The organism is Ensifer sp. 38_S197 (assembly GCF_056924495.1).
This window is the reverse complement of record NZ_JBXOVZ010000002.1, coordinates 1289979-1516577: the sequence shown is the minus strand read 5'-3', so window position 1 is coordinate 1516577 and position 226599 is coordinate 1289979. Positions and strand designations below refer to the sequence as shown.

Annotated in this window: 207 protein-coding genes, 5 tRNA genes, 4 pseudogenes and 1 riboswitch (2 of these 217 running past the window's edge); of the genes and pseudogenes, 80 read left to right on the top strand and 136 right to left on the bottom strand. The window is 62.9% G+C overall.

Annotated features, from left to right (window positions below):
- The 21 genes from AC1Z3V_RS20450 to AC1Z3V_RS20350 all read right to left on the bottom strand — a co-directional run.
- Nucleotides 1–86 carry the start of a rod-binding protein gene (locus AC1Z3V_RS20450; RefSeq protein ID WP_483501367.1) on the bottom strand. The gene continues 463 nt to the left of window position 1, outside the view, so 86 of the gene's 549 nt are visible here — the first part of the coding sequence; it begins with the start codon at nt 84–86; its stop codon lies off the left edge, out of view.
- Nucleotides 87–189: 103 nt separating this feature from the next.
- On the bottom strand, nt 190–603 hold the full coding sequence (locus AC1Z3V_RS20445; protein ID WP_429812493.1) for a hypothetical protein: 414 nt from the start codon (nt 601–603) through the stop codon (nt 190–192).
- A 3-nt stretch (nt 604–606) separates the two neighbouring features.
- On the bottom strand, nt 607–1359 hold the full coding sequence (fliR, locus tag AC1Z3V_RS20440; RefSeq protein ID WP_483501366.1) for a flagellar biosynthetic protein FliR: 753 nt from the start codon (nt 1357–1359) through the stop codon (nt 607–609).
- Nucleotides 1356–3443, bottom strand: coding sequence for a flagellar biosynthesis protein FlhA (gene flhA / locus AC1Z3V_RS20435; protein WP_483501365.1), 2088 nt, complete (start codon nt 3441–3443; stop codon nt 1356–1358). The genes fliR and flhA overlap by 4 nt, the downstream gene beginning before the upstream one ends.
- 133 nt (nt 3444–3576) lie before the next feature.
- The gene (gene fliQ / locus AC1Z3V_RS20430; protein ID WP_043624946.1) at nt 3577–3843 is read right to left on the bottom strand and encodes a flagellar biosynthesis protein FliQ; all 267 of its coding nucleotides are present in this window, start codon (nt 3841–3843) and stop codon (nt 3577–3579) included.
- Nucleotides 3844–3850: 7 nt separating this feature from the next.
- The gene (gene flgD, locus AC1Z3V_RS20425; RefSeq protein ID WP_173515619.1) at nt 3851–4261 is read right to left on the bottom strand and encodes a flagellar hook assembly protein FlgD; all 411 of its coding nucleotides are present in this window, start codon (nt 4259–4261) and stop codon (nt 3851–3853) included.
- Nucleotides 4252–4701 (bottom strand): flagellar biosynthesis repressor FlbT, encoded by a 450-nt coding sequence (gene flbT / locus AC1Z3V_RS20420; RefSeq protein WP_173515618.1) that lies wholly within the window; start codon nt 4699–4701, stop codon nt 4252–4254. Before flbT ends, flgD begins: the two co-directional genes overlap by 10 nt.
- Nucleotides 4698–5045, bottom strand: coding sequence for a flagellar biosynthesis regulator FlaF (gene flaF / locus AC1Z3V_RS20415; RefSeq protein WP_034800744.1), 348 nt, complete (start codon nt 5043–5045; stop codon nt 4698–4700). Before flaF ends, flbT begins: the two co-directional genes overlap by 4 nt.
- A 34-nt stretch (nt 5046–5079) precedes the next feature.
- A complete protein-coding gene (locus AC1Z3V_RS20410) occupies nt 5080–6138 on the bottom strand; it encodes a flagellar hook-associated family protein (protein ID WP_483501362.1) in 1059 nt (352 codons plus the stop codon).
- A 2-nt stretch (nt 6139–6140) separates the two neighbouring features.
- Nucleotides 6141–7589, bottom strand: coding sequence for a flagellar hook-associated protein FlgK (flgK, locus tag AC1Z3V_RS20405; RefSeq protein WP_483501360.1), 1449 nt, complete (start codon nt 7587–7589; stop codon nt 6141–6143).
- A 23-nt stretch (nt 7590–7612) separates the two neighbouring features.
- Nucleotides 7613–8845, bottom strand: a complete 1233-nt coding sequence (locus tag AC1Z3V_RS20400; protein WP_483501358.1) for a flagellar hook protein FlgE — start codon at nt 8843–8845, stop codon at nt 7613–7615.
- Between the two features lie 91 nt (nt 8846–8936).
- A complete protein-coding gene (gene rem, locus AC1Z3V_RS20395) occupies nt 8937–9608 on the bottom strand; it encodes a transcriptional activator Rem (RefSeq protein ID WP_173515614.1) in 672 nt (223 codons plus the stop codon).
- 270 nt (nt 9609–9878) lie between these two features.
- Nucleotides 9879–10430: a transglycosylase SLT domain-containing protein gene (locus AC1Z3V_RS20390; protein WP_429812891.1), complete on the bottom strand. Its 552-nt coding sequence runs from the start codon at nt 10428–10430 to the stop codon at nt 9879–9881.
- Nucleotides 10381–11817, bottom strand: a complete 1437-nt coding sequence (fliK, locus tag AC1Z3V_RS20385; RefSeq protein ID WP_483501356.1) for a flagellar hook-length control protein FliK — start codon at nt 11815–11817, stop codon at nt 10381–10383. The genes AC1Z3V_RS20390 and fliK overlap by 50 nt, the downstream gene beginning before the upstream one ends.
- Entirely contained in the window at nt 11814–13115 is a 1302-nt protein-coding gene (gene motC, locus AC1Z3V_RS20380) for a chemotaxis protein MotC (RefSeq protein WP_483501354.1), read from the bottom strand. Before motC ends, fliK begins: the two co-directional genes overlap by 4 nt.
- 5 nt (nt 13116–13120) lie before the next feature.
- Entirely contained in the window at nt 13121–14353 is a 1233-nt protein-coding gene (locus tag AC1Z3V_RS20375; RefSeq protein WP_483501353.1) for a MotB family protein, read from the bottom strand.
- Nucleotides 14350–15003, bottom strand: a complete 654-nt coding sequence (locus AC1Z3V_RS20370; RefSeq protein WP_483501352.1) for a hypothetical protein — start codon at nt 15001–15003, stop codon at nt 14350–14352. The genes AC1Z3V_RS20375 and AC1Z3V_RS20370 overlap by 4 nt, the downstream gene beginning before the upstream one ends.
- A 447-nt stretch (nt 15004–15450) precedes the next feature.
- Nucleotides 15451–16413, bottom strand: coding sequence for a flagellin N-terminal helical domain-containing protein (locus AC1Z3V_RS20365; protein WP_429812519.1), 963 nt, complete (start codon nt 16411–16413; stop codon nt 15451–15453).
- Between the two features lie 357 nt (nt 16414–16770).
- Nucleotides 16771–17715 carry a flagellin N-terminal helical domain-containing protein gene (locus AC1Z3V_RS20360; RefSeq protein ID WP_483501351.1) on the bottom strand — a complete coding sequence of 315 codons (945 nt, stop codon included), beginning with the start codon at nt 17713–17715 and terminating at the stop codon, nt 16771–16773.
- A 273-nt stretch (nt 17716–17988) separates the two neighbouring features.
- Nucleotides 17989–18933 carry a flagellin N-terminal helical domain-containing protein gene (locus AC1Z3V_RS20355; protein WP_429812525.1) on the bottom strand — a complete coding sequence of 315 codons (945 nt, stop codon included), beginning with the start codon at nt 18931–18933 and terminating at the stop codon, nt 17989–17991.
- Between the two features lie 291 nt (nt 18934–19224).
- A complete protein-coding gene (locus AC1Z3V_RS20350; RefSeq protein WP_483501350.1) occupies nt 19225–20169 on the bottom strand; it encodes a flagellin N-terminal helical domain-containing protein in 945 nt (314 codons plus the stop codon).
- Nucleotides 20170–20574: 405 nt separating this feature from the next.
- Here AC1Z3V_RS20350 and AC1Z3V_RS20345 point away from each other — a divergent pair, with 405 nt between their 5' ends.
- A complete protein-coding gene (locus tag AC1Z3V_RS20345) occupies nt 20575–22488 on the top strand; it encodes an O-linked N-acetylglucosamine transferase, SPINDLY family protein (RefSeq protein WP_483501349.1) in 1914 nt (637 codons plus the stop codon).
- 104 nt (nt 22489–22592) lie between these two features.
- On the opposite strand, the gene fliP is transcribed toward AC1Z3V_RS20345, so the two are convergent.
- The 14 genes from fliP to AC1Z3V_RS20275 all read right to left on the bottom strand — a co-directional run bounded on the left by fliP (nt 22593) and on the right by AC1Z3V_RS20275 (nt 32319).
- Nucleotides 22593–23330, bottom strand: a complete 738-nt coding sequence (gene fliP, locus AC1Z3V_RS20340; protein WP_429812534.1) for a flagellar type III secretion system pore protein FliP — start codon at nt 23328–23330, stop codon at nt 22593–22595.
- A gap of 8 nt (nt 23331–23338) precedes the next feature.
- Nucleotides 23339–23836 (bottom strand): flagellar basal body-associated FliL family protein, encoded by a 498-nt coding sequence (locus AC1Z3V_RS20335; RefSeq protein ID WP_483501347.1) that lies wholly within the window; start codon nt 23834–23836, stop codon nt 23339–23341.
- 18 nt (nt 23837–23854) lie between these two features.
- Nucleotides 23855–24565 (bottom strand): flagellar basal body L-ring protein FlgH, encoded by a 711-nt coding sequence (gene flgH / locus AC1Z3V_RS20330; protein ID WP_483501346.1) that lies wholly within the window; start codon nt 24563–24565, stop codon nt 23855–23857.
- Nucleotides 24562–25089 (bottom strand): MotE family protein, encoded by a 528-nt coding sequence (locus tag AC1Z3V_RS20325; protein WP_483501345.1) that lies wholly within the window; start codon nt 25087–25089, stop codon nt 24562–24564. Before AC1Z3V_RS20325 ends, flgH begins: the two co-directional genes overlap by 4 nt.
- 8 nt (nt 25090–25097) lie before the next feature.
- The gene (locus tag AC1Z3V_RS20320) at nt 25098–26213 is read right to left on the bottom strand and encodes a flagellar basal body P-ring protein FlgI (RefSeq protein ID WP_483501344.1); all 1116 of its coding nucleotides are present in this window, start codon (nt 26211–26213) and stop codon (nt 25098–25100) included.
- Nucleotides 26210–26722 carry a flagellar basal body P-ring formation chaperone FlgA gene (gene flgA, locus AC1Z3V_RS20315; protein ID WP_483501342.1) on the bottom strand — a complete coding sequence of 171 codons (513 nt, stop codon included), beginning with the start codon at nt 26720–26722 and terminating at the stop codon, nt 26210–26212. The genes AC1Z3V_RS20320 and flgA overlap by 4 nt, the downstream gene beginning before the upstream one ends.
- 17 nt (nt 26723–26739) lie before the next feature.
- Nucleotides 26740–27528 carry a flagellar basal-body rod protein FlgG gene (gene flgG / locus AC1Z3V_RS20310; RefSeq protein ID WP_429812546.1) on the bottom strand — a complete coding sequence of 263 codons (789 nt, stop codon included), beginning with the start codon at nt 27526–27528 and terminating at the stop codon, nt 26740–26742.
- A gap of 11 nt (nt 27529–27539) precedes the next feature.
- Nucleotides 27540–27881: a flagellar hook-basal body complex protein FliE gene (gene fliE, locus AC1Z3V_RS20305; RefSeq protein ID WP_483501341.1), complete on the bottom strand. Its 342-nt coding sequence runs from the start codon at nt 27879–27881 to the stop codon at nt 27540–27542.
- Nucleotides 27881–28300 carry a flagellar basal body rod protein FlgC gene (gene flgC, locus AC1Z3V_RS20300; protein WP_483501339.1) on the bottom strand — a complete coding sequence of 140 codons (420 nt, stop codon included), beginning with the start codon at nt 28298–28300 and terminating at the stop codon, nt 27881–27883. The genes fliE and flgC overlap by 1 nt, the downstream gene beginning before the upstream one ends.
- Nucleotides 28301–28305: 5 nt before the next feature.
- Complete coding sequence (gene flgB / locus AC1Z3V_RS20295; RefSeq protein ID WP_429812898.1) at nt 28306–28686, bottom strand: flagellar basal body rod protein FlgB; 381 nt, start codon at nt 28684–28686, stop codon at nt 28306–28308.
- Between the two features lie 159 nt (nt 28687–28845).
- Nucleotides 28846–29403, bottom strand: a complete 558-nt coding sequence (locus tag AC1Z3V_RS20290; RefSeq protein ID WP_483501338.1) for a flagellar protein — start codon at nt 29401–29403, stop codon at nt 28846–28848.
- Nucleotides 29403–30794 (bottom strand): flagellar protein export ATPase FliI, encoded by a 1392-nt coding sequence (gene fliI / locus AC1Z3V_RS20285; protein ID WP_483501337.1) that lies wholly within the window; start codon nt 30792–30794, stop codon nt 29403–29405. The genes AC1Z3V_RS20290 and fliI overlap by 1 nt, the downstream gene beginning before the upstream one ends.
- Before the next feature lie 17 nt (nt 30795–30811).
- The gene (gene flgF / locus AC1Z3V_RS20280) at nt 30812–31537 is read right to left on the bottom strand and encodes a flagellar basal-body rod protein FlgF (protein ID WP_483501336.1); all 726 of its coding nucleotides are present in this window, start codon (nt 31535–31537) and stop codon (nt 30812–30814) included.
- Nucleotides 31538–31539: 2 nt separating this feature from the next.
- Nucleotides 31540–32319 (bottom strand): DUF1217 domain-containing protein, encoded by a 780-nt coding sequence (locus AC1Z3V_RS20275; RefSeq protein WP_472951859.1) that lies wholly within the window; start codon nt 32317–32319, stop codon nt 31540–31542.
- Between the two features lie 183 nt (nt 32320–32502).
- On the opposite strand from AC1Z3V_RS20275, the gene motA reads away from it, so the two are divergent.
- From motA to AC1Z3V_RS20245, 6 genes are all read left to right on the top strand, one after another.
- Complete coding sequence (gene motA, locus AC1Z3V_RS20270) at nt 32503–33381, top strand: flagellar motor stator protein MotA (RefSeq protein ID WP_429812562.1); 879 nt, start codon at nt 32503–32505, stop codon at nt 33379–33381.
- A 4-nt stretch (nt 33382–33385) separates the two neighbouring features.
- Nucleotides 33386–34321 carry a FliM/FliN family flagellar motor switch protein gene (locus tag AC1Z3V_RS20265; RefSeq protein WP_429812565.1) on the top strand — a complete coding sequence of 312 codons (936 nt, stop codon included), beginning with the start codon at nt 33386–33388 and terminating at the stop codon, nt 34319–34321.
- Between the two features lie 60 nt (nt 34322–34381).
- Nucleotides 34382–34987 (top strand): flagellar motor switch protein FliN, encoded by a 606-nt coding sequence (gene fliN / locus AC1Z3V_RS20260; RefSeq protein ID WP_483501334.1) that lies wholly within the window; start codon nt 34382–34384, stop codon nt 34985–34987.
- A 29-nt stretch (nt 34988–35016) separates the two neighbouring features.
- Nucleotides 35017–36048, top strand: a complete 1032-nt coding sequence (gene fliG / locus AC1Z3V_RS20255; protein ID WP_429812571.1) for a flagellar motor switch protein FliG — start codon at nt 35017–35019, stop codon at nt 36046–36048.
- Between the two features lie 259 nt (nt 36049–36307).
- Nucleotides 36308–37384, top strand: coding sequence for a flagellar biosynthesis protein FlhB (gene flhB, locus AC1Z3V_RS20250; RefSeq protein WP_483501333.1), 1077 nt, complete (start codon nt 36308–36310; stop codon nt 37382–37384).
- 5 nt (nt 37385–37389) lie between these two features.
- Nucleotides 37390–37830, top strand: coding sequence for a hypothetical protein (locus AC1Z3V_RS20245; RefSeq protein WP_173515587.1), 441 nt, complete (start codon nt 37390–37392; stop codon nt 37828–37830).
- Between the two features lie 90 nt (nt 37831–37920).
- Here AC1Z3V_RS20245 and visR read toward each other — a convergent pair whose 3' ends face one another.
- The 20 genes from visR to AC1Z3V_RS20145 form a co-directional block, all read right to left on the bottom strand.
- On the bottom strand, nt 37921–38661 hold the full coding sequence (visR, locus tag AC1Z3V_RS20240; protein ID WP_247958116.1) for a transcriptional regulator VisR: 741 nt from the start codon (nt 38659–38661) through the stop codon (nt 37921–37923).
- Between the two features lie 13 nt (nt 38662–38674).
- Nucleotides 38675–39415 carry a transcriptional regulator VisN gene (visN, locus tag AC1Z3V_RS20235; RefSeq protein WP_483501331.1) on the bottom strand — a complete coding sequence of 247 codons (741 nt, stop codon included), beginning with the start codon at nt 39413–39415 and terminating at the stop codon, nt 38675–38677.
- 823 nt (nt 39416–40238) lie between these two features.
- The gene (fliF, locus tag AC1Z3V_RS20230; RefSeq protein ID WP_429812580.1) at nt 40239–41909 is read right to left on the bottom strand and encodes a flagellar basal-body MS-ring/collar protein FliF; all 1671 of its coding nucleotides are present in this window, start codon (nt 41907–41909) and stop codon (nt 40239–40241) included.
- Between the two features lie 361 nt (nt 41910–42270).
- The gene (cheT, locus tag AC1Z3V_RS20225; RefSeq protein ID WP_483501329.1) at nt 42271–42663 is read right to left on the bottom strand and encodes a chemotaxis protein CheT; all 393 of its coding nucleotides are present in this window, start codon (nt 42661–42663) and stop codon (nt 42271–42273) included.
- Between the two features lie 74 nt (nt 42664–42737).
- On the bottom strand, nt 42738–43292 hold the full coding sequence (gene cheD / locus AC1Z3V_RS20220; RefSeq protein ID WP_483501328.1) for a chemoreceptor glutamine deamidase CheD: 555 nt from the start codon (nt 43290–43292) through the stop codon (nt 42738–42740).
- Nucleotides 43289–43678, bottom strand: coding sequence for a response regulator (locus AC1Z3V_RS20215; RefSeq protein ID WP_034851752.1), 390 nt, complete (start codon nt 43676–43678; stop codon nt 43289–43291). The genes cheD and AC1Z3V_RS20215 overlap by 4 nt, the downstream gene beginning before the upstream one ends.
- Nucleotides 43678–44739 carry a protein-glutamate methylesterase/protein-glutamine glutaminase gene (locus AC1Z3V_RS20210; RefSeq protein ID WP_429812588.1) on the bottom strand — a complete coding sequence of 354 codons (1062 nt, stop codon included), beginning with the start codon at nt 44737–44739 and terminating at the stop codon, nt 43678–43680. The genes AC1Z3V_RS20215 and AC1Z3V_RS20210 overlap by 1 nt, the downstream gene beginning before the upstream one ends.
- The gene (gene cheR / locus AC1Z3V_RS20205) at nt 44736–45644 is read right to left on the bottom strand and encodes a protein-glutamate O-methyltransferase CheR (RefSeq protein WP_429812591.1); all 909 of its coding nucleotides are present in this window, start codon (nt 45642–45644) and stop codon (nt 44736–44738) included. The genes AC1Z3V_RS20210 and cheR overlap by 4 nt, the downstream gene beginning before the upstream one ends.
- Nucleotides 45641–46111, bottom strand: a complete 471-nt coding sequence (locus AC1Z3V_RS20200) for a chemotaxis protein CheW (protein WP_429812593.1) — start codon at nt 46109–46111, stop codon at nt 45641–45643. Before AC1Z3V_RS20200 ends, cheR begins: the two co-directional genes overlap by 4 nt.
- A 5-nt stretch (nt 46112–46116) precedes the next feature.
- On the bottom strand, nt 46117–48405 hold the full coding sequence (locus AC1Z3V_RS20195; RefSeq protein WP_483501326.1) for a chemotaxis protein CheA: 2289 nt from the start codon (nt 48403–48405) through the stop codon (nt 46117–46119).
- Between the two features lie 19 nt (nt 48406–48424).
- A complete protein-coding gene (locus tag AC1Z3V_RS20190; protein ID WP_025425897.1) occupies nt 48425–48790 on the bottom strand; it encodes a response regulator in 366 nt (121 codons plus the stop codon).
- A 3-nt stretch (nt 48791–48793) separates the two neighbouring features.
- Nucleotides 48794–49087 carry an STAS domain-containing protein gene (locus AC1Z3V_RS20185; protein WP_483501324.1) on the bottom strand — a complete coding sequence of 98 codons (294 nt, stop codon included), beginning with the start codon at nt 49085–49087 and terminating at the stop codon, nt 48794–48796.
- Between the two features lie 41 nt (nt 49088–49128).
- Entirely contained in the window at nt 49129–50742 is a 1614-nt protein-coding gene (locus AC1Z3V_RS20180) for a globin-coupled sensor protein (protein WP_483501322.1), read from the bottom strand.
- A gap of 795 nt (nt 50743–51537) precedes the next feature.
- The gene (locus tag AC1Z3V_RS20175) at nt 51538–52926 is read right to left on the bottom strand and encodes an FGGY-family carbohydrate kinase (RefSeq protein ID WP_483501321.1); all 1389 of its coding nucleotides are present in this window, start codon (nt 52924–52926) and stop codon (nt 51538–51540) included.
- A 4-nt stretch (nt 52927–52930) separates the two neighbouring features.
- Nucleotides 52931–53245, bottom strand: a complete 315-nt coding sequence (gene rhaM / locus AC1Z3V_RS20170; RefSeq protein ID WP_429812605.1) for an L-rhamnose mutarotase — start codon at nt 53243–53245, stop codon at nt 52931–52933.
- Nucleotides 53246–53252: 7 nt separating this feature from the next.
- The gene (locus AC1Z3V_RS20165; RefSeq protein WP_483501319.1) at nt 53253–54257 is read right to left on the bottom strand and encodes an ABC transporter permease; all 1005 of its coding nucleotides are present in this window, start codon (nt 54255–54257) and stop codon (nt 53253–53255) included.
- Nucleotides 54257–55237, bottom strand: coding sequence for an ABC transporter permease (locus tag AC1Z3V_RS20160; protein ID WP_429812610.1), 981 nt, complete (start codon nt 55235–55237; stop codon nt 54257–54259). Before AC1Z3V_RS20160 ends, AC1Z3V_RS20165 begins: the two co-directional genes overlap by 1 nt.
- Nucleotides 55234–56730 (bottom strand): sugar ABC transporter ATP-binding protein, encoded by a 1497-nt coding sequence (locus tag AC1Z3V_RS20155; RefSeq protein WP_483504121.1) that lies wholly within the window; start codon nt 56728–56730, stop codon nt 55234–55236. Before AC1Z3V_RS20155 ends, AC1Z3V_RS20160 begins: the two co-directional genes overlap by 4 nt.
- 269 nt (nt 56731–56999) lie before the next feature.
- Nucleotides 57000–57989 (bottom strand): rhamnose ABC transporter substrate-binding protein, encoded by a 990-nt coding sequence (gene rhaS / locus AC1Z3V_RS20150; RefSeq protein ID WP_173515571.1) that lies wholly within the window; start codon nt 57987–57989, stop codon nt 57000–57002.
- A gap of 117 nt (nt 57990–58106) precedes the next feature.
- Complete coding sequence (locus AC1Z3V_RS20145; protein ID WP_483501317.1) at nt 58107–58919, bottom strand: DeoR/GlpR family DNA-binding transcription regulator; 813 nt, start codon at nt 58917–58919, stop codon at nt 58107–58109.
- Nucleotides 58920–59121: 202 nt separating this feature from the next.
- Between AC1Z3V_RS20145 and AC1Z3V_RS20140 the strand changes: the two genes are divergently transcribed.
- From AC1Z3V_RS20140 to AC1Z3V_RS20105, 8 genes and pseudogenes are all read left to right on the top strand, one after another.
- A complete protein-coding gene (locus tag AC1Z3V_RS20140; RefSeq protein ID WP_483501315.1) occupies nt 59122–61221 on the top strand; it encodes a bifunctional rhamnulose-1-phosphate aldolase/short-chain dehydrogenase in 2100 nt (699 codons plus the stop codon).
- Between the two features lie 14 nt (nt 61222–61235).
- Entirely contained in the window at nt 61236–62531 is a 1296-nt protein-coding gene (gene rhaI, locus AC1Z3V_RS20135; protein ID WP_483501313.1) for an L-rhamnose catabolism isomerase, read from the top strand.
- A gap of 150 nt (nt 62532–62681) precedes the next feature.
- Nucleotides 62682–62936 carry a GlsB/YeaQ/YmgE family stress response membrane protein gene (locus AC1Z3V_RS20130; protein WP_483501311.1) on the top strand — a complete coding sequence of 85 codons (255 nt, stop codon included), beginning with the start codon at nt 62682–62684 and terminating at the stop codon, nt 62934–62936.
- 124 nt (nt 62937–63060) lie between these two features.
- Complete coding sequence (locus AC1Z3V_RS20125; protein ID WP_429812622.1) at nt 63061–63249, top strand: hypothetical protein; 189 nt, start codon at nt 63061–63063, stop codon at nt 63247–63249.
- A gap of 83 nt (nt 63250–63332) precedes the next feature.
- The gene (locus tag AC1Z3V_RS20120) at nt 63333–63794 is read left to right on the top strand and encodes a YbaK/EbsC family protein (RefSeq protein ID WP_247958125.1); all 462 of its coding nucleotides are present in this window, start codon (nt 63333–63335) and stop codon (nt 63792–63794) included.
- Nucleotides 63795–63897: 103 nt separating this feature from the next.
- Nucleotides 63898–64224 carry a DUF930 domain-containing protein gene (locus AC1Z3V_RS20115; protein WP_429812624.1) on the top strand — a complete coding sequence of 109 codons (327 nt, stop codon included), beginning with the start codon at nt 63898–63900 and terminating at the stop codon, nt 64222–64224.
- Nucleotides 64225–64308: 84 nt separating this feature from the next.
- Nucleotides 64309–64386: pseudogene (locus AC1Z3V_RS20110) on the top strand (DUF930 domain-containing protein); the annotation flags it as partial.
- 503 nt (nt 64387–64889) lie between these two features.
- Nucleotides 64890–66137, top strand: a complete 1248-nt coding sequence (locus AC1Z3V_RS20105; RefSeq protein WP_483501309.1) for a glycosyltransferase family 2 protein — start codon at nt 64890–64892, stop codon at nt 66135–66137.
- 119 nt (nt 66138–66256) lie between these two features.
- On the opposite strand, the gene AC1Z3V_RS20100 is transcribed toward AC1Z3V_RS20105, so the two are convergent.
- The 11 genes from AC1Z3V_RS20100 to AC1Z3V_RS20050 all read right to left on the bottom strand — a co-directional run bounded on the left by AC1Z3V_RS20100 (nt 66257) and on the right by AC1Z3V_RS20050 (nt 73585).
- On the bottom strand, nt 66257–66478 hold the full coding sequence (locus tag AC1Z3V_RS20100) for a hypothetical protein (RefSeq protein ID WP_483501308.1): 222 nt from the start codon (nt 66476–66478) through the stop codon (nt 66257–66259).
- A 522-nt stretch (nt 66479–67000) separates the two neighbouring features.
- Nucleotides 67001–67076, bottom strand: a tRNA-Phe gene (locus AC1Z3V_RS20095).
- 338 nt (nt 67077–67414) lie between these two features.
- The gene (yacG, locus tag AC1Z3V_RS20090) at nt 67415–67627 is read right to left on the bottom strand and encodes a DNA gyrase inhibitor YacG (RefSeq protein WP_429812633.1); all 213 of its coding nucleotides are present in this window, start codon (nt 67625–67627) and stop codon (nt 67415–67417) included.
- A gap of 5 nt (nt 67628–67632) precedes the next feature.
- Nucleotides 67633–68253 carry a Maf-like protein gene (locus AC1Z3V_RS20085; protein ID WP_429812636.1) on the bottom strand — a complete coding sequence of 207 codons (621 nt, stop codon included), beginning with the start codon at nt 68251–68253 and terminating at the stop codon, nt 67633–67635.
- A 150-nt stretch (nt 68254–68403) separates the two neighbouring features.
- Nucleotides 68404–68622, bottom strand: coding sequence for a translation initiation factor IF-1 (gene infA, locus AC1Z3V_RS20080; RefSeq protein WP_004435948.1), 219 nt, complete (start codon nt 68620–68622; stop codon nt 68404–68406).
- A 271-nt stretch (nt 68623–68893) separates the two neighbouring features.
- Nucleotides 68894–69361, bottom strand: a complete 468-nt coding sequence (locus AC1Z3V_RS20075) for an arsenate-mycothiol transferase ArsC (protein WP_483501306.1) — start codon at nt 69359–69361, stop codon at nt 68894–68896.
- A gap of 13 nt (nt 69362–69374) precedes the next feature.
- Nucleotides 69375–69851, bottom strand: coding sequence for a UPF0262 family protein (locus AC1Z3V_RS20070; RefSeq protein WP_173515559.1), 477 nt, complete (start codon nt 69849–69851; stop codon nt 69375–69377).
- Nucleotides 69848–71152 (bottom strand): histidinol dehydrogenase, encoded by a 1305-nt coding sequence (gene hisD / locus AC1Z3V_RS20065; protein ID WP_483501304.1) that lies wholly within the window; start codon nt 71150–71152, stop codon nt 69848–69850. Before hisD ends, AC1Z3V_RS20070 begins: the two co-directional genes overlap by 4 nt.
- 147 nt (nt 71153–71299) lie before the next feature.
- The gene (locus AC1Z3V_RS20060) at nt 71300–71740 is read right to left on the bottom strand and encodes a DUF2948 family protein (protein WP_483501303.1); all 441 of its coding nucleotides are present in this window, start codon (nt 71738–71740) and stop codon (nt 71300–71302) included.
- Nucleotides 71741–71845: 105 nt separating this feature from the next.
- Entirely contained in the window at nt 71846–73138 is a 1293-nt protein-coding gene (gene murA, locus AC1Z3V_RS20055) for a UDP-N-acetylglucosamine 1-carboxyvinyltransferase (protein ID WP_483501301.1), read from the bottom strand.
- Between the two features lie 252 nt (nt 73139–73390).
- Nucleotides 73391–73585, bottom strand: a complete 195-nt coding sequence (locus AC1Z3V_RS20050; RefSeq protein WP_483504120.1) for a hypothetical protein — start codon at nt 73583–73585, stop codon at nt 73391–73393.
- 208 nt (nt 73586–73793) lie between these two features.
- Here AC1Z3V_RS20050 and AC1Z3V_RS20045 point away from each other — a divergent pair.
- A tRNA-Thr gene (locus AC1Z3V_RS20045) sits at nt 73794–73868 on the top strand.
- A gap of 529 nt (nt 73869–74397) precedes the next feature.
- Here AC1Z3V_RS20045 and pncB read toward each other — a convergent pair.
- The 3 genes from pncB to AC1Z3V_RS20030 form a co-directional block, all read right to left on the bottom strand.
- Nucleotides 74398–75702, bottom strand: a complete 1305-nt coding sequence (gene pncB, locus AC1Z3V_RS20040; protein ID WP_483501299.1) for a nicotinate phosphoribosyltransferase — start codon at nt 75700–75702, stop codon at nt 74398–74400.
- 37 nt (nt 75703–75739) lie between these two features.
- Nucleotides 75740–76339, bottom strand: coding sequence for a bifunctional nicotinamidase/pyrazinamidase (pncA, locus tag AC1Z3V_RS20035; RefSeq protein ID WP_429812655.1), 600 nt, complete (start codon nt 76337–76339; stop codon nt 75740–75742).
- Nucleotides 76340–76513: 174 nt separating this feature from the next.
- Nucleotides 76514–77695: a polysaccharide biosynthesis/export family protein gene (locus tag AC1Z3V_RS20030; protein ID WP_429812658.1), complete on the bottom strand. Its 1182-nt coding sequence runs from the start codon at nt 77693–77695 to the stop codon at nt 76514–76516.
- A gap of 407 nt (nt 77696–78102) precedes the next feature.
- On the opposite strand from AC1Z3V_RS20030, the gene AC1Z3V_RS20025 reads away from it, so the two are divergent.
- From AC1Z3V_RS20025 to AC1Z3V_RS20005, 5 genes are all read left to right on the top strand, one after another.
- Entirely contained in the window at nt 78103–85611 is a 7509-nt protein-coding gene (locus tag AC1Z3V_RS20025) for a type I polyketide synthase (RefSeq protein ID WP_483501298.1), read from the top strand.
- Complete coding sequence (locus tag AC1Z3V_RS20020) at nt 85608–87023, top strand: aminotransferase class I/II-fold pyridoxal phosphate-dependent enzyme (RefSeq protein WP_247958130.1); 1416 nt, start codon at nt 85608–85610, stop codon at nt 87021–87023. Before AC1Z3V_RS20025 ends, AC1Z3V_RS20020 begins: the two co-directional genes overlap by 4 nt.
- A gap of 96 nt (nt 87024–87119) precedes the next feature.
- The gene (locus AC1Z3V_RS20015) at nt 87120–87959 is read left to right on the top strand and encodes an SDR family oxidoreductase (protein WP_483501296.1); all 840 of its coding nucleotides are present in this window, start codon (nt 87120–87122) and stop codon (nt 87957–87959) included.
- A 97-nt stretch (nt 87960–88056) separates the two neighbouring features.
- Nucleotides 88057–89649 (top strand): LTA synthase family protein, encoded by a 1593-nt coding sequence (locus AC1Z3V_RS20010; protein ID WP_429812666.1) that lies wholly within the window; start codon nt 88057–88059, stop codon nt 89647–89649.
- A 31-nt stretch (nt 89650–89680) separates the two neighbouring features.
- A complete protein-coding gene (locus AC1Z3V_RS20005; RefSeq protein ID WP_483501294.1) occupies nt 89681–90991 on the top strand; it encodes a capsule biosynthesis protein in 1311 nt (436 codons plus the stop codon).
- A 113-nt stretch (nt 90992–91104) separates the two neighbouring features.
- Here the strand turns inward: AC1Z3V_RS20005 and AC1Z3V_RS20000 are convergent, their stop codons facing one another.
- Nucleotides 91105–92277, bottom strand: coding sequence for an MFS transporter (locus AC1Z3V_RS20000; RefSeq protein WP_483501292.1), 1173 nt, complete (start codon nt 92275–92277; stop codon nt 91105–91107).
- Between the two features lie 48 nt (nt 92278–92325).
- Here AC1Z3V_RS20000 and AC1Z3V_RS19995 point away from each other — a divergent pair, with 48 nt between their 5' ends.
- Nucleotides 92326–92850 carry an Lrp/AsnC family transcriptional regulator gene (locus AC1Z3V_RS19995; RefSeq protein WP_483501291.1) on the top strand — a complete coding sequence of 175 codons (525 nt, stop codon included), beginning with the start codon at nt 92326–92328 and terminating at the stop codon, nt 92848–92850.
- Between the two features lie 58 nt (nt 92851–92908).
- On the opposite strand, the gene AC1Z3V_RS19990 is transcribed toward AC1Z3V_RS19995, so the two are convergent.
- From AC1Z3V_RS19990 to AC1Z3V_RS19955, 8 genes are all read right to left on the bottom strand, one after another.
- Nucleotides 92909–93919, bottom strand: a complete 1011-nt coding sequence (locus AC1Z3V_RS19990; protein ID WP_483501290.1) for a KpsF/GutQ family sugar-phosphate isomerase — start codon at nt 93917–93919, stop codon at nt 92909–92911.
- Nucleotides 93920–94064: 145 nt separating this feature from the next.
- Nucleotides 94065–94520, bottom strand: coding sequence for an RrF2 family transcriptional regulator (locus AC1Z3V_RS19985; protein WP_113536486.1), 456 nt, complete (start codon nt 94518–94520; stop codon nt 94065–94067).
- Between the two features lie 236 nt (nt 94521–94756).
- Nucleotides 94757–94969, bottom strand: coding sequence for a hypothetical protein (locus AC1Z3V_RS19980; protein WP_173515543.1), 213 nt, complete (start codon nt 94967–94969; stop codon nt 94757–94759).
- A 549-nt stretch (nt 94970–95518) separates the two neighbouring features.
- Nucleotides 95519–98059, bottom strand: coding sequence for a protein translocase subunit SecD (gene secD / locus AC1Z3V_RS19975; protein WP_483501289.1), 2541 nt, complete (start codon nt 98057–98059; stop codon nt 95519–95521).
- A 110-nt stretch (nt 98060–98169) separates the two neighbouring features.
- Nucleotides 98170–98577, bottom strand: a complete 408-nt coding sequence (locus AC1Z3V_RS19970; RefSeq protein ID WP_483501287.1) for a hypothetical protein — start codon at nt 98575–98577, stop codon at nt 98170–98172.
- 164 nt (nt 98578–98741) lie between these two features.
- Nucleotides 98742–100349 (bottom strand): 5-guanidino-2-oxopentanoate decarboxylase, encoded by a 1608-nt coding sequence (locus AC1Z3V_RS19965; protein ID WP_483501286.1) that lies wholly within the window; start codon nt 100347–100349, stop codon nt 98742–98744.
- Complete coding sequence (locus AC1Z3V_RS19960) at nt 100346–101536, bottom strand: pyridoxal phosphate-dependent aminotransferase (RefSeq protein ID WP_483501284.1); 1191 nt, start codon at nt 101534–101536, stop codon at nt 100346–100348. Before AC1Z3V_RS19960 ends, AC1Z3V_RS19965 begins: the two co-directional genes overlap by 4 nt.
- 17 nt (nt 101537–101553) lie before the next feature.
- Nucleotides 101554–102177 carry a TetR/AcrR family transcriptional regulator gene (locus tag AC1Z3V_RS19955; protein ID WP_429812691.1) on the bottom strand — a complete coding sequence of 208 codons (624 nt, stop codon included), beginning with the start codon at nt 102175–102177 and terminating at the stop codon, nt 101554–101556.
- Nucleotides 102178–102451: 274 nt separating this feature from the next.
- Here AC1Z3V_RS19955 and AC1Z3V_RS19950 point away from each other — a divergent pair, with 274 nt between their 5' ends.
- The 8 genes from AC1Z3V_RS19950 (at nt 102452) to AC1Z3V_RS19915 (ending at nt 110316) form a co-directional block, all read left to right on the top strand.
- Nucleotides 102452–103225, top strand: coding sequence for an ABC transporter ATP-binding protein (locus tag AC1Z3V_RS19950; RefSeq protein WP_483501283.1), 774 nt, complete (start codon nt 102452–102454; stop codon nt 103223–103225).
- Nucleotides 103226–103261: 36 nt separating this feature from the next.
- Entirely contained in the window at nt 103262–104044 is a 783-nt protein-coding gene (locus AC1Z3V_RS19945; protein WP_429812696.1) for a transporter substrate-binding domain-containing protein, read from the top strand.
- Nucleotides 104045–104142: 98 nt separating this feature from the next.
- The gene (locus AC1Z3V_RS19940; RefSeq protein WP_483501281.1) at nt 104143–104868 is read left to right on the top strand and encodes an ABC transporter permease; all 726 of its coding nucleotides are present in this window, start codon (nt 104143–104145) and stop codon (nt 104866–104868) included.
- Nucleotides 104865–105689 carry an ABC transporter permease gene (locus AC1Z3V_RS19935; RefSeq protein ID WP_429812702.1) on the top strand — a complete coding sequence of 275 codons (825 nt, stop codon included), beginning with the start codon at nt 104865–104867 and terminating at the stop codon, nt 105687–105689. Before AC1Z3V_RS19940 ends, AC1Z3V_RS19935 begins: the two co-directional genes overlap by 4 nt.
- A gap of 1 nt (nt 105690) precedes the next feature.
- On the top strand, nt 105691–106860 hold the full coding sequence (locus AC1Z3V_RS19930; RefSeq protein ID WP_483501279.1) for a M20 aminoacylase family protein: 1170 nt from the start codon (nt 105691–105693) through the stop codon (nt 106858–106860).
- Nucleotides 106861–107129: 269 nt separating this feature from the next.
- On the top strand, nt 107130–108560 hold the full coding sequence (locus AC1Z3V_RS19925) for a cytochrome ubiquinol oxidase subunit I (protein ID WP_483501278.1): 1431 nt from the start codon (nt 107130–107132) through the stop codon (nt 108558–108560).
- The gene (gene cydB / locus AC1Z3V_RS19920) at nt 108550–109554 is read left to right on the top strand and encodes a cytochrome d ubiquinol oxidase subunit II (protein ID WP_483501276.1); all 1005 of its coding nucleotides are present in this window, start codon (nt 108550–108552) and stop codon (nt 109552–109554) included. Before AC1Z3V_RS19925 ends, cydB begins: the two co-directional genes overlap by 11 nt.
- A 453-nt stretch (nt 109555–110007) precedes the next feature.
- Nucleotides 110008–110316, top strand: coding sequence for a chorismate mutase family protein (locus tag AC1Z3V_RS19915; RefSeq protein ID WP_483501275.1), 309 nt, complete (start codon nt 110008–110010; stop codon nt 110314–110316).
- Between the two features lie 32 nt (nt 110317–110348).
- Here AC1Z3V_RS19915 and AC1Z3V_RS19910 read toward each other — a convergent pair whose 3' ends face one another.
- On the bottom strand, nt 110349–111515 hold the full coding sequence (locus AC1Z3V_RS19910; protein ID WP_429812715.1) for a pyridoxal phosphate-dependent aminotransferase: 1167 nt from the start codon (nt 111513–111515) through the stop codon (nt 110349–110351).
- Nucleotides 111516–111724: 209 nt separating this feature from the next.
- A complete protein-coding gene (gene mscL, locus AC1Z3V_RS19905) occupies nt 111725–112153 on the bottom strand; it encodes a large conductance mechanosensitive channel protein MscL (RefSeq protein WP_429812717.1) in 429 nt (142 codons plus the stop codon).
- 261 nt (nt 112154–112414) lie between these two features.
- Between mscL and AC1Z3V_RS19900 the strand changes: the two genes are divergently transcribed.
- Entirely contained in the window at nt 112415–115918 is a 3504-nt protein-coding gene (locus tag AC1Z3V_RS19900) for a PAS domain-containing hybrid sensor histidine kinase/response regulator (protein WP_483501273.1), read from the top strand.
- A gap of 210 nt (nt 115919–116128) precedes the next feature.
- On the opposite strand, the gene AC1Z3V_RS19895 is transcribed toward AC1Z3V_RS19900, so the two are convergent.
- On the bottom strand, nt 116129–116779 hold the full coding sequence (locus tag AC1Z3V_RS19895; protein ID WP_483501271.1) for a response regulator: 651 nt from the start codon (nt 116777–116779) through the stop codon (nt 116129–116131).
- An 81-nt stretch (nt 116780–116860) separates the two neighbouring features.
- Nucleotides 116861–117280, bottom strand: coding sequence for a hypothetical protein (locus tag AC1Z3V_RS19890; protein ID WP_483501270.1), 420 nt, complete (start codon nt 117278–117280; stop codon nt 116861–116863).
- A 169-nt stretch (nt 117281–117449) separates the two neighbouring features.
- Here AC1Z3V_RS19890 and AC1Z3V_RS19885 point away from each other — a divergent pair, with 169 nt between their 5' ends.
- Both AC1Z3V_RS19885 and AC1Z3V_RS19880 read left to right on the top strand, forming a co-directional pair.
- Nucleotides 117450–117797 carry a DUF952 domain-containing protein gene (locus AC1Z3V_RS19885; RefSeq protein WP_173515525.1) on the top strand — a complete coding sequence of 116 codons (348 nt, stop codon included), beginning with the start codon at nt 117450–117452 and terminating at the stop codon, nt 117795–117797.
- The gene (locus AC1Z3V_RS19880) at nt 117794–118879 is read left to right on the top strand and encodes a quinone-dependent dihydroorotate dehydrogenase (protein ID WP_483501268.1); all 1086 of its coding nucleotides are present in this window, start codon (nt 117794–117796) and stop codon (nt 118877–118879) included. Before AC1Z3V_RS19885 ends, AC1Z3V_RS19880 begins: the two co-directional genes overlap by 4 nt.
- Here the strand turns inward: AC1Z3V_RS19880 and AC1Z3V_RS19875 are convergent.
- The 3 genes from AC1Z3V_RS19875 to AC1Z3V_RS19865 form a co-directional block, all read right to left on the bottom strand.
- Complete coding sequence (locus AC1Z3V_RS19875; protein WP_483501267.1) at nt 118855–120210, bottom strand: MATE family efflux transporter; 1356 nt, start codon at nt 120208–120210, stop codon at nt 118855–118857. The genes AC1Z3V_RS19880 and AC1Z3V_RS19875 overlap by 25 nt on opposite strands.
- A gap of 316 nt (nt 120211–120526) precedes the next feature.
- Nucleotides 120527–121030, bottom strand: coding sequence for a CAP domain-containing protein (locus AC1Z3V_RS19870; protein ID WP_483501265.1), 504 nt, complete (start codon nt 121028–121030; stop codon nt 120527–120529).
- Nucleotides 121031–121032: 2 nt separating this feature from the next.
- Complete coding sequence (locus AC1Z3V_RS19865) at nt 121033–121299, bottom strand: DUF6460 domain-containing protein (RefSeq protein WP_113132103.1); 267 nt, start codon at nt 121297–121299, stop codon at nt 121033–121035.
- 162 nt (nt 121300–121461) lie between these two features.
- Between AC1Z3V_RS19865 and AC1Z3V_RS19860 the strand changes: the two genes are divergently transcribed.
- Nucleotides 121462–122400, top strand: coding sequence for a class I SAM-dependent methyltransferase (locus AC1Z3V_RS19860; RefSeq protein WP_483501264.1), 939 nt, complete (start codon nt 121462–121464; stop codon nt 122398–122400).
- 106 nt (nt 122401–122506) lie between these two features.
- On the top strand, nt 122507–123142 hold the full coding sequence (locus AC1Z3V_RS19855) for a YitT family protein (protein ID WP_483501262.1): 636 nt from the start codon (nt 122507–122509) through the stop codon (nt 123140–123142).
- A gap of 14 nt (nt 123143–123156) precedes the next feature.
- Here the strand turns inward: AC1Z3V_RS19855 and AC1Z3V_RS19850 are convergent, their stop codons facing one another.
- Together AC1Z3V_RS19850 and AC1Z3V_RS19845 are read right to left on the bottom strand one after the other, a co-directional pair.
- Nucleotides 123157–123621, bottom strand: a complete 465-nt coding sequence (locus tag AC1Z3V_RS19850; RefSeq protein ID WP_429812744.1) for a carboxymuconolactone decarboxylase family protein — start codon at nt 123619–123621, stop codon at nt 123157–123159.
- A 45-nt stretch (nt 123622–123666) separates the two neighbouring features.
- A complete protein-coding gene (locus tag AC1Z3V_RS19845; protein WP_483501260.1) occupies nt 123667–124170 on the bottom strand; it encodes an Rrf2 family transcriptional regulator in 504 nt (167 codons plus the stop codon).
- Nucleotides 124171–124279: 109 nt separating this feature from the next.
- Here AC1Z3V_RS19845 and AC1Z3V_RS19840 point away from each other — a divergent pair, with 109 nt between their 5' ends.
- Complete coding sequence (locus AC1Z3V_RS19840) at nt 124280–126832, top strand: ligase-associated DNA damage response DEXH box helicase (RefSeq protein WP_483501258.1); 2553 nt, start codon at nt 124280–124282, stop codon at nt 126830–126832.
- Between the two features lie 81 nt (nt 126833–126913).
- Nucleotides 126914–127639 (top strand): ligase-associated DNA damage response endonuclease PdeM, encoded by a 726-nt coding sequence (gene pdeM, locus AC1Z3V_RS19835; protein WP_483501257.1) that lies wholly within the window; start codon nt 126914–126916, stop codon nt 127637–127639.
- A gap of 47 nt (nt 127640–127686) precedes the next feature.
- Here pdeM and AC1Z3V_RS19830 read toward each other — a convergent pair whose 3' ends face one another.
- The 4 genes from AC1Z3V_RS19830 to AC1Z3V_RS19815 all read right to left on the bottom strand — a co-directional run bounded on the left by AC1Z3V_RS19830 (nt 127687) and on the right by AC1Z3V_RS19815 (nt 134013).
- The gene (locus tag AC1Z3V_RS19830) at nt 127687–127923 is read right to left on the bottom strand and encodes an Lrp/AsnC ligand binding domain-containing protein (protein ID WP_065774359.1); all 237 of its coding nucleotides are present in this window, start codon (nt 127921–127923) and stop codon (nt 127687–127689) included.
- A 199-nt stretch (nt 127924–128122) separates the two neighbouring features.
- A complete protein-coding gene (locus tag AC1Z3V_RS19825) occupies nt 128123–128923 on the bottom strand; it encodes a TIGR02186 family protein (protein ID WP_483501255.1) in 801 nt (266 codons plus the stop codon).
- The gene (locus tag AC1Z3V_RS19820; protein ID WP_429812757.1) at nt 128923–129849 is read right to left on the bottom strand and encodes a sulfite exporter TauE/SafE family protein; all 927 of its coding nucleotides are present in this window, start codon (nt 129847–129849) and stop codon (nt 128923–128925) included. The genes AC1Z3V_RS19825 and AC1Z3V_RS19820 overlap by 1 nt, the downstream gene beginning before the upstream one ends.
- A gap of 339 nt (nt 129850–130188) precedes the next feature.
- Entirely contained in the window at nt 130189–134013 is a 3825-nt protein-coding gene (locus AC1Z3V_RS19815; RefSeq protein WP_483501253.1) for a peptidoglycan-binding protein, read from the bottom strand.
- A gap of 527 nt (nt 134014–134540) precedes the next feature.
- On the opposite strand from AC1Z3V_RS19815, the gene AC1Z3V_RS19810 reads away from it, so the two are divergent.
- From AC1Z3V_RS19810 to AC1Z3V_RS19795, 4 genes are all read left to right on the top strand, one after another.
- Complete coding sequence (locus tag AC1Z3V_RS19810; protein ID WP_483501251.1) at nt 134541–136337, top strand: acyl-CoA dehydrogenase C-terminal domain-containing protein; 1797 nt, start codon at nt 134541–134543, stop codon at nt 136335–136337.
- A 72-nt stretch (nt 136338–136409) separates the two neighbouring features.
- Entirely contained in the window at nt 136410–137618 is a 1209-nt protein-coding gene (locus tag AC1Z3V_RS19805) for an acetyl-CoA C-acetyltransferase (RefSeq protein WP_429812764.1), read from the top strand.
- A 2-nt stretch (nt 137619–137620) separates the two neighbouring features.
- Nucleotides 137621–138034, top strand: coding sequence for a YbaY family lipoprotein (locus AC1Z3V_RS19800; RefSeq protein WP_483501250.1), 414 nt, complete (start codon nt 137621–137623; stop codon nt 138032–138034).
- A gap of 11 nt (nt 138035–138045) precedes the next feature.
- On the top strand, nt 138046–140262 hold the full coding sequence (locus tag AC1Z3V_RS19795) for an FAD-dependent oxidoreductase (RefSeq protein ID WP_483501249.1): 2217 nt from the start codon (nt 138046–138048) through the stop codon (nt 140260–140262).
- 183 nt (nt 140263–140445) lie between these two features.
- Here the strand turns inward: AC1Z3V_RS19795 and AC1Z3V_RS19790 are convergent, their stop codons facing one another.
- Nucleotides 140446–141330, bottom strand: a complete 885-nt coding sequence (locus AC1Z3V_RS19790; protein ID WP_483501247.1) for a DMT family transporter — start codon at nt 141328–141330, stop codon at nt 140446–140448.
- A 217-nt stretch (nt 141331–141547) separates the two neighbouring features.
- Here AC1Z3V_RS19790 and AC1Z3V_RS19785 point away from each other — a divergent pair, with 217 nt between their 5' ends.
- Complete coding sequence (locus AC1Z3V_RS19785; RefSeq protein ID WP_483501245.1) at nt 141548–142129, top strand: LysE family translocator; 582 nt, start codon at nt 141548–141550, stop codon at nt 142127–142129.
- Between the two features lie 61 nt (nt 142130–142190).
- Here AC1Z3V_RS19785 and AC1Z3V_RS19780 read toward each other — a convergent pair whose 3' ends face one another.
- Nucleotides 142191–142664, bottom strand: coding sequence for an SRPBCC family protein (locus tag AC1Z3V_RS19780; protein WP_483501244.1), 474 nt, complete (start codon nt 142662–142664; stop codon nt 142191–142193).
- 134 nt (nt 142665–142798) lie between these two features.
- Here AC1Z3V_RS19780 and AC1Z3V_RS19775 point away from each other — a divergent pair, with 134 nt between their 5' ends.
- Complete coding sequence (locus AC1Z3V_RS19775) at nt 142799–143308, top strand: winged helix-turn-helix transcriptional regulator (RefSeq protein WP_429812782.1); 510 nt, start codon at nt 142799–142801, stop codon at nt 143306–143308.
- Nucleotides 143309–143333: 25 nt separating this feature from the next.
- On the opposite strand, the gene AC1Z3V_RS19770 is transcribed toward AC1Z3V_RS19775, so the two are convergent.
- Complete coding sequence (locus AC1Z3V_RS19770) at nt 143334–144422, bottom strand: calcium:cation antiporter (protein ID WP_483501242.1); 1089 nt, start codon at nt 144420–144422, stop codon at nt 143334–143336.
- A gap of 183 nt (nt 144423–144605) precedes the next feature.
- Between AC1Z3V_RS19770 and AC1Z3V_RS19765 the strand changes: the two genes are divergently transcribed.
- The 3 genes from AC1Z3V_RS19765 to AC1Z3V_RS19755 all read left to right on the top strand — a co-directional run bounded on the left by AC1Z3V_RS19765 (nt 144606) and on the right by AC1Z3V_RS19755 (nt 146674).
- A complete protein-coding gene (locus tag AC1Z3V_RS19765; protein WP_483501240.1) occupies nt 144606–145253 on the top strand; it encodes a S24 family peptidase in 648 nt (215 codons plus the stop codon).
- Nucleotides 145254–145266: 13 nt separating this feature from the next.
- Entirely contained in the window at nt 145267–146121 is an 855-nt protein-coding gene (locus AC1Z3V_RS19760) for a thermonuclease family protein (RefSeq protein ID WP_483501238.1), read from the top strand.
- A 142-nt stretch (nt 146122–146263) separates the two neighbouring features.
- Nucleotides 146264–146674, top strand: coding sequence for a tellurite resistance TerB family protein (locus AC1Z3V_RS19755; RefSeq protein ID WP_483501236.1), 411 nt, complete (start codon nt 146264–146266; stop codon nt 146672–146674).
- Nucleotides 146675–146712: 38 nt separating this feature from the next.
- Here the strand turns inward: AC1Z3V_RS19755 and AC1Z3V_RS19750 are convergent, their stop codons facing one another.
- The 3 genes from AC1Z3V_RS19750 to AC1Z3V_RS19740 all read right to left on the bottom strand — a co-directional run bounded on the left by AC1Z3V_RS19750 (nt 146713) and on the right by AC1Z3V_RS19740 (nt 148944).
- Nucleotides 146713–147546, bottom strand: a complete 834-nt coding sequence (locus tag AC1Z3V_RS19750; protein WP_429812794.1) for a transporter substrate-binding domain-containing protein — start codon at nt 147544–147546, stop codon at nt 146713–146715.
- A 143-nt stretch (nt 147547–147689) separates the two neighbouring features.
- Nucleotides 147690–147764: transfer RNA gene (locus AC1Z3V_RS19745), tRNA-Gly, on the bottom strand.
- 82 nt (nt 147765–147846) lie between these two features.
- Nucleotides 147847–148944, bottom strand: a complete 1098-nt coding sequence (locus AC1Z3V_RS19740; RefSeq protein WP_173515501.1) for a 2'-deoxycytidine 5'-triphosphate deaminase — start codon at nt 148942–148944, stop codon at nt 147847–147849.
- 74 nt (nt 148945–149018) lie between these two features.
- Nucleotides 149019–149097: riboswitch (SAM riboswitch) on the top strand.
- 44 nt (nt 149098–149141) lie between these two features.
- Here AC1Z3V_RS19740 and AC1Z3V_RS19735 point away from each other — a divergent pair.
- Nucleotides 149142–150326 (top strand): O-succinylhomoserine sulfhydrylase, encoded by a 1185-nt coding sequence (locus tag AC1Z3V_RS19735; protein WP_429812797.1) that lies wholly within the window; start codon nt 149142–149144, stop codon nt 150324–150326.
- 223 nt (nt 150327–150549) lie between these two features.
- A complete protein-coding gene (apaG, locus tag AC1Z3V_RS19730; RefSeq protein ID WP_065773477.1) occupies nt 150550–150942 on the top strand; it encodes a Co2+/Mg2+ efflux protein ApaG in 393 nt (130 codons plus the stop codon).
- A 102-nt stretch (nt 150943–151044) separates the two neighbouring features.
- Here the strand turns inward: apaG and AC1Z3V_RS19725 are convergent, their stop codons facing one another.
- The 3 genes from AC1Z3V_RS19725 to AC1Z3V_RS19715 form a co-directional block, all read right to left on the bottom strand.
- Nucleotides 151045–152058 (bottom strand): Hsp33 family molecular chaperone, encoded by a 1014-nt coding sequence (locus tag AC1Z3V_RS19725; protein ID WP_429812802.1) that lies wholly within the window; start codon nt 152056–152058, stop codon nt 151045–151047.
- 296 nt (nt 152059–152354) lie between these two features.
- A complete protein-coding gene (argF, locus tag AC1Z3V_RS19720; protein ID WP_429812804.1) occupies nt 152355–153272 on the bottom strand; it encodes an ornithine carbamoyltransferase in 918 nt (305 codons plus the stop codon).
- 103 nt (nt 153273–153375) lie between these two features.
- The gene (locus AC1Z3V_RS19715) at nt 153376–154575 is read right to left on the bottom strand and encodes an aspartate aminotransferase family protein (RefSeq protein WP_429812807.1); all 1200 of its coding nucleotides are present in this window, start codon (nt 154573–154575) and stop codon (nt 153376–153378) included.
- A gap of 421 nt (nt 154576–154996) precedes the next feature.
- On the opposite strand from AC1Z3V_RS19715, the gene AC1Z3V_RS19710 reads away from it, so the two are divergent.
- Complete coding sequence (locus AC1Z3V_RS19710) at nt 154997–155518, top strand: GcrA family cell cycle regulator (protein ID WP_429812810.1); 522 nt, start codon at nt 154997–154999, stop codon at nt 155516–155518.
- 68 nt (nt 155519–155586) lie between these two features.
- Here AC1Z3V_RS19710 and phoB read toward each other — a convergent pair whose 3' ends face one another.
- From phoB to phoR, 7 genes are all read right to left on the bottom strand, one after another.
- Entirely contained in the window at nt 155587–156270 is a 684-nt protein-coding gene (gene phoB / locus AC1Z3V_RS19705) for a phosphate regulon transcriptional regulator PhoB (RefSeq protein WP_057248102.1), read from the bottom strand.
- Nucleotides 156271–156472: 202 nt separating this feature from the next.
- A complete protein-coding gene (gene phoU / locus AC1Z3V_RS19700; protein ID WP_223727869.1) occupies nt 156473–157186 on the bottom strand; it encodes a phosphate signaling complex protein PhoU in 714 nt (237 codons plus the stop codon).
- 50 nt (nt 157187–157236) lie between these two features.
- Nucleotides 157237–158052, bottom strand: a complete 816-nt coding sequence (gene pstB, locus AC1Z3V_RS19695; RefSeq protein WP_104662739.1) for a phosphate ABC transporter ATP-binding protein PstB — start codon at nt 158050–158052, stop codon at nt 157237–157239.
- A gap of 13 nt (nt 158053–158065) precedes the next feature.
- Nucleotides 158066–159388, bottom strand: coding sequence for a phosphate ABC transporter permease PstA (pstA, locus tag AC1Z3V_RS19690; protein WP_429812814.1), 1323 nt, complete (start codon nt 159386–159388; stop codon nt 158066–158068).
- Nucleotides 159385–160869: a phosphate ABC transporter permease subunit PstC gene (gene pstC, locus AC1Z3V_RS19685; RefSeq protein ID WP_483501231.1), complete on the bottom strand. Its 1485-nt coding sequence runs from the start codon at nt 160867–160869 to the stop codon at nt 159385–159387. Before pstC ends, pstA begins: the two co-directional genes overlap by 4 nt.
- 96 nt (nt 160870–160965) lie before the next feature.
- Nucleotides 160966–162000 (bottom strand): substrate-binding domain-containing protein, encoded by a 1035-nt coding sequence (locus AC1Z3V_RS19680; protein ID WP_483501230.1) that lies wholly within the window; start codon nt 161998–162000, stop codon nt 160966–160968.
- 196 nt (nt 162001–162196) lie between these two features.
- Nucleotides 162197–163465 (bottom strand): phosphate regulon sensor histidine kinase PhoR, encoded by a 1269-nt coding sequence (phoR, locus tag AC1Z3V_RS19675; RefSeq protein WP_483501228.1) that lies wholly within the window; start codon nt 163463–163465, stop codon nt 162197–162199.
- Nucleotides 163466–163697: 232 nt separating this feature from the next.
- Between phoR and ppk2 the strand changes: the two genes are divergently transcribed.
- Entirely contained in the window at nt 163698–164594 is an 897-nt protein-coding gene (gene ppk2, locus AC1Z3V_RS19670) for a polyphosphate kinase 2 (RefSeq protein ID WP_483501227.1), read from the top strand.
- Between the two features lie 106 nt (nt 164595–164700).
- Here ppk2 and AC1Z3V_RS19665 read toward each other — a convergent pair whose 3' ends face one another.
- Nucleotides 164701–165918 (bottom strand): biotin transporter BioY, encoded by a 1218-nt coding sequence (locus AC1Z3V_RS19665; protein ID WP_483501225.1) that lies wholly within the window; start codon nt 165916–165918, stop codon nt 164701–164703.
- 342 nt (nt 165919–166260) lie between these two features.
- Here AC1Z3V_RS19665 and AC1Z3V_RS19660 point away from each other — a divergent pair, with 342 nt between their 5' ends.
- Together AC1Z3V_RS19660 and AC1Z3V_RS19655 are read left to right on the top strand one after the other, a co-directional pair.
- On the top strand, nt 166261–167271 hold the full coding sequence (locus AC1Z3V_RS19660; RefSeq protein WP_483501224.1) for an NAD(P)H-dependent flavin oxidoreductase: 1011 nt from the start codon (nt 166261–166263) through the stop codon (nt 167269–167271).
- Between the two features lie 76 nt (nt 167272–167347).
- Nucleotides 167348–167423: transfer RNA gene (locus tag AC1Z3V_RS19655), tRNA-Thr, on the top strand.
- Between the two features lie 211 nt (nt 167424–167634).
- On the opposite strand, the gene AC1Z3V_RS19650 is transcribed toward AC1Z3V_RS19655, so the two are convergent.
- Complete coding sequence (locus tag AC1Z3V_RS19650; RefSeq protein WP_483501223.1) at nt 167635–167994, bottom strand: sunset domain-containing protein; 360 nt, start codon at nt 167992–167994, stop codon at nt 167635–167637.
- A 122-nt stretch (nt 167995–168116) separates the two neighbouring features.
- On the opposite strand from AC1Z3V_RS19650, the gene AC1Z3V_RS19645 reads away from it, so the two are divergent.
- Nucleotides 168117–168479 carry a TM2 domain-containing protein gene (locus tag AC1Z3V_RS19645; protein ID WP_483501221.1) on the top strand — a complete coding sequence of 121 codons (363 nt, stop codon included), beginning with the start codon at nt 168117–168119 and terminating at the stop codon, nt 168477–168479.
- Between the two features lie 107 nt (nt 168480–168586).
- Nucleotides 168587–168808 (top strand): hypothetical protein, encoded by a 222-nt coding sequence (locus tag AC1Z3V_RS19640; protein WP_429812833.1) that lies wholly within the window; start codon nt 168587–168589, stop codon nt 168806–168808.
- Nucleotides 168809–169028: 220 nt separating this feature from the next.
- Here the strand turns inward: AC1Z3V_RS19640 and AC1Z3V_RS19635 are convergent, their stop codons facing one another.
- Nucleotides 169029–169700 carry a VOC family protein gene (locus tag AC1Z3V_RS19635; protein WP_483501218.1) on the bottom strand — a complete coding sequence of 224 codons (672 nt, stop codon included), beginning with the start codon at nt 169698–169700 and terminating at the stop codon, nt 169029–169031.
- Nucleotides 169701–169879: 179 nt separating this feature from the next.
- On the opposite strand from AC1Z3V_RS19635, the gene AC1Z3V_RS19630 reads away from it, so the two are divergent.
- Nucleotides 169880–170572 (top strand): class I SAM-dependent methyltransferase, encoded by a 693-nt coding sequence (locus AC1Z3V_RS19630; RefSeq protein WP_483501216.1) that lies wholly within the window; start codon nt 169880–169882, stop codon nt 170570–170572.
- Nucleotides 170573–170688: 116 nt separating this feature from the next.
- On the opposite strand, the gene AC1Z3V_RS19625 is transcribed toward AC1Z3V_RS19630, so the two are convergent.
- Complete coding sequence (locus AC1Z3V_RS19625; protein ID WP_429812839.1) at nt 170689–171039, bottom strand: EF-hand domain-containing protein; 351 nt, start codon at nt 171037–171039, stop codon at nt 170689–170691.
- Nucleotides 171040–171056: 17 nt separating this feature from the next.
- Nucleotides 171057–171308 carry a glycine zipper 2TM domain-containing protein gene (locus AC1Z3V_RS19620; RefSeq protein ID WP_057248089.1) on the bottom strand — a complete coding sequence of 84 codons (252 nt, stop codon included), beginning with the start codon at nt 171306–171308 and terminating at the stop codon, nt 171057–171059.
- 521 nt (nt 171309–171829) lie between these two features.
- Between AC1Z3V_RS19620 and ampC the strand changes: the two genes are divergently transcribed.
- Both ampC and AC1Z3V_RS19610 read left to right on the top strand, forming a co-directional pair.
- The gene (gene ampC / locus AC1Z3V_RS19615) at nt 171830–173002 is read left to right on the top strand and encodes a class C beta-lactamase (RefSeq protein ID WP_483501214.1); all 1173 of its coding nucleotides are present in this window, start codon (nt 171830–171832) and stop codon (nt 173000–173002) included.
- 191 nt (nt 173003–173193) lie between these two features.
- Complete coding sequence (locus tag AC1Z3V_RS19610) at nt 173194–174471, top strand: alpha/beta hydrolase (protein WP_483501212.1); 1278 nt, start codon at nt 173194–173196, stop codon at nt 174469–174471.
- Between the two features lie 32 nt (nt 174472–174503).
- Here the strand turns inward: AC1Z3V_RS19610 and AC1Z3V_RS19605 are convergent, their stop codons facing one another.
- The 8 genes and pseudogenes from AC1Z3V_RS19605 to AC1Z3V_RS19570 form a co-directional block, all read right to left on the bottom strand.
- Nucleotides 174504–175196, bottom strand: a complete 693-nt coding sequence (locus AC1Z3V_RS19605; RefSeq protein WP_483501210.1) for a response regulator — start codon at nt 175194–175196, stop codon at nt 174504–174506.
- Nucleotides 175193–177890, bottom strand: a pseudogene (locus tag AC1Z3V_RS19600) (DUF4118 domain-containing protein). The gene AC1Z3V_RS19605 and the pseudogene AC1Z3V_RS19600 overlap by 4 nt, the downstream one beginning before the upstream one ends.
- Nucleotides 177891–177925: 35 nt before the next feature.
- Nucleotides 177926–178495, bottom strand: coding sequence for a potassium-transporting ATPase subunit KdpC (gene kdpC, locus AC1Z3V_RS19595; RefSeq protein ID WP_483501208.1), 570 nt, complete (start codon nt 178493–178495; stop codon nt 177926–177928).
- Between the two features lie 2 nt (nt 178496–178497).
- Nucleotides 178498–180615, bottom strand: a complete 2118-nt coding sequence (gene kdpB / locus AC1Z3V_RS19590) for a potassium-transporting ATPase subunit KdpB (RefSeq protein ID WP_483501207.1) — start codon at nt 180613–180615, stop codon at nt 178498–178500.
- 13 nt (nt 180616–180628) lie between these two features.
- Complete coding sequence (gene kdpA / locus AC1Z3V_RS19585) at nt 180629–182338, bottom strand: potassium-transporting ATPase subunit KdpA (RefSeq protein ID WP_483501206.1); 1710 nt, start codon at nt 182336–182338, stop codon at nt 180629–180631.
- Between the two features lie 86 nt (nt 182339–182424).
- A complete protein-coding gene (kdpF, locus tag AC1Z3V_RS19580; protein ID WP_057248082.1) occupies nt 182425–182511 on the bottom strand; it encodes a K(+)-transporting ATPase subunit F in 87 nt (28 codons plus the stop codon).
- Nucleotides 182512–182851: 340 nt separating this feature from the next.
- Nucleotides 182852–184012, bottom strand: a complete 1161-nt coding sequence (locus tag AC1Z3V_RS19575) for an AI-2E family transporter (protein WP_429812864.1) — start codon at nt 184010–184012, stop codon at nt 182852–182854.
- 187 nt (nt 184013–184199) lie between these two features.
- Nucleotides 184200–185423 (bottom strand): MFS transporter, encoded by a 1224-nt coding sequence (locus tag AC1Z3V_RS19570; protein WP_483501204.1) that lies wholly within the window; start codon nt 185421–185423, stop codon nt 184200–184202.
- A gap of 338 nt (nt 185424–185761) precedes the next feature.
- Between AC1Z3V_RS19570 and AC1Z3V_RS19565 the strand changes: the two genes are divergently transcribed.
- From AC1Z3V_RS19565 to AC1Z3V_RS19550, 4 genes are all read left to right on the top strand, one after another.
- On the top strand, nt 185762–187462 hold the full coding sequence (locus tag AC1Z3V_RS19565; RefSeq protein ID WP_483501202.1) for a long-chain-fatty-acid--CoA ligase: 1701 nt from the start codon (nt 185762–185764) through the stop codon (nt 187460–187462).
- A 139-nt stretch (nt 187463–187601) separates the two neighbouring features.
- Complete coding sequence (pgi, locus tag AC1Z3V_RS19560) at nt 187602–189227, top strand: glucose-6-phosphate isomerase (protein WP_483501201.1); 1626 nt, start codon at nt 187602–187604, stop codon at nt 189225–189227.
- 216 nt (nt 189228–189443) lie between these two features.
- Nucleotides 189444–189998, top strand: a complete 555-nt coding sequence (locus tag AC1Z3V_RS19555) for a hypothetical protein (protein ID WP_483501199.1) — start codon at nt 189444–189446, stop codon at nt 189996–189998.
- Between the two features lie 3 nt (nt 189999–190001).
- Entirely contained in the window at nt 190002–190217 is a 216-nt protein-coding gene (locus AC1Z3V_RS19550; RefSeq protein ID WP_429811142.1) for a helix-turn-helix domain-containing protein, read from the top strand.
- A 6-nt stretch (nt 190218–190223) separates the two neighbouring features.
- Here AC1Z3V_RS19550 and AC1Z3V_RS19545 read toward each other — a convergent pair whose 3' ends face one another.
- From AC1Z3V_RS19545 to AC1Z3V_RS19515, 7 genes are all read right to left on the bottom strand, one after another.
- On the bottom strand, nt 190224–191150 hold the full coding sequence (locus AC1Z3V_RS19545; protein ID WP_483501198.1) for a carbohydrate kinase family protein: 927 nt from the start codon (nt 191148–191150) through the stop codon (nt 190224–190226).
- A 91-nt stretch (nt 191151–191241) separates the two neighbouring features.
- A complete protein-coding gene (locus AC1Z3V_RS19540; RefSeq protein WP_429811138.1) occupies nt 191242–191934 on the bottom strand; it encodes an orotate phosphoribosyltransferase in 693 nt (230 codons plus the stop codon).
- A gap of 26 nt (nt 191935–191960) precedes the next feature.
- Nucleotides 191961–192998 carry a dihydroorotase gene (pyrC, locus tag AC1Z3V_RS19535; RefSeq protein ID WP_483501196.1) on the bottom strand — a complete coding sequence of 346 codons (1038 nt, stop codon included), beginning with the start codon at nt 192996–192998 and terminating at the stop codon, nt 191961–191963.
- Nucleotides 192999–193181: 183 nt separating this feature from the next.
- A complete protein-coding gene (locus tag AC1Z3V_RS19530; RefSeq protein ID WP_483501194.1) occupies nt 193182–193802 on the bottom strand; it encodes a nucleoside triphosphate hydrolase in 621 nt (206 codons plus the stop codon).
- Nucleotides 193799–194581 carry an ATP-binding cassette domain-containing protein gene (locus AC1Z3V_RS19525; RefSeq protein ID WP_429811132.1) on the bottom strand — a complete coding sequence of 261 codons (783 nt, stop codon included), beginning with the start codon at nt 194579–194581 and terminating at the stop codon, nt 193799–193801. Before AC1Z3V_RS19525 ends, AC1Z3V_RS19530 begins: the two co-directional genes overlap by 4 nt.
- Nucleotides 194581–195666: an ABC transporter permease gene (locus AC1Z3V_RS19520; RefSeq protein ID WP_429811130.1), complete on the bottom strand. Its 1086-nt coding sequence runs from the start codon at nt 195664–195666 to the stop codon at nt 194581–194583. The genes AC1Z3V_RS19525 and AC1Z3V_RS19520 overlap by 1 nt, the downstream gene beginning before the upstream one ends.
- A gap of 242 nt (nt 195667–195908) precedes the next feature.
- Nucleotides 195909–196934 (bottom strand): sugar ABC transporter substrate-binding protein, encoded by a 1026-nt coding sequence (locus AC1Z3V_RS19515; RefSeq protein WP_429811128.1) that lies wholly within the window; start codon nt 196932–196934, stop codon nt 195909–195911.
- A 350-nt stretch (nt 196935–197284) separates the two neighbouring features.
- On the opposite strand from AC1Z3V_RS19515, the gene AC1Z3V_RS19510 reads away from it, so the two are divergent.
- A complete protein-coding gene (locus AC1Z3V_RS19510; protein ID WP_483501192.1) occupies nt 197285–198517 on the top strand; it encodes an ROK family transcriptional regulator in 1233 nt (410 codons plus the stop codon).
- Complete coding sequence (locus AC1Z3V_RS19505; RefSeq protein WP_483501190.1) at nt 198517–198945, top strand: RbsD/FucU family protein; 429 nt, start codon at nt 198517–198519, stop codon at nt 198943–198945. The genes AC1Z3V_RS19510 and AC1Z3V_RS19505 overlap by 1 nt, the downstream gene beginning before the upstream one ends.
- Before the next feature lie 56 nt (nt 198946–199001).
- On the opposite strand, the gene AC1Z3V_RS19500 is transcribed toward AC1Z3V_RS19505, so the two are convergent.
- Nucleotides 199002–199424, bottom strand: a complete 423-nt coding sequence (locus tag AC1Z3V_RS19500) for a DoxX family protein (protein ID WP_483501188.1) — start codon at nt 199422–199424, stop codon at nt 199002–199004.
- 263 nt (nt 199425–199687) lie between these two features.
- Here AC1Z3V_RS19500 and AC1Z3V_RS19495 point away from each other — a divergent pair, with 263 nt between their 5' ends.
- The gene (locus AC1Z3V_RS19495) at nt 199688–200392 is read left to right on the top strand and encodes a Crp/Fnr family transcriptional regulator (protein WP_429811120.1); all 705 of its coding nucleotides are present in this window, start codon (nt 199688–199690) and stop codon (nt 200390–200392) included.
- Between the two features lie 5 nt (nt 200393–200397).
- Nucleotides 200398–202251 (top strand): CHASE2 domain-containing protein, encoded by a 1854-nt coding sequence (locus AC1Z3V_RS19490; RefSeq protein ID WP_483501186.1) that lies wholly within the window; start codon nt 200398–200400, stop codon nt 202249–202251.
- Between the two features lie 69 nt (nt 202252–202320).
- Here AC1Z3V_RS19490 and AC1Z3V_RS19485 read toward each other — a convergent pair whose 3' ends face one another.
- A complete protein-coding gene (locus AC1Z3V_RS19485; protein ID WP_483504119.1) occupies nt 202321–202944 on the bottom strand; it encodes a FecR family protein in 624 nt (207 codons plus the stop codon).
- A gap of 214 nt (nt 202945–203158) precedes the next feature.
- Between AC1Z3V_RS19485 and AC1Z3V_RS19480 the strand changes: the two are divergent.
- Nucleotides 203159–203704 (top strand): annotated as a pseudogene (locus AC1Z3V_RS19480) (sel1 repeat family protein); the annotation flags it as partial.
- Nucleotides 203681–204019 carry a tetratricopeptide repeat protein gene (locus tag AC1Z3V_RS19475; RefSeq protein WP_483504118.1) on the top strand — a complete coding sequence of 113 codons (339 nt, stop codon included), beginning with the start codon at nt 203681–203683 and terminating at the stop codon, nt 204017–204019. The pseudogene AC1Z3V_RS19480 and the gene AC1Z3V_RS19475, both read left to right, overlap by 24 nt.
- A gap of 88 nt (nt 204020–204107) precedes the next feature.
- Here AC1Z3V_RS19475 and AC1Z3V_RS19470 read toward each other — a convergent pair whose 3' ends face one another.
- Nucleotides 204108–205142, bottom strand: coding sequence for a proline racemase family protein (locus AC1Z3V_RS19470; protein ID WP_223726310.1), 1035 nt, complete (start codon nt 205140–205142; stop codon nt 204108–204110).
- 196 nt (nt 205143–205338) lie between these two features.
- On the opposite strand from AC1Z3V_RS19470, the gene spdA reads away from it, so the two are divergent.
- From spdA to AC1Z3V_RS19440, 6 genes are all read left to right on the top strand, one after another.
- On the top strand, nt 205339–206145 hold the full coding sequence (spdA, locus tag AC1Z3V_RS19465) for a 2', 3'cyclic nucleotide phosphodiesterase SpdA (protein WP_483501184.1): 807 nt from the start codon (nt 205339–205341) through the stop codon (nt 206143–206145).
- A 39-nt stretch (nt 206146–206184) separates the two neighbouring features.
- Nucleotides 206185–206493 (top strand): YkgJ family cysteine cluster protein, encoded by a 309-nt coding sequence (locus tag AC1Z3V_RS19460; protein ID WP_483501183.1) that lies wholly within the window; start codon nt 206185–206187, stop codon nt 206491–206493.
- A gap of 285 nt (nt 206494–206778) precedes the next feature.
- A complete protein-coding gene (putA, locus tag AC1Z3V_RS19455) occupies nt 206779–210486 on the top strand; it encodes a trifunctional transcriptional regulator/proline dehydrogenase/L-glutamate gamma-semialdehyde dehydrogenase (RefSeq protein ID WP_483501181.1) in 3708 nt (1235 codons plus the stop codon).
- 359 nt (nt 210487–210845) lie between these two features.
- Nucleotides 210846–211430 (top strand): IMPACT family protein, encoded by a 585-nt coding sequence (locus AC1Z3V_RS19450; protein WP_483501180.1) that lies wholly within the window; start codon nt 210846–210848, stop codon nt 211428–211430.
- A 261-nt stretch (nt 211431–211691) separates the two neighbouring features.
- On the top strand, nt 211692–212678 hold the full coding sequence (locus AC1Z3V_RS19445; RefSeq protein WP_483501178.1) for an aldo/keto reductase: 987 nt from the start codon (nt 211692–211694) through the stop codon (nt 212676–212678).
- A gap of 46 nt (nt 212679–212724) precedes the next feature.
- Nucleotides 212725–213156 (top strand): DUF1810 domain-containing protein, encoded by a 432-nt coding sequence (locus AC1Z3V_RS19440; RefSeq protein WP_483501177.1) that lies wholly within the window; start codon nt 212725–212727, stop codon nt 213154–213156.
- A 743-nt stretch (nt 213157–213899) separates the two neighbouring features.
- Here the strand turns inward: AC1Z3V_RS19440 and AC1Z3V_RS19435 are convergent.
- From AC1Z3V_RS19435 to AC1Z3V_RS19425, 3 genes and pseudogenes are all read right to left on the bottom strand, one after another.
- Nucleotides 213900–213976 (bottom strand) — tRNA-Arg (locus AC1Z3V_RS19435).
- Nucleotides 213977–214204: 228 nt separating this feature from the next.
- Nucleotides 214205–215686 carry an ATP-binding protein gene (locus AC1Z3V_RS19430; RefSeq protein WP_483501175.1) on the bottom strand — a complete coding sequence of 494 codons (1482 nt, stop codon included), beginning with the start codon at nt 215684–215686 and terminating at the stop codon, nt 214205–214207.
- Nucleotides 215687–216141: 455 nt separating this feature from the next.
- Nucleotides 216142–218144: pseudogene (locus AC1Z3V_RS19425) on the bottom strand (methyl-accepting chemotaxis protein).
- A gap of 395 nt (nt 218145–218539) precedes the next feature.
- Between AC1Z3V_RS19425 and rpmH the strand changes: the two are divergent.
- From rpmH to AC1Z3V_RS19395, 6 genes are all read left to right on the top strand, one after another.
- On the top strand, nt 218540–218674 hold the full coding sequence (gene rpmH, locus AC1Z3V_RS19420; RefSeq protein ID WP_077962533.1) for a 50S ribosomal protein L34: 135 nt from the start codon (nt 218540–218542) through the stop codon (nt 218672–218674).
- Between the two features lie 20 nt (nt 218675–218694).
- Nucleotides 218695–219093 (top strand): ribonuclease P protein component, encoded by a 399-nt coding sequence (gene rnpA, locus AC1Z3V_RS19415; RefSeq protein ID WP_173515399.1) that lies wholly within the window; start codon nt 218695–218697, stop codon nt 219091–219093.
- Entirely contained in the window at nt 219093–220892 is a 1800-nt protein-coding gene (gene yidC / locus AC1Z3V_RS19410) for a membrane protein insertase YidC (RefSeq protein ID WP_483501174.1), read from the top strand. The genes rnpA and yidC overlap by 1 nt, the downstream gene beginning before the upstream one ends.
- Nucleotides 220893–221049: 157 nt before the next feature.
- Nucleotides 221050–221982, top strand: coding sequence for a DMT family transporter (locus tag AC1Z3V_RS19405; RefSeq protein ID WP_483501172.1), 933 nt, complete (start codon nt 221050–221052; stop codon nt 221980–221982).
- Nucleotides 221983–222038: 56 nt separating this feature from the next.
- Nucleotides 222039–222692 carry a ribosome biogenesis GTP-binding protein YihA/YsxC gene (gene yihA, locus AC1Z3V_RS19400; RefSeq protein ID WP_429811097.1) on the top strand — a complete coding sequence of 218 codons (654 nt, stop codon included), beginning with the start codon at nt 222039–222041 and terminating at the stop codon, nt 222690–222692.
- Between the two features lie 158 nt (nt 222693–222850).
- Entirely contained in the window at nt 222851–223390 is a 540-nt protein-coding gene (locus AC1Z3V_RS19395; RefSeq protein ID WP_429811095.1) for a DUF1269 domain-containing protein, read from the top strand.
- Nucleotides 223391–223423: 33 nt separating this feature from the next.
- On the opposite strand, the gene msrB is transcribed toward AC1Z3V_RS19395, so the two are convergent.
- Both msrB and AC1Z3V_RS19385 read right to left on the bottom strand, forming a co-directional pair.
- Nucleotides 223424–223924, bottom strand: coding sequence for a peptide-methionine (R)-S-oxide reductase MsrB (gene msrB, locus AC1Z3V_RS19390; RefSeq protein ID WP_483501169.1), 501 nt, complete (start codon nt 223922–223924; stop codon nt 223424–223426).
- 30 nt (nt 223925–223954) lie between these two features.
- Nucleotides 223955–224677 (bottom strand): anti-sigma factor, encoded by a 723-nt coding sequence (locus AC1Z3V_RS19385; RefSeq protein WP_483501167.1) that lies wholly within the window; start codon nt 224675–224677, stop codon nt 223955–223957.
- Between the two features lie 382 nt (nt 224678–225059).
- Between AC1Z3V_RS19385 and argB the strand changes: the two genes are divergently transcribed.
- Nucleotides 225060–225947, top strand: a complete 888-nt coding sequence (argB, locus tag AC1Z3V_RS19380; RefSeq protein ID WP_429811089.1) for an acetylglutamate kinase — start codon at nt 225060–225062, stop codon at nt 225945–225947.
- An 85-nt stretch (nt 225948–226032) separates the two neighbouring features.
- On the opposite strand, the gene AC1Z3V_RS19375 is transcribed toward argB, so the two are convergent.
- Nucleotides 226033–226599 carry the 3' portion of an isocitrate lyase/PEP mutase family protein gene (locus tag AC1Z3V_RS19375; protein ID WP_429811087.1) on the bottom strand. The gene runs 201 nt beyond the window's last position, so 567 of the gene's 768 nt are visible here — the last part of the coding sequence; its start codon lies off the right edge, out of view; its stop codon occupies nt 226033–226035.

Here is a 226599-nt window from a genome sequence, read left to right as displayed (position 1 = left end):
AACCGCGCCTGCGCTTCCTGCACTTCGGTCGGGTCGGCGGCGCGCACGACATCCATCACCAGGTCGCTGGGCGGAGAGATGGCCATGACGAATCCTCTCAAAATCGAGCCGGCATCGACCAAGGGCGATGCACAAAGGCAATAGTCGGACCGGTATTGCTCCAGCGTCGGAGCGTCCCCGGATGGCGTACTATCGCCCGTCAACCTTACCGGAAGCTGGCGCCTGTCCCGTAAGGTGTTGATCGATCAGGTCATAGATGGAGTTGTCGGCCTCTTCGCGCTCCTCGGACTGCCGCGCATCCTTCATGTTTTCCTCGAGCCGGTCGGCCTTTGCCCGCTCCCTCAGCATTCGCGCCTCGTGCGTTTGCTGGATGCCAAGCAACATCTGGTCCTTCTGCACCAGACGTCCGACCTGCGAGGAATAGTGGCCAGAGAACATGCGGTGCATCGGGTGGGCCGAGCCCATGGCGTCGACGACCACGTCGATCGTCTCGGCCAGCACTTCGCGCTGCCGCACCATCTCAACATAGTCGGCCTCGGCCATCTGCTCGAGATGGCGCTGGACGGCGACCAGGCGCTTGAGCTTCTGCGAACGCGTCTTCATTCGCTATCCTCCCTGCATGACCGGCGCGAAACCGTCGCCGAACAGGCGCAGCATCGCGGCGATGCCGAGATAGAGCAGGAACAGGCCACCCATGATCAGATAGGGCTGCGAGATGAAGTAGATCGGGATCTGCGGTGCGAGCTTGTTCACCATGCCGATCGCCACGTTGAAAAGCAGACCGTAGATGACGAAAGGGCTCGCGAGCCTCAGCATAATCATGAAGGTTTGCGCCAGAGAATCCGTGAGCGTGATCAGCACGCCCTGCGGATCGAAGGCAGTACCGATCGGCATGGCGCGATAGGATTGCACGATCGCCTCGATCATCACGTGATGGAAGTCGAGCATGAAGAGCACCATCAAGCCGGCGACACTGATGAGGCTGGTCAACTGGTTCTCGGGCGTGTCTTCGATCACGTCCGACGAAGGCGGCGGACTGAAACCCATCAACATGGTGATCGCCGTGCCGGCGAACTGCAGCCCGAGCACGTAATAGCGCGCAACGAGACCCATGACGACGCCGACGGCCGTCTCGGCGGCGATCAGGTAGATATAGGTATGTCCCTTGCCGGTCACCTGCGGATAGATGTCCGTCCACATGACCGGCAGGATCGCCATGGACACCGCAACCGCGATGAACAGCCGGACCTGCATCGGAATACGAGCAGAAGAAAACCCGGGCATGATCATGATGCAGCCGCCGATCCGGCAGAAGGCCGCGAACAGCGCCAGCACCGTGCCCTCCGGGTCGGTGATCATGAAATCGAGCCGATGATCTTGATCTCGAGGCCCTTGGCAAGCTCGACATGCGAGAGCACGGGCAAAGTGGCAAAGAGGCGCTCGATGATCATGCGAACATAAGAGCGGGATTCGGGCGAACTTACCAGTACGAAGGGCATGCCGCGATCGAGATGTTCACGGATAACTTTGGTCGCCTGTTCGCTGAACTCTTCCAGATGGCGCGGGTCGATGTCGAACTCGACGACTTCGCCCTTGGCGTCGCGCTTCAGTGCCTGGTGGAAGACCATGTCCCACTTGTTGCCGAGCCTGAGCACGCGCAGGACGCCGTTGTCGGCAAGGTCGCCGCAGAGCTGCTGCGACATGCGCACGCGCACATGTTCGACGATCTGCTCGGTCTTGCGCACATGCGGCGCAAGCTCGGCGACGGCTTCGAGAATCAGGTGCAGGTTGCGGATCGAGACGCGCTCGGCAAGCAGCAGCTTCAACACGGCCTGAAGACCGGAATAGGACATGTGCGAGGTGCAGATCTCGTCGGCGAGCTTGCGGTATTCCGGATCGAGACGCTCGATCAGCACCTTCACGTCCTTGTAGGAAAGAAGGTGCGGCAGGTTGTTGCGAATGACCTCGCTCAAATGCGTGAGCACCACCGAGACGTTGTCGATCGGGTGGAAGCCCTCGCGTTTCAAGTCTTCGGTGAAGGTTTCGAGGATCGAGACCGCCGGCATGCCGAAGGCGGGTTCGCGAATCTCGTCGCCCGGCACGCTCGGCCGGCGACCGCCGCCGGTCACGACAAGCACTTCGCCGACGCGCACCGTGTTCGAGGCGATCGTCGTGCCGTGGATGCGGATATGGTAGGCTTTGTCCGGAATGCTGATGTCGTCGGAAACCTTGATCTCCGGAATGACGAGGCCGTACTGCCCGGCGAATTTGCGGCGCATCTTGCCGACCCGGAAGGCCAGTTCCTGGTGTGCGCCGAGCAGCCGGGTCGAGACCTGCTTGCCGAGAAGAAGCTCGATCTCGGCGGTTTTCAGCACCGACTTCACGGAGTCCGCCTCGCCTTCCTTGGTCTGCTGCACCTTTGCCGCTTCCTCGGCACGGCGGGCAACATTCGCCGCCTCGATCTGGCGCGGCACGAGCCAGCTCAGGAACGCCATGCCGCCGCCGAGCACCGCGAAAGGCAGGAACGGCAGGCCGGGAACGACGGACAGGAGAATGATGAGGCCGGAGGCGACCATCAGCGCGCGCGGATAACCGCCGAGCTGGCCGACGACGGCCTGGTCGGTCGAGCCGGCGGTGCCGCCGCGCGAAACGAGCAGGCCCGCGGCGAGCGATACGATCAGGGCTGGGATCTGCGAGACGAGACCGTCACCGACCGACAGCTTGACGAATACGTCGGCCGCTTCGCCGATCGGCATGCCGTGGCGGAGATAACCGATGATGATGCCGCCGAAGATGTTGATCGCGGTGATGATGAGGCCAGCGATCGCGTCGCCGCGCACGAATTTCGAGGCACCGTCCATCGCGCCGTAGAAGGAGCTTTCCTCTTCCAGCTCGCGGCGGCGGCGCTGCGCTTCCTTCTCGTCGATCAAGCCCGCCGAGAGGTCGGCGTCGATCGACATTTGCTTGCCGGGGATCGCATCGAGGGTGAAGCGCGCGCCGACTTCGGCGATACGTGTCGCGCCCTTGGTGATGACGATGAAGTTCACGGTGATGAGGATCAGGAAGACGATCAGACCGATGACGAAATCGCCGGACATGACGAGGCTGGCAAAGCCGGAAATGACGCCGCCGGCAGCGCCGTGCCCTTCATGCCCGTGCGAGAGGATGACGCGGGTCGTGGCGATGTTCAGCGACAAACGCACCATGGTCGAGATCAGCAGGATCGTCGGGAAGGACGAGAATTCGAGCGGGCGCTGGATCCACAGCGCCACCATCAGGATCAGCACGGAAAAGGCGATCGAGAAGGCGAGGCCCAGGTCGATCAGGAAGGTCGGGATCGGCAGGAAGAGGATCGACAGGATCGCCACGATCCCGAGCGCGAAGCCGACGTCCCGGCCCTTCGGTGCTACCTTCGGGATGATCAGCGCTGCTTGTTGTGCCATGTCTCTTCCGTCTCGTCATGAGAACAAGGCAGCATTCACACGCGCTGCCCCACGATAGGAACGGAGATAACGGCCCAAGCTTGCGCGAGGGTTTCACGCGCGGGACGTCCGGATCGCCTCGCGCCGTGCGCGGTCAGAAGCCGGACTGGATGCGTGAGAAGATGATGTCGGTGAAGATGGAGATCTGGGCGCCGATGAAGGGCGCGGAGACCGCGACGGTGATCATGACCGCAAGAATCTTCGGGACGAAGGTGAGGGTCATTTCCTGGACCTGGGTCAGCGCCTGAATGAAGGCGATGACCACGCCGACGATCATGGCGGCGAGAACGGCGGGGCCCGAGGCCACGATCACGGTCCAGATCGCGGCCTGTACGATATCGAGGGCATCCGCCTCATTCATGAATGTGTCACTTCACCTTGACGCCCGGGCCGATAATGAGCTCCTTGCCACTATCGAGCACCGCAATGATTCCGTCGGAGTATAGTTTCACTTCCTTAACCACGCCAGTGGTCTTGCCGTCCTCGCTGGTGACGGTGCGGCCGATGACGGCATCCGCTTCGCTGAGCGAGGTGCGCTGCAGAAGACTTTCGAGGTTCTTGTTCGTCTTGATCGTCTGCTCAACCTGCGAGAAGGTCGCAAGCTGGGCGATCTGCTGCGTCGCATCCATCGGCTGCGTCGGATCCTGATTCTTCATCTGAGCGACGAGCAGCTTCAGAAAGCTCTCGTAGTTGAGCGATGCCTTGGCGGCGTCGCCACCCGAATCCTGGCCGGAAACGATCGGGGTGTAGCTGTTGTTGTTGACGCCGCTTACCGCCATGGTGCGATTTCCTTGCGAATCTGCTCGACCGTCGCCGGCGTGATTTCCTGCGTGTTGAGAATGCGGTCTTCGATCGGATAGAGGCCGCGGATCGCCTTCAGCGCCTCGAAGGCACGGCCGTTGGTGACGAGACCGTCGACACGCTTCAACTCGGCCAGGACCTCTTCGTTCTTGAAGCAGTTGAGCAGCATGACGATCGACTTGCGGAACATGGCGGTCGACTGTTCCGCACCTTCCGGATTGATGAGGATCATCTGCGCGATGAAGTAGAGCTGCTTCAGCGGCGTGGTTGCGTCTTCCGGCTGCAGCACGTGGTTTTCGAGCAGGAAGGTGACATCATTCAGGAATTCGACCGCAACCTTGCGATCTACGCGAAGCACCGCGCCGTTAACAAAGATCCGTTCGCCCGATTTCAGCGAAATACGCAGTGTGCTCTTCATTTCAGTCCATCCCTGATGATGGTGGTAATGTCAATTATGCCCTGGAAGTTGGAGGATTCGCGTTTGCGGATCTTCTCCGTCTCATTGAGTATCCAGATGGCGATCGAAATCAGATTGGCGCGCAGCTCTTCGTTGAGCTGGTTTTCCGGAGCGCGCAGATCCTCGATGAAACGGATCCACAGGCGCCGGGTGAAGTAGATGGCCTCGATGGCCTCTCTCGAATACCCTTTCTGCTGTTTCGCTGCTTCCATGAGCGCGATCGAGCGATCGAGTACCTGCCGTTCTCGATTTTTGGAGTCGGCAACGCCGTCCTCCATGATCTCGGCATAGGAAAACTGGTACATTCAGACATCCTTCATGTTTGTCCGGTTCCCCATACTAGAGGAAATTAAGCAAGCTCATCTGCTGCAGTCGCGACGTTAGTGTATAGGACGTTTCCAACTGCACCTTCAGCGTGTTGATCCGGGTCGATGTCTCGATCGGATCGACGCCCTCGATGTCGGCGACATGCGTGTTGACGAGCTTGAGCTGCGCTTCGATGGAGGTGTTCGCCTTCTTGACGCGCGACTCGGAGATACCGAGCGAACTACGCTCGGCGTTCAGGCCGGCGATGCCCTGCTCCACATAGTCGAGCGCTGCGACGCCGATGGCCGAGCGCACCTCGGGCGTTACGTTCTGGTCCATCAGTTCGGCGGAGATCACGCTTGCCAGCGCGAACATCCGGAAACCGCGGGTATTGGCGTTGGTCGAGCTTTCGATGACTTCGCTGGCGCTGATCCGGCTCGTCATGTTCTGGTTCGAAGCGTCGGACCAGTTGGCATCCCAGCCCGGTCCGGTAAACATCGGTTCGACCGTGTTCTTGATGAAGTCCTGCATCTGCGTGACGGAGAACTGGTCCATGCCGGTCAGCGGCGGAACCTGTACGGCCATGAAGGTCGAGAGGGCGTTATCGAAAGCTGTCTTGGCGGCCGACGGCGGTGTCGTGCTGTAGTCGGCAACCGGCTTGGCGTCGGTGTTGATGCCCGAGAACAGGAACTCGCCGTTGAAGGACGTATTGGCGGCAGCGGTAAAGGTCTGCAGCGCGCCCATGATCTCGGTCTTCTGGATCTTCAACTGGCTGGCAGCATCGTTGCCCTTGTAGGTGACGAGCGTGTCGCGCACCTTTTCCGCGGCCTTCGCCATCGTATCGAGCGCACCCTGCGAACCGGAGAGACGCTGGGTCACCACCGAGTTCGTAGTCTTCATCGAGTTCAGCCGGTCCAGTTCGCGCTGCAGGTTGAGCGAGCGCGACGCCGTCGCCCCAAGCGCCAAGCCAACGTCATAATGGCGTCCGGTGGTCTGCTCCTGGGTGAGTTTAAGCAGCTCCGACTGATTCTGCTGGATCGTCAGGCGCATAGCGCTCTGGATCGCCAGATTAGAAACGTAGGACGTCTTCATGATTACCTCACGGCTTCCATAAGGGCTGCCATCATGGCATCCACTGTGCTGACCAGCTTGGCCGATGCTTTGTATGACTGTTCGAGATCGAGCAGCAGCGACAGCTCTTCGTCGATGCTCACGCCCGTCTGCTTGCTGAGTGCTTCCTGGGTGCGGGCCAGCATTGCCTGCTTGTTGTCGTCCGCAGTCGAAGCCGTCTTGCGTGTCTGTTCGAGCCAACCGACCGAACCGGTCGCAAAGTTCAAAAGGCTGCTGTTGCTGTCCAGGCCCGTCGACGGGTCGAACGACATGTTCTCGCCCATCTTGTTGATGAAGCCATCGAGCAGATCGGTATAGCCGGGGCTCGGGCTTGCGGCCCCCCCCGGGTTCGAGACCACACCGTTGAAGCCACCGTCGCGCAGCAGCAGCGGGTTCGCCTTGGCCATGGCGTTGACGGTGATCTTCGATGCAAGTCCGGGGACGACGGTGCCCGCCGCCGGAATGCCGGCGCTTCCCCAGGTGAACAGGCCGGGCTGATAGGCTATCGCCGGCGGATTGCCTTCCTTGAAGAGCTCGACCAGGCCGCGCGCGATTTCGTCCAGCTGCGACTGGAACTTCGGCGCGATGTCGTCGCGCAACTGCACCAAGCTTGCGAGCTTGCCCTTGGCAGTGGTGTCAGCACCTGTCCCGGCCGCGATCGGCACGCCATCGACAAAGATCTTGTTGCCGGTGACGGTCGCGTCAAAGGTGGTGGTCGGGGCGAAGGTAACCTGACGCGGAATATTCTCGAAAAGCACCGTGCCGTCGGTGGTAAAGATCACCGTGTCGTTGTTGCCGCGCGTCACGGTGGAGATACCGATGATCTCCGAAACCTGCTTCAGGATCTTGTCGCGCTGGTCGAGCGCATCGCTGGCGTCACCGCCTTGGGCCGTCGCCGACTTGACGGCGTTGTTGGCCTTCTCGAAATCCGCCAGCAAGCTGTTCAGCTTGTCGACTTCAATCGCGATCTCCTTGTCGGCATCCTTGCGCAGATCCTGCACCGTGGTGGAGGTCTTGTTGAGCGAGTCGGCGAGATCCTGCGCATCGGAGACCGCCGTGGCGGCGATCGTCTTGTTCCCCGGCGTCGCGGCAAGGGTCTGCAGGCTGTTGCGGAAGTCGGAGAGCAGCTTGGAAGGCGCCGTCTCATAGTCGTTGCCGCCGAGCGCCGACTTCAGCAGTTCCAGCCCATCGCGAAGCCGGGCCTGCCCCGAGGCTTCGCCAATGCTGGCGATGCTCTGCTTGAGCAGCGCCTCGTTCTGGGCCCGGTAAATGGACACGACCTGCGCCCCGTTCGGCGTGCTGCCCAAGAGCGCGAGCCGACGCGAATAATCCGCATTGCCCGCATTCGCGATGTTCTTCGACACGATCGCGGTCTGCTGCGCCGTGTTGCTGAAGGCCTGCTGTGCGATGGATATTGCGGAGGACAGCGACATGACGCGGACCGTATCTCTTTCAATTACCGTTTCAGGTTGACCAGCACGTCAAGCAGGTCCGAGGCGGTCTGGAACACCTTGGAGTTTGCCGTGTAGTTGCGCTGCGCCTCGATCATCGAGGTCAGTTCGTTGGCGATGTCGACGTTGGAGTTTTCGAGCGCCTTGGACTGGATGCTGCCGAAGGCGCCAGAGCCGGCAAAACCGGTGACGATGACGCCGGAATCGGTGCCCTGCGAGTAGACGTTGCCCGACTCCGGCAAGAGCTTGTCCGGGCTCTGAACGGTCGCCAGCGCGATGCGGAACTTCGGAATGAGGTTGCCGTCGCCGTACTTGACGTAGACGATGCCGTCCTTGTCGATCTCGAAGCCCGACATCTTGCTCGGCTTGCTGCCGTCGATGCCGCCGCCGCTGCTGGTGAAATCGCCGCCGAGCTGGGTTGTCTTCGTCGTGTCGATCGTCAGGGCATTCAGGTCGGCGCCCGTGCCAGGAAGACCCGTGATAGCGGTCGTCGTCAGCGTCGCAGGCGTTGCCGAAATGCGCTTGCCGGCCGCATCGAAGGTCATGGTCTGCGTGCCGAGCACACCGGCCGCCGGAGGGCCTGCCGAATAGGTGTCGCGGTCACGGACTTCGAGCGACCAGGCGTTCACACCGGTCTTCTTGTAGACGAAGTCGAGGATGCGGGTGTTACCCTGACTGTCATAGACGACGAGCGACGTTTTCAATTCATCGCCGACTGCAGCCCCCGACGGAAGGTTTGCTTCCATCGCACCCTTGGTCGAGCCGGAGGCGACGAGGCCTTCGTCCTTGAGCTTGACTTCGGTCAAGCCATCGAAGCCATTGACGACGACCGTCGGGTCGGCGCCGGCCTTGTATTCGTAACCCATCAGCTTGTAGCCGGCGGTGTTGACGAGGTTGCCGTCCTTGTCCGGCACGAAGGAGCCGGCACGCGTCAGGAAATTCTGGCCGCCATTGCCCTGGACGATGAAGAAGCCGCCGCCATTGATGGCGAGGTCACTTGCCGAGGTCGTGTAGCTGGTGCCGCCCTGCTGCGAGATGCTGTAGCGCAGCTGCGTCTCGACGCCGCCGGAATTGTAGTTGCCGCCGCCCGACGGCAGGATCATCGACGAAAACTCGGTGGAGGCGCGCTTGTAGCCCGTCGTGTTCGCATTCGCGATGTTTTCGGCAACGGTGCCCAGACGGTTGGACTGGGCGTTCATACCGGACACGCCCGTTCTCATGCTGCCATAGAGACTCATATCGGATCCTCATTTCCTCGTTGCGGCGACACTAGGAAGCGGGCCTTGCGTGAACCTGTCTTGGCTCGGCGCCCGCTCTCCCGCGCGGCGCTCAATTCCAGTCGATGCAGTAGCCAAGGAAACGCTTGGAATCGATCGGGTCGAAACCGAGCTTCTTGCGCAGTTTCTTGCGCAGCTTGCTGATGTGGCTCTCGACGACGTTCTCTTCCACGTCCTCGTCGAAGATCCCGTAGATCGCGTTGAAGATCTGCGACTTGGATACGCGGCGGCCGCGGTTTGCGACCAAATATTCGAGAATGCGCCGTTCGCGGCGGGGCAAAGCAAAGACTTCGCCGTTGATCTCCGGATCACGGCCGTCGGCAAAGACACGGATCGGACCGATGTCGGTGTAGTTGGTGATTGCTTTCAGGCGCCGGCGGATCGCAGCGACGCGAGCAAGAATTTCGCGGGGATGAACCGGCTTGCGCACGACGTCATCGACGCCGCAATCGAAGAGCGCAAGCGTGTTTTCGAGCGAGGGTGTGTCGCTGACGGCGATGACCGGAGCCATGGAGCGATCGCGGATGGCGCGAGGCAAGGTGAAGGTGGCGTCGCCCTGACCGATCAGGAAGGCTTCGACGGCATCGATATCCGAATCAGCCGCCGCATTTACCCACTCACCAAACTCCCTCGGGTCGAAGCCCGTCGAGGGAATTCCTTCACGCCCGAAGAGCGACGTATAGCCGTCCTTAACGAGCTCTCTTTCATCAACCACTACGATCATTCGTCCGCCTCCGAATCAGTATGGCACCGCACTGAACGAGAGGTACGAATCGAAGGATTCATGAACAACTAGAGGAAGTTACTGGGTGGAATTAATAATTGATTAACCATGTTTCGCCGATTTGATCTATATCTAGTGGCACCCCGTTAACGTCGGCACTAAAATAATGTGGAAAAGTTAACAGGCCACGACAAATCCGCTTGCCGTCACATTGTCCGCGCATTGTCGCCACAATGCGGCATTGGCATCAAAAATACAAGTAAAGGTTGCTTACTGGCAGAACTGCGTGGCGTTCGGCGTCCACTTTCCGTAGCCCGTCGCGACGAGATTCGCGATCACCCGACAGACGTATTTCTTCTGCGCCGGATCATTGTTCGGACCCGCATGATAGCGGGCAACGGCCATGGTCCAAGTCTCATGCTTGGCGTGCAGGTTGGCCAGGAAGCGCGCGGCATATTCGACATTCTTGTGCGGGTCAAGCATCTCCTGCGGCGAGCTGAAATGCTCGCCATGGAAGTAGTAGTTGATCTGCATGCAGCCAAGATCGATGAGCTTGGCGCCCTGCGCACGGGCATTGCCGAACTGCATGAGAACGTCCTGTTCGCTGGTGCCGAAATAGGCCTTGCCTTCGATGTTCATCGCATAGGGCTGCAGGGAGCCTTTGCGGCCGGTTTCGGTCAACCCGACAGAGTAGAGTATTCCGGCAGGGATGCCGTACTTCGCCGCCGCGCTGACGATCTCGCGTTCACAGATGCCGGCGTCGGCGAAGGCACTACATGTAGACGTGACCAGTACGAGAGCGCTCAGTGCCGGCAGCCGCATCGTCCGTCCCGCCATTGCCAACCCACCTTTCCGCCATCGAAGCCTGGCCGTCTTCCTGTCGCTGCTGGCGCCCCTGGCCGTTCCCGTCGGCCCGCTCGCGTCCCTGCTGCCCGGGTTGGGCCTGAGCCTGGGTCTGCGAGCCGCCGCCCGAGGACGTGTCGCCGCCCGAATTGAACACGATATTGACCTGGTCGACCGAAAAGCCCTGCGCGCGCAGGGCCTTCACCATCTCGCTCTGATCGTCGCGCAACTGCCTGAACGCTTCGCCGGTCTCGACCTTCAGCTCGACCTGCAATTCGTCGTCCTTGAGCCTCAGCGTGGCGGTGACGAGACCGAGTTCGATCGGATGGAGCTGGATCTTCAGCGTGTTCAGCGTCTTGCCTGCCTGGGTCCATGCGCCCGGCTGGCTGAGTGCCGCGCTCGGCTGCAAGGCGCTGGCGCCGGCTTCGCCTGCGATCGCGTCCGCCACGGCGCTCGTGTTCGGATTCATCGAGATGCCCAGATAGCGCCGAGCCTCGAGCACGGTGACGTTCTCAACCTTGGCCGCCTGCGAACGGGTGCCGTCGAACGCCGCCTCTCCATCCTTCGAAAGGCTCATGGTCACGGCCTGTCCCTTGCCGTCGGCCCGGGCGAAACGGAAGAGCCGATCCGGCTCACCCTCGCCTGCCGCAGCTTCGGGTGTCGCGCCGTGCTCGCCGGTTCCGGCGACATGCATGCCGGCGCCTTCGCCGGGTCCGCCCGCTGCCTGATGGCCGGTCCTGCTCGTTTCACCGAGCGCCTGCCCGGGTGCCTGGCCGCCGCCGAGCAGCGTCAACAGGTCATCCATATCCGTCTTCGAAGCCGACGTGGTTTCCCCGGCCTCGCCAGTGGCGGCATCCGCGTCGGCCCCAGCCGTCGCCTCGCTGTTTGCCTGCGCCTTTGCCAGCCGCTCCGCAAGGGCCGCGATGCGCTCTGCGAGCTCGTCCGGGACGGTCGCGTTGTTCATGCCAGTCGGATCAGCATTCGCCTTGGCCGGATTGGCCCTGCCCGCCGCGCGCCTTGCGCTGACGTCACGTTCAGTCGTTGGAAAACGACCATGGGGCGTATGTTCGCCAAGTGCCTGCTCGTCGCGGCCGATGGCAATGCTGCGCGTGGCTGCGCCGTGCCGGCCGGCGGTCTTGGCAAGGTTGTCCTTGTCGATCAAGCCCCCGGCCTCCGTGTCATCGCCGGCAGCGGTGTCGCCGAAGCCGTTGCCCGCCCCGGCCGGATCATTCGCCTTCTGCCGTCCAGCGTTCGCCACGGCATCCTCGAAGGCGCCACCCGCCTGCTCCTTGCCGCCGGCACGCCCATTGCCCTTGCCGGCAGGGGCCGGGGGCAGACCGCGCAGGCTATCGTCCAGAGCCCTCATTTCCCTTCTCCCTTCAGAAGGGCATCGATCTCTTCGATCTTTGACCTCCCCTTCGCCACGAACCCGTCGTGTTCGGGATCGCCGGCCGCACCGGCACCGATTTCCGCTGCGCCTTCGGCTGCCGCCACCGGGATCGGCGCATTGCCGAAGGGGCTCAGGCCGCTGCCGGTCTCCTCACCCGTTTCCGCGCGATCGGCTTCGATCGGTCTATCGGGTTTAGACGCAAACGCTTGCGTGAGGCTTTCAGCATCCGGTGGCCGGACCACCGCATCTGCAACCGCCCTTGCAGCATCACGCAGGGCGCGGTCGCGTGGCGAAAGCTCCGTGTCCGGTATTGCCGCTATGCTCGCCGTTGCGGCAAACACATCATTCGAAGGAACGGACGCCAGTCCGGCATAAAAGCCGGCAAGCACTTTCGGTTGCGCTGCCCCGTCCGCCCCGAGCGCTTCGGCCCGTTCGGAAGCCAGCTTCGCCAGGGCCTGCTTGCCGGCGATCGCCGCGCGCCGGGCGACACGCAGATAGACCTCGCGCTGGCGCGGCGCGTCCATGAAGTCGAGGATCTCGGAAATCCGTCCCTGAGCCTCGCCGTCGAAATGCGCGACGGCAAGCTCGACGAAGACGTCGGCGAACTGGCTGGCATAGGGAGACGTAAGGTAGCGGCGCGCATAGGTCAGCGCGTAGTGGAAGCCCTTGTCCGGCGCGTTGGCCTGCACCGCAAGGAACACGGAGCGCCGCAAGGCCGCCTCCTCGATGATCGTACCCGGAGCCGTCAAGCGCGCCCAATCGTAATATTTCATCGCCGCAATCGGATCCTGCTGCGACGTCGCATTGCCGAGGATGAGATAGAGATACGGACCGATGCGGGCGGTTCGATATTCGGGAGCGGCCTTCGACAGGTTCTCGACGATCAGCCCGCCTTTACCGTTCAGATATTGCCGCAGCGCATCGGTGACGCGGGAATCGAAATTGCCGGCCACGTCATGATCCGAAAGGTATTTCAGCGTCTCGGGATTGCCGCCGCTCATCGCATAGACAAGAGCCGCATCGACATTGCGCGGATCACGAAATACCGACGGGTCGGCGGCGCGCAGCCGCTTGTCGATCGCACCGAGCATGAAACGCTGCATCTCGATCGCGGAGTGATCGCCGAGCACCACGGAATCCTGCACATATTGCAGCGACCGGATCATCTTGAAGGGCGCGAGTTCCTCGATATCGTTCGCGCTTGCGGTCCCGGTTGCAAACGGGGTCGCCAGCACGCAGCAGGTCATCAGGATCGATCGCAGGCGTCTCAGCATCGTGTTTAACCCGGAGCCGATTGCAGCAGGATCTCAATGCGCCGGTTGCCCGGGGCATAGGGGTCGCCAGGGATCTGCAGCCGCCTGTCGGCAAAGCCGCTGATCTGGCTGACGCGGTCTTCCTTCAGGCCGCCGCGAACGAGCATGTAATAGGCACTTTGGGCGCGCGCGGCGGAGAGCCGCCAGTTGTCGTAGGTACCGTCCTTGAACGGGCGACCGTCGGTGTGGCCGCGGATCGCGATGGCACCCGGGCGCTCGGCGAGCAGATGGCCGATCTTTTCCATCGCCAGCACCAGTTCCTTCTGCGGCACGGCCGAGCCGATGGCGAACATCTGCGCATCCGTGCGCTCGCTGATCGTAACCATGAGGCCGCCCTCGGCCGGGGTCACGACCAGGCCTTCCGCCAGTTGCCCGGCCTCGCCGGCAAGCTCCTTCTTGAGCTCGGCCTGGAGTTCTTCGGCCTGCTTGTCCGCGTTCGCTTCGGCCGTCTCGGTCTTCGGCTTGTCGCCGGCATCGCTCTCGGCCGTTTTGCCGGTGTCATCGGCCTTCGCCTGCTCAGCCTGCTTTTCGCTCTCGGTCTTGTCGACCGCCGGCGCGCCACCCGCCTGCATCGCCTTCGCAGCGGCGAGCTCGACGTCGCTCTTGGTCGTATTGCCCGCGTCCGACACCTCGACCTGCTTGGTCCAGAAGTCCGGATCGAACGGATCGCGATAGGCTTCGCCGCCATCGGCCCCGGTTGCCGGCCCGGATTGCGCCGCGCCACCCTCGCCCTTGACGCTGATATTGGCCTGCTGGCCGACCTCGCGGGCGATTTCAGAGAGCACCGAATAGGGGTTCTCGAAGAAGTCGGCGTCGGAATACTTGGTCTCTTCGCCCGAGGTCGCCGTCAACTGGTCACCGGTCTTGGCCGATCCGCCGGACTTTTCCTGCTCGCCATCGACCTTGGAGCGCTGCTGTGTCTCCTCGCCCTGCGCGTCCTTCGCCGGATCCTTCAGGCCGCGCTCGGCGGGCTTCTGGTCGGTCAACTGCACCGGATTGAAATAGGAGGCGATCGCCGCCTTCGTTTCCTCATTGGCCGCGTTGATCAGCCACATGACGAGGAAGAAGGCCATCATTGCCGTCATGAAATCTGCATAGGCAATCTTCCACGAGCCGCCGTGATGCCCGTCATGGCCGCCGTTGTGGCGCTTGACGATGATGATCTCATGCTTGCCGTTGTGATGGTTTTCGTCGCTCATGCGAGAACTTTCCGGACAGTATCGGCCCAGGCGGCCATGCGCGTCACCAGGATCGTGCCGTCCATTTCGACAGCGAGATCGATGTCGTCGGTTTCGACGTGACGGAACAATGGCATGTCGTCCCCGAGCTGGCGCTTCAGCGCCTCGAAGAGTGGGGTCGGGCCCTTGACGACGATGGTGCAACCTTCGCCGGCCACCAGGCCCTGCTTCATCATCTGCGCCATGTCGGCGACGGCACGCTGCAGGAGGGCATCCTCCATGACCGGCGCCAAAACCCGAGCGGTCTGATCTCCGAGCGCCGTGACCAGACCTTCGGCCATGTCGGCAAAACGTTCGGCGAGGCGACTGGCCGTTTCCGCTTCGAGGCGCTGGGTCAACGCCGCGAGTTCCGCCGCATGGGCCGCCTGTAGGTCGGCGATCTGGCGCTCGTGTTCGAAGACAAGTTCGGCCGTCGCCTCGGCGCGGCCTTCTGCGAAGGCCCGTCGGCGCTCCGCGTCAATGTCGATCTCTGGCATGGCTGGCCTCGCGCCGGGCCGATCGCCTTCGGCATAGTCGCTATCCAGGTCGGTGAAATACTTTGGAGGCATCAGCGACAGCTCGACCTTCGGCGCGCTGAAATCCTTGAGATAGCGGGAGAGCATCGCACTCATGACCGATCACTCGCGGCAGCACAGCGATGCGGCAATACCCGTCTGATCGCGAGGCGGCACCTACTGGAGCGGACTTCCATTGCTGCTGGCACTGCTGACATGTCTCCCTCGGGTCCGGCCGCGGATACGGAGAACCCAACATTCTTGACGTACATCGGCGCGTTCCGGACACGCGGTCCCCGGAGCGATTCGATGCAGGCGGCGGCGCAAGATTCATTTTGGCCGGCAGTCATCCGACAGGACTGCGAGAGAAGGTTATTCGGTCAAACTTGTGCGAAAATGAATGTGTTGGACCGCGCCAGGGCAATTAGCGCGGTCCAACCGTTTCCACCGGGTGCCGTGACCGACGACGTGGCAGAACTCAATTTATGCCGCCTCCCGTCCTGGAAAGCGGAAGCGTCTTGGCGGATCGCGTGGCCGCAGCCGGCCACTCTCCGCCGATACGCCTTACTGCTGGAACAGGCGCAGGATGTTCTCGGAATTCGTGTTGGCGATCGACAGCGCCTGGATGCCGAGCTGCTGCTGCGTCTGCAGGGCCTTTAACCGCGTCGATTCCTCGTTCATGTCCGCGTCGACCAGTCGACCGACGCCCTTGTCGATCGTATCCATGAGGTTGGCGATGAAGCTTTCCTGCATGTCGATGCGCTTGGTGATGGCGCCGAGCGTGGAGCCTGCATCCGTCAACTGGCCGAGGACGTGGTCGACGACGCGGATCATGTCGTCCATCTCGGCATCGGTTGTCGACGACGTCAGCTTGATTTCATCCGACGTTGCCGTGGTCGAACCAATCAGATGGAAGATTCTTGCGCCCGTTGCTCCGGCCGGGGAGGTCAGCAGGGCAGCATCATAGCTTCTGGTCAGGAGGCCACGGCTGGCATTGGCCGTGTCGATCAGCATGGATTGTGCGGTGTCGAAGTCGAGGGTCGTGACGGACACATTGCCGTTCGCATCGCGGTTGAACGACGCAACAATCGACTTGGTACCGACGGAGGCGGCATTCGCGTTGTAGAGCCAGTTCTCGCTTGAGAAGGATGCGGACTGAGCGGCAGCCATCAGCTGGTTCTTGAGCTCGGTGATTTCCTTGTCGATCTTCAGCTTGTCAACGCCCGGCTCGCGCGCGGCAACGAGCTTGCGCTTGATCTCGCTGACGACGTCGATCGACGAATTCATCGCCGCGTAAGCCGTATCGATCTTGGCTGCACCGAGGCCGAGTGCGTCTTCGACGGTCGACAGCGCGGCATTGTCGGACCGCATGGTGGTGGCGATCGACCAGTAGGCGGCATTGTCCGCGGCGGTCTGCACGCGGTAGCCGGAGGAAATCCGGTCCTGGACCTCGGCCATGTCAGTGTTGATGGAGCGCAAGGTCTGAAGCGCCGCCATGGCGGCGGTATTGGTCATGATGCTGGTCATTGGTCACCTGCCCGGAATGAATTTCTGAAGACATTCCGGAGTGCAGAACCGGCAGCGATGGGACTGGCATCATGCGAATCGCCCCTGTTTTGCCCTGGAGGCGACCCTTCGCTCTTAACCAATGTGTAACGATCGCATGGTTAACAAATGGTTAACGCCGTTAGTGACTCAGTAACGAAGGTGAACAAAAATAAGGAAATATGGATGAAGCGTTAAGGCGGATCGCACCATCCGCAAGCGCCTATGGAAGGCGGGAACGCGAACGAAAAAAGCCGCACAGCCCCGATGGGTGTGCGGCCTTTTTGCGCTGTGTGCGAGGAGACGGGCGAAAGTCGCCCGACTTTCCCGGGTGTTCGCTTAGCGGAACAGCGACAGGATGTTCTGCGAGTTGGTGTTGGCGATCGTGAGCGCCTGGATGCCGAGCTGCTGCTGCGTCTGCAGGGCCTTCAGGCGGGTCGACTCTTCGTTCATGTCGGCGTCGACGAGGCGGCCAACGCCCTTTTCGATCGAGTCCGAGAGGTCGCGAACGAAGTTCTGCTGCAGTTCGACGCGGCTGTTGAGCGCACCGAGGTCGGCGGCAGCGTCGGTCATCTGCAAGAGCGTTGCATCGACACCCGAGATGGCTTCGGCCAGAGCGCCGGTCGTCATGTTGGTGATGTCCATGGTCAGGACGCTGTAGGCGGCCGTGACGGTCGCGCCGTTCGATGCCAGCTTGTATTCCATGTTGCTGGACAGCAGGCCCGTGCCGGTCGTGACGTAGGCGTTGGAGGCGTTGACTTCGATCAGCGAGCTCTTGTTCGTGTCGAACTGGAGCGTCGTCAGGCTGACATTGCCCTGGGCGTCGCGGTTGAACGAGCCGACGATCGACTTGACAGCAGCCGTGTTGTTGGCGTCGTTGTAGACCCAGTTTTCGCCGGAGAACGAAGCCGACTTGGCAATGCTCACGAGCTGGTTCTGCAGCTCCTTGATTTCCTTCTGGATCTTGCTCTTGTCGACGCCCGGCTCGCTGGCGGCAACCAGCTTCTTCTTGATTTCGTCGACGACGTCCTTGGAGTTTTCCATGGCCGTGTAGGCAACGTCGGTCTTGGCAGCGCCGAGGCCGAGGGCATCTTCAACGGTCGAGAGAGCCTTGTTGTCCGAACGCATGGTGGTTGCGATCGACCAGTAAGCGGCGTTGTCGGCAGCGCTACCGACGCGCAGGCCCGACGAAATGCGGTCCTGGGTGGTTTCCATCTGCGAGTTGATCGAACGCAGAGTCTGAAGCGCGCCCATTGCGGCGGTGTTCGTCATGATGCTGGTCATTGGCTGAGTGCCCCTTGTTGGCTGATTTGAAATGGAAAGGGACATTCCGGGATTACCGGGAAGCGGTGGTCAGCCTCATGCCTGTTAACGTTCATTAACCCGCCGCTTCGTTGGCCACAGAAAACACCATCGTGGTTAACAAAAACTGAAGCGGAGCCGATATTTCGATAGGAGCTGCTGAATTCGAGCAAAAAGAAACCGCGCCTCTTACGAAGCGCGGTTTCGATTTTCTGCGGTCGGGCGCGGGCCGGAACCCGCGTCGCCTGGGCCGGATTAACGGAACAACGACAGGATGTTCTGCGAGTTCGAGTTGGCGATCGTGAGCGCCTGGATGCCGAGCTGCTGCTGCGTCTGCAGAGCCTTCAGGCGGGTCGACTCTTCGTTCATGTCGGCGTCGACGAGCTTGCCGATGCCCTTCTCGATCGAGTCCGAGAGGTCCTGAACGAAGTTCTTCTGCAGTTCGACACGGCTATTGAGCGCACCGAGGTCGGCGGCAGCGTCGGTCATCTGCAAGAGCGTTGCATCGACACCCGAGATGGCTTCGGCCAGAGCGCCGGTCGTCATGTTGGTGATGTCCATGGTCAGGACGCTGTAGGCGGCCGTGACAGTCGCGCCGTTCGATGCCAGCTTGTATTCCATGTTGCTGGACAGCAAGCCCGTGCCGGTCGTGACGTAGGCGTTGGAGGCGTTGACTTCGATCAGCGAGCTCTTGTTCGTATCGAACTGGAGCGTCGTCAGGCTGACATTGCCCTGGGCGTCGCGGTTGAACGAGCCGACGATCGACTTGACAGCAGCCGTGTTATTGGCGTCGTTGTAGACCCAGTTTTCGCCGGAGAACGAAGCCGACTTGGCAATGCTCACGAGCTGGTTCTGCAGCTCCTTGATTTCCTTCTGGATCTTGCTCTTGTCGACGCCCGGCTCGCTCGCGGCGACCAGCTTCTTCTTGATTTCGTCGACGACGTCCTTGGAGTTTTCCATGGCCGTGTAGGCAACGTCGGTCTTGGCGGCACCGAGGCCGAGGGCGTCCTGGACCGTGCCGAGAGCCTTGTTGTCCGAACGCATGGTGGTTGCGATCGACCAGTAAGCGGCGTTGTCGGCAGCGCTGCCGACGCGCAGGCCCGACGAAATACGGTCCTGGGTGGTTTCCATCTGCGAGTTGATCGAACGCAGAGTGGAGAGAGCCGCCATTGCGGCGGTGTTCGTCATGATGCTGGTCATTGGCTGAGTGCCCCTTGTTGGCAATACTCGTGAAAAAGGGACATTCCGGGAGCTACCGGGAAGCAGCGGTCAGCTTCATGCCTGTTAACCGGTTAATGTTGTTGGTTAACCCGCTCCTTCGATGGACACAGCAAACACCATCGTGGTTAACGCCGACCTAAGACCCAGCGATTATTTTCACAACGCTCCAGCATCCGGTAGAGGATGACAAAAAACCGCGCCTCTTGCGAAGCGCGGTTTCGATTTTCTGCGATCGGGCGCGGGCCGGAACCCGCGCCGCCTGGCGTTCGATTAACGGAACAGCGACAGGATGTTCTGCGAGTTCGAGTTGGCGATCGAAAGCGCCTGGATGCCGAGCTGCTGCTGCGTCTGCAGAGCCTTCAGACGGGTCGACTCTTCGTTCATGTCGGCGTCGACGAGCTTGCCGATGCCCTTCTCGATCGAGTCCGAGAGGTCCTGAACGAAGTTCTTCTGCAGTTCGACACGGCTGTTGAGCGCACCGAGGTCGGAAGCGGCATCGGTCATCTGCAGCAGCGTTGCGTCAACGCCCGAGATGGCCTCGGCCAGAGCGCCGGTCGTCATGTTGGTGATGTCCATGGTCAGGACGCTGTAAGACGCGGTGGCGGTCGCGCCGTTGGTTGCCAGCTTGTATTCCATGTTGCTGGACAGCAGACCCGTGCCGGTCGTGACGTAGGAGCCGGAAGCGTTGACTTCGATCAGCGAGCTCTTGTTCGTGTCGAACTGGAGCTGCGTCAGGCTGACGTTGCCCTGGTTGTCGCGGTTGAACGAGCCGACGATCGACTTGGTCGCAGCCGTGTTGTTGGCGTCGTTGTAGACCCAGTTTTCGCCAGAGAACGAAGCCGACTTGGCAATGCTCACGAGCTGGTTCTGCAGCTCCTTGATTTCCTTCTGGATCTTGCCCTTGTCGACGCCCGGCTCGCTGGCGGCAACCAGCTTCTTCTTGATCTCGTCGACAACGTCCTTGGAGTTTTCCATGGCCGTGTAGGCAACGTCGGTCTTGGCAGCGCCGAGGCCGAGGGCGTCCTGAACGGTCGAGAGAGCCTTGTTGTCCGAACGCATGGTGGTTGCGATCGACCAGTAAGCGGCGTTATCCGCAGCGCTACCGACGCGCAGGCCCGACGAAATACGGTCCTGGGTGGTTTCCATCTGCGAGTTGATCGAACGCAGGGTAGCAAGAGCGCCCATTGCGGCGGAATTGGTCATGATGCTCGTCATTAGAGTGTCCCTTTATTACTTAAGACGATTGGGGGACATACCGGACTGTTTACACTACCGGTGATGGCGGATCGGCTTCATGCCTCTCGGTTCCAACGACTGTCTCGGAAGAAACCAAACCCGTCATGTGAGGCCGAATATCGAGCCCAATGCTTGCGAATTCCTTAAATGCCCGAGCCGTGTCGACGAGAGATAGTTTATACTTAACAAGGCTTTAAGTCGGCTTCCCGAGCTGAGGTCAGGACCTGTTCGATGGCTCTCCTCGAGACAGAAACGACGGCTTTACATGGGCCGGCGGCCTCATGCCTGAGGCAAGGTTTCGCCTCTACGATGCCCGCAAGACCTGCTTTGCGACATCGGGGTGTCTCGCCCCGAGCCGGCCATGCACATTCGACGGAGCTCTTAGTGAACGCCCAAGCCATCTTCTCGACCGCTTCCCGGCAATATCAGAAAGGCCAGTACACGGACGCGCTCGACCAGCTCAACATCCTGATGAACATCAATCGGGATACGAAGACCTATGTGCTGCTTGCCAAGGTGCTCCTGAAACTCGGCTTCAAGCCCGAGGCGGCGCGCGCCTACCAGCTCGCCGGAGAGGCCGGCGGTTCGCGGTCGCAGGACTATCTGACCGAGGCGATGAAGCTCTATTTCGTCAACGGACACGAGGACGAAGCGCTGGCCATCGGCCTTCCGCTGCTGGAGAAAGCCAAGACCGATCCGGAGATCGCATTCATCATCGCTTCGATCTTCCTCAAGCGCGACCAGAAGGAGATACTCGGCCTGTTCAAGGCGCCGCTGTCGACCAGCAGCAACCGTCATCATCAGGCGCTGGCCTTCAAGCTCCTGACCGCCGACGTCGGCGACCTGCAGGACCGCGAGGCAGTCGCCAATCTGTTCAAGGCGCATCCCAAGAATACGACGCTGCGTTCCGCCTATCTCGTCTATGCCCGCGAGGCCAATGACTACGCGGAAATCGAGAAGCATGATCGCGATATCCAGCGGTCGCTCAAGCTTGGCCAGTTCGATATCCTCGCTGCGGAAGCGCCCTACTATCACGTCACCTGGTGCGGCGACGAAAAGCTCAATTACATCGCCGGAGCCATGCAGCGCGCCCTCCCGGAGGAACTGGCGAAGGCGCGGCGGAGCCAGCCGCACAGCTGGGGCGAGCGCATCCGCATCGGCTATGTCTCATCCGACTTCTGGCACGACCACGCGACCATGAAGCTCCTCGCGGCCGTGCTGATGGCACATGATCGCTCGCGTTTCGATATCACTCTCTTCTGTCACACATCGCCCGACAACGTCGCGCGCGACAACGGGTCCCGCGAAAAGTGGGGCAAGATCGTTTCCATCAACGAGCTTGGCGACGACCAGGCGGCGGAGGTCATCCGCGCCGAGAATATCGACATTCTCGTCGACCTGAAGGGGCACACGCTCGAAAGCCGGGTGAACATCTTCAACCGGCAAGCGGCTCCCGTCCAGGTGAGTTGGCTCGGCTTTCCCGGGACAACGGTCAACGTCGACCTCGATTATATCATCGGCGATCCGCACGTGCTGCCGGACGGCAGCGAACCGCACTACTACGAGAAATACTGCAGGCTTCCTGACACCTACCAGCCGAACGATCCGATCAATCGCCCGCTTCCGCAGCCGATGTCGCGTCGCCAGCTCGGCCTTCCCGAAGACGCCTTCGTCTTCGCCTCGTTCAACGCCAACCGCAAGATCTCGTTGCAGACGATCAACCTTTGGATCGAGATCCTTCGGCAGACCCCGGACAGCGTGCTGTGGCTGATGTGCAGCCGCCCGGACGCGCGCGCGAACATCATCGCAAAGTTCAAGAGCGCCGGCATCGACCCCAAGCGCATCATCGTCTGCCCCAAAGTCGTCTATCAGGACCACATCAGCCGCATCCCTGTCGCTGACATCGGCCTCGACACCTATCCCTACAATGGCCACACGACGACCTCAGAGCAGCTCTGGGCCGGCCTTCCGGTCTTGACCTTCAAGGGTACAAACTTCGCCTCGCGCGTGAGCGAGAGCCTGCTCAACGCCATCGGCGTGCCGGAACTCGTCGCCGCGGGACCGGAAGACTATGTTCGCGAGGCAGTCGCGCTCTACAACGACCGCGGCAAGATCGCCGACTACCGCAAGACACTCGAGGAAAACCGGTTCCGCATGCCGCTGTTCGATGCCGAACGCTTCTGCCGCCACCTGGAACAGGGCTACGAAATGATGGCTGACCGGGCAAGGAAAGGTCTGGCGCCCGATCATATCGACGTTCCGGCCCTGCCGGCGCGGACTGGCCCCTTCGAGCGCTAAGCAGTCCGCCACGCAATCTGGACGAGGAAAGGCAGTGCCAAGGCGCTGCCTTTTTGTTTGCGCCTTTTCGAAGCGCGCCAAACGTTCGATGAGGGGTGCCTTACCTAGCTGAAGGAGCGCACCAGGCTGCCGACGAGCAGGTTCCATCCATCGATCAGCACGAAGAACAGGATTTTGAAAGGCAACGAAATCGCCGTTGGCGGCAGCATCATCATGCCCATGGCCATGGTGATGGTGGCAACGATCAGGTCGATCACCAGGAACGGCAGCATGATCAGGAAGCCGATCTCGAAGCCGCGACGGATTTCCGAGATCATGAAGGCCGGCACGACCGCCCTGAGGTCGACCTTGTCGTCGACGACGACCGTCTGGCCCTTTTCCTTGGCGATATCGATGAAGAGTTGCAGGTCCTTGTCGCGGGTGTTGGCCAGCATGAACTCGCGGAAGGGCTCGGTGATCCGAGGGATCGCCTCGGTCTCGGTGATCTGGTTCTTCATCAGCGGGTCGATGCCGTCGCGCCATGCGCGATCGAAGGTCGGCCCCATGACATAGAAGGTCATGAACAGTGCCAGCGAAACCATGATCATGTTGGACGGCGTGCTCGCGAGACCCATGCCGGTGCGCAGGATAGCGAAGGCGATCACGAAGCGCGGAAAGCTGGTGACCATGATCAGGATCCCCGGTGCCACCGACAGAACGGTCAGAAGACCGAAGGTGCGGATGATCCACGAGGCGGCCGATCCGTCGATCGGCGTATTCAGGATGCCAGAGGGAAAACTCTGGGCGCCGGCAATACCGGACATCGCCGTCATGGCGACTATGAAGGCGACAAGCCGGACCATTTATCGAATCATTGGATGACGAAGGTTCTGAACATCACATTGGTTACGCGCCCATCGGAGCGCAGGTCAACCCGCTCCTGGATGTCATCCCTGAGATATTGAAAGCCGCGCGGTCCCTGGATCTGCTGCAGGGAAACCGTCTTCAGATAGGCGGCGATATCCTGGTGGATCTGCTCCGCCATCTTGGGATCAGGCGCGCCATCGAACTGCAGCGCCACCTCGAGCCGTACCCAGTTTTCCGAGGGATAAGCAAGGTTGGTGGTGATCGGCTCGAGCTGGACGACGCCGTTCGCTTCGGTCGCAACCTTCGGCAGCCCCTCTTCGCCGGTGGCATTGGCGGCCGGTTCCCTGGTCGCCTCGACCTCTGCCTTCGGCGGAGGCGGAGCGAGCAGGCCGCCCACCAGCCAACCGCCGCCGCCGGCGACGAGCGTCAGCACGGCAACGATTGCGGTCGTGATGATCTTCGACGGCGACTTCGAAGCATTGGCGGGATCGAGTTCTTCCATCTTGCCGTTCCCTGCCGATCAGATCGGCGAAAATAGATCCATGAACTGCTGACCGTAGGGCGGCTGCTGCACCTCGGTCAGGCGGCCGCGGCCGCCATAGGAAATGCGCGCCTCGGCGATGCGGTCGTAGGAGATCACGTTGTCGGCGTCGACATCGCGCGGCCGGACGATGCCGGCGACGTTGAGGATGCGCAGTTCATGGTTGACGCGCACTTCCTGCGAACCGCTGATCAACAGGTTACCGTTTTCGAGCACTCCGGTCACGACAGCCGCAACGAGCAGCCTCAACTTTTCCGAGCGCTCGGTCTTGCCGTCGCCCTCGGTCTTGGTGTTCGAGCCATATTTCAGCTCGCCGGACCAGTCGAAGTCGCTCGACTGCGACTTGCCGTTGGCGCCGATGTTGAAGCCGCTGGCGTTCTTGCGGCTGCGATCCGTCTTGTTATCGAAGGTCGCGCCTTCGTTGATCTTGATGTCGACCGTCAGAATATCGCCGACATTGATCGCGCGCGCGTCCTTGAACAGGGCCGCCTGCTGATCGTTCCACAGCGAGTAGCCGTTCACCACCTGGCGCGGCTGCTTCGGATACATCGCGAGCTGCGGCGTCTGGGAATATTGCAGACCGCTGCCGATCGGGCTCATCGAAGGCGCCCGTCCGATCTCGTTGAACGCCTGGTTCTGACACCCGGCAAGGAGACCCGCCGTCAGCACGGCCGTTAGACGCATATTCATGATGGTTCCTTCGAGGTGTTCGGATCGCTGGCGCTCGAGATGATGTTGGTAAGGGTCGCCGCCTTTTCGTCCGTCATTTCGCTGAGGATCAGCGACGACTGTCGTGCCGGCAGTTGCATGACGATCGCCGCGGCAATCTCCGGATTGACCATTTCCAGCTTGCCGGCAGCCGCATCCGGCTTCATCGTCTTGTAGATGTCGACAAGGCCGAGCTGGGCCTGTTTCAGGAAATCATTGCGGCGTTTCAGCCAGTCCTCGTATTCGTCGCGCCGCTTCTCCAGCGTCGCGATGCGTTCGTCGATGCTTGCCTGCAAGGTCTCGAGGTCCTTGCGCTGCAGCACGTAGCGCTGGTCGCGGGCAGCATCGGCAATGTTGGTGCAGAACTGCTGAATCTCGTTCTGCGTCGCGTCGGTTGCGGGAGGCGCGGTGACGTCCTGGGCGAAGGCGCCGGGCATCGTCAGCATCGAGGCCGCGGCCGCGCCGGCAAGCAACAGGTTGCGGACCTTGCCGAGAGTTGGGTTCATGTTTGCCGTCATTGCAGCACTAGCTCCGCCTGAAGGGCCCCGGCCGTTTTGATGCTTTGCAGGATGGCGATGATGCCGTCCGGTTTGACACCGATGTTGTTGAGACCGGCGACGAGGGAGCGAAGGCTCGATCCGTTGAGGATCGCCACCGTGCCGCCGTCGGACTGCGCGTTGATCGTGGTGTTCGGCTCCACCTCCGTCCGTCCGCGCGAGAATGGCAGCGGCTGAACCACGGTCGGCGTCTCGCTGACCTCGACGGTCAGGGTGCCGTAGCTCACCGCCACTTCGTTGATGCGAACGTCCTGGCCGATCACGATCGTGCCGGTGCGTTCGTTGATGACGACCCGGGCCGGGACGTCCGTCTCGATCACGATGTTTTCGATATCGGCCATCAGCCGGGCGAGGTCGGCCATCTTCGGCTTTTCGACGAGCACGGCCTGGGAATCGCGCGCCTCGGCAATGCGGCCGCCATATTGCTGGGCGGCATATTTGTTGATCGCCGCCGCCATGCCGACAGCCGTCGAGAAGTCCGGGTTGCGCAATTGCAGAACGAGGTTGAAGCCATCCTTGAATTTGGACGGCAGCTCGCGCTCGATGATCGCGCCGTTGGGCACGCGGCCGGCCGTCGTCACGCCCTGGTTGAGGGTTGCAGCATCACCCTGCGCGGCGAAGCCCGTTACGACGACGGAGCCCTGGGCGACCGCGTAGATCTGGCCGTCCGCGCCGGATAGCGAGGTCATCACCAGGGTGCCGCCGCGAAGCGAGGTGGAATCGCCGAGCGAGCCGACGGTCACGTCGACGCGGCTGCCGGGACTGGCGAAGGGCGGCAGCGTCGCCGTCACCAGCACCGCAGCAACGTTGCGCGTGCGGGAATCGCCGCCCTGGGTGGAGATGCCGAGATTCTGCAGCATCGCGCGGATCGACTGGTCGGTGAACGGCGAGGAACGCAGGCTGTCGCCGGTTCCCTGGAGGCCGACGACGAGGCCGTAGCCGATGAGCTGGTTGTCTCGCCCCGCCTGGAGCGAGGCGACGTCCTTGATCCTGGACGCGCCGAAAGCCGGCGTCAGCGCCGCGGAGATCGCGACGGCCAGCGTCAGGAACCATTTGCAGGCAAGCATTTTCATTTCGCCACCACATGGACAGTGCCGTCGGCCATCACCGTTCCGGAAACGATGACACCGGTATCGATGTTGCGCGCCCGGATCAGTTCGCCGACGGCGGCATCCTGGAGCGGCGATCCGGCAGCGCTGATGGTCAGGCCGCCATTGCTGAAGACGAGGCGCACGGTGGAACCGCGCGCGACGGCATATTGCTCACGCAGCGCGTTTGCGAGGATCACCCGGCCCGGCAGGAGCGTGCGCTTGGTAACCTTGCCCTCGATTTCGCTGAGGGTCCTGACGTAGCCGTCCGCGAGATCGGGGTTGGTCACGTCGACAATTTCGACGCGGCTGCGGTCGAGCGTTTCGCCCGGATAGATGGTCCGCGTCGGGATCACTGCAGTCAGCCGTTCTGCGAGGCTCGCCGAAGGCAACAGGAAAGCGGCGGCAAGCAAGGCGCCAGCCGCCAGACGAAGCGCCGCGGATGCGCTGTCGCCTTTCGATACCTTGATGTCTGCGGATCGGCGAAACATCATGTTTGCCCCTCTTTTCGTTACCGGAGGTTCTTGCTCACCGTGGCCGCCATTTCATCGGCCGCCTGAATGATCTTGGAGTTCATCTCGTAGGCGCGCTGTGCCGAGATCAGGTCGGTAATTTCCTTGACCGGATCGACGTTGGACGCTTCGAGATATTTCTGCTTGATCTGGGCGAAGCCCGGGTCCGCCGGGGTGCCGACGATCGCGTCGCCGGAAGCCGGGGTCTGCTTGAAGAGGTTGTCGCCCTGCGGCTCGAGGCCGGCCTCGTTGACGAAGTTGGCGATCGTCAGCTGACCGATTTCCTGCATTGCGGGATCGTTGCCGATACGCACCATCACCTGACCGGAGCTGGTGAAGGCGATTTCCGTCGCGTCCTGCGGAACCGTGATGCCGGGAACCACCGTGTAGCCGTCGATGGTCACGAGCTGGCCCTGGGCATTCTTGTTGAACGCGCCCGAGCGCGTATAGACCGTCTCGCCATCCGGCGTCTCGACCTGGAACCAGCCGCGACCCATCAGTGCCAGGTCATAGTCGTTGCCCGTGTTGACCAGGCTGCCCTGGATATGCAGGTTGCGCACGGCCGCCGTCTGGACGCCGAGACCGATGATCGCGCCTTCCGGAACGATTGCCTGGTTGGAGCGGTTCGGCACGCCCTGGGCGCGCTCGGTCTGATAAAGCAGATCGGAGAATTCGGCGCGCGCACGCTTGTAACCGGTCGTGTTGATGTTCGCGATGTTGTTCGCGATCACTTCGAGGTTCAGCTGCTGGGCGTTCATGCCGGTGGCGGCAATGGAAAGGGCCTTCATGTCTCGTTCCTTCAGATCTGCATACGCGCGATTTCGAGGTAGGCGGTGACCACCTTGTCGCGGATGGCGATTGCGGTCTGGAGCGACTGCTCGGCATTCATGACAGCATCGACAACTTCACGGGTGTTTGCCTGACCGCGAATGCCCTCGAGCGATGCGCCCTCGGCCTTTTTCATCGCGTTGATGGTATCGGTCGCCATATCCCCGAGGACCGAGGCGAAGCTTTGCCCCTGCGGCACGCCCGGCGTGGCCGCCGGCATGCTGAAGATCGACGAAGAGGAAGATGTGGAACGGGTGCCGTCGGTCTCCTTGGTGACCGAGAACGCGCCGAGGGATTTGATTGCGTCGATCATTATTGCGAGGCTCTCAACAGGTCGATTGTCTGTGAAATCAGATCACGGGACTGCTTGATGGTCTGGAGGTTGGCCTCATAGGCGCGGTTGGCTTCGCGCATGTCGGCCATCTCGACCAGGATGTTCACGTTCGGCATCTTGACCATGCCCTTGTCGTTGGCGGCCGGATTGCCCGGATCGAACTCGATGTTGAAATCCGAATCGTCCGTGCCCTGCCGTTCGATCTCGACCAGCGAGGCGCCGCTTGCGCGATCCACCTCGGCTGCGAAGCTGATGGTCTTGCGACGGTAGGGGTCCGAACCCGGCGTGTCGCCGGTCGAGCGGGCGTTGGCGATGTTCTCGGAGACGATGCGCAGACGGGTCAATTCCGCCTGGAGACCGGAGGCCGATACCTTGAGGGCTGAGGTCAATGGATCCATGGTTCTTATTTCCGTACCGTCATCAGCATCATGCGGTGAAACGCCTTCACAAGCCCGGCGCTGAGCTCGTAGTCGCGCTTGATCTCGCCGGTCTTCATCATTTCCTGCTCGATCGCGACGCTGTTGCCGGATTGCTGGATCTGCACGCCGTCGACCATGCCGACTTCCGCCACCTGCGAGGCTTCGAGGCCTTCGGTGAAATGCGCCTTGTGGGTCGCGGCCATCTGCATGCCGGTATCCTGCAGCACGCTTTCGAACGGCTTGACGTCCTTCGCCTTGTAGTGCGGCGTGTTCGCATTGGCGATGTTGCCCGCCACCACGTTCTGGCGAACGGTCAGCCACTGGGCCTGCCGGGACGCGAGTTCGAAAAGCTGAATTTGCATCAGAAGCTCCATGCTTGGTGATGCGAACCTAGGCCGGTAATCTTGCGTGGGACTTTCGTCGGAAGCGGCGGCGACCGGGATGCTTGCATCCCCCGGGCGAACGGCAGCAAGCCGCGCATCCGAGGAGATACGCGACCAGCATTCTGACGATGTGCTGCTAAATCAGTCGGCCTGGTAGACTTCGCCTGACGAGGTGATCATGACCCAATGGCCGTCGCGCTGCTCGAGCGTGGCAAGCCGGGTGTTGTCAGGCAGGGCCGAGCCGATGCGCACGATGTACATGCCGCTCGCGTCCTCGATCAGTGCCCGGCCATTGGCGACATGCATCAGCTTGAAACCCGACTTGCCGGGAAAGGGCTGGGACAGCCCCTCTTCCGCTGCGGTCCCCTCGGGACCCGGACCGGCACCGATGCCCGGCACCGTCGCCGTCGTCAGCTGGTCGATCGCGGCAAGCGTCTCGCCGTCGGCATCGGGCATCGCCAGCGGCGAGACCGAGACGACGTTGCGGGCGGCGCGCTCCGGCAGATCGCGGGTGGAACCCTGCCAGAGCGGCGGCATGGTGAACTTGTCCTGGTGGAAGAAGGCATACCAGGGAAAGAAGGTCGCAAAAGCGGCAAGCGCGACGCCGGTCGCGGCCAGGAACTTGTCGGTTATCGGCATGCGGCTGCTTCGCTTGCGCTGATGCACCTTTTCGTCCGCATCGTAATCAGTCACCGCCATTACCTCGCTCTCGCGCCCGGTTGATTGCCCATCGCCGCCGCCTTCAATGCATTGGCGAGATCGGCAAAAGCGTCCTGCGCCGGGCGCTCACCGGCGGTCTGCGTCAGCACGTCATAGATGACCGGCACCTGCTTGATCGCCATGTCGAGGTCGGGATCGCCACCGGGGCGGTAACCGCCGATGAGGCGAAGATCGCGGGTTTCCTCGAAGCGGTGGATCAGCGCCTTCAGACGCGCCACCAGCTTTTCCTGGTCCGGCGTCCAGGCCTTGCGCGCCAGACGCGAGATGGAAGCAAGCGGATTGATCGGCGGATAACGCCCCTCTTCCGCAAGGCTGCGCTCGAGCACAATGTGTCCGTCGAGAATGCCGCGCGTCGAGTCGGCGACCGGGTCGTTGTGGTTGTCGCCGTCGACGAGGATGGAGACGATCGCCGTAATCGTGCCCGTGCCTTCGGTGCCGGGTCCGGCACGCTCCAGCAGGCGCGGCAGTTCCGTGAAGACGGAGGCCGGATAGCCGCGGGCGATCGGAGGTTCGCCGGAAGCCGTCGCCACTTCGCGGATCGCATGGGCGAAACGCGTGACGCTGTCGACGATCAGCAGCACGTTGTCTCCATTGTCGCGGTAATGCTCGGCGATGGTGACGGCCGTCAGCGGCGCCATCTTACGCAGCATCGGGCTTTCGTCGCTGGTTGCCACCACCGCGACCGACTTTGCGAGATTGTCGCCGAGCGTGTCCTCGATGAATTCGCGCACTTCGCGGCCGCGCTCGCCGACCAGTGCGATCACCGCCTTGTCAAAGGCGTCTGCGCGCGCCAGCATGGAGAGCAGCGTCGACTTGCCGACGCCGGAACCGGCGAAGATGCCGAGACGCTGGCCGAGGCAGAGGGGGGAGAAGATGTCGATCGCCCGAACGCCGGTGAGAAAGCCCTTCTCGACCCGCTTGCGGCTCATCGACGGCGGCGCCGTGTTCGCGATCGAGCGGCGCACGTCGCCTTGCAACAACGGCCCGAGACCGTCGATCGGCTCGCCGAGCGCATTGATGGTGCGGCCGCACCATTGATCGGTCGGCGCGACGCGGAAGGCCCCCTTGCGGATCACGGTGTCGTGGATACCGATGGGATCGCCCGGCTCGATCGGGCAGACGACCACCCGCTCGGGCTCGACCCGCACCACTTCGCCGAGATGGGTGCCGGTGACGCTCTTGTGGGCGACGAAATCACCGAGCCGCACATGCCGCGACAGGCCGGTCACCGTGTAGTGACCGGGCGAGATCGTCTGCACGTGACCGCCGGGAGCGATCGAGAACTCGGGCTTTGCATAGCGCTCGACGAGGCCGGCAAGTGCTGCCAGTGAGGTCGATCCCGCGCTTGTCTTCAGGCCTTCGCGTTGCATGCCGATACCCGTCAGAATTAGCGACTGCCGCCGAGCGTCTTGACCGCTTCCTCGAGCGATCCTTCGCTGTCACGCAACAGGGCGGTGATGTTGTCGAAGGCGCGCGTGACCATGATCAGCTGCGACATTTCCTGGACGGCATTGACGTTGGACTCCTCGACGAAGCCCTGCATCACGCCGACATCGAAGCGATCGACCACCGGCTCCGGCTGCATCGCCGGCTGAACGGCGCTGTTGTCGAGACGCACGAAGCCTTTGCTGAAATCGGCCTGGTAGAGGCCGAGCGAGGCGACAGCGACGCCGTTCTGGTGGAGTGCGCCATCGGCACCGACCGTGATTTGCCCGCTATTGCCGTCGAGCTGGATCGGCGCGCCGCCGGCATCGAGCACCGGATAGCCGCGGATCGTCACGAGTTCTCCGGTGTCGGTCAGCGTGAAGCGCCCGTCGCGCGTGAGCGCCGGGCCGGCAGGCGTCTCGATCTGAAACCAGGCGTCGCCCTTGACGGCAAAGTCGAGCGCCGAGCCGGTCCGCGTCAGCGAGCCATTGCTGGTGTTCAGGAACTCCTCGCCCTTGCTGACATAGGCAACCTTGGTCGGCTTCGTGTCGCCGAGCATCTGGTTGAACTTCACTTCGGTGCCGCGGAAGCCGACGGTGCTGGCATTCGCGATGTTGTCGGCGAGCGTGTTGAGGCGCTTTTCGAGCGCCATCTGCGACGAAATCGCGACGTAAAGACCAGTCTGCACGTTCAGCGTCCCCCGAGTTTCAGGCTGTTGATGGACAGGAGAAGATCGGAAGAGATGCCGTAGCCGCTCGAAGAACCGAAGACTGCGAGCGGATCATAACCGTCCGTTGAATTTTTGGTTTCCCAGAGCGCCGTGAACCGGTCGAGAAACTCGGTCACCTTGCTCGGGTTCTGGAAATCCTTGAAATCGATCGCCTCTTCATAGGCCTCGGCCTGACGATCGACATCGGTCGCGGCGAATTCGTCGGGCAATTGCAGGGCGGTGCGCACCACCTGGGCCAGAGCCTCGTCGGCGATGATGGCATAACCACTGCTGATCGTCGGCGCCATGCGCGCAAAATAGAGGGCAAGCCGTACGCCGGCATTCTCCTCGCCGGCATTCTGCTCCAGCGTCTGGCGGGCATATTTGTCGGCGACGCCCTTCTGCGCCCGGTCGAAGGATGTGGCGGCCGCACCCTGGGCGGCAAAGTTCAGCGACTCGACGAGCTGCTTGTAGCGGTTGTCGGTCAGCTTGTTGGCGAAGGCGTCGTCATTGTCGATGCCTTCGGTCAGCACCTTGCGCATGAAAGCCTTGGCATAGGCCATGTCTTCGAGACCGTGGGCCTTCATGGCGTAGTTGTAGAGCCTGGTATCGGCAAAGAAATCGTCGATCGTTTTCACGTCACCGATCTTCGACAGGTAGTATTCCGTCTCGCGCGCCACATCCGGCTGCTCGGCAACGCGGGCCAGCGACTTCGTCAAGTCGGCCGTTATCAGCTTGTAGCTCGTATAGGTCGTGGTCACGATCGGTTCGCCCCTGCCGGAATGACTGAGACAGAGCATGCACCCTGCCTTGGCAATTCCTGACCGGATAGCCTTGCGCGAACCTGTTCCAGCGAAGGGTTCCGCCGCCCGTACCGGCCAGCCTCACGCAAGGATGAAACCGTATCCCGTTAGCGGAAAATAAGATCGCGACAGGTATCGAAAATGAACATCATCATCGGGCTTCTTGTGACGTTCGGCTGTATTCTCGGCGGCTATCTGGCCATGGGCGGCCACATGGAGGTCCTCAACCAGCCCTTCGAACTGCTGATTATCGGCGGAGCCGGCGTCGGCGGCTTCATCATGGCCAATTCGATGAAGGTGGTGAAGGATACCGGCAAGGCGCTCGGCGAAGCCTTTCGCCACAGGGTGCCGAAGGAGCGCGAATATCTCGACACGCTCGGCGTTCTCTATTCGCTGATGCGGGACCTGCGCACCAAGTCGCGCAACGAGATCGAAAGCCACATCGACAACCCGGAAGAATCCTCGATCTTCCAGTCGGCGCCGACGGTTCTGAAGAACAAGGAACTGACGGCCTTCATCTGCGACTATGTGCGCCTGATCATCATCGGCAACGCCCGTTCGCACGAGATCGAAGCGCTAATGGACGAGGAAATCCAGACCATCACCCACGACAAGATGAAGTGCTACCACGCGCTGACGACGATGGGCGATGCCTTCCCGGCCATCGGTATCGTCGCGGCGGTTCTCGGCGTCATCAAGGCGATGGGCGCGATCAGCGAGGCGCCGGAAGTTCTCGGCGCCAAGATCGCTGCCGCACTCGTCGGCACGCTGCTCGGCGTGTTCCTGTCCTATTCGATCGTCGCGCCGCTGGTCGCCAACATCAAATCGGTGCGTGAGAAGCAGAACCGGCTCTATGTCATCGTCAAGCAGACGCTGCTTGCCTACATGAACGGCTCGGTTCCGCAGGTCGCTCTCGAATACGGCCGCAAGACCATCTCGGCCTATGAGCGTCCGTCGATCGACGCGGTCGAGCAGGAAATGATGAACCCCGGCGGTGGCAGCGAAAGCAAGGCGGCCTGATCCCATGAGTTCCAACGTTCACGCATTCGACCGGAAACTCCTGGCGCGCATGACCGGCGCGCTCGGCGACGACCGGGTGATCGGCCGGCTGGCGCTCGAACTCGGCCAGGTCTTCGGCGAATTCCTGCCCGACATCTGCCGGGCGGAAACGGGCCTCGACATCACGATCGGCTATGCCGGCTTCCGGACGGGGCTCCGGCAGGAGTTGATCGCCGGCCTCGGCACCGGCGTGGTGATCAGTGACGTCTCCTTGCGCAACTGGTGCGCGGATTTCCAGATCGGCTGCGACAGCCCGATCATCATCACCCTCGTCGAGGCGCTGCTCGGCGCAGAGCCGGCCGGGATCGAGGAGCCGCAGCCGCGTGCGCTTTCTCAGATCGAGATCGACGTCGCCGTGCCGCTTTTCGAAAAGATCGCCGACGTGCTGCGCACCGCCGTCAATGCGCCGGGTGGTTTCGAACCGATCGTCGAACGCCCGCTCAACAGCGCTTCGCGTCCCAAGCCCGATCCGATGATCGAGGACATCCATGCGGGCGCCATCGACATGACGATCGGCTTCGGCCCGGTCATGTCAACCTTCTCCGTCATCGTCCCGCAGAGCGTGCTGCTGAAGACCACCATCGTCTTCCCGAAGGGTAGCGGCCAGCAACGCAGGGCGAAGGCCGAATGGACCGAGCAGCTCGAGGAACAGGTGCGCCGCTCCGCCGTCACGATCGAGGCGCGGATCCGGCTCGAAAGCCTGACGCTCGAAACGATCAGCCGGCTGCAGGCGGGTGACGTCATTCCCTTCCACGACGCCCAGGACGTTCGCGTCGACGTCAACGCCAACGGCCGTGACCTCTATGTCTGCGAATTCGGACGGTCGGGATCGAAATACACGGTCAGGGTCAAGGATACCCACGGCTCGGAACAGGACATCCTTCGCCACATCATGAGTTAAATCGGCCTGCCGCGCGCTCGCAGCATGCCTGAGGCAAGCTTCAACTGGAATAGTTCTCACATGGCACCCAAGAAAGCACCCATCAACGAGGCAGACGTCGCGGTCGGAGACATGGAACTCGACCAGGCGATCAATGACCTGCGCGGTGTCCTCAAGCAGGATTCGGATGCGCCGGCAGCCTTCGGCTCGGATTTCGGTAGCGAACCCGCTGGCGTAGCGACGGACTTCGGTAGCGAATTCGGCGCACCGGCCGGCGGCCTCGACGCCTTCGGCGGCGACTTCGGCTCCAGCGATTTCGGCGCCGATCTCGGCGGCGGTTCCGTATCGGGCGACTTCGGCGGCACGGATTTCGGCGCGACGTCCTTTGATGGCGCCGAAGCCGCGATCGATGCGCCGCCCGGCAGCGGCATGACGGCCAATCTCGACCTGATCATGGATATCCCGATCGATGTTCAGATCGTGCTCGGCACGAGCCGCATGCAGGTTTCCGGCCTCATGGGTTTGAGCGAAGGTGCGACGATCGCGCTGGATCGCCGGATTGGCGAGCCAGTCGAGATCATGGTCAACGGCCGGGTGATCGGCCGCGGTGAAATTACCGTTCTCGAAGGCGACGACACGCGCTTCGGCGTCAAGCTCATCGAGATCAAGGGCAGCAAGAAGTCATAGAGCCCGATGACCGGGCGAAGGATGAATCCATGATGGATTTCGAAAGTTTCGAGGCACAGGCGCTATCAAGGCCGCTGAGCCAGACGGACAAGGCAGCGGCCGTCCTGCTTGCCATGGGCAAGGGCGTCGCAAGCAAGCTCTTGAAGTTCTTCACCCAGAACGAGTTGCAGTCGATCATCGCCGCGGCGCAGTCGCTGCGCGCCATTCCGCCGCATGAACTCGAAGCGCTCGTCAACGAGTTCGAAGACCTCTTCACCGAGGGCGCCGGGCTGATGGACAATGCCAAGGCGATCGAAAGCATCCTCGAAGAAGGCCTGACCCCGGACGAGGTCGACGGCCTGCTCGGCCGCCGCGCCACGTTCCAGTCCTACGAGGCCAGCATCTGGGACCGCCTGCAGGAATGCGATCCGGTCGCCGTATCGGTACAGCTTGCCAAGGAGCATCCGCAGACGATCGCCTACGTTCTGTCGATGATGCCGTCGGGCTTCGGCGCCAAGGTGCTGCTGCAGCTTTCCGAAGAACAGCGCCCGGACATCCTGAAGCGCGCCGTCAACATGAAGGACGTCAACCCGAAGGCCGCCGCGATCATCGAGAAGCGCGTCATGGAAATGATCGGCGAAATGGAAGCGGAACGCAATTCGGCCGGCCCGGCCAAGATCGCCGAGGTGATGAACGAACTCGACAAGCCGCAGGTGGACACCCTGCTCGCATCGCTCGAATCGCTCAGCACCGCTTCCGCCAACAAGGTGCGCCCGAAGATCTTCCTGTTCGACGACGTGCTCTACATGCCCCAGCGCAGCCGCGTACAGCTCTTCAACGACGTGTCGACCGACATCATCACGATGGCGCTGCGCGGTTCGACAGCCGAACTGCGCGAATCGGTACTCGCCTCGATCGGCGCACGCCAGCGCCGCATGATCGAATCCGATCTCGCCATGGGCGATGCCGGCATCAACCCGCGCGACATCGCGATCGCACGGCGTTCGATCACCCAGGAAGCCATTCGCCTCGCAGCCAGCGGCCAGCTCGAGCTCAAGGAAAAGGACGCGCAAGCAGCCTGATCGCACAGCGCGCAGACGGCCCGACGCCCCTTCGCCACTGTATTTCCTGTTGAGCCCCGGCCTATGCCGGGGCTCAACGCTTGTCTGCCCTGCCTTTCGGGTTCACTACTGCACGACTCCCGAGATCGGAATCGATTGAGGGCATAATTATGCGGCAGCTCAACGTGTTGCAGCGAGCGTCTTGCGTCCGAACAGGCGCGCGGCGCTGATGGAAAACGCGAACGACGCTGCGCTGGTGTAACCGGAGCCTTCCTGCTTCATGTCTGATGATCAGGATAAAGACAGCAAAACAGAGGCCCCGTCCGAGAAGAAGATCTCCGACGCCGCCGAGAAGGGCAATGTGCCTTTCTCTCGCGAGGCGACAATGTTCGCCTCGACGCTGGCGATCTACATCTTCTTCGTCTTTTTCCTCGCCGACGGCGTCAGCACCATGGCGGAGGCCCTCAAGGACATCTTCGAGCAGCCCGAAGCCTGGCGGCTGGAAAATTCGACCGACGTGGTGGCGCTCATCACCCATCTCGCATGGAAATCGACCGCGCTGCTCGTCCCCGCCTTCGTGCTGCTCATCATCTTCGGCGTCGGTTCCTCGATCTTCCAGAACCTGCCGCGGCCGGTCCTGGACCGCATCCAGCCGAAGCTCAATCGCATTTCACCGATGGCCGGGTTCAAGCGCATCTTCGGCGTGCAGGGACTGGTCGAGTTCGGCAAGTCGCTGTTCAAGATCATCATCGTCTCCATCGTCGTCGTGCTGGTGCTGTGGAACGACTACTTCGCGACGCTGGACCTGATGTTCTCCGATCCGGTCACGATATTTTCGACGATGACGAGCGATCTCAACGAGATCATGATCGTCATCCTGTTTGCGACCGCAGTCCTGGCGATCGCCGACCTCTTCTGGTCGCGCCATCATTGGTACACCGAACTGATGATGACCAAGCAGGAAGTGAAGGAGGAAATGAAGCAGGCCCAGGGCGATCCGATCGTCAAATCGCGCCTGCGCTCGATGCAGCGTGACCGGGCGCGCAAGCGGATGATCTCGTCCGTACCGCGGGCGACGCTGGTCATCGCCAACCCGACCCACTACGCCGTCGCCTTGCGCTATGTCCGCGAGGAAAACGACGCGCCGGTCGTCGTGGCGATGGGCCAGGATCTGGTTGCCCTGAAAATCCGTGAAATTGCAGAGAAAAATGGCGTTCCCGTCTTCGAGGACCCGCCACTTGCGCGCTCCATGTTTGCACAAGTCTCGGTCGATAGTGTGATTCCACCCGTGTTTTACAAGGCTGTTGCCGAACTCATTCACAGGGTGCATGCGTCGCAACCAAAACGGATGACATAACTCCGATGAAAAAGTGCGAATTCTCCGAGAAACGGGAACAGATCGTCGCCGAAGCAATCCGCCCCGTGGCGACCGAACTGCGGCTCATCGACGCCGCCGATTTCATCGCACTCTTGCGCTTTGAATCCTACGCAAGCCTCGCCGATCTCGTCGAATCGGCGGCAGAACTTTACTTTCTGCCCGGCACGGTCAACTTCGGCCTCGGCGGCAACTACAATCTGGATTGGGATTGCGAGCCGGAGATCGTCCTCGACCTGGAGCTCAAGCCCCGCGGCGTCACCATCTATGCGCGCCTGTCGCTCGGCAACGAGACGGCCGGTATCGAAATCAGCCATATCAGCTTCCAGAACCCGTCGGCCGACCCGGACGAGAACACGGCCTTCCTGGCCCGAAGCCTGGCGGACGCAAAATTCATCAAGTCCTACGAATTGCCGCTCGCAAGCTGAGAGAACGCACCAGAGCCCCCTCAGTTTGCCGAGGGCGCCAGCCTTCAATGCTCTTGTGGGAGGCGCGGCGCCCGATCCCGCCGGGCGCTCTTAGCTGATGTAGCCAAGGCGAATGGCCTTGGCGATCGCCTGGATGCGGTTGACCGAGTCGAGCTTGGTGGTCGCCGCCCCCAGATAGGCGTTAACCGTATGAACGGAGAGGCCCATGCGCTCGGCGATCTCTTCGCTGATATGGCCGTCACCTGCCATCTGCAGACAGGCGATCTCGCGGTCGCTCAGGGTCTCGGCCGGCGCCATACGCTTTTCGTCGGCGGCCAGCAGGTCGGTCATGATCATGCAACTGCGACCGTGGAGATCCACCACCTGCTCCGTGGAGGCGTCAACGTAGCTGCCAGCAAAAATCACGTAGCCATTGCCCTGGGCGCCGAGCCTCACGGGAAAGGCGATGCCCGAATAGGCGAGCTTGCGTGCTTTCAAGCGGTACGCAAAGGGCGCGAGTTCCGAGACCTCGGCCGCCTGGTGTTCCCCTGCCCCGTTCCAGAGCACCGGCAGCAGCGACTGATCGAGATGGGTAACCAGCTCCTCGCCATAGGCGGTGATGAGATCATGCGCGTTCGCTTCGGCCGAAATGCCCCAGTTGTCGAGGACGCAGGTCAGCTTTCGGGCCGTGCCCTTGCCGTTGAGGCGCAGCACGGCGAAGTGCTTGGCATTGATCTGCCTCTGCATGGCTTGAAGACGCGTGACCAGGGTTGCGGCGCGAGCGGCGCGGTTGCCCTGTCTGGCGAGCTTGTGGTCGTCGTCAATCCGCCCACCACCGAGAAAATGCGTCATTCGCGCCCGTTCCTTACACAAGATTGTTGCGTACCGCGTAGGCGATCGCCTCCGATCGCGTCCTGGTCGCGGTTTTGCGCATGACGCTGGTGATGTAGTTGTTGATGGTGTTGCGCGAAATTCCGAGGATCACCGCGATCTCTTCGCTGGTCTTGCCCTCGGCGATCCAGAAGAGGCATTCGAGCTCGCGTTCGGTCAACTCGAAGTCCCGGTCGTGCCGGACCTCGGCGCGCGTCGTGAAGCTTGCGAGGTAGCCTGCAAGCAGCGTGACATCGCGCAGGCTCTCCTGCGACAGGATCACGTCTTCCGGCACGAGCAGCATCAGCGAGAAGCGCAGGCGTCCGACATTGAAGGTGATCGCGCAGTATTCGCGGCTGATGCCGCGCGGCAGCTCGATATCATCGGGCAATGCGTAGAAGCACGGCTGCAGCACCGCCAGACATTTCTCTAGCTCGGTCGTCTTGGCGTGGAGCGACGTGACGACGCCGGAGAGTCGTCGAACGACATCGAAGGGCCAATCGGAGCAGACCACGAAATCGAGCCCGTTGTCCTGCGAGATGTCGTAACGCGCCAGAAGATAGTGGCTCGCACCGACATATTCCGTCAACGCCGAGAGACCGCTGCCGAGACCGCCCCGCCCGGCGACTTCCCCCAGCCTTCGCAAAAGCTGCTCGCGCGAGAACCCGCCGCCGCGCGCACGTGTCGGTGCCGTCGGCAAAGGCCAGACAGCGATGTCTGCTTGCGAAATGTCCATGAATTCAGCCCCCGTACCGGATTCACATCCCGGAACTGCACTTGCACTGTCGCCGCCAACAGCCGGCCGAAGCCGATTATTACCACCAGTCGCAGATCAGGACGCGAATCAACTGTTAAAAATGTACATGGACGCGAGAAAAATACCACCGCCCTGGACTGGCTATCTACTTCACATCCGGCGCTCGGGCCAAGCACGTCTCGCACGTTCGGGTCGGCTATGTTCCTTGCCGGCGCCAAAGCACAACACATTGATAGGAAACGTATTTCCGCTCGAAATCTTGGCTTTTCCCCGCGATTTCCGCAATTCCGGACAGCACTGCCGGCGTGATTTTGCCCGGAAAACAGGCGATTATTGCCGATGTCCGAAAATTAGAACCTCGAGAGATTATACTTTGTCTTCAGAGCTGTTGCTGAAATGCACCAGGAGATTTTCGGGTTCTTCTCATTTTACCGATATATAAATTGTGATTTCGTCAGAACAAAGCATGATGTCCACAAAGTTATATTTCGATTTGACTATGTATAGCCGGAATCCGGTATAGTACATGACCGCCGCCGATGCACGCCCTGGGCGCGCGCCGAATCTATAAATTAAGATATCGTTAAAATATTACCATTCGCGGCATCCGACGGGACTCAGCGGCCCCGCTTCGAAACTTGAAGCAAATTTTGCGACGATGACGACGGACGCGCTCGGACTCTCGTAATATTTGGCTCGAACATGAACGCCGCCGCGAAGGATGCCGTGGTGGCGCCCACAAACACAAATCCCGCCACAGGGGCGGGGTTGGTGTTTGTGGACGGCCATGGCTGCGGCGGAATCAGGCGGCCTTGTCGAGGGCCCATTTGCGCAGGATCTTCGCCGCGCGTTCTTCGCTGATCTCGACCATCCGGGCCAGGCGCCTTTCCGGTCCTTCCTTGACGCGGCGGTTGAAGCCACCGTCCTCGCCCATGTTGAGCAGGTCGTCGGTGCTGTCGAAGCCGAAATCCGACCCGAAGCCTTCCATGAGCGCCCCGCCGGCACCGGCATTGGCCGGAGAGAAGTCGGGCAATTCGAGGCCGGCGGCTTCGCCTTCGAGCTGACCGGCGGTGCTGCCGAACCCGAGCTGGCGGGCGAGCGGCCGCATGCCCCAGACAACCAGAGCGGCCACCACGACAAAGGCGAGGGCATTGATGATGCCGCCGAGATTGCGGGTCAGCGTTTCCATTACGCCGGGGCCGGCGACGGCCTGGTCGAGCAACTGCGTTTCGACGAAGTCCATGGCCGTCAGGGTTACGACGTCGCCGCGGCTCGTATCGAGGCCGGCGGCGGACGCGACGATCTTCTGCATGTCCTGGAGATAGGCGTCGATCTTCGCCTGATCGGCCGGCTCACCAACCATCGCGGCCAGGCGGCCCCGGTTGACGACGACAGCAACGGAGAGACGTTCGATCGTGTAGCTGTTCTTGACGGTGGCGATCGTCTTGCTGTTGATCTCGTAGTTGGTCTGCTCTTCCTTCTTCTCGGCCTCGTCGCTAGACTTCGGGCCGGCGCCGCCGCTCGGAGCAGCCTGCGGAATGTTCTGCTGGACGGTCGCGGCATTGTCCGGCTGTTGCTGGCTGGACTTCTGCTCTTCCTTGGTCACACGCGTGGAGCGCTCAACCCGCGATTCCGGATCGAAGACCGTTTCCTGGATCTGCTGCGTATCGGTGTTCAGCCGCGCAGTGACGCTCGAACGGAAATTGTCCATTCCGAGGAAGGGCGCCAGTGCATTGTCGATCTTCTTCTCAAGTTCGGTCTGGACGTTCTGGACAACGCCGAGCGACTGGTTGAGAGCGCTGTTGGCCGGGTCGTCACCGGAGGCGAGCAGCTGTCCCGTCGAATCGAGCACCGTCACGTCATCGACGTCGAGCCCCGGTACCGAAGAGGCGACGAGATGGCGGATCGAGGCGGCAGCGCTGCGGCCGACGGTTGCGCTGGCACGGATCATGACCGAGGCCGTGGGATTCTGGTCAGCCTTGCGGAAACTGCCGCGCTCCGGCATCACGATATGGACGCGGGCGGCGGCGATGCCGGAAATCTGCTGGATCGTGCGGCCGATTTCGCCTTCGAGGGCACGCACCCGCGTCACTTCCTGCATGAAGGAGGTGAGGCCGAGCGAGCCGACATTGTCGAAGAGTTCGTAACCGGCATTGGCACTGCTCGGCAGGCCGCGCTCGGCGAGCAGCAGGCGGGCCTTGCTCGTCATGCCGACGGGAACCTGGAGGCTGGCGCCATCGGCGCCGACATTGAAGTCGATATTGGCCTCGGCCAGCGCGATGCTGATCTGGGTGACATCACTGCGTTCGAGCCCGACATAGAGGGTTTCGAACGAGGGTCTGTTGACGTAAATGCCCGCCCCGAGCACCAGGCCGACCGCGACAACGCCGGCTGCCGCCAGCGCCATCAGCTTGCCCTGCCCGAGATTGCTCAGGTTCTTCGTAACCGTCGAGAGTTGATCCAACAGACTCATTCTGTTTCCGCACCCAGTATCGCAGGACATTCGGGCCGGTCATCGGCCGAGCGCCCTGCGCAGTTCCAACATTCGGGTTTGCTGGGTATCGACATGCTTCGTATCGACTTCCAATGCGCACGAATCTACCAGCCCCGGTCGGGACCGTAGGAAACGAAACTTGCGCGAACTTGGCTTGATCCGGCCTGATGGCCGATCAATTGGCGGCGCCGGCGAAGTTGTCCACCGGCCTCAAAAGAGCCCACGGCGACGGGTATCCAGGGCAGGCAGCCCTGCCGGAGCGCTGACTCTCTCGCCGTTAAGAAGCTGATTTTGAAGCGTTATTTTCCATGCACCACGTCGGAAGGGCTCCCGACGAGCGTCAGAAGGCCTCGAAATCGCCGGCTGCCTTGGTCAGCGGCTGGGAGTGGCCGTGGCGCAACATGCCGTTGCCAAGTGCCTTCTTCATATCGGCAAGCTTGACGAGGCTGACCGCGGTGGTCACGTCGACCAGCCAGTGATCGGGGATCGACGCCGTTATGGTGTCGATGAATTCCGCGAGGCCGCGCGTCTTCTGCACGGCGAGGTCGATGCCCTGGAGCACCATCATCTTGTCCGGGTTGGCGAGCGCATCAACGCCCTCGTCACCCAGAAGCTGCGGTTCGATCCGTTCGATCAGATAGGCGACGTCGTGCAGTTCGGTGACGATTCGCATCAGCACTTCGGGCAGTGCTTCTTCCACGTGCGGCATGTGGCCCTGGTAGTCAGTCTGCATGGATATGTCTCACGTGGCTCGGGGCTTCGGTAGAAGGTCGTAAATGCGGCCTGCGAGGCGCCTGCCTCGCGGGATCAGAAGAATTCGATCGAGCTTTCGGCCGGCTTCGGCGCGATGATCGGGCGCTGCTCCATCTGTACGGTGCGCTGTGTCTCGACGCCGGTCAGGGCATATTGCCGGGCCCGGCCGCTGGACGGCCAATATTCGAGCTTGCGGCCGTGCTCGCCGCCGGTGCTCTCGCCAACGATGCGGATGCCTTCGTCGAGCAGGAACTGCCGTGCGAATGCGGCATTCTGTTCGCCGACATTGGAGAAACGCGCGATCGTCTTGGCGCCGCCAAAGATCTTGGCTTCGAGACGATCTCGGCGCGCGCCCTGCTTCAGCAGGCCGTTGATCAGGAGTTCCATGAGATGGACCCCGTAGCGCGTGGCGTCGCCGCCGGAAGCAGGCGACGTCGCGGAACCAGGCAGCAGGAAATGGTTCATGCCGCCGACGCCGACCACGGGATCGCGCATGCATGCGGCCACGCAGGAGCCGAGAATGGTCGACAGTACGATATTCGGATCGTTGAAGACCTTGTACTCGCCCTGGATGACATGCACGCGCTTGCCGGCGGCTTCCATGTTCATTTGAGCGCCCCGAATACCGCCTCGATCGCAGCCTTCATCTTTTCGATGGTGAAGGGTTTGGCGAGTACGTTGTTGGCACCGAGGGCCGCCGCCTTCTGGACCAGTGCGCGGTCGCCCTGGGCCGTCAGGATGATGAAGGCCGCCTTCTTGGTCGTCGGGTTGGAACGGACCGCCTGCAGGAGGCCAAGACCGTCCATCTTCGGCATGTTGAAGTCGGAGATCACCAGATGATGCGGGTTCTGGGCCATGATCTTCATGCCCTGTTCCCCGTCACCGGCAGCGGTGATCTGCTTGAAACCGAGCTGCTGCAGGGCATCACCCAGCAGCAGGCGGCTCGTCACCTGATCGTCGACGATCAGAACTTTGATTTTTTCGGCGATGGACATTATTCGCTTCCTTCCTTGCGGAGCGCCGCTGCTTTCAGGACCTCCTCCCCGATCGAACCGAGGGGAAGCTGGGTTTCAACGGCGCCCAATTCATAGGCGACTCTCGGCATGCCGTAGACGACACATGTCTTTTCGTTTTGTCCGAAGGTCTTTGCTCCGGCATGCCGCATTTTCAGGAGACCGGAGGCGCCATCGCGCCCCATGCCGGTCAGAATAACGCCGATCGCATTGCGGCCGGCAAGTTCAGCAACGGAATCGAACAGCACATCCACCGACGGACGATGTCCGTTGACCGGTTCGCGATCGACCAGGCGGCAGCAAGGTGCCGTCGCGTTCGCGACCTGCAGATGGCGCTCGCCGCCGGGCGCCAGGTAAACCTTGCCGATTTCGAGCCGCGCGCCATCCATCGCCTCCTGCACCGTCGGCGCGCACAGGCGATTCAGCCGCTCGGCAAAGCTCCTGGTGAAGGTGTGCGGCATATGCTGCGTGATGACGGTCGGCGGGCAATTGGCAGGGAACTTCTGCAACACCGTGATCAACGCCTCGACGCCGCCGGTCGAGGCACCGATGGCGATGATCTTGCGGCCGGCCCGGTATTCCGAAGCCGTGTTCGCATTGGCGGCAGCGGGCGAGCCCGCGATCTTGTTGCCGGTGATGATGAACTTGCGCTGCGAACGAGCGGCCGCCTTTACCTTGTCGACGAGGCCGGCGAAGGGATGCGGGTCGCCCGGATGCGGCTTGCCGACGCAATCGAAGGCGCCGATTTCGAGCGCGGCGATCGTCGCTTCCGCGCCCTTGTGCGTCAGCGTCGAGACCATGATGACCGGCATTGGCCGGAGCCGCATGATCTTGTCGAGGAATTCGAGGCCGTTCATGTTCGGCATTTCGATGTCGAGCGTGACAACGTCAGGGTCGAGCTGCTTGATCGCCTGGCGCGCTTCCATGGCATCGGCCGCCTGGCCGACGACGGTCACGTCGGGGTCGGCGTTCAGGACAGCGGTGATCAGGCCACGCATGGTGGCCGAGTCGTCAACGACGAGAACACGAGCGGGAGCGGTCATGCCCGTCCTCCATGAAACTTGCCGGTATGGCGGTAGGTGGTGATGCCGATATTGTCGAAGTGCGACTTGGCGTCACCCGACACGCGCTCGGAATGGCCAATATAAAGATGACCGTCGGTGTTCAGCATGCCGGCGAAGCGCGACCAGATCTTCATCTGCGTCGGCTCGTCGAAATAGATGACGACGTTGCGGCAGAAGATCACATCGAACGGACCCTTGAACGGCCACTGGGCCATCAGGTTCAGCTCGTTGAAAGTGATCAGCCGCTTGACGCGGTCATCGATCTGCCACTTGAAGCGGCCGCCAACATTGACCTCGGAGAACCATTGCTTGCGCATCGCCGGGTTGACGGTTTCGAGCGCCGTCGCGTCGTAGGCGCCGGCGCGGGCGAGCGCCAGGATCTTCGGATCGATATCGGTCGCGAGGATGCGGAAATCGTAGTCGGCCGCGTTCGGCAGCATCGACAGGACCGTCAACGCGATCGAATAGGGCTCCTGCCCGTCCGAGCAGGCGGCCGACCAGATGCGCACGCGACCGCCGGCCTTGGCGCGTGCGATCAGGTCCGGCAACACCTCGGTCTTCAGGTGCTCGAAGTGGTGGTTCTCGCGGAAGAACCGCGTGAAGTTGGTGGTCAGATGCGAAAGCATATCGCGGCGTGCGGCGGCGCCGGCGGGCGAGGCCACCAGCTGGCAATAATCACGGAAGCCCTTGAGCCCGAGATTGCGGATATGCTTCGACAGCCGCGAATAGACCAGCGACGCCTTGCTCTCGTTGAGATAGATGCCGGCATCCGCATAGATCATCGCGGCGATCTCGTTGAGGTCACGACGGGTCAACGGGTACTCGCCGCTTGCCAGGCATTCGTCCGGCGACAGTTTCTGTTCGAATGCGACCTGGTTCCTCATGCCGCTTCCCTCTCTTCCTGTGGGAAGATCGCTTCCAGCTCGATCAAGCAGATCATCCGGCCTTCGATCGCGAGCACGCCGCGAGCGAAGCTCTTCTCGAACTCCGACGACACGACATCCGGCGTCGGCTGGATCTTGTCGTCGGTGATCGTCAGGATGTCGGAGACGGCGTCCACCAGAAGGCCGACGACCTGGCTCTTAACCTGCGCGACGATGATGACGTGGCGGACCGTCGGATCGGCCGGCGTCATGCCGAGCCGGGCCGAAAGATCGACGATCGGCAGCACGGCGCCGCGCAGATTGATCACGCCGAGCACGTAGGACGGCGCATGCGGCATCGGCGTCGCGGGCGTCCAGCCACGGATCTCGCGCACCGACATGATGTTCACGCAGAATTCCTGAGCGCCGACGCGGAAAGCGATCAGCTCCCGTCCGTCCGTCGTCAGATTTTTTGCGGCATAGGTCATTGTCATTATCCGACTGCAGCAAGTGACATTTCAGGCTTCAGCGATTGCCCGCGCGAAGCGGCGACGATCGCATCGACGTCGAGGATGAGCGCCACGCGGCCGTCGCCGAGAATGGTCGCGGCGGCGATGCCCGGCACGTGGGTGTAGTTGGCCTCGAGGCTCTTGATCACCACCTGGCGCTGCCCCTGGATCGCATCGACCATCAGGGCGCGCTGGCCGCCGCCTTCCAATTCCACCAGCAGCGCGACGCCCTCGACCGGGTTCGCCTGGATGGCGCGGAAGTTGAGGATGCGGCCGACGTCGACGAGCGGGCAGAAGGAGTTGCGGATCGAGATCAGCCGCTGGTTGGCGCCGAAAGAGTGGATCGCCGACGCTTCCGGCTGCAGGGTCTCGACGATCGCGGTCAGCGGCACGACGAGCGTCTGGTTGGCAACGGTGACCACCATGCCGTCGAGCACGGCCAGCGTCAGCGGCAGGCTCATGGTGAAGACCGAACCGTGGCCCGGTTTCGAGGAGATGTTGATGCGGCCGCCAAGCGCCTGGATCGAGCGCTTGACCACGTCCATGCCGACGCCGCGGCCGGAAATGTCGGAAATCTTGTCCGCCGTCGAGAAGCCGGCGTGGAAGATCAGGTTGTCGATCTCTTCGTCCGAAAGATTGGCGTCGGCAGCGATCAGGTCGTTGTCGATCGCCTTCTGGCGCACCTTCTCGCGGTTGATGCCGGCGCCATCGTCGGCAAGCTCGATGACGATGCGGCCCGAACGGTGCTTGGCCGTCAGGCGCACGGTGCCTTCGGCGCTCTTGCCGGCGGCAAGGCGCTTCTCCGGCGTTTCGAGGCCGTGGTCGACCGCGTTGCGGATCATATGGGTCAGCGGCTCGGCAAGCTTGTCGATGACCGTCTTGTCGACTTCGGTGTTTTCACCCTCGGTGACGAGACGGACCGACTTGCCGGTCATGTCGGCGATTTCGCGGACGATGCGCGACATACGCTGGAACACCGGCTTCACCGGCTGCGCGCGGATCGCCATCACCGAGTCCTGGATCTCGCGGGTAAGCTGCTGCAGCTCTTCGAGGCCCATGTTGATGGAGGACGTGCCGTTGGTGTCGTTCTCGACGACGCTCTGCGACAGCATCGCCTGGTTGATGACGAGCTCGCCGACGAGGTTGATCAGACGATCGACACGGTCGAGATCGACGCGGATCGTCGGCGTGGCGGCCGATGCGGCGGCCTGTTGGGCGGCAGCGCTCTGAGCGGCGGCATTGGCGGCGGGTGCTGCCTTCTCGGCCGGGGCGCGAGCTGCGGATTGCGCCATCTGCAGCACGTTGCTGGCAGTCCTTGCAGCCGAAACCGCGGCGTTGCTGAGCTGCTGGGACGCAAGCTGTTCTTCCTCCTCGACGACACCGACCGAGATCGCGGGCTCATCGTCAAGGATCGACAGATCGAAGGGCACCGGCTGCATCGGCAGCTCTTCGTCGGACGACGCGGCCTCGTCCGAAACGAGGGAAATCTCCAGGTCGCAATCCCACTCGGCGAATTCAAAGACGGCACGGATCGCGTCCTCGCCCTTGTCGGTGGTGAGCGCGATCTTCCAGAAGAAGTAGGCGCTCTCCGGGCTCAACCGATCGAGTGTCGGCAGGGCGCCCATATCGCAATGGATGCTCATATCGCCAAGGCGGGAGAGGTCGCGCAGAAGCAGCGTTGCCTCATTGCCCTTGGCATAGAGATCGGACTTCGGCCTGAAAACGATCTCGTAGGTGGGCGGTTCCATCAGCGGCGGTTCTTCGGCCGCTTCAAAGTCGTCAAAGGAGAAGGCGACCGGCTGGAAACCTTCCTCGTTAACCGGCGGCGCGGCCACGGCGGCAACGGGTTTGGCGACCACTTCGACCGGCGCTGCGGATGCTTGCGGCACTTCGCCGTTCGCCAGAGCTTCGAGTTCCTTGATGAGCTGTCGGCTGCGCGCCTCATCGACACTGCCGCCATCGCGAGCGGCATTGGTGAGGTCGGCCAGAACGTCGGCCGACTTCAGCATGACCTTCAGAACTTCCGGCCCGGGATCCAGCCGGTTGGAACGAACGCAATCAAGGGTCGTCTCGAACACATGCGCGAACGAGACAAGGTCGTCGAGCCCAAAGGCGCCGGCACCACCCTTGATCGAGTGCACCGCGCGGAACACCGCGTTGACCGTTTCCGGGTCGCGGTCGCCGTCATTGAGCTTCAGCAGACCCGATTCCAGCTCGGCGAGTTGCTCCTCGCATTCCTGGAAGAAGATCTCTTTGATTTCGTTCATATCCATTGGAGGCTATCCCCGGACTTCAGGCCGTTACGCGCTCGATTGCATCGATGAGTTTCGTCGGGTCGAACGGCTTGACGATCCAGCCGGTTGCGCCCGCCTGACGCGCACGGTTCTTCTTCTCCGCGTCGCTTTCGGTGGTCAGCACCAGGATCGGAATGGCGCGGTAGCGATCGTTCTTGCGCACGCCTTCGATGAAGCCGAAGCCGTCCAGACGCGGCATGTTGATGTCGGTGACGATCACATCTGGATTGGCCTCCTCGAGAACCTCGAGGCCCTCGACGCCATCCTCGGCCTGGATCGTTTCGAACCCGGCATTGTTCAGCGTGACCAGCAGCATGTTTCGGATCGTCCGGGAGTCGTCGACCGTCAGAACTCGCTTCTTCATTTCTCAAATCTCCTTTGCCACCAGATGGTCGATCTCGACCCCGATGAGCTGTGTCGTTTTCTCGAAAGCGTCCGACACCCTGCTGAAGGTGAAAGACAAATGATCCTCTTCCCAGGTCTTGGCGCCAGCCATCAGCACCTGAACACAAAGCGTGCCCACCCGCTCGACCGCCGAAGCGTCGATCACGATGTCGCTGCCCTTGAGGGCGACCAGCTTCTCGTGCAACGCCGTCGCCTCGTTCAGATCCAATACCGGGGCGAGGCTGAGCGTCTTTTGAGCGTTCTTCTTGCTGGCCATTCCTGTCTTCCTCGACTGCTAACTCTGTGCTGCTCTCGAAATCAGCGCTGCCATCCGGCGAGCTGGCGCTGCGGCCCGTCGTCGAACAGCGCGACCGTCGGCTCCTCGGCAATCACGCGCGGAGCCGGCCTGTGCGGCTCGCGGCCGGCGGCTGACGAAACAGGATGACGCCGCTCCAGGCGGAACCGGCGGATCGTTTCGCCAAGCTCGACAATGACGGTGTGGAGATCGTCCGACGAACGGGTGGCTTCGCTGGCCAGGGCGGCGCTTGCCTGCACGCGCCCAGAGATCGTGCCGATCTCGGCAGCGACGCCCCGGAGGTCACCGACCTGTTGCTCCGCTTCGCGGGCGATGCCGGAAACCGCCGAATTGATCGACGTGACCTGCTCGACGATGCTGCTGATCGCGTCCTGGGTGCGGCCGACGATCTCGACGCCGGTCTCGACCTGCGCCTTGGTGCCGGAGACGAGCTGCTTGATTTCACGGGCCGCCTCACCGGAGCGCTGCGCCAGGGCGCGCACTTCCTGGGCGACGACGGCAAAGCCGCGGCCGCTGTCGCCGGCCCGCGCCGCTTCGATGCCGGCGTTGAGCGCCAGCAGGTTGGTCTGGAAGGCGATCTCGTCGATGACGCCGATGATCTGGCCGATCTTTTCGGCGGACGCTTCGATATCGGCCATGGCGGTGATCGCCTGGCCGGCGATTTCGCCGCTGCGCTCGACAGCGATGCGGGTTTCGTTGGCCTTCGTTTCGGTCGCGCTGATGCGGCCGGAGCCTGACGCCATGCGGCCGGCCATGTCCGAGAGCGCTGCAAGTTGCCCGGACAGCGCATCGGCTTCGGCGCTCGCCTTGTCCGAGAAAGCGGCCGCGTTTCCACGCATGCGATCGACGAGGGCCTCGGCAGAACGGTTGTGGCGATCGGATGCCTGCAGGCTCTGTTGAATCTGTTCCAGCGCCGTATTGAGGCTGGCCACGATCGGCTGGTACGCCTCCGCTGCCGATTCCGGCAGGCGCGCGCCGAGATCGCCCTGGCTCAAACTCTCGGCAAAGTCGCCGAAGAGCGCCTTGACTTCCTGTTCGTCGGCGCTGCGCTGCTCGGTCAATTGCCGCTGGTGCTGCTGGCGAAGGGCATTGAAACGGAGCGAAACGCCGATCTCCGTGTCGACGAAGACGGTACGCACGAGCGCGGCGACGAGGTCGCAGAGCTCGCGGCGACGCGCCTTGCCCATCGGCAGGAAGGATCTGGGCCAGGCCTCTTCGATGAGACCGACGAGGAGATGTTCGAGCACGACCGCATGGCTTGCCATCTGCCAGCGCGGATCGAGACCCATGCGGCTGGCCGTATCGGCGAGCACCTTGACGCGCTCGGCATAGAGACCGTCGAAACGCGCGTCTGTCAGCACGTTCCAGTGCGACGATTGCAGGTCTTGAAGACGATCGATCTGGCGATCGCTATCGAAATGGCGGGCGGCATCGGGATAGGTCTGCAGGCGCTGGAAAAGGTCACGAAGCGCCTGGTCGATGCGGGGAGAAAGCTTCTGTCTGTGGTCCCGGACGCGGTTGCAGCTCTCGTCGTCAAGCCCGGCAAAACGCAAGCGCTCCAGCAGGCTGCCTGCCTGGCCCTTCCTTGCCTGTTCTGACGACGCTTCCTGCCTCAACGCTGATCCCCGGGTATTGCGCGTTCGGAATTTGCCTGGGGAGGATCAAGGGGAGCTACGGTCCACCGGACGTGCACGCCACATTGATGAGATCAGCCCCCGCCGGCGGCGTCTGCTATCGTTCATCCCGCAAGTAAATTCGGTGAAGATTGATACCGGACCGGAACCGGTACGGCGGGGCGGCATCATGCCTTGAGGAGACTTGTGAATTATCCCATTCCGACGTGTGGGACCATGTTTATGGTTAATTCCTTGCTTGAAGGTTAACGGTCCCTCGCCTCTAATCGGATTCACTAAAGTTCGCAGGGTGTTTTCGCGCGTGTTTTCGCACTGCAACAAAACTGTAATAAAGACCCCTGAAACCAACAGGTTCTCAATCACAAGAGTTTAGAATTGTACTTCGACTTGCGCTCGCGTATCGAAGCGAAAGTGAAGTGGGCGCCGAGTGCGCGAAGAAACCTTCGCGAGAATGGGATGGGGAAAAGTGTGTGCGGTTTTCCTCCCGCATCCTGCTCTAACTTATGAGAAATCGATCACGTTTATGATTGGGTCGGTGCGATCCAAATCACCGTGATCCAGGTAAAGCGACATCATGACGATGCGCTTACAGGAAACGAACAATGATTGTTCTTGGAATTGGCGCCGCACTCACCGCAATCCTGACAATGATGGCAGTATCGATCGTGCTCAACATCGAGCACAACCGGTCGGTAAAGCGCAGCTCTGTGTTTTGATCGGGCCCTGGCTCGTCTCTTACTGACACAACCAAGCATCTTGCGACCGTGAGCGGATGTTCTACGGCCGCTTTTCTTTGTCCGCATGTTCGAGCGCCATCTCGCGCCATGCGCGCGCATAGGTAACGAAGCTCCCGGGAACCTCGCCCGCAACCGGCCGGACCCCGGTCCTGACCCTGGATCCACTGACGAGGCAGGCTGCCCCGAGGCTCGTACCCGTAACGTTGTGGGGATCGGCGAATATCGGCCGGCCCGTCGCGGCTGCGAGCATACGCAGATAGGCCGTATTGACCGCAAACGGTCCCTCGACGACGACCTCCCCGCGCGCTCCGATCAGATCGAGGCAGGTGGCCGTCATCAGCGCCAGGTGAAACGACACGACGGCAAAACGCTCGGCGGGGCCAAGCGCCTTCTCGTCGGTCGTCCAGATCGCCTTTGAAGCCGGAAAGGGACCGGAGCCCTCGGGTATCGACGGCAGCAGCATATGGCCGGCTTTGGCGACGGCCGCCTCCACGTCCGGCGTTGCGGGAACCGCCCCTTCCCCCAATAGAAGCTGGAACGCCCGGCCGCCCATGAAGCGGGCCGAGGGCACGGGATCGCCAAGCGCATTGACGTTGATGAGCGTGTCGCGATGTTCGTCGAGTGGCTTCGGCTCCGCGCCGACCGCCAGCATGACGACCCAGGTGCCGGTGGAGACCACCGTGAAGGGCGAGGCCCGCGTCAGCAGATGCGGGAGAAGCGAGGCGTTGGAGTCATGGATCCCGCAATAGACAGGCGTGTCGGCCGCAATCCCGGTCGCGGCGCAGAGTTTCGGCCGCAAGGCGCCCGCGATATCGCTTGCCTTCAGCACCGGCGCGAAAAGCGGCCGCCAACCCTGCCGCTCGACCAGGGACGAGAAGGTCCCGGCTCGCGGATTCCAGAGATCGGTATGGCAGCCGAGCGAGGTCAGTTCGTTGCAAAGCACGCCCGTCAGGCGATAGGTCCAGTATTGCGCATAGGTGAGGATCGAGGCGACCCGCGCAAAATCATCCGGAAAGGTCTTCTGCTGCCAATAGAGTTGCGCGCCGACATTGAGGCCCATCGGCAGGCGTGCGGAGCCGGTCTCGGAAAACGGCGGCCGCGCCGCATCATATTCGGCAGCAAGGCTGTCGGGGCCGGCATATTCATAATCCAGCACCGGAAGCGCCAGATCACCGGCCGCATCAAGCACCACCGCCGTCGCGCCATGGGTGGTGATCGAGATTGCCTCTAAGGCGTGTTCGGCATTGAGCGCCGTGAGGCTCTCGAGCAGGAAGGCCCAGAGATGGTCGATATCGAAATGCGGATAAGGACCGTCAGCGAGTACCGCATTCGCCGTCTTGCGAACGGCGATTTCCTCGAAACGGTCGAGATCGACTGCCGCGACCTTGGCATTGGTCTTGCCGATATCGATAACGCCAACGGCCCGCATCACATCAGTCCATATGAAAGACGGTCGTGAGCGGTACGGCCACTGGCTCGTTGTCGCCACGGGTTTCCATGATATCGGCCATGTAGGCCCACCATTTCTGCATGAGTGGATGGGATGGCAGGTCGGCCATGCGGTGATCGTCGGTCCGCCAGAGCACGCCGAAGAGCAGGTTGGTCTCCTCGTCCAGATGGATGGAATAATCGGAGACGCCGGCCTCCTTCAGAAGCGCCGCCAGCTCCGGCCAGATCGCGTCGTGCCGGGCCTTGTATTCGGCCGCCATGCCAGGGTTCAGCCGCATGCGGAACGCATATTTTTCCATGGGAACCTCAATGCGCAAGACGGTGGCGCGCGCGCCGCCAGAGGATCGGAAGCGCGATCACCGAGATCAGCAGCAGGCCGATGAAGATCGACATGACAATGCCAGGCACGTTGAGCAGGCCGAAGCCGAAGGTCACCATGCCCATGATCAGCGCCGCGAGCACGACGCCGGGAATGGTTCCGGAGCCGCCGAGAATGTTGACGCCGCCGAGCACGACCATCGTCACCACTTCGAGCTCCCATCCGAGCGCGATCGAGGGACGAGTGGAGCCGAGGCGTGAAGTCAGGCAGATCGAGGCGAGCCCGGCCATCAGCCCGGTCAACAGGAAGAGGATGAACTTGATGCGTGCGACCCGGATGCCGGAGAAGAGCGCCGCCGTCTGATTGTTGCCGATGGCATAGACCGCACGGCCGAAATTGGTCTTGTGCAGCACGACGCCGTAGACGACAGCAAGGAGGACGAAGAGCGTGAACTCGAAGGAGAACACCCACCAGACATATCCCTGGCCAAACCAGGAGAAGCTGTCGGGATAGCCGGTGAAGGCCTGGTCGCCAAGGATGATGAAGGAAAGCCCGCGAAAGAGACTCATGGTACCGATGGTCACCACGATGGACGGAAGCCCGAGACCGGTGATCAAAAGGCCGTTGATGGCGCCGCATACGAGGCCGACGGAAAGGCCGATCGCCACCAGCGCCGGCGTATCGAAACCGAGCTGGACGGCATAGCCCATCGCCGTCGAGGCGAGCGCAATGACCGAGGCCACCGAGAGATCAATCTCGCCCGAAATGATCACCAGCGCCATGGCAAAGGCGATCATCGCCTTTTCGGTGAAGTTGAACGTCGCGTCCGAAAGGTTCCAGGGGTCGAGGAAGTACGGCGATGCCAGCGAGTTGCCCAGGAAGATCAGGCAGGCGACGACGAAAAGCAGACTTTCCCAGCTCTTCAAGAGACGCGCGCCACGGCCTTCCAGGCGATCGGGGACGTTGCGCGGGGTAAGGTGGGTCTCAGCCATCAGACAGCCTCCGCCTTTCTCAAGATGACGCGTCCCTTGCGCCGTTCGGCGCGAGCGTTGACGGCAACGGCAATGATGATGACCATGCCCGAAATCGCCATCTGGGCGAAGGGCGAGATGTTGATGACCGGCAGGGCATTCTTGATCACGCCAAGAAACAGCGCGCCGAGCACCGCGCCTGCGACAGTGCCGATACCGCCGGCGATCGATATGCCGCCGATGACGCAGGCCGCGATGATATCGAGCTCGAAACCGGCAGCGATGTCGACATAGGCGACGGCGTAGCGCGACACCCAGAGATAACCGGAAAGCCCGGCGAGCGCACCCGAAAGGCAATAGGCCGAGAAGCGGGTTCGGCCGACGTCGATGCCGGTATAGACGGCCGCATGCGGATTGCCGCCGACGGCATAGAAGGCGCGCCCGAGCGCCGTTCGGCTCATCAGCAGGAAGACGAGCCCGATCATGACCAGCGACAGCCAGGAGAGAACCGGAAATCCGACAAGCTCGTCACGCGGCAGCGCCTTGAACGCGTCGCTCATCTGGTGGGCATTGATCCACTTGCCGCCGCTCAGGAGGAAGATCAGGCCGCGATAGATGGTGAGGGTGCCAAGCGTGACGACGATCGGCGGAATATCGAGCTTCCAGACGAGCGCCCCGTTGATCATGCCGAGCGCCGTGCCGAGCGCGATCGCTGCAAGGATGATCAGCGGGATCGGCAGGCCCGGAAAGGCCGCGTTCAGCATCGCGGCCACCATGCCCGAAAGCGCCAGGTTGGCGGCCATCGAAAGGTCGATGCATCGCGTCAGGATCACGGCCATCTGGCCAAGCGCCAGAATGATCAGGATCGACGTATCGTTGTAGACGCGCGCAAGATTGGCGGGCGCCACGAAGGGTGGAAAGCGCAAGGTGATCAGCGCGAGCAGCACGGCGATCGCGCCGACGAGCAGGAGCTCACGGTTCTTGAGAAACTTCGCCATCATGCGGCCTCCTGAATGCCGGCGGCGGCGCGCACCAGCTTTTCCGCCGTCAGTTCGGCGCGCTCGAACCGCCCGGCAATCCGGCCCTCGCGCATGACGATGACGCGGTCGGACATGCCCATGATTTCGGGGATTTCCGAGGAGACCATGATGACGCTCAGACCTTCGGCCGCCAGCTCGCTCATGAAGGCATGGACCGCCGCCTTAGAACCGATATCGATGCCCTTGGTCGGCTCGTCGAGTATGATCACCTTCGGCCTCGTCGCGAGCCACTTGGCGATGACGACCTTCTGCTGGTTGCCGCCTGAAAGCGTGCCGACATCCTGGTCGAGCGAAGCGGCGCGCAGGTCGAGACGCGAGGTGTATTCGCGGGCAAGCGCGAACTCGTTGGCAAGTTTCAGGAAACCCGAGCGCGAGGTGCGCGACAGCGACGGCAAGGTGACGTTCTGGAAGATCGGCAATCCGATGATCGCTCCCTGCCGGCCGCGCTCTTCGGGCACATAGACGATGCCGCTGCGGATCGCTTCGGACGGGCTGCGGATTACCAGCACCTCGCCGTCGAGCCGAACCGCACCGGCGGAAGGCCGGGTGACGCCGATCAGCGACTGCATGAACTCCGAGCGGCCGGCGCCGACGAGGCCGTAGAATCCGAGGATTTCGCCCCGGCGAAGCTCGAAGTTGATGTCCTCGAATTCGGTCGGGTGGCGGTAGCCCGAGACGGTCAGCACCGGCTCGCCGATCGCCACGTCCTTCTTCGGGTAGACCGAGCCGACGGCGCGGCCGACCATGAGGCGCACCAGCTTATCCTGGCTGACATCGGCGATCAGTCCCTCGTCCACCATGGTTCCGTCGCGGAAGACGGTATAGCGATCGGCAATGCGGAAGATCTCGTCGAACTTGTGGCTGATGAAGAGGATCGCCTTGCCGTCGGCCTTCAGTCGCTCGACGAGAGCATAGAGCTCATGGATTTCCTTGTGCGACAGCGCGGCGGTCGGCTCGTCCATGATGACCACCTGGGCGTCGACGGAAAGGGCGCGGGCGATCGCGACGAGGTGTTTCCTGGCGATGCCGAGATCGCGGAGCCGGATCGTCGGATCGAAATCGGCACCGGCTCGCGCCAGCAGGGCGCGCGCATCGGTATTGAGCTTCTTCCAGTCGATCAGCCCGAAGCGGTTGCGCGGGGCGTGGCCGAGGAAGATGTTCTCGGCAACCGAAAGCTCATCGAAGAGTACGGTTTCCTGGTGGATCGCGGTGACGCCGGCGCGGGCCGCGGCAAGCGCCGTCGGGAAATGCACCTCCTGATCGCCGACGGAGATCGTGCCCTGGTCCGGCTGATAGATACCGGTCAGGATTTTCACCAGCGTCGATTTGCCGGCGCCATTTTCGCCGATCAGCGCGGTCACCGATCCCGGATAGAGCGACAACGAAACGTCGGAGAGCGCCTTGACGCCAGGGAAGGACTTCGAGATCCCCTTAAGCGCGATGGCGGGCTTTATCCGCGATGTGAGCGTATCCTGGAGCAAGAGTCAGTCCACCAATTCAGTCGTTTCAAGTAGGCAGCGGTCTTTACGACGAGGCCGCCTTCATCTTCTTTCGGAGAAGGAAGCCCCCTCACCCTAGACCTCTCTCCGCCAGCGGGGAGAGGGACACGCTAGTGGGTGCCGACGCTCATGAAGGGCGAGGCGTCGCCACGTGTTCCCTTCTCCCCGTCGGACGGGGAGAAGGTGGCCGGCAGGCCGGATGAGGGGCAAACTCCCTTCGCAGATCAGAAGATCTTGGCGAATTCCTCGACGTTCTTGGCGTCGTAGACGAACGGATCGGCCATGGCGCCTTCATTGTTGTCGTCGAGCTTGACCGTGCCCATGCGGCCCATCTTCAACTCGGCACCGGGCTTGGCCTCCGCACCGTTGATCAGGTCGTAGGAAAGCATCGTCGCGGAATAGCCGAGGTCGATCGGGTTCCAGATCGCAAACGATTTGGAGGCGCCCGACTTCACGTGGCCGGCCATTTCCGAGGGAAGGCCGAGTCCCGTGACGTTGATCTGGCCGATCTTGCCGGCGTCGGTGACGGCCTGCGCCGCCGCAACGATGCCGACGGAGGTCGGCGCGATGATCGCCTTCAGGTTCGGATAGGACTGGATGAGCCCTTGTGTCTCGCGATAGGATTTGTCGGCAAGGTCGTCGCCATAGACGGTCGCGACGACGTTGATGCCCTTGTAGTTGCCCTGGACCTTCTTCATCTCCGCGATCCAGGTGTTCTGGTTGGTCGCGGTCGCCGAAGCGGACAGCACGGCGACGTCGCCGCCCTCAGGCAGGTTGTCGGCGGCAAGCTTGATGATCATGTTGCCGATCAGCGCATTCGAGGACGGGTTGAGATGCATCATCCGGCCTTCCTTGGCGACGCCGGAATCCCAGGAGATCACCTTGATGCCGCGGTCCATCGCCTTCTTCAGCGCCGGCACCAGGGCGTCGGTGTCGTTGGCGGAGACGGCGATCGCGTCGACCTTCTGGGCGATCAGCGAATTGATCACTTCGATCTGGCCTTCCGCCGTCGTCGAGGTCGGGCCGGTATAGATCACCTCGACATCGCCCAATTCCTTGGCCGCTTCCTGAGCGCCCTTGTTGGCAGCCTCGAAGAAGCCGATGCCCAGCGCCTTGACGACGAGGGCGATCTTCTTGTTTTCCGCATGTGCGGCATTGGCCATCAGCGCCAGCGAAACGGCGGCCGTGACCATCAGTGACTTCAGGATCTTCATGCTCATTTCCTCCCATTGACCGTGCGCGAAACACGCAGCCGGCGCGACTTCCTCCGTTCGGCAACGACCCGGCCCCTTATCGACCGTGACCGTCACCTTCCCCTCACCTCGCCCGCTTCAGGCGGACGAGGACATGTTCTCCGCATCCATGCCGGCCCTGCTGCTAGCAACGACCAGCCTCACCCCGGCATTTTCGAGCATCGCGGCATGCCTGTCCTCGATGCCCGAATCCGTGATCACCGTGGCGATCCGCTTCAGCCCGCAGAGGATGAGGCTGGAGCGCTTGTGAAATTTCGACGAGTTGACCAGCACGACGAGTTCGTCGGCCTGGTCGATGAGCTTCTGTTCCGCCTGGATCAGAAGCGGATCGGCCTCCATCAGGCCGAGCGGCCCCAGCCCTTGAGCCCCCATGAACATACGGCGCGCATAGAAGTTGCGCGTCACGTCGTTGTCGAAGGGGCTGAGGATGATGTTCTGCTCGCGGTAGATCGTGCCGCCCGACAGCATCACCGTGTTCTTCGAGTGCTTCAGCAGATGCTCGGCGATCGGGAAGGAATTGGTGAACACCTGCATGCGGCGATTGCTAAGGAAATGCACCATCTGGAAGGTGGTCGTGCCGCCATTGATGATGATCGGCTCGCCATCCTCGCAGAGTGCCACCGCCTCCTTGGCTATCGCCTGCTTCTCGCGGGCATGCAGTCCCTCGTTGACCTTGAACGGACGGCCGGCAAGCCCGACGAATTGCGGCGGGTTGATCGCCTCGGCGCCGCCGCGCACGCGGCGCAGCTTCTTCTGTACGTGAAGCGCTGCGATGTCGCGCCGGATCGTCGCCTCGGAACTGTCGGTCAGATCGACCAGTTCCTGGACGGTGACGACGGGTTTTTCCTGAACCGCCGACAGAATGATCCGGTGTCTTTCTTTCTCGTGCATACGCTCCTCCGATACCATCAATGCTTCCATCACGATCGACCATTGTCAATCACAATCAATCATATTTTTTCATTGTGCAGCGCAATATGCGCGAACTTGATCGTTTTTGATTGACTTTAACACTCAAGTCCTGTGATCTGATGCCAACCACATCTCTGCGCGGCCGCCAAGCCGCGCGGCATCAGACCGGGAGGAATTCGAGATGCTCGACAAGCAGCAGGGCGCACGACTTGCAAACCTTTGGGACGAGGCAAAGGCTGCCGGCATGAGCGAATCCGAGCGTTTGCTCTACCGCTCCAACCTGCTCGGTTCCGACAAGCGCATCACCAATTACGGCGGCGGCAACACCTCGGCCAAGGTGATGGAGAAGGATCCGCTGGGCGGCGGCACGGTCGAGGTTCTCTGGGTCAAGGGTTCGGGCGGCGACGTCGGCACGATCAAGCTCGACGGCTTCGCGACGCTCTACATGGACAAGCTCAACGCGCTGAAGTCGATCTATCGCGGCGTCGCGTTCGAAGACGAGATGGTCGGCTACCTGCCCCATTGCACCTTCAACCTCAACCCGCGCGCCGCCTCCATCGATACCCCCCTGCACGCCTATGTGCCGAAGAAGCACGTCGACCACATGCATCCCGACGCGATCATCGCGATTGCCGCATCGCAGAACAGCCGCGAGCTGACGGCAAAAATCTTCGGCGACGACATCGGCTGGCTGCCGTGGAAGCGACCGGGCTACGAGCTCGGCCTGTGGCTGGAGAAGTTCTGCCTGGAAAACCCCAAGGCACGCGGCGTGGTGCTCGAAAGCCACGGCCTTTTCACCTGGGGCGACACGGCCAAGGAAGCCTACGAGACGACGATCGAGATCATCAACAAGGCGATTGCCTGGTTTGAAGCCGAGAACACCAAGCCGGCCTTCGGCGGCGCGGTGAAGCCGGTGCTTGATGATCTTGCCCGCGCCGATGTCGCCCGCAAGCTGATGCCTGTCATCCGTGGGCTGATCAGCGCCGACGAGCGCAAGGTCGGTCATTTCGACGACAGCCAGGCGGTGCTCGATTTCGTCACCGCGCGCGACCTGGAGCCGCTCGCAGCGCTCGGCACGAGCTGCCCCGACCATTTCCTACGCACCAAGATCCGGCCGCTGGTGATCGACTTCGACCCGGCCAATCCCGATATCGACAGGACGCTTGCCGCCCTTCCCGAGGCGATCGCTGCCTATCGCGCCGACTATGCGGCCTATTACGAGCGCTGCAAGCATGCCGACAGTCCTGCCATGCGCGACCCGAACGCGGTCGTCTATCTCGTGCCCGGCGTCGGCATGATTACCTTTGCCAAGGACAAGGCAACCGCCCGCATCTCCGGCGAGTTCTATGTCAACGCCATCAACGTCATGCGTGGCGCCTCCGGTGTCTCCACCTATGTCGGCCTGCCGGAACAGGAGGCCTTCGACATCGAATACTGGCTGCTTGAGGAAGCCAAACTCCAGCGTATGCCGAAGCCGAAGAGCCTGGCCGGCCGGATCGCGCTCGTGACCGGTGGCGCCGGCGGCATCGGCAAGGCGACCGCCAACCGGCTGATGCAGGAAGGCGCCTGCGTGGTGCTGGCCGATATAGACGAGGCTGCGCTCGCCGCCGCTGCGAGCGAGCTTTCCGCACGCTACGGCAAGGATTTCGTGCGCTCCGTCAGCATGAACGTTACCAGCGAAGAAGCCGTGGAGAACGGCTTCCGCGACACGATGCTCGCCTTCGGCGGCCTCGACATCCTCGTTTCCAATGCCGGCCTTGCTTCCTCCGCCGCGGTCGAGGACACGACACTGGCGCTTTGGAACAAGAACATCGAGATCCTGACGACCGGCTATTTCCTCGTGTCGCGCGAGGCCTTCCGCATCTTCCGCCAGCAGAAGGCCGGCGGCAACGTCGTCTTCGTCGCCTCCAAGAACGGCCTTGCTGCCTCGCCCGGAGCCTCGGCCTATTGCACCGCCAAGGCGGCCGAGATCCATCTGGCCCGCTGCCTGGCGCTCGAAGGTGCCGCGGCACAGATCCGCGTCAACGTCGTCAATCCGGACGCGGTGCTGCGCGGCTCGAAAATCTGGACGGGCGAATGGAAGGAGCAGCGCGCCGCCGCCTACAAGATGGATGTCGACGACCTGGAAGCGCATTATCGCGAACGCTCGATGCTGAAGCTCAGCGTCTTCCCGGAGGACATCGCCGAGGCGATCTACTTCCTCGCCTCCGACATGTCGGCGAAATCGACCGGAAACATCATCAACGTCGACGCGGGCAACGCCCAGTCGTTCACGCGCTGATCGAGGAGAACGCCATGACGACGATGATGATCAGCCAGGCAACGATCGAGGCCGACAACGACAGCCGTCTTGCGGCGCTTCGGCGGGACTATGAGAGCCTCGGCGAGCGGCTCGACCGGCGCGGTATCGCGATCGATGAAATCAAGCGCAAGGTCGCCGCCTATGGTGTCGCCGTCCCCTCCTGGGGTGTCGGCACCGGCGGTACGCGCTTTGCCCGCTTCCCCGGCAAGGGCGAACCGCGCAACATCTTCGACAAGCTCGAGGATTGCGCAGTCATCCAGCAATTGACCAGGGCGACGCCGACCGTTTCGCTGCATATCCCCTGGGACAAGGTCAGCGACATCTCCGAACTGAAGCAGAAAGGCACGTCGCTCGGCCTCGGCTTCGACGCGATGAACTCCAACACCTTCTCCGACGCGCCGGGCCAGCAACATTCCTACAAGTTCGGCTCGCTGTCGCACGTCGACGCCGCCACGCGCCGCCAGGCGGTGGAACACAATCTCGAATGCATCGAGATTGGCCGGCAGCTCGGCTCGAAGGCGCTGACCGTCTGGGTCGGCGACGGCTCGAATTTTCCCGGCCAGAGCAATTTCACCCGCGCCTTCGAGCGGTATCTCGATGCGATGAAATCGGTCTATGCGGCATTGCCTGATGACTGGCGCGTCTTTACCGAGCACAAGATGTTCGAGCCGGCCTTCTATTCGACCGTCGTGCAGGACTGGGGCACCAATTACCTGATCGCCCAGGAGCTCGGCCCCAAGGCCTTCTGCCTCGTCGACCTCGGCCACCATGCGCCCAACGTCAACATCGAAATGATCGTCGCCCGCCTCATCCAGTTCGGCAAGCTCGGCGGCTTCCATTTCAACGATTCGAAATACGGCGACGACGATCTCGACACGGGCGCGATCGACCCCTATCGCCTGTTCCTCGTCTTCAACGAGCTGGTGGATGCGGAAACGCGCGGCGCCAAGGGCTTCAGGCCCGCGCATATGCTCGACCAGAGCCACAATGTCACCGATCCGATCGAAAGCCTGATGACGAGCGCGACCGAGGTCTGCCGCGCCTATGCGCAGGCGCTGATCGTCGACCGCAACGCGCTCGAGGGCTGCCAGGAAGACAACGACGCGCTGATGGCGAGCGAGACGCTGAAGACCGCCTTCCGCACCGACGTCGAGCCGATCCTTGCGATGGCGCGACTTGAGAATGGCGGGGCGGTGGCGCCGGTCGCGGCCTATCGAAACAGCGGCTACCGCGCGAAAGTCGCGGCTGAGCGCCCGGCCGTTGCCGGCGGCGGAGGCGGCATCGTCTGATACCATCGAGCGGCGCCGTGTCCGCGGGGGCCGGCGCTGCCGCTTACGCCCAAGCGCTCAAAAAATCGCCTTACGATGAAATTGCCCCCTATCTGATTTCGATTCCTGATCTATCTTTCCAATCGAGATCCAATGGAAAGGGGACAATTCATGGGTATTGAAAGCATTCTCGTCTTCCTGATCGTCGGCGCCGTGGCCGGCTGGCTCGCCGGCCTCATCGTCAAGGGCGGCGGGTTCGGCCTCGTCGGCAATATGGTCGTCGGCATCATCGGCGCCTTCATCGCCGGCTTCCTCTTTCCGGCGATCGGCATCACCCTCGGCAGCGGCATTCTCTCCGCAATCCTGCACGCGACAATCGGCGCGATCATTCTCCTGGTGCTGATCCGAATCGTCAAACAGGCCTGATCCAGACCGGCGCGGTCACCCTTCGCGCCTGCGTTCCATCTGGACGCGCGAAGGGGGCTGTAGCACTGTAATCTGCTGGACGGGTCACCGGACGGAAACCGCATATTGCCAGAGGGAGGCCAGCATGAACGCGCTTTACACCGACAAGATCGAAACGGCGCTCAAGTCTTTCATCGCGGATCATCCGGGCATGCAGACGCGAGACCAGGCGATCATCGCAATCCTCGAGAACTGGTTCACCAGCCACGGCTACCTTCCCCCGCGGCAGGAAGGTCTTCGCCCGGAAGACCTTGACGCCTCCAACGACGATTGAGAGATTTGCGCACCCGGCGCAGAAGACGACCTTTGCCCCGCAGCTGATCGCCCTAGCTTTTTCAATAACGTGAACCGTTCGCCATGAGCCTTGCCTCCGTCAAAGACTTCTTTTCCCAGCATGCCCCCGACATCGACGTCATCGAGCTGCAACAGAGCACCGCCACGGTTGCGCTTGCGGCCGAGGGCCACGGTGTCGAGCCGGCGCAGATCGCCAAGACGCTGGCGCTCCGTGTCGGCGACGACGTGATCCTGATCGTTACGCGCGGCGACGCCCGCCTCGACAACAAGAAGTACAAGGCCCGCTTCGGCACCAAGGCCCGCATGCTCGGCTTCGACGAGGTGGAAGCGGAGACCGGGCATCCGGTCGGCGGCGTCTGCCCCTTCGGCCTTGCCAAGCCGCACAGCATCTATTGCGACGAGTCCCTGAAGGCCTACGACATCGTCGTGCCAGCAGCCGGCGCCACCAATGCGGCCGTGCATATCAGCCCCGCCCGCATCGTCGAACTGACGGGCGCCGAGTGGATCGACGTTTCCGAAGCGTGATCTCCGCGCCTTGGAATGGCCACAATGCTTAACTGAAACCGCAGGCGCGTCCGGGAGTGATTTGCCGGGACCGGTTCTTTTTCATCGCAGGAATTCGTCGAGCATGAAGACAATCGCGTACCCGCTCATCTTCGCCGCCACATTCTCCCCGGCATCGGCGATGGACCAATCCCTGGTACGCCAGTTCGAAAAGCTTGACCCTCAGACCCGCTTGGAACAGCGATGCGACACCGAGGCGATGGAGCGCATCAACGCCGACAAGTCGACCTTCAAACCGGACAAGGTCATCGCCTACACCTTCGCCGAACCCATCGTGAAGGAAGACAAGATGAAGGCGCCGGGCGCAGTCTTCCGCAGCCAGGGGGAGTGGTACAAGCTGAAGTTCAAGTGCCGTACCGACGCGGAGCACCTACAGCGCCGCGCGTCTTAGCTGACGCGCAAAGGTCGCTGTAGCACTTTGATTTGCTGCATGTTTTGTCCTTTAATCGGTTACGATTAAAGGAAACATGCAGTGGATGTCCTGTCGTTCGAATACAAGATCGGCGAGCTTGTACCGCACGAGAGCTGGGACCAGTTCTACCTCTACCCCTGACGGACGCGCCGCCCGAACTACTGGCCGTTGTTAGAGAACGGCCATCAGAAACAGCAGCGAGCCGAGCGACAGCGCGGCCATGATGCTCATCAGCATCTTCATCATATGAGCTGCCATTTCGTACATCCTTCTCTGCTCCCTTAGGAATGAACGAATGCGTCTGCTTTGGGGCGGGTCGCTCGATGAACACGGGGTTCGAGCGTCGTTGTACAGCCATCGAGACTGCCTCAGCATGGTTAACAAATCGCTAACGGAGGGTTCTGCTCCCCTTCTATAACCGTGGCCCGCCGCCCCACCTCTGTTCAAGATAAGGCTCACGCAAGATCGAGGCGGAATAAGGGAACGTCGGATGGACCCTTCGCGCATTGCCCCTTGCGCCTGGAGGTGTCCGGCCCTGCCGATGCATCGCCAGCCACTGCTGTTTCGCGCCGGCGGTGCAAGCAAACGCGATGCGAGCGGTCTGCCGAGGGCTCGATGTCGCATGACTGTCAATGGAGAGGCGAGTGAGCCAGGTTAAGCTGAGCATCTGCATTCCCACCTATAACCGCGCGCCCTTCCTCGAAAAGGCGCTCGACTACTTCGTCGCACTCTACCAGTTCTCCTACAAGTACGAGATCGTCATCTCCGACAATGCCTCGACCGACAGCACCCGGGAGATCGTCGATCGCTTTATCGCCAAGGGGCTGCCAATTCGCTATTTCCGCCAGTCGGAGAATTTTGGCGCGATTTCCAACGTCATCAGCGCCGTCAGCCGCGCGGTCGGTGAGTACACGGTCTATCTGGCTGACGACGACGTGCTCATCAACGATGGCTTGCGCGAGGCGATCCGCTATCTGGATCTCAATCCCGAAGTGACCGCCTGCTTTGCGCCCTGGTACACGCATGACGAGATCGACGGATGTGACGGTGCGCCGTTCTACTCCGTCGACAAGGATATGAAGTTCAAGAAACGGGAATTCGAGCCGGTTTTCGATTTTCTCATCGACCGACATGTCTTTCCCGAGATCGGCATTTACCGGACCGCAGCTCTGCGCTCCGCTTGGGCACCCCGGCACATCGCCTATTGGGCCTTCGCCTATCTCGCGCATTTTCTAGAACTGGGCGCCGTCGCCTTTCTGAAGAAGCCGTTCTATCGTCAGGTGATACGGTCCAAGATCGTCCGCGATCGGGCGCAGGCTGGCCACGCTGAAACACTGACGGGCTGGGACACGTATCGCGGCGGCCTTGAATACTTCCTCTATAGCGGCGCCAAACGCGGCGCTGTGAAGCTGACTGCCGATCGCCGCGCCTACCTCGACGCGCAGATCAAGGACTTCACCATGGTCCGCATGAGCGTCGCCTTACGCATGTGGATGATGAAGAAGGACTACGTTCGCGCCTATGAACTCTACACGCGGCTGATGCTGGGCGGCTTCGAGCACCATCCCGAAGTGCAGCAGGTACGAGGGGCGCTGCCCCTCCTGGTCGCTCTCCAGACCGTCACGTGGCACACGAACGCGATCGCGGAAATCGATCGGCTCGTCCTTCACGGCGTGGACGACCATGGCGCGATCGAGGCACTGTTGCGCGAGCTTGGCCTGCGCTCCGAAATCGCCGTCATTCCGCCAACGACACAAATGACAGCGGACGAGATTGCCCGTACCGCCGTGTTCATTACCGCCGATAGCGACCGCAAGCATTATCTGCGCAACGGTCACCCGCCGAACCTGGTGGTCAGCGAAGGCGATATTCTCAGTCATGTTCTGATCTGAAACGAAAGGGCGCCACGGCGCCCTTCCTTGTTTTCATGGATGTCATCGTCTGAGAGACAGACCGGCGGTCGATAGCCAAGCGGCATTTCGGCCCATCGGCTTCCTCTCACGTGCTCTTCCTACTTGCGCATGATGCCCTTGTAGTAGGAACCGTTTCTCGGCGGCGGGCGATTTACGGTCTTTCCGGGCGGATTGTACTTCTCGCTCTGGTGGCCTTCATTGACCGGCGTCGGTGACACGCCCTTGTAGTAGCTGCCTCCTGCGAGAGCGGGAACGGACGCACCGGCGGCGATCGTTGCTGCGACGAGCGTTGCTAAAGAGAGCCTGGCAAATTTACGCATTTCTAATCCTCGGTTGACCCTGCCACGACCCTGTTTTTATTGCGGTTTCGTGACATCGATTACGCGGCGAAGACGTTCGCCGCTCAGGTCCTCCCGGGCGTGAGAATAGGCGGAAGCTGCGACGGACGTGTAACGCAGGTAACAGCCGCCCGGTCTCGTCTGCGATGTAGTGGACGATCAATGCAGATCAGCGATGGGCCGGAGTTGTTACGCAAGCCTACTCAACGCTCGGCTGGCATACGCTGGTCATCGCTCCCTTCGCGCAAACGCGACCACTCAACGGGAATGACTGCAGGATGCTCGACGCCGCTTCGATGGTGGCCGTCAGCGTCTGAGCGAAAGTCGATTGCTACGAGATGCGCTTCCAAGCCGGTTTGGGAAACGGGGTGACAATGAACGCGTTCCAGCGCTCGCGGTCGTCTCTCGTCCTGAAGCAATCTCTGGCTTCCTTAAAAATCTCTTGGACGCATCGCGTCATTGACGCTTCAAGCGCCATGGAAACCAGATCTTCGAGAAGAAAAATGGTGCCCGGAGGCGGATTTGAACCACCGACACGCGGATTTTCAATCCGCTGCTCTACCAACTGAGCTATCCGGGCATCCTGCCGTTTCGGGCAGCGGTCCCTTGCGGAACCATCGGGGCGCTTGTGTTTGCCCCGGAAGCGAGCGGGGTTATAGCATCTTGTTCGGCGGTGTCCAGCGCCAAATGAAAGTTTTTTGACCGAAATCCTGTGGACAGCTGAAAAAACCAAAAAGACAAAGAGATTCAGAGAGATCGTGTTCGCCTCCCCCGGTACGCTGCACGAGGAAATGGTCTTCGGGGGCCGAAAACGGCGGCCGCATTCACCGGCGGCGCGCAGGAACTTCCGGGCGTCGCTCACGGCAGAGATGTGCAGAGGGGAAGGCCGGGCCTGCGCCCCGGCCGCAGCGGTACGCCCTAGCGATCGTCGCCGTCGTCGGCCTTCGACTCATCGTCAGCAACCGGAATGGCATAGGAGCCGGAAAGCCAGCGGTTGAGGTCGACGTTGCGGCAGCGGTCGGAGCAGAAGGGATAGTGCTCCCGATGCGACGGCCGGCCGCATTCCGGGCAGGGTCGAGGCGCCCGCAGGGGCGCGACGTTCGAACCGCTCTTCTTCGTTTCCTCGGTCACCGGTCTCAGCCTTCCAGCCAACGATTGTGCACATCGTAGCCTTCGCCGACAAGCAGGCCGACGGTTTCGTAGAGTGGCAGGCCGACGACGTTGCTGTAGGAGCCGACGAGTTTCACCACGAAGCTGCCGGCAATGCCCTGGATGCCGTAGCCGCCCGCCTTGCCGCGCCATTGGCCCGAGGCGAGATAGCTTTCGATATCGAAACCGGACAGGCGCTTGAAGCGCACCTTGGTGTCGACCACCTTCTGCCTGAGCGTCTTGTCCGGGGTGATCAGGCAAACGCCGGTATAGACGCGGTGGCTGCGGCCGGAGAGCAGGTGCAATGCGCTGGAGGCTTCGCTGACGAGTTCCGGCTTCGGCAGGATACGCCGGCCGACGCAGACGACCGTATCGGCCGCCAGGATATAACTTCCGTCCCAGCCGGGCTCGCCCTTGATCGCCGCAAGTGCCGCCCGCGCCTTCTCAGCCGACAGGCGCCTTGCGAGCGAACGCGGATGTTCGGCACGCTTCGGCGTCTCGTCGAGATCCATCGGCATCAGGCGCGCGGGCTCGATGCCCGCCTGCGCTAGAATTTCGACGCGACGCGGCGAGCCGGACGCCAGTATCAGTTTCTTGGCCACTGTCATCGGAACGAACCGTCACTCCAGAGCAATTCCAGCAAAAATGCGTTAGGCGGTTTTGCGTCTGGAATTGCAATCCAAACCGAAGGTTAGAGCGTTTTCGCGATTCGAAGAAGAAGCGGAAATGCTCCAGGAATTGCGTAGAGCCGGAGCGGCTTACTTGAAGCGGTAGGTGATACGGCCCTTGGTGAGGTCGTACGGGGTCATTTCAACGAGAACCTTGTCGCCGGCCAGAACGCGGATACGGTTCTTGCGCATGCGGCCGGCCGTGTGAGCAATGATCTCGTGCTCGTTTTCGAGCTTCACACGGAAGGTCGCATTGGGAAGCAATTCCGTGACCACGCCCGGAAATTCAAGGACTTCTTCTTTCGCCATGTAGGACTGTTCTTTCCATCTTTGTTTAGGGATACGTCAGGCATCCCGAAAAATTCGCCGGAAACTACACAATCGACGAGGATTTGTGAACCGTCTAACGCCGGCTTTTGCGCTTTTGTGACGGCTACGGCGCCGCGCGTCCTATCAGAGGCGCAGAAGTCGCTATAGCACTTTGAACCGCCGCATGTCTTTAGCCTCAAATCGGTTGGAATCTAAGAAGACATGCAAAAGAGCCGTCGTCGGAAACCAGCCACGGATTTCGATGAAGCTCTTAAGTTTTCCCTCGTCTGTGCGAGCCGACCAACCGGTGCTGGATCAGCGTCGAAAGGTGATCGCGTACGGCACGGTAGGCATCGACGATCTGCTCGCGGGTGCCGACAGCCACCGTCGGGTCCGGCGTCGGCCAGTAGACCACGTCGACGGCCATCGAGCGAGTCAATTCGAGCGCCTTGTGGTGCGCCTCGGGCGCCAAGGTGACGATGAGGTCGAAGTAATCGTCTTCGAGTTCGTCCAGCGTGTGGGGCTGGTGACGGCCAAGGCTCAGGCCGACCTCGGCCATGACCACGTCGACAAACGGATCGCGTTCACCGTGCCTCACACCGGCGGAGGCGACATAGGTCCCCGCTGGCAGCGCCGCCTTGGCCAGCGCCTCGGCCATCGGGGAGCGGATAGCATTCATGCCGCACATGAAGAGGACCGAGCGGTGCGTTTTCAAATGCGGTGCCTCGGTTCCCGTCATGCCGGTCCCGCCTCTACCCGCGCCAATAGAGCACGCAGACGAGCGTGAACAGGCGGCGGGCGGTGTCGAAGTCCAGCCGGATCTTGCCGGACAGGCGATCCATCAGGGTCTGAGAACCCTCGTTGTGGATGCCGCGGCGGCCCATATCGATCGCCTCGATCTGGCTTGGTGTCGCCGAACGGATCGCCTCATAATAACTCTCGCAGATCATGAAGTAGTCCTTCACGATCCGGCGGAACGGTGTCAACGAGAGGATGTGGGTGGCGACGTCGCCACCTTTTTCGGTCGAGATCGCGAAGACCAGCTTCGCATCGACGAGCGAGAGATTGAGCCTGTAAGGTCCGCCGGGATGGCCGACGGGTTCGAACAGGTTCTCTTCGAGCAGGTCGAAGATCGCAACTGCGCGCTCGTGCTCCACGTCAGGCGTCGAGCGGCCGATGGTTTCGTCCAGAACGACATCGCAGAGGCGCAGGTTGCGGTCCGCCTTCATCCAGCATCCCCGAGATTGAGGCGAATGGCGACGGAGCGCGCATGGGCCTCAAGGCCCTCGGACTTGGCAAGCACGATCGCCGCCGGCCCCAGGATCCGCAACTGCTCGGGATCAAGCCGCAGGATCGACGTGCGCTTCATGTAGTCGAGCACGCCGAGGCCGGAGGAAAAGCGCGCCGAGCGCGCCGTCGGCAACACATGGTTGGAGCCGCCGACGTAATCGCCGATGACCTCCGGCGTGTGACGGCCGACGAAGATCGCGCCGGCATTGCGGATCTTGGCGACCATCGGCTCGGGATCGGCGAGCGCGAGCTCGAGATGCTCGGCGGCGATGCGGTTGGCCAGCGGCACGGCCTTTTCGAGATCGGGCACGAGAATGACGGCGCCGAAGTCGCGCCAGCTTGCCGATGCGGTATCGGCGCGCGGCAGCGTCTTCAGTTGCCGCTCGACGGCATCCTCGACCGCCTGGCCAAAAGCCGGATCGTCGGTGATCAGGATCGACTGGGCGCCGACATCGTGCTCGGCCTGGGCGAGAAGATCGGCGGCGATCCAGTCCGGGTCGTTGTTGCGGTCGGCAATCACCAGCACTTCGGATGGGCCGGCGATCATGTCGATGCCGACGGTGCCGAAAACCTGGCGCTTGGCGGCGGCCACATAGGCATTGCCCGGGCCGACGATCTTGGCAACCGGCGCGATCGTCTCGGTGCCATAGGCAAGGGCGGCTATGGCCTGCGCGCCGCCAATACGGTAGATTTCCTCAACGCCGGCAAGCCTTGCTGCGGCAAGCACCGCCGGGTTGATCTGGCCGCCGGTCGCCGGCACCACCATGACGATGCGGGGGACGCCCGCCACCTTCGCCGGCAGCGCGTTCATCAGCACCGAGCTCGGATAGCTCGCCGTACCACCAGGCACATAAAGGCCGACGGCATCGACCGCCGTCCAGCGCGAACCGAGGCCGACGCCCATGGCGTCCTCATAGACATCATCCTTCGGGCGCTGGCGGGCATGGTGGGCCTCGATGCGCGTGGCTGCGACCTTGAGCGCGCCCAGAACCTCCGGCTCGACCGCCTGGATCGCCGCATCGATCTCGGCGGCGCTGACGGCCATCGGCGTCACGGCGAAATCGACGCCATCGAAACGCTTGGAGTATTCGGCGAGCGCCGCGTTACCGCGCGCGCGCACGTCGTCGATGATCGCCTTGACCACCGCATTGACGTCCTCGGACACCTCACGCTTGGTCGTCAGGAATGACGCGAACTTTTGTTCGAAGTCACCATCGAGAAAATTGAGCCTGATTGCCAAAGGGGACGTCCTTGTATGCCAGTGTCGTTCGGGTCTACAGCGCCGCGCGTCCTTGTGAGACGCGCTAAGGTCGCTGCACACTTTAAAGCTGCTGCATAATTTTGCCCTTAAATCGATGCCGATTTAAGGACCTATGCAGTAGCAGGCTCAAGCACCTTCGGGATGCTTGGGCTTGAAAGCGGTTTCCCACGCCCCGCCAGTATCCGCAAGCTGCGTTTCGATGCATTCGACGTCAAGCGCGATCGACGCATCGCCGGCAAGAACCAGTTCGAGCTTGCCTTCCGGCCCCTCGCCGCTGACCGTGAACTTGAGCGTCAGCAGGTCGAGCACCGCTTCATCGTCGCGCCGGTCAAAGCCGACCGAGCGGACCGCATTCACCCGCTTGAACAGGAGCAGCGCGCGCCGACGCTCGAAAGAGCGCCGCTTGCCGTCGGCCGTCTCCCAGACGAAGCGGTTGACGACGAGCGAGAACTGCTTGCGGCGGGCATCGTATTCGAGACCCGATACCTTGAACACGGCGTCCTGGACGTGGGCGGAGACGACAGCGAGATCTTCCTCGTCGAGCGCCAGCAGCTTCAGACCATTCATGCCGTCCATTCCTTTCGTTTCGCCGCACATTTTCCGTGCCACAATTGAAATGGACATAGGATGTTGCGCCTGAAACCGCAACGGTATCAGGCGCAACCGATCAAATCAGTCGCTGACGCGCTCGACATGCGCGCCGCAACGGGTGAGCTTCTCCTCGAGCCGCTCAAAACCGCGATCGAGATGATAGACGCGCGAGACCATGGTTTCGCCTTCGGCAGCAAGACCGGCGATGACGAGCGAGACCGACGCGCGAAGGTCCGTCGCCATGACCGGCGCGCCTTTCAGCCTGCTGACGCCCTCGATCTTGGCCGTCTGGCCGGAGAGCGAGATCTTGGCGCCGAGGCGGGCAAGCTCCTGCACGTGCATGAAGCGGTTTTCGAAGATCGTTTCGGTGATATGCGAGGTGCCGTTCGCCTTGGTCATCAGGCCCATGAACTGCGCCTGCAGGTCGGTCGGGAAGCCCGGGAAGGGATCGGTGACGATATCGACCGGCTTGATGCCGGCGCCGTTGCGCACGACGCGGATGCCGCTGTTCGTCTCGGTGATCTCGGCACCAGCCCGGCGGATCGCTTCCAACGCGGTGTCGAGCAGCGCCATACTGGTGTCTTCGAGGATGACGTCGCCGCCGGTCATGGCAACGGCCATGGCATAGGTGCCGGTCTCGATCCGATCCGGCAGCACGCGGTGGCGAGCGCCGGAGAGCGAACGGACGCCTTCGATGGTGATCGTCGGGGTGCCTTGCCCGGTGATCTTGGCGCCCATGGCGTTCAAGCAGTTGGCGAGGTCGACGACTTCAGGCTCGCGCGCGGCGTTGCCGAGCACCGTCGTGCCGTTTGCAAGCGTCGCCGCCATCATCAGTACGTGGGTGGCGCCGACCGATACCTTCGGAAAGGTGTAGCGCGCGCCGATCAGGCCGCCTTCCGGCGCCGTCGCGTTGACGTAGCCGCCGTCGATCTCGATGTTGGCGCTGAGCGCCGTCAGGCCCTCGATGAAGAGATCGACCGGGCGCGTGCCGATGGCGCAGCCGCCCGGCAGCGAAACGCGCGCCTTGCCTTCACGGGCCAGCAGCGGGCCGATCACCCAGAAGCTCGCGCGCATCTTCGAGACCAGCTCGTAAGGGGCGGTCGTATCGACGATGTTGCGGCAGGTGAAATGGATGGTGCGGGCGTAGCTTTCGCCCTGGCGCTCGCGGCGGCCGTTGACCGAGATGTCGACGCCATGGTTGCCGAGGATGCGGATCAGTTGCTCGACGTCGGCGAGATGCGGCACGTTTTCGAGCGTCAGCGTGTCGTCGGTCAGAAGCGACGCGATCATCAGCGGCAGGGCCGCATTCTTGGCGCCGGAAATCGGGATGACGCCGTTAAGCTGGTTGCCGCCTACAATCCTGATGCGATCCATGAGGCCTCTCGAACGGGCTTGGCCCGCCTTTCCAAAAATTTTTCGTGTTGTCTGAAGGCGCCTCTTTAGTGGAGACGCCGCGAAATTAGAAGTGCCTTGAACGCCGCGCGCCCATTCGGACGCGAAGGTCGCCATAACGGTGAAGTCGCTGCCCTCGGCCGACCCGACCGAGGGCATTTATGCAATTGGACGCCAGACGGCTGAGCCGCCCGCAAACGGGAAGGAGCCGGCGAATGCCGCCCCTCCTCCGTACTAATCTTGGGATTCGTCCGTTTTTGCGGCAGGAAGGCCGTTTGCCTCGTCGGCGGCGCCCGAACGGCGCGCCCGCATCTGCTGCTTGCGGCGCTGGAGATTGTCGCGCAAGTTCCTGGCAAGACGCGCCTTTTTCAGGTCCGCTTCGGTCGTATCCTTTTTCTTCGTCTGGCGCGTCTCGCCTTCGGCCCGCAACCCATCGGGCTCCGGCCGGCTTTTTTCGCCATCTTTGTCGTCTATCTGCATGGTCATGCATTAGCGCAAAACCAGGGTCTTCGGAAGCGGCGGGAACTTTTCTCACAGGTCTTCACGAAAAACTTTGAAAACCGGCTTGCACTCCCCGCTCAGCTATGGCAATAGCCCCCTCGCTTGATGCGGCTGACACACCAACCGGCCGCCAGATGCTGCTATAGCTCAGGGGTAGAGCACTCCCTTGGTAAGGGAGAGGCCGAGAGTTCAAATCTCTCTAGCAGCACCAGTTTCTCTCAAGATATTCAATCGCTTGCCTCTTGCACGGCCACTGCAATGCCTGACCGGGCTTTACCATTGAACCGGCTGCTCGGCGTCAAACCTACGGACGGACCGCGAAGACTGCTCGCGTCGCGGGGTTGCCGATGAAACTGTGCGGGCAACGAAGAGGCCCGGTTCCAAGCCGTGAGCTGAGGCGGCACGCCGCCCGGCCCGACACCGGGGGGAACGTATCTCCCGATGTCGCGTTACCGTTTCAAAGGCAGTCACGTGGAGACTTTCAAATGAAGGGTATCATTCTCTGGCTCATGGGCGTGCCGCTCATCGTCATCATTCTTCTCTACATGTTCGTGTTTTAGAGAGATAAAACGCAACGGCAGGTTGGCGCCTTAACGCAACCTTAAGATTTCACTGCCAGATTTGACATTGCGATGATGGACAGTCGCAACATCTTTGATCCCCTTTTGAAACCGGCGCCTGCCGGTTTCTTTTTTTGAGCGACGGAAAGCCGCTCACACTTTCCTGCAATCGCCTTGCGGCTAGACCTTGACGGCCTGTTCGACGAAATCTTCCGAGCCGAAGAACTTGAGGTAGCGCTTAACCTCGGCCGGGTCGCCGGTGGCCTTGCGCGGATTGTCGGAGAGCTTGACCGCCGGGCGGCCGTCGGCCTCGCTGACCTTGCAGACGATCGAGATCGGATTGAGGCCGCTGATTTCCGTTGGGGCGCAGCCGGCGAAATCGTTGGTGAGATTGGTGCCCCAGCCGAAGCTCATGCGCACGCGTCCCTCGAAATGGCGGTAGGTCTCGATGATCGTGTCGACGTCGAGGCCGTCAGAGAAGATCAGGAGCTTCTCCCGCGGGTCTTTGCCCATCTTCTTCCACCAGGTGAGGATCTTCTCACCACCCTCGATCGGCGGCGCGCTGTCCGGGCGGAAGCCGGTCCAATCCGCAACCCATTTGGGCGCATTGCGCAAGAACGCCGCCGTTCCGAAAGAGTCGGGCAGCACGATCAGGAGGTTGCCGCCATAAAGCTGATTCCAGTCCTGCAACACCTTGTAGGGTGCAGCCGCAAGTTCCTTGTCGTTTCGGGCAAGGGCGGCCGCCACCATCGGCAGTTCATGCGCGTTGGTGCCGAGCGCTTCCAGATCCGTATCCATGGCAAGCAGCACGTTGCTGGAACCCGAAAAGGAGCTTCCGATCCCTTCCTTCAGCGCCTCGACACACCAGCGCTGCCAGAGGAAGCTGTGCCGGCGTCGCGTGCCGAAATCGGAAATGCGCAAGTTCGGATATTGCCGGAGGCGCTCGACCTTGGACCACATCTTCGCCTTGGCGCGGGCATAGAGTACGTCGAGGGTAAAGGGCCCGAGCCCCTTCATCGCCGAGCGCGAACGCAACTCGTTGATGATCGCAAGCGCCGGGATTTCCCACATCGTGGTCTCGGCCCAGCGGCCGCTGAACGTCAGCTCGAACTGGCCGTCGCTGCGCTTCAGCTCGTATTCCGGCAGGCGGAACTTCGCAAGCCAGGCCAGAAATTCCGGCGAGAAGATCTGCTTGCGACCGTAGAACGTGTTACCGGCGAGCCAGATCATCTCCTTCTTGGAGAAGCGCAGTTCGCGCGCATGATCAAGCTGGTCGCGCAGTTCCTGCTCGTCGATCTCGTCGGCAAGCCGCACCGTCTTCGTGCGATTGATCAGCGAGAAGGTCGCATCGACATCCGGATAAAGCTGCCAGATCATCTGCAGCATCAAGAGCTTGTAGAAATCCGTGTCCAGCAGGCTGCGCACGATCGGGTCGAGCTTCCAGGCATGATTATAGACACGCCTGGCGATATCGGTCTTCGTCATTGGTGAAATCGCTCCTTCCTCAAAGCGAGGCTCGACACTAGTTCAGCTCGACACCGGCATCCCGCATGCGCGTGACCATTGCCTGAAGCGAACCGTTGAGGTCGATGCCTCGACAGGCTTCGAGAATGACGGATGTCGAGAAACCCTGCGCAACCGCATCGAGCGCAGAAAAGGCCACGCAGAAATCCGTCGCCAGCCCGCACAGCGTCACCTTCTTGATGCCGCGATCCCTGAGATAGCCCGCAAGACCCGTCGGGGTCCGGCGGTCGTTTTCGAAAAAGGCGGAATAGCTGTCGATCTGAGGCCGGAAGCCCTTGCGGATCAGGAGCTCGGCCCGCGTCCATTCGAGCATCGGGTGAAAATCGGCACCGGCGCTTCCCTGGATGCAGTGATCCGGCCAGAGCGTCTGGGCTCCGTAGGGCATGGCGATCATCTCGAAGGGTGTCTTGCCGGGATGGCTGGAAGCAAAACTCGAATGGCCGGCGGGATGCCAGTCCTGAGTCAGCACCACATGCTCGAAACGGCCAATCAGGCCGTTGATCATAGGCACGATCTCGTCGCCGCCTGCGACGGGAAGCGCTCCGCCCGGGCAGAAATCGTTCTGCACATCCACGACGATCAACGCGTTATCCGCCATAATTCATCCCTGCCTGCCAATGCCCATCGATCACCAAAATCGATTTAAGTCCAAGATCAATCACAGAATTTGAGCGACGACAAGCCGCTTCCGCATGCTTTGGAAATCAGGGCGATAGATAAGCGAAGGGCGCCGACCTTGCGGCCGACGCCCTGGATAAACCATTGACCGGGATCAATTGCCGTTGATGTTGTCGGCGATCGCGAAACCGGAATTGGCAATGCCGACCGGCTGCGCGATGAAGTTGAGGAACTTCGAGAAGTCAACCGACGGATGGCGCGATGCATAAATGACGTCGCGGTTCTTGACCGGGAAGGTCTGGCCGACGATCAGGCTATCCGGCTTGCTCATGTCGAAGCGGTAGACGATCGGATAGCGGCCCATGCTGTCGGTCTTCATGCCCTTGCGCAGCATCTCATTGAAGCGTTGCTGGCCGAGCAGGCTCATGACGACATCAGGCTCTTCGTAACGGAAGATGAAGTAGCCTTTCATATCGAGCGTATAGTCCGCGCCGCCGCCAGCAAGACCCATCGCCTCGAGCAGGTTCAGGTCGTTGGCGCCGAATTCCACGCGCTGGTTGGCCTTGACCGCACCGAGGATCGTGAAGCGACGCGGATCACGCGTCACGAAGATCTGGTCGCCCGGCTTGACGTGGATGTTTTCCGACGGATGTTCGATGATGGACTTCAGGAGGACCGTACCGGTCTTCTTGCCGCGCACCAGCGTGACATAGGTCTCATAGGGTTGAGCGACCGGGCCACCCGCCTTGGCGATGACCTCGTTGATCGTTTCGTCGACGAGGCTGAGCGGCACAACCGACGATTTGCCGACAGCGCCGGAAACAGTGACGTTTCGCGATGCGGTGCTCATGCTGGTGACGATAACGTCAGGCTCGACCGCCTTCTGCTTCAGCGCCTCCAGGATCTCCTGGCGCGCCTGCTCCAGCGTCAGGCCGGCGAAGTTGACCGGACCGACATAGGGGATAGCGGCCTTGCCATCCGGCTGGACGACCAGATCGATGCTTGTCTGCTTGGATTCGGAGGTTGAGAAGAGGCCGTCGCTGCCGGCTTCGAAGATAGAGACCCTGAGCTGGTCGCCAACGCCGATCACGACTCGGCCGACGCCGCCGCCAATGCCGAAGCGGCGGTTGAGCGTCGAAGAAACATAGTCGGAAACGAGGCGCGCGGAGCGTCCGTCCACATCGACAATATCAAAGACGGTCGCATTCTGCCGGCCGATCTCGGCGCCCGAATGGCCGGCATCCTTGACGATCGCTCCGGCCAGCGGCCCTTCGCCCGGAACAGCCTGGCATCCCACGAGGGCGGTACAAAGCAGAAGGGCACTGACTCGTTTCAACTACGACACTCCAAATTCGACACAGCCATGATTTTACTCACAGTTCCGCGCCGCATCATCTCCCGACCGGGAATTCGCCGGTCTCTGAAAAGCACAATCGCCGTCCCACAACAAGTCACCCGAAGACCAAGACGGCCAAAATATTTGGGGCCGCGTCTTTCTGGTCATACCTTCTCTACCTTGAGCGTGGTTTATCGCCCTATCCGCCTTGGACTGGCGTTGACAGCGTGTATATCTTCAGTCTTTAGGGTTGAAAGCTAGGGACTTTAAGTTAAAAGCTGACTAATGAGGCGGAACGAATATAGCTGGGGAAAGCCCCGCAGCATGACGATTGGCGATTGCATTTCGTCCCTCGACGCGCAATCGCAGATGCAACTTTAACGGCAGTTTAGAGCGTTCGATCATATATGGCTGTTGAGATTATTGGGCGTGCATGCCTCGCCCCTGGAGCAGAATCGCCTTCGGCGTTGTTCAAACTTCTTCGTCAGGGCAAGTGCACCGTCACCAGCATTCCGTCGGATCGCTGGGACGTTGCGCGATTCTGGCATCCGGTCATGGGCACGCAGGGCAAGACCTATTCCTTCGCCGCCGGCGTCCTGGACCAGCTCTATGATTTCGACCCTGCCGTGTTCGGCATGTCGCAGCGCGAAGCCATGTATATGGATCCGCAGCAGCGCGTATTGCTGCAACTCGCCTGGCGCGCGCTCGAAGATGCCAATATCTCCGCCACCTCGCTGCAAGGTGAGAATGTCGGCGTCTATATCGGCGCATCGAGCCTCGACCACGCCAACCTGACGGTCGAAGATCCGGCCGCCGCCGGCCCTTACTTCATGACCGGCAACACCTTGTCGATCGTATCGAACCGCATCTCGCACATCTTCGGGCTCAGCGGCCCGAGCATGACGGTCGATACCGCCTGCTCCTCCTCGCTGGTCGCACTGGACCAGGCGATGCGGGCTCTGACGGCGGGCGAAATCGACACCGCGATCGTCGGTGGCGTCAATATTCTCGCCCATCCCCTGCCCTTCGTCGGCTTTGCGCAGGCGCGCATGCTTTCGCCGGAAGGGCTCTGCCGCGCCTACGACAACGATGGCGCCGGCTATGTGCGCGCCGAAGGCGGCGTTGTCTTCATCCTGCGCCGCTCGGACCGGGCCCGCCGGGAGAAAGACCGCAGCTATGCGCGGATCGTCGCGACCGGGGTGAATTCGGCCGGACGCACCAACGGCATTTCGCTCCCCTCCCGCGAGGCGCAGGCCAACCTGCTCAGGGCAATCTACGAAGGCAATGGCATCGACGCCAACCAGGTCGCCTTTGTCGAGGGCCACGGCACCGGCACCAAAGTCGGCGATCCGGCCGAGGTCTGGTCGATCGGAACGGTCATCGGCGCCAAGCGCCGCGCACCGGTGCCGATCGGTTCGATCAAGTCGAATATCGGCCACACCGAACCCGCTTCCGGTCTCTTCGGCATGCTGAAGGCCGTGATGGCGCTCGAAAACAACTATCTGCCGGCCTCGCTGCACTTCGACACGCCGAACGAGCACATCGACTTCGACGGTCTCAACGTGCGGGTCACGGCAAACCCGATCGAGCTCCTGCGCGGCAAGCGCGCCCGGCTCGCCGGCATCAATTCCTTCGGCTTCGGCGGTGCCAACGCACATGTCGTCATCAGCGATCCGGAACCGGCCGCCGACGAAAGGACGTCGAACCCGTCGTCTTCGGGGCATGTCTTCCTGGCGAGCGCCCACACGGCATCGAGCCTGGAAGCGCTTCTCAGCGACTACAAGACGGCTTTCGCACATGCTTCCAAGGGTGAGGCGCGCGCGATGATCGCCGCATCGGGTGCAAACCGCACCCATATGCGCCATCGCTTCGCCGCCCGCAGCGACCAGCCCGAAGATATCCTCCGCGCGATCGCCAGCCATCTGGAAAAGCCGGGCTCCGGCATCGGCGAGGTCGGCGAAGCCGTCGTCCGCGACGCCAAGGTCGCCTTCGTCTTCTCCGGCAACGGCTCGCAATGGGCCGGCATGGGTGTCGAAGCCTTCCGTGAAAACCTGCATTTCCGCCAGTGTTTCACGTCCGTCAGCGCGCTGTTCAAGTTCCACTCCGACATCGCATTGACCGATCTCCTCACCGATCCCGATCTCGACAAGAAGCTTGCCGACACGAAGATCGCGCAGCCGCTGCTCTTCGCGGTCCAGGCTGCCCTTTCCGATTCGCTTGTCGCCATGGGCATCAAGCCGGTCGCGGTCTTCGGTCACTCCGTTGGTGAAATTGCAGCCGCCTACGCCGCCGGCGCGCTGTCGCTCGTCGACGCCGTTTCGATCGTGGCGAAGCGCTCGCTGCATCAGGACCTGCTGGCCGGGAGCGGCACCATGGCCGCCGTGATGCTCGGCGAGGAAGCCGCTCGCGCCTTTGCCGAGGCGCGCGGTCTCGACGACATCTGCGTCGCCGCGGTCAATGCCCATAACTCCGTGACGATATCGGGGCCGGCAGACCAGATCTCGACCTTCCGCGACGCTGCGCGCAAGGCAAAGATTCCGGTCCAGATCCTCGACATCAACTATCCCTTCCACCACCCGATCATCGATCGGGCGAAGGACGCCTTCCTCTCCGACATCCCGGACATCGCACCGCGCCGCACCGAGCTCGCCTATCTTTCGACGGTCACGGGCGCCGCACTCGAGGGCACGCAGCTCGACCCGGACTACTGGTGGAAGAACGTGCGCGAGCCGGTCCGCTTCCAGGCGGCGGCCGAGGCCGCAATCGAGATGGGTTGCCGCCTGTTCATCGAAATTTCGCCGCGCCCGATCCTGTCCTCCTATGTGAAGGAGACGATCAAGCAGGCCGCGGCCCCGGGCATGGTCGTGCCGACCCTTTTGCGGGATGTCGGTGAAACCGGCCAGGATCCGATCTCGGCGGCGATGGCGCGTGCCGTCGCGCACGGCGCGGTCGTCGACACGACCCGTGTCTTCGGCAAGCGTAACGCATCGATCGCGCTACCCAGCCTGCCGTTCGAGCCCGTCGAACTGCGCCCCGCAGCCACGACGGACGCCACCGACCTCTTCGGCCGGACCGCCAAGCCCTACCGCCTGACCGGTTGGCGCAGCGACCCCAACAGCGGCAGCTGGAAAAACCACGTAGACGCCCATCTCTTCCCCGACCTCGCCGAACACGTCGTGGACGGCAAGGCGATCCTGCCGGGCAGCGGTTTCATCGAAATCGCCGTCGCTGCTGCGCAGCAGTTCTACGGCAGCGACGAGGTCGAGATCACCAATCTGGAGATCGTTCGTCCGCTGGAACTCAGCGATACGAAGATCATGGAACTGTCGACGGTGCTTTCGCCGGAGACCGGTGACATCGAGATCCGCTCGCGCGAACGTCTTTCGGAAGACGATTGGGCCGTGCATGCGGTTGCCCGCTGCCGCAAGCCATTGCCGGCCGAGGAGCGCGCCTATCCGTCGCTCGCCGGCTTGGCGAAGACTGCAACGGTTGCGCCTGCGCGTGCCTATGAGACGGCAAAACAATTCGGCCTCGACTACGGCCCGCGCTTCCAGCTGCTGGCCAAGGCCGTTGCCTATGGCGACCGGCTGGTCGATGTCGAGCTGAAGACGCCTGATGCTGCCGGCCACCCGCTCGTCACCTACGCCTTGAACCCGATCTCTGTCGACGCGACCTTCCACGGTCTCGTCGCCCTCTTCGATCGTTTCACCGGCGACAAGAGCGGCGCCCCCTATATCCCCGTTCGCTTCGGTTCGGTGCGGGTCGTCAACGGCAGCCAGCCAATCGCGCGCGCGATGATCGAGATCGAGCGCGTCAGCGCCAATTCGATCAAGGCAAAATTCCATTTCTTCGACAAATCGGGCGCACCGGTCGCACATTTCGAGGATTGCCGCTTCCGCCGGACCTATCTGCGCAAGCACAAGACGCTCGATGCGCTGTCCTTCCACTACGAGGCAGTGCAATCGGAAGCCGCACTGCCGGGCCTGCAGACCAAGTCGCCGGCGCCGATCAAGATCGCCATGCCCGCCGCCCGCGAAGCCGGCGTCGACAACACGACCTTGCTCTTCAACGCGGCCATCTACCGTGCCTGCCAGGAGATTGCCCTCAAACTCGCCAAGGGTCGATCGACCATCCAAGGCAACAGCCTTCCTGGCGATTTTGCGTTCCAGTGTTTCCTGACGAGCTGCCTCTACGTGCTGGAGGACGCCGGTCTCTGCGAGCACAAGGACGGCGTCTGGACTGTTGCTCAAGACTTCAACTTGCCAGGCGTCCCGGAGATCCTGCGCGAACTCTACGGTGAGCGGTCCGACCGCGCCGTCGAGGCGGTATTGATCAACAATGCCTATGCGGAGGCCCTTGCGCGCCTCGATGCTCTCCAGGCCGGCGACGAAGCGGCTCTTGGCGCCAACTTCATCAGCGACGCGACGCTCGATCATCAGGCCGTCCATTCGGAAGCGAGCCGGGAACGAATGGCGTTCGTTCTCGAAGCGCTCGAAAAAGCGCTCACCGCACAACCTGCCGGCGCTCGCCTTCGCATCGTCGAACTCGGCAGCGTTTCGTCCGCCTTCACCCGCCGCCTGGCGACGCTCGCCGAAAAGCACGGCGCAAGCCTCACTGTCTTCGAAGCGCGGGACAATGCCCAGCGCGGCCTTGAGCTCGCCTTCGAGAACGATGCCCACGTGCGCATTCTCAAGAAGGGTGAACTCGCGACGCTCACGTCCTTCGACCTCGTCGTCAGCGCCTCCGATGGGCTCTACAGCCTGATCGAGGACGACGTGACGGTGCGTACCGCACTTCGCTCGGCGCTGCGCGGCACCGGCGGATTGATAGCCGCCGTCAGCGCGCCGTCGCTGTTCAACGATTTCGCCCTCGGACTTTCCGAAGGATGGTTCGCCCGCAGCCAGACTGCGGAATTCCCGATCGGCAATCTTGCGGCCGTGCCGCACTGGCAGAAGTGCCTCGGCGATCTCGATCTGCGCGACGTCAATATCGCCGACCGCGAATGCGCGAGCGGCAATGTCATCCTGCTCGAAGCGCGCGGTGCCGCCGCGGCTTCCGTGACTGCCGAGGCACCGGTTACCGGCGCCTATCTGCTGCTGCAGATCGCGGGCGACAAGGGCAGCGCGCCTCCGGCACCGGCTATTCCGGTCGATCTCAGCGGTGATATCGCAGCCGACAAGGCGGCGCTTCTCAGCAGCTTCGAGGCCCTTGGCGGACAGCCGCTCCGGGCAATCTTCCTTGCGTCGCCGACCGCTCAATCCCGGGCGGACGATTCCGCTTCGCTGCAGACGCAGATCCTTGCTCTCGGCGCCTTCGCCGAAGCCGTGCGTCAGCATGTCGGCGGAGCCGAACCGGTCGGCGACAGCCGCCCGCGGCTCGTCCTCGTCGCGCCGGGCGGAGCGCCGATCGCGAGCCGGGCAACGGGCGCAACGGTTGCAAGCGATGGCGTCAATGCCGGTCTCTGGGCCTTCGCCCGCGTGCTTCAGAACGAATACGAGTTCATCGATGTGCACGCGCTCGATATCGACGGTTCTCCGACCACGATCGAGCAGATCGCGGCAGCGTCTCCGCTGCTCGGCAGTGCCAGCGCCAACCGCGAGTGGCTGCTCGAGGGAGAAGACGCGGCGCTTTCCGAAATCCGCGCCGTGCCCGGCCCGGTCGACAACGCCCATGCGGCGATCGATAGCTTCAAGGCCGCAACCATCCGCCAGCGCGTCAGCTCGCAGGTGGGCAGCATCGTCTGGGAGGAAAGCGACATTCCCGCCGCAGGTCCGGGTGAGGTCGTCGTCGCGGTTGCGGCGACCGGCCTCAACTTCCGCGACGTGATGTGGGCGATGGGTCTGCTGCCCGAAGAGGCACTCGAAGATGGTTTCGCAGGCGCGACGATCGGCATGGAACTCTCCGGCCACGTGGTTGCCGTCGGCGCAGGCATCGACGACCTCGTCGTCGGCGACGCCGTCATGGCGATCGCATCCTCAGCCTTCTCGACCCATGCCGTCGTCTCGCGCGCCGGCGTCGCTAGGCTGCCGCAGTCGGTAAGCCCGGTTGCCGCGGCAACGGTGCCTGTCGCGTTCCTCACGGCCTACTACGCCATGGTGGAACTTGGCCGCATCCAGCCAGATGAGACGATCCTCATCCACGGTGCTGCCGGCGGTGTCGGCCTCGCCGCACTGCAGGTCGCCAAGCTCAAGGGCGCCAAGGTTATCGCCACGGCTGGCACGCGCGAGAAGCGCCGTTTCCTGTCGATGCTCGGCGCCGATCATGTCTTCGATTCCCGCTCGCTCGGCTTCGTCAACGACGTTCGCGCGGTCACGGACGGAGAGGGTGTCGACCTCGTCCTGAACTCGCTCTTTGCCGAAGCCATGGAACAGAGCCTGGCGCTGGTGAAGCCTTTTGGCCGCTTCCTCGAACTCGGCAAGCGCGACTATTATGCCGACAGCAAGATCGGTCTTAGGCCCTTCCGCCGCAATGTCAGCTATTTCGGCATCGACGCCGACCAGTTGCTGGTCAACCAGCCGAAGCTCACCAAGCGGATCTTCACCGAGATCGGTGCGTTGTTCGAAGAGGGCAAGCTGACACCGCTTCCCTACCGTGCCTTCGACTTCGACGAAATCGGCAACGCCTTCCGGCTGATGCAGAATGCCGGTCATATCGGCAAGATCGTCGTGCTGCCTCCGGTTAGGGGCAAGCATCGCGTCGCCAAACGCCCGCATGGCGGCATGAAGGTCGACCCGAACGGCATGCATCTCGTCGTCGGCGGCATCGGTGGCTTTGGTCTCGCTGCTGCCAACTGGCTCGTCGAAAAGGGAGCGACGAAGATTGCTCTCTGCTCGCGCCGTGGGCAGGCAGATGCCGAAACGACGGCGATGATCGAAGTCTGGGCGAAGGCCGGCGTCTCAGCCACCGTACACGCATGCGACGTCACCGATCCCGCGGCGACAGAGCGTCTCCTGAAAGAGTTGCGCGCGATTGCGCCGCTCCGTTCGATCGTCCACGCCGCGATGGTGCTCGACGACGCGCTGATCAGCAATCTCAATCGCGAGCGCAACCGCCCGGTCATCGATACGAAGGCCAAGGGTGCCGCCGTTCTCGATCGGCTGACCAACGAGGACAAGCTCGACAACTTCATCCTGTTCTCGTCGGCGACGACGCTTGTCGGCAACCCCGGGCAGGCGAACTACGTCGCCGCGAACGGCTACCTCGAAGGCCTCGCCCGCGCCCGTCGCGCCCGCGGCCTTGCCGGTCTTGCCGTCGGCTTCGGCGCGATCGCCGACAAGGGTTACCTGGTCCAGAACACGGATGTGAACGATCTGCTCGCCAAGCGCATCGGCAAGACGGCGCTGAAGGCACAGACGGCACTCGACATGGTCGAAAGCCACCTGGCCTTCGATCCGGGCACTGTCGATGCGGCCGTGGTCATGATCTCGGAGATCGACTGGTCGGCCGCGCGCAATCTGCCGGTTGCCCGCAACGCCCTCTTCGAAGTCATCCTTCGCAGCGCCGACCAGCACGCCACCGGCGGCGAAGGCGCCCAGATGGACCTCGTGGCGATGATCGAAGGCAAGTCGCCGCAGGAAGCCGAGGACATTCTCTTCGACCTCGTCGCCGGAGAGATCGCCGGGATCCTGCGCGTGTCGAAGGATACGGTCACACGAGCCAAGGTGCTGAAGGAAATCGGCCTCGACAGCCTGATGGCGGTGGAACTCGGCATGAGCTTCCAGCAGAACACCGGCTTCGACATGCCGCTCAGCGGCGTCGCAGACAACACGACAGTTGGCGATGTCGCACGCAAGCTCTATGAAAAGGTGAGCAAGCGCGACCAGAGCGACGATGCCGAGCCCGCCGATGACAAGATCGTCAGCGAACTTGCGCAGCGGCACGTCGGAACGGCGAAGGAAAAAGCACAGAGCCAATGAGCACGAACGGAAACGGCCCAGGCGCATCCAAGATGACCAGCAGCCTCAAGGAGAACCTGCTGGACCGGATGAGAAACACGCATCAATCCTCCGAGCGCAACCGCATGGCGCGCTCGGAGCGGGAGATGCCGCCGCCGGCCCGCCGGCAGCAGGCCCGTTTCGAAGACCTGCCGGAATACAAGCAGGTCATGACTCAGAAGTTCGCGAGTGAGCAGCTCGGCATCGCCAATCCGTTCTATCGCGCGCACCAGACCGCGGCCGGGGCGACCACCGTCATCGACGGTCGCAAGCTCATCAACTTCGCCTCCTACGACTATCTCGGTCTCAACCGCCATGCGGAAGTTCTGGCAAAGGCAAAGGACACGATCGGCACCTTTGGGATCTCCGCCTCGGCCAGCCGTCTCGTCGCCGGCGAGCGGCCCGTGCATGTGGCGCTCGAAGAGAAGATCGCGAGCTTCTACGGCGTCGATGCCGCCGTCTGCTTCGTCAGCGGCTATCTGACCAACGTCGCCGCCATCAGTTGCCTGATGGGCCCGAAGGATCTCGTCGTCCATGACGAATTCATCCACAACAGCGCGCTTGCCGGCATCAAGCTCTCTGGCGCGACCCGGCGGCTGTTCAAACACAACGACGTCGCCGATCTCGAGCACGTGCTGCGCACCGTCGCCGGCGACTATCGCCGCATCATGGTCATCGTCGAGGGCATCTACTCGATGGACGGTGACGTCGCCGATCTGCCGGCTCTTCTGAAGCTCCGGGCCGAATACGGTTTCTGGTTGATGGTCGACGAGGCGCATTCGCTCGGCGTCCTCGGGAAAACCGGCCGAGGGCTTGCCGAGCATTTCGGCGTCGATCCGCACGAAATCGACATCTGGATGGGCACGCTTTCAAAGACCACGTCGAGCTGCGGCGGCTACATCGCCGGCAGCGAGGCGCTGGTCGAGGTGCTGAAGGCATCTGCCGGCGGCTTCGTCTACAGTGTCGGGCTTGCGCCCGTGCTGGCGGCCGCCGCGACCGCGAGCCTGGACGTGCTGGAGCGCGAACCGGCGCGGACGGCGGCGCTGCGCCGCAATGGCGCCCTCTTCCTGAAGCTTGCCAAGGAAGCGGGCCTCGACACCGGCCTCTCCAGCGGCTTCTCCGTCGTGCCGGTCATCGTCGGCGATTCCCTGCGGGCCGTTCAGCTTTCGAACGACCTGCTTGCCGAAGGGGTGAATGCACTGCCGATCATCCACCCGGCGGTGCCCGAGGGGCTTGCGCGCCTGCGCTTCTTCATCACCAGCGATCACACGGAAGAGCAGATCCGCCGAACCGTAACGCTGACGGCCGAACGGCTGACGGACCTCACCGAACGCAATTTCGGACTCGGCGGCATCGACATCGATCAGATGATGAAGGCACTCTCGGCGCGCTGACCCGAGATCAGCATCGCCACCGCATTGTTTTCGCGCAATTCCGGACGCAAAAGCGCTTCGGACTTTCCTGGGATTGCTCTTGGGCGGGATATCAGCATGACGCATGTGATCATCACCGGTGGCTCGAGCGGGATCGGATTCGCAGTTGCATCGATCTACGCGGCCCGGGGCGCCCGCATCTCGCTGATCGCGCGCTCTCGCGACCTTTTGGAACGGGCGCGCGCGGACCTCGCCCAATTGAGTGGGAGCGGCTCCGACAATATCAGGATCGAGCCTGCGGATGTCGCCTCGGAAGACGCGCTCATAGCGGCAGTCCGGAGATGTGAAACCGTCTTCGGACCGTGCGACATCCTCATCACATCGGCCGGCATCGTCGAGCCGGGGCGCTTCGAGGAACTCGACAGCGATGCCTTCCGGCGCCAGATCGAAACCAATTTCTCCGGCACGGTGCATGCGGTCCGTGCGGTCTATGACGGGATGAAGCAACGTGGTCATGGCCGGATCATGATGATCTCATCCGGCGCCGGCCTCATCGGCATCTATGGCTATTCCGCCTATTGCGCGTCGAAGTTCGCGCTCCACGGTTTCGCTCAGGCGCTACGGTCGGAGGCCCGTGCCCACGGCGTCGGCGTCTCCGTGTGTTTTCCGCCGGATACGGAGACACCGCAGTTTCAGCGCGAGCTCGCGAGCCGGCCCGCGGAAGCGGCCAAAATCATGGGCACGGTCCGTCCCTGGCCGGCGGACGCCGTGGCGAGGACGGTTGCCAGGGGGATCGATCGGGGGCGGTTCGAAGTCTATTTCGGCACCACGCTCTTTCTGCTCGGTCGCTTCGCGCCCGCCGTCCGCCCCTTGCTCAACTGGTGGTTCGACAGGGCGATTGCGCGTTGCGGCAACACCGCCGCGCATAATGGTGGAGTGTCGGAGCGACGGACCTGACAGCGCTTGTACGACCAAGCGATAAGATTTAAGTGTCGGGCGGATGCTGTGCCGCATGAAGCGGCGTCGGCCGGCATGAAGACATGAAGGTTTCCGCTTGGCGTTGCTTCCCTTTCAACTGCACGACTACCCCATAACACTGACGCTTAGTTGTTATCTGCTGTCCTGTGCAGTGATCTTCTTCACCGACCGATTTGCGCTTCCGAAGCGGGAGCGGCGCGCCCATCCCTCGCCGTTCGGGCGGACGCAGGACGTGGTCGACGCGCTCGCGCGCCTGCCGGTCATCGCGCTGGTCTTTGCCGGTTTCTTCGCCGGCTCGTGGCGACCGCTTTATGCCGCAGCCGGCACGATGAGTTTCTTCATCATCTTCACCGGCATTTCCCGCGCCAAGTTCAAGTTTATCCGCGAACCGCTGATCTTTTCGGATATCGCGCTCGTCGTCGACGTGTTCAAGTACAAGACGATATTCTACGCGAGCTCTTTGAACGTCGTCTTCTGGACCGTCGCCTTCCTCTATGTCTTCGGCGTGTCCGGCCTCTACATGTATTTCGAGCCGGCCATCCTCCCGGACCGGGGCAAACTGTTCTGGATCCTGCTGATGCTCGGGATCGCCTACGGTCCATGGCTCCTATTGTTCTACGGCCCGGTCAATCGGCCCACGGCAGCGCTGGTGCAAAGGCTGCTGAAGGTGCTCGACGTCAAGATGAACACGGTGCGTTTCGGCACCTTCGGCTCGGTCGTCTTCCGCTTCATCGTCTGGCTTGGCGTCCGGCGGGAGAAGATCGTCGCGGAACTTTCGGAGATCGTCAGAGCCGCCGTGCACGACCTTATTGGCGATGACGGCTCACCGCTGATCGTCGTCTGGCAGTCCGAATCCTTCATCGACATGCGGCATTTCGGCGTCGAGACCTTGAAGATGCCGACGCTGGACCGGCTGCGGCGCGAGGCGGTGCAATGGGGCCGGCTGAGCAGCGTGTTCGAAGGCGGCTATACGCTGCGCACCGAGTTTGCAGTCATCAGCGGCCTCGTACCTGACGACATCCACGTCGACGCCAGCTACCCCTATCTCAGGGCCTCGCATTATGCCGACGTGGTCTGGCCCGGAAAGATGAAGCGTGCCGGTTGGAACACGCATTTCATCCATCCCTATGACCGCACCTTCTTCCTCCGGCACAAGGCGATGCCACAGCTCGGTTTTTCGAAGCTGACAATGCTCGACGGTTTCGACCATCGGCCTGAGAGAGATGGGCCGTACGTCTCCGACGAGAAACTCGCGGCGAAAGTGATCGACGCATGCGACAAGCTGCCGGAGGACGAAAGCGGCTTCGTCTTCGTCGCGTCCATGGCCAATCACGGCCCATGGGAGCCGGGTCGCGTCGGTGATCTTACCAAGCCCGTCGATATCTACCTGGCCATTCTGGAACAATCAGACGCAGCGCTGAACACCCTGAGCGAGCACCTCGACAAGCTGGACCGCCCGGTCTGGCTGGTCTTCTACGGCGACCATGCGCCGCTGCTCAAGTCCTTTGCCGACCCCTTCCCCGACCCGCGCACCGACTACCTGATCGTGCCGCTTGCCAAGGCAAAGTCGTCCACCCACAAGCCGGTGGAGCCGAGCAACGTCGAAGCCTGGAATCTGATCGAGGCCCTGCTGAACCACGCCAACCTCAGAAAGGATACGCTGCGATAGCGGCGGTGGTGGACGGATGGAAAACGCTTCGATGACATCGACTGGGGCGGTCGATCGGCCAAAGCGACGAGTGTTCCTGTTCCTGCAGGGCCCGTCCTCGCCGATTTTCCGCAAGATCGCCGATCGGCTCGAAGCTCGTGGACACACCTGTCTGAGGATCAACCTCAATGTCGGCGACCAGATCATCTGGGGCCGCAAGGGTGCCTCCAACTATCGCGGCACGGCAGCCGACTGGCCGGCCTATCTCGAGGCATTCATCGCGCGCCATGGCGTCACCGATATGCTGCTGCTCGGCGAGGAACGTGCCTACCACCAGGCGGCAACCAAGGTCGCGCGCCGCAGAGGTGTGGCAGTCGCCATCGTCGAAATGGGGTATCTTCGGCCGGACTGGCTGACGCTCGAGCGCGACGGCATGTCCTCGAATTCGCATTTCCCCTCCGACCCCGCGCGCATTCTTGCGGCGGCAGCGGGCGTGCCGGAGCCGGACTGGCGCAAGCATTACAGCCAGACGTTCCTGGCGGATGCGAGTTACGACCTGCTCTACAATCTGCCGAACGTCTTTCTCTGGTTCCTGTTTCCGCACTATCGGCGCCACGCGATCTTCCATCCGCTTGCCGAATATGCGGGCTGGATCCGCCGGCTCCTGTCCGAAAAGAAACGCAACGCCGAAGCCGAGGCGACCGTCGCCAAACTGCTTTCGGAGGACGCCCCCTATTTCGTCTATCCGCTGCAGCTCGAAACCGATTTCCAGCTCAGGGCACATTCGCCGTATCTCAGCCAAAAGGACGCAATTGCCGAGGTCCTCGGCTCCTTCGCAGCCTTCGCTGCCAATGACGCGCGCCTCGTCTTCAAGGTGCATCCGCTCGACAATGATCTGATCCCCTGGCGCAGGATCGTCAAAGAACGAGCGGCCGCCCTCGGCCTGAACGGTCGCGTCTTCTACCTCGACGGAGGCAATCTCGATACGCTTGGGGAGGCAAGCGCAGGCATGGTCACGGTCAATTCGACTGCGGGCCTGCACGCGCTGAAGCAGGGGCGGCCGGTGAAGGTACTCGGCACAGCGGTGTTCGATATCGCAGGACTGACCGACCAGCAACCGCTCGACGCTTTCTGGCGCGCGCCGCAGGCGCCGGAAGCGGAATTGGCCAACGCGATGTTCCGTCTGCTCGCAGCCTCGATCCAGGTTCGCGGCAATCTCTATTCGCGCGCGGGGACCGATGCCGGCGCCGAGGCGATCGCCAAGCGGCTGCACGAAAACAGCCTCAATCAGCCAGGCGCCTTCGTTGACCCGCCGCCGCGCCGAAAGCCGGAAAAGCGGCCGAGGATCACCCCTCCCCTGTGAAGAAAACGGGCGCGGTGGCGGACCGGTCGGCCGTAGAGCCAAAATGACGCCCTAGGTCTTTGATTCCAGAGCATCTTTCCGCTTCAAGTGATTGCACTTGAGAGCGGGATGCTCTAGCGCCGCGCGGTGGCGACGGCGAAAGCGGCCAACAGCATCAAACCCGCGGCGACCAAGGGCAGCACGAAGAAAGATGCCCGGGCATAGACCGCGCCGAAGCCTATCGTGCCGACAAAGAGGGCGAGATAGGTGACCCCGCTGTTCAGCCCCATGATCGCGCCGCGCTTGGCAGGATCGAGCCCGGTAAGCCGCATGATGAGCACGTTCAATCCGAAATGATTGGCAAGCCCCCAAAGGAAGACGACGACCAGCATGCCGGCGTAGGAACCGCCCGCCACCGCCATTGCAACATAAACGCCCCCTACTGCCAGGAAGATCAACGGCAACAATCGACCCGCGCCAAAGCGGTCGATCAGGCGGTCGAGGAAAGCGGCGGCGCCGAATCCGAAGCCGTAAGAAACGGCGATGAGACCGTTGGCGGTGACAGGCAGGCCGAGTGCGGCATGCAGATGCTCGCCGATATAGGCGTAGACGCCATAGAAGGCGGCCATGAAGGCGGCGCAGGCGACCAGCAGCGGCGCGACGCCGCGAACACTTAGCGCGGCCAGCGGCGATGTCACTCTACCGGTGGCAACTTCCTGCACAACCGCAAACTTGACGACTGCGCAAGCGATCATCGTTGCGGCGGCGACAATGACATAGACCGTGCGCCAACCGGCAAGATCGGCGATTGCGGCCGATAGCGGCACGCCCGCCACCATGCTGAGCGTCCAGCCGGTCAGCACCAGGCCGATCGTCTCGCTCTCGCGTCCGACCGGCGCGATGACCGAGGCCAGCGTATAGATCGAAGGCAGCGCAATGCCTGCGGCGAGACCGACGACAAGCTGTGCGACGACAAGGAACGCAAGCGACGGCGCCAGCGCACTGCCGCAGAGCCCCGTAGCCAGAAGCAGGAGGGCCGCAGCCAACATGCGGCGCGGGCCGTAACGGTCGATGAAGCGGCCGAGAAAGACGGCACTGACGGCCGTGCCAAGGCCGAAAACAGCGGAGGCCGTCATGACGCCGGGGACATCGGCGCCGAGGCTTCGCGCCACTTCCGGCGCGATCGGCCCAAGCGCGAGCGAGTTGGAACCGATGACGCCGATACAGATGGTGAGCACATAGGCAAAGGGCGGGATACGCGCCCTGTCCACGGATCGATCAGAAATGGATTGATTGATGTTCGTCATTACCTCATGTTTGCAGAATGAAATTCAGCCGCAAGAGGAAACATCGGAATGGATCAAAATACAGATGACGTTCGGCGGAAGCGTCTGCCGGAGCGCGACCTCGACGCGATGGACCGAAAGCTGTTAGGCGTTCTGGTCGAGGATGCGACGACGAGCTACGTCGAGCTTGGCGAACGGGTCGGACTTTCGCCGCCGGCGGCACATGAACGGGTGAAGCGCCTCAGGCGTTCGGGAGCGATCCGCCGGGTGGCGGCGCTGATCGATCCCGAGGCCGTCGGCAAGACGTTGCTTGCCTTCGTCCATGTAGACACGACCGGTTGGGGGAAGACCCAGGCGCTGCTTGCCATCGAGGAATACCCCGAGGTGGAAGAAATCCATTCGGTCGCCGGCGATACCTGCATGCTGCTCAAGGTCCGCACCGAAAACACGCACGCGCTCGAGGGGCTGCTGGCACGCCTCTACGACACGCCAGGCGTCAAGGCGACGCGCAGCTACGTGGTGCTATCAACCTATCTGGAACGACCGGTCCAGCCGGGCGCGACGAGCGACTGGCCCGCCGTGGTGAAGGACTAGGGCAGCTTCTGCAAGGCGCACGGCGGTCGCAGGAGCAGCCTCTTGCGACCGCAAGCGCTCAGACGACGCCGGCGCGCAGCAGGTCGTGAATGTGGAGGATGCTGACAGGCGCCCCGCCATCGTCGACGACGAACAGCACCGTCACCTTGTGCTGCTGCATGAACTCCATGGCGCCGCTCGCGAGCACGTCGCCGCGGATCACGCGCGGATTGCGCGACATCACCGCCTCGACCGGCTGCAAGAGCAGATCGCCCGACATATGGCGGCGCAGGTCGCCGTCGGTGATCACGCCGACGAGCTTGCCATTGTCCTCGACGATGCCGACGACGCCGAAACCCTTCGACGACATTTCGATGAGGGCCTCGCTCATCGGCCGGCCGGTCTCAAGGAGCGGCATTTGTGCACCCTCGTGCGCCAGTTCGCGGACCAGCCGCAATTGTGCGCCGAGCTTGCCGCCGGGATGGAATGTCTTGAAGTCTTCCGCCGAAAAGCCGCGACGTTCCAGAAGCGCGATCGCCAGCGCGTCGCCGACGGCGAGCTGCAGCATGGCGGACGTCGTCGGCGCGAGGCCGTGCGGGCAGGCCTCCTGCACCTTGGGCAGCACGATCGGCACTTCGGAGTTCCGCGCGAGCACGCTCTCGCGGTTCGCACAGATCGAGACGATCGGCACGTTGAAGCGCTTGGCGTAGGTGAGCATGTTGGCGAGCTCGGCCGTCTCTCCCGACCAGGAGAGCAGGATCAGCACGTCCTGCGAGGTGACCATGCCGAGGTCGCCGTGGCTCGCTTCGGTCGGATGCACGAAATAGGCGGAGGTGCCCGTCGATGCCAGGGTCGCGGCGATCTTGCGGCCGATATGGCCGCTCTTGCCGACGCCGGAAACGACCACGCGTCCCTGGCTCTCGCCGATCAGTTCGACGGCATCGACGACGCTGCGGGCAAAGACTTCGTCAGTGCCGAACTGTTCCGCCAGCGCCTTGATGCCGGTCATCGCGGTCGTCAGTGTCCGGCCGATCGACTCCAAAGCCGCGACCGCGGTGCGCTCACGCGCCGATGCTTGTCTCAAACCCATGATGACCCCGATTCTGCGAAGACCTAAGCGGCAGGCTGCAACGCTGCCCGCCGGACCATTGACGGCAGATAAGCGCTTTTTCTTGGCAAACCAAGCCTTGGAAGCAGACTTCGGGGGAAAACTGGCGCGATCGGCGACGTTTTCGTCAGCCGGCCCGCTTTTCTTCCAGCGTTTCGAGCGGCATCGACTTGTCTGCCGCAAATTCCTCGAGCGTCATCGAGTCGAGGATCGCGGCGACGGCGTCACGCACCGTGGTCATCGACACCCGCACCTGACAGGTCTCGGGATCGTTGCAGTCCTCGCAGACCTCATAGGCCGTACGGCTGGCACATCGGATCGGCGCGAGCGGCCCATCCAGCGTGCGGATCACGTGACCGATACGAATCTCGGCGGCCGGCCGCGACAGCGAATAGCCGCCGCCCGGCCCCTTTTTCGAGCGCAGCATGCCGGCGTTGCGCAGCTCAAGCAGGATCGTATCGAGGAACTTCTTCGGGATGTTGTTGCGCTGGGCGATCTCGGTGATGAAGGCGGTCTCCCCCGGCTCCAGCCGCGCAAGATCGACCAAAGCCTTCAGTCCGTATTTTCCCTTCTTCGTCAGCATTCCGGCACGCTTTCCCTGCGGCTCCCACGAACGGGAATCATCCGCGCAAATGCAAATATATCTTGGCATAGCACAAGAAACGTACTGCCAACATATAATTATAGTGGGGAATTGGCCGAAGTCGCGGCTGCCGGCATCTCTCGCCGAGACTGGTACGATGCGGAATGTTTCAGGAAAAAACGTTCGCTCCCAGAGGGATGCGGGAGGAAAGCCGCAAACGGCTTTCCTCACCCGTGTCAGGCGGCTGCGCTATGACCACGCCGTTCCGCCGATACGGCCTGGTGGGCCAGCAACTGGCGGATGGCGGCGCGCGCCTCGTCAGCCGAGCGGAAGCGCTTCGCGTCCAGATCCCAGACGTGATACTTCACCGCCAGGAACTTGAACCGGTCCGCATCGGGGACGACGACTCCGACGGCTTCGCCGCCATATTCGATAACCTGCTTGCTCATACAAATAACGCTCCTTCCACACCCGGAGGCGCGGACACTTCAATTTCGGCAAAGATGAATTGAGGGCTGGACGATCACATTCGGCAAAGATTGCGAATGAGACGTTTTTTCTCTGTTGCGCGACAAAGGGGACGCGTGCCGCAGAAGGCGGCGGTCGAGACGTTTCCGAACATGTCACTCTCCTTTGGCTGGCCCGGCATCAGAATGCCGGTGCGTTTGATGAACAACCGTGAGGCGGACTCACTGCCTCACATATTGGCAGACTAGAATAATCTACCAATTCCGTCAATTAAAAAGATGAAGAAGTGAAAAATAATTCTCACCCTTCAAATTTCATGGGTTCAGGACGCAAAATCCGTCTTCCAACCCCGAAACCGGAGACCCCTGCTATGTAGGTAGCGAAGAATCAGTCTGCAAGGCACGGTGGGATAAAGCCAGCACATTCGGACAAAAAAGGGGCGGCCCGGCGGGCCGCCCCTTCACGTTTTATATCTGCCGCTCGGGATCATGCGGCTTGCGCCCGCATCCCGACCCGGCCTTGCAAGCCGCTCACGCAGCCGGCGTGCCCGCCTGCGGCGTGCTTGCGCCGGTACGGGACCCTTCGCGGTCCTTCCACCAGCGATTGAGGAAGAGCAGGATCGGGCCGCCGATATAGATCGACGACGTCGTCGCAACGATAACGCCGAAAATCATCGGCCAGGCGAAGCTCTTGACCGCGTCGCCGCCCCAGATGGCCATCGGCACCAGCGAAAAGGCCGTCGCCATCGAGGTGAAGATGCATCGTGCGATCACCTGGTTGATGCTCATGTCGATCAGGTCCGAGAACGGCATCGACTTGTACTTGCGAAGGTTCTCGCGCATGCGGTCATAGACCACGACCTTGTCGTTGACCGAGTAACCGATCATCGTCAGCAAGGCGGCAATCGCCGTCAGGTTGAAGTCGATGCCGGTGAGCGCGAAGAAGCCGATCGTCTTGGTGATGTCGAGCAGCAGAACCGCGATCGCGCCAACAGCAAAGTGCCACTCGAAGCGGAACCAGATGTAGAGCAGGATCGCCACCATGGCGAGACCGACGGCAAGGAAGCCCGACCGGGCAAGCTCGGTGCTGACGGTCGGACCGACGACCTCGGTACGCTCGAAGGTCGCATCCGGGATCGTCTGGGCGACGGTCTCCTTGATGCGGTTCAGCGCCGCCGTCTGCTCCTGCTCGCCGCCCGGCTGGCGCTGAACGCGGATCAGGACCGACTTGTCCTGGCCGAATTCCTGCAGCGCCACTTCGCCGATGTTGAGCGCTTCGAGATTGTGGCGCAGCGTCGGAAGATCGAGCGTGTTCTTCGAGGTGGTCTCGACCTGAATACCGCCGACGAAGTCGATGCCGTAGTTGAGGCCCGGCGTGAAGAACAGCACCACCGAGCTTACCGACAGGAACGCCGACATGCCGATGGCGACGAAGCGGCCCTTCATGAAGGAGAAGGATGGAAGCTTCGGCACCCGGCCAAACAGCGACGGGATCTCAAGCTTCTTCATCTTCCGGCGGACGACGACCTCGCGCATCATCAGGCGCACGACGGTGATCGACGTGAACATCGAGATGATGATGCCGAGCATCATGGTGACGGCGAAGCCCTTCACCGGGCCGGAGCCGAAGGCGAACAGGAGCACCGTGCCGGAAAGCGTCGTGACGTTGGAGTCGATGATGGTCGCGTAAGCCTTGTTGAAGCCGACATCGAGCGCCTTCATCGCGCCCGCGCCGCCTTCCGTCTCTTCGCGGATACGCGCGTTGATCAGGATGTTGGCGTCCACCGCCATGCCGATCCCGAGAATGATACCGGCGATACCGGGCAGCGTCAGCGTCGAGCCGAGCATCGCCAGGAGCGCGATCGTCAGGATCGTGTGCAGCACCAGGCCGATATTGGCGATCATGCCCCAGGCGCCGTAGAGCACGACCATCAGGGTGACGACGAGCGCGAAGCCGGCAAGGCCGGTATAGATGCCCATACGGATGGAATCGCTTCCGAGATTCGGGCCGACGGAGCGCTCTTCGATGACGGTCAGCGGAGCAGGCAGTGCGCCCGAGCGCAGGAGCGCCGAGAGAACGGTCGCTTCCTGGGCGGTGAAGTTGCCGCTGATCTGACCGTTGCCGCCGATGATCGGCTCACGGATGACCGGCGCCGTCAGGACCTTGCCGTCGAGCACGATCGCGAAGGGCCGGCCGACATTGGCCTGGGTGATTTCCGCGAACTGGCGCGCGCCGAGCGAATCAAAGGTGAAGGAAACGATCGGCTCGTTGGTGCGCTGGTCAAAACCGGCCTTGGCGTCGGCCAGACGCTCGCCCGAAATCGCAACACGGCTTTCAACGGCGTATTTGTTGGCGTCGTGCGCACCCGGCAGAATGTCGACGCCGCGGGGCGCCGGCTGGTTGGGATCCACGGTCTGATCGACCATGTGGAAGCTCATCTGCGCCGTCGAGCCGAGAAGCTGACGCAGCGCTGTCGGATCTTCGAGACCCGGAAGCTGGACGAGGATGCGGTTGGACCCGACGCGCTGGATCAGCGGTTCGGCAACACCGACGGTGTCGACGCGCTGGCGAATGATTTCCAGGCTCTGCTCGACAGCCTTGGTGGTGCGGTCGGCGAGGCCGGCCTCGGTCATCGCGACCGTGATGGTATCACCATCTTCGGTGACCTCGATATCGGAAGCCGAGCCGCCAAAACCGAGCGTGCCGACGGGGGCAGCCAGTTCCTTGAGCTTCGGCAGAACCTTCTCGCGGTCGGCCGGGTCTTCGATCTTCACCGTCACGGTATCGCCGGCGATGCGGGCCGACGAAGCCGGAACGCGCTCGGCGCGGAGCGCCCTGCGCGTATCGTCGAGCAGGGTTTCGAGGCGAGCCTTGCGCAGGCCGGCGGAATCGACTTCGAGGACGAGATGCGAGCCGCCCTTGAGGTCGAGGCCGAGCGTCACCGGCTTGACCGGCAGCCAGGCGGCGAACTGTTCACGTTGTGCCGGCGTCAGCACGTTGGGAAGCGCCGCGATACATCCGAAGATGATCACGACGACATAGACGAGAATCGCCCATTTCGATGTACGCATGTTGTGGTTCCAGAAGAGCCTGCACGGGCACAGGGCGCGTCGCCAGGACTTTGTTTCATCAAAGGCGGTGCTGCGGTCAAACCGACAGCCAGCCGGAATAGCTTGATGGATCAGGCGCGCGGAGGCGCGCGAATATGGGGACCATGGCGCAGCGCACCGCCGACGGCGAGCGCGATGCGGTGCAGGAACCGGTCGCCCGAAAGCGCCGGAAACGCAAGCCCGGCGGACGCCGCCAGCAGCGCCGGCAGGCCATCGGCAGCCGCGGACTTGGCGTCCTTGCGATCGGCCGTAAAGCGAAGTTCGGAAAGCGGTGTCGCCCGCGAGATCTGCCGGGCCGCGGGACGATCGGTCGAGCCGGTATCGGTGACATTGCCGGCCTGGGCGCCGGACGACGAGCGGGACGGGATGCTCTGTCCGACCGAGATGACCTGCATCGCGAAGGAAGCACAGAACAGCCACAGCACGGCGAGAAGCCGGCCGGCCTGCATGTTCTTGCTGCCACCACCCGTGCGGTCCATCGAGGACGCGGTCCCTTTCCTTGGCTACTGAACGCCAGCGAGACGAAATTCAGCCCGAACGTCCGACCTTAACGAAAGAACGTGGCCGGAATCGAACATGGGCGCCCTTAACACCATTGCGGGCCGGAAAAGTCAAATCCGGCCCGTCAGGCGGCACGGCGCCGTCAGGCGGACAGGCCGGCCGTTCGCCGTTCGTGGATCTCGATGAGCGACGGTCCCTTGCGCTTCGTCGCATCCGCGAGTGCCTGTGAAAGATCGGCGATGGAGGCAAGCCGCTGTCCTTCGACACCATAGGCCTTCGCCGCCATCAGGAAGTCCGGAGCCGAAGGCTTGACGCCCTCCGGCGTAACACCGGCATCGACCATGTAGGACTCGATCTCCTGGTAGCCGTCATTGTTCCAGACGAGGAAGATCACCTTCGCCTGCGCATCCACCGCCGATCCGATCTCGGCCAGCGAGAACTGGAATCCGCCGTCGCCGACAAGGCACACCACCGGCCGCGACGGATCGGCGACCGCAGCGCCTACCGCCGCCGGCGGGGCGTAGCCGAGTGAGCCGTAGCCGGTCGCGGAATTGAACCAGCTTCGCTGGCGCGGCGCGTCGCAATAGAGGTTGCCCGCATAGACGGCCTGGGTCGAGTCACCGACAACGGTGCAATCGGGCAGCGCCCTGTAGACCGCGTCGATGACGGCGATCCCGGCCCGCATCTTCGGCGACAGTTCCTTCAGCGCCGCCCGTCGCGCGCTTTCCGCGCGCGCCACCCCATCCTTCGCGGTGTGGCCAGGCAGGAAGGCGAGGATGCCCGCGGTGGCCGCCTTGGCGCCGGAGAGGATGGAGAGGGCCGCATGCGGCCCGCGCGCAAGCTGCGCCGCGTCGATGTCGGTGCGGATGAGATTGCGCAAGGCCGGGAAACCGCCATCGGCATACATGTCGTAGTCCGTCTGGCCCATTTCGGTGCCAAGCGCCAGAACGAGGTCCGCCTCCCTGAGCAGCGCCCGCACCGCCTTCAGGCTAGGGCTGGCGGGAACGCGCAAGGGGTTTGCGGCCAGCATGCCGCGGGCGTTGACCGTGGTGACGACGGGCGCCCCGATCTTCTCGGCAAGTTCCTTGACTTCGATCTCCGCCGTCAGCGCACCGCCGCCGCAGATGATCACCGGCCGCGAGGCATCGGCACAGAGGATGGCGGCGCGCTGCAGCGTCTCGCTGTCGGAGCGTGGGCGCGTCGCCGTCGCAGGCCGCACAGCCTGCGGCGCGATCTTCGCCGCCATGACATCGGTCGGGATTTCGATATGCACCGGTCCCGGCCGGCCGGAGACCAGCACCGAGAAGGCGCGGTCGACGACGAAGGGCAGGTCTTGCGGATTGAGCAGCGTGTGCGAATAGAGCGCCAGCGTCTTCATCATGCCGTGCTGGTCGGGCAGTTCGTGCAGCAGCCCGCGACCGTGGCCGAGCGAATCGCGGCGATTGACGCCGGAAATCACCAGCATCGGGATCGAGTCCTGGCGGGCCTGCGCCATCGCCGTAATCGTGTTCGTGAGCCCCGGTCCGGTGATGACGAGGGCAACGCCCGGCTTGCCGCTGACGCGGGCATAACCGTCGGCCATGAAGCCCGCGCCCTGTTCATGGCGCGGGGTCACGTGGCGGATCTTCGATGCCGCCAGTCCACGATAGAGCTCGACCGTGTGCACCCCGGGAATGCCGAAAACCACCTCGACGCCGTTGGCCTCGAGCAGATCGACCAGGACTTCGCCAACCGTTTTTTCCATGGTCATGCACGGCGCTCCTTGCGCAGGCTGCAGCGCTCGGCGAGCGCGGTGATGCGCCGGCAAGCCTCGTCGATAGCGCCATCGGGCACGGTGAGGCTGACGCGCAGATAGTTCTGCGCCTGGTCGCCAAAGGATGATCCGGGCATGACGGCAACCCCCTCCTCTTCGAGCAGCGCCCAGGCAAACGCATCGCCGTCGAGGCCGGTTCCGGAAACGTCGATCAAAATGAACATGCCGGCTTCCGGCGCGAACACCTCGATGCCGGGCGCCGCGGCGAGGCCTGCCACGATCTGTGCGGCACGGGATTTATAGGACTCGCGCATCCGGCGGGCGGTATCGATGTCATGCGACAGCGCATAGGCCGTCATGTCGGCGATGAAGGGCTGGGTGCCAAACAGCATCGTTTCCGAAACCGGCAGCAGCCGGTTGGCGAACTCGACCGGACCGACCGCCCAACCGCTGCGGAAGCCGGGCGCGGCATGGGACTTGGAGATCGACGAGACGACGACGGTACGTTCGGCCAAATCCGGATTGTCGAAGGGCGAGGCGAACGCCGCGTCGAACACCAGTTCCTCGTAGACCTCGTCGCAGACGATCCAGAGATCGTGACGGCGCGCGACTTCGCCGATCGCGGCAATTTCAGCGGCCGTCAGCACGGCACCGGTCGGATTGTGCGGCGTGTTGAGCAAGAGCACCCGGCTTTCCGGCGTGATCGCCTTTTCAAGGTCGGCGGCCTGCATGTGGAAGCCGAATTCCGGCTTCAGCGGCACCAGCACCGGATGAGCGCCCGTGGAGCGGATCACGCCTTCGTAAGTGGCATAGAGCGGGTCGCCGACGAGCACGGCGTCGCCGGCTTCCGCCAGACCCAGCATGACGGCGAAGAGCGCCGTCTGGGTGCCGGGGAAGCACAGCACGTTCTCGGTGGTAACATCAGCGCGGCGACGGCGGTACTTTTCGGCAAGCGCCGCCACCACGGCGGACTCGCCGCGGCCGTTGGAATAGCGATAGCGACCGGCATTCATCGACCGCTGGCATTCGTCGAGCAACGCACGGTCCGGCGGAAGATCCGGCTCACCGATCGTCAGTTCGATGATGTCGGCACCACTCGCCTTCAATTGGCGGGCACGAATATGCAGCGACCATTTTCCCGAACCAAGATCGGCAAGACGTTCGGTGATGGACGCGTAGCGCATGGTGCTTTCTCCCGTTTTCATGGTTTTGCAGTACCGATCGACGTGCCGAGCAGCGCTTCGACCGAAGACATGGCGATGGCGACCAGTTCGCCCTCGCGAAAGAGATCGCCGGCAAGGCATCCCTCGACCCAGAGACCGTCGACCAGCCCGTTGATGGCGATGGCGAGCGCCCGGCAGGTTTCTGCATCTGCCGGTTTGCCCTTCGCAGCCAGGAAGTCGGCGAGCAGTTCCTGCAGCGTATTGCGGAAGGCGAGATAGCCTTCGCGGTGGATCTCGGCGAGTACCGGATCGACCCGCACCTGGCTGATGAAAGCGGCCCACAGCGAAATGCTGCGGCTGTCGGCCACCGGCTCGGTCAGGTTTATGGCGATGAAATCCCGAAGCCTCGTTTCCGGATCGCCCTCGACCTTGCTCGCCTTGTCGGTCAGCGAGGCAATCACGGCGCGATAGGCCTCGGCGACCATCTGATCCTTCGATTCGAAATAGTGGCGCACCAGCCCGGCGGTCACGCCGGCGCGGATCGCGATCTGCCGTACCGTCGCACCCTTGAGGCCGAATTCGGAGATGCAATCGAGCGTCGCCTCGATCAGTTCCTGGCGGCGTTCGCCCTCCGGGGCGCGGTGAAAACTGCGCCTGTTCATGCCGCGTTCCGCTTGGAAACATGCCTCGGCGCGGACGGCAATGGCATCGGCCGGAACGGGGGCATGGGCGGCTCCTTCGGGAATTCGAGACTCTTGGCGGGCGTCAAAAAATCGACGACGCTTGTTATTATACGCTTGAACAATAGCGGCACAAGTGCAACCATGCCGGCCAACAAAGACCCGCGACAGGCCGAAGATGCCGCGCGGAAAACGACAGGGGAACTGTTCTCATGCTGACAGAAAAAGCTCGCAGAGCCGTTGGAGCGGCGTGCCGATGACGGATGCGGCCCAGGCAATCGCGGTCACTGACCTGCACAAGCGTTTCGGGCCATTGGAAGTGCTGAAGGGTGTTTCGCTGACGGCGAAGCAGGGCGACGTGATCGCCATCATCGGCGGCAGCGGCTCCGGCAAATCCACCTTCCTGCGCTGTATCAACCTTCTGGAACTCCCGTCCGCCGGCAGCGTCAGCGTGCATGGCGAAAAGATCCGGATGAAGTCCGACGGGCGCGGCGGCCTGATGCCGGAGGACCGCAAGCAGGTCCAGCGCATCCGCAGCCAGCTCGGTATGGTCTTCCAGAGCTTCAATCTCTGGCAGCACATGACCATCCTCGAAAACGTCATCGAGGCGCCGATCCATGTGCTCGGCAAACCGAAGGCCGAAGCGGTCGCCACCGCCGAAACGCTGCTCAAGCGCGTCGGCCTCTACGAGAAGCGCGACGCTTACCCCGCCTTTCTCTCCGGCGGCCAGCAGCAGCGCGCGGCGATCGCCCGGGCGCTCGCGATCCAACCGCTCGTCATGCTCTTCGACGAACCCACCTCGGCGCTCGATCCCGAACTGGTCGGCGAAGTGCTTTCGGTCATCGGCGACCTCGCGCGCGAGAAGCGCACGATGATCCTGGTGACCCACGAGATGAAATTCGCGCGCGACGTCGCCAACCACATCGTCTTCCTCCACAACGGCGTGATCGAGGAACAGGGCCCGCCGGAGGCCATCTTCGGTTCGCCGAGATCGGAAAAGCTCAAGAAGTTCATCAGTTCCATTCACTGAATTCCGGAATGCTAAACAACCAAAAAGGGGAACAGCATGAAGAAGGCATTGAAAGTCCTGGCCGTGGCGGCGGCAATCGCCGTCAGCGGCGGCGTCGCCGCTTCCGCCGAAGCGCTTAAGGTCGGCGTCGCCGCCGAGCCCTACCCGCCGTTCACGGCGCCCGATGCCAGCGGCAAGTGGGAAGGCTGGGAAGTCGAGTTCATGAATGCGATGTGTGCCGAGGCGAAGCTCGAATGCGTGCTGACGCCGGTCGCCTGGGACGGCATCATCCCGGCGCTGACCTCGAAGAAGATCGACATGATCATCAGCTCGATGTCGATCACCGACGAGCGCCTGAAAACGATCGATTTCTCCGACAAATACTACAACACGCCGACCGGCATCATCGGCACCAAGGGCGAAGACATCAAGCCGACACCGGAGGGCCTGAACGGCAAGACGCTCGGCGTCCAGGTCTCGACGGTCCACCAGGCCTATGCCGCCAAGCACTTCGCGCCGGCAGGCGTCGAGGTTAAGGAATACCAGACGCAGGATGAGGCCAACAACGACCTCGCCGCTGGCCGTCTCGACGCCGTCCAGGCGGACGCCATCGCGCTCAAGACTTTCCTCGCGACCGACCAGGGCAAGGAATGCTGCGACTACAAGGGCGACGTCGCCGAAGACGTTGCCGTAATCGGCCCGGGTGTCGGCGTCGGCCTGCGCAAGGGCGAAACCGAGCTCAAGGACAAGGTCAATGCCGCGATCAAGGCGATCCGCGACAACGGCACCTACGACACGTTCTCGAAGAAGTATTTCGACTTCGACATCTACGGCAAGTAAGGCGCGATCGGCCGGCGATCGATCCGCTGCATCGTTGCATGTCTGAACGGCACACAGCGCTGTAGCGACCGCCGGCCGGCGCCATCGGAGCTCGACGTATGGCTGCGGATTCCCTCGTTAATTGGGGCCTGCTCTCGCTTTCAGCACCCGGCTGGGGCGGCGTGTTGCTGCAGGGCTTCTTCAATTCCATCCAGATCGCTGTCGGCGGTTTCACCCTCGGCCTGGCGCTCGGCGTCGGCGGCGCCTTCGGCAAGCTCTACGGCGGCCCGGTGCTACGCGACCTGCTCGAATGCTACACGACGGTGGTGCGCGCGGTGCCGGAACTGGTGCTGATCCTGTTGCTTTATTACGCCGGCACCGACCTTCTCAATCAGGTGCTTGCGCTCTTTGCGATCGGCCCGGTCGACATCAGCGGCCTTATGGCCGGCATCTTCGTGATCGGCGTCGTGCAAGGCGCCTATTCGACCGAGGTACTGCGCGGCGCGATCAAGGCGGTGCCCGCCGGGCAGATCGAGGCGGCGCGTGCCTATGGCATGTCACCGACCAAGGTCCTGCGCCGCATCACGCTGCCCGCGATGTTGCCCTATGCCATTCCCGGGCTTTCCAATCTCTGGCTTATCGCCACCAAGGACACGGCCCTCCTCGCCGTCGTCGGATTCAGCGAACTGACGCTGGTCACACGCCAGGCGGCCGGCACGACGAAGGCCTATCTCCTGTTCTTCCTTGCCGCCGGCGCGCTCTATCTGGCGCTGACGCTCATTTCCAATGTCTTTATCGGCATGATCGAACGCCATGCCCGACGCGGTTTTGCGGGGAGCCGATGACCGACGAAACCACCCACGCCGTTGCCTTCACGCCCGAAGACCTGCCGACGGCCAAGAGCTTCCTCCTGCCGCATCGCATCGTCATGATGCTGGTCTTCGCCGCCTTTGTCGTCGCCGTTGCCGTCTTCATGCGCTGGGATTGGCTGCCGCGTTACCTGCCGCGGCTCGGCTGGGGCATTCTCGTCAGCCTGGTGATGCTGTTCAGCACCGCCATCCTCGGCTTCCTGCTGGCGGTGCCGATCGGCCTCGTCCAGGTGACTGGTCCCTGGTTCCTGAAGCTGCCGGCCAAGGTGTTTTGTACGGTGATCCGCGGCACGCCGCTGCTGCTGCAACTCTGGCTGCTCTACTATGGCCTCGGCTCGCTGTTCCCGCAGTTTCCGGCGATCCGGCACTCCTTCCTCTGGCCCTATCTGCGCGAGGCCTGGCCCTATGGCGTGGCGGCGCTGACGATCTCGTTTGCGGCCTATGAAGGCGAGGTCATGCGCGGCGCCTTTGCCGGCGTACCGCATGGCGAGCTGGAGGCGGCCAAGGCCTATGGCATGGGCCGCTGGACGATGTTCCGCCGCATCTGGCTGCCGCGCGCCATCCATCGGGCGCTGCCGACGCTGAATGGCGAGACCGTGCTGCAGCTCAAGTCGACGCCGCTCGTCGCCACCGTAACCGTCGTCGACGTCTATGCGGTGATCTCCAAGGTCAGGCAGGAAACCTTCCTCACCTACGAGCCGCTGCTTCTTCTCGCGCTCATCTACATGTGCCTCACCGGCATTCTGGTGGTGGCCTTCCGCACGTTTGAAAATCGCATCCCAACCCGCGGTGCCTGACATGAAGCTCTCTTCCTCGATCACCAATGCCATGCCGGAACTGATCGCCATCCGCCACGACCTGCATGCCCATCCGGAGCTTGGACTGGAGGAGAAACGCACCTCGGCCTTCATTGCCAGACATCTGGAAAACCTCGGTTACGAGGTGAAGACGGGTCTCGCGCAAACCGGCGTCGTCGGCACGCTCCGCAACGGCACCGGCACCCGCTCGATCGGCATCCGCGCCGATATCGACGCGCTGCCGATCCTGGAGGAAACCGGCCTCGACTATGCCAGCAGCACCTCAGGCCTGATGCATGCCTGCGGCCACGACGGCCACACGACGATGCTGCTCGGCGCGGCGCGAGCGCTTGCGGAACGGCGCAATTTCGACGGCACGATCCATCTGATCTTCCAGCCGGCCGAGGAGAATTTCGGCGGCGCCAAGATCATGATGGACGAGGGCCTGTTTGAGAAATTCCCCTGCGACGCCGTGTTCGCGCTTCACAACGAACCGGGTCTGCCCTTCGGCCAGTTTGCCCTCCGGGAAGGCCCGATCATGGCGGCCGTCGACGAGGCCCGTATCACCGTGCATGGCCGCGGCGGCCATGGCGCGGAACCCCAGGAAACGGCCGATCCGATCGTCTGCGGCGCCTCGATCGTCATGGCGCTGCAGTCGATCGTCTCGCGCAACATCCATCCGATGGATCCCTCCGTCGTCACCGTTGGCGCCTTCCATGCGGGCTCGGCCAGCAACATCATTCCGGAACGCGCCGAGATCGTCGTCGGCATCCGCTCCTTTGATCCCGCCGTACGCGACGAACTCGAACGGCGCATCCGCATGATCGCCGAAGCGCAGGCCACCAGCTTCGGCATGCGCGCGACGGTCGACTACCAGCGCAGCTACGACGCGACGATCAACCACAAGGCCGAGACCGATTTCGTGCGCGATCTGGCGGTCCGTTTTGCCGGTGCCGACAAGGTGATCGACCTCGCCCGTCCCTTCATGGGCAGCGAGGATTTCGCCTATATGCTGCAGGAGCGGCCGGGGAGTTATTTCTTCCTTGGCTCGAAGGTCAGCGACGACGACAAGCCGCTGCATCACCCGGGCTACAACTTCAACGACGACCTGCTGCCGATCGGCGCCGCCTTCTGGACCGAACTCGCGGAAGCCTATCTCCCGATCCGCTGAGACGCACCCGTTCTCCGCCAATATGCCGCAGGGCAACATTGCCGCAGTGTGACAACGTGGCGAGCGCGCTGTCATTGACGTTTGGCAAATTTGGCTCAGATTCAATCCGATGCTGAATAGCCGGTGCAACCCAAGGATTTGCCTCGGCCATAGGCCAGGAAAAGCCCTCTGATCGGAGCCCGATCGAGGACGATCATGCAGCAGCCAGAGCGCTACGGCCTCGCGTTACGAGTGACGCGCGGTGCCGTATGTCTGAAAGGATTGCGCCCGTGTTTGAAAGTTTCGATGCGACCTTGCTCGCTCGTTTTCAGTTCGCCTTCACCGTTTCCTTCCACATCATCTTCCCCGCTTTTTCCATCGGGCTTGCGAGCTACCTCGCGGTACTGGAGGGGTTATGGCTGCTGAAGAAGGACGAGGTCTATCTCGAGCTCTTCCATTTCTGGAAGACGATCTTTGCAGTCGCCTTCGGCATGGGTGTCGTTTCCGGCATCGTCATGTCCTATCAGTTCGGCACCAATTGGAGCGTCTTTTCCGACAAGGCCGGGCCGATCATAGGGCCGCTGATGGGCTATGAGGTGCTGACGGCCTTCTTCCTCGAGGCCGGCTTCCTCGGTGTCATGCTCTTCGGGCTCAACCGCGTCGGACCGAAGCTGCATTTCTTCGCGACCCTCATGGTCGCCACTGGCACGCTGATCTCGGCCACCTGGATCCTTTCGGCGAATTCCTGGATGCAGACCCCGGCCGGCTTCGCCATGAACGATGCGGGCCAGTTCATCCCGGTCGACTGGTGGAAGATCGTGTTCAACCCCTCCTTCCCCTATCGCCTCGTGCACATGGTGCTTGCGGCCTATCTCACGACCGCCTTCGTCGTCGGCGCCTGTGGCGCCTGGCACCTCATCCGCAAGACGGCGCCGCGCCGCGCACGAAAAATGTTCTCGATGGCGATGTGGATGGCGGCGATCGTCGCGCCCGTTCAGATCTTCGCCGGCGACATGCATGGCCTCAACACGCTGGAGCACCAGCCCGCCAAGGTGATGGCGATGGAAGGTCACTATCAGAGCCATCCGGATGGCGCGCCGCTGATCCTCCTCGGCATTCCGAATTCGGCGGAGAAACGCGTCGACTATGCGATCGAGGTTCCAAAGCTCTCGAGCCTGATCCTGAAGCACGATCTCAACGCGCCGCTCGCCGGCCTCGATACGATCCCGGAAGAGCTTCACCCGCCGGTCAGCGTCGTGTTCTGGTCCTTCCGGGTGATGGTCGGCCTTGGCTTCGCCATGCTCGGCATCGGTCTCTGGTCGCTCTGGTGTCGCTACCGCGGTACGCTGGACAGCAATGTCTGGCTGCATCGTGCTGCGATCGTCATGGGGCCGGCCGGTTTCGTCGCCGTGCTTGCCGGCTGGGTCACCACCGAGGTCGGGCGGCAACCCTATACGGTCTACGGTCACCTGCTGACGGCGAAATCGGTGGCGCCGATCGCGGCACCCGCCGTCGCCGCCTCGCTGATCGCCTTCATCGCCGTTTATTTCTTCGTCTTCGGCGCCGGCACCTTCTACATCCTGAGACTGATGGCGCGCCTGCCGCGTGATCCGATGCCGGATCTCGATGAAGGGCCGTTGCGCAGTTCCGGCATCATGCCCGGCCTCGCCGCCCACGGCACCACGCACACCAACATTCAGGGAGGTCGTCATGGCGTTTGATTTGCCGTTCATCTGGGCCGCCATCATCGCCTTTGCGGTCCTCGCCTATGTCATTCTCGACGGCTTCGACCTCGGCGTCGGCATCCTCTTCCCGTTCTTCCCGGAGAAGCACGACCGCGACGTGATGATGAATTCCGTCGCCCCGGTGTGGGACGGTAACGAAACTTGGCTGGTGCTCGGTGGCGGCGGCCTGATGGCGGTGTTCCCGCTGGCCTATGCGACAATCCTGCCGGCTCTTTACGCCCCGATCATAGCCATGGTCATCGGCCTCATCTTCCGCGGCGTCGCCTTCGAATATCGCTGGCGCACCAGGCGCGCCGAATATCTCTGGAACTGGGCTTTCTCAGGCGGATCGATGCTTGCCGCCTTCGCGCAGGGCATCACGCTCGGCGCGCTCGTCCAGGGCATCCCCGTCGAGAACCGCGCCTATGTCGGCGGCTGGTGGGACTGGCTGACGCCGTTCTCGATCATGACCGGCGTCGCCGTCGTCGTCGGCTATGCCTTGCTCGGCGCCACCTGGCTGGTCCTGAAGACCCATGGTGAGCTTGCCGATCGCGCCCGCGATCTCGCGCTCAAATGCTCGGTCGGCACCGTCGCCGCCATGGGCATCGTCAGCCTGTGGACACCATTCCTAGTACCGCAATACCTGGAGCGCTGGTTCGGCTTCCCGACGGCAATCTTCAGCGTCATCGTGCCGGCACTCGTTCTCGGCTGCCTCTATGCGCTGATCACGGGCATTCGCAACCGCCACGATGGCCGGCCCTTCATCGCCGCACTCGGCCTCTTCGTGCTCGGCTATACCGGCATCGGCATTAGCTTCTATCCCTATATGGTGCCGCCATCGCTGACGATCTGGGATGCAGCCGCACCGGAGGAAAGCCTCTCCTTCCTGCTCGCCGGCGCGCTCATCCTGGTGCCCGTCATCCTCGCCTATACCGGCTATTCCTATTGGGTGTTCCGCGGCAAGGTCGATCCGGAGGAGGGTTACCATTGACTGATGAAACCGGAACCGGCCGCAAGCTTCTCTGGTTCGTCGCCCTCTGGTGCGCGGGGGTGGCGGCGGTCGCCGTGGTCGGTCTCGCGATCAAGCTGATGATCGGAACGTGAGCGGCGGTGAAAACGGATGCTGGCGGAAAGCAGCATCTTACTCATCCCGCTCTAAAAAGCCTCGCTCAAGCTTGGCCGGCTACTTTCTCTGAACACGTCAGCAGGCGATCGCCGCAGACGGAGACAGGACCGCACCCTCCTCCTCTGCCCAGCGATCGCCTGCTGAGGTGACCACAGGACAGTCGCCCGCTGCGACCCTGTTACCCCTTCTCAGAAAGCTCGCCGTTTGTTAGCAGTGCGCCGCAAGAGCGCCCCGCTTGCTGAGAGCCGAGGGACGCTCGAACACCCTGGATCTGCGCCTGGCCGCGACGGCCGTGCACCAGGCAATCGGACGAGACAGATGCAAAAGACCCCCGCGCAATGCACCACCATGGCCGATGTGCGTGCCGAGATCGACCGGCTCGACCAGGCACTGATGACGCTGTTTGCCGAGCGCTGGGGCTATATCGACCGGGCGGCCGAGATCAAACGGCCGCTGAAGCTGAAGGCCGACATTCCGGCGCGGGTGATGGAAGTGCGCGAGAACGCACGCAAGAACGCCGCGCGCTTCAATCTCGACCCTGACTTCTACGAGGATGTCTGGGCGCGGCTGATCGGCCACGCGATTGCCCACGAGCAGAAGCTGCTAGGCGAGACGGACGACGAATAATCGCCTCGCCTCTTCGGCCATGCATCCCGGCGTCAGCCGCCAAGAATATAACGCTGCAGGCGGTCCGCCGCTTCCTTCACCTGGGCCGGATCGCGCAGGAAACAGGCGCGCATGAAAAGCGAGCCGCCATCGCCGAAAGCGGTGCCAGGCGCGAGACCGACGCCGGTCTTGTCGACAATATCGATCGCGGCCGCGCGTGAATCCGTGACGCCGTCGATCTTCAGGAACGCATAAAGCGCCCCATCCGGCTTCAGCGTTTCCACCCGGTTGGTGGCAATCAACGCATCGCAGAAGACGTCCCGATTTTTCGTCGCCTTGGCCACGTTCGCGTCCAGGAAGGCATCGCCCTCGTCGAGCGCCATGACGGCGCCGCGCTGCATGAACTGGGCGACGCCTGACGTCGAATACTGCACCAGGTTCTCAAGCACCTGTCCCATCTCCGGCGGGGCGACGATCCAGCCCACCCGCCAGCCGGTCATCGACCAGTTCTTCGAGAAGGAGTTGACGAAGAGGATACGGTCGCCTTCCTCCATGACGTCGAGGAAGGACGGCGCGCGGGCGCCGGCATAGTAATAGAGCGCGTAGATCTCGTCGGCGATGATCCAGAGGCCGTGCTTGCGCGCCAATGCCAGGATCGCCGCCAGCTCTTCCTTGTTCGCGGTCCAGCCCGTCGGGTTCGAGGGCGTGTTGATGAACAGCGCCCTGGTCTTCGGCCCGATCGCCGCTTGCAAGCGTTCGAGATCGAGCTGCCACTTTCCGTGTTCAAAACGCAGTTCGACGGAGACCGGACGGACGCCCGAGAGGTCGGCGGCCGCGGCAAAGTTCGGCCAGGCGGGCGTCAAGAGCACCATCTCGTCTCCCGGCGAAGCGATCGCCTCGATCGAGAGTTTGATCGCCTGCATGCCGGAGCCGACAACGTAGAAATGCTCCGGCGACAGCGCTTTGTGGAAGCGCCGCTGATAGTAGCGCGAGAGCGCTTCGCGCAGCGGCGGGATGCCCCGCTGCCAGGTGTAGAAGGTTTCGCCGGCGGAAAGCGCCTCGCGGGCCGCATCACTGATGAAGGCAGGCGTCGGCAGATCGCCTTCGCCGACCCAGAGCGGGATCAGCCCTTCGCGCCCACGAGCGTAGTTCACCACCTCGACGATGCCGCTTTCGGGCGCCGCAAGTGCGCGGGGGCTGATGGTGCTGAGGATGGTCATCGGCGAGCTCCGGACAAACGACGGTCCCGCGCCGGATCGCCCGAGATCATCGTGAAAGATTCCAATGGATTAGAGCGGAAACTGACCGCTCCAGGCTGTCCATCGCTTCTAGCCGCTTTCGCTTCAGCGATCACGCGACTTTATCTGACCGGTTTATCGATTTCTGTGATGTTTCGCGGCCCCGGCAAACCGAGGCCGCGAGAAATGACTCAGGCGCGCTGTTTCAACAGGTCGCGGATCTCCGAGAGGAGCAGTATGTCTTCCGGCGGAGGAGCAGCCGGTGCTGCTTCCTTCTGCTTTTCAAGCGAGGAGCGCATGCGGTTCACGGCCTTGATCATCAGGAAGATGATCCATGCGAGGATCAGGAAATTGATGAGGACGGTGATGAAGTTGCCATAGGCAAAGACCGCGCCCTGCTGACGGGCAGCAGCGAGAGAGGTCGCCGTCACGTTGGCCGAGAGCGGCAGGAAGTAATTGGAGAAATCGAACCCCCCGCCGGTGAGTGCACCGACAATGGGCATGACGAGGTCTTCGACGACCGACGTCACGATCTTGTTGAACGCAGCGCCGATGATGACACCGACCGCGAGATCCATCACGTTGCCGCGGGCAATAAACTCCTTGAACTCATTCAGCATACGTCTCTCCGTATATCCCCGTTGAAAGCGACCGCCGGCGCTGTCCCGCGCTGCAACCGTTTACGGAAACTAAACCAAAGCGAGAAGCGAGAAAACCTTTCTTTGCCTTTGGTCAGGTCGCGCCTGCGAAAAGAAGGATCAAACTCCCTTCCGCATCCGGCAGATCATTTTCTCTTGCAGCGTCTTGGACTTAAGACTCATGCGCCGGGCAATTCTCAACCTCACGGACTTGTCCTATGCTTCCAGTCGGAGGAGTGAGGCATGCTTTCGGGTTCGGTCATCTTTGCCTCGGCCTTCGCCTATCTGCTGCTGCTGTTTGCAGTCGCGAGCTATGGCGACCGGCGGGCCAGGAGGAAGAGCGCTGCGCTGAAAGGCAGGCCGCTCGTCTATGCGCTCAGCCTTGCGATCTATTGCACGTCCTGGACCTATTTCGGCGGCATCGGGCTTGCGGCCGAGCGCGGGCTTGAATTCACCGGCATCTACATCGGGCCGATCCTGATGTTCACGCTGGGCATGCCGCTGATTCGCAAGATCATTCGCCTTGCCAAGACCGAGAAGCTGACCTCCGTCGCCGACTTCATCGCCGCGCGCTACGGCAAGAACCCGGCGGTGGCGGCGATCGTCGCGCTGATCTCGCTGGTCGGCGCCATCCCCTATATCGCGTTGCAGCTCAAGGCGATTTCGAGCTCCGTCGCAGCGATGATCAACACCAGCGACTATGGCATTGGCGCGGGGCAGAGTTTCATCGACCTGCCCCTGCTCGTGACCTTGTTCCTCGCCTGCTTCGCCATCGTCTTCGGCACGCGCCATACGGACGCTACCGAACATCAGGACGGGCTGATCCTGGCGATCGCGATGGAATCGGTGGTCAAACTCGTCGCGCTCGTCACCGCCGGCTTCTACATCGTTTTTGTGATCTTCAACGGGCCGGCGCATCTCTGGTCATTGGCCACCGAGAGCCCGGCGGTGCAGTCGGCGCTTTCCTATGAGACCCCGACCGCCCGGTGGATCCTTTTGATCGTTACCTCCGCCTTTGCGATCATCATGCTGCCGCGGCAATTCCATGTGACGGTCGTCGAAAACCGGACCGACGGGGAACTGCGTACCGCCGGCATCCTCTTTCCGCTCTATCTGCTCGGCATCAATCTCTTCGTGCTGCCGATCGCGATTGCCGGCATCCTCACTTTTTCGGGCTCCGGCGACGCGGATCTTTACCTGCTCACCCTGCCGCTCGCCAACGGCCTGCCGCTTCTGACGCTCATCACCTTCATCGGCGGCTTCTCGGCAGCAACGGCCATGGTCATCGTCGCCTCCGTGGCGCTGTCGATCATGATCTCCAACGATATCGTCATGCCGGTGTTCCTGCGCCGCAACCTCGGCCAGCGTGGCGGCCTGCAGGAAGATCTCGCCGGGACGCTGCTCAACATCCGCCGTTCGGCGATCTTCGTCGTGCTGCTGCTTGGCTATGGCTACTATCGCTCCGCCGACATCAGCGCCGGGCTTGCGTCGCTCGGGCTGCTCTCCTTCGTCGCCATCTCGCAGATGGCGCCGGCGATGCTCGGCGGCCTCGTCTGGCGCCAGGCGAATGCGCGCGGCGCGATCACCGGCATGGTTTCCGGCTTCTTCGTCTGGGCCTATCTCTTGTTCCTGCCGAGCCTCGGCGGACCGGACAACTCCCAAGTCGCGGCAACGGTGCTGAGCTTCCTGCTGCCATTTACCGACCTGTTCTCGGGCCCCGGCGCCGATCCGCTGGTGAATGCCACGACGCTGAGCTTCCTCGTCAACTGCAGCGCCTATGTGCTGGCCTCGCTGACCCGGACGCCGAAGCCGATCGAGCGTTTTCAGGCCGGCATCTTCATCACCCGACGGTCGCGCACCGAGGGCACCTTCCGCGGCCGCAAGACCAAGGTCACGGTGCGCGACCTCAAGGCGACGATCGGCCGCTACATGGGCACGGAACGCATGCAGCGCTCCTTCCACACCTACGAACGTCAATCCGGCCGCTGGCTGGACGACAACGCGCCGGCAGACATGGCGGTCGTGCATTTTTCCGAGCAATTGCTCGGCAGCGCCATCGGCTCGTCCTCGGCACGCCTCGTGCTCTCGCTCGTCCTGCAGCGCGGCGACGATACGTCATCGGACACAGCCTGGCTGCTCGACCAGGCAAGCGAGGCACTGCAATACAATCAGGACATGCTGCAGACCGCGCTCTCGCAGATGGACCAGGGCATTGCCGTCTTCGACAATGCCAACAACCTGATCATCTGGAACCGGCGTTTTCGCCAGTTGCTCGACCTGCCGGAAGCCGCCGGCCAGGTGGGCTTTCCGCTTGCCGACATCGTTTCGATCCTCGCCAGACGCGGCGATATCCGCAAGGACCAGGAAAAAGGACTGATCGCCAACTTCCTGACGCTCGACAAGCCCTTCCTGCTCGAACTTGGCAATGGCGAACGCATCATCGAAGTGCGCACCAATGCCATGCCCGACAAGGGCATCGTCACCACCTACACCGACATCACCCAGCGCGTTGCCGCCGATATGGCGCTGAAGCAGGCGAACGAGACGCTGGAACTGCGTGTTGCCGAGCGCACCGGCGAACTCACCCGCGTGAACCGGGAACTCGCCGAAGCCCGCGCAGCGGCGGAAGAGGCCAATATCGGCAAGACGCGGTTCTTCGCGGCCGCCGGCCACGATATCCTCCAGCCGCTCAACGCCGCCCGCCTCTACTCGTCCTCGCTGGTCGAGCGACTTGGCGATTCCGACGACAGCACGCTCGTCGAAAACATCGATTCCTCGCTGGAATCGGTCGAGGCCATTCTCGGCGCCGTGCTCGACATTTCGCGTCTCGACACCGGCGCGATGAAGCCGCGGCTGCAATCCGTACCGCTCAGCGACCTGCTCCGACGCATCGAAACCGACTTCGCCCCGATCGCGCGCGCCAAGGATCTCGAACTGGTGGTCATGCCGACCTCGCTTACCGTGCGCAGCGATCCGAACCTGCTTCGCCGCGTGGTGCAGAACCTGGTTTCCAATGCAATCAAGTATACGCTCACCGGCAAGGTGCTGGTCGGCGTGCGCAGGCATGGCGCGATGGCGACGATCGAGGTGCACGATTCCGGCATCGGCATCCCATCCTCCAAGTTCCGTACCGTCTTCAAGGAATTCGCCCGGCTCGACGAAGGCGCGCGCACCGCCTCCGGTCTCGGCCTCGGCCTATCGATCGTCGACCGCATCTCGCGCGTGCTCAATCATCCGGTCAGCCTGCAATCGACGCCCGGCAAGGGCACGGGTTTCAAGGTGACCTTGCCGCTGGACGCAAGCGCCGGCGAACAGGTCCCGGTCCGCCCGGCCGTTGCCAACAAGGCGAGCGAGGCGCTCAACGGCCTGCGCGTGCTCTGCATCGACAACGAACCGCGCATCCTCGAGGGCATGAAAGTGCTGCTTTCGGGCTGGGACTGTGTCGTCGCTACGGCGGAATCGGTTGCCGCCTGCGCCGACCTGGCGGGACAGCCGGCCGAAAAGCCGCACGCGATCATCGCCGACTATCATCTCGACGACGGCACCGGCATCGAGGCGATCGCGAAGATCCGGCTTTCGGCCGGCGAAGCGATCCCGGCCTTGCTGGTGACGGCCGACCGTTCGCCGGAAGTGCGCGCCGCAGCCGAGCGCGACGGCGTTTCGATCCAGAACAAGCCGGTGCGGCCGGCGGCGATGCGGGCGTGGCTGACGCAGCTTTCGACGGCGGCAAGAGCGGCCGCGGAATAAGCTACTGTCCTCGATTTAAGGACAAATGTATTCAGCCGTTCAGAGTGCTACAGCGACCGTTGCGCGTCTGACAAGAGTACACGACACTCCCGTTTTCATGGTGCGGTTTTGCGTGCAGAAAGGGCGAAGGTATCTATCCCGCTCAACATAACTGGCGTGTACTCTGGCGTCTTAAAAAGACGCGCGGCGCTGTAGGCTCGGCGTCGCGCCTCAAGCGGCGGCAACGGTGCCGATCTTCGAGAGCTGGATCACCGCCTGGGTGCGGCTGTCGACATTGAGTTTCAGCAGGATCGCCGAGACATGGGCCTTGATGGTCGCCTCGGAGACGCCGAGCTCATAGGCGATCTGCTTGTTGAGCAGGCCCTCGCCCAACATGCTGAGGACGCGCGACTGCTGCGGTGTCAGCGTCTGCAGCCGCTGGAGCAGATCGGCGACTTCCGGTTCGTATTCCTGGGCCTGATCGTAACCGGCCGGCACGAAGACCTCACCGGCCATCACCTTCTCGATGCCCTCGCGGATCTCCTCGATACCGGCCGACTTCGACAGGAAGCCGGACGCGCCGAGGTCGAGCGCGCGGTGGATCGTCGCCGGGTCATCATGGGCGGAAACCACCATGACCGGCAGGCTCGGAAACTCGGCGCGAAGCGCAATCAGGCCGGAAAGACCGCTGACACCGGGCATGGTCAGGTCCAGCAGCAGGAGATCGGCATCCGGACAATCGGCTGCGGCCTTGCGCGCGGCGGCGAAATCGCCCGCCTCGACGATGGAGGGGGCCCCCTCCATGCCGCTCAGCGCCTGGCGCATGGCGCCCCGAAACAGCGGATGATCGTCCGCAATGATGATGGTCATGTCCGGCGTCATGTCGCTCCCTCCCAAGAGCCCGGTCTGCGACCTGCACGCCTCCACGCGCCGATCCGCATCCCGCATGGCCGATCCGGTGTCTCAGGTCTTCTGCGACTCCGTCGCGGGGTCGCTGCCTTCGAGATCCTTCACGATATCCATGAACTTGCGCATCATTCTTTCCATGATGCCCATTGTCCGGTCAATCTCTTCGTCGGTCGGAAGGTTCGGTTTCGCGATGCTTTCACCGGATTTGACGGCCTTTTCCAAGGTCTCCACCCGTTTGGTCAGGAGGTCGATCTCCAGCTCCAGCGCTGAGCGTTCGTCCGCTGCCATGCGGCAGACGAGTTCGCCATTCCTTTCCTGGCAGAGCGACACTTCGCCGGTTTGCGTATCAAGCCGGGCAATCCCGGTCTCGGATTTCTGCATGCTGTAGCGGCCGGGCGCCGGATCCTGCGCCAAGGCGATGCCGGCGGATGCCAGGCCGGCTCCGATCAGAAGTGCGACAGTAGCTTTTCTCATGACGTCCTCTCCGTTGCGGTCCTTGCCAGATGACGTCCGGCACATGAACGGGAAGAGCGAAATCGATCTTCACCACCGATTATGCGCGAATCGACGCCCTTCTGCGATGGACAATCGCCGATATTTGCGGCAAGGCCACGACAGAAGATTACGGGGGCAGACGGGCACAATGGGTTCCATCATCTACAAGATCGTTCCGGCCTCGCTGTGGCAGGAAGCCAAGCGTAGCGGACGCTTCGACGGCGCACCCGTCGACCTCGCCGACGGCTTCATCCATTTCTCCACCGCCGAACAGGCCGTGGAAACGGCAGCGCGGCATTTCGAGGGACAGGAAGGCCTGCTTCTGGTCGCTGTCGACGGAGACGCGCTCGGCGAGGAACTGGTCTACGAACCCTCGCGCGGCGGCGCCCTCTTCCCGCATCTCTATGCCCCACTCTTCCTGTCCGCCGTGGTCTGGGAAAAACCCCTGCCGCTTGGCGCCGATGGCCTGCATATCTTCCCGGAACTTGACGCATGAATCCGCTTACCAATCTCGCCCGCCGCGGCCTCTTCCTGTTCGATCCCGAGGCCGCGCACGGCCTGTCGATCAAGGCGCTAAGGTCCGGGCTTGTGCCGAGCTGTCCGGCCAAGGCCGACAAACGACTTTCCCAGACGGTCGCCGGCATCGACTTCCCGAACCCGATCGGCATGGCTGCCGGCTATGACAAGAATGCCGAGGTGCCGGAGGCGCTCCTGAAGATCGGTTTCGGCTTCACCGAGATCGGCACCGTCACGCCGAAGCCGCAAGCCGGAAACGACAAGCCGCGCATCTTCCGGTTGGTCGAGGACGAGGCCGTCATCAACCGCCTCGGCTTCAACAACGAGGGCCACGGCGCAGCCCTGGCACGGCTCAAGGCCTGCTCGCGCGCGTCGCTGATCGGCGTCAATATCGGCGCCAACAAGGATAGCGCCGACCGTGTTGCCGACTATGTGAACGGCATTCACACGTTCTATTCCGTCGCCCGTTACTTCACCGCCAACATCTCCTCGCCGAACACGCCGGGGCTGCGCGACCTTCAGGCGCGCGAGAGCCTCGCCGCTTTGCTGTCCGCCGTGCTCGCCGCCCGCGACGAGGAAGCCCGCAGCAGCAACCGGTATGTGCCGGTGTTCCTGAAGATCGCGCCTGATCTGACGGAAGAAGGCATGGACGACATTGCGGCCGAAGTTCTCGCCCACAATCTCGACGGCCTGATCGTCTCCAATACGACGCTGTCGCGCGAGGGCCTGAAGGACCAGCGCCAGGCGAAGGAAGCCGGCGGCCTCTCCGGCAAGCCTCTCTTCGAGAAATCGACGGCGGTCCTTGCCCGCATGCGCAAGCGCGTCGGGCCAAATCTTCCAATCATCGGGGTCGGCGGTGTCAGTTCGGCCGAGACCGCGGCGGAAAAAATCCGCGCCGGCGCCGACCTGGTCCAGCTCTATTCCTGCATGGTCTATGAAGGCCCTGCCCTGCCGGGCCGCATCGTGCGCGGCCTTTCCGATCTCTGCGACCGCGAGCGGCTCACCTCGATCCGCGACATCCGCGACAGCCGTCTCGACTACTGGGCCGGCCGGAAGGTCTGACGCGCCTTCGCCGGAATTCTCGATAGCAGGAACAGGCCGCGCATCAGCAGGAAGAGGTTGAGGCCGGTCCAGAGCCCGTGGTTGCCGAAGGCGGGCACCAACACGGCCAGCGCCGCGACGTAGCCGACGAAAGCCGCGACCATCATGTTGCGCATCTCGCGCGACCAGGTGGCGCCTATGAAGACGCCGTCCATCAGGAAGGCGAGCGCGCCCGTCACCGCCGTCATCGCCGCCCACGGCAGATATTCGTAGGCGACAGCGCGAACGTCGGTCGCCGTCGTCAGGAGATCGATCAGCCGGTCACCGAACAGCAGCAAGCCCGCGGTCGTCAGGAGCGCGAGCCCCAGCGACCAGGCGGCCGTCAGCCGCAGCGCACGGTCGAAAGCCGGACGGTAATGGGCGCCGATCGAACGGCCGATCAACTGTTCGGCAGCATTGGCGAGGCCATCGAGGTAATAGCCGGCCACCAGGAAGATCGTCATCAGCACCGCGTTTGCCGCAAGCGTCACCGGCCCGAAGGCGGTGCCGATGCGCGTCATCAGCGTGAAAGCAGCGAGCAGAACGAAGGAACGGATCATGATGTCGCGGTTGAGGCCGAAGAGCGGCTTCAAGCGTTCGCGATCGAAGATCAGCGCCCAGCCCGGTGCGTCCTTACGATCGAAGCGACCATAGACGATGGCAAAGCCGGCGAGCGCGCCGATCACCTCGCCGGTGACGGTTGCGAGCGCCACACCCATCACGCCCCAGCCGAGGATGAGACCGAGCAGGATCGACAGGACGATGTTGATCCCGTTGATCAGCGTCTGCAGCATCAGACCGATCGTGCCTTCGCCGCGACCGAGGACAAAGCCGAGAATGGCATAGTTCGCAAGGGCGGCCGGCGCCGAAATGATGCGACAGAGAAAATAGGTACTGGTCACGGCGGCCACCTCCGGCTCAGGCCCCATAAGCCAGAGACCGCCGGACAACAGAAGCGGCGAAATGAGAAGACTGACCGTGCCGCAAATGAGCGCGATGATCAGCGACCGCCAAAACACCGCCTGCTGCTCGCGCCGGTCGCCACGGCCATAGGCCTGGGCGACGAGACCGGTGGTCGCCGCGCGCAGGAAATTGAAGGTGGTGAAGATCAGGTCGAACATCACGGCGCCAACCGCGAGCCCCGCCAGCAAAGTCGCCTGCCCCATGCGCCCGACGACGGCCGTATCGACGAGACCGAGCAATGGTGTCGTCAGGAAGCCGAGCGTCATCGGCAGCGCAATCGCCAGGATCAACCGATGGGTGACATGAAAGGCTCCGGCGGTATCGCGCGGCAGGGCGGAGGAAGCGGTCATCGAACGGTCCGGCGTGATGGGTGATGTGACGACCGTTGTAGGGACAGAGGATGGGCCGATGCAAGTTAGCATGCACGGTTATGGCGACAAACGTCTCAGCGCCTCAACTGCCCCTCACCTACCCTCCTCCCCAGGCAGGGAGAGGGGACGTGCGCAGCCGCAGCGCCGCATCCCGGAATGCCGACGGAGAAGCTGTGTCATCGAGGCAGAATTGGTGGACCGAGTGATTGCCGCGCGTGCCCTTCTCCCCGCCTGCGGGGAGAAGGTGGCCGGCAGGCCGGATGAGGGGCAAAGCTCTATGCGAGCGGAAGAGCGCTCAGCCCGACAGCACCATCGCCCAAAAGGGGCGGTTGTCGGAGGCGGCGTTCTGGGCGACGGCAACGCCGAGGCCGCGATAGTTGCCGAGCATGTTTTCGAGATGCTTCGGCGACTTGTACCAGGCGTCATAGGCGCGTTCGGCGTCGTCCTGGCCCATGGCGATGTTTTCGGCCGCCGGCAGGGTTACGCCCTGGCCCTTCATGCGGTCGTAGAAACTGTCGTTCCAGCCGATGAGATGCTGCATTTTGCCGATCTTGGCCATGCGCACCGCCTGATTCATTGCTGCGAGCGAGGCCGCGTGGTCCGCCACGAGCTCGGTCAGTCCCTTGCCCTTGCGCAGCTTGTTGACATAACCGAGGCTCGCCTCGGTCTGGTCGCTGCTGGTGCCGCTTTCAGGCGTCAGCACCTTCGACGTCGTGCAGCCGGCCAGCGCGCCGAGCGAGATAATGGCGGTAGCACGCAGCAGGCCGCGGCGTTCGATCAGAAGAAACCGGTCGTGCATCATCAGCGCCGGTAGCTCAGAACACGCAGGATCACGAAGGCCGGCACGACGATCGCGGCACCCAGCAGCAGATAGTCACCCACCCGGCCAAGCGCGGCAAAGCCGGTGTACCAGAGGTCGAGCAGGAAGTTGCGGACCGCGAAATAGATATCGGTCGGATACCAGCCGAAGACGGTCATGACGAAGCCGACGAGGATCGACACCACGACGAGCTTGACCAGCACGCGCAGCGGCGAGTCACCCAAGAATCTGTTCATTCCGTCCGACATCCGCGAACTTCTCCTGTTTGTCTTCACATAAGCCGCGATCGGCAGCGTCGCAAGTCATTGGATCCGGCAGGCACGGCCCAAGCTTCCATTTGCGCCAGATTCCGCTTGTGTTTTGCGGCTTCCGGCGTCAGAAGCGCTGATCGCAACCAATATCTCACATTGATGACGCTCAACCAGCTCTCCTCCGGCGACCTGATCGCCGACCGCCGCGCCGACTACGCAAAAATGCTTGCCGATGGCGGCGAGCCCGGTAGCGCGGCCGAACTCATGGCACAGGCGCTGGAACGGGCGCCGGACTGGGCAGCCGGCTGGTTTCGGCTCGCGGACTATGAGGAGAAATCGGGCCGGAAAGAGGCGGCAATCGACGCACTCAGAAAAACCCTGGAGCTCAGCCCCGAGGACATCTTTGGCGCCGGCCTGAAGCTGGCGCTTCTCGGCGCCGCCGCGATGCCGGAACAGCCGCCGAGCCTCTATGTCGAACGGCTCTTCGACGACTATGCCGACCGCTTCGACAAGGCGCTGGTGGAGAAGCTCGGCTACACCGTGCCGCAGAAGCTTGCAGCACTGATCCAAAGCCGCACCGGAGGCCTCATCTTCGAGCATGTGACGGATCTCGGCTGCGGCACCGGCCTCTTCGGCGAACGCATCCGGGATCAGGCGCAATTTCTCGAAGGTTTCGACATCTCCATCAACATGCTCGCCAAGGCCGAGGCGAAATCCACCTATGATCGGCTGGCACGCGCCGATCTTTCACTCCCGCCGGAGACCTCCGGCATCTTCGGCAACTTCGCTCCCGCCCGGGCCGATCTCGTCAGCGCCGCCGACGTTCTCATGTATCTCGGCAATCTCGACAGCGTCTTCGACATTACCCTCCGACTGCTTGCCGCCGACGGCTACTTTGCCTTTTCCGTCGAGGATGCGGGCGATGGCGGGGATTTCTTGCTGCGGCCCTCGCTGCGCTATGCCCATAGCGAAGCCTATATCCGCGGCCTCTGCGCGGCGCATGGGCTGGAGCTCAAGGCCATCGAGCGCACTGTCATCCGCATGGATGCCGGCGAGCCGGTTTTCGGCATCCTGTTTTTGGCGCGCAAGCCTGCGTAAAACGCAAGGCAGAGTTGCAAAAATAAGTCAGCATTACTGACATATTTTTCTTGATTGTTGTTGTGCATTGCAGCATTGCTGCGGTCATCGCAATCGAGGTTTTGCCATGGCTCAGATCAGCAGCGTTTTCGGTCTCTGGAACACCAGCCCGACCCGGCACACGCCGGTCGAGGACCTGCAGGGAATCTTCACCGGCAGCCTGATCGCCGCCCTCGGCCTCTACTTCCTCGCAAGCGCCGGCCTGCTCACCGGCAGCACGGCGGGCGTCGCCTTCCTGCTGCACTATGCGTTCGGCATCAATTTCGGTCTCGCCTTCTTCCTGCTCAACCTGCCGTTCTTCTATCTCTCCTGGAAGCGGCTTGGTCCCGCCTTCACGGTCAAGACCTTCATTGCAATCGGCCTCACCTCGTTCCTCACCGACGTCCAGTCACGTCTCTTCCAGATCGGCACGATCCAGCCCGCCTGGGCGGCATTGCTCGGCGGCCTGCTGCTCGGCTACGGGTTGCTGGCGCTCTACCGCCACCGCGCCAGCCTCGGCGGCGTCGGCATTCTCGGCATCTACCTGCAGGAGCGTTTCGGCATCCGGGCCGGCCTCGTGCAGCTTGCGATCGACATGGTCGTGCTTGTCGCCGCCTTCGGCGTGACATCGCCCACCGTCGTCGCCTGGTCGGTGCTCGGCGCGGTCGTCCTGAACCTGTTCGTGGCCATCAACCACCGCGCCGACCGTTACATCGCGCTTTAAGAGCGACGCAAGAACTAAGCAGCCTTTGCCGGCGCGTCGACCGGATGCTGGGAGCGGAAGCCGACGGCGATCCGGTTCCAGGTGTTGATCACGCCGATCGCGACCGTGATCTTGGTGATTTCGGCCTCGGTGAAATGTTCCTTCAACGGCTCGAAGTCTTCATCCGGCGCACGCGTCTGGGCGATGTTGGTAAGCGCTTCCGTCCAGGCGAGCACGGCGCGTTCGCGCGCATCGTAGATCGGCGATTCTCGCCAGGTGCAGATCAGGTGAATCCATTGCTCGCTGAGGCCGCTATGGCGCGCCTCCTTCACATGCATGTCGACGCAGTAGGCGCAGCCGTTGATCTGCGAGGCCCGAAGCTTGATCAGGTGGATGAGGCGGGGCTCCAGGCCCGAGTCCTTGACGACGTATTTATCCAGCGCCACGACGGCCTTGTACGCATCCGGGGCAGCTTCGACGAAATTGAAACGCGGTTGCATGCACTTCTCCTTGGGTTGAAGGGAACTTCTGGGGTAGCGTCGATCTCAAGCGCCGGCGGCTGACCGGCGTTCGTGGATCTCAAGGAACGCATTGGTTCTTGCGGCAATGCTGCCGTCATCCTTGGCGTTCAAATCGTCCAGGATGCCGGCGATCGTCATCCGCCGGAGTTCGGCGCGATAGGCCTGCTCGGCCTTCAGCATCGCGACATTGATCGTGCAGGGCGCGGTCGGCTTGCAGGCATAGGGGTTGGGACCGCGCAGGCGGATCTCGTTGCAACGGAACGCCGGCTCCGGTCCCTCGACCGCGAGCACGATGTCGAGCAGGGTGATTTTCTCCGGCTTGCGGGCAAGGCGATATCCGCCCTTCGGTCCCGGCACGGCTTCCAACACCCCTGCTCCCGACATCGCCTGCAAATGCTTCAGGAGATAGCTGGTCGAGACGCCATGAAACTCGGCAAGTGCTGCAGCCGACAGCGTGCTGCCCGGCTGCAGGCAACTCAACATGGTCACGCTGTGAATGGCCTGCTCGACCCCATCACCGAGTTTCATGCCTGCCTCCTTAATCGTGGATAATTTTTATCTACGATATGCGCGGTCGTCAACTCGGTTACTGGTGGTCTCGCCTGCAGGCTTCTCTTTTGGTGGATTTGATCTACCTTTGTTCTCCGTGAACAGGATCGATTCCCCAGAGCTGCAGGGCGACGCCCTGACCCTGCCCGCCCCCTTTCTACGCTGGTTCGGCGAAAAGGGCTGGCGGCCCCGCGCCCACCAGCTCGAGCTGCTCGCACGCGCCGAGGCAGGCGAAAGCACGCTGCTGATCGCGCCGACGGGCGCCGGCAAGACACTGGCCGGCTTCCTGCCGTCGCTTGTCGATCTCACCCGTCGCGGCAGGATCCCGCCCGGCTCCGCCTTCGTCGGCATCCACACGCTCTATATCTCACCCTTGAAGGCACTTGCCGTCGATATCGAGCGCAACCTGATGAAGCCGGTCGGCGAAATGGGCCTGCCGGTCCGCGTCGAGAACCGCACAGGCGACACGCCGACCGCCAAGCGCCAGCGGCAGAAACTCAATCCGCCGGACATCCTGCTGACGACACCGGAACAGCTGGCACTGTTGCTCGCCAATGGCGAGGCGACGCGCTTCTTTCGAGACCTGCGCTATGTCGTCTTCGACGAATTGCATTCGCTCGTCACCTCGAAGCGTGGCCATCTTCTCTCCCTCGGCCTCGCGCGGCTTCGCCGGCTGGCGCCCCGGCTGCAGACGATCGGGCTTTCGGCGACGGTTTCGGACCCGATGGATCTGCAGCGCTGGCTGGCGCCACAGGAACCGGACACGAACAATCATGCCGGTCTCGTGCTTGTCGAAGGCGGCGCCAAGCCGCAGATCTCCATCCTCAAGACGGAGGAACACGTGCCCTGGGCGGGACACTCGGCGCGCTATGCCATCGCCGATGTCTACGCCGCGATCAAGGAGCACGGCACCACCCTGCTCTTCGTCAACACCCGCAGCCAGGCGGAGCTTCTGTTTCAGGAACTCTGGACGATCAACGACGACAATCTGCCGATCGCGCTGCATCACGGTTCGCTCGATGTCGCCCAGCGCCGTAAGGTCGAGGCGGCGATGGCGGAGAACCGGCTGCGCGCCGTGGTCGCCACGTCGACGCTCGACCTCGGCATCGACTGGGGCGACGTCGATCTCGTCGTGCATGTCGGCGCGCCGAAGGGCGCAAGCCGCCTTGCCCAGCGCATCGGCCGCGCCAACCACCGCATGGACGAACCGTCGAAGGCGATCCTGGTGCCGGCCAACCGCTTCGAGGTGATGGAATGCCAGGCAGCGCTCGACGCCAACTATATCGGCGCGCAGGACACGCCGCCGGTCGGCAAGGGCGCGCTCGACGTGCTCGCCCAGCATGTGCTCGGCATGGCCTGCGCCGCACCTTTTGACCCGCTGGCGCTCTACGACGAGATCACCACCGCCTCGCCCTACATGACGCTTGCCTGGGAGACCTTCGAACGGGTGATCGACTTCGTCGCGACCGGCGGCTACGCACTGAAAACCTATGAGCGCTATGCCCGCATCCGCAAGACCAAGGACGGGCTCTACCGCGTCTCCAATCCGCTGGTGGCGCAGCAGTACAGGCTGAACGTCGGTACCATCGTCGAGTCGCCGATGCTGAACGTGCGCATGGTCAAGCGCAACCAGCGCGGCTCGCTCGGCCGCGGCGGCATGTCGCTCGGCAAGGTCGAAGAATATTTCCTCGAAATGCTCTCCCAGGGCGACACCTTCATGTTCTCCGGCAAGGTGCTGCGCTTCGAGGGCATCCGCGAGAACGAATGCCTCGTCAGCCAGGCCTTTACTTTTGACCCGAAGGTGCCGAGCTATGCGGGCGGAAAATTTCCGCTCTCGACATATTTGGCGCAGCAAGTGCGCAAGATGCTCGCCGACCCGGCACGCAGGGCAGCGCTGCCGGAACAGGTGCGCGACTGGCTGTCGCTGCAGAAGGACATCTCGATGCTGCCGCGCGAGGACGAACTCCTGATCGAAACCTTCCCACGCGGCAGCCGCCACTACATGGTCGCCTACGCCTTCGAAGGACGACTGGCGCACCAGACGCTCGGCATGCTGCTCACCCGTCGCCTCGACCGCGCCGGTTTGAAGCCGCTCGGCTTCGTCGCAACGGATTATTCTCTGGCGGTCTGGGCGCTCGACGACCTCGGCGCCACCTTCGAGCTTCGGCGCGGCGCACTTGCCGAACTCTTCGACGAGGACATGCTGGGCGACGACCTCGAAGCCTGGCTGAACGAATCCTTCCTCCTCAAACGCACCTTCCGCAATTGCGCCGTCATCGCCGGTCTGATCGACCAGCGCCATCCCGGCAAGGAAAAGACCGGCCGGCAGGTGACGGTTTCGGCCGACCTCATTTACGACGTATTGCACGCGCACGAGCCGGACCACCTGCTGCTCGAGGCGACCCGCAACGATGCGGCAACGGGGCTTTTGGACATCGCCCGGCTGGGGGATATGCTGAAGCGAATCAAGGGCCACATCACCCATCGACGGCTTGACCGGATCTCGCCGCTGGCGGTGCCCGTGATGCTGGAGATCGGCAAGGAAATGGTTCAGGGCGAGGCCCAGGACTTCCTGCTTTCGGAGGCCGCCGACGACCTGATCAACGAGGCGATGGGCGTCGGACATGATGTGGATCGATAGGAAAGTCGTTTTGAGCAAGAGCAGTCTGTCGCGTCGGGCGGGTTACCCCCCTCTGGCCATGCAACGTGCGAGACCGTGACCATGCACCGCCTCGCTCGCACCCTATCGGCTGCGATGACAGCCCCCCTCCTCCAGGCGCAGACGATCATCAACGGCGTCGCGGCGATCTGCGATCCGCTCGGCGGCCTGTATCTGCCGGAGACGGGCACGCTCGTCGTTTCCGACCTTCACCTGGAAAAAGGCTCCGCCTTCGCCCGCCGCGGCATGCTTTTGCCGCCCTACGATACGCTTGCGACCCTGCGCGTGCTCGAGGCGGCGATCGCCCGTCATGACCCGAAGCTCGTCATCAGCCTCGGCGACAATTTTCACGATCGCGTCGGCTCGGCGGTGATGCCGGATACCTTCCGGCACATGATCGCATCGATGGCACATGGACGCGAATGGGTCTGGATCAACGGCAATCACGACCCGGACGGTGCCTTTGGGCTGCCGGGCGCCTCGATGGACGAACTCAGCCATGCGGACCTCGTCTTCCGGCACGAGCCGAGGCGCGGCGAAGCCGTCGGCGAAATCGCCGGCCATCTGCACCCGGCAGCAACGGTGGTGAGACGCGACAGGGCCGTGCGCCGCGCCTGCTTTGCGACGGACGGCACGCGCATGCTGATGCCCGCCTTCGGCGTTACGACCGGCGGGCTCGACCTCCGGCATCGGGCGATGACCGGCCTTTTCGACCGCAGCAAGCTTGTCGCCCATATGCTTGGACGCGACCGGATCTATTCGGTGCGCTTTGCCAATCTCATTGCCTGACGTTTGGGAAAGCGTGCGGTTCCGTCCGCACGCCGCCGCGGCCCCGGTCAGAACGCGTTGAAGGTCAGCGTCGTCAGCGAGCGCGAGATGCCCGGCACTGTGGCAATGTTGTCGTTGATGAACTTGCCGATGTCCTGGCCTTCCTCGATGTAGATCTTGATGATCAGGTCGTAGTCGCCGCTCGTCGAGTACATTTCCGAAACGATTTCCTTGCGGTAGATCTCGTCAGCGACCTCGTAGGTCTTGCCGGGAGCGCACTGCAACTGGACAAAAATCGGTTTCATCGGGCTTCCTCTGCCTGTCTCGCGTCGCTTGCCGCCACAAGTGCAAGCATCGCATTCTCGAACCCTGCGCCCTTAGGCGCGGCGCGTTCAGATCAACATCTTAGGGATGTCCCGGTACTTTATCCCTGAAACATCCTGCTGCCCTTTCTTTAAACGCGCGCCGGGAAAAAGGAAACGCAAGGCCAGCGCCTGCCCCAAACTATTCCTTGCGGAAGATGAAGCTCGCACCCCAGCCGGTAACGACTGCGAGCAGCACGGCAACGAGGCCGTAGAAAAGCGGTTGCTGATGCGCCGCCTGGGTAATGAACTGTTCCAGGCCAGTCTTGACGACACGCAGCGGCAGCGCCTTGGCGGCAACGAAGACGCCATCGCGAAAGAGATAGGCGCGCACCACATGGACACCGTTCGGGACGTTGGCCGGCAGGCGCACGGAAGCCTTGAACAGGCTGGCACTGATGAATTGCACGCCGCCCGGATCGCGTTCATAGACGCCGCTCGTCTCACGGATGCGGCGGAAGGCGTTGCGGAACTCGCCGAGATTGCTGCCGTCGCCGACGAAGCCGAGCGGCACCAGCCGCATGTGATCGACGCCGATGCCCATATTGCCCATCTCGCCGGGCGGCGCGATCGTTTCGATATCGCGCGTTGATGACAGCGAATAGGATTCCGGCACCAGTTCGAAGGTCATGGAGCTGGTGTTTACCCAGATGCCGAAGACGCGCTCCTTTTTGCGCACCGTCGCATTGTCCTTCGGACCTTCGAGCGACACGATGATGTTGTACCTGCCCTGGGCCAGTAGCCCCTGGTCGAAACCGTCGACGGCGCCGAAGATCGTCAGATCCGCGCCGCGAAAATCCGACGTGATGGCGATCTCGTCGGTGGAGATGCCGATCTCCAGCTTTTCAGTGAGGTCGGCGTTTTCGTCCTGAAGCGCGGCATCGGCCGGCGCCGCCAGGGCCAAGGCGAAAAGAATGAAGGCTGTGCGAGCGAAGCGGATCATCAGAAACCGAACCCCGCTGATACGACCGAATAGATGTCCTTCGGCGGGATGACGAGTTCGATCGCCAGACGAATGCCGACGGCAAGAACGAGGAGCGCCAGCAGCGCACGCAATTGTTCGCCGCGCAGCTTCTGGCCGACACGCACGCCGTATTGTGCGCCGATGACGCCGGCGATCATCAGGACGAAGGCGAGCACGATGTCGACGGTGTAGTTGGTCGATGCCTGGACAATCACCGTATAGGCCGAGACGAAGACGATCTGGAACAGTGATGTGCCGACGACGACGTTAGTCGGGATGCGCAGCAGATAGATCATCGCCGGCACCATGATGAAGCCGCCGCCGACGCCCATGACCGACGTCAGGATGCCGATGCAAAAGCCGAGGAAGGCGACCGGAATGACGCTGAGATAGATCTTCGACTTCTTGAAGCGCATCTTCAGCGGCAGGCCGTGCACCCAGTTGTGCTGGCCGGGGCGACGCAAGGTCGTCGCCTGGTTCTTGGCGGCCTTGCGCATGGCGGTGATGCTTTCCCATAGCATCAGGCCGCCGACGGTACCGAGCAGCAAGACGTAAAGCAGCGAAATCACCAGATCGAGCTGGCCGAGGCGGCGCAGCAGCGAAAACAGCCAGACGCCGACAGTGGCGCCTGCAAGACCGCCGCATAGGAGTACCGTGCCGAGCTTGATGTCGATGGTGCCGCGCCGGAAATGGGTGATCGCGCCCGAGATCGACGAGGCCACCACCTGGTTGGCGCCGGTCGCCACCGCCACGACGGGCGGAATATTATAGAAGATCAGGAGCGGCGTGATCAGGAAGCCGCCGCCGACGCCGAACATGCCGGATAGAAAGCCGACGGCTGCGCCCATACCGAGAATGATGAGTATGTTCACCGACAACTCTGCGATGGGCAGATAGATCGTCACGCCGGGTCCTCGATATGCCAATGGCCCGCAATGCGGGCAAACCGGTTAATGTGGCAAGCAATTCACCACGAATGAGGGATTATTCGAAAGGCCGGCACCTCTCCCGAGGGCGAGGCGGCCTCCGTCATGCACTCCTGCAGCGTTGCGCTTCCACCAGGACGTGCCAAGGTCACGGTCGGACCTTGATTGCTGCATCAATTCTTCCCTAGCCTGATTCCGATTAAGGAATTATGCAGCAGGCCTGACATTTCAACCTTTTCAGCCACATGGCAGACAGCTTCGCCACCCGCAATCCGTGTCGCCCGGTTCTGCGGCTTTATTACGGCGCAAGCCCAAAGCTCAGGAATTGCGCTTCAGCAATTCCTTGACCAGTTGTTCGGTGATTTCGCCCGTCGGCTCCTGGCCGATCGACTTCTGGAAGGCCTTGATGGCAGCCACGGTCTTCTTGCCCATCTGGCCGTCCGGTTTGCCGGCGTCGAAGCCATTGTTGTTCAGGATCGCCTGGATGTTGCGGACCGCCTTGGTCATGTCGACGCTGGCAGTCTTGTTGGCCGGGCCGACCCAGGCATCCGGAACATCGACCGTGTTCGCCTTGGCGTCGACCGGCTGCGCCTTCCAGGCATCGGCCTTTGCCTTGGCGCTTTCGAGCTGCTCAGGCTTCATCGCCTTGGCAACTTCGTCACGCTTGGCGGCGGCATCCATATCGCCTTCGCGGGCAGCGGCCGAGAACCACTTGTAGGATTCCGTCAGGTCCTGCGGCACGCCGTTGCCCCGCGCATAGAGGACGGCGAGATTGAACTGGCTGTCGCGAATCCCGAGTTCGGCCGCCTTCGCGAACCACTTCGTTGCCTCGGCAAAGTCAGGCGAACCATTGCGGCCGCTCGCCAGCATCACTGCTAGATTGTGCATGGCGCTGGCGTTGCCCTGGCCGGCGGCGGAAAGATAGAGCGCCTTCGCCTTGGCGGCGTCACGCGTTACGCCCATGCCTTTTTCATACATGCTCGCGAGACGGTACTGCGCCGGAACGACGCCGGCGTCTGCGGCGCGCTGATACCATTTGGCGGCTTCCGCCATATTTTCAGGGACACCGCGGCCCTCGCTGAAGCGGGCGCCGATTTCGAAGAAGGCAAGCGGGTCTCCGCCCTTGGCGGCCGTCACCAGAGCGGCCGGGCCGAAACCCTCCGGCAGCACGATCTCGCTCGGTGCAGCCACCGGCGCAAGTGCCGTCACCGCCGCGCCATCGGCCGGCGAACTGACAACAGCGGCGCCATCGGCGGGTGCGTTGCCGACCGGCGTCGGCTGGAATTCGGAGGCTGGTGACGCCGTTTTCGTTTCTGCGGCCGGCGCAAGCATCGGTGCTTTTTCTTCAGCCGGGGTCGCGATGGTGGTCGTCGGCACGGCCGTTGCCGGTACCGAGATCGAAGTTTCGGATACCTTCGCTGATGCTTCGACGGAATCGAGAGGTGCTGCGACAGCGGGCTCGGATGCCGTGACGGGGGTCGCAGCCGGGGCCACGGCCGCCGTCTGCGGCAGGAGGTCGTCCACGATCTTGTTTTCGCGCGATTCCGGCACCGCCCGCTGCTCGATGATCGCCGCCGGCTCCATCGGTGCGGTCTCGTGCTTCTTCAGCATGTTGCTGACCAGCGGGTAGGACATGATCGCCAGCAGCACCGCACCGACGGCCATCAGGATCGGCCGGCGGTGCCGAGCGAAAGCGCCACCGATGCCGGAGGCCTTGCCGCCTTGCCCCACCTTGTTCAGGGTGTCGGCTTCTTCGACCGCGAGCTGGGCGGCACGGCGGGCGGCGGCGATGAAATCCGACTTGTCGCCGTCGGCAGGCTGAACACCCGCCTTGCTCATCTGGCCGGCGCGCACGCGTTCCAGGATCTTCTTGACGTCGGGAACGCCGGAACCCGGCTCCAGGAGCTGATTGGCTTCCTCCGGCGCAAGCATTTCGGAGGGATCGATCGACGGCGCCGGCTCGACAATCTGCCGGGCCTGTTCCGACACCGGCTCGGAGCGCTTGCCAGAGAAACGCCGGGTGAGACCGGCAAGCAGGCCGGTGCGGCTTGCCGCGGCCGGTTCGCGCACGTCTTCGACTTCAACGGTCGAGACCTGCTGCTCATCGGCAAAAGCCGTTGCCGGCTCGCCGGTCTGCGCAACCACAGCCTGATCTTCGGCCTGCAAGGCGCGGACGTTGCGCTGCAGATCCTCGTAACGGTCGTCGAGATCGTTGCCGCGGAAGGGATCGTCGAATTCCGGCTGTACGGCCTTGGGCATCTGCGCGGGTTCGCGCAGCACCGCTGTTTCTGCCCGCACGGGCATTGCCGGCTCGCGATTTTCGATGCGCTCCAGCTTGTCGGCGATATGCACGAGGGTCTCGTGCAGCGCCTCGAAGGTGCGCGCCGTGCGCTCTTCGCTGGAGCGGCTCAGGTCTTCCAGCGTGCGAAGATCCTCGGCAAGCGCCGAGATGGCGGCGAGATCTCCGCCGGCGCCCCGGGGAGAGCCGTTCTTGGCATAGGCTTCCATCACCGCTTCGGCCGCCTGGCGGGCGGCCTCGACGATGTATTCGTCGCTGGTCGAGAGGTAATCCTCAAGCGCACTCATGCGGTTTTCGAAATCGACGGGCATGGCGCTCGCGGCAATGTCTGCGCGCGGCTGGCTGACCAGCGTCGACAGATTGGCGATCTGCGCTTCGAGGTTCTGCAGGGCGGCGCGATCGTCGAACGGAGCAGCATGGGTCTCTTCCAGACGCTGCGCGATGCCGACCAGCCGATCTTCCAGGCGGTCGAAACGCGGGTCGGATGCCGGTTGACCGCCATGGGTGTCAAGTTCGTCGATGCGGCGTGCCAGATAGTCGAGCCGTTCGGCCAGCGCGTCGTTGACGCTGCCCTGATCCAGGGCCTCGATCTTGCGAGAAATGTCCGACAGGTAATCGCCGAGATCCGCCTGCGCGGTCCTGTTGCTGCGCTCCATCAGCAGCGAAAGCTGGTCGAGACGTTCCTCCAGCCGCGCGGCAGCCTTTTCGCTCGCGAGGTCCTCGACCCGGGCCGTCAAGGCCTCCAGGCGTGCGCCGAGCCCGGAATCGTTCGGGCGCGACAGGTTGTCGATCTGGCGGGAAAGGTCGCCGAGCCGGCTTTCCAGCCGATTGACGAAACCACCGTCGAGACCGGTCGTCGTGCGGCTGTTGGCGGCGATGGCGCGGCTGATCTCGTCAAGCCGGCTGTCGAGATCGGCAAATTGCGAAACGAGACGACGGTCGTCGGGCTGGATCTGGCGGCCCAGCATTTCGATCGCCTGGGCAACGGCGATCAGCTTGTCTTCCAGCGCGTCGACGGCGGAGCTGTTCTTCAGCGAACCGATCTGCGACTTGATCTCGTCAAGCCGATAGGCGAGCGCCACCAGTTCGTCGTCGCGGTTCTGGTCAAAGGCGATCAACCGGTCCTCGACGCCGTTCCAGCGGCTCTCCATGCGGCGCATGCTGTCTTCACGCGCCAGGCCGTCGATCATGGCGCGCAGCTCGTCGAAGTCGCCGCGCAGCGCGTCGGCCTGGGCCGGGGAGGCCTGGCGACCGAGCTGCTGGATGCTGTCGGCGAGGCGCTGCATGTCGCCGCGCACGTCTTCGGCGAAGCTGTGATCCTGCGCCTGGGCCTTGATGCCGCGAATTTCGGACCGCAGCGAATTCATCTCACGCGTCAGCCCGTCGGTGATGTCGCGCTTGAGATCCTGGCGCAGACCGACCAGCGCTTCGGCAATATCGTTGACGGCCGACGACGGACGCTGCGGCTGGCTGTGAAGCGGCTGCCGGCTCGGCTCGTCGACGAAGAGGTCGGAGACCGGGCGCTCAGCAGTGTAACGTTCCGGCTCGCGCTGCGGCAGCCGGTCGCGAAGGGAGGGGCGCTCGCGCGAAGCGCTGAGGCTGCGCTGGCGCTGCATGATTTCGGCGACGGCGTCGCGGGGCGTTACCGGTTCTCTGGCTGGTTCGCGGGCGGGCAGGCGCTCGCGCTCGGGCGGCCTTGGCGCCGTCTCGCGCGCGGCGCCGCTCATCAGGCCTTCGATCCGCGCCTCAAGTCCTTCGATGGTGCGGTTCAAGGCGTCAAGCGACGGCCGCTCGCTATAGGACTGGCTGCCTGCGCGCTGAGGATTTGATCGCGATCCATTCATGGTGTTCTTCGCCCCTGTCGTCGGCCATCTCGAAAGTCGTCACGGAAGAAAACAGCTTTCTTCACCCCTGTGGCGCTTCCGACGTGGGCAAAGCTACAACGACACGACGCCAGGACTCGTTGCAGCTTCGACCATCTCAACACGCACCTTTCATGAAACGTGGTAAACAAGCCGTTAACCTGCCCGTGATTTTTTAACGATTTGGCAGGATCGGCCGTGAGCGCAGGTCTCCGGCGCCTCTCTCCGCTCCCCCGGGTATCCGCGACGAAACTTCGTAGTCCGCACTTTTTGACGTTTACGCAAACGTCAAAATTTTGTAGCATCCTGCCAACGATGCGAGACCGCCTAGAGCATCCGGCTTTCACGTGGAATCACTGGAAGCGGAAAGATGCTCTAGAATCAAAGTGCTAGGGCGTCCCTTATACGTTCGTCCGAACGCAGGGCGCCCTAGAGGAGGGCGGCGCATCCGGCATCCTGCAACCGGGCGTCGACGACGAGACGCCCGAAGCACCAAAGGCGAGGAAAGAATGCCCATCTACAAGGCTCCAGTCGACGACACCCTTTTCATCCTGAACGACGTGCTCGGCATCGAACGCTACAACAATCTTCCGGGCTTCGCCGACGCGACGCCCGACATGATCGAAGCGATCGTCGGCGAAGCCGCCAAGCTCGCCGAGGAGGTTCTGTTCCCGATCAATCTTTCCGGCGACCAGGAAGGCTGCAAGCGCCACGACGACGCATCGGTCAGCGTGCCGAAGGGGTTCAAGGAAGCCTTCGATCTCTACCGTGAAGGCGGCTGGCTCGGCCTTGCCGTTCCCGAGGAATTCGGCGGCCAGGGCCTGCCCTATACGCTGCACACCGCCGTCGGCGAATACATGTCCTCGGCCAACATGGCGCTGACCATGTATCCGGGCCTCACCCAGGGCGCGATCGCCGCGATCCTCGTTCACGGTTCGGACGAACAGAAGCAGGCTTATCTGCCGAAGATGGTGGCCGGCACCTGGACCGGCACGATGAACCTGACCGAACCGCATTGCGGCACCGACCTCGGCCTGCTGCGCACCAAGGCAGTGCCCGCCGGCAACGGCACCTACAAGATTTCCGGCCAGAAGATCTTCATCTCCGCCGGCGAACACGACATGTCGAACAACATCATCCACCTGGTGCTTGCCCGCATCGAGGGCGCGCCGGAAGGCGTGAAGGGCATCTCGCTGTTCATCGTGCCGAAGTTCAAGCTGAATGCCGACGGCGAACCGGGCGAACGCAACGGTGTTTCCTGCGGCGCGATCGAACACAAGATGGGCATCCACGGCAACGCCACCTGCGTCATGAACTATGACGGGGCCGAGGGCTATCTGATCGGCGCCGAGAACAAGGGCCTCAACGCCATGTTCGTGATGATGAACGAGGCCCGCCTCGGCGTCGGCATGCAGGGCCTCTCGATCGCGGAAGTCGCCTACCAGAACGCCGCCAACTATGCCCGCGACCGCATCCAGGGCCGCTCGCTTTCCGGCCCGAAGGCGCCGGACAAGAAGGCCGACCCGATCATCGTGCATCCGGACGTCCGCCGCACGCTGATGACGATCAAGGCCTTCAACGAAGCCGGTCGCGCCTTCACGCTGTGGACCGCGCTGAAGTCCGACATCGCCCACCGTTCCGACAATGAAGCCGATCGCCAGACCGCCGATGACATCCTCGGTCTGATGACGCCGATCCTGAAGGGGGTGCTGACCGACAAGGGCTTCGACCACGCCGTCATGGCGCAGCAGATGTTCGGCGGCCATGGCTACATCGAAGAACACGGCATGAGCCAATATGTCCGCGATGCCCGTATCGCCATGATCTACGAAGGCGCCAATGGCATCCAGGCGCTCGACCTCGTCGGCCGCAAGCTGGCCTTGAACGGCGGCCGTGCCGTCATGGCGCTGTTCAAGGAGATCGGCGACTTCTGCGAGGAAAACCGCAGCAACGAGAAGCTCGCCGCCTATACCAAGGCGTTGAAGAAGGGCCTCAACGACCTGCAGGCCGCCACCATGTGGTTCATGCAGAACGCCATGGCCAAGCCGGATAATGCCGGCGCCGGCTCGACCGACTACATGCACCTCTTTGGCCTCGTCGTGCTCGGCTATATGTGGGCGAAGATCGCCAAGACCGCCGAGGAAAAACTTGCCTCTGGCGAAACGGCGCGCGCAGACTATCTGAGGAACAAGCTGATCACCGCGACCTTCTTCATGGAAAGGATCCTGCCGGAAACGGCCCTGCGCAAAGCCCGCATCGAAACCGGTGCCGACACGCTGATGGCGCTCGACGCGGCCGCTTTCTAATCTCGCCGCGGACTCGATCTAAAATGTTTTGACTGGCGGCACCTTCCGGTGCTGCCGAAAGGGAGATGAGACATGACGAAAGTCTTCGTTTACGACCACGTGCGCACGCCGCGCGGCCGTGGCAAGAAGGACGGATCGCTGCACGAAGTGCCCTCCGTACGCCTCGCCGCCAAGATGCTGGAAGCGGTGCGTGACCGCAACGACCTCGACACGTCGACCGTGGACGACATCATCATGGGCTGCGTCGATCCGGTGATGGATGCCGGTTCGGTTATCCCGAAGGCCGCCGCCTTCGAAGCGGGTTATTCCACCCGTGCACCGGGCATGCAGATATCGCGCTTCTGCGCCTCCGGTCTCGATGCCATCAACTTCGGTGCGGCCAAGATCGCCCAGGGCGCAGACGACATCGTGATTGCTGGCGGCGTCGAGAGCATGTCGCGTGTTGGCCTCGGCATGTCCGGCGGCTCCTGGTTCATGGACCCCTCGGTCAACCTGCCGGCGTTCTTCATGCCGCAGGGCGTCTCGGCCGATCTGATCGCCACGAAGTACGGCTTCAGTCGCGACGACGTCGATGCCTATGCGGTGGAAAGCCAGAAGCGCGCGGCGCATTCCTGGGAGAAGGGCTACTTCAAGAAGTCCGTCGTTCCGGTCAAGGACCAGAACGGCCTGACGATCCTCGACCGTGACGAACATATGCGTCCCGGCACCGACATGCAGGCGCTCGCCGCGCTCAACCCGTCGTTCCAGATGCCGGGTGAGATGGGCGGCTTCGAGGCCGTCGGCATCCAGGCGCATCCCGAAATCGAGAAGATCAACTACGTGCACCATGCCGGCAACTCCTCCGGCATCGTCGACGGCGCCGCAGCCGTGCTGCTCGGCTCCAAGGCCGGCGGCGAGAGCATGGGCCTGAAGCCTCGCGCCCGCATCCGCGCCTTCGCCAATATCGGCTCCGATCCGGCGCTGATGCTGACCGGGCCGGTCGATGTCACCGAAAAGCTTCTGAAGCGCGCCGACATGAAACTGTCGGACATCGATCTCTTCGAGCTCAACGAAGCCTTCGCCGCAGTCGTGCTGCGCTACATGCAGGCTTTCGACATCCCGCACGACAAGATCAACGTCAACGGCGGCGCGATCGCCATGGGCCATCCGCTCGGCGCCACCGGCGCGATGATCCTCGGCACCGTGCTCGACGAACTGGAACGCCGCGATCTCAACACCGCGCTCGTGACATTGTGCATCGGTGCCGGCATGGGCACGGCCACGGTCATCGAAAGGGTCTGACGATGGATGTGATGCGCCGCACGCTTCTCGGACTGATGGGCCTGGGGCTGCTTGCAGCCGCCGGCTGCGTCTCCGACGAGGAAGAGGGCGGCGACAGCTTCACGCTCACCGGTGCGATCACCAATGTCGCCGACGGTCCGGTTCCGGCCGGCACCGTCACCATAAGGCTCGAGGAACAGGGCGTCGCCGACGCCGCCGCCAAGCTGATTGCCGAGACATCGGTCGTCAGCGACGGCAAGGCTACCCGCGTGCCCTTCGTGCTGCAGGTGCCGAAGCCCGAGGTCGACAAGGCCGCCGATGCGGGCTTCACCATCCGCGTCGAGCGCGACGGACGGCTGATCGCCACCAACACCAGCAAACAACGTTACAGCGGCGGATCGAACGTCTCGCTGCAGATCGAACCCATTCTCTACTGAGGGGGAGAACCATGACGCAATACACCAATTTCAAGATCGAGACCGACGCCGACGGCATCGCGCTCGTCACCTGGGACATGCCTGAGAAGTCGATGAACGTCTTCACCCAGGAAGTAATGGAAGAACTCAACGCCATCGTCGATGCGACCACCGCCGACGCAGCGGTCAAGGGCGTCGTCTTCACATCCGGCAAGTCGAGCTTCTCCGGCGGCGCGGACCTGTCGATGATCAAGTCGATGTTCACCTTCCAGCAGGAGGAGAAGAAGAAGGATCCGGACAACGCCGCCCAGAAGCTCTTCGACCTGGTCGGCCGCATGACCGGGCTCTTCCGCAAGCTCGAAACCTCGGGCAAGCCCTGGGTCTCGGCGATCAACGGCACCTGCATGGGCGGCGCCTTCGAGCTGTCGCTCGCCTGCCACGGCCGCGTCGCCTCCAATTCAAAATCGGTGAAGATCGCTCTTCCGGAAGTCAAGGTCGGCATCTTCCCGGGCGCCGGCGGCACCCAGCGCGTGCCGCGCCTCACCAACGCGCAGGACGCGCTGCAAATGATGACGACAGGCTCGTCGCTGACGGCGGCGCGCGCCAAGGCGCTTGGCCTCGTGCACGAAGTCGTCGACGCCGACAAGCTCATCGACGCCGCCAAGGCGATGATCAAGAATGGCCTGAAGCCGGTGCAGCCCTGGGACGAGAAGGGCTACAAGGTTCCGGGCGGCGGTATCTGGACGCCGGCTTCGGCCCAGCTCTGGCCGGCTGCCTCCGGCATCCTGCGCCGCGAGACCTATGGCAACTATCCGGGCGCCATCGCCATCCTGAAATGCGTCTATGAGGGCCTGCAGGTGCCGTTCGATACGGCCTTGAAGATCGAGCAGCGCTACTTCACCGAGATCCTTCAGACGACCGAAGCCTTCTCGATGATCCGCTCGCTGTTCGTCTCGATGCAGGAGCTCGGCAAGGGCGCTCGCCGGCCGGCCGGCGTGCCGAAGTCGGAGTTCAAGCATGTGGGCGTGGTCGGCGCCGGCTTCATGGGCGCCTCGATCGCCTATGTGACGGCCGCCGCCGGCATCGCCGTGACACTGATCGACCGCGACATGGAAGCCGCCGAAAAGGGCAAGGCCCACTCGGAAGGCCTGGTCAAGGATTCGATCGGCAAGGGCCGCCTGACCAAGGAAGAGGGTGAAGCGCTGCTTGCCCGCATCACGCCGTCGGCTGACTACAACGACCTCAAGAGCGCCGGCCTCGTCGTCGAGGCGGTGTTCGAGGATCGCCAGGTCAAGAAGGACGTGATCGAGAAGGTGGAAGCGGTGATCGCCGAAGACGCGATCTTCGCCTCCAATACCTCGACGCTGCCGATCACCGGCCTTGCCAAGAACTCCAAGCGCCCCGGCCAGTTCATCGGCATCCACTTCTTCTCGCCGGTCGAGAAGATGATGTTGACGGAAGTGATCCTCGGCAAGGAGAGCGGCGACAAGGCGCTCGCCACGGCACTCGACTATGTCGCCGCGATCAAGAAGACGCCGATCGTCGTCAATGACACCCGCGGCTTCTATGTCAACCGCTGCGTCTTCCGCTACATCCACGAAGCCTATGACATGCTGATCGAAGGCGTGCCGCCGGCGATGATCGAGAATGCCGCCAAGATGGCCGGCATGCCGGTTGGTCCGCTGTCGCTCAACGACGAGGTGGCGATCGATCTCAGCCAGAAGATCCTGAAGGCCACCGTCGCCGACCTCGGCGAAAAGGCCGTCGATCCCAAGCACATGGCGCTGATCAACAAGATGGTCGACGAGCTCGACCGTCGCGGCCGCAAGAACGGCAAAGGCTTCTACGAGTACCCGGCAAAGCCCGCCAAGAAGTACCTGTGGCCGGAGCTGAAGACGCTCTATCCGCAGAAGAACGCCGAAAAGATCGACGTCGAGGTGCTGAAGCAGCGCTTCCTGGCGACGATCGCGCTCGAGGCCGCCCGCACCATGGAAGAAGGCATCGTTACCGACCCGCGCGAAGCGGATGTCGGCTCGATCCTCGGCTTCGGCTTCGCGCCTTACACCGGCGGTACGCTCTCCTACATCGACGGCATGGGCGTGAAGGCCTTCGTCAGGATGTGCGAGAAACTTGCCAAGGACTATGGCGACCATTTCAAGCCGACGGCGCTCCTGAAGGAGATGGCCGAACGCGGCGAGACCTTCTACGGCCGCTTCGACCCCTACGGCGAGAAGAAGCAGGCGGCGTAAGCCAAGTTCATCGAAGGAAACAGGCCCCTCGCGGGGCCTGTTTTCATTTCGGGCCTCGGCTTTCCAGCGACGCGCGTCGTTGCTGACATCCGCCCGCGCGAAGGTCTCCGCATCTACGAGGAAACGGTGGAGCGCCGCTACATGACCTCTGAGGCCGTCCGATCCACGGGAAGCCGTCCAGGTTTAGGCAACAGCGCCGGCGCGGCGATGCGCCAGGCGTTCGCCGACGATGATCAGCAGACCGGCCGCGAAGATCAGGCCGGCGCCGGCAAAGACGTTGACGGCCGGGACGTCACCCCAGATCAGGAAGCCGAGGCCGAAGGCCCAGACGAGCGAGGTATATTCGAAGGGCGCGATCACCGAGATCGGCGCCCGGCGCATGCCCTCGAACAGCGCGTACTGGGCGATGCCGGCGATCACGCCGGTTCCCGCCATCAGGGCGACGTCGAAGAGCGCCGGCGGCGTCCAGAAGAAGCCGACGGCAAGCCCGGTCATCGCGATGAAGAAGACGTTGGAGATCGTCATCTGCACCAAGGTCGTTTCCTGCAGCGCGGTCTTGCGCAGCATGACGGTTCCGATCGCCCAGAAGACGGCGGCGGCGAGCGCCAGGAACACGGGCAGCGACAGCTTCATGCCGGTGCCGAGCGGATCACAGGCGATGAGCACGCCGACGAAGCCGACGAAAACGGCGAACCAGCGGATCGGCGGCACGTCCTCCTTCAGGATCGGCACGGCGAGCAGCGTCACGATGATCGGCGCGGCATAGTAGAGCGTCGTCATCTCCGCGAGGCCGAGATCACGCGCCGCGTTGAAATAGGAAAGCCAGGCGGCGAGCAGCAGCAGATTGCGCACGAACAGCGGCTTGATCACCGGGGACGCGATGGCGTTGCGCACCAGCTTGCCGCGGCCAATGATTAGGCAAAGCGCGAGGATGGTGATGCTGCGGGTAAACAGGATCTGCCAGACCGAATAGCCGACGACGAGCCATTTGACCGACGCATCCTGCAACGAGAACAGGAAATAGGAAAACGTCGTCATGACGATGCCTGACAGTACGGTCTTGTTCATGGAAACCTCGATCGCGCCGGCGGGAAGAAGAGCGGCGGCGACGGTCTGATAGCGCGACCGCGATACACGCGGAAGGGGTGTTTCGCGGCTGGTTGTGGCGATTTCTTGGGATGGTTTTCTGGAAGGATCGGAGAGTGCGCTTGATGGAGATCAAGACCGGGCGCTTGCGCGGTTGCTAGAAGACGGCGATAACGGCCACGAAACCAGGTCCAACGAGATGCAGCCGCTCGCCTTCGCCCTTGCCGCCCTGATCCTGCTCGCAACGCCCGGGCCGACAAACACACTGCTCTGGCTCTCCGGCGCCTCGATCGGGTTCCGCCGTTCGCTGCCGTTGCTGATCGGCGAGCTCGGTGGCTATCTCGCCGTCATCATTCCGGCCGTGGCGCTTCTGGCGCCATTCCTCGCCGCCCATCCGCAGCTCGGCCTTGCGCTGAAACTCGTCGCCGCCTGCTGGGTTCTCTACCTCGCCTATGCACTCTGGACCACCGATGCCGAGCGCAGCGAAGGTGTCGTCATTTCCATCCGTCAGGTCTTCATCACGACGCTGCTCAATCCGAAGGCGTTGATCGTCGCCCTGGTGCTGCTGCCGCAAACCGGACTGGCAGCCGTCTGGTCCTGGATCGCGGGCTTCTCACTGCTGGTCGTCACCGTTGGAGCGAGCTGGATCGGCGCCGGCGCCATGCTGGTACAGATGTCGAAAGGTATGTCGACATCACATCTGCCGCGCCGGATTGCCGCCGTCTGCCTCACGCTCTTTTCCATGGGAATTGCCGGCAGCGCGATCGCGGCCATGCATTGAAGCATCAACGGAAGACCGGATCGGTCTCAATCACCAGTTCTCCGCGAAAACCTGACAGCCGTCAGGCCGCCCCAACCGTCTCGCCGACTTCCTTGGCCAGCGAGCCGATCAACGTTTCCCAGCCCTCACGTCGGTAGTCGAGTTTGTCGAGCCCATCGAGGAAGGCGGCTTGCTCGGTAAAGACAAGGCGCGATCCACGACCCTCAGGCCGGATATCGACCGTGGCGACGGAGGCGGAAATCCTCCTGTCGTTCTGGGTCATCGTATAGGCGAAGATGATCCGGCGGTTCTCGACGATGTCGAGATAGACAGTGTCGTCATAGTAGATCGTCTCGCCGTCCTGGCTGAAGCGACCGCTTTCGCGGCCGCCGACACGGAAGTCGTGGCTGAATTCGGCCACCGGCCAGCCGTCAGCAGAGACGAACCAACGTTCCTTTGCAGCCGGCTCGGAGAACGCCCTGAACACCTGTTCCGGCGTCGCCTTGAAGCTGCGCTCGATGGTAAAACTCGAATGTTCAACGGATCGCTCGGTCATGTTCCTCGCTCCTCTTGGCCGGTAACGGGTGGCCTTTGCCTAACTGATTTCATATTAAAACTGATATAATTTTGAAAGCAGTTGCACGATAACTCCACTGATGCGATAATGCAAGCGGTTTTGAAGAGGTGCCAATGAAGGACGACATTCGCTCGGGTTGCCCGATCAATCTTTCGCTCGAAGTGTTCGGCGACAAATGGAGCCTGCTGATCATTCGTGACATGATCTTCGGCGGTAAACGGCACTTCCGGGAATTGCTGCGATCCCAGGAGGGCATCTCTTCGAACATCCTTGCGGACCGGCTGAAGATGCTGGTCGAGCAGGGCATGCTGACCAAGGCCGACGACCCCAGCCACAAGCAGAAGGCCATTTACAGCCTGACGGAGATGACGATCGCGCTGGTACCGATCATGGCCCAGCTCGGCGCCTGGGGACGGCGCTATCTACCGGTCAGCGAAGAGCTCAGCATCCGCGCCGAACTGATGGAAACTGGCGGCCCCGAGCTCTGGGATCGCTTCATGGACGAGCTTCGGCACGATCATCTCGGTGCGCCGCTCGATGGCCCGCCGCGGGTGCGCGCCACCCTGCAGGCCGCCTATGAAGAGGTGGTGGCAAGGAAGGCGCGAGAAAGGGCCACGGTGTGACCGACGCGAAAGTAACCTTCACCGCTCAAAGCCCGATCGCCGAGAGCATGACGAAGGTGGCGAACAACACGAAATGGGTCATACCTTCGATGGCGTTGGTCTGGCCGTCGTTGAGGTTGATCGCCGCGACAATCAAGGTAATCGTCACCATCACCGTCTGCACCGGCGACATGGCCATCAGGAAAGGCTGACCGGTGTAGAGCGCGATCGCCTCCATGACCGGCACGGTCAGGATGACCGTCGAAAGCGATGCGCCAAGCGCGATGTTGACGACCGCCTGCATGCGATTGGCAAGAGCTGCGCGCATGGCCGTCATGATTTCCGGCGAGGCGGAGATCGCCGCAACCACGATGGCCGTGACCGCCGGCGGGGCGCCGCTCCCCTTCAGGCCCGACGTCAACAGCGCCGACATCACCTCTGCCAGCATGCCGATCAGCACGATGCCGAAAATCAGGATCGCGATCGACGGCAGCACCGGCTGGTCCGCGCTGACCTGTGTCGCGCTCCCCTCGCCCTTCGCCTTCGGATAGCTGTAGCTGAAGAAATAGCTGTGCACGCCCACCTGCATGCGCAGGAAGAGGGCGTAAAGCGTGATCATCGCGCCGATGGTGAAGACCGAATAGAGATGCCATCTCGCCGCCGGCACGAATTCCGGCACGACCATCGATATTCCCATCGCCGTCAGGATCATCACGCTGTAGGTGCGGGCGGAATCGTCGTTATAGGGCTGCTCGCCGTGCTTCAACCCGCCAAGCAGGGCGGCCAGACCCAGGATGCCGTTGATGTCGAGCATGACGGCCGCATAGATCGTGTCGCGCACCAGCGTCGGTGAGGTCTCGCTGCTCATCATGATCGCCAGCACGACAACCTCGACCAGGACCGCCGACAGCGTCAGGATCATCGTGCCATAGGGATCGCCGACCTTGGACGCCAGCACTTCGGCATGATGCGAAACGCGCAGCGACGCCAGCACGATCGCAATCACGAGACCGGCGGCACCGATCAGCGTTGCCAGGCGCCCCATCTCAAGAAGCTGATGCTCCAGCGCCATCCCGACGATCGCGGCGGCCAGGGCAACGAACAGCAGACGCTCAGATCTCATGCGCGCCAACAAAGCGTTCCCTCCGATGAAAGCCTGTCCTGTCCGTCGAGCAAACTATAGGGCCCGTCGCCCCCAAAGCAAATGACGGAGAAAGGACTATTTTCCTTCGGATTCTTTACCGGAACCCGGGGTTTCGGTAGTGTGGCGCAGATCAAACCAGCAAGCGGCCGCCCCGTTCGGCCCCGGATCCTTCGCATGTTGTCTCACGGCACGATCTGGCACGCCATCGATGCATTGGCCGAGCGCAATCAGCTCTCGCCTTCGGGTCTCGCCCGCCGCGCCGGGCTCGATCCCACCTCCTTCAACAAGTCCAAGCGCCACTCCGCCGACGGGCGGGAACGGTGGCCTTCGACGGAATCGATCGCCAAGGTGCTCGAGGCGACGGGCGCGACGATGGACCAATTCACCAGCCTGTTGAGTCCGGATGCCACGCAGGCCCCTGCCCCGGCGACTGCGGCGATCCCGCTGATCGGCTTTGCCCAGGCGGGCGCGGGTGGCTTCTTCGACGACGGCGGTTTCCCGGCCGGCCAGGGCTGGGACGTGATCGATTTCCCGACGGTCGCGGAACGCCGGACCGGCATCTACGCGCTCGAGGTCCAGGGCGACAGCATGCTGCCGCTCTACCGCGACGGAGACACCCTGATCGTCGATCCGGGCGCGCAGGTTCGGCGCGGCGACCGCGTGGTGGTCAAGACGCGCGAAGGCGAGGTCATGGCAAAGGTCCTGACACGCCAGACGCCGCGCACGATCGAGCTCCTTTCCCTCAACCCGGAGCACCCGAGCCGGAGCTTCGAGATCAGCCAGATCGAATGGATCGCCCGGATCATCTGGGCCAGCCAATAGGACGTTCTTCCTGATGCGGCAGCATTTATACACCCTTGCCGGCGGCATCGCCGCAATCGCGCTTTTCACCGGCATCCTCTATGCGGGTGCAGCCGCCATCCGCGACCGCGAGAGTGTTGCCACGCCGGACCTCGTTCTCGAAACGCCCGACATGACGGAAATCGAGCCGGCCCCGGATCAGGCCGAAACGGGCGAAGACGTGCCGCTCGATCCCGGCACGTCGTCTGGCGGCGCTTCCGTGCCAGACGCCTCTGCGGCCGGCGAGCAACCCCAGTCCCCGACGACGGAAAAAGCCGCGCGCGCCATCGAGCCGCAGCAGTTCGGCCTGCCCGACACGGTCACCAGCGCACCGCTTGAACGGGCGGAGCCGCGCGCACCCTTATCGGAGCCGGAGAAGCAAGCAAAGGCCGCCGCCGGCTCGACCATCCTCTATCGCCCCGTGGCGATCGCCGCCGGCGTGATCCAGTTCGACAAGCTGACGGTGCAGATCGATGGCATCGAGCCCGAGCAGGCGGAAAGAACCTGCGAAACCGGGGGGAAGAGCTGGCCCTGCGGCATCGTCGCACGGACAGCCTTCCGGAACTTTCTGCGCGCCCGTGCCGTGAGCTGCGACATGCCCGAAGGGAGCGCCGGCCCATCGGCCACCGCTTCCTGCTCGCTCGGTGGGCAGGACCTCGCGACCTGGCTGGTCGACAACGGCTGGGCGACGCCGGTACCCGGCTCGTCGCTGGAGAAACGAGCCGACGCCGCGCGTAAGGCAAAGCTCGGCTTCTATGGCGAGGATCCGCGCGACCTCAGCCACACGCCGATGACATCAGATGATCCAACCCTCGGCACCGGTATGGAGGAGCCGCAGCCGGACTTGTAAACGGCCGCGGCAATTCCCAGCTCTCAGCCATCTGGATCGTCTCGCCGTTTCATTGAGATGATCTGGCTCTTTGAAACGCCACAATTCCGCATGGAAACCGCTTCACGCTTTTCCTGGAATTGCCCTACCGTCGGAAAGCCCCATGCTGCCAAGCCTCAGTCACCACGAAGCCCTCGTCTATGTCATGGTGATGATGTCGGCGGTCGACCGCGAGATGAGCGACGACGAATTCGCCCGCATCGGCCGGCTTGTGCAGTTCCTGCCCGTTTTCGACGGATTCGACGAGAACCAGCTCGTCCAGATCGGCCACGAATGCTCCGCCCAGCTCGCGGCTCCCGAGGGCCTGGACATCGTCCTGGAGATCGTGCGTGAGGCGCTGCCGGAAAAATTCCATGAGACCGCCTATGCGCTTGCCGTCGAAATCGCCGCGGCGGACCAGCGCATTCGCAACGAAGAGATCCGGCTGCTGCAATTGCTGCGCGATCGCCTGGGTCTCGACAAGCTCACCTGTGCGGCTATCGAGCGCGGTGCGCTTGTCCGCTTCCGCCGGTAGTGCCTTCAATTGCTGGCGGTCACAACCCCACCTGGCGCTCAGTAAATGCCATTCGGGAAGTAGCGCAGGTAGATTTCCTCGAGCCGGCCGCTGCGTGACAGCGCCAGCAGCGCGTGGTCGATAGCCTGGGTCAGGGCCGGTTCGGATTTTCGGTTCATGATCGTCAGGCCTTCGCCGAGAAAGCGCTGCGAGAAATAGGCGCCATCAACGAGCGCGCAGCAGCCGCCGGCAGTCGCGCCTGAGACCCAGAAGGAAAGCTGCAAGCCGTCGGAAAAGACCGCCGGCACCTCACCTTTCTGCAGAGCGGTCAGCATGGCGTCGCGATCCGGGAAGACCTTGGCCTCGATCTTCGGGAAGAACGCCTTGAACATGGCCTCATGCGTCGTCCCCGCCACGACACCGACGGATTTTCTCCTGAGGTCCTGCGGACCCGCCACGGCGCCGGCCGCCTTGGAATTGATGGCGAAGCGCGCCGGAAGCCGCATGAAGGCACGCGAGAAACCAAAGCGCTGGCGCAGTTCCGGGCCGACGGCGATGCCGGCGGCAACAGCTTCGCCTTGCCCCTGCTCCAGCGCCGGCAGAAGTTCCGCATAAGTGACGGCCTGGATCTGGCATTTGGCTTCGATGTCGAGTTCGCGGCAGATCTCGCGCACGAGGTCGACGTGAAAACCGGAGAGCTTGCCTGACTGGTCGATGAAGTTGAACGGCGGAAAGTCCACGGTCGTCAGAAAGCGCAAGCGGGCAAGGCCCGTAAGATCGGGCTTGGCGATGCGTTCGCGCGCATCGAACAGAATGGGCAGGTCCTTGGGCTGTGCCGCCAGCGGCGTTGCGATCAAGGACGCGCAAAGGGCAATCAGGGAAAGAAATCTCATGGGCAGCGGGCCGGCACGTCTCATGTGGCAAGGGGCGGCCCTTAGAACCGCTTGATGATTCATCGCGTACCAAGTTATCCGTCGCGATCGCAACTGGCCATAGCCTCTAGAAGTACGAGGCAACACAAAGGATCAGCGAGAATTGGAGCGGGTGATCGGGATCGAACCGACGACATCAAGCTTGGGAAGCTGGCGTTCTACCACTGAACTACACCCGCGAGACTTGGGAAATTTCCCGAACCGCGACGATCTGTCAAGGACCCTTGCGCGGTATTGCATGAGGGTCCCGTGCAAAATCGCCTACTCGGCGCGGAAATGCTTCGAAAGCTTCAGGCCCTGCGCCTGGTAGTTGGAGCCGACGCCGAGGCCGTAGAGACCATCGGGACGTTCCAGCATGTGTTCATAGATCAGCCGGCCGACGATCTGCCCATGCTCGAGGATGAACGGCACCTCGTGGCTGCGGACTTCCAGAACGGCGCGGCTGCCGCTGCCGCCGGCAGACGCATGGCCGAAGCCCGGATCGAAAAAGCCGGCGTAGTGCACGCGGAATTCGCCCACCAGCGGATCGAACGGCGTCATCTCGGCCGCATAAAGCGGCGGCACATGCACCGCTTCGCGCGAGACGAGGATGTAGAACTCGTCCGGATCGAGGATCAGCTCGTCGCGGCCGCGGCTGTAGAGCGGCTCCCAAAAGTCGAAGATCGCGTGCTGCGCCTTCTTGTCGACGTCGATGACCGCCGTGTGGTGCTTGCCACGGTAGCCGATCAGGCCATCCGGGCCGGTGCCCTTGAGATCGATCGAGAGCGCAATGCCGCCGCCGCTGACATTCGGGCGCTCGCTCGCCACTAGAACGTCGCTCTCGTGCAGCGCCAGCAACTCCTGCTCCGAGAGCAGCGACTGCCCCATACGGAAGCGGATCTGCGACAGGCGCGAACCGCGGCGCACGACGATCGGGAAGGTGCGCGGGCTGATTTCGAGATAGAGCGGACCGCTGTAGCCGGCCGGGATCTTATCGAATTCCTGGGCACGGTCGGTGATGACGCGGGTGAAGATGTCGAGGCGGCCGGTCGAGCTTTTCGGATTGGCCGAGGCCGACATGCCCGCAGGCAGCGCCAGGCTTTCCATCAGCGGCACGATGTAGACGCAGCCGGTTTCCAGCACCGCGCCGTCGGTCAGATCGACCACATGCAGCTTCAGCCGGTCAAGCTTGTCGGCGACGAGATGTGATGGGCCAGGCATGAAGCTCGCGCGGACGCGGAAGGCCTTGGCGCCTAGGCGCAGGTCGAGGCTTGCCGGTTGGATCTGATCGGCATCCAGCGGCCTCTCGCTCTTCAGGCGTCCCGTTTCGAACAGCGCGGCGATCGCGCGGTCGGCCAAAATCCCAGTGTCGCGGCCCATTGCAGTCCTCTTTCCAGTTGCGAGACAAAACCAAACTCCGGGAATTGACGCAAGCGCACCCAAGCAGTATTGGAGCTTTATCCCGTGGTGATTTGGCCGGTCGGCTTGCAGCCACGTTAAACAAGTAGCTAAAAAGGCCGGGTGTCAAACCGGCCCTTCACGCGGCCGGTTTTTTTGTTTTTGAAAGTGATCGTCACATGAGCAAAAACTGGCGCCCGGCAACGCAACTGGTCCATGGCGGAACCACCCGCTCGCAGCACGGCGAAACCTCCGAAGCGATCTTCCTGACTCAGGGCTTCGTCTACGAAACGTCGGAAGCGGCCGAAGCCCGCTTCAAGGGCGAGACCGAGGGCTTCATCTATGCCCGCTACGGCAGCCCGACCAACGACATGTTCGAAAAGCGCATGTGCATGCTGGAAGGCGCCGAAGACGCGCGCGCCACGGCCTCGGGCATGGCTGCCGTTTCCGCGGCGATCCTGTGCCAGTTGAAGGCCGGCGACCACATCGTTGCCGCGCGCGCGCTCTTCGGCTCCTGCCGCTGGGTGGTCGAGACGCTCGCGCCGAAATACGGCATCGAATGCACGCTGGTCGACGGCCGCGATCTCGCAAACTGGGAAAAGGCGATTCAGAAGAACACCAAGGTCTTCTTCCTCGAAAGCCCGACCAACCCGACGCTCGAGGTGATCGATATCGCCGGCGTGGCGAGGCTCGCCAACCAGATCGGCGCGAAGGTCGTCGTCGACAACGTGTTCGCGACCCCGCTCTTCCAGAAGCCGCTGGAACTCGGCGCCCATATCGTCGTCTACTCCGCCACGAAGCACATCGATGGCCAGGGTCGTTGCCTCGGCGGCGTCGTGCTTTCCGACAAGGAATGGATCAACGAGAACCTGCACGACTACTTCCGCCACACGGGCCCGGCCATGTCGCCGTTCAATGCCTGGACGCTGCTGAAGGGTATCGAGACCCTGCCGCTGCGCGTACGCCAGCAGACGGAAACCGCACGCCGCGTCGCCGACTTCCTGGCAGAGCAGCCGCAGGTGGCCAAGGTCATCTACCCCGGCCGCAAGGATCACCCGCAGGCCGATATCATTGCCAAGCAGATGACCGGCGGTTCCACCCTCGTCGCCTTTGAACTGAAGGGCGGCAAGGACGCAGCCTTCGCGCTGCAGAATGCGCTTGAGATCGTTCGCATCTCCAACAACCTCGGCGACAGCAAGAGCCTGATCACCCATCCGGCAACGACGACGCACAAGAACCTCACCGACGAGGCCCGCGAAGAACTCGGCATTTCCGCCGGCACGGTGCGCTTCTCCGCGGGGATCGAAGACAGCGAGGACGTTGTCGAGGATTTTGCCCGCGCGCTGAAGGCCGTCAAGGCCTAACCCCGCCGAAACATACGGCCGCCGCAGCAGGCGGCGGCCGTCGATCCCTTGCGGCAGATCTCCGCGTTACGCAGCGGCGGCAGCGGGAACGAGGGGGCTCAAACACCCGCTCATGAGGCCGCAAGCCATTGCCCCAGAATGGGTACGCACAATCTTGCCGTTATTCTTGACGAAACCATCTTGCTGTAGAATACCCTGAAAGACCTGAAGCAAGGTGTTGCCCATGTATCGCGCTTTGACCCGCGACATAGAAGTTACGGTGGAGCCGTACTATCTCGAAGAGCAGTCGGATCCTGATGACGGCCGCTATGTCTGGGGCTATCGCATCGTCATTTCCAACCATTCCGATGCAGCCGTGCGGCTGATGACCCGCTACTGGCATATCACGGACGAGAACGGGCAGGTCGACGAAGTCAGCGGCCCCGGCGTGATCGGCGAGCAGCCGCTGCTCAATCCCGGCGATACCTACGAATATTCATCGGGCTGCCCGCTGGATACGCCATCGGGCGTGATGTTCGGCCACTACAGCATGGAATCGGAAGGCGGAGAGACCTTCAACGTGGCCATCCCCGCCTTCTCGCTCGATTCACCGGGGCTCGTGCGCACCCTGAACTAAAGCATGTCGCGCAAAAGTGTGCAGTGGCTTTGCGATAACGACATGCGAAATATCAAGGGCTTAAAGCGCAAGGAGCGAATCTGAAAGATCGCGAAGCGCGCTTTAGTTTGTCCGGAGTGACGCCCGCTCCTGCGGACGCACTTCGCTGGCTTCGAAACGGTAGGTCGTCGAGCAGAATTCGCAGGTGACCTTCACGACGCCATCCTCGATGGTGCTTTCGAGATCATCCGCTTCCAGATTGGCGAGCACCGAACGGAGCTTCTCGCGCGAGCAGCTGCAACGGTCATAGACCGCCTGCGGCTCATAGACGCGCACGCCGCGCTCGTGGAACAGCCGGTAGAGCAAACGTTCGGTTCCGACCGTCGGGTCCGTCAGCTCGTCGGTGTCGATCGTCTCGACCATCACCTTGGCTTCCGCCCAGTGATCGTCATCCTCGACGACGCTTTCGCCGTTGTCGCCATCGCCGCCGGAGAGATCAGGCTGGCGCATGCGCTCGGGCGCTTCCGGCAGGAACTGCGCGACCATGCCGCCGGCGCGCCAGCGATGGCGCGGCTTGCCGTTCTCATCGCGGTCGAGCAGCTCGGCGACGCCGAGCCTGACCTTGGTCGGGATCTGCTCCGATTGGCGGAAGTAGACGCCGGCGATTTCTTCCAGCGTGGCGCCGTCAAGTGCGACGATGCCCTGGTAGCGCTGGGTATGAGCGCCCTGGTCGATGGTAAAGGCGAGCACGCCCTTGCCGAGCAGTTCATGCGAAAGGGTGCGGCCATCCTTTTCGGCGGCGGCCAGCGCATCCGCATCGTAGCGGGCATAGGCGCGCACGCGGTCCGGCGTCGAGAAATCGGCGACGACGAGATCGACCGGGCCGTCTCCTTGCGTCTGGACGATCAGCTTGCCTTCGAACTTCAGCGAGGTGCCGAGAAGCACCGTCAACACGATGGTTTCGGCAACGAGCCGCGCGACGGGAAGCGGATAATTGTGGCGCTCCAGAATTGCGTCCAGCATCGGGCCGAGTTGCACGGCGCGGCCGCGCACATCGAGGCCTTCCACCTGGAAAGGCACGACGTGATCGTCACCGGCAAAGTCGAATTCACCAAGCCCTGGTGTCATGTCAGTCATGTCTTGCTCCTTGCATCAGCCAACTGCGTTGCGCCCGGGACATTCGTATCCTCCCGGCGCAACGTGCCCGCTGTCTCAATTGATCCCGCAATGAACGGATAGTCCATCGGGTATGTGCCGTTCGCCAACGCGCCGCGCACAACCCGTTGCAGTCGGCGCTTCACCGTTGTCAGGAGCGCCCCACATGCCGCCTAGATCGTGTCGCGCGGCGGCGATGTCAATAGCCCGCCCTCGCGCAGCAGCTACTGAAGGGCTGCGCCAGCGCGCACCACGCAGCATCCGTGCCGGCAAGGGGCTTAGACAAGCCCCATGCACCAGGCGATGATCGACTTCTGCGCATGCAGGCGGTTTTCGGCCTCGTCGAAGACGACCGACTGCGGACCGTCGATCACCTCGTCGGTCACTTCCTCGCCGCGATGCGCCGGCAGGCAATGCATGAACAGCGCATCGGAGGCCGCGTGCTTCATCAGCGCTTCATTGACCTGAAACGGCTGGAACACGTTGTGGCCGCGGGCACGATGCTCCTGGTTCATCGACACCCAGGTGTCGGTGACGACGCAATTGGCGTTGGCCACGGCCTGCTCGGCTTCGTGACACAGCAGGATCTCGCCGCCGTTGTTGCGGGCCCAGTTCAGGATCTTGTCCTGCGGCTCCGAGCCCAGCGGCACAGCCATGTTCATGCGATAGCCGAAACGGGCGGAGCCTTCGATCAGCGAGTGCAGGACGTTGTTGCCGTCACCGGTCCAGGCGATCGTCTTGCCCTTCACCGGTCCGCGATGCTCTTCGAAGGTCATGATGTCGGCCATGATCTGGCAGGGATGGGTATCGTCGGTGAGACCGTTGATGACGGGTACCGTCGCATGCTCCGCCAATTCCAGCAGGCGGCGGTGGTCGGTGGTGCGGATCATGATCGCGTCGACATAGCGCGACAGGACCTTGGCCGTATCGCCGATGGTCTCGGCGCGACCGAGCTGCATCTCCGTGCCCGACAGGAACAGGGTTTCGCCGCCGAGCTGACGCATGCCGACGTCGAAGGACACGCGTGTGCGGGTGGACGGCTTTTCGAAGATCATCGCCAGCATCTTGCCGGCGAGCGGCTTCTCGGCGGTTCCGGCCTTGGTCGCCGCCTTTCGGACGCGGGCGTCGTCGATGATCGTCCGGAGATCGGCGGCCGTCACGGCCGAAAGATCGAGAAAATGTCTGGTGCCTGCCATCGTACTCGGTTCCTGTCTGAAAAATCGATCCGTGGTGCGCCCGCATTCCGCGTGAACGCACGAGGGTCATTCTAACACCCTGTGTCGGCGTCGGTCCTATCCGTTAAGCAGCGGCGTTGCCGCCGGCCTTCCGAACTGCTTCGGCAGCGCGCTCGATGCGCGCAAGGCCCTCGCGCGCTTCCTCCGCCGTCACCGTCAGCGGCGGCAGCAAGCGCAGCACATTGTCGCCCGCCGGCACGGCCAGGAGCTTCTCGGCGCGGATTTCCTTCAAAAGATCGGCCGAGGGGCCCTTTACCTTGATGCCCAGCATCAGGCCGTCGCCGCGGATGTCCTCGATGACGTCCGGGTAGCGGTCTTTCAGCGAGGCGAGTCCCTGGCGGAAGACGAGCGCCACATCGCGCACATGGGCGAGGAAGCCGTCAGCGAGGATGACGTCAAGCACGGCGTTGCCGACGGCCATCGCCAGAGGGTTGCCGCCATAGGTGGAGCCATGCGTGCCCGCCACCATGCCGGCCGCCGCCTCTTCCGTCGCCAGGCAAGCACCGAGCGGGAAGCCGCCGCCGATGCCCTTCGCAACGGCCATGATATCCGGGCGGATGCCCGCCCATTCATGGGCGAAGAGCTTGCCGGTACGGCCGACGCCGGTCTGGACCTCGTCGAGGATCAGGAGCAGGCCGAACTCGTCGCAGAGCGCGCGCAGTTCCTGCAGGAATTCCTTCGTCGCCGGGCGAATGCCGCCCTCGCCCTGGATCGGCTCGATCAGGATCGCGGCGGTCTCTTCGGTGATCGCATTCTTGACGGCCGCGAGGTCGCCGAACGGAACCTGATAGAAGCCCGGGGCCTTTGGTCCGAAACCTTCGATGTACTTCTGCTGGCCCCCGGCGGCGATCGTCGCGATCGTGCGGCCGTGGAAGGCGCCCTCGAAGGTGATGACGTGAAACTTCTCCGGCTGGCCCTTGGCGAAGTGATAGCGCCGCGCCGTCTTGATCGCGCATTCCAGCGCTTCCGCACCGGAATTGGTAAAGAAGACCCGATCGGCGAAAGTGACGGCAGCCAGGCGGCGGCCAAGGCTTTCCTGCCCCGGAACTTCGTAAAGGTTGGAAAGGTGCCAGACCTTCTCGGCCTGCGCCTTCAGCGCCTCGACGAGATGCGGATGCGCGTGGCCGAGCGAGTTCACGGCAACGCCGGCGGCGAAATCGAGGTAACGCGAGCCGTCTTCGGCGATCAACCAGACGCCCTCTCCTCGCTCGAAACGCAACGGCGCGCGCATGTAGGTATCGTAAAGCGGCGTGGTTGCAGTCATGCGAGGCTCTCCTTCACTCCAATCGGCATCGGTACCGCAGCTTCATGCGGCCCGATAAAAATCAAAAATGCCGCCTTTCGGCGGCGCAGGCACTATTCCCATTTCGCACCGCAATGTCAACAAAACCAAGCCTTGCAGCGCGATGGCGAGACCCGTTTCCCTGCGACGAAAAAATCGGCCGGAAGGGCTTGCAAAAATGCAACGCTGATCGAGCAAGTTGGGGAAAACTACGAATTCGATTCGGCGTGATTCCCCGGACTCTTGCCACGGAGTCCAGCGGTCAGTACGTTAACATTCAATTACTAGACGCATGCGGCGGACCTAGTCACCAAAAGAGTTATCGCGTTTGCAACCTCGGGGTTCAGCCGGGGTGCGGTGAGGGATTCTGCCATCCCCAACGCTGAGAACGGAGAGTGCAGAGATGAACTGGACTGACGAGCGGGTGGAGAAACTGAAGAAGCTTTGGTCCGAGGGCCTGAGCGCAAGCCAGATCGCGGCGCAGCTCGGCGGCGTCAGCCGTAACGCTGTCATCGGCAAGGTTCACCGCCTGAGCCTTCCCGGACGCGCCAAGGCTGGCGGCAGCGCCACGGCGGCGGCCCGCCCGAAGCGGCCGACCTCGGCCCCGCGCGCTCCGAACTACGCCTCGCGCGTTTCGACCCGCACCGTTGCCCGTCCGTCCGGCGCCACCGTTCTCAAGGAAGAGATCGAAGTCGATCTCGTGGCCGAGCAGAACTTCAGCATCAGCACGGACGTGGTCGTGCCGATGTCGCGCCGCCTTGAGCTGACCCAGCTCACCGAACGCACCTGCAAGTGGCCGATCGGCGATCCGCTGAAGGAAGAATTCCACTTCTGCGGCAATGACTCGCCGGAGTCCTCGCCCTATTGCAACTTCCATGCACGGCTTGCCTACCAGCCGTCGGCCGAGCGTCGGCGGATGCGCTGAAGCTCCGCACAGGAACAAAAGAAAAGGGGCTGATCGGCCCCTTTTTAATTGCCTGTCGTTGGCCCCTCTCAGCTTTCGAGCGAGTAGCCGGCGCCGCGGACCGTGCGAATGACGTCCGGCATGGTCGAGAAGTTCAACGCCTTGCGCAGGCGGCCGACATGCACGTCGACGGTCCTTTCGTCGACATAGATGTCGTGACCCCAGACGCCATCCAGCAACTGCGAGCGCGAGAAGACCCGGCCCGGAGAGGACATCAGGAACTCGAGCAGGCGGAATTCCGTCGGTCCCAGGCGAACCTCGCGGCTGCGGCGATGAACGCGATGGGTTTCCCTGTCAAGCTCGATGTCGCCGCAGCGCAGCAGCGTCGAGAGCACTTCGGGCTTCGCCCGGCGAAGCATCGCCTTGACGCGAGCCATCAGTTCCGGCGTCGAGAAGGGTTTAACCACGTAGTCGTCGGCACCGGTCGCGAGACCGCGAACGCGCTCGCTTTCCTCGCCGCGCGCCGTCAGCATGATGATCGGCAGCCGCTCCGTCTCCGGGCGCTGGCGCAGCCGACGGCAAAGCTCGATGCCGGAGACGCCGGGCAGCATCCAGTCGAGGATCAGAAGGTCGGGCAGGCGTTCCTGGAGCCGGATCTCCGCCTCGTCACCCCTGAGGATCGTATCGACGTCGAAGCCTTCCGCTTCCAGATTGTAACGCAACAGGACGCTCAGCGCCTCTTCGTCTTCGACCACGGCGATTTTTGGCAACATCAGGTAACGTCTCCTTACCGCGAGCGCCGTGCGGCTCCAGTGGCCGGGCCGGCGCTCAGACACTCTAAATCTGGAGCATTTCCGCGTTTTTCAAAGGCAGTGCGAAAGCCGCATGCTTCAGATACAGGAATTCGGGGCCGCGACCGGAGCCGCGACCAGGTGATATTCACGGGGCATGCATTGCGAACGGCGCGTCTAACGCTCAGTCGTTGACCGAGCCCAACGTCGACGTATTGTCATCCTTCGGACGCTCGCCTTCCGGCTGGGCACCCGTTGCCATGTAATAGATCGTCTCGGCGATATTGGTCGCGTGGTCGCCGATGCGCTCGATGTTCTTGGCGCAGAACAGAAGATGCGTGCAGGGCGTGATGTTGCGCGGGTCTTCCATCATGTAGGTCAGCAGCTCGCGGAACAGCGAGGTGTAGATCGCATCGATCTCCTCGTCCCGCTCGCGAATGCTGTTGGCCTTTTCCGGCGAACGCGAGGCATAGACGTCGAGTACTTCCTTGAGCTGCACCAGGGCAAGCTCGGCGAGGTGCTCGAGACCGCGGGCAAGCTTGCGCGGGATGCCGGAACCGGCGACGGCGATCACGCGCTTGGCGGTGTTCTTGCCGAGGTCGCCGACACGCTCCAGGTCGGAGGCGATGCGGATCGACCCCATGATCTCGCGAAGGTCGGCGGCGACCGGCTGGCGCTTGGCGATCGTGACGATCGCCTTCTCGCCGATCTGGCGCTCGGCATCGTCGAGGATGGTGTCGTCCGAGATCACCTTCTGCGCCAGAGCCAGGTCGGAATTGACCAGGGCGCGAACGGATTCGGCGACCATCTGCTCGGCGAGACCGCCCATTTCCGAGATGCGGCGCGTCAGGTACTTCAGTTCTTCGTCATAGGCGGACATGATATGCATGGACATGATCGTCGATCCTTGCGGGCGCTTTCCAGTTACTGTTGCAGCCGTCATTGGCCTCAGCCGAAGCGGCCCATGATGTAATCCTGGGTGCGCTGGTCATCCGGATTGGTGAACATCTTGTCGGTGTCGTTCTCCTCGACGAGATTGCCGAGGTGGAACATGGCGGTGCGCTGCGACACGCGGGCGGCCTGCTGCATCGAGTGGGTCACGATGACGATCGTGAAGTTCGTGCGCAGTTCGTGGATGAGCTCCTCGACCTTGGCCGTCGCGATCGGGTCGAGGGCCGAACAGGGCTCGTCCATCAGGATGACTTCCGGGCTGACGGCAACGGCGCGCGCGATGCAAAGGCGCTGCTGCTGGCCACCGGAAAGGCCGGTGCCCGGTTCATGCAGGCGATCCTTCACTTCGTTGAACAGGCCGGCTTTCTGCAGGCTGGTTTCGACGATCTCGTCGAAATCCGCCTTGGTGCGGGCAAGCCCGTGGATGCGCGGACCGTAGGCGACGTTGTCGTAGATCGACTTCGGGAACGGGTTCGGCTTCTGGAAGACCATGCCGACGCGGGCGCGCAGCTCGACCACATCGATGGTCGGATCGTAGATGTCGTCCTCATCGAGCGTGATCTTGCCGGTGACACGGCAGTTCTCGATGGTGTCGTTCATACGGTTCAGCGTGCGCAGGAAGGTCGACTTGCCGCAACCGGACGGGCCGATCAGAGCCGTTACCGTATTCTCGCGGATGTTGAGGTTGACGTCGAAAAGCGCCCGCTTCTCGCCGTAGTAGACCGACACATCCTTGCCGATCATCTTGTAGGGCACAGTGTTCATTTTCTGATCCAAGGCCTTCTCGACTGCTGCTTCTGACATGATGTTCATAGAAATTACCTCACTACCAACGGCGCTCAAAGCGACGTCGCAACAGAATGGCGCCAAGGTTCATGACGACGAGGAAGATGAGAAGAATGATGATCGCGCCGGAGGTGCGCTCGACGAAGGCGCGTTCGGCCTCGTTGGCCCACATGTAGATCTGCACTGGCAGCGCCGTCGACGGCTCCATCGGCGAACCGGGATAGTCGACGACGAAGGCGACCATGCCGATCAACAGCAGCGGCGCGGTTTCGCCAAGCGCGTGGGCAAGGCCGATGATCGTACCGGTCAGAATGCCCGGCATCGCCAGCGGCAGAACGTGATGGAAGATGGTCTGCATCTTCGAGGCGCCGAGACCGAGTGCCGCCGAGCGGATGGACGGCGGAACCGCCTTCAGGGCCGCGCGCGTGGCGATGATGATCGTCGGCAACGTCATCAGCGTCAGCACGAAGCCGCCGACGACAGCCGCCGAGCGCGGCATGCCGGCAAAGTTGATGAAGACGGCGAGGCCCAACAGACCGTAGACGATCGACGGAACGGCTGCGAGGTTGTTGATGTTGACCTCGATCAGGTCGGTGAGCCGGTTCTTCGGCGCGAACTCTTCGAGATAGATCGAGGCGGCAACGCCGATCGGCAGCGACAGCGCGAGCACGATCATCATCATGTAGAACGAGCCGAGGGCGGCGACGCCGACGCCCGCCGCTTCAGGACGGCTGGAGGCGCCGAAGATGAAGATGCCGGTGTTGAAGCTCTTTTTCAGGATACCGGCCTCGGCAAGCTGGTTCATCCAGGTGACCTGCTGGTCCTTGACCTTACGCTTGCTCTCTTCGACCTTGAGGTCGATCTGCCCCTTGTAGGCGGAGTCGATGTTGGCTTCTGCCAGCAGGGTGACCGGAACGGTCTTGCCGATGATGGACGGATCCGCCACGACCATGTCGCGCAGCAGCGTACGGGAGCTCGCAGAGACCATGTCGGTCGCCTGCTTGACCAGCGGCCGCTTGCTCGCATCGATGCCGAGCTGCTTGACGAGCGCCTCGCGCACCAGCAGCGGATAGTTGGCAGTCATCAGCACCTTGCTGTCGCTCGTGCGTTCGCCCTTGGGGTCGATGACCTTTTCGGTGAATTCGATCGGCAGCGTGATCGTCGTCTGCTGGAACGCGGTATAGCCGTTGGAAATGACGGTCCACAGCAGCAGCGCCAGGAAGAAGAGACCGATGCTGATGGCGGCAATGCCGTAGGCGCGGAACCGGCGCTCGGCGGCATAACGGCGCTTGATGCCGATATCACGCTTGGCGGATGCGGGACGGGCGGAAATCCGGACGGTCGGGGAAGCGATGTCGGTCATTCGTACTGTTCCCGGTATTTGCGCACGATGTAGAGCGCGTAAATGTTGAGGCCGAGCGTGATGACGAAGAGCGTGATGCCCAGTGCGAAGGCGACCAGCGTCTGCGGCGAGGTGAACTCGAGGTCGCCCGTCAACTGGTTGACGATCTTCACGGTCACCGTCGTCATCGGCTCGAAGGGATTGAGCTGCATGCGGGCTGCGACACCGGCCGCCAGCACCACGATCATCGTTTCGCCGACGGCGCGGGACGCGGTCAGAAGCAGCGCGCCGACAATGCCCGGAAGGGCTGCCGGAAGGATGACCTTCTTCACCGTTTCCGAGCGGGTGGCGCCGAGGCCCAGCGACCCGTCACGCAGCGCGCGCGGCACCTGGGTGATGATGTCGTCGGAAAGCGACGATACGAACGGGATCAGCATGATGCCCATGACGATGCCGGCGGTGACCACGCTCTGCGCCTGGATGAAGTTCTGGTAGTTGCCGGTGACAAGACCGTTGAGCTGCGCCGAGATGTCACGCAGGAACGGGCCGACGGTCACCAGTGCGAAGAAACCGTAGACGATGGTCGGGATGCCGGCGAGCACTTCGAGCAGCGGCTTTGCGGTCGAACGCAAGCGCGGGCTTGCATATTCCGCCATGTAGATGGCCGCGAAGAGACCGATCGGCACCGCGAACAGCATGGCGACGAAGGCGATGTAGAGCGTGCCTGCGAGAAGCGGCAGAAGGCCGAACTGACCGGAGGCGCCACCGCTGCCGGCTGCAGCGAAACGCGGATCCCAAACCGTGCCGAAGAAGAACTCGAACGGCGAGACCATGGTGAAAAAGCGACCGGCTTCCGACAGCATCGAGGCGACAATACCGACGGTCGTCAGGATGGCGATCGAAGACGCGACGATCAGCGAGCCGAGAATGACCCGCTCGACCTGGTTGCGCGCACGGAAGCGGGTGGCAATGTTGCGGATGGCGTAGATGCCGCCGGCGATCGCGACCAGCAGAACGGCGGCCGTCATGAACCAGCGATTGGCAACAGTCATCGCGTTGAAATGCTGGGCGACGGTGACCATGTAGGGCTCGCCTTCGCCCGCAAGGGCAACGCCCTTGGATGCGAGCGTCGAGCGAAGATTGGCGTTACCGCTTTCGAGCGCCGAAAGCTCCTCGCCGCTCAAGCGCAGCAGGCCGCCGGCAACGGATTTGACCTGGCCGAGCGCGAGCTGAACAGCGGCCGCACCCTGGCTCTGGACAGTATCCGGCAGGGCGGCGCGCGTGCTTCCGTCGATATAGATGGGTGCCGCAATCAGCCAGGTGCCGAGAACGAGCGCCGCCGGCAGCATCGCCCAGATGGCGACGTAGCTACCGTGGTAGCCCGGCAAGGAATGGAGGTTGGAGAGCTTGCCGCCAGACTGCGCCAGCGAACGTGCGCGACCGGCAAAATAGGCAATGAAACCAATAATAACAATTAGCAAAAGAAGGAGCGAAGTACTCATCGGCACGTCTCCCCGGCGTCGCCCGTCCTGAGCCGCCGGCAAATCGAATGAAGGCATGCCCCGGCGCGAGGAAGGTCGCGCCGGGGCTTGTCGTTATCAGAGCATGTTGCCGGCTTCGAAGCCCTTGCGAATTTCTTCGCGCTCGGCGTCCGGAGCAGCAACCAGGCCGTACTCGGCGAGCGGGCTGTCCGGGCCGATCATCTGGTCGTCGATGAAGAACTCAACATATTCCTTGAGGCCCGGGATAACGCCGAGATGTGCCTTCTTGACGTAGAAGAACAGCGGACGGGAAACCGGGTACTCGCCGGAAGCGATCGTTTCGGTCGACGGTGCGACGCCGTTGACGGTCGCGACCTTCAGCTTGTCGGCGTTGTTTTCGTAGAAGGACAGGCCGAAGACGCCGATGCCGTTCTTGTTGGCAGCGATACGGGCGAGCGTTTCGGTGTAGTCGCCGTCGATGTCGACAGCCATACCGTCCTTGCGGACGGCGACGCACTTGCTGTGCTGCTGCTTTTCATCGGCAACGGCAGCCTTGATGACGTCAACGGCGCCAGCTTCCTTGCAACCTGCCGCGAGGATCTTCTCTTCGAAGACTTCGCGGGTGCCGTGCTTTTCGCCCGGGATGAAGGCGGCGATATCAACGTCCGGAAGCGCGGAATTGACTTCCGACCACTTCTTGTAGGGATTGGCAACGATCTTGCCGTCGACGACGACTTCAGCGGCGAGCGCCTTGTAGAGATCGACCGGCTTCAGGGCGAGGTCGGCATTGCCGGCGTCGGTTGCGAAGACGATGCCGTCATAGCCGATCTTGACTTCCTGGATTTCGGTCACGCCAGCGGCCTTGCAGGCCTCGACTTCGCTGTCCTTGATCTTGCGCGAGGAGTTGGCAATGTCGATGGTGTCCGGGCCGACGCCCTTGCAGAATTCCTTCAGGCCGGCGGAGGAGCCGCCGGATTCGACGACCGGGGTCTTGAAGTCGGGGAAGGTCTCGCCGAACGTCTCGGCGACGATCTTGGCGTAGGGAAGGACGGTCGAGGAGCCAGCGACCTGAACCTGGTCACGGGCGGCGGCTGCGCCGGCAAATGCGGCAGACGCTACCAGCGCCGCGACAGTGAGTTTAAGAGCTTTCATAAAAGTTCTCCCGGAATGGGCTTGTGTTGGTGTGCGCCAAGCGTTGCAGCGCTCTTCGCCGTCTTATCGGCTGCCCCCTAGTTAGCCGCCGATAGCCACACCTTTTATGTCAGTTTGACGAAACATTTATGACAGCTCATGTCATTGAAAATACTAAGGGAAAATGAACGGTTCCGAGCTTTCCCGCGTCAATATGTCAGAACCGGACCGTAAAAGTCGTACCTTTGCCGATCTCTGAATGGATCAGCAGCCGAGCACGGTGGCGGGTGAGGATGTGCTTGACGATGGCGAGGCCCAATCCGGTGCCTTTTTTCGACCGGCTGGCCTCGACATTGACCCGGTAAAACCGCTCGGTAATGCGCGGTACGTGCTCGGCGGGAATGCCCGGCCCGTAGTCCTTCACGATCACTTCCACCTGGGCGCCTTCTTCGCCGCCGTAAAGGGTTATGTCGACCTTCTTGCCCTCCTGGCCATACTTGCAGGCATTCTCGATCAGGTTCTCGAAGACCTCGATGAGTTCGTCGCGGTCGCCCTGCACGACGACGGGCTTGTCCGGCACCACGAGAGAGACCGCGACATCGAGGTCCTTTGCCAACGGCAGCAGGCTGTCGCGGACATGGCCGAGCAAGGGCGCGAGGTCCACCGGATCGTCGGGCGCGATATGCGAGCGCAGTTCCAGTCGCGAAAGCGACAGGAGGTCATCGACGAGGCGGCTCATGCGCGTGACCTGCTCGTGCATGATGCCGAAAAATTTCTCCTGCGCCTTCAGGTCGTTGCGGGCCGGACCCTGGAGGGTCTCGATGAAGCCGCGCAGCGATGCGAGCGGCGTGCGCAATTCATGGCTGGCATTGGCGACGAAGTCCGAACGCATGCGGTCTATGCGGCGTGCCTGCGAGATATCGCGGTAGGTCAACAGGAATATCCGCCTGCCCGCCCCATCGCCGGGAACCTCGGCCGGCGCAACGCGCACGATGTAGACCGCATCCGACGGCAAGCGCTCAGTATGTTCGATCTGGTTCGCCTTGCCGGTCGCCATCGTCTCGCGGACCATGTCGAGGATGCCTGGCGCGCGCACCCGAGCGGCCAGATAGGTGTTTGGCGGGATGGTGCCGAAGGCCTTCTCGGCGGCGATGTTCTGGAAAACCACCGTCTCGTCGGCAGCAATCACCAGAACAGGCATGTCGAGCGCGTTCAGCGCGGGCGCCAGCGGATCGCTCGTCGGACCGGCCGCAACCACAGCCTTGGCGGGGCTCAAGATCACCGAAGCCGGCGCGCTGCGGTTCAGCAAAGCTGCAACCAGAACGATCCAAAACGGCAAAACGATGAGAAAGTGGATGCCGGCGATGGTCGCAAGGATTGCCAGCAGCAGAGTAAGGCTCAGCAGCCAGCGCTCTGCTTTCAGCCGCGGAACCAGGTCCCGCCAGAACGCTTTCGAACCGTCCACCGCGACATCCTCATGAATCACTTTCTCTTCCTCCCGGACCAAAATGACCGAGGAATAGCGACCCTTCATGACATGATTTTCACGACCGGCTTGAATCCGCAATGCAATTGTGGCCTCCTCCAAGGAAATCGAGCCTTGGGCACCGCGTCTTTTCGGCGCTGCCCGGAGCTCCGAGAGTTTGAAAACGCGCATGATCCCGCCGATGATCGAAGCCGGTTTTCGGAGCCGTGCGCCAGGCCGAAGGGGCGAGCAGATGGCGTTAGCGGAGACGACGGGAAAGGCGGAAAGCCGCGCTGTGGAGCTGCAGATCGGCGGCAAGAGCCGCATCTTCGACATCGACAATCCCGAGTTGCCGAAGTGGATTGACGACGCTGCCTTCTCCTCCGACGACTATCCCTACAAGAAGAAGCTCGACGAGGAAGAATATCTGGCGACGCTGGAGAAACTCCAGATCGAACTCGTCAAGGTTCAGCTCTGGCAGCAGAAGACCGGAAAACGCATCATGGCGCTGTTCGAGGGCCGCGACGCTGCCGGCAAGGGCGGCGCGATCCATGCGACGATGGGCAACCTGAACCCACGCTGGGCCCGTATCGTCGCGCTGACGAAGCCGACGGAGACCGAACACGGGCAATGGTATTTCCAGCGCTACGTCGCGACCATGCCGACGGCCGGCGAATTCGTGCTTTTCGACCGCTCCTGGTACAACCGCGCCGGCGTCGAGCCGGTCATGGGTTTCTGCACGCCCGAGCAGCACAAGCAGTTCCTGAAGCAGGTGCCGCGCTTCGAGAAGATGATCGTGCATGAGGATATCCAGTTCTTCAAATTCTGGATCAACATCGGCCGCGAGATGCAGCTCAAGCGCTTCCACGATCGCCGCCACGATCCGCTGAAGATCTGGAAACTCTCACCGATGGACATTGCCGCCCTCAACAAATGGGACGACTACACGGCAAAGCGTGACGAGATGCTGAAGGCGACGCACACGGACCACGCACCCTGGACCGTGGTGCGCGGCAACGACAAGCGGCGCGCACGCCTCAATCTCATCCGCCATATCCTTTGCGCGCTCGACTATGACGGCAAGGACAAGGACGCGATCGGCGATGTCGACGACAAGATCGTCGGGTCCGGCCCGGGCTTTCTGAAGTAGCGTTCATACGTCGGTGGCCGGACGCTACGCCCGAACGGGCGGCCAGCACGCTCGCCCGACCGGCGCCCCAGCGGTTCGAAGGCCTTGGGCTTTCGAACCGGGAAGCTTACTGGCCCGGAAGAACGCGAATGGCGTAAAGGTTGAGGCTCTTGCCTTCGCCGCTGATATCGCTGTTGATGACGATCCGGCCGGCGGAATTCGGCGCAAGGCTGCGATCGAAGGTGATCTTGAACAGCATGTCGAGCCGCTCGTCATGCACCGTGAAGCGATGACGGCCGCATTCGCCGAGCGAGGAGAAATTGCACTCGACGGCAAACTCGGTCGTCTTGCCCGGCTGCGCCTGCACTGTCAGCGCCATGGTCGAGGTTTTACCGGAAAGCTGCGCCAGGACGGCCGCCGGGATCTCGATGGTGATGTCGCCTTCCGTTTCGGCGGAAGAAGAGGTGAGTTGGATGCGCTTGCCGCCATCGTCATCCACAGGCTCGGCCTTGGCGCGCAAGCCGGGTGTGACTGCGCCGGCGTTTGTCGGCGCGAAGACCTCCACCCAATCGCCGGTGAAGCCCTGCTGAGCGCCGAGCGTTTGCAGGCCCGCCGCCCCGTCGAAATTTTCCGATGCCACCGACGCCGGCGGGTTGGCGACATTGGTGTCGCGTTCGGCCGCGGATTTCAGGAGGCCATTGGTCTGCACCCACCAGATTGCGGCGCCTGCGGCGGCGGCGAGGGTGACGACGACCATGGTGAAGGACAGGAAGCGGCTGCGCTTGCGGCGCCGCTTTCGATCGGTATCCCCGCGAACCTCGGGCGCGGCTGCGGTGGCCTCGGCGCCCTTTGCCATTGTATCTGCAGCGGCACGCGTCGAGACGACCGGGCCGTCACGCTCGGCGCGAAGGCCACCGAGACCACCGTCTGTCGCCGCGGAACGCGGCGCATCGGCCGCAAAGCCCGGCTCGCGGCGGTCCGCCTGAGGAGACTGTGGTTGGGTTTGAGCCCGGGATTGCGGCTCGGCACGCGCCTGCTCCGGTCCGCGTGCGCGGACATTTTCGTCGACGCTGACGGCGGGAGGCGTGGCGACGGGAGGCGTGGCAGCGGGAGGCACCGGCGGCCGCGCCCGAAGGGCCGCCCGCTCCTCCGTTTCGATCGCATGGATCACCGCCTCCAGCCGATGGCGCTGCTGGGTAATGACGTTGACGTCGTCAATTCCCTGCTTCTGCAATCCGGCTTCCAGCGCCTGACGGGCCGACTGGTAGATGCGGGCACGTGTTTCCGCGCTGGCGCGGTCGGAGCGCTCCAGCGCGTTTCTGATTGCAGTCTCAAGTCCGCTCACATCAAGTCCTCTGTGTAGGCAGGGCTTTGGGCCTGCCGGCGCACTCTCGCCGATCGGCCCCCTCGAACCGTCCCCAAGGGCCTCAACGGTTAAATCTGGAGGCACGCCGTTGGTTTTGTTAACAATTGCGTAACCGCTGCTTTCGGAATCCGCAAGTCCGGCGGCCAAGTCGACCGGCCAAGCCCGGGGAAAACGCGACAACTTCGCGGACCGTCTCAAGGATAGGCCCGCGTCGCCTGCGCGAAAACCACCTCTTTGCAAGCGACGAACTTGCTGCTATCTATTTTGACGTTTACGCAAACGTCAAAATTTCGATGCGCCAATCGAGGGATGGAGAAACCGATGCCGCTTCCGCCAATTCTTTCCGGAACGACGAGACTGCCTGTCGTTGGCGCCCCTCTGTTCATCATCTCGAATCCGCAGTTGACGATTGCGCAATGCAAGGCCGGCGTGATCGGCGCCTTCCCGGCACTCAACGCACGCCCACAGTCGCAGCTCGACGAATGGCTCGCCGAGATCACCGAGACGCTCGCCGATCACGATGCCAGAAACCCGACGCGGCGCGCGGCACCCTTTGCCGTCAACCAGATCGTGCACAAGTCCAACGCGCGGCTCGAGCAGGACCTGATGCTCTGCATCAAGTACAAGGTTCCCGTCGTCATTTCCTCGCTCGGCGCGGTGCCCGAGGTCAACGCCGCCATCCATTCCTATGGCGGCATCGTGCTGCATGACGTCATCAACAACCGCCACGCCAATTCGGCGATCCGCAAGGGCGCCGACGGCCTGATCGCGGTTGCCGCCGGTGCCGGCGGTCATGCCGGCACGCTTTCGCCGTTTGCGCTCGTCCAGGAAATTCGCTCCTGGTTCGACGGGCCGCTGCTCCTCTCGGGCGCGATCGCCACCGGCGGCGCCATCCTGGCGGCGCAGGCGATGGGCGCCGACATGGCCTATATCGGCTCGCCGTTCATCGCGACGGAAGAGGCGCGCGCCACCGACGCCTACAAGCAGATGATCGTCGACAGCAACGCCGCCGACATCGTCTATTCCAATTACTTCACAGGCATTCACGGCAACTACCTGAAGCCCTCGATCGCTGCTGCCGGCATGGATCCGGACCATCTGCCGGAGGCGGACCCGTCGAAGATGGACTTCGGCGCCGCGACCGAAGGGGCGAAGGCCTGGAAGGACATCTGGGGCTGCGGCCAGGGCGTCGGCGCAATCAAGGAAGTGACCTCCGTCGCCCGTCTTGTCGATCGGCTGGAGCGCGAATACGATGCGGCACGCACCCGCCTTGGCCTGAACGCCATGCCCGTCGCGGCCACCAACAAGGAATTTTCAAGTTCTCGAAACTGATGGCTTGAAATCTTGGCGCTTTGCGTTTATCAGCGCCTCACATTCGTTCCGCGGTCTTCCGCGGAACCGCCTCCGGGCCGCTTTAGCTCAGTCGGTAGAGCACATCATTCGTAATGATGGGGTCACGTGTTCGAGTCACGTAAGCGGCACCATTTCCTTTCAAGAGCATCTAGGAACTCGCGCAAGAAAGCGGGCGTGGCAGTAAACACGGTGAACCGCTCCGGGCACGATGCTCGCGTGAGCAGCGTCGACAAGATGGGGCGACCACTGGTGATGATCGGCGCCCGACGAATGACGAGCCCCTGACGCCCCAGATATCGCCGCGATCGAGGCTGTCACCCGGCCGGCATGTTCTCATGAAGGCTACTTGTAAGCCCTTCGCCACCCGGCTTCGCGAGCAGCCTCCTCAGAGCAGAACCACCGCTCTCCGTCCAAGTAATTGACGCGCGTTTGGCTGTAATATTCCTGCCCCGGGAGATGGTAGATCCGCTCCTCAGTGTTGTCACTGATGTTGCCCTTTATGTCGCAGCCAGGAATCAGCGGCACGTACTCAGAAATGCCGAAGAGACCAATTGCTGTGATCATGGCGATGCCGGGGATCCAACTGTTGTCCTTGCAGTGCGGCGATCGCCGCGGCGCGTGGGGGCTGCGCTGACTTGGCACATTGTGCCCCGTCTTCCATTTCCGACGCTTCCGTGGGTCGAAGTCGACAACTTTCCCCATGTCACCCCCCTGCAGCGGACGATAGCACACGTTAAAATTTAGGAAAGCCTAAATAAGACTTGACTATAACGTGCGTTATGGGACCATGCACCTTCATGGTTGTAGTGTATTGGGGGCAAATCATGAATCTTTCCACTGCTGAACAGCTATTGGTCGAGCAGCGTGTGACGAACGAGGCGAAATCGACAGCGGTCGCCTACCTATTATGGATTCTCTTTGGCGGCTTCGGAGCGCACAGGTTTTATATCGGCCGCACCGGAAGCGGCATCGCAATGATCGCCTTGCTCGTGATTGGCTTCGGCACCGCGAGCGTCGGAATCGGGGCACTGTTCATTGTCGCCTTGGGTGTGTGGCTGCTGGCCGACCTGTTCCTCATCCCCGGGATGATCCACCATCACACGAAGGCAGTGCGAGAGAACTTGAGCGCGCAGGTCTATGCGCAGCGCATGGTCGCCGTCGAACGTGCCGGGCGGGCGACACGATGATCAGGAAATACGGGAAGTTTGTCTGCTTCTATGCTTGCTTGACGTTGTTTTCAGCCAATCAAGCGTTCGCGTTCACTCTTACCCGCCGGATAAGAGTCCCGGACTGGATGGACATTTATCTGATCGAGCTTCTGGTGGCTTTTTTATTCAGCTACCTGGGATTGTTGCTGACGAAACCGCGTGGTGTGCCTGTTAAACAGCTTTCTCGGATGCATCTTCCTCCGTTCGCAAACTTCTTTCGCGTCCTCTCAATCACCACTTATCTGATGATGATGACCATGTTCTTTGTTGGCATGCTCCTTCGTCGCTACCCAGAAGCCGTATCCTGACGCGTCATGCCGCCGATCCTCCTGGTGATCTGCCGCCATAGATCCTGGCGAGGCGCATGTCGTCGTCGCCATGGTTATCACGCTGCGCCGCTCTCCTTCAGCCGCGGCTTGAGCTTGCCTCGCGGAAGCTTCGCAGCGTCCTCGGCCTCACCGACGCGGCATGCCGCAACTCCGCGTTCTGCCTTCGATGGCGGACAGTGCCGTTCGGATCACAACTGCCCTATGCCGCGCGAACCTTCCAACCGTGGCTGCGATCCGACAGGATTCCGGGTGTCTCCACGCCGTCCAATGCGACTTCCAAACCTCGAGCGCCCGGCAATTGGCGCTTCTGCGGGAACCATGGGCGGCTTGGGTCGACGGCGATAAGCAGCCCCTCGTCATTACCGATAGCGGCAAAACCCGAAGTGGCCGGTCCGAGCGTTCCGACCCCGAACGTGCTGATGGCTTCGGCCACAGTGCTCGCGACATTCTCGCTTGGAAGGCCGACCTCGCTGAGGCAGCTTAGCTCAGACCCGCCGAATGGCCGCTTTCGGGCAGGATCGACCAGCCTGCGGCGGCCGATCAATTCAAGCACTGAACTGTCGGGACCATCGAAATAGACGGATCGTGACTGCCAATACCCCTCCAGCACGTGGCATTCACGACCATCCGGCTCTTTTTGCAGAGCCGTGCGCCCCTTCAGCCATGCGATTGCCGCATCAAACCGGTCGTAGGGCACATTGAACGCCAAATGCACGCCGCGGGGCGCCTCTTCAACGGCGGGGATCAGCCGGATTTCGCTCCACCCCACCTGGATGACGCTCCCGTTTGCCGGCAGTTCCAGCGTGTCGCGAAAAAAGGCTGCGCTCGCCGAGACATCCGATGCCGGCAGTGTGAGTTTCCTGATGCGCATGAAATCCGATCCTGCCGATTAGCTCTATCGGGTGCCTTGTTACGACCTCGACATAGGTTGAGGTCAAGAGTTCGCGAAGCCAACCCAACGCCTGTTCCTGTTTCCGCACCGATTGAATCTGAGCGAAAGTTGAATTAGTCGGGATTCATCCATCCTCAACGGAGAGGCGACGAACCGACATGAACTTTGTTGAGCAGCTCGCTCGGAACTTCCTGCGCAAGCGGGGCTACTCCGTCTCGCACGGTGGTGGCGAGGACTATCGAGGCGATTACCGCCTGATGCAGTATTCAAGCTACGAGCAGTATGTCTCGGTTCAGACCGAGGGAAACAAGCGCAAGATCGACCAGGTCTGGGCCGACGAGGCGACGATCGACGTGATCTGTGACTATGTTCGCAAGGCCATCCCAAATGCGAAGCGGGGCCTCTGCCACGGCTCCAGGAATGGCACCGAGGTCAAATGGTTCTCGGATCGCCTCGGCATCGACGTCATGGGCACGGATATCTCGGACACGGCGTCCCGGTTCGGGCTCACCCAGTGGGATTTCCATGACGAAAATCCGGATTGGAAGAAAGCCTTCGACTTCGTCTACACGAATTCCCACGATCACGCCCACGATCCGCAAAAGGCTTTCACGACCTGGGTGGGCCAATTGGCGGACGGAGGGAAGCTCTTCATCGAGCATACGCTCGGACACGCCCCGGCGAGCGTCAGCACGCTGGATCCCTTCGGCATCGAGCCCAAGGTTCTCCCTTTCGCCGTCCTGGAGTTCGGCGAGGGCAAATATGCCGTGACGAAGGTGATCAAACCGGCCCATCAAAAGGGCGGTAGTCCGATCTGGGTGTTCGTGATCGAGGCGATCCCGCTCGGCTGATCGCCGCGATCCGATGTCGCCGGTTCAGGGCGAGCTCCGTCGCCAGGCAACCGGCAGCCGGCCGGTCGCCCGAACGCGCAGCCGCCCTTCGCGCGCCGCGGCGCCAGTCGAAAGCGTCACTTCAGATTGCCGTCGCCGCTTCGATCCGCCGTCTTGAAGTCCGCCATCACCCGGTCCAGAAATTCGTTCCGGGTGATCTTGCCGTCGCCGCTTGCGTCGGTGGCGGCAAACTGCTGGGCATTCAGCGCCTGCTTCGTCTCGTCGGAGGTGAGGCTGCCGTCCTTATTCCTGTCCAGATTGACGAAGGCGGTCGTCATGAAGGCCTCGTATTCGGACCGGTCGACCGCACCATCCTTGTTGCGATCGAGCGCATCCATCTGCCCCTGGCTCATTGTTGCGGCTTGCTGCGCGACAGCGAGACCAGCCGGACAGACCACAAGCACACTCATAAGAACGAGTTTTCTCATCCCTCACCCTTCCGCGATCAATAGTAGCGGCACGTCAGAGCGTTGCCGGCCGCAGCGCCCAACGTAGCACCACCGCCAACAGCCCATAGCTGGCCGGTACCTGAACCGATCGTCGAGCCGATCAGGCCGCCGACGATTGCGCCGCCGACTGTTCCGGCAATGCAGCCGAATTCGTTGCCAGTCGGACCGCTCTTCGACACGTAGGCAGATTGGCACCCCGACAAGGCTAGAGCGCCGGCAAGAATGATAGTTACGGTCTGCTTGCTCATTTTATCCTCCAATATGGCCGTCTGTCTGGAATAGAGATCGGGCGGAGGCGCCATTGAGTGGCGTCGGATGTAAATAGCTTCCGAGTATGCTCCCCGGATGGGGGAGACTCTTCTGTTCAATCAGAAGCAGCTCACGAATAAAACACGCGGTCCGGAGACGAAGACCTCCAAACCGCGGGCGAATACTACCCTGAGCGGCCAGCAATGACAATGTTGTGCGTGGTATTAGCTTTGTATCGCAAATAACCCGTGACGCGATCAGGCACTGCACTCACTTAACGAATGACCCCTAGCCCTAGATTTATTTATATCTCCTGCGAGATATCGTCGTTTGTGGCGTGGCGATGGGCGGTCTAGGTCTGGCTTGCTCCTGGCTGAGGTTCCTTGCTTTCATTCGCATATCTCCGGACGAGCTTCGGTCGAAGGCCCAATCAACAGGCTGACCCGATGGACTTTCGCCCCAGGGACCTGGGCCGGGCCAAGCATGGGGCATCCCCGCCTCGCAAGAAAGAGTACACGCAATGGATAGAATGACGACAATCAAATTAGGGCTTACTACTACAATCCTCTTTTCGTTCGCCGCGACTGCCTTCGCCGGGAACGACGAGCAGGCCCGGATTGCCGCCGCCGTGGACAAGGCGATCCGACCGATCATGCGCGAACACAATGTACCGGGCATGGCGATTGCAGTGACCGTTGACGGCCAGCACACCTTCGTCAACTACGGCGTCGCTTCCAAGGAAACGAAGGCGCCGGTTACGGAGAACACGCTGTTCGAGCTCGGCTCGATCAGCAAGACTTTTTCCGGCACGCTCGCCGCCTACGCGCAGGCGCTCGGCAAGCTGTCCTTCGAAGACCATCCCGGCAAGTACATGCCCGAGCTCCGTGGCAGCGCCATCGACAAGGCGACCCTCCTCAATCTCGCCACCTATACCGCCGGCGGCCTACCCTTGCAGTTCCCCGATCAGGTCAAGAGCGACGGCGACATGCTGACTTACTTCAGCAACTGGAAACCGGATGCCGAGCCAGGGACGAAGCGTCGCTACTCCAACCCGAGCATCGGCCTCTTCGGCCATGTCGCCGGCCTGGCGATGGGCGGCAGCTTCGCCAAGGTGCTAGAGACCGAGCTGTTTCCGAAACTCGACCTCAAGCACAGCTATGTCATCGTGCCCGCAGGTGCGATGGGCAGCTACGCCTGGGGCTACGACAAGGCCGACAAGCCGGTCCGGGTCAGCCCGGGCATGTTCGACGCCGAAGCCTACGGCGTGAAATCGTCCGCGGCAGACATGATCCGCTTCGTCGAAGCCAATATCCGGCCGGAGCAATTCGACGGACCCGTTCGCAAGGCCATAGAGGGAACGCATGTCGGCTACTTCGATACCGGCAAGATGATTCAGGGCCTCGGCTGGGAACAGTATCCCTACCCGGTTTCGCTTGAGCGGCTGCTCGACGGCAACTCCCGGACCATGGCCATGGATACCAAGCCGGCCACGGCATTGGTTCCTCCGAAGCGCCCCGATGGCGCGACGCTTTACAACAAGACCGGGTCCACCAACGGCTTCGGCGGCTATGTCGCCTTCGTGCCGGAAAAGAAGATCGGCGTCGTCATGCTGGCAAACCGGAACTTCCCGAATGCGGAGCGCATCAAGGCGGTGCATGCAATTCTGAAGACGTTGGCCGCCCTGGCGGAATAGGCGGCGAAGCATCCATTCAAGGCCCCCCTTTGTTGCGGCAGTTCGCAACAAAGGGGTATCTGCATTCATCAACAACCTAGCAGCGAAACTTCAATCACCGCCCGCTTGCATATTAGCGCCGAGTGTTGTCATCTTCCTTTCGCGAAAGCGCGATCAGATGCAGCGAAGTTCAGGCGTATGTGGGGATGCCGATGTTCGAGCGGGCGGGGTTTCAAGGTTTGCTGCAGCAGGTGCGTGCACGAGAAGGACGGGCGATCTTCGTCGTGGCGGCCTTGGCATTGGTTGCCGGTTGCGGCGGTCATGCCAAAGGCGTGATGACACCGGTGGCGCTTACCGCGCCGGTACCCGGAACCTCGACCGTCGACATGCTCGTCGCGACCACGCGCCGGCCCTCCGGCGATCCGGCGACGCTGTTTTCCGGCGAGCGTGACGCCAACACCTTCCTGACCGACGTTGCGGTGTCGATCCCGCCGGACACGGCGCGCAAGGCCGGCACGGTGCAATGGCCACGCAAGCTGCCGCCGGACCCCAAGAAGGATTTCACCGTCACCCGCGTGCGTGAACTCACGTCGCTTGATGAAGCCAAGTCCTGGTTCTTGCAGCACGACGTCGGCGGACAGGCCTTCGTCTTCGTGCACGGTTTCAACAACCGCTACGAGGATTCCGTCTACCGGCTTGCCCAGATCATCCATGACTCCGACGTCCAGGCGACGCCGGTACTGTTTACCTGGCCGTCACGGGCCAATGTGTTCGACTATAATTACGACAAGGAGAGCACGAATTATTCGCGCACAGCCCTTGAAAACATCCTGAAGAAACTCGCCGACGCGCCCAAGGTCAAGGGTATCACCATCCTCGCGCATTCGATGGGCACCTGGCTGACCATGGAAACGCTCAGGCAAATGGGCATCCGCGACGGCAACGTGCCCTCCAAGATCGAAAACGTCATCCTCGCCTCGCCTGACATCGACCTCGACGTCTTCGCCAAGCAGTTCGTCGAGATGGGCCACAAACGACCGAAGTTCACGATCTTCGTTTCGCAGGACGATCGCGCGCTCGCGCTCTCCAGCTTCATTTCCGGCGACGTTTCCCGCCTCGGCGCGATCGACCCGTCTGCCGAGCCCTATCGCACCCAACTGGAACGGGCCGGCATCACTGCGATCGACCTGACCAAGGTCAAGACCGAGGACGGCCTGCACCACGGGAAGTTCGCGGAAAGCCCGCAGATCGTTCAACTCATCGGCACCCGGCTGGCAACCGGGCAGACACTCACCGATTCCGATATTTCCGTCGGAACCGGCATTGCAGCGGTTGTTGCCGGTACGGCCAGAAACGTCGGCAATGTCGCTGCAGCCACCGTATCGGCTCCGGTATCGATCCTCGAGAATCCGCAGCCTGCGCCCAAGAAGAAGCAAGTCATCAGCGAAACGCTGGCGACCGATATGCCGCAGCCGGTAAAGATCAAGTGATGGTCGGCTGCCGCCCTGGCGGCAGCTCGCGGTCAACCGTCGTCGCCGACGAAGCGATAGCCGACACCAGGCTCGGTGCGGATGATCTTCGGGTCGGCCGGGTCGCGCTCGATCTTGCCGCGCAACTGGCCGATGAAGACGCGCAGATAATGCAGATCCTCGCCATGCGCGACGCCCCAGACCGAAGTTAGAAGCGTCCTGTGGGTGACGACGCGGCCGGCATGGTGCGCCAACATGACCAGCAGGTCATATTCCTTCGGCGTCAGCCGCACCGGCTCGCCATCCTTCGTCACCACGCGCTTGATCGTGTCGATCGACACGCCGCCGGCGGAGAGTTGTGTCTGGCCGCCATCCATTTGCACCCGGTGGCGAAGCGCTGCGCGGATGCGGGCGGTCAACTCGCCGATGCCGAAGGGCTTTTCGATATAGTCATCGGCGCCGAGATCGAGGGCGGCGATCTTTTCGCTCTCCCGGTCGCGTGCCGAGAGGATGATGATCGGCACCTGCGACCAACCGCGCAAGTTCGCGATGACCTCCTTGCCGTCCATGTCCGGCAGGCCGAGATCGAGGATGACGACATCTGGCGCACTCGTCGCCGCCGCCTTCAGCGCCTCGGCGCCAGTCATCGCCTCCAGTATGTCGTAGCCGGCGGCGCTCAATGCGGGTTTCAGGAAACGCTGAATCTGGGGTTCGTCGTCGACAACGAGGATACGCTCCACGCTCATGCACGGTCCTTTTCGGAGATTTCAGGCTTGGCGGCGGGGAAACGCATGGAAATGCGCGTGCCGCGGCGGCGCAGCGCCGGGCTCTCCGCCTTGATCTGGCCGCCCATGGCCTCGACGAAGCCCTTGGCGATCGAAAGCCCCAGCCCCGTCCCCGGCGTGCGGCCATCTACCTTGCCGCGGCGGAAGAATTTTTCAAAAACCTGCTCGATATCCTTCGGCGCAATGCCCTTGCCGAGATCCGTCACCGACAGCACGATTTCGTCGCCGTCCGGGCGGGCATAGATGCTGACCGGCTCTCCGCCGCCATATTTGTTGGCGTTGTCGAGGAGGTTGAACAGCACCTGCCCGAGAAGCACGCTGTCGCCGCGCATCAAGGGAAGATCCGGTGCGATGCTGGTCTCGATCTCGCGCTCGGGGAAATACTTGCGGGCACGATCGACGGAAGCGCGTACCGCGTCGGCGACATCGACCCAGTCGCGCTTGGCGTTGACCGTGCCGGCTTCGATACGGGTCATGTCGAGCAGGTTGGCGACAAAACGGGTCAGACGCCCGCCCTCCTCCTCGATCGATTTCAGCAAATCGTCACGGCTTTCCGGCGGCATGCGGTCGCCGAGTTGCCGCAGGCTGGTGACAGCCCCGGTAATGGTGGCAAGCGGCGTCCTGAGGTCATGCGAAATGGACGACAGGAGGGCCGCACGAAAGCGTTCGCCTTCGAGCTTCGCCGCCTGGTCGAGGCTCTCGCGCGACAGCCGTGCCCGGTCGACGGCGATCGCCGTCTGGTCGAGGATTGCCGCCAGGGCTCGCTCTTCGTTGATCTCCAGCGGCCTGTCCGCCTGGACGAAACCGCAGACGCCGACGACGCCGTGCGGGCTCATCAGCGGGCGGAAGTGAAACGGGCTGTTCGGCAGCGTTCCCGTGCCATTGCCGGCCGGCTCCTGCTTGTCCATCGCCCAGCGCGCGGCCATGGTATCGGTGACGTCGAGCTCGGTGTCCGGTGGCCAGGCGGCCTTCAGCAGCAGGTCCCCCTCCTCCGGCAACAGAAGCGCAGCGCTGCGCCGCAATGTCGTCTGCATCTGCGTCACCGCCGCCCAAAGCACATCGTCCACCTTGGCCGTGCCCGAAAGCTTGCGAGAAAAATCGTAAAGCGCCTGGGTCGCGGCGGCGCGCCGGCGTGCGGCCTTTGCCTGTTCGCGCACTTGAAGAGGCGAGGCTCCCGGCAAGAGCGGCCGCCACAAGAAAGATGAACAGCGCGAAGACTTCGTGCGGCTCGGCAATGGTGAAAGTGCCGACCGGTTCGATGAAGAAGAAATTGTAGGCCAGAACTGAAAACAGCGCCGCGGCGATCGCCGATATGTGGCCGGCATAGGTCGCCGACGCCAGCACGGCGAGCAGATAGAGCAGCGAGATGTTCGGCAGGATGATGAAGCGCTCGATCAAGAGGCCGAGGGCCGTCGCAGCGCCCACCGCGCCGGCGGCTATGGCGATGGCGCGCCCGGTCCCGGGCGGCAGAGACTTCTTCGCGGCCGGCCGCGGCTTCGGTGCCGCCGGCGCGCGGTCGGTCACGAGGTGGATGCCGATACCCGATACCCGCTCTGCCAAGGCGTCGGGGAGCGACTGGCGGAAGTAGCGCGTCGGAAAGGATTGGCGACGCGCGCCGATGACGATCTGCGTCGCATGTTCGCGGCGCGCGAGTTTCAGGATTTCCTCGACGAAGTCGTTGCCGACGATGCGGCGCGTCTCGGCGCCGAGTTGTTCGGCGAGACGGAAGGTCTCGTCAAGCCGGCGCACGTCCTCGCCGTCGCCGCTTTCGCGGTCGGCGCGTTCGATGAAGACGACGATCCAGGGGGCGTTCAATCCCTCGGCGAGCCGGCTGGCGGTGCGGACCACTTTTTCCGACAGGGGATCGGAACCGATGCAGACCAGCAGGCGCTCGCCGCTCGCCCACACTCCTTCGATCGCGTTCTGCTTGAGGTAGTCGACCATCTGATCGTCGACCCGGTCGGCCGTACGCCGGAGCGCCAGTTCACGCAATGCCGTCAGATTGCCGAGGCGGAAAAAGCGATCGACCGCGCGCTTGGCGCTGTCGGGCAGATAAACCTTGCCCTCTTTCAGCCGCTCGATCAGTTCGGCCGGCGGCAGATCGACCAGCAGCACCTCGTCGGCGCGCTTCAGCACCGTATCCGGCACCCGCTCGCGCACCGGCACGCCGGCGATCTGGGCGACGATGTCGGAGAGGCTTTCGAGGTGCTGGATGTTCAACGCGGTCCAGACATCGATACCCGCGGCTATCAGTTCCTCAATATCCTGATAGCGCTTCGGATGACGGCTTTCAGCCGGGTTGCTGTGGGCGAGTTCGTCGACGACGATGATCTTGGGACGTCGGGCAAGGGCCGCGTCCAGATCGAATTCGGAAAGCACTCGACCGCGATGGTTGACATCGCGGCGCGGCAGGATTTCCAGTCCCTCGACCAGCGCGGCGGTCTCGCCGCGCCCGTGGGTTTCAACCAGCCCGATGACGATATCGACGCCGTCTTCCTTCAGACGCCGGGCCCGGGTCAACATCGCATAGGTCTTGCCGACGCCGGGCGCGGCGCCAAGGAAAACGGTCAGTTTTCCCCGGCGATCCTGCGCGGCAAGGGCCAGAAGCGCGTCTGGGTCCGGGCGACTTTTGGCGTCACGTTCACTGTCGGGCATTCGTCATCTCGGGCATGCGTTCTCAAGCCTTGGCCTCATGTTCGAGGCCCATCAAGGGCCAGGTTCAGTTCTAGCACATTGACGCGCGGCTCGCCTACGATCCCGAACAGACGACCTTCCGTCACCCTGTCGACCAACGCGGTGACATCCGCCTCGCTCAGGCCGCGCGCCTTGGCGACGCGAGCGATCTGCGCCCGGGCAAAGGCCGGCGTGACATGCGGGTCGAGGCCGGAACCCGATGTCGTCACCGCGTCTGCCGGGATCTCGCCGGCAAAGCCGGCGGCCTTCAGCCGCTCGACGTCGGTGGCCACGCGATCCCTCAGCTTGACCGAAGTCGTACCGAGGTTGGAGCCGCTCGATGCGCCGGCGTTATAGGCCTCCGGGCCGGTCGCAGACGGGCGCGGCAAGAAGTACCTGTCGGAGGTGAAGTTCTGGCCGATCAGCTCGGAGCCGATGAGGATGCCGTCCTTCTCGATGAGGCTGCCGTTTGCCTGTGCCGGCATCAATACCTGCGCGGCGCCGGTGATGGCGAAGGGGTAGGCAAGCCCGGTGATGGCGGTGAGCAGCACGATCATCACGATGGCGGGACGAATTTGGTTCAGCATGGTTACACCAGATTGAGTGCGTTGACGGCGAGATCGACGAGCTTGATGCCTGCGAAAGGCAGAAGGATGCCGCCGAGACCGTAGACGAGCAGGTTGCGACGCAAGAGCGCAGCCGCACCGACTGGTCGATAGGTGACGCCTTTCAGCGCCAGCGGGATCAGCGCGACGATGATCAGCGCATTGAAGATGACCGCCGACAGGATCGCCGATTGCGGCGAGCCGAGGCCCATGACGTTGAGCGCGGCGAGCGCCGGATAGGTGGTGATGAACAGCGCCGGGATGATGGCGAAGTACTTCGCCACGTCGTTGGCGATGGAGAAGGTCGTCAGCGAACCGCGGGTCATCAGAAGCTGCTTGCCGATCTCGACGATCTCGATGAGCTTGGTCGGACTGGAATCGAGGTCCACCATGTTGGCGGCCTCGCGCGCGGCCTGCGTGCCGGTCTGCATGGCGACGCCGACATCGGCCTGGGCAAGCGCCGGCGCGTCATTGGTGCCGTCGCCGCACATGGCAATGAGGCGACCGCCCTGCTGCTCCTTGCGGATATAGGCGAGTTTGTCCTCGGGCGTCGCTTCGGCGAGGAAATCGTCGACGCCCGCTTCGGAGGCAATGGCGGCAGCCGTCACCGGGTTGTCGCCGGTCACCATGACCGTGCGGATGCCCATGGCGCGCAACGCCGCGAAGCGCTCCTTGATGCCGGGCTTCACCACGTCCTTCAGATGAATGACGCCGAGCAGGCGTGGGCCGTCGGCAACGGCGAGCGGCGTGCCGCCGCTGCGCGCCACCTGGTCGACCGCGCGGCGGAACTCGCTCGGTACGTTCTCGTCGCGGATGCCGGTAAACTTCAGGATCGAGTCGACGGCCCCCTTGCGCAGCCGGCGGCCGGCGAAGTCGACGCCCGAGAGCCTCGTTTCCGCGGCAAAGGGGATGACCGCATCGATCCGGGTTGCGCCCGCCTGGCTTGCGCCGCCGCCGACGGCAAGCGCCACGACCTCACCCTTGCCTGCATCGGGCAGCGAAACGACCGGTAACTGGCGGCCGAACTCGCCGGTCGCAAGCGCCGCGATCGAGCGGCCCTCCGGCGTTTCGTCGGCAAGGCTCGCCAGTAGCGCGGCGTCGGCAAGCTCCGCCTCGCTGACGCCCGGCACCGGCATGAAGTCGGCGGCCATGCGGTTGCCGAAGGTGATCGTGCCCGTCTTGTCGAGCAGCAGCGTGTCGACGTCGCCGGCAGCCTCAACCGCACGGCCGGAGGTGGCGATGACGTTGAAGCGGACCAAGCGGTCCATGCCGGCAATACCGATCGCCGAAAGCAGGCCGCCGATGGTGGTCGGGATCAGCGTCACGAGGAGCGCGGCCAACACGGTGACCGACAACACGGTGCCGGAGTAGCCGGCAAGGCCCCAGAGGGTGACGACGGCGACGAGGAAGATCAGTGTCAGGCCCGAAAGCAGGATCGACAGCGCGATCTCGTTCGGCGTCTTCTGGCGCTGCGCGCCTTCGATCAGCGCGATCATGCGGTCGACGAAAGTGTTGCCGGGCGCGACGCCGATGCGGACCTTGATCCAGTCGGAGAGGACCTGCGTGCCGCCGGTGACGGCCGAACGGTCGCCGCCCGATTCGCGGATAACGGGCGCGGATTCACCGGTGATGGCGCTTTCATTGACGGAGGCGACGCCTTCGACGACCTCGCCGTCGCCGGGGATCAGTTCGCCGGCCTCGACCAGCACGAGGTCGCCGACCTTCAGCGAGGTCGCCGGGATCGACTGGGTTTCGCGGCCCTCGGCCGATACGAGCTTGCGCGCCGTCAGCTCGGACTTGGTGCGCCGCAGGCTGTCGGCCTGGGCCTTGCCGCGCCCTTCGGCGACGGCTTCGGCGAAGGTGGCGAAAAGCACCGTAAACCACAGCCAGGCGGCGATCTGCCCGGAGAAGAGCGGGCTGCCGGTGGCGGTCATAAGATCGCGGACAAAAAGGCCGGTGACCACGGCCGCAACCACCTCGGTGACGAAGATCACCGGATTGCGCACGAGCTGGCGCGGGTCGAGCTTGACGAAGGCCGCCTTGACCGCCGGCAGGAGGATCGCCGGATCCAGAAGACTGGGAGCGACTGGTTTGGAAGACATGTGTCGAATTCCTTTAGAAGGTCTGGCCGGCAAGCATCGAAAAATGCTCGACGATGGGACCGAGAGCGAGCGCCGGGAAGAACTGCAGCCCGCCGAGAATGAGGATGATGCCGACGAGCAGACCGACGAAGAGCGGCGTGTCGGTCGGGAAAGTTCCCTTGGAGGCCGGCACGCGCGTCTTGACGGCGATCGAGCCGGCGATCGCCATGACCGGAACCGCATAGGCGAAGCGGCCGAGCAGCATCGCGAGCCCAAGCGTCGTGTTGTACCAGGGCGTATTGCCGGTGAGCCCGCCGAAGGCCGAGCCGTTGTTACCGGCTGCCGAGGTGAAGCCATAGAGGATTTCCGACAGGCCGTGCGGACCGGCGGTGCCGACGCTCGCCACCGCAAACGGCAGCATGGCGGAGACGGCCGTAAAGCCGAGGATCGTCACCGGCAGAATGAGGACCGCAAACATCGCGTATTTCATCTCGCGGCTTTCGATCTTCTTGCCGAGCAGCTCCGGCGTACGGCCGACCATCAGGCCGGCGACGAAGACGGCGAGGATCGCGAAGACGACCATGCCATAGAGGCCGGAGCCGACGCCGCCGGGCAGGACTTCGCCGAGCTGCATCAGGAACATTGGCACGAGGCCGCCGAGGCCGGTCAGCGAACCGTGCATGCCGTTGACGCCGCCATCCGACAGGCCGGTCGTGACAGCCGCATAAAGCGCGGTCATCGCCTGGCCGAAACGGACTTCCTTGCCCTCCATGTTGCCTAGCGTGGCATCGAGACCAAGCGCGGTCAGGATCGGGTTGCCCTGGGCTTCCGCCCAGTAGACGACCGCGACGCCGGATATCAGCAGGACGGCGGTAACGGCGATGAAGGCCCAGCCCTGGCGACGGTTCCCGACCATCTGGCCGAAGGTGTAGATGAGCGCCGCCGAGATCGACAGCATCGAGAAGATGTTGAGGTAGTTGGAGAACGCGGTCGGGTTCTCGAACGGATGCGCGGCATTGACGTTGAAGAAGCCGCCGCCGTTGGTACCGAGCTGCTTGATCGCTTCCTGGCTTGCGACCGGCCCGAGCGAGATCGTCTGCTTGGCGCCCTCGAGCGTCGTTGCGGTGAGATCGGCGTGGAAGGTCTGGGGCAGACCGGTCCAAACCATGGCAAGGGCCATGACCACGGCGATCGGCAGCAGCACGTAGAGGGTCGAGCGGGTGAGATCGACCCAGAAATTGCCGACGGTCGCGGCGTTCGACCGGGCAAAGGCGCGCGTGACGGCGAGCGCCATGGCGATGCCGGTCGCGGCGGATACGAAGTTGTGCACCGTGAGCCCGGCCATCTGGCTGAAGTGGCTGAGCGTGGTTTCGCCGCCATAGTTCTGCCAGTTGGTGTTGGTGACGAAGCTGACCGCCGTGTTGAAGGCGAGGTCGGACGGCATGCCGGCGAAGCCCTGCGGGTTCATCGGCAGGTAGGCCTGCAATCTCAGGATCGCGTAGAGCGATGCGAAGCCGGCAAGGCTGAAGGCGAGCATCGACATCGTATAGGCAAGCCAGCCCTGCTCCTTGTTCGGATCGACGCCGGCGGCGAGATAGAGACCGCGCTCGACGGGACCGAGGATGGGCGAAAAGACGTTGCGCTCGCCGGAGAAGACCCGCGCCATGTAAAGCCCCAGCGGCTTGATGACGATCAGGACGGCGATGAAGAGGAGGCTGATCTGCAGCCACCCGATGATAGACATGGGATTTCTCCGCTCAGGAAAATGTGCGGTGCAAAGGGCAACCCGGGTCTGGAAGCGTTGACCCGAGCCAAAACCTTCGACCGGCGTCAGAACCGTTCCGGGCGAACGAGGGTGACGACGAGATAAGCCGCAAGTGCGACGGCGACGGCGAGACCGATCAGGGCTTCGAACATCGTGCCCCTCCCTAGAGGCGGCTCAGGGCGCGCGCATAGAGCGCAAACACGACAAAGCCGCCGATGCCGGCGGCAAGGAAAAGAATATCGGACATGCAAATTCTCCGGACTGTTGAGGTCCGGATCTTGCATCCGATGCAGGTCAATTATCGATTGCGATGGTCGGAAGGGCGCATAAGGAAAAGATAAAGACGCCCGCTGAAGCCTGCCAGGAACCGTGTGAGGCGGCTTCCCGTCCGCGACCGCGCTTCGCGGAGATCGGATCATCTCATCGCATCATGGAACGACGGATCGTTCGAGACGGCTGCGCTTGGCGGCCTCTGGCTCGTGCTCAAGGCTCTTAGCCCTTGACGATGTGATTTACTGTCGCTTCGGGTGACGTGGCGACTTCGCGCATCCACTCGCGCCAGATGGCGACCAGCAGGGCCATCAGCACCGGGCCGACGAAGAGGCCGAGGAAGCCCATGGTCTTCACGCCGCCGACCAGGCCGAAGAAGGTCGGCAGGAAGGGAAGCTTGATCGGACCGCCGACGAGGCGCGGGCGCAGCGTCTTGTCGACGATGAAGAGCTCGGTCGTGCCCCAGGCAAGCAGGGCGATACCGTGAACCGGCGAGCCGCTGGCGACGAGATAGATCGAAACCAGCGTGAAGCAGAGCGGCGCGCCGCCGGGGATCAGGGCCATCAGGCCGGTGATGATGCCAAGCGTGACCGGCGACGGGACGCCGGCCAGCCAGTAGGCGACGCCGAGCACGATGCCCTCGCCGATCGCGATGATGCCCATGCCTGTGACCGTCGAGCTGATCGTCAGCGGCACGACGCGCGACAGCCTCTCCCAGCGCATCGGGAAGATGCGCTCGCCAAGGCGGTCGAGCTGGGCGGAGAAGGACTGTCCGTCGCGGTAGACGAAGAACAGCGTGATCAGCATGAAGAGCAGCGTCAGGAAAGCGTGGAACGTCGAGGCCCCGACGACCAGAACGCCGCGGTAGATGTTGCCGATGTTGGAGCCGCTGACGAGCTGGACGAGCTCGCCAAGAGCGCCCGGATGACCGATATGCTTCACCCATTGTTCGCCGAGCCAGACGCCGGCAATCGGAATGCTGGTCAGCCAGGCGGGCACCAGCGCACCATTGGCATTGGTCTCGACCGCCCAGACAACCCAGTCGCGCACTTCATCGACCGCATAGACTGCGGCGATCGAGATCGGCACGACGATGAAGGAAATGACGCTGACGATGGCGATGGTTGCGGCCAGCGTGCGGTTACCGTTCACGGCGGCGAGCAGCCGGCGATAGATCGGCCAGCTGGCGAAGCCGATGACGACGGCGGCCAGCACGGGCACCACGAAACCGTGGAAGAAATAGACGCCGGCCAGAAGAACGAAGACCAGCATCCAGCGGGCAGCGGTCATGGGACCGACGAGGGCATGACGCGAAATGGCAGTGTGCCCGAGAAGCCGTGGCTCCACCGCAAAATTCTCTCGTTCGCGATTACCCAACTGCACCAATGATCCTCCGTCTTCCGACGAGCTTACAACAAACCCGCGGCCTTGCCAGCCTACCTAACACCGCGCGCCGCCCCTTTGCCCCTGCTTTACGGTAGTTTCAGGGCCACCGCGACGCTAGCGGCGGGACATGACAGAAAAATTTAGGAGGGTTCAAGTTTCGCCGGCCTTCTTTCGCCAAAACCGGTCATTCCGCCGCAGGCTTTGCTGCCATGCGAGCCGGTTGCGCGCGGTCGACGAACACGGATGCGAGGAAGATGCCGAAGCCGGCAACGCCGAGAACGGCGCCGACGAGGCCGGTGGACGTCCAGCCGTAGCAGGCGGCAATCGAGGCGCCGCCGAGCCAGGCGCCGAGCGCATTGGCGAGATTGAAGGCGGAATGGCTGAGGGCTGCGGCCAGCGTCTGTGCCTCGCCGGCGACATCCATCAACCGCGTCTGCACGCCGGGCACGACGGCGAAGCCGCCGCCGATGAAGAGCACGTTGACGATCGCGATCCAGGGATTGCCCATGGTGAAATAGAAAAGCACATAGGCGAAGATATTGAAGGCGATGGCGATGCCGATCGCCGGCAGCAGCGCCCAATCGGCAAGCCGCGCGCCGACGATGTTGCCGAGGATCATGCCGGCCCCGAAAACCGAAAGCATGACGGGCACATTGGCAAGGGAAACGCCCGCGACTTCGGTGAGTGCCGGCGTGATGTAGCTGAAGACGGCGAACATGCCGCCGCAGCCGATGGCACAGATGCCGAGCATCAGCCAGACCTGCAGCTTGCCGAGCGCGCCCAGTTCGCGAAGCGGCGTCGCCTTCGGGTTGCCCTTGTCCCGCGGCACATGGACGAAGGTCAGCGCCATAGTCAGAAGGCTGATGCCGCCGACGATCGCGAAGGCGGACCGCCAGCCAAGCGCCTGGCCGAACCACGCGACAAGCGGCGTGCCGAAGAGGGTTGCGATCGTCAATCCCATCATCACCCGGCCGACGGCGCGCGCCCGCTGGTTCGGCGCCGCGAGGCCCGCAGCCACCAGGGCGGCAACGCCAAAATACGCACCGTGCGGAAGACCGGCGAAGAAGCGCGCCGCAATCAGCGTGTAGAAATCCGGGGCGATCGCGCTGGCAAAATTGCCGATTGCGAAAATCAGCATCAGTGCCAGCAGCACGCGGAAGCGCGAAAAGCGGGCGGCGAGCACGGCAATCAACGGCGCACCGACGACGACGCCGAGCGCATAGGCGCTGATCACTGCCCCTGCCCGCGGCACCGAAACGGCGACGTTCTCGGCGACCTGCGGCAAGAGACCCATGATCGCGAATTCGCCGGTGCCGATGCCGAAACCGCCGACGGCAAGCGCCACTTCGGCGGCAGAAACGCCCGCGCGGCGCGGTTCGACGGCGGAAGAATAAGCTTCGTCACACATGAGCAATGGCCTGCATCGTCCGGCCCGAACGGACCGGAGAAAAATCTGGGGGATATGTCGGCGGGCGTTGGATGGACCAACAGGGATATGCTGCAATGCAATACAGAATTTTGCCTTGGCAGGCAAAGCTTTTGCGGCTCTCGTCATACTTTTTCAAAAGCGCCGGCAGCGCCTGTTAATCGCAAGCCAAGTTGACGTTTACGTCAAAGTCATATAATCCCGAATCTCAGCTTGAAGCGGTGTCTCAAAAGCATCATCTTCATCGGCATGAGAAGGTCGGGAGGGATTTTCTCAGGCCGCGAGCAGGCCAGCCTGTGGCGACCAGAGGGAGAGAGGTCATGGTGGAAGTCAGCGCACAACAAACGGGGACCAGCCCAGGCAAGATCTGGCTGAAATCCTATCCACCCGGCATTGCCGCCGAAATCGGCTCCCTGCCCTATAAATCGATCGGCGAGTTCTTCGACCACGCCGTCGCCCGCTATTCGACCCGCCCGGCCTTCACCTGCATGGGCAAGACCCTGAGTTTTGCCGACCTCAATGCCGAATCCGCCAAGATCGGCGCCTGGCTGCAATCTCTCGGCTTCGCCAAGGGCGACCGCGTCGCGGTGATGATGCCGAACATCCTGCAGAACCCCGTCATCGTTTACGGCATCCTCCGAGCGGGCTTTACCGTCGTGAACGTCAACCCGCTCTATACGCCGCGCGAATTGCAGCACCAGCTCATCGATTCCGGCGCCAAGGCGATCTTCGTTCTGGAAAACTTTGCGCACACCGTGCAGCAGGTGGCCGACAAGACCTCCGTCAAGCACGTCGTCGTCGCCACGATGGGCGACATGCTGGGTCTCAAGGGCGCGATCGTCAATCTCGTGGTCCGCCGCGTCAAGAAGCTGGTGCCTGCCTGGTCGATCCCCGGCCACCTCTCGTTCAAGACCGTGCTCGCCAAGGGCGGTCGCAGCACGATGAAGAAGCCGAACGTCGCGCCCGGCGACGTCGCCTTCCTGCAATATACCGGCGGCACGACGGGGGTGTCGAAGGGCGCAACGCTCACCCATTCGAACCTCTTGTCGAACATGGCGCAGATGGAAATCTGGTTCCAGACGGCGTTCCGCTCGCGGGCGCGGCCGGACAATCTCGTCTTCATGTGCGCGCTGCCGCTCTACCACATCTTCGCGCTGACGGTGAATTCGCTGATGGGCCTTGCCACCGGCGGCAACAACATCCTGATCCCCAATCCGCGCGACATCCCGGGCTTCGTCAAGGAACTCGGCAAGTACAAGACCAACATCTTCCCGGGTCTCAACACGCTGTTCAACGCGCTGATGAACAATGCGGAGTTCCAGAAGCTCGATTTCTCGTCGCTGATGCTGACATTCGGCGGCGGCATGGCGATCCAGCGCCCGGTGGCGGAACGCTGGAAGCAGATGACCGGTTGCTCGATCGCCGAAGGTTACGGCCTGTCGGAGACCTCGCCGGTGGCAACGGCCAACATCCTCGATGCGACCGAGTTCACCGGCACGATCGGCATGCCGATCCCCTCCACCGACGTCGAGATCCGCGACGACCAGGGCAACACCTTGCCGATCGGCGAAGTCGGCGAAATCTGCATCCGCGGCCCGCAGGTGATGGCGGGCTACTGGCAGCGCCCGGACGAGACAGCCAAGGCGATCTCGCCGGATGGTTTCTTCCGCTCGGGCGACATCGGCTTCATGAATGCAGCCGGCCTGGTCAAGATCGTCGACCGCAAGAAGGACATGATCCTCGTCTCCGGCTTCAACGTCTTCCCGAACGAGATCGAGGAAGTGGCGATGACCCATCCAGGCATTCTCGAATGTGCGGCAATCGGCGTTCCGGACGAGCATTCCGGCGAGGCCGTCAAGCTCTTCGTGGTCAAGAAGGATCCGGCGCTGACGGAGGAGGAGGTCAAGCGCCACTGCGCCGCCAACCTCACCAATTACAAGCGACCACGTTACGTCGAATTCCGCACCGAACTACCGAAGACCAATGTCGGCAAGATCCTGCGAAAAGACCTGCGCGGCTGAGTTAGTCCAAAATTCAAACGATTTAAAAAATCCTGAAAACCGCCGTTTCGGCGGTTTTACGGACTTGATTTGGGCGGCTTAAAGCGAATAGCTACGCAGGCGATTGTCCGACACCCCTGTCCGACCAAGGAGCCCTGCGATGAAAGCGCTTGTCGACCAACTCAAAGCAACCGCCGCTGAGACCAACGCAACCGATATCCGCGCCGCCTTCGCCAGCGACGCCGAACGCTTTCAGCGGTTCAGCACCACGCTCGACGACCTGCTGTTCGATTATTCGAAATGCGCCGTCAACGACAGGGTGCTCGACGGCCTCGAGGCGCTCGCCAAGGCCGCCAAGGTCGCGGAGAAGCGGGACGCCATGTTCCGCGGCGACATCATCAACATCACCGAAGAGCGCGCCGTGCTGCACACGGCGCTGCGCAACCGCGACAACCGCCCGATCCTCGTCGACGGCAAGGATGTGATGCCCGACGTCAACGGCGTGCTCGATGCCATGGGCGCCTTTGCCGACGGCATCCGCTCGGGCGCGCTCAAGGGCGCGACCGGCAAGAAGATCACAGACGTCATCAATATCGGCATCGGCGGCTCCGACCTCGGCCCGGTCATGGCAACGCTGGCGCTTGCGCCCTTCCATGACGGCCCCCGACTTCACTTCGTTTCCAATATCGACGGCGCCCACATCGCCGACACGCTGAAGCTGATCGATCCGGAAACCTCGCTCTTCATCGTCGCCTCGAAGACCTTCACGACGATCGAGACGATGACCAATGCCCAGACGGCCCGCGCCTTCATCGCCGGCAAGCTCGGCGAAGCGGCCGTCGGCCACCACTTCGCAGCCGTCTCGACCGCACTCGACAAGGTCGCCGCCTTCGGCATCGACCAGGCCCGCGTCTTCGGCTTCTGGGACTGGGTCGGCGGGCGCTATTCGATCTGGTCGGCGATCGGCCTGCCGCTGATGATCGCCATCGGCAAGGAGAATTTCGGCCGCTTCCTCGATGGCGGCCATGCGATCGACGAGCATTTCCGCACCGCGCCGATCCGTGAGAACATACCGGTTCTGCTCGGCCTTCTCGGTTTTTACCACCGCAACGTGCTCGGCTACCCGTCGCGGGCGATCCTCCCCTACGATCAGCGCCTGTCGCGCTTCCCCGCCTATCTGCAGCAGCTCGACATGGAATCGAACGGCAAGGCGGTGACACTTGATAGCACCGCGGTCGAGTACTCCACTGGCCCGGTCGTCTGGGGCGAGCCCGGCACCAATGGCCAGCATGCCTTTTACCAGCTCATCCATCAGGGCACGGACATCATCCCGGCGGAGTTTATGATCGCCGCGAATGGCCATGAGAAGAACCTGCGCCATCAGCACGAGCTCCTGATCGCCAATTGCCTGGCGCAGTCCGAGGCGCTGATGAAGGGTCGTACGCTCGCCGAGGCCAAGGCGCAGCTCACCGCCAAGGGTATGGCGGACGCCAAGGCCGACAAGATTGCTCCGCACCGCGTCTTCACCGGCAACCGCCCGTCGCTGACGATCGTCTACGACCAGCTCGATCCCTTCGCGCTCGGCCGCCTGATCGCGCTCTACGAGCACCGCGTTTTCGTCGAAGGCGCGCTGTTCAACATCAACTCCTTCGACCAATGGGGCGTCGAGCTCGGCAAGGAGCTGGCAACCGGCCTGCTGCCGGTCGTCGAAGGCAAGGAGAGTGCCGCCGGCCACGATTCTTCGACCGCGGGCCTGGTGGCGGCCCTGCTGAAGGCCGCTCGCTAAGGCGCAGTTCCAAGCAGTTCCACCGGGGACCGCACCGCTTCAAATAATGAGGCCCGAGGCGCAGATCGCGCCTCGGGCCTCATCATATGATGCAGGCCGGCACCAGCACTTTTTCGGAAAAGCGAACAGATATGGCACGCCACCAAGCTCACAATTGACGAGAATTACTTATTGTCTTACGATAAAAATACAAGCAAAAACGATAAAGGAATTTTCATGACGGACTCCGCTGAGAGGCTGCGCAAGCTCAGCCGCTTCATGAAGCTCATGATCCTATTGGGTGGCGCGGTGTTCTGCTCGGCCGTCGTCTATATGCATTGGCAGATCTTTTTCGACCGACAGGGTTTCGAGCAGGGCATTCGTGATATCGTCTTCCCCCGCGTGGGGGCGATTACCCTTTCCTACCGCGCCATCGCCACGGTCATCTTCCTGACTGCCATCAACAATGCGCTCGTTATTGCCGGCCTCGCCTTCGCCTGGCAGCTTTTCGACAGTTTCCAGCGCGGGGAGATTCTCTCCGGCCGCAATGGCGTGCTGTTGCGGCGGGTGGGGTTGACCGCGCTTGCGGGAGCTCTGTCCCTGACGATCAGCAACGGCATCGGCATCCTGGCCGTCACCTACGACAACCCGGGCGCCACGGGACATGCGGTGATCTTCGACATCAATGGCGGCACGATGATCGTGCTGCTGATGGCCGGCCTGGTCGTCGGCCTTGGCCACGTCGTCGTCATCGCTTCGGGGGTCGAAGCGGAGAACAGGAGCTTCGTCTAGCGCATGCCGATCGTCGTCAATCTCGATGTCATGCTGGCGAAACGGAAGGTCCGCTCACGCGACCTCGCCGAACAGGTGGGGATCACCGAGCAGAACATCTCGCTGCTGAAATCGGGCAAGGTGAAAGGCGTGCGCTTCGATACGCTGGAAAAGATCTGCGCCGCGCTCGGCTGCCAGCCGGGCGATATCCTGGAGTATCGCCCGGACCCGGAAGAATAAGAAAGCTCAGAGACCGATTTCGTGCTTCCACGGCGGATTTGCGCCGGCGCGCGAGACGGTGACCGCAGCTGCCTTGGCGCCGAGCGCCAGCGCGTTACGGACCGCGGTTTCGCCGAGAGCGGCAACGTCGGCCTTGGTCAGGAGACCGCTGAGCTTCAGCGACGCCAGCACGCCGGCATCGAAGGTATCGCCGGCACCGACCGTGTCGACCACCGTCACCTTTTCGCCGGCAACCTCGACCTTGTGGCGCGCCGTATAGCCGACGGCGCCGTCGGCACCCTTGGTGATCAGCACCAGCTTCGGCCCGCGCTTCAGCCATTCGGCAGCGAGGTCGTCGTGGCTCCCTTCCATGCCGAACCAGGCGAGATCCTCGTCGGAGAACTTGATGATATCGGACATCGCCGCCATGCGGTTCATGCGCGCCAGATGGGCGTCCCTGTCCTTGATGAAACCGGGACGGATGTTCGGGTCGAAGGAGATCACCCGCTTTTCGTGCTCGCGCGTCATCAGCGCCTCGTAGGTCGAGCCGCAGGGCTCGGGGATCAGGCTGATCGCGCCGAAGTGCAGCGCCTCGCAGAAATCACCCAGCGCCGGCAGGTGCTCGCGCGTGATCATCCGGCCGGCGGTGTTCTCGTCGAAGAAGGCGTAACTGGCGTGGCCGTTGACCAGCTTGACGAAGGCGAGCGTCGTGTGCAGCGAGAGCGTCGCACAGGGACCGAAATCGACATTCGCCGCCTTCAACGTCTCGCGCAGGATATCGCCGAACATGTCGTCGGAAAGACCGGTGAAGAAGCCGGTGGGAATACCGAGGCGACCGAGCGCGATGGCCGTATTGAAGATCGCGCCGCCGGCATAGGGCGCAAAGGCGCTCTCGCCCGCGGTCGTGTCCCGCGGCAACATGTCGATCAGCGCTTCACCGCAACATACGATCATCGGCTTTTCCTCCTCAATGACACTTCAATCGATTTAAAAAGAGTAGCTCAGGCGTTGCGACGCCCCGGCGGCACCGGGGCCTCGTCGAATTTTACGCCAGCGCGCTCACGCCGCCGTTGCGGCCCGACCAGGCGAGCGGCGCATTGAGGAAAGCCTCGACCTCACTCAGCGTCTTCTCGTCGAACAGCGCCTGCTCGCGGGCAACCGCAAGGACGTTGCGCCAGGTGGCGATCCAATGCAGGTCGACGCCCTTGCCCTTCATCTCGCCGACCGCCTCCGGGAAGATGTCGTAGTAGAACAGCGCAATGCCGTGGTCGACGATGCCGCCGGCCGCGCGAATGGCATCGATGAACTTGAACATCGACCCGCCGGCCGTCGTCAGGTCCTCGATGACGAGCACGCGCGCGCCTTCCGGCATATGGCCTTCGATCTGGGCGTTGCGGCCGTGGCCCTTCGGCGCCTTGCGGACGTAGATCATCGGCAGGCCGAGGCGTTCGGCAAGCATGGCGGCAAAGGGAATGCCGGCGGTTTCGCCACCGGCGACCACGTCGAACTTCTCGAAACCGGCCTCGCGCAGGATGGTCGCTGCGGCAAAATCCATCACCGCCGAACGGATGCGCGGGTAGGAGATAAGCTTGCGGCAGTCGATATAGACGGGGCTCGCCATGCCGGACGAGAGCTTGTAGGGCTCATCGGCGCGGAAGTGTACGGCCTTGATCTCCCAGAGCATCTTGGCGACCAGCTCGGCCATCACGGCCTTGTCGGTGAACGCGTTGGAAAACATCAAACTCTCCTTCAAAACTAAAGCGATCAGACGACGGCCCAATGGAGCGGGAACATCGGATCGAACACGGTAACCAGACCGGCGCCGGTCTCGATCTTCTTGGGATAGGTGACGGCTTCAGCCTGCTTGCGCAGCGTGATCGTCTCGTCGTTGACCGGCAGGCCATACCAGGCAGGACCGTTCAGCGAGGCAAAGGCTTCGAGCTTGTCGAGCGCGCGCTCCTCCTCGAACACATGCGCCAGGCAGCTCATGGTGTTGATCGAGGTGTAGATGCCGGCACAGCCGCAAGCGCATTCCTTCAACGGATCGACATGCGGTGCCGAGTCGGTGCCAAGGAAGAAGCGCTTGTCGCCGGAAACCGCGGCGGCGCGCAGTGCCAGGCGGTGGTTCTCGCGCTTGGCGACCGGCAGGCAGTAGTAGTGCGGCTTGATCCCGCCGACGAGGATGGCGTTGCGGTTGATGATCAGGTGATGGGTGGTAATCGAGCCGGCAAGGTTCGCCCTGGAGGCCTTGATGTAATCGATGCCGTCCTTGGTGGTGACGTGTTCCATCGTCACCTTCAGTTCCGGCAGGCGCTTGCGCAAGGGATCGAGCACGGTCTCGATGAACACGGCCTCGCGATCGAAGATGTCGACATCGGACGTCGTGACCTCGCCATGCACGCAGAGCGGCAGGCCGATCTTCGCCATGCGCTCCAGCACCGGCATCGCCTTGTCGATATTGCGAACGCCGCTGTGCGAGTTCGTCGTGGCGCCGGCGGGGTAGAGCTTGACCGCCTTGACGAGGCCGCTCTTGTGGCCGGCCTCGACGTCGTCAGGATCCGTGCCTTCCGTGAGATAGAGCGTCATCAGCGGCTCGAACCGGTCGCCCGCGGGAAGCGCGGCCAGGATGCGCTCGCGATAGGCTGCGGCATCCGCGACCGTCACGACTGGCGGCACCAGGTTGGGCATGATGATCGCGCGGGCGAAATGGCGGCTGGTATCGGCGATGACGCCCTTCAGCATGTCGCCGTCGCGCAGGTGAAGGTGCCAATCATCCGGGCGGCGGATAACGAGGTCTTGCATGGTCAGCGTTCTCCTAGGTCAGAGCAGGCGCAGACGGAAAACCGCCGCTCCAGGCTCGCGCCCGATCCACGCGCGCAGCTTTGCAGCCGGCAGGTGCGGGTCGCGGGCGGTTACTCATGTGGTGGAACCGCGTCTCGATATCACCAATGCGCCCGGAAACACAATCCGCAATCCGACCATCGCTCAGAAATCCGTCAGCACCAGATCGGCAGGCCGCTGACGGCCGACCACGCGATGCGCGTTCGGGATGTCGTTGCCGAGGGCTTTGCGCTTCGCCGCCTCCTCGTCATAGCCGTGATCGTACCACCGCTTCAAAAGCCGCCGCTCCAGTTCCTCGATGCCGGGATTGATGAAGATCGAGAAATCGAAGGCATTTTCGAGCCGGTTCCAGGGCGCCTCGTCGAGCAGCAGATAATTGCCCTCCACCAGGATGATGCGCGTCTCCGGCGCCACAATGCGGGCGGAAGCGATGGCGATCTCGCGCGAGCGGTCGAAGACCGGAACCAGCACTTCGCCGTCATTGGCGCGAACCGCCGCAATCGTCGACAGGAAGGCCCTGACATCGAAGGTCTCCGGCGCTCCCTTGCGGGGGAGCAGGCCCTTTTCCTCCAGAACGGCATTGTCCATGTGGAAGCCGTCCATCGGCAGCACCGCCGCCTTCTCACCCCCGGCGACCAGTGTCTCGGCGAGCGCGTCCGAAAGCGTCGACTTGCCGGCACCGGGCGGGCCGGCAATGGCGACGACGAAACGGGCGGCGCCGGCCGCCCGTTTCAGGATTTCGTTTGCGATCGGCTGGACATTCATGCCGCAAGCGCCTCGCGCGGCGGCTCCTTCGCCCCCGTCATGAAGGCGACCGCATCCGACATCGTATGCTCCTTCGGATTGATGACGCAGAGCCGCTTGCCAAGGCGGTGGACATGGATGCGATCGGCCACTTCGAACACATGCGGCATGTTGTGCGAAATCAGCACGATCGGCAGGCCGCGGGCGCGCACGTCGAGGATCAGTTCCAGCACCCGCCGGCTTTCCTTGACGCCGAGCGCTGCGGTCGGCTCGTCCATGATCACCACCTTGGATCCGAAGGCGGCGGCGCGGGCAACGGCAACGCCCTGGCGCTGGCCACCGGACAGCGTTTCCACCGCCTGGTTGATGTTTTGGATGGTCATCAGCCCGAGCTCGGAGAGCTTTGCCCGCGCCATCTTTTCCATCGCCGAACGGTCGAGCGTGCGAAACAGCTTGCCCATGATGCCGGGTTTGCGGATCTCGCGGCCGAGGAACATGTTATCGGCGATCGACAGCGCCGGCGACAGCGCCAGGTTCTGGTAGACCGTCTCGATGCCGGCGGCGCGCGCATCCATCGGCGAGCGGAAGTTGATCGGCTGCCCCTCGAGCTTGATCTCGCCCTCGTCGGGCGTGATCGCACCGGAGATCGCCTTGATCATCGAGGACTTGCCGGCGCCGTTGTCGCCGATCACGGCGAGGATTTCGCCGGGATAGAGGTCGAAATCGGCATGGTCGAGGGCGGTGACGCGACCGTAGCGCTTGACGAGGCCGCGGGCGGTGAGAATGGGTTCCTGTGTCATCAGGCAGCTACCTTTCTGATCCACTGGTCGATGGCGACGGCCGAGATGATCAACACGCCGGTGAGGAAGACCTTCCATTGCGGGTCGGCGCCCAGCATGTTGAGGCCCATGGAAACGACGCCGACGATCATCGCGCCGATCAGGGTGCCGAGGATCGAGCCTCGGCCGCCGAAGAGCGAGATGCCGCCGATCACCGCTGCGGTGATGGCCTGAAGGTTGTAGTCGGTGACGGCGGCGGAGGGCGAGATCGAGCCGTTTCGGCCGATGGAGACCCAGGCGGCGAGCGCGGCGATGAGGCCGGCCAGCGTATAGGCGCTCAAGAGCACGCGGCTGGTGCGGATACCCGAGAGTTTCGCCGCTTCCGGATCGTCGCCGACGGCATAGAGGTGGCGGCCCCAGGCGGTATGGTTCAGGGCGTACCAGAGGCCGAAGACGAGGGCGACCATGGTGATGACGCCGAGCGTCAGCACCGCGGAGCCAACCTTGAAGCTGACCCCGAAGACATGTAGCATCTGGGTAACGGCGGCGACGTCGGCCTCGCGGATCGTCTCGTTCGCCGAATAGATGAAGTTCGTCGACATGATCACGTACCAGGTGCCGAGCGTGACGATGAAGGGCGGCAGCTTGAGACGCGAGACGAGGAAGCCGTTCAGGAAGCCGCAGGCGCTGCCGACGCCGAGGCCAATCAGGATCGCGAGCGGTGCCGGAAGCCCGTAGGTCACCGCACAATTGCCCATGATCACGGCCGAAAGCACCATGATCACGCCGATCGAAAGATCGATGCCGGCCGTCAGGATCACCAGGGTCTGCGCCGCACCGAGGATGCCGACGATGGCGATCTGCTGGAGGATGAGGGTCAGCGTGTAGGACGAGAAGAACTTCCCGCCGATCGCAATACCGAAGATCAGGATCGCAGCGACCAGCACGATGAACGGCACGGCGGCCGGGGTCGAATGCAGGAAATGCTGGATTTTCTGGATCGCGGTCTTGTCATGCGTGTCGAATGACGCGACCTGCGTCGAACTGTTGACCAGGACTTTTTCGAATTCCTGGGATGGCTGTGCGGCTGTGTTGGGCTCGCCCATGGACCTTCCTCCCGTGAACCCCGCTCCCAAGGGGTTGAGATCAAAGTATTACAGCGACTTTTCACGCATCGAACCGGCGCGTGGCGCTGTGGCGCGTGGCCCGCCCATCAACGTCGCGGGCATTTGCACGCTCGCAAGAAGCTGCGCGGTTTTTATCGCCTTGTCAAAGACATCGGCGCTTACGCGAAGGGCGGCCGGGGCCGCCCTTCCGTTGCTGGCTTGCGTCCGAAGAGCGGAGGCGATCAGCCCCAGCACTTCTCCGTGCCGACCTTGGTGTCGATCGATTCGACGCCGGCAGCCGGCTTGTCGGTAACGAGCGAAACGCCGGTGTCGAAGAAGTCCTTGCCTGGGGTCGGCTTCGGCTTCTCGCCGGTATCGGCGAACTTCTTGATCGCCTCGATGCCGAGTGCGGCCATCATCAGCGGGTATTGCTGCGAGGTGGCGCCGATGACGCCTTCTGCGACCGACTTGACGCCCGGGCAACCGCCGTCGACCGAGACGATCAGCACGTCCTTTTCCTTGCCGACGGCCTTCAGCGCCTGGTAGGCGCCAACGGCGGCCGGCTCGTTGATCGTGTGGATCACGTTGATGTCGGGATCCTTCTGCAGAAGGTTTTCCATCGCCTTGCGGCCGCCTTCTTCGTTGCCGTTGGTGACGTCATGACCGACGATGCGCGGATCGTCTTCGTCGCCGATCTTGTTCGGATCCTTCGGGTCGATGCCGAAGCCCATCATGAAGCCCTGGTCGCGCAGGACGTCGACGGTCGGCTGCGACGGCGTCAGGTCGAGGAAGCCGACCTTGGCGGACTTCGCACCGTCACCCATGGTGGCAGCGGCCCACTGGCCGATCAGCTTGCCGGCGAGCAGGTTGTCGGTGGCAAAGGTGGCATCGGCGGCGGTCGCCGGATCCAAGGGCGTGTCGAGCGCGATCACCAGAAGACCGGCGTCCTGCGCCTTCTTCACCTGGTCGACGATCGCCTTGGTGTCGGAAGCGGCAATCAGGATGCCCTTGGCGCCGTCGGCGATGCAGGATTCGATCGCAGCCACCTGGCTGTCATGGTCGCCGTCGATCTTGCCGGCATAGGCCTTCAGCGTCACGCCGAGTTCCTTGGCCTTGGCGGTCGCGCCCTCCTTCATCTTGACGAAGAACGGGTTGGTGTCGGTCTTGGTAATCAGGCAGGCGCTGACATCGGCAGCCTTGGCCGGCGCAGCGAAGACGACGCCGAGCGACAGCGCGCCGAAGGCAGCGGAAAGAATGGTCTTCTTCATGAAATCCTCCCAAGGATTGAAAAATCGTGCCGGCGGACCGGCCCAGGCCTCGCCGACGCAGCATTGTCCTCCGCTGCAATTGGCGCTTCCGAGACAAAAACAAACACTAAATTTCCGGGGTGTCAATAAATAAATCAAATTGAATTATTATTTCGATGTGGCATTCTTGCGATGACCGCACGTCACCCTGGGATCGGAGCGTAAGGCAAATTGACAGGGGCGCGACAAGCGGAAACAACAGACCTGCGCCAAGCGGGCACCAGAGCGTGATGAGGAAAAGTGTTTACGGTTTTCCGCTCGCACCTCGCTCTAACATATGAAAATCGATGCCAACGGGAGGAGACGGTGGCATGTCACTGACAGACGGTTCCGATCGGGGACCGACGCAACCTGAGGTCATCGACCCGAGCGGTGGTGCCAATCAAACGCGCGTTCGCGCTTACAACGAGCGCCTGGTCATGTCGCTGGTCAGGCGTCACGGCGGCCTCTCCAAAGCCGACATCGCCCGGCGTTCCGGTCTTTCGGCGCAGACCGTTTCGGTGATCATGCGCGCCCTTGAAAGCGATGGCCTGCTGATCAAGGGCGACCCCGTGCGCGGCAAGGTCGGACAACCCTCGACGCCGATGCGCCTCAATCCCGACGCGGTCTTTTCCTTCGGCGTAAAGATCGGCCGGCGCAGCGCCGATCTCGTGCTGATGGATTTCGTCGGCACGATCCGGCTGCAGCTGCACCATGTGCACGCCTATCCGTTGCCGGGCGATCTCGTCGACTTCATCATTTCAGGCATGACGAAGCTTGAACTGCAGCTCAACCCCGACCAGCGCAAGCGGATTGCCGGCATCGGAATTGCGACACCCTTCGAGCTCTGGAACTGGGCGGAGGAAGTTGGAGCGCCGCGCGAAGAAATGAACAAGTGGCGCGATGTCGATTTGCAGGCAGCGGTCGCGGCGCGCACGACTTATCCGGTCTTCCTGCAGAACGACGGTACCAGCGCCTGCGGCGCCGAACTCGCCTTCGGCGTCGGCGCCAGCTATCCGGATTTCGTCTATTTCTACATCGGCTCGTTCATCGGCGGCGGCGTCGTCCTCAACTCCGCACTCTTTTCCGGACGCACCGGCACCGCCGGCGCCGTGGGCCCTCTGCCGGTCTCGGGCAAGGACGGCAAGACCATTCAGCTCCTCAAGATCGCCTCGGTCTTCGTACTCGAGAACCTGCTGCGCGAACGCGGCATCGATCCGCGACCGCTCTGGTACTCGGCCGACGACTGGATCGACTTCGGCGAGCCGCTCGACATCTGGATCGACGACTGCGGCGCGGCACTTGCCCAGGCGGTCGTCTCCGCCGTCTCGATCGTCGACTTCTCCGCCGTCGTCATCGACGGCGGCTTCCCGCCCTGGGTCCGGGCCCGTTTGCTCGCCGCCACGCGCAAGGCACTCCACGAGCTCGACCTCCAGGGCGTGACCATTCCGGAACTGGTGGAAGGCCTGGTCGGCAGCCACGCACGCGCCATTGGCGGCGCCAGCCTGCCACTTTTCTCCCGTTACCTGCTCGACACCAACGTCCTCTTCAAGGAGCTCGGCTGATGCTGAAAGGACTAAACCCGATCCTCAGTCCCGAACTGCTCGCGACACTCCGGGCCATGGGGCACGGCGATGAAATCGCGCTGGTCGACGGCAACTATCCGGGCCAGGAACATGCGCGCCGGCTGGTCCGCCTCGACGGGCACCCGCTGATCCCGGTGCTCGACGCGATCCTCAGCGTGCTGCCGATCGACGATTTCGTGCCGGCGGCAATCTTCCGCGCCACGGTCAAGCAGGACAAGGACGCGCTCGATCCGGTGCACCGCGAGATCATCGAATGCTGCGGCCGACACGAGCCGGACCGCCAGGTCGTTCCCCTGCTCGGCGCGGATTTCTATCCGCGAGTCAGGGCGGCGCATACGGTGGTCCAGACCAGCGAGCCCCGGCTTTACGGCAACGTCATCCTGCGCAAGGGCGTGATCTATCCCTGAAACGCGAAAAGCCCGCCGGCGACCGACGGGCTTTCTGTGATTGCGGTGATGCGCTATCAGGCGCCGCGCTTGTCGACCGACAGAGCGCCGGGGCCGAAGGCGGCGAGCACGAGGAAACCGCCGGCGATCGCGATGTTCTTCATCATCATCAGGCCGTTGAAGACGGTCAGCAGGCCATTGGCTTCCGGCGGGAAGTTCGGGATGTTGATCCCGCCGCTGTGGAAGGCGAAAGCCGTGACCAGGCTGAACGCTGCCAGGAGGTAGGCAGCAATCTTCGTCTGGAAGCCGACGAGCACGGCAAGACCGGCGACCAGTTCGAAGAGGCCGGCAAGGTAGGCGAGTGCGGTCGGTGCCGGCCAGCCGGCGCCGGTGATCATCTGGGCCGTGCCCGACGGGTCCATCAGCTTGCTGAAACCGGACATGATGAACATGATAGAGAGCAGGACGCGTCCGACGAGGACGACAACATTCTGAGGCATGCGAGGCTCCTGTGAGAAACGGGTGTTGGCAACAGAAGTATCAGCATTTTCAAATTCATCTAGCCGCTCCGCGGGCGACAGATCGTTCACGAAAATGAAACGATCGGCCGGCATCGTCAACCTTCGAGCTCAACGTTCTCTCGTTTATCCGCGGACGAACTTGGAACTACATAGTCGCCGTATCGTTCTTTTCTATTGCAAGGACGAAGCGGCTGGGCGAAGAATTTCGGCGCGGCAGGGGACGCCGCGCGCGGGGTCATGTCATGAACGAAATCAACCGGAGCCCGACATTCTGGCGCTCGTTTCCGATCTTTGAAGAGTTCGACAAGAATACCATTGCCGAGCTCGCCGACATCGCGACCTACAGGAAGTGGCCGGCCGGCACGGTCATCTTCCAACGGGGCGACGAAGGCAACTACATGATCGTCGTCATCTCCGGGCGCATCAAGCTTTCGCTGATCACCCCACAGGGCCGCGAGCTGATGCTGCGCCAGCACGAAGCCGGCGCGATCTTCGGCGAGATGGCGGTGCTTGATGGCCAGACACGCTCCGCCGATGCCACGGCGATGACCGCCTCCGAGGGCTACGTGATCGGCAAGAAGGCCTTTCTCGATATCGTCACCAATCGGCCGGAGGCAGCAGAGGCCGTCATCCGCTTCCTCTGCGCACAATTGCGCGACACGACGGAGCGGCTGGAGACCATCGCGCTCTACGATCTCAACGCCCGCGTCGCGCGCTTCTTTCTCGCGACGCTCCGACAGATCCACGGCAACGAATTGCCGGAAAGCGCCAATCTCCGGCTGACCATGAGCCAGACGGACATTGCCGGTGTGCTCGGCGCGAGCCGGCCGAAGGTCAACCGCGCCATCCAATGGCTGGAGGAGAGCGGCGCAATCAAGCGGAGCGACGGCATCATCGCCTGCAAAGTCGGCCGCCTGCAGAGCATTGCCGATCCGGAGGAGGACTAGACCGCATGGCCTCTGAGCCGCGCCGGCAATTGCGTTTCACTCCGCTTGCCGGCGGGTTCCTGACGAGCTTGCTGGTTGCCGTCGCCCTCTATCTTTTTGCCGAATCGGTGTTCGAAACGCAGCGCGAGCTGTTCTTCGACAGCCTGACACAATGGATTCCCGCGCCGCAGTCGCCTGACATCGTTGTCGTCGACATCGACCGCCAGGCCAACCAATCGCGCCCCTGGGACAGGACGGCAACCGCCGAACTTCTATCGCGGCTTGCGACGGCGGGCGCCAAGGCTGTGGCGGTCGACTTCGTCTTCAGCGCCGATTGCAACCCGGCCAGTGACGGCAATACAGCCCTCGCCTCCGCGCTTGGACGCGTCCCCGTCGTTCTCGGCTTTCTGATCGCCGATACGGTCCAGGAGCAGCCGCGGCCGGTACCGCCGCTGGCATTGAGCCGGCCCTTCACCCCGCCCGAGCTCTGGTTTCTCGACGGCGCCGAAACCTCCTGTGCCGCGTTCATGGACCGCGCGAAAGCGGCAGCGGCCTCGTTTCTCGTTGGTGACGAAGACGCGCGGATCCGCCGGGTGCAGGCCTATGCCATCCTCGGCAACGACGCTTTTCCGACATTGGCGGTCGAGGCGACACGACTGATGCGTGGAGCCGGCACGCCGATCCTCGGTGGCGAGCCCGCCTGGCTGCGCCTCGACGGACAGGTGATCGCGCTCGACGAAACCGGCAGCCTGCGCTTCGCCGCAAGTGCCGCGGACCGGCTCGCCGCCCGCACCGTTTCCGCCGCCGACGTGTTGTCCGGCAAGGCGGCAGCGGACCGCTTCGCAGGCAAGCTCGTGCTCATCGGCAGCAGCCTGCCGAACCTCGGGGGCTTACGGCCCAGCGCCTCGATGCCGCTCGAGCCCTCGGTGCAGATCCACGCGGATATCGCCAACGCGATCCTGACCGGCTTCATACCGAAGCGCGACGATCGACTTCCGCTCGCCGAAGCCGGCATCGCGTTTCTCGCCAGCCTCGCCGTTGCCTACGCCGCCGCTCGCCTTCGACCGCTGGTATCGGCAGCCCTTGGCCTCGGTGCGGTCGCCGCCGTCGTCGCGGCAGCGGCGGTTATCTATGGCGCCAGCGGCTGGCTGATCGATGCGGTCGGCATCTCGGTCGCCCTCGCCGTCGTCCTGGCGGTGACGAGCGTGCTGCAATTTGCTCGCGTGCGGCGAGCCGAAGCGGCGGCGCGGCAGAAATTCTCGCAATACCTGCCGCAATCGGTCGTCGCCCGCTACATCGACAATCCCGGGCTTACACGCGTGGCCGGCGAGGAACGGCAGGTGACAGCGCTCTTCACCGATATCGAGAGTTTTTCCTCCCTGTCGCAGAGGCTGAAGCCGCGGGACCTCATTGCCTTGCTCGACATCTACTTTGCCGAGGTCAATGCGCTGGTGGCGGCGCATGGCGGCATGGTCGACAAGGTGGTGGGCGATGCGGTGCACGCGTTTTTCAATGCGCCCGAGGATCTCCCCGAACATGTCGACCGGGCCATCGATTGCGCCAAGGCGATCCACGCGCTGACGGAAGAGATGCGCCGGCGTCCGCAGTTCGCGGCCAACTCTTTCGGCAGAACCCGGATCGGCGTCGAGACCGGACCGGCCGTTGTCGGTGAAGTCGGCGCCGGCGGCAAGCTCGACTACACGGCTCATGGCGACGCGATCAATCTGGCCGCGCGCCTGCAGGAGGCGAACAAGTTCCTCGGCACCGCCATCTGCGTCGGGCCTGCTGCCGCGGCGGAAAGCAAGCGGCCGCTCCGCCGCCTCGGCAGCCACGAAATCCGCGGCTTTTCGACGATGGAATTGTTCACGGTTGCGGACTGAGGCGACGGCTGGCCGCGCGTCTCAGTGCGGCTCCAGTAATAGCGGACCGGTTTTCGCGATTGCGTCAACTCAACGTGTCAGGCCGACGCTGGCATAGGCTTCCGTGATACGCGGCTCGCCCCAGTTGACGGGCTCGCTTGGGGCTTCACCGCGGCGATGAAACTCCACCCCCTGCCCCGCAGCCACGATCCGGGTCACCCCGCCACGCGCGACCGAAACGCTTCCATGTTCGACGAAAACGGCAAATGCGGCTCGGCTCGGTCCGCAGAAGAATTTGGTGCCGCGCACGCCGATCATGCCGAAGGCGGTGCGGACCGCCACATCGACCTTCGGCAGCCCCTCGGGCCGATCGAAGACCATGCGCCCTGTTCCGAGTTCGAGCGTGCCACCCTGACCGGCGATGAAACTATCGACGAGCAGCTCGGTCTCGGCGCCGAGCAGCACGCGCGTGTCCGTACCGAGGCGCAAGGTCGCGTAGCTCTCGGCATTCGTGTGCACGCGGTCGTTCTCGTAAAGCTGGCTACCGACCGTCAGCGGCTCGTCCTTTTGCGCCTGCTTCCGTCGCACATCGCCGCGGACCTCGGTTGCCTCGCCAAGTGAAGGGCTTGCCCAGGAGGTGGCGATGCCGCCGCCCGCCGCCGTCAGCAACAGGCCACCAACGACAACGCGTCGGCTCACCAGCATCTTGCGCATCGGCGCGGCCAGGTTTTCCATTGCCCCTCTCCCGTTTGAGCGTTGCGACATTCGAGGATAGCCCCGGCATTCCCGGATGCAAGCCGGCTCGCGCGCCGTGTCCCGATGATCGTCCAGCAGTTCGCCAGAGCTTTCGTTGTCGGGCTGTTACCCCCGGAACAGCCCGACCTGGCAGGCGCGGATAAATTCACCGTCAAGACAAGGGGAGAGCCTCATGGAAAAGCGCAGCACATCCGGTACCGGCATCATCAACGCACTGCTGCTGGCGGTCGTCAGCCTGCTGGCTGTCGCGGCGATCGCGCTTCCGTCGGCACGTGCTGCCGAGCTCTCCGCCGCCGACGTCTGCGACCGCGAGGCCGGCAGCATCTTCGACCTGCAGCGCAATCAGGCCTTCCCGGCCGTTGCCACCGAGGACATCAGGATCGGCGTGGCGCTTTCTGCCTGCCGCGAGGCCTATAACCAGAAGAGCGGCGCTCGCACCGAATTCCAACTGGCCCGCGTACTCGACAAGGCCGGCCAGAAAGCTCAGTCAATGCGTATTCTCGGCGAAGCCGCCGAACACGGCCACGCGCTGGCGATGACCAACTATGCCGTTCTCCTGGGCGAGCAGGGCGACACGACAGCCGAATTCGCGCTGAACCAGAAGGCCGCTGCAGCCGGCAATATTCTCGCCGCCTACAATCTCGGCGTTTCCTATCGTGACGGCATGGGCACGCCGGTCAACGGCAAGCTGGCGATCGAGTGGTTCGAACGGGCATCGCTCGCCGGCGACGACGTCGCCGCCTTCAACCTCGCGGTCATGCTGGACGAAGGCAAGCTGGTCCCGGAAGACAACAGCAAGGCCGCCAAATTCTACCGGTTGGCGGCCAACCGCGGCAATGTCGATGCCATGGTCAATCTCGGTCTGATGCTCGAGCACGGCGAAGGTATCGCGAAGGACATCCCGGCAGCCCGCGCGATCTTCCGCAAGGCTGCCAACGAAGGCGACGCGTTTGCCGAACGGAAGCTTGCCGAACTCGACGGCAACGACGCCTTCCAGACCGCCATGCTCGGCAAGACCAGCCGCATCAAGTAACCCAACACGCCTCCCAAGGGCCACGCGGGCCGGAGATCACTGGGATCTTCGGCCCGTGTTTTCGTTTAAGAGGAGGAGATTGGGCTGGTTAGCGGATCTCGCCGGCCTGGGGCCCCCAGGTATCGGTGAGCGCAAAGCCGTCGGCCAGCGGATCGAACGGATCGAGCGCCACCTGATGCAGCCCGAAGGTCCAGCCGCGGCCGGCAATCGTCGGGATGATCGCTTCGCGGCCGGCAACCGTCGTGACACCTTCGAGACCCACCTCAAATTCCGACCCGATGATCGAGCGCGACTTCAGAACGTCGCCGACCTTGACCTTACCGCGCGCATGCAGCGTCGCGAGATTGGCCGAGCTGCCCGTGCCGCAGGGCGAGCGGTCGACGCGGCCCGGCCACATGGTGGTGCAGGTCCGGATCGTGCCATCAGGCTCGACATCGCGGAACATGACATAGGCGACGCCCTTGATCTCCGGGATTTCCGGATGGACGACGGGGATCGTGCGGTTGACGATATCCTTCAGGATCATACCGGCCTCGACGATCTCGCGGGCGTTCGCCTTGTCGATCGTGGTGCCGATCTGGCCGACGTCGACCAGTGCATAGAAGATGCCGCCGTAGCAGAGATCGAGCTTGATCTTGCCCCACTTCGGCGTATCGACCTCGACGTCGAGCTCATGGACGAAGGACGGAACCATCGTCAGCTTCACCTTCTCGCAACGGCCGTCGCGGCAGGTCGCGGTCGCCTTGACGAGACCGGAGGCTGTGTCGAGCATTACCACCGTCTCCGGCTCCTTCATCTCGATGATGCCGGATTCGAGCAGGGCGGTCGTGACGCAGATCGAATTCGAGCCGGACATGGCATGCGCCTGGTCGGCCTGGAGAATGATGAAACCGGCATCGGCTTCCGGGCGCTTCGGCGGCACCAGCAGGTTGACCGAGCCGATCGAGCCGGAGCGCGGCTCGAGGCAGAGGAACCGGCGCAGGCTGTCATCGACCGTGTTGATGTGGTTGAGCTGCTCGGCGATCGAGTTTCCCGGGATTTTCGGCACGCCGCCGATCGCGACCTTGCCGATCTCACCCTCGCAATGAACGTCCAGCAACTGGATCGTGCGCTTCCACCGCATGCCGTTTCTCCAACTCGCTTGCCATCGCCCTATCGGCGATCATGGCTGATATATCAGATGCGCTTGCATTAGCGCTTTCCGGGAGCCGCCGCAAGGAAAACCGCCAGTGCTTGAGAGTCGCCCCGAAGTTGCCGCTTGACGCATCAAACGCCGCGCGACAGCTTGAGCCATTCGCGACGCAACCTTCTGGATCTCCATGACAAAGCTGATCATCTTTACCGACCTTCACATGGTGCCCGAAGGCACGACGATCATCGGCCTCGATCCCTACCAACGCCTCGCCACCGGCATCGAACACGTCAACCGCTACCATGCGGACGCCGACCGGGTGATCTTTACCGGCGATCTCACCCACTACGCCGATCGCGCCTCCTACGAACGGCTGAAGCGACTCATCGATCAGCTCGTGCCGCCGGTCGCCATCACCATCGGCAACCATGACCGACGCGAGGTTTTTCTCGACGCCTTCCCCGACGCCGTGACGGACGAGAACGGGTTCGTGCAGCAGGCAATCGATTTCCCGGACTGCCGCGCCATCCTGCTCGATACGCTCTTTGCCCCACCCTATGATTACCCTACCAGCCATGCGGGCGTTCTCTGTGCCAAACGGCTCGCCTGGCTCGACCGGCAGCTTGCCGACGCCGGCGACAAACCGGCGCTGCTGTTCATGCATCACCCGCCACACAGGACGGGCTTTACCGGCATGGACATGATCCGGCTCGCCAATGAGACCGAGTTCTACGATCTCGTCAAAAGGCATTCCAACGTCCGCCATATCTTCGCCGGTCACGTGCACCGCACGATCAGCGGCTCCTCCCGCGGCATTCCCTTCTCGATCTTCAAGAGCCCGGTGCACCAGCAGCCTATGCCCTTCGACGCACCCGACGCCTCCTTGTCCGTCGATGAACCGGCGGCCTACGGCATCGCCGTGGTGACCGACGACGGCGTGCTGGTCCATACCGAAGACTACGAGATCGCCCGCCGGGACGCCGCCATCGCGTGAGGCCATTTCGGACCGCCGGCCTTCATGCTAGTTTGGCGCATGACCCAATCTACCGACGAGAGCTTCGACTGCCAAAGCTGCGGCGCCTGTTGTGCCTATTCGGCCGACTGGCCGCGCTTCTCGCTGGAGACGGACGAGGAACTCGACCTGATCCCGGCGGAATATGTTTCCGCCGATCTCGGGGGCATGCGCTGCGAGGACGATCGTTGCTGTGCGCTCGGCGGTAAGCTCGGCGAACACGTATCGTGCAAGATCTACGCCATCCGACCGATCGTCTGCCGCACCTGCATGCCCGGCGACGACGAGTGCCTGATGGCGCGCGAAAGGCATTTCGGCAAAGCGGCGTGATCTACAGCGCCGCGCGCCTTATCAGACGCGCGAAGGTCGCTGTAGCACTTTGGTTGCATGTTTTATCCTTAAATCGGCCAGGATTTGAGGAACCATGAACTAGGATCATCCGGCAGTTTAGCAAAGATTCCGCATTCCTTACGGCGACGTGCCAATGGAACGGTGAAACATTCCGCCAAACACGAAATTTGCCGGATGGATGTACGGCGGAAGGAAGCGTATTTTCCGCCCACGATCGGGGGCGCGCCGCGCCCTTGGAAACCGCTTCCCGGAGGATAGCGCTCGATGAGCCAGACACCGCTTCAGAAGATCACGACCGAGACCGGCGCGCCGCAGGCTCCCTTCGCCGAGTTCGCTCCGCCGGTGCGACCGCAGAGCACGCTTCGCCAGGCAATCACCGCCGCCTACCGTCGCCCGGAAACCGAGGCGCTGCCGGCACTCGTCGAAGCGGCGACGCTGCCTGCCGCAACCCGCCAGGCGGCCGCCAAGACCGCGCGCAAGCTGATCGAGGCGCTGCGCGCCAAGCACAAGGGCTCCGGCGTCGAAGGTCTGGTGCAGGAATATTCGCTCTCGAGCCAGGAAGGCGTGGCGCTGATGTGCCTGGCCGAAGCGCTGCTGCGCATTCCGGACACGGCGACGCGTGACGCACTGATCCGCGACAAGATCGCCGACGGCGACTGGAAGTCGCATATCGGCGGCGGCCGCTCGCTGTTCGTCAACGCCGCCACCTGGGGCCTCGTCGTCACCGGCAAGCTCACCTCGACCGTCAACGACCGCAGCCTTTCCGCCGCGCTGACGCGCCTGATCGCCCGTTGCGGCGAGCCGGTCATCCGCCGCGGCGTCGATATGGCGATGCGCATGATGGGCGAACAGTTCGTGACCGGCGAGACAATCGACGAGGCGCTGCGCCGCTCGCGCGCGCTCGAACAGAAGGGCTTCCGCTACTCCTACGACATGCTCGGCGAAGCGGCGACGACAGCGGCCGACGCGGAGCGCTACTACCGCGACTACGAGGCGGCGATCCACGCCATCGGCAAGGCATCCGCCGGCCGCGGCATCTATGAGGGTCCGGGCATCTCGATCAAGCTTTCGGCGCTGCACCCGCGCTATTCCCGCGCCCAGGCGTCGCGCGTCATGAGCGAGCTGCTGCCCAAGGTGAAGGCGCTCGCCGTCATCGCCAAGAAATACGACATCGGCCTCAACATCGACGCCGAGGAAGCCGACCGCCTCGAACTCTCGCTCGACCTGCTCGAAGAACTGTGCCTCGACAAGGACCTCGCCGGCTGGAACGGCATGGGCTTCGTCGTCCAGGCCTATGGCAAGCGCTGCCCCTTCGTGCTCGATTTCATCATCGACCTCGCGCGCCGTGCCGGCCGCCGCATCATGGTGCGCCTCGTCAAGGGCGCCTATTGGGACGCCGAGATCAAGCGCGCCCAGCTCGAGGGTCTCGAAGATTTCCCGGTCTATACCCGCAAGATCTACACGGACGTCTCCTATATCGCCTGCGCCAAGAAGCTGCTGGCCGCGACCGACGTGATCTTCCCGCAGTTCGCGACCCACAATGCGCAGTCGCTGGCGACGATCTATGAAATGGCCGGCAAGGACTTCAAGGTCGGCAAGTACGAGTTCCAGTGCCTGCACGGCATGGGCGAGCCGCTCTATGACGAAGTGGTCGGCAAGGGCAATCTCGACCGCCCCTGCCGCATCTATGCGCCCGTCGGCACGCACGAGACGCTGCTTGCCTATCTCGTTCGCCGCCTGCTCGAAAACGGCGCGAACTCCTCCTTCGTCAACCGCATCGCCGATCCGAAGGTCTCTGTCGACGAGCTCATCGCCGATCCGGTTGAGATCGTACGCGCCATGCCCGTCGTCGGCGCACCGCACGACCAGATCGCGCTCCCCGACAATCTCTTCGGCGAAGCGCGCCGCAATTCCGCCGGTCTCGATCTCTCGAACGAAGCGGGCCTTGCCTCGCTGACCGCAGCGCTGCAGGCCAGCGCTGCCGTCGACTGGAGAGCCGTTCCGCAACTGGCAACGGGCACCGCGTCCGGCGAAACGCGCGCCGTCGTCAACCCCGGCGACCACCGCGACGTGGTCGGCTCGGTGACGGAGGCTTCCGAGGCCGACGCCCGCCAGGCCGTGACCCTTGCCGCCGAGGCGGCCGCAAGCTGGGCTGCCGTCTCGCCGGCCGAGCGCGCCGCCTGCCTCACGCGCGCTGCCGACCTGATGCAGGCGCGCATGCCGACCCTGCTCGGCCTCATCGCCCGCGAAGCCGGCAAGTCGCTGCCGAACGCCATTGCCGAAGTGCGCGAGGCGATCGACTTCCTGCGTTACTACGCCGAACAGACGCGCCGCACCCTCGGCCCGGCCCATAAGGCACTTGGGCCCATCGTCTGCATCAGCCCGTGGAACTTCCCGCTGGCGATCTTCACCGGCCAGATTGCCGCGGCACTCGTTGCCGGCAACCCGGTGCTGGCCAAGCCTGCCGAGGAAACCCCGCTGATTGCCGCCGAAGGCGTGCGCATCCTGCACGAGGCCGGCGTTCCCGCCGCCGCGCTGCAACTGCTCCCCGGCGACGGCCGCATCGGTGCGGCCCTGGTAGCCGCGCCGGAAATCGCCGGCGTGATGTTCACCGGCTCGACCGAAGTCGCGCGCCTGATCCAGGCGCAGCTTGCCGACCGGCTGTCGCCGGCTGGCCGACCGATCCCGCTGATTGCCGAGACCGGCGGCCAGAACGCCATGATCGTCGACAGCTCGGCGCTTGCCGAACAGGTTGTCGGCGACGTCATCGCCTCGGCCTTCGACAGCGCTGGCCAGCGCTGCTCGGCGCTGCGCGTTCTCTGCCTGCAGGAAGACGTGGCCGAGCGCACGCTTTCGATGCTGAAGGGCGCGCTGCATGAACTGAAGATCGGCCGCACCGACCGGCTGTCGGTCGATGTCGGCCCGGTGATCACCGCTGAGGCCAAGGGCATCATCGAGAAGCACATCGACGCCATGCGCGGCCTCGGCCGCAAGGTCGAGCAGATCGGCCTTGCGTCGGAGACCGAACAGGGCACCTTCGTGCCGCCGACGATCATCGAGCTCGACAAGCTCTCGGACCTGAAGCGCGAAGTCTTCGGTCCGGTGCTGCACGTCATCCGCTACCGCCGCGACGATCTCGACCGGCTGATCGACGACATCAACGCCACCGGCTACGGCCTCACCTTCGGCCTGCACACGCGCCTCGACGAGACGATCGCCCATGTGACGGCACGGGTGAAGGCGGGCAACCTCTACGTCAACCGCAACGTCATCGGCGCTGTCGTCGGCGTCCAGCCCTTCGGCGGCCGCGGCCTCTCCGGCACCGGCCCGAAGGCCGGCGGCCCGCTCTATCTCGGCCGCCTAGTCGCGACCGCACCGGTGCCGCCGCAGCACAGCTCGGTCCATACCGATCCGGCGCTGCTCGACTTCGCCAAGTGGCTCGACGGCAAGGGCGCGAAAGCCGAAGCCGAAGCTGCCCGCACCGCCGGCAGCAATTCCGCGCTTGGCCTCAACTCCGAGCTTCCGGGACCGGTCGGCGAGCGCAACCTCTATGCGCTGCATCCGCGTGGCCGCGTGCTCCTGGTTCCGGCGACGGAAACCGGCCTCTATCACCAGCTCGGCGCCGCCCTTGCCACCGGCAACACCGTCGTCGTCGATGCCGCTTCCGGCCTGCAGGCCGCGCTGAAGGACGTGCCGGCGAGCGTCGCCGCACGCCTCTCCTGGTCGAAGGACTGGGCGGCGGACGGCCCCTTCGCCGGTGCACTCGTCGAAGGCGACGGCGCACGGGTGCGCGAGGTCGGCAAGGCGATCGCAGGCCTGCCGGGCCCGCTGGTTCTCGTCCAGGCGGCTTCGACCGAGGAGATCAGCAAGAACCCCGACACCTATTGCCTGAACTGGCTGCTCGAGGAGGTCTCGACCTCGATCAACACGGCGGCCGCCGGCGGCAATGCCAGCCTGATGGCGATCGGCTGATTAGGGCCGCGTCCGCGGAACAAGGATGCCTCTCCCGAAGGCGGGAGAGGCGATGGAGGATTGGGCCACGCCGCTTGCATGGCCTTGGCCCCGCACCTCTCCTCGTCATCTCTATGTTTGTCACAGAGATCCAGCCGCGCCGCCTCGGCGGCGCGAAAGAACCGTATCTGTAAAATGCGCACAAACGAGTCTCCTCACGGCGCAGACGCGCCGTGACTGGATTTCTGTGACGAGCACAGAAATGAGGGGTCGGGAAAGTTCGCTGCGATCCGTTCATCAGCCAAGCCCACGACCCACCCAAACCGTGGTGGCGCAATTGCCCTCAATCCGTTATCAGCAATGACAAAACGGAAGCGGCCATGTTCACCCTCAAGCGCACGGAAACGGCAACCCAGGACGTCAAGAAGAGCCGGTTTCTGGCAATCGCAGCGCCGGTTGCCGACGAACAGGCAGCGAAGGACTTTCTCGCCTCCCACTCCGACCCCACGGCCAACCACAATTGCTGGGCTTGGCGCATCGGCCAGGCCTATCGCTTCAGCGACGACGGCGAGCCGAGCGGCACGGCCGGCAAGCCGATCCTGGCGGCGATCGACGGCCAGGAGCTCGACCGCGTCGCCGTCGTGGTGACGCGCTGGTTCGGCGGCATCCTGCTCGGAAGCGGCGGCCTGGTGCGCGCCTATGGCGGCACGGCGGCGCTCTGTCTCAGGGCGGCGGAAAAGATCGAGATGATCGAAACCGTGCGCGCGACCGTTGCCGTCGATTTTTCCGACATGGCGCTGGTGAAGGCGCGGCTTCTTGCCCGCGACGTGACCATTGCCGGCGAGAGCTTTACGGACAAGGGCCCGATTCTGACCGTCAACCTGCGCAAGGATGAGGCGGAGGCGATCCTCGCGATGGTCGTCGATCTCAGCCGCGGCAAGGCCGTGGTCTCGCTGGACGATTGAGCCCGTCAGCACAGCGCCCAACAATCGACATCGAGCCGCCAGAGAACCGCCAGCGAAAACTGTATGCGGTTTCCCGCTGCACCTGGCGCTCTCATTTACTCGATCGAGCTCGTCATACCAAAGCGCGTCGCGATCTTTCGGATTCGCGCCTTGCGCTTTAAGTTCTTGATAGTTCGCATGTCGCTATCGCAAAACTGCGCACATGCTTTAGAAGCGCTCCACCCCAGCTATGATCGACGACGCACAACAGGAGACAGCACCATGAAGACGAGAGTTCTTGGCAAGACCGGCGCCACCATTTCCGAGATCGGCTTCGGCGCCTGGCAGATCGGCGGCTCCTGGGGCGATGTCAGCGAGGCGGACGGCAAGCGCGCGCTCCATGCCGCACTCGATGCCGGCGTGACCTTCGTCGACACGGCCGATGTCTATGGCGACGGTCGGTCAGAGAAGATCATCGCGGCCGTATTGAAGGAGCGCGGCGGCGACAAGCCCTTCGTTGCGACCAAAGCCGGCCGCCGGCTCAACCCACATGTCGCGGAAGGTTACACGGGCGAAAACATCGAGGCCTTCATCGATCGCAGCCTCGCCAATCTCGGCGTCGAGACGCTCGACCTCGTGCAGCTCCATTGCCCGCCGACCGAGGTCTACTATCGCCCGGAGCTGTTCGCAGCCCTGGATCGGCTCATCACCAAGGGCAAGATCCGGCACTACGGCGTGTCGGTCGAAAAGGTGGAGGAAGCGCTGAAGGCAATCGAATACCCGGGCGTGGCCACGGTGCAGATCATCTACAACATTTTCCGCCAGCGACCGCATGAACTGTTCTTTGCCGAGGCGCGGAACAAGAATGTCGGCGTCATCGTGCGCGTGCCGCTCGCCTCCGGACTGCTTTCCGGCAAGATCACCCGCGAAACCGCCTTTGCTGCCGACGACCATCGCAACTTCAACCGGCACGGCGAGGCCTTCGATGTCGGCGAGACCTTTGCCGGCGTACCGTTCGAAGCGGCGCTGGAGGCGGTCGAGCAGCTCCGCCCACTGGTGCCCACAGGCGTGCCGATGGCACAGTTCGCGCTGCGCTGGATCCTCGAGCAGCAGGCAGTCTCGGTCGTCATTCCCGGCGCCCGCAACGAGGCGCAGGCGCAATCCAATGCCGCTGCCAGCGGGCTCGCCGCCATCGACGATCAAACCAAGGCCGCGATCGCCGCAGTTTACGAGCGACTGGTGAAGGTTCATGTTCATCACCGCTGGTAACTGACGCCCCCGCCGACAGGCGAGCGCGATCAAGGGAGGCGCAGCCATGACTGATCCCTTCGATCTGCAACGGTTCATCGACGCCCAGGACCGCGTCTATGCCGCGGTTCTGGACGAGCTCACCCACGGCCGCAAACGGACGCACTGGATGTGGTTCGTCTTCCCGCAACTTGAAGGTCTCGGCCATTCGCCGATGGCCGAGCGCTACGCGATATCGGGTCTCGAAGAAGCGTCCGCCTATCTGGCACACCCAGTACTCGGCGCGAGGCTTCGGGAATGCACCGAACGCGTCAATGCGGTTGCCGGGAAATCGGCCCACGAGATCTTCTCAAGCCCCGACGACATGAAATTCCGGTCATCGATGACCTTGTTCGCCGAGGTCGACGAAGCCGGAAGCCTGTTCGAGCAGGCCCTTGAACATTATTTCGCGGGAGAGAAGGATCGGCGCACTTTGGACATCCTGGCGCAATGGCGCTGATATCCGGCGCTCAAGCCCTGCTGCGGCGCCGATTGGCGGCCGTCAGAGGTTCGGTGTCGAGTTGACCAGGAAAAACAGGATGGTGAAGGCACATATCGAGAGGCCAGCGACGATCACCAGCAGTTCTTTCATCATGTAGCGATACATCCGGCACCTCCTTTCCTTCCATGGCCGCGGTATCTCCCCGAATATAGGAAGTCATTGGGCCGATTCTCAGACACAGGCGTCAAAAGTTCGTGAAGGCGCTCCCGCTTCTTCTGATCCGGAGTCACCATCCCCCACAGGCTCCGAGACGGGTTCAACGCCTCCACGACGTATGCAAATTAAGTTATACTAATATATACTGTTTGTCACCTAACCACTTCGGAGGATTGAACAATTGCTCCTCCCGCGATGCGACGAATACGTCGCACGGCAAAGCTTCATCGTGGCCGATCGGCGACTTACCGATGGCAATCATCGGAAACAGCGCGTCGGCTGGGGTTGTTTTGCGCTTTCCGGATTTGCACTCGCCTATTTCGGCAATGGAACCATTGCCGCGCTCGGCAGCCCGCGACGGCCGTCTATCGCCATTCGCTTGCTTTCAGCACGCCAGAAAGCGGCAGCGAAGCGCCCAGCGACAGTCTGTGGGGCGCTGGCGCGCAAACGAAGTTACCGGCGGGAGGCAACGGCCTGAAGCGCAAAAATCGACACAGGGGACGTAGATTGGTGTAAACTGCCAGGAAGAAGAAAAAGAAGAAGAATGGCGCACCCGAAGAGATTCGAACTCCTGACCCCCAGATTCGTAGTCTGGTGCTCTATCCAGCTGAGCTACGGGTGCTTTTGCCTGAAGCGGCGGAACCGCTTGCGTGAGCGGTTCTCTAAAGGGTCCTTTCGGGGATTGCAAGCGCCGTTCGGCAAAAAATTTCATTTTTACGACGATGGCCCGACTTGCTGTGGACAGTCGCGGTAACACCGATGCGGCAACGCCCTGAAAAGCAGGGCATTCCGCAAGGGAAGCAGGCGCGAAAAAATTATCGCGGGCGTCAGACCTTGCGCTTCATTCTTTCTAGTGACGGAATTTCGAGCGGAAGGCGTCGAGCGGCACCGGCCGGTCGGGCAGTTCGATGCGGAAGAGCGTGCCGGGCGTCGGCTTTTCGACAAGCGCGATCGTGCCGCCATGGGCGAGCACGAGCTCGCGTGCAATCGCGAGGCCAAGACCCGTGCCGCCGGAGCGTGCCGAACCGCGGAAGGCGGCGAACAGGTTTTCCCGGGCCTTGGGCGGCATTCCGGGGCCGGTATCATCAACCGAAATGGTGACGACGCTGCCGACCCGCATGGCGGAAACGGTAACAAGCCGCGGACGGCCGTCCTCCGGTTCGTGATTGGTCAAAGCCTGCACGGCGTTGCGGCAAATATTGTGCACCACCCGGAAGAGCTGCTCGCTGTCCGCATCCACCTCGATGTCGTCCTGCATCTGGATCTGGAAATCGATGCCCGCCTGGGGATCGATCGCCAGCAGTTCGGCGACATCGGAAACGAGCGGTTTCAATGCGACGAAACGGCGATGCGGCTCGGCCTCAGTCGTTCGGCCATAGGAGAGCACCTCGCGCGTATAGCCGACGGCCCGGTCGATGGTGCGCAGCAGGGTCGGGGCAAACCGCTTTACCACGGGATCGTCGACATCGGCCAGGCGGTCGGAAATCAATTGCGCCGAGGACAGGATGTTGCGCATGTCGTGGTTGATCTTCGACACCGCAAGGCCAAGTTCCGCAAGGCTCTTCTGCTGCTTCAGGGTCTTTTGCAGTTCACGCTGCATGCTGGCGAGATGCTGACCGGCGACGGCAAGTTCGTCGCGTCCCTCCGGCGGCACGAGCACCCGACCGGGATCGGCCGGATCGTTGGAAAATTCCTGCATGTTCGCCGTCATCCGCCGGATCGGCGTGATCAGCATGCGATTGATGGCGAGGAAGATCAGAGCCGCGGTGATCAGCGAAATGATGAGCGATAGGACAAAGACGTTGCGCGAGTAGACGAGCATCGCCTTGCGCAGGCTCGCATCCTTCATCAGAAGCTCGATCGTCGCGTCGCTCTCGCCAAGCGGCCCATAGACACGGATCACACGATCACCGCCGAAGAGCAGGGTATCGAAGGCATCGCGGATGGCGCCAAAGGCGGTCGAATTGGCGACGTCGTACTCACCCTTGATCTCGAGAGGCATGTCGGTCAGTGCGATCATGCGCGACGCGTCCTTGCGCCGGATGACGATCGCCTTCGTGCCGGTCGCCATCAGCGTGTCCTTCTGCACGCTGCGTGGCAGCTCGACGTTCTGCAGACCGTCGACGACAACGGCAGCAGCGGCAGCCGTGTTCAGCCGATCCTCAAGCCAACGAATGCGCATCGTCGCGACGGACGGCGCGAAGATCAGCACCTCCGCCAGCATGACGAAGACGATGGTCAGCAGGAGCAGCTTTCCGGAAAGGCCCCGGAAGAACCCCGCACTCGTCTTCAGTGACTCGCTTGCCGTTACCGGACGCGTCTCTTCCGCCATGCCTTACAGACTTCCCTGCCCGTCAACAAAAACGCCCGCGACCCGCACAAGTGCCCGAGCCAAGGGGCTTCGCGCCAGGGGCAATAATAGGAGATGGCCGCCCGTTTTCCAATCTCGGAGCGGCCGGGCGGGGTGCGACATAGGCGCGGACATCATTCGGCGTCACGCCGTTGGCAGCCGCAAAGCACCACATCCCGATCATCTCCCTCCCCGCATCGCCGACGCGAAATCTTCGGCGCGCTGTCGCCTCGCTCAGGTCTAGCTGCACAGAATCCGGATCGGTGTAAGTCACCCAGGGAACAGTGGCATCGTCAGGTACCGGCGCATTGCCGCGACGGCGGGCATGGGTGGCGATAGAGTAGAACGGCTATGGCGTTCGGGGCAGCCAAAACAGCGAGCCCGCGGCACCATAACGGTACCGCGGGCTCCGAACACCTGACGAGGCAAGTTGCCGCTCAGAACTCTTGCCAGTCGTCCTTCGCGACAGCCGCAGCGGAGCTGCCGCCAAAGGCGCGGGCGACGTTGCCCATCATGCGACGCGCCGGCGATTCGATCGGGCGAGCGGCGGTTTCGCGGGCGACGACCACCGGCCTTGCGGCGGTATTGTCCACCTTGAAGTAGGCGATCAGGTTGGCGAGGTTGTTGGCCTCGGCGGAGAGCTTGTGGGTGGCGGCATTCGCCTCCTCCACCATCGCCGCATTCTGCTGGGTCACCTGGTCCATCTGGTTGACCGCGGTGCTGACTTCGCTCAAGCCCGTCGACTGCTCGCGTGCCGCAGTTGCGATCGAGTGGATGTGATCGTTGATCTTCAGGACGCGGTCTTCGATCTCACCGAGCGCCGAACCGGTTTCCTGCACCAGCCGGACACCGGTCGCCACTTCGCTGCCGGACTTCGAGATCAGCGCCTTGATGTCCTTGGCCGCACTTGCCGCGCGCTGCGCCAGCTCGCGCACTTCCTGGGCGACGACGGCAAAGCCCTTGCCGGCATCACCGGCACGCGCCGCCTCGACGCCGGCGTTCAGCGCCAGAAGGTTGGTCTGGAAGGCGATTTCGTCGATTACGTTGGTGATCTGGCCGATCTCGCTCGACGCCTGCTCGATACGGCCCATGGCATCGACGGCGTTGCGCACGACGGCGGCAGACTGCGCCGCGCTATGCTTGGCCTCGTTGACCATGACGGTCGCTTCCTGCGCCCGCTCGGTCGAACTCTTCACCGCAACGGTGATCTCGTCGAGGGCGGCCGAGGTTTCCTCGAGCGCCGCTGCCTGCTGCTCGGTGCGCTTCGACAGATCGTCGGCGGCAGCGCGCAGTTCGGACGAGTTGCCATTGATCGTGTCGGTCGTCACACGGACTTCACGGAGCGTCTTCTGCAGGGTCGACAGCGTCTCGTTGACGTTCTTCTGCAATTCGGCGAAGGCACCCTGGAAGTGGCCGTTCATGCTCTGGGTCAGGTCGCCCGCCGCCAGGCTCGCGACGACCCGGCGGGTCTCGGCAATGCCGGCATCGACGCTGCCGACCAGTTCGTTGACGCTCGCGGCGAACCGGTTGAGATCATCGTTTTCATAGTCCTTGCCGATGCGCTTGGTGAAATCGCCGCGGCCGCGGCCGCCACGACGACACCGATGCTCGACTGCAGATCGGCGCTCTTTTCACGCAGCACCGCTTCCTGCGCGTTGAGGTCACGAACGGCGAGACCGTTCTGCTTGAACACCTGAACGGCCTCGGCCATTTCACCGATCTCGTCCTTGCGGCCCGCGAAGGGCACGTCGACAGTGAGATCGCCGCCAGCGAGCTGCTTCATCCTGCCGGTCAGCTCGAGAATCGGGCGGCTCAAGTGGTTCGTTGCGATATAGAAGGCCGCGCCGAGGCCGGCGAGCATGCCGAGGCCTGCGATAGCGAGGATAACGATGACCACCGATCGCTCGAAAGCCGCAACCTCCGCGGTGACGACTTCGAGTGTCTTCAGGTTGATATCGGCGGCGGAGTCGATCTGCTGTTGGAAGGCCTTGCGGTTGGCCCGGTTGGCATCGTTGTTGCCCTGCTCGCTGGCAGCCTGGGGCGAAACCTGTTCGCCGAGGCGCGCCGTTTCCACCCGGAACGTCCTGAACTCCTTGGCGCGATCGACCAGCGTCTCAAAGGAGGCTTGCGTGTCGGCGGGGATCAGCGGGCGCCATTCGGCAAGCAGCGCGTCGATCTTGTCGAGATTCGTGCGAATGCCCTCGGCAAAGGGCTTCGCCTTTTCGACAGTCGGGGCGGCGTAGATGCCGCGCGATTCCATCACCACCGTGGTCACCAGGCGGTTCAAGCGTTCCGCCTTGAAAGCGCGCGCAGCGACATTTTCATATTGCTGGAATTTCTCGTTGTACTTGACGACCGTCACGAGCGACATTCCGGTCACAGCAACGGCCAGCAGGCTCATGATCCCGACGATCAGATAGATTTTACCGCGTATTTTCATCCCGACCTCCACGAGGCCGCGAGAACTGTCCGTTTATCGGACATCTCGCCACCCCATTGCACCGGGGAGACCCTAAAATAGCCGTGGTTAATAAAGGTCATCGCCGCCAACCGGCATTCTGGGGAGCGCCGATTAGAGTTCTGTTTACCAATCTCGGCTAGTTGCCCACCTTTTTGCGCACCTGTCAGGCACCGCTTGCCAGGGATCCGTCACTTTTGCGATGCCGCTGCCACTGAATCGCCGGCTGCAATTGACTTTCCGGGAATTTTCCTCTTATAAGCCGCGCACGTCCGGTCAAGCCCTCCTGCCCGAGAAGGCGGAGCCGTGCCCGGTAACGTAAACGCTCCTTGCTACACGCAAACCCAAGAAGGGCCGCACACCGCGGTATTAAATAAATGAAGCGTACCTACCAACCGTCCAAGCTTGTCCGCAAGCGTCGCCACGGCTTCCGTTCGCGTATGGCTACCAAGGGTGGCCAGAAGGTCCTCGCAGCCCGCCGGGCTCGTGGCCGCAAGCGTCTTTCGGCTTAAGCCGAAACTGCCCGAAACCAGTGTCCGGGCACATGACGTCAGATAAAGACAAAACGACTGTCGGGCGGCTGAAAAGCCGTCCGCAGTTTTTGGCCGTTCGGGCTGGAGAAAGCCGTAGAGGCCCGCTGTTTCTCCTCGAAGTGCTCGACCGCAACGATCCGGAAGGTGAGGCCCGCGTCGGCTTCACCGTTACCAAGAAACACGGCAATGCCGTCGAGCGAAACCGGATGCGCCGGCGCCTGAAAGAGGCGGTGCGGCTTTCCGCCGGGTTTGCAATGAAACCCGGACACGACTATGTGATTGTCGCCCGACGCGATCTCCTGAACGCCCCCTTCGACGCCTTGACCCGGGGGCTTCGCGAGCGCATCGAAAACAAGCCGAAACAGAAGCGGCCGCCGGCCGGTTCCAGGAAACCATGATGGAAAAAAACCGCAACTATTTCGTGGCGATCGGCCTGTCCGTGCTGATCCTCATTGCCTGGCAGTTCCTTTACGTCAATCCGAAGATGGAAAAGGAACGCATCGCTGCGGAAGCCCTGCGAGCGCAACAGGCGCAGTCGCAGTCGCAGCAGCAGTCGGCGACCCCGACGCAGCAGCCTTCAGGCCAGGCTCTCCCGGGCAGCGGTGCAATTCCCGGCGCTGGTGAGAACCGCGACCAGGCCATTGCCAAATCGGCGCGCGTTGCGATCGACACACCGGCCCTTTCCGGCTCCATCAACCTGACCGGTGCCCGTTTCGACGACCTCAAGCTCAAGGAATACCGTGAGACGGTCGATCCGAAGAGCCCGGTCATCACGCTCTTCAGCCCCGCCGAGACGACCGACGGCTACTTTGCCGAACTCGGTTATGTCGGCAGTGATGCGACCGGCAGCGTGCCGGGCCCGCAGACCGTCTGGACGCTTTCCGGCGGCGAAAAGCTGACCGCTGCGAACCCGGTGACGCTGACCTTCACCAACGAGAAGGGCGTCACCTTCACCCGCACGATCTCGGTCGACGACCACTACATGTTCCAGGTGGTCGACAGCATCAAGAACGGCACGGCCGAGTCGCTCGCGCTGTCATCCTATGGCCGCGTGACGCGCTTCAACAAGCCGACGACGCCGAGCGTCTACGTGCTGCATGAAGGCTTCATCGGTGTCCTCGGCGAACACGGCCTGCAGGAACTGAAGTACGGCAAGATCGAGGACCAGAAGTCCGTCGAACCGGGCAAGGCGACCGGCGGCTGGCTCGGCATCACCGACAAGTACTGGGCGGCAGCGATCGTGCCGCCGCAGGCGACCCCTTACGACACCCGCTTCACGCACTTCACCGACGGCCGCGCCCGCTACCAGAGCGACTACAAGAGCGACGCCGTCACCGTGGCTCCCGGCCAGACGTCCGAGGTCAAGAACCTCGTCTTCGCGGGTGCCAAGGAAGTTCCCGTCGTCGACAATTACGAAGTGGCCTACTCGATCCCCAATTTCGACAAGCTGATCGACTGGGGCTGGTTCTACTTCATCACCAAGCCGATGTTCAAAATGATGGATTTCTTCTTCCGTCTGTTCGGCAACTTCGGCATCGCGATCCTGATCACCACGATCGTCGTCAAGGGTCTCTTCTTCCCGCTCGCCAACAAGCAATACGCATCGATGGCGAACATGAAGAAGGTTCAGCCGAAGATGGAAGAACTGAAGAAGAAGTTCGGCGACGACCGCATGGGCCTGCAGCAGGCGATGATGCAGCTCTACAAGGAAGAGAAGATCAATCCGCTGGCGGGCTGCTGGCCGATCCTCATCCAGATCCCGGTGTTCTTCGCGCTCTACAAGGTGATCTACATCACCATCGAGATGCGCCATGCGCCGTTCTTCGGCTGGATCCACGACCTCTCGGCGCCGGATCCGACGACGATCGTCAATCTCTTCGGCCTGCTGCCCTTCGACGGTCCAACCTTCCTGCATCTCGGCGTCTGGCCGATCATCATGGGCATCACCATGTTCGTGCAGATGCGCATGAACCCGACGCCTCCGGACCCGACCCAGGCAATGCTGTTCACCTGGATGCCCGTGGTCTTCACTTTCATGCTGGCATCCTTCCCGGCCGGCCTGGTGATCTACTGGGCCTGGAACAACACCCTTTCGGTGCTCCAGCAGTCGATCATCATGAAGCGCCAGGGCGTGAAGATCGAGCTCCTGGACAACCTGAAGAGCCTGTTCGCGAAGAAACCCAAGCCGGCGGAATGACGCCGGCCGGCACGACAATCCCAGAGCCCCGGACCCAAGGTCCGGGGCTCTTTCGTTTTGACGCCATCGCGCGACACGTTATGGCGTTGACGCGGGCGCGCAGGGCAGGCATCAGGCGCTATCGAAATCACTGCGCCTCGCTCCAGGACAATTTGCCATGACCGACCCGTCGGCCACCTCCGTTCCGTTCGCCGCCAGCGAGAAGCTTGGCGCCGTGCTCGTCTTCGGCTCCGCTTTCTTCTGGAGCTTCGGAGGGGCGATCGCCCGGTTCCTGGAGATCCCCGATAGCTGGACGATCGTCTTCTGGCGTTGCCTCTTTGCCGGCCTCTTCCTGCTCGCCTTCATGCTGGTGCGCGACGGACCGCGAGGCACGCTTGCGCTTTTCAAGGGCATGGGCTGGCCGGGGATTGCTGTCGGGCTCTGCTTCACCATTGCCTCGACCTCCTTCATCATCGCCATTTCCTATACGACCATCGCCAATGTGGTGCTGCTCGGCGCCGGCGTGCCGCTGTTTGCGGCGCTAATGAGCTGGGTGCTGTTTCGCGAACGGGTCTCGCGTTTCACCTGGGGCGCGATTACCGCCGTCATCGTCGGCGTCGCGATCATGGTGTCGGAGAGCCTGACGGGCAGCGTGTCGCCGATCGGCGATGCACTGGCGCTGCTGATCCCCGTGGTCTTCGCGCTGGCAACCGTCATCACGCGCCGCTATCCACACGTGCGGATGACGCCGGCCACCTGCTTCGGCTGCTTCGCCGCCAGCGCCATTGCGGCAAGCCAGTCATCCGGGCTTGCAGTGACCTCGAGCGAACTCGCTCTCCTCTTCGTCTTCGGCGCCTTCAACCTCGGGCTTGGCATGGCGCTCTTCGTCACCGGGGCCCGGCTGGTGCCTTCGGCGCTCGCCGCCCTCCTCGGCACCGCCGAGACCGTGCTCGGCCCGGTCTGGGTTGCGATCATTCACGGCGAAGTGCCGAGCGGCCGGACGATCATCGGCGGCACCTTCATCTTCCTGGCGCTGCTCGCCTATCTCTTCAACGAGTTCCGGCGGACGCAAACCATCCCCACACGGCCGGTCCGCACGCCGACGCCTTGACATCCACGGCCAAAACCGGGAAGCCATGAGCTTTCTCGATGAAGGACCGACCGCCGATGGCCGAAACCAGAACCAAAGACGACAAGCCGCTGTTCGGCCGGCCGTGGATTTTCATTCGCGGCGTGCCCGCCATGAAATTCCTGCCGCCGGAAGGTCCGGTGGAAATCGCCTTTGCCGGTCGCTCGAACGTCGGCAAGTCGTCGCTGATCAATGCCCTGGTCGGCCACAAGGGACTGGCGAGAACTTCGAATACGCCGGGCCGCACGCAAGAGCTCAACTACTTCGTGCCGGACGGATTTTCGGGCGAGGCCGACGATCTGCCGCCAATGGCGCTCGTCGACATGCCCGGCTACGGCTATGCCCAGGCGCCGAAGGAACAGGTCGACGCCTGGACGAAGCTGGTGTTCGACTATCTGCGCGGCCGCTCGACGCTGAAGCGCGTCTATGTGCTGATCGATGCCCGCCACGGCATCAAGAAGAACGACGAGGAGGTCCTCGGCCTGCTCGACAAGGCGGCCGTCTCCTACCAGATCGTGCTCACCAAGACCGACAAGATCAAGGCCGCCGGCGTGCCGCGGCTGATCGCCGAAACGCTCGACAAGATCAAGAAGCGCCCCGCCGCCTTCCCCGAGGTACTTTCAACCTCTTCTGAGAAGGGCCAGGGCATCGACGAGCTGCGCGCCGCGATCGGCACGGCGATCGCTCGCTAAGGTGATCCCATAAACGTTCGAAGCGCACCGTGACGTGCGCGCTGCGCAGAGGTCAATCAACTCAAAGTCTTTGATCTCTGTCACTACCCCGACATGCAATACGCTCTATCTCTGCGTTGCGTCCGGATCGGTGGCGCGGCCAGAGATAGGAGAGACACATGTCCGAATTGATTGTTGTCGGATTCGATTCCCCTGAGGAAGCCGACAGGGTTCTGGTCCGGCTCGCCGGGCTGAAGAAGGAATACCTGATCGACCTCGAAGACGCGGTCGTCGTCGTGCGCGACACGGAAGGCAAGGTTCATCTCAAGCAGAGCCTGAACCTGACAGCAGTCGGCGCAACGTCCGGACTGCTTTCCGGTTCGATCTGGGGCGGGCTCGTCGGTCTTCTGTTCCTCAATCCGCTGGCGGGCTTTGCGATCGGCGGCGCGCTCGGCGCCGGCGCCGGCGCCCTTTCCGGATCGCTGACAGACTACGGCATCGACGACGAGTTCATCAAATCGCTCGGCAACACCATCCCAAACAATTCCTCGGCACTGTTCATCCTCGTGCGCAAGGTCCAGCCCGAGAAGGTGCTCGCCGAATTCCCGGACCTGCGCGGCCGTGTCCTGAAGACGTCGCTTTCGCCGGAACAGGAGCAGAAGCTGCAGGCTGCGCTTTCCGGCGCGGCCGCGTCCTCGCCGCCGGCCGGGTCGTTCTGAACGTCCGACGCTACGCTCCACCAGCAGGAGTGCTTAGCTGGATTTGACCGCCGGTACGAAGGCAAGCGCCAGGCCGTTGATGCAATGGCGCTTGCCGGTCGGCGGCGGGCCGTCATCGAATATATGGCCAAGGTGCCCGCCGCAGCGGCGGCAATGGCACTCCGTGCGGGTCATGAACAGGGATGTGTCCGTTCGCGTTGCCACGGCAGCGGGCAGTGATTGCCAGAAGCTTGGCCAACCGGTGCCGCTGTCATACTTCGCCTCGGAAGAATAAAGTGGAAGCGCACAGCCGGCACATTGGAAGATGCCCTTGCGCTTCTCGTGGTTGAGCGCGCTGGTGAAGGGGCGCTCCGTATCCTCTTGCCGCAGGATCCGGTACTGGTCGTCCGTCAGGATCGCCCGCCATTCGTCATCGGTCTTGGCGATCTCGAAGGCCTGCGCCGCACCCGCCGAGGCAAAGGGCGCGAAGCCACGGCTCGCCGCCGCCGCGGTAAGCACGGTACCTGCCATCAAGAGCACGCGCCGACTGATCATGGAACCTCCCTTCGGTCCCCCTGCTCGCGGTCAGAACTTTCGCGCCTTGCCGACAGCGATAAACGGCCCCGTCGGCGATCCGGTCGGCGACCCTCCCGGGCTCTCGACGCTGACGGCGAAGACCGACCCGGCGGACATTCTTTCCTGATACAGGGACGGAACGGCGATCTCGCCCTCGCCCGTCTGCGGCAGAACGCCAAGCGAGATCGCAGGATTGTTGCCGTTGACAAGCCAGAGTTCGAGGGATTTCTGCTCAGGCTGCATCGCGGCAATCGGCGTCAATTTCAGATGCCCCGTGACCCGGTCGAAGCGGGCGACGAGGTCGATGGCATTGCCCTTGCCTGACAATTCGGCCACCAGCGACGCTTTGGTCGTCGGCGCCTCGAAGAGGCCGGCCATGGAAGCAGCCATCATCGCGAGCGCCGCAAGCGAAGCCAGCGCGAGGTTGCGCCACAGCGCCAGCGAACTCCAGAGTCCCCGGTGCTGCCCCGCCAGTGCTGGTCTCGACTGTTCGAGAAACCGCCGCTCGCTGGCCGAAAGCATTCTGGGAGGCGGCGCAAGCGCTTCGTAGGCTTCGTCGAAGGAAGAAAGATTGCTCTGCCACCGGTCGACCATGGCGGCAAAATTGCGATCGGAGGCAAGGCGGGCCTCGACCTTGCGACGATCGTCGGCAGACAGGACGCCGAGCACATATTCCCCCGCGATCACTTCGTCGCGGCGGAAATCCCGGCCCTCTGGGGTTGGTGCAGTCATCGCTCCCTACGCTCTCGTACCTTCATGAGGCTACGCCTCAACCAAGACCGCATCGTGTCCAGCGCGTTGTGAAACCTCCTCCACCTCCCGGTAAGCAGGACTTTCGCCGCACAGTGCTTGCAGTCCTTCAAGCTCCTCCCTGCAGGCGCCCATCCGCCTGCCCCGTGCGCTCGAAAACCGCCGATTTTTCCGGATCCGCAGCAGGATCAGCCAAATTGCGGACTTCGTCAATCGCGTTCCCTGCTGGTTTGCACCTGTCGACAAGGTAGGGCACGATGCGGCGCGTACCAGCCTTGTCATTCCGGTTTTATCTTGCCCGCCGATCATTCCATCGGTCCGGAACTTGCGCTAAACAGCAGCCGGTATATTTCGAGGGTCCGCCATGTCCGCCAATGAAAGTGAAATCCAGGCACGCCTGCTCACCCAGGCCCTGCCTTATATGCAGCGCTACGAAAACAAGACGATCGTCGTCAAATATGGCGGCCACGCCATGGGCAACACCGAACTCGGCCGCGCCTTTGCCAGCGACATCGCACTCTTGAAGCAGTCAGGCGTCAACCCGATCGTCGTGCACGGCGGCGGCCCGCAGATCGGCGCAATGCTGACGAAGATGGGTATCGAATCGAAGTTCGAAGGCGGTCTGCGCGTCACCGACGAGAAGACGGTCGAGATCGTCGAGATGGTGCTTGCCGGCTCGATCAACAAGGAGATCGTCGCGCTCATCAACCAGACGGGCGAATGGGCGATCGGCCTTTGCGGCAAGGATGGCAACATGGTCTTCGCCGAAAAGGCCCGCAAGACCATCAAGGACCCGGACTCCAACATCGAGCGCGTGCTCGATCTCGGCTTCGTCGGCGAAGTGGTCGAAGTCGACCGCACGCTGATCGACCTGCTCGCCCGCTCGGAAATGATCCCGGTCATCGCGCCGGTGGCACCGGGCCGCGACGGCCACACCTACAACATCAATGCCGACACCTTCGCGGGCGCCATCGCCGGTGCGCTGAACGCCACGCGCCTTCTGTTCCTGACGGACGTTCCGGGCGTTCTCGACAAGCAGGGCAACCTGATCAAGGAGCTCTCGGTTTCCCAGGCGCACGCGCTGATCGCCGACGGCACGATCTCCGGCGGCATGATCCCGAAGGTCGAGACCTGCATCGACGCGATCAAGGCGGGCGTCCAGGGCGTCGTCATCCTCAACGGCAAGACGGCCCACTCGGTTCTGCTCGAAATCTTCACCGAACGCGGCGCCGGCACGCTGATCGTTCCCTGAGCCGCTTAAACGACCTGGTAGCAGACAAAGAAGCGGGAGAGGCTCGATGCCTTCTCCCGCTTTCCTTTTGAAGGGCGATATCCGATCAGCCCTTGTAGACCTCCGTCGCCGCTGCCTTCAGCTTTTCCATCATCGCCCGGTAGGGGCCGGGGCCATAGCTGATGCGCGCGACGCCGGCGCGGGCGAGCGCCTTCAGATCGGGGGCGGCCGGCCGCATCATGATGTTGACCGGCAGGCTGGAGGCGGCGCAGACCTTGGCGATCAACGCTTCATCGACCAGCCACGGCACGAAGAAGCCGTTGGCGCCGGCCTCGGCATAGGCCTTGCCGCGCACGATCGCCTCGTCGACGAGGCCGGCATGCCGCGTCTCGTCGCCTTCCTGCAGGAACAGGTCAGTGCGGGCATTGATGAACAGCGGGATGCCCCGCCAGTCAGCCATCTCGCGGATGGCGCGGATGCGCGCCGTCTGCTTTTCGATCGGATGCACGCCGCCCTTGCCGACGATCTGATCCTCGAAGTTGATGCCGATGGCACCCACATCGAGGATGCGGGAAACGTTGGCCGCACCGGTCGCCGGATCGTCGGAATAGGCACCCTCGAAGTCGACCGTGACGGGCAGTTCCGTGGAGGCGACGATCAGCCGGGCCACGTC

Bases quoted from the DNA above. Each gene is read 5' to 3' on its own strand.
- AC1Z3V_RS20445 (WP_429812493.1), bottom strand. From the start codon at position 603: ATGAAGACGCGTTCGCAGAAGCTCAAGCGCCTGGTCGCCGTCCAGCGC.
- fliR (WP_483501366.1), bottom strand. From the start codon at position 1,359: ATGATCACCGACCCGGAGGGCACGGTGCTGGCGCTGTTCGCGGCCTTC.
- flhA (WP_483501365.1), bottom strand. From the start codon at position 3,443: ATGGCACAACAAGCAGCGCTGATCATCCCGAAGGTAGCACCGAAGGGC.
- fliQ (WP_043624946.1), bottom strand. From the start codon at position 3,843: ATGAATGAGGCGGATGCCCTCGATATCGTACAGGCCGCGATCTGGACC.
- flgD (WP_173515619.1), bottom strand. From the start codon at position 4,261: ATGGCGGTAAGCGGCGTCAACAACAACAGCTACACCCCGATCGTTTCC.
- flbT (WP_173515618.1), bottom strand. From the start codon at position 4,701: ATGAAGAGCACACTGCGTATTTCGCTGAAATCGGGCGAACGGATCTTT.
- flaF (WP_034800744.1), bottom strand. From the start codon at position 5,045: ATGTACCAGTTTTCCTATGCCGAGATCATGGAGGACGGCGTTGCCGAC.
- AC1Z3V_RS20410 (WP_483501362.1), bottom strand. From the start codon at position 6,138: ATGAAGACGTCCTACGTTTCTAATCTGGCGATCCAGAGCGCTATGCGC.
- flgK (WP_483501360.1), bottom strand. From the start codon at position 7,589: ATGTCGCTGTCCTCCGCAATATCCATCGCACAGCAGGCCTTCAGCAAC.
- AC1Z3V_RS20400 (WP_483501358.1), bottom strand. From the start codon at position 8,845: ATGAGTCTCTATGGCAGCATGAGAACGGGCGTGTCCGGTATGAACGCC.
- rem (WP_173515614.1), bottom strand. From the start codon at position 9,608: ATGATCGTAGTGGTTGATGAAAGAGAGCTCGTTAAGGACGGCTATACG.
- AC1Z3V_RS20390 (WP_429812891.1), bottom strand. From the start codon at position 10,430: ATGCGGCTGCCGGCACTGAGCGCTCTCGTACTGGTCACGTCTACATGT.
- fliK (WP_483501356.1), bottom strand. From the start codon at position 11,817: ATGAGGGCTCTGGACGATAGCCTGCGCGGTCTGCCCCCGGCCCCTGCC.
- motC (WP_483501354.1), bottom strand. From the start codon at position 13,115: ATGCTGAGACGCCTGCGATCGATCCTGATGACCTGCTGCGTGCTGGCG.
- AC1Z3V_RS20375 (WP_483501353.1), bottom strand. From the start codon at position 14,353: ATGAGCGACGAAAACCATCACAACGGCAAGCATGAGATCATCATCGTC.
- AC1Z3V_RS20370 (WP_483501352.1), bottom strand. From the start codon at position 15,003: ATGAGTGCGATGCTCTCCCGCTATCTCAAGGATTTCAGCGCGCCGAAG.
- AC1Z3V_RS20365 (WP_429812519.1), bottom strand. From the start codon at position 16,413: ATGACCAGCATCATGACCAATACCGCCGCCATGGCGGCGCTTCAGACC.
- AC1Z3V_RS20360 (WP_483501351.1), bottom strand. From the start codon at position 17,715: ATGACCAGCATCATGACGAACACCGCCGCAATGGGCGCGCTTCAGACT.
- AC1Z3V_RS20355 (WP_429812525.1), bottom strand. From the start codon at position 18,933: ATGACCAGCATCATGACGAACACCGCCGCAATGGCGGCTCTCTCCACT.
- AC1Z3V_RS20350 (WP_483501350.1), bottom strand. From the start codon at position 20,169: ATGACGAGCATCATGACCAATTCCGCCGCAATGGGCGCTCTTGCTACC.
- fliP (WP_429812534.1), bottom strand. From the start codon at position 23,330: ATGGTCCGGCTTGTCGCCTTCATAGTCGCCATGACGGCGATGTCCGGT.
- AC1Z3V_RS20335 (WP_483501347.1), bottom strand. From the start codon at position 23,836: ATGGAAGAACTCGATCCCGCCAATGCTTCGAAGTCGCCGTCGAAGATC.
- flgH (WP_483501346.1), bottom strand. From the start codon at position 24,565: ATGAATATGCGTCTAACGGCCGTGCTGACGGCGGGTCTCCTTGCCGGG.
- AC1Z3V_RS20325 (WP_483501345.1), bottom strand. From the start codon at position 25,089: ATGAACCCAACTCTCGGCAAGGTCCGCAACCTGTTGCTTGCCGGCGCG.
- AC1Z3V_RS20320 (WP_483501344.1), bottom strand. From the start codon at position 26,213: ATGAAAATGCTTGCCTGCAAATGGTTCCTGACGCTGGCCGTCGCGATC.
- flgA (WP_483501342.1), bottom strand. From the start codon at position 26,722: ATGATGTTTCGCCGATCCGCAGACATCAAGGTATCGAAAGGCGACAGC.
- flgG (WP_429812546.1), bottom strand. From the start codon at position 27,528: ATGAAGGCCCTTTCCATTGCCGCCACCGGCATGAACGCCCAGCAGCTG.
- fliE (WP_483501341.1), bottom strand. From the start codon at position 27,881: ATGATCGACGCAATCAAATCCCTCGGCGCGTTCTCGGTCACCAAGGAG.
- flgC (WP_483501339.1), bottom strand. From the start codon at position 28,300: ATGGATCCATTGACCTCAGCCCTCAAGGTATCGGCCTCCGGTCTCCAG.
- AC1Z3V_RS20290 (WP_483501338.1), bottom strand. From the start codon at position 29,403: ATGGCGGTGACTGATTACGATGCGGACGAAAAGGTGCATCAGCGCAAG.
- fliI (WP_483501337.1), bottom strand. From the start codon at position 30,794: ATGCAACGCGAAGGCCTGAAGACAAGCGCGGGATCGACCTCACTGGCA.
- motA (WP_429812562.1), top strand. From the start codon at position 32,503: ATGAACATCATCATCGGGCTTCTTGTGACGTTCGGCTGTATTCTCGGC.
- AC1Z3V_RS20265 (WP_429812565.1), top strand. From the start codon at position 33,386: ATGAGTTCCAACGTTCACGCATTCGACCGGAAACTCCTGGCGCGCATG.
- fliN (WP_483501334.1), top strand. From the start codon at position 34,382: ATGGCACCCAAGAAAGCACCCATCAACGAGGCAGACGTCGCGGTCGGA.
- fliG (WP_429812571.1), top strand. From the start codon at position 35,017: ATGATGGATTTCGAAAGTTTCGAGGCACAGGCGCTATCAAGGCCGCTG.
- flhB (WP_483501333.1), top strand. From the start codon at position 36,308: ATGTCTGATGATCAGGATAAAGACAGCAAAACAGAGGCCCCGTCCGAG.
- AC1Z3V_RS20245 (WP_173515587.1), top strand. From the start codon at position 37,390: ATGAAAAAGTGCGAATTCTCCGAGAAACGGGAACAGATCGTCGCCGAA.
- visR (WP_247958116.1), bottom strand. From the start codon at position 38,661: ATGACGCATTTTCTCGGTGGTGGGCGGATTGACGACGACCACAAGCTC.
- visN (WP_483501331.1), bottom strand. From the start codon at position 39,415: ATGGACATTTCGCAAGCAGACATCGCTGTCTGGCCTTTGCCGACGGCA.
- fliF (WP_429812580.1), bottom strand. From the start codon at position 41,909: ATGAGTCTGTTGGATCAACTCTCGACGGTTACGAAGAACCTGAGCAAT.
- cheT (WP_483501329.1), bottom strand. From the start codon at position 42,663: ATGCAGACTGACTACCAGGGCCACATGCCGCACGTGGAAGAAGCACTG.
- cheD (WP_483501328.1), bottom strand. From the start codon at position 43,292: ATGAACATGGAAGCCGCCGGCAAGCGCGTGCATGTCATCCAGGGCGAG.
- AC1Z3V_RS20215 (WP_034851752.1), bottom strand. From the start codon at position 43,678: ATGTCCATCGCCGAAAAAATCAAAGTTCTGATCGTCGACGATCAGGTG.
- AC1Z3V_RS20210 (WP_429812588.1), bottom strand. From the start codon at position 44,739: ATGACCGCTCCCGCTCGTGTTCTCGTCGTTGACGACTCGGCCACCATG.
- cheR (WP_429812591.1), bottom strand. From the start codon at position 45,644: ATGAGGAACCAGGTCGCATTCGAACAGAAACTGTCGCCGGACGAATGC.
- AC1Z3V_RS20200 (WP_429812593.1), bottom strand. From the start codon at position 46,111: ATGACCTATGCCGCAAAAAATCTGACGACGGACGGACGGGAGCTGATC.
- AC1Z3V_RS20195 (WP_483501326.1), bottom strand. From the start codon at position 48,405: ATGGATATGAACGAAATCAAAGAGATCTTCTTCCAGGAATGCGAGGAG.
- AC1Z3V_RS20190 (WP_025425897.1), bottom strand. From the start codon at position 48,790: ATGAAGAAGCGAGTTCTGACGGTCGACGACTCCCGGACGATCCGAAAC.
- AC1Z3V_RS20185 (WP_483501324.1), bottom strand. From the start codon at position 49,087: ATGGCCAGCAAGAAGAACGCTCAAAAGACGCTCAGCCTCGCCCCGGTA.
- AC1Z3V_RS20175 (WP_483501321.1), bottom strand. From the start codon at position 52,926: ATGCGGGCCGTTGGCGTTATCGATATCGGCAAGACCAATGCCAAGGTC.
- rhaM (WP_429812605.1), bottom strand. From the start codon at position 53,245: ATGGAAAAATATGCGTTCCGCATGCGGCTGAACCCTGGCATGGCGGCC.
- AC1Z3V_RS20165 (WP_483501319.1), bottom strand. From the start codon at position 54,257: ATGGCTGAGACCCACCTTACCCCGCGCAACGTCCCCGATCGCCTGGAA.
- AC1Z3V_RS20160 (WP_429812610.1), bottom strand. From the start codon at position 55,237: ATGATGGCGAAGTTTCTCAAGAACCGTGAGCTCCTGCTCGTCGGCGCG.
- rhaS (WP_173515571.1), bottom strand. From the start codon at position 57,989: ATGAAGATCCTGAAGTCACTGATGGTCACGGCCGCCGTTTCGCTGGCG.
- AC1Z3V_RS20145 (WP_483501317.1), bottom strand. From the start codon at position 58,919: ATGCACGAGAAAGAAAGACACCGGATCATTCTGTCGGCGGTTCAGGAA.
- AC1Z3V_RS20140 (WP_483501315.1), top strand. From the start codon at position 59,122: ATGCTCGACAAGCAGCAGGGCGCACGACTTGCAAACCTTTGGGACGAG.
- rhaI (WP_483501313.1), top strand. From the start codon at position 61,236: ATGACGACGATGATGATCAGCCAGGCAACGATCGAGGCCGACAACGAC.
- AC1Z3V_RS20130 (WP_483501311.1), top strand. From the start codon at position 62,682: ATGGGTATTGAAAGCATTCTCGTCTTCCTGATCGTCGGCGCCGTGGCC.
- AC1Z3V_RS20125 (WP_429812622.1), top strand. From the start codon at position 63,061: ATGAACGCGCTTTACACCGACAAGATCGAAACGGCGCTCAAGTCTTTC.
- AC1Z3V_RS20120 (WP_247958125.1), top strand. From the start codon at position 63,333: ATGAGCCTTGCCTCCGTCAAAGACTTCTTTTCCCAGCATGCCCCCGAC.
- AC1Z3V_RS20115 (WP_429812624.1), top strand. From the start codon at position 63,898: ATGAAGACAATCGCGTACCCGCTCATCTTCGCCGCCACATTCTCCCCG.
- AC1Z3V_RS20100 (WP_483501308.1), bottom strand. From the start codon at position 66,478: ATGCGTAAATTTGCCAGGCTCTCTTTAGCAACGCTCGTCGCAGCAACG.
- AC1Z3V_RS20085 (WP_429812636.1), bottom strand. From the start codon at position 68,253: ATGACAGTGGCCAAGAAACTGATACTGGCGTCCGGCTCGCCGCGTCGC.
- infA (WP_004435948.1), bottom strand. From the start codon at position 68,622: ATGGCGAAAGAAGAAGTCCTTGAATTTCCGGGCGTGGTCACGGAATTG.
- AC1Z3V_RS20075 (WP_483501306.1), bottom strand. From the start codon at position 69,361: ATGACGGGAACCGAGGCACCGCATTTGAAAACGCACCGCTCGGTCCTC.
- AC1Z3V_RS20070 (WP_173515559.1), bottom strand. From the start codon at position 69,851: ATGAAGGCGGACCGCAACCTGCGCCTCTGCGATGTCGTTCTGGACGAA.
- AC1Z3V_RS20060 (WP_483501303.1), bottom strand. From the start codon at position 71,740: ATGAATGGTCTGAAGCTGCTGGCGCTCGACGAGGAAGATCTCGCTGTC.
- murA (WP_483501301.1), bottom strand. From the start codon at position 73,138: ATGGATCGCATCAGGATTGTAGGCGGCAACCAGCTTAACGGCGTCATC.
- pncB (WP_483501299.1), bottom strand. From the start codon at position 75,702: ATGACGAAGACCGATATCGCCAGGCGTGTCTATAATCATGCCTGGAAG.
- pncA (WP_429812655.1), bottom strand. From the start codon at position 76,339: ATGGCGGATAACGCGTTGATCGTCGTGGATGTGCAGAACGATTTCTGC.
- AC1Z3V_RS20025 (WP_483501298.1), top strand. From the start codon at position 78,103: ATGGCTGTTGAGATTATTGGGCGTGCATGCCTCGCCCCTGGAGCAGAA.
- AC1Z3V_RS20020 (WP_247958130.1), top strand. From the start codon at position 85,608: ATGAGCACGAACGGAAACGGCCCAGGCGCATCCAAGATGACCAGCAGC.
- AC1Z3V_RS20015 (WP_483501296.1), top strand. From the start codon at position 87,120: ATGACGCATGTGATCATCACCGGTGGCTCGAGCGGGATCGGATTCGCA.
- AC1Z3V_RS20005 (WP_483501294.1), top strand. From the start codon at position 89,681: ATGACATCGACTGGGGCGGTCGATCGGCCAAAGCGACGAGTGTTCCTG.
- AC1Z3V_RS20000 (WP_483501292.1), bottom strand. From the start codon at position 92,277: ATGACGAACATCAATCAATCCATTTCTGATCGATCCGTGGACAGGGCG.
- AC1Z3V_RS19995 (WP_483501291.1), top strand. From the start codon at position 92,326: ATGGATCAAAATACAGATGACGTTCGGCGGAAGCGTCTGCCGGAGCGC.
- AC1Z3V_RS19990 (WP_483501290.1), bottom strand. From the start codon at position 93,919: ATGGGTTTGAGACAAGCATCGGCGCGTGAGCGCACCGCGGTCGCGGCT.
- AC1Z3V_RS19985 (WP_113536486.1), bottom strand. From the start codon at position 94,520: ATGCTGACGAAGAAGGGAAAATACGGACTGAAGGCTTTGGTCGATCTT.
- AC1Z3V_RS19980 (WP_173515543.1), bottom strand. From the start codon at position 94,969: ATGAGCAAGCAGGTTATCGAATATGGCGGCGAAGCCGTCGGAGTCGTC.
- secD (WP_483501289.1), bottom strand. From the start codon at position 98,059: ATGCGTACATCGAAATGGGCGATTCTCGTCTATGTCGTCGTGATCATC.
- AC1Z3V_RS19970 (WP_483501287.1), bottom strand. From the start codon at position 98,577: ATGGACCGCACGGGTGGTGGCAGCAAGAACATGCAGGCCGGCCGGCTT.
- AC1Z3V_RS19965 (WP_483501286.1), bottom strand. From the start codon at position 100,349: ATGACCATGGAAAAAACGGTTGGCGAAGTCCTGGTCGATCTGCTCGAG.
- AC1Z3V_RS19960 (WP_483501284.1), bottom strand. From the start codon at position 101,536: ATGCGCTACGCGTCCATCACCGAACGTCTTGCCGATCTTGGTTCGGGA.
- AC1Z3V_RS19955 (WP_429812691.1), bottom strand. From the start codon at position 102,177: ATGAACAGGCGCAGTTTTCACCGCGCCCCGGAGGGCGAACGCCGCCAG.
- AC1Z3V_RS19950 (WP_483501283.1), top strand. From the start codon at position 102,452: ATGACGGATGCGGCCCAGGCAATCGCGGTCACTGACCTGCACAAGCGT.
- AC1Z3V_RS19945 (WP_429812696.1), top strand. From the start codon at position 103,262: ATGAAGAAGGCATTGAAAGTCCTGGCCGTGGCGGCGGCAATCGCCGTC.
- AC1Z3V_RS19940 (WP_483501281.1), top strand. From the start codon at position 104,143: ATGGCTGCGGATTCCCTCGTTAATTGGGGCCTGCTCTCGCTTTCAGCA.
- AC1Z3V_RS19935 (WP_429812702.1), top strand. From the start codon at position 104,865: ATGACCGACGAAACCACCCACGCCGTTGCCTTCACGCCCGAAGACCTG.
- AC1Z3V_RS19930 (WP_483501279.1), top strand. From the start codon at position 105,691: ATGAAGCTCTCTTCCTCGATCACCAATGCCATGCCGGAACTGATCGCC.
- cydB (WP_483501276.1), top strand. From the start codon at position 108,550: ATGGCGTTTGATTTGCCGTTCATCTGGGCCGCCATCATCGCCTTTGCG.
- AC1Z3V_RS19915 (WP_483501275.1), top strand. From the start codon at position 110,008: ATGCAAAAGACCCCCGCGCAATGCACCACCATGGCCGATGTGCGTGCC.
- AC1Z3V_RS19910 (WP_429812715.1), bottom strand. From the start codon at position 111,515: ATGACCATCCTCAGCACCATCAGCCCCCGCGCACTTGCGGCGCCCGAA.
- mscL (WP_429812717.1), bottom strand. From the start codon at position 112,153: ATGCTGAATGAGTTCAAGGAGTTTATTGCCCGCGGCAACGTGATGGAT.
- AC1Z3V_RS19900 (WP_483501273.1), top strand. From the start codon at position 112,415: ATGCTTTCGGGTTCGGTCATCTTTGCCTCGGCCTTCGCCTATCTGCTG.
- AC1Z3V_RS19895 (WP_483501271.1), bottom strand. From the start codon at position 116,779: ATGACGCCGGACATGACCATCATCATTGCGGACGATCATCCGCTGTTT.
- AC1Z3V_RS19890 (WP_483501270.1), bottom strand. From the start codon at position 117,280: ATGAGAAAAGCTACTGTCGCACTTCTGATCGGAGCCGGCCTGGCATCC.
- AC1Z3V_RS19885 (WP_173515525.1), top strand. From the start codon at position 117,450: ATGGGTTCCATCATCTACAAGATCGTTCCGGCCTCGCTGTGGCAGGAA.
- AC1Z3V_RS19880 (WP_483501268.1), top strand. From the start codon at position 117,794: ATGAATCCGCTTACCAATCTCGCCCGCCGCGGCCTCTTCCTGTTCGAT.
- AC1Z3V_RS19875 (WP_483501267.1), bottom strand. From the start codon at position 120,210: ATGACCGCTTCCTCCGCCCTGCCGCGCGATACCGCCGGAGCCTTTCAT.
- AC1Z3V_RS19870 (WP_483501265.1), bottom strand. From the start codon at position 121,030: ATGCACGACCGGTTTCTTCTGATCGAACGCCGCGGCCTGCTGCGTGCT.
- AC1Z3V_RS19865 (WP_113132103.1), bottom strand. From the start codon at position 121,299: ATGTCGGACGGAATGAACAGATTCTTGGGTGACTCGCCGCTGCGCGTG.
- AC1Z3V_RS19860 (WP_483501264.1), top strand. From the start codon at position 121,462: ATGACGCTCAACCAGCTCTCCTCCGGCGACCTGATCGCCGACCGCCGC.
- AC1Z3V_RS19855 (WP_483501262.1), top strand. From the start codon at position 122,507: ATGGCTCAGATCAGCAGCGTTTTCGGTCTCTGGAACACCAGCCCGACC.
- AC1Z3V_RS19850 (WP_429812744.1), bottom strand. From the start codon at position 123,621: ATGCAACCGCGTTTCAATTTCGTCGAAGCTGCCCCGGATGCGTACAAG.
- AC1Z3V_RS19845 (WP_483501260.1), bottom strand. From the start codon at position 124,170: ATGAAACTCGGTGATGGGGTCGAGCAGGCCATTCACAGCGTGACCATG.
- pdeM (WP_483501257.1), top strand. From the start codon at position 126,914: ATGCACCGCCTCGCTCGCACCCTATCGGCTGCGATGACAGCCCCCCTC.
- AC1Z3V_RS19830 (WP_065774359.1), bottom strand. From the start codon at position 127,923: ATGAAACCGATTTTTGTCCAGTTGCAGTGCGCTCCCGGCAAGACCTAC.
- AC1Z3V_RS19825 (WP_483501255.1), bottom strand. From the start codon at position 128,923: ATGATCCGCTTCGCTCGCACAGCCTTCATTCTTTTCGCCTTGGCCCTG.
- AC1Z3V_RS19815 (WP_483501253.1), bottom strand. From the start codon at position 134,013: ATGAATGGATCGCGATCAAATCCTCAGCGCGCAGGCAGCCAGTCCTAT.
- AC1Z3V_RS19810 (WP_483501251.1), top strand. From the start codon at position 134,541: ATGCCCATCTACAAGGCTCCAGTCGACGACACCCTTTTCATCCTGAAC.
- AC1Z3V_RS19805 (WP_429812764.1), top strand. From the start codon at position 136,410: ATGACGAAAGTCTTCGTTTACGACCACGTGCGCACGCCGCGCGGCCGT.
- AC1Z3V_RS19800 (WP_483501250.1), top strand. From the start codon at position 137,621: ATGGATGTGATGCGCCGCACGCTTCTCGGACTGATGGGCCTGGGGCTG.
- AC1Z3V_RS19795 (WP_483501249.1), top strand. From the start codon at position 138,046: ATGACGCAATACACCAATTTCAAGATCGAGACCGACGCCGACGGCATC.
- AC1Z3V_RS19790 (WP_483501247.1), bottom strand. From the start codon at position 141,330: ATGAACAAGACCGTACTGTCAGGCATCGTCATGACGACGTTTTCCTAT.
- AC1Z3V_RS19785 (WP_483501245.1), top strand. From the start codon at position 141,548: ATGCAGCCGCTCGCCTTCGCCCTTGCCGCCCTGATCCTGCTCGCAACG.
- AC1Z3V_RS19780 (WP_483501244.1), bottom strand. From the start codon at position 142,664: ATGACCGAGCGATCCGTTGAACATTCGAGTTTTACCATCGAGCGCAGC.
- AC1Z3V_RS19775 (WP_429812782.1), top strand. From the start codon at position 142,799: ATGAAGGACGACATTCGCTCGGGTTGCCCGATCAATCTTTCGCTCGAA.
- AC1Z3V_RS19765 (WP_483501240.1), top strand. From the start codon at position 144,606: ATGTTGTCTCACGGCACGATCTGGCACGCCATCGATGCATTGGCCGAG.
- AC1Z3V_RS19760 (WP_483501238.1), top strand. From the start codon at position 145,267: ATGCGGCAGCATTTATACACCCTTGCCGGCGGCATCGCCGCAATCGCG.
- AC1Z3V_RS19755 (WP_483501236.1), top strand. From the start codon at position 146,264: ATGCTGCCAAGCCTCAGTCACCACGAAGCCCTCGTCTATGTCATGGTG.
- AC1Z3V_RS19750 (WP_429812794.1), bottom strand. From the start codon at position 147,546: ATGAGATTTCTTTCCCTGATTGCCCTTTGCGCGTCCTTGATCGCAACG.
- AC1Z3V_RS19740 (WP_173515501.1), bottom strand. From the start codon at position 148,944: ATGGGCCGCGACACTGGGATTTTGGCCGACCGCGCGATCGCCGCGCTG.
- AC1Z3V_RS19735 (WP_429812797.1), top strand. From the start codon at position 149,142: ATGAGCAAAAACTGGCGCCCGGCAACGCAACTGGTCCATGGCGGAACC.
- apaG (WP_065773477.1), top strand. From the start codon at position 150,550: ATGTATCGCGCTTTGACCCGCGACATAGAAGTTACGGTGGAGCCGTAC.
- AC1Z3V_RS19725 (WP_429812802.1), bottom strand. From the start codon at position 152,058: ATGACTGACATGACACCAGGGCTTGGTGAATTCGACTTTGCCGGTGAC.
- argF (WP_429812804.1), bottom strand. From the start codon at position 153,272: ATGGCAGGCACCAGACATTTTCTCGATCTTTCGGCCGTGACGGCCGCC.
- AC1Z3V_RS19715 (WP_429812807.1), bottom strand. From the start codon at position 154,575: ATGACTGCAACCACGCCGCTTTACGATACCTACATGCGCGCGCCGTTG.
- AC1Z3V_RS19710 (WP_429812810.1), top strand. From the start codon at position 154,997: ATGAACTGGACTGACGAGCGGGTGGAGAAACTGAAGAAGCTTTGGTCC.
- phoB (WP_057248102.1), bottom strand. From the start codon at position 156,270: ATGTTGCCAAAAATCGCCGTGGTCGAAGACGAAGAGGCGCTGAGCGTC.
- pstB (WP_104662739.1), bottom strand. From the start codon at position 158,052: ATGAACATCATGTCAGAAGCAGCAGTCGAGAAGGCCTTGGATCAGAAA.
- pstA (WP_429812814.1), bottom strand. From the start codon at position 159,388: ATGACCGACATCGCTTCCCCGACCGTCCGGATTTCCGCCCGTCCCGCA.
- pstC (WP_483501231.1), bottom strand. From the start codon at position 160,869: ATGAGTACTTCGCTCCTTCTTTTGCTAATTGTTATTATTGGTTTCATT.
- AC1Z3V_RS19680 (WP_483501230.1), bottom strand. From the start codon at position 162,000: ATGAAAGCTCTTAAACTCACTGTCGCGGCGCTGGTAGCGTCTGCCGCA.
- ppk2 (WP_483501227.1), top strand. From the start codon at position 163,698: ATGGCGTTAGCGGAGACGACGGGAAAGGCGGAAAGCCGCGCTGTGGAG.
- AC1Z3V_RS19660 (WP_483501224.1), top strand. From the start codon at position 166,261: ATGCCGCTTCCGCCAATTCTTTCCGGAACGACGAGACTGCCTGTCGTT.
- AC1Z3V_RS19650 (WP_483501223.1), bottom strand. From the start codon at position 167,994: ATGGGGAAAGTTGTCGACTTCGACCCACGGAAGCGTCGGAAATGGAAG.
- AC1Z3V_RS19645 (WP_483501221.1), top strand. From the start codon at position 168,117: ATGAATCTTTCCACTGCTGAACAGCTATTGGTCGAGCAGCGTGTGACG.
- AC1Z3V_RS19640 (WP_429812833.1), top strand. From the start codon at position 168,587: ATGGACATTTATCTGATCGAGCTTCTGGTGGCTTTTTTATTCAGCTAC.
- AC1Z3V_RS19635 (WP_483501218.1), bottom strand. From the start codon at position 169,700: ATGCGCATCAGGAAACTCACACTGCCGGCATCGGATGTCTCGGCGAGC.
- AC1Z3V_RS19630 (WP_483501216.1), top strand. From the start codon at position 169,880: ATGAACTTTGTTGAGCAGCTCGCTCGGAACTTCCTGCGCAAGCGGGGC.
- AC1Z3V_RS19625 (WP_429812839.1), bottom strand. From the start codon at position 171,039: ATGAGAAAACTCGTTCTTATGAGTGTGCTTGTGGTCTGTCCGGCTGGT.
- AC1Z3V_RS19620 (WP_057248089.1), bottom strand. From the start codon at position 171,308: ATGAGCAAGCAGACCGTAACTATCATTCTTGCCGGCGCTCTAGCCTTG.
- ampC (WP_483501214.1), top strand. From the start codon at position 171,830: ATGGATAGAATGACGACAATCAAATTAGGGCTTACTACTACAATCCTC.
- AC1Z3V_RS19610 (WP_483501212.1), top strand. From the start codon at position 173,194: ATGTTCGAGCGGGCGGGGTTTCAAGGTTTGCTGCAGCAGGTGCGTGCA.
- AC1Z3V_RS19605 (WP_483501210.1), bottom strand. From the start codon at position 175,196: ATGAGCGTGGAGCGTATCCTCGTTGTCGACGACGAACCCCAGATTCAG.
- kdpC (WP_483501208.1), bottom strand. From the start codon at position 178,495: ATGCTGAACCAAATTCGTCCCGCCATCGTGATGATCGTGCTGCTCACC.
- kdpB (WP_483501207.1), bottom strand. From the start codon at position 180,615: ATGTCTTCCAAACCAGTCGCTCCCAGTCTTCTGGATCCGGCGATCCTC.
- kdpA (WP_483501206.1), bottom strand. From the start codon at position 182,338: ATGTCTATCATCGGGTGGCTGCAGATCAGCCTCCTCTTCATCGCCGTC.
- kdpF (WP_057248082.1), bottom strand. From the start codon at position 182,511: ATGTTCGAAGCCCTGATCGGTCTCGCCGTCGCCGTCGCACTTGCGGCT.
- AC1Z3V_RS19570 (WP_483501204.1), bottom strand. From the start codon at position 185,423: ATGTGTGACGAAGCTTATTCTTCCGCCGTCGAACCGCGCCGCGCGGGC.
- AC1Z3V_RS19565 (WP_483501202.1), top strand. From the start codon at position 185,762: ATGGTGGAAGTCAGCGCACAACAAACGGGGACCAGCCCAGGCAAGATC.
- pgi (WP_483501201.1), top strand. From the start codon at position 187,602: ATGAAAGCGCTTGTCGACCAACTCAAAGCAACCGCCGCTGAGACCAAC.
- AC1Z3V_RS19555 (WP_483501199.1), top strand. From the start codon at position 189,444: ATGACGGACTCCGCTGAGAGGCTGCGCAAGCTCAGCCGCTTCATGAAG.
- AC1Z3V_RS19550 (WP_429811142.1), top strand. From the start codon at position 190,002: ATGCCGATCGTCGTCAATCTCGATGTCATGCTGGCGAAACGGAAGGTC.
- AC1Z3V_RS19545 (WP_483501198.1), bottom strand. From the start codon at position 191,150: ATGATCGTATGTTGCGGTGAAGCGCTGATCGACATGTTGCCGCGGGAC.
- AC1Z3V_RS19540 (WP_429811138.1), bottom strand. From the start codon at position 191,934: ATGTTTTCCAACGCGTTCACCGACAAGGCCGTGATGGCCGAGCTGGTC.
- pyrC (WP_483501196.1), bottom strand. From the start codon at position 192,998: ATGCAAGACCTCGTTATCCGCCGCCCGGATGATTGGCACCTTCACCTG.
- AC1Z3V_RS19530 (WP_483501194.1), bottom strand. From the start codon at position 193,802: ATGAATGTCCAGCCGATCGCAAACGAAATCCTGAAACGGGCGGCCGGC.
- AC1Z3V_RS19525 (WP_429811132.1), bottom strand. From the start codon at position 194,581: ATGACACAGGAACCCATTCTCACCGCCCGCGGCCTCGTCAAGCGCTAC.
- AC1Z3V_RS19520 (WP_429811130.1), bottom strand. From the start codon at position 195,666: ATGGGCGAGCCCAACACAGCCGCACAGCCATCCCAGGAATTCGAAAAA.
- AC1Z3V_RS19515 (WP_429811128.1), bottom strand. From the start codon at position 196,934: ATGAAGAAGACCATTCTTTCCGCTGCCTTCGGCGCGCTGTCGCTCGGC.
- AC1Z3V_RS19510 (WP_483501192.1), top strand. From the start codon at position 197,285: ATGTCACTGACAGACGGTTCCGATCGGGGACCGACGCAACCTGAGGTC.
- AC1Z3V_RS19505 (WP_483501190.1), top strand. From the start codon at position 198,517: ATGCTGAAAGGACTAAACCCGATCCTCAGTCCCGAACTGCTCGCGACA.
- AC1Z3V_RS19500 (WP_483501188.1), bottom strand. From the start codon at position 199,424: ATGCCTCAGAATGTTGTCGTCCTCGTCGGACGCGTCCTGCTCTCTATC.
- AC1Z3V_RS19495 (WP_429811120.1), top strand. From the start codon at position 199,688: ATGAACGAAATCAACCGGAGCCCGACATTCTGGCGCTCGTTTCCGATC.
- AC1Z3V_RS19490 (WP_483501186.1), top strand. From the start codon at position 200,398: ATGGCCTCTGAGCCGCGCCGGCAATTGCGTTTCACTCCGCTTGCCGGC.
- AC1Z3V_RS19485 (WP_483504119.1), bottom strand. From the start codon at position 202,944: ATGCGCAAGATGCTGGTGAGCCGACGCGTTGTCGTTGGTGGCCTGTTG.
- AC1Z3V_RS19470 (WP_223726310.1), bottom strand. From the start codon at position 205,142: ATGCGGTGGAAGCGCACGATCCAGTTGCTGGACGTTCATTGCGAGGGT.
- spdA (WP_483501184.1), top strand. From the start codon at position 205,339: ATGACAAAGCTGATCATCTTTACCGACCTTCACATGGTGCCCGAAGGC.
- AC1Z3V_RS19460 (WP_483501183.1), top strand. From the start codon at position 206,185: ATGACCCAATCTACCGACGAGAGCTTCGACTGCCAAAGCTGCGGCGCC.
- putA (WP_483501181.1), top strand. From the start codon at position 206,779: ATGAGCCAGACACCGCTTCAGAAGATCACGACCGAGACCGGCGCGCCG.
- AC1Z3V_RS19450 (WP_483501180.1), top strand. From the start codon at position 210,846: ATGTTCACCCTCAAGCGCACGGAAACGGCAACCCAGGACGTCAAGAAG.
- AC1Z3V_RS19445 (WP_483501178.1), top strand. From the start codon at position 211,692: ATGAAGACGAGAGTTCTTGGCAAGACCGGCGCCACCATTTCCGAGATC.
- AC1Z3V_RS19440 (WP_483501177.1), top strand. From the start codon at position 212,725: ATGACTGATCCCTTCGATCTGCAACGGTTCATCGACGCCCAGGACCGC.
- AC1Z3V_RS19430 (WP_483501175.1), bottom strand. From the start codon at position 215,686: ATGGCGGAAGAGACGCGTCCGGTAACGGCAAGCGAGTCACTGAAGACG.
- rpmH (WP_077962533.1), top strand. From the start codon at position 218,540: ATGAAGCGTACCTACCAACCGTCCAAGCTTGTCCGCAAGCGTCGCCAC.
- yidC (WP_483501174.1), top strand. From the start codon at position 219,093: ATGGAAAAAAACCGCAACTATTTCGTGGCGATCGGCCTGTCCGTGCTG.
- AC1Z3V_RS19405 (WP_483501172.1), top strand. From the start codon at position 221,050: ATGACCGACCCGTCGGCCACCTCCGTTCCGTTCGCCGCCAGCGAGAAG.
- yihA (WP_429811097.1), top strand. From the start codon at position 222,039: ATGGCCGAAACCAGAACCAAAGACGACAAGCCGCTGTTCGGCCGGCCG.
- AC1Z3V_RS19395 (WP_429811095.1), top strand. From the start codon at position 222,851: ATGTCCGAATTGATTGTTGTCGGATTCGATTCCCCTGAGGAAGCCGAC.
- msrB (WP_483501169.1), bottom strand. From the start codon at position 223,924: ATGATCAGTCGGCGCGTGCTCTTGATGGCAGGTACCGTGCTTACCGCG.
- AC1Z3V_RS19385 (WP_483501167.1), bottom strand. From the start codon at position 224,677: ATGACTGCACCAACCCCAGAGGGCCGGGATTTCCGCCGCGACGAAGTG.
- argB (WP_429811089.1), top strand. From the start codon at position 225,060: ATGTCCGCCAATGAAAGTGAAATCCAGGCACGCCTGCTCACCCAGGCC.